Origin of the sequence: Aeromonas sp. sia0103, from assembly GCF_963895295.1 — a bacterium.
Classification (GTDB): Bacteria; Pseudomonadota; Gammaproteobacteria; order Enterobacterales; family Aeromonadaceae; genus Aeromonas; species Aeromonas encheleia.
On sequence record NZ_CAWQKG010000022.1, the window covers coordinates 397,907 to 627,943 of the forward strand.

Consider the following 230,037-nt stretch of genomic DNA (forward strand, 5'->3'; position numbering starts at 1 on the left):
TGGCCTTCCCCTATCTGCTGATCAGCCTGTTTGCCATCTTCCCCATACCGCTCTCCCTCGGCCTGCAACTGGCGGGCGGCATCCTGGTCACCATGTTGCTGGGTAACTGGTGGCTGACCGAGCAGCCGCTGTGGAGCCTGCAGACCCTCAACCAGATCTGGCTGCTGGCGCTGTTCACGGTGGCGAGCGCCTGGGTGCAGTGCGGCCAGCTCAACATGCTGCTGCAGCTCTATCGGGAGTCCACCACGGACGAGCTGACCGGCATGATGAACCGTCGTCTGTTGATGAAGAGGATAGAGAAGGCCAGGGCCACCATGATCCACAAGCAGGCCCCCTTTGCGGTGTTGCTGCTGGATCTGGACAGATTCAAGCGCATCAATGACACCTTCGGCCACCTGGCGGGGGATGCGGTGCTCAGGGAGGTGGCGGCCACCCTGGCCGAGCAGCTGGAACCCGGCATGGTGCTCGGTCGTTATGGCGGCGAGGAGTTCGCCATCCTGCTACCCGGTTGCGGCGAGCTGGCCAAGGCCAAGCGGATAGCGGAGCGGCTGAGGATAGCGGTGGAGGCGCGGCTGGTGAAGAGCCCGATCTCGGACGAATTGCTGGAGGTGACGGTGAGCATAGGGCTGACGCTGGCCCGCTCCGGGGAGAGCATCGAAGAGCTGCTCAACCGGGCCGACGAGTGTCTCTATCTGGCCAAGATGGCGGGGCGCAACTGCGTGATCGGCGAAAAACCCGTTCTGCCCAGCCCGGTCAACACGGATGCCGCCTGAGGGCGGCATCCCGATCCACAACGCCTGCGTCTAGTTCAGCCGGTACTTGCCCGACAGCTGCTGGGCCAGCAGCTTAAACATGTTGAACACCGCCATGGTCTTGCCGGTTGGGGTGCCATCCTCGGCCAGGAAGAATTCCCCCTTGAACACCAGGATCTCCCCCTTTTGCTCCACCGCGTCGGCGCGCATGCCGTGGATGAAGTCTTCGTGACTCTTGATGATGCCGTTGGCCATCTCCAGCAGGGCAGTCTCGGTGATCAGCTCTTTCTCTGCTTGCATGCTCGTCTCCTTAAACGACTACTGACAGGACACGGGCGCGCCCTGTCGCTGATTGAAGAGGGCGTTAGCATACTGCAAAGGGGGATTTTCTGTCATTGATATGACCCCGTTTTTTAGCCCATCACCAGGTTTTTGAGCCAGTGGCGCTGGCGGATCCTGCGCTGCACCAGCAGCACCTTGCACAGCTCCTCCAGCAGCACCACCGCCACCACCCAGGAGAGGGGCCAGCCCAGCAGGCTGACCGCCGCCCAGGCACAAGGCAGGCCGATGCACCACATGGCGATGATGTCGATGAAGATGCTGTAGTTCACGTCCCCGCCGGAGCGCAGCACCCCTATGATGCCCACCATGTTGAACACCTTGAGCAGCATGCCGAGGCACATGATGGCGAGCACCTGGCCCGCCTCCCCCATCAGCTCAGCCGGCAGGTTGCCGACCCACTGCAGCAGGTTGGTCTGCAGCAGCCAGACCGCTATCCCCACCAGCAGGGCGCCGACGGGGGCGAGCAGCAGGAACAGCTGGGAGTGTTGCCAGGCGGCCTCGTACTCCTCGGCCCCGAGCCGGTGGCCGAGCAGGGTGGAGCAGGCCACCGCCAGCCCGAAGAAGAGCGAAATGAGGATGCTCTCCAGGGTGCCGAGGGTGGTCATGATGGCCAGGGAGTCGGTGCCGAGGTGGGCATAGAGGAAGCCATAGAGCAGCATGCCGAAGGCCCAGAGCCCGTCATGGAACAGCAGCGGCAGGGCGATCAGGGTGAAACGCACCACCTCCTTGCGCCGAAAGGCGTCCCACCAGTCCTGTCTGCGCGGCACGAGACGCGGCTCCTGGCGCAGCACGTAGATCAGCAGCAGCACGGTCTGCAGCAGACGGGAGAGCGTGGTGCCCCAGGCCGAGCCCGCGACCCCCATGGCCTCGAAGCCGAAGTTACCGAAGATGAGGGCATAGTTGAGGATGACGTTGGCGATGATGGCGATGATGCCGATCCGGGTCGGCGCCGCCGCGTTGCCCACCGAGCGCAGGGCCGCCTCCAGCGGCAAGACTATGGCGGTGCAGAGGATGGTCGCGCCGGTGATCATCAGGAACTCGTCGGCCAGCAGGCGCAATGCGGGATCCTGGCTGGCAAAGCCGAGCACGCTGCCCGGCGAGAGCACATAGATGAGCGCAAACGGCAGGCTCACCAATAGGGCGCCCACCAGCGCCAGCGCCAGGGAGCGGCGCACCCCGCCCAGTTCGCCACGACCGTAATACTGTGCCGCCAACACCGAGACCCCGCCAGAGAGGCCCGCTATCACCAGCAGATTGAAGAAGAAGACCCGGTTGCCCAAGCCGACCGCCGCCACAGCCGTGGTGCCAAGCTGGCTCACCATCATGATATCGATGAGACCCAGCAGGGAGAACATCATGGATTGCAGCGAAACCGGCAGGGCCAGCCGCCACAGTCGCGTCATGAACTCGCGATCGGTGGTTTGTTTTAAAATAGCTTGCCAATAATTCATTTATATTAACCAGGTGTGTAAAAGATGACACTTGTCAGGGATATGATAGGGGCTGACCGGGGCGGGGCCACTGTGAGTGACTCTCGGTTTTCTTGTGCAAAACTATCTTGTTGAGGTGTTATGGGCTTTGCTAGCGAGTGCCTGGAGATCGCCCCGAGCTGCGAGGAGCGGATGCTGGGGCGGGAGGGACTGCCCCTGCTCGGTGAGGCGGGCATCTTCCTGACCGGTCTTTCTAACATCCAGGATCACTACCTGATTCGTCGCAACCGGCCTGAGTTCCACATCCTGATGGTCAGCCACGACGAGGGGGGCGTGCTGCTGACCGGGGCGACCGAACAGCCCATTCCCGCGGGCGCGCTGGTGTTCCTGCCGGCGGCCGTACCGGGCGGGTTGCGGCTTGTCGGCGAGCGCTGGCAGACCAGCTGGATCCTGCTCGACGACATCCCGCGCTGGCGCCACCTGCACCGGCTCGGCCACCGCATCTGGCAAGGGGAGGAGGGGGAGCAGCTCTACCATCTGCTCAGCCTGATGCAGGGGGAGGGGGTCCGCTCCCCCCTGCAGCCGCAACTGCTCAGCCTGCTGCTGGCGCTGCTGGACAGGACCCTGCAGGGGGAGGTGCGCGGCACCCCGGAGCTGCGGTTGCAGGCGCTGTTTCGGCGGGTGGAGGCACGCCTCGACGAGCCCTGGAGCGTGGCGCTGCTTGCCGGCCAGATGGCCTGCTCTGTGCCCCATCTGCACCGCCTCTGCCGGCAGCTGTTCGGCATGGGGCCCATGGCCTGGCTCACCCAGCTGCGAATGAACAAGGCGCGCCAGCTGCTGCTCTATACCAACTGGCCGCTCGGCGAGCTTGCCGGCCGGGTCGGTTACAGCGACGGTGCCAACTTTGCCAACCGTTTTCGCCGCCTCACTGGGCAGACCCCGGGGGCCTTTCGTCGACTGGGTCGCAAACCTGTCGCCACGGATGCGCAAACTCTTTGAAATTGTTGGCCCAAGCCCATAGGATCGGCGGGCCACACAGTCAAGGTACAGATCCATGTTTGAAGATAATAATCAGAAACGTCCTCTCTACATTCCCTACGCCGGCCCGGCCCTGCTGGAGACGCCGCTGCTCAACAAGGGCAGCGCCTTCACCAGCGAGGAGCGCAGCAGCTTCAATCTGGAAGGCCTGCTGCCCCAGAACATCGAGACCATCGAAGAGCAGGCCGTGCGGGCCTATCGCCAGTTCATGGCGTTTGGCAACGACATGGACAAGCACATCTACCTGCGCAACATCCAGGATACCAACGAGACCCTGTTCTATCGCCTGCTGACCAACCATCTGACCGAGATGCTGCCGGTCATCTACACCCCGACCGTGGGCAAGGCGTGCGAGGAGTTCTCCAACATCTACCGCCGTGCCCGCGGCCTGTTCATCTCCTATCCGGACAAGGACAGGATCGATGACATGCTGCAGAACGCCACCAAGCAGAACGTCAAGGTGATAGTGGTCACCGACGGCGAGCGGATCCTGGGGCTCGGCGATCAGGGCATCGGCGGCATGGGCATCCCCATCGGCAAGCTGTCGCTCTACACCGCCTGTGGCGGCATCTCGCCCGCCTACTGCCTGCCGGTGGTGCTGGATGTGGGCACCAACAACCAGCAGCTGCTCAACGATCCCTTCTACATGGGCTGGCGCCATCCGCGCATCTCGGGGGAGGAGTATGACGAGTTCGTCGATGCCTTCATCCAGGCGGTCAAGCGCCGCTGGCCCGAGATCCTGCTGCAGTTCGAGGATTTCGCCCAGGGCAATGCCACCCCGCTGCTCAACCGTTACAAGGATGAGCTGTGCTGCTTCAACGACGACATCCAGGGCACGGCGGCGGTGACGCTGGGCAGCCTGATCGCCGCCTGCAAGGCCTCCGGTGCCAAGCTCTCCGAGAAGCGGGTCGCCTTCCTCGGCGCCGGCAGCGCCGGTTGCGGCATCGCCGAGCAGATAGTGGCGCAGATGAAGGCCGAAGGGCTGAATGACGCCGAGGCACGGGGCCGGGTGTTCATGGTCGACCGCTTCGGGCTCATCACCGACAAGATCCCGAACCAGCTGCCGTTCCAGCGCCGTCTCTCCCAGCCGGTGGAGCGGATCAAGGAGTGGCCGGTGGGGGACAACATCTCCCTGCTGGAGGTGATGGAGCACGGTCGGCCGGACATCCTGATCGGTGTCTCCGGTCAGCCGGGTCTGTTCACCGAAGAGGTGGTCAAGACCATGCACAAGCATTGCACCCGCCCCATCATCTTTCCGCTCTCCAACCCCACCTCCCGGGTGGAGGCCACCCCGGCGGACCTCATCCGCTGGACCGACGGCCAGGTGCTGGTGGCGACCGGCAGCCCGTTCGCGCCGGTGGAGCACAAGGGCAAGCGCTACGTCATCGCCCAGTGCAACAACTCCTTCATCTTCCCGGGGATCGGGCTCGGCGTCATCGCCTCCGGCGCCACCCGGGTGACCGATGCCATGCTGATGTCGGCCAGCCGTGCCTTGGCGGAGTGCTCGCCGCTGGTGAAGGGGGAGGATGGCTCCTTGCTGCCGGATCTGGCGGATATCCACCAAGTGTCCCGCTACATCGCCAAGATGGTGGCCAAGACCGCCATGCTGCAGGGCAAGGCGGTGCAGACTCCGGATGAGGTGATCGATCAGGCCATAGAGGCGAACTTCTGGCGGCCGGAATACCGGCGCTATCGCCGCACCTCGTTCTGATCGGGGTTGATGGCACAGATGCAAAAAGGGATGCGGCAGCATCCCTTTTTTTGTGCACGGCATGAGTGCCGGTTGCTACTGTGCCGGTTGCTCGGCAGCCGGCTCGAGGGCGGGCTCAGTCGCTGGCTCAGAGGTGGCGGGCATGGCGGCGTCGGCATCCTGCACGCCGGTGACCCGGATTTCGACCCGGCGATCCGGGGCGAGGCAGTCGATGAGCGCGGCCCTGGGCTTGACCTCGTCACACTGGTTGCCGGTCACCGGGTTGCTCTCGCCATTGCCCTGAATGCTGACCTTGTCGGCCGGCAGGCCCTTGCCGATCAGGAAGTTGGCTACTGTGCTTGCGCGGGCTTCCGACAGAGCCTGGTTGTTGGCATCCGAGCCGATGCGGTCGGTGTAGCCCATCACCACGGCGCTGCCATTCTTGGGCTGGATGTCGACTATCTGCTGATAGAGCGACTCCAGCGCCTGCATCCCCTCAGGTTTCAGCTCCGCCTTGCCGAAGGCAAACAGCACGTCCGAGCTCAGGTTGAAGGTCTGATCCACGGGGGCCGGAGCCGGGGGCGGCGCCACTATGGGGGCGGCGACCACGGCCGCGGCCACGGTGCGGTTGGGGTGCAGCACCAGCTCCAAGGTGGCAGTACTGATGTCGCTGACCCAGCGCTGGGTGCCGCTGCCCACCTTGTCGTTGTCTGAGTCATCACCGACCCGCACCATATAGCGATAGCGGGCCTGGATGTCGATCCAGTCGGTCAGCCTGGCGGTCATGCCAAGCCCGGCCAGCGGCGCCAGGTTCTCTTCGTTGCCGTTGATGGATTTGACGCTGTAGAGGTAGCCGCCACCCTCGGCAAACACCGAGAAGATGTCATTCAATGGCAGCCGGCCCAGGATCGACAGGGTTGCCCCTTGGTTGCTGAACTCGTGGCCATTGATATCCCATTCGCCGCCGGACAGATAGCCCAGTTCGGCGCCCAGGTTTTCGGTGAAGTTATAGCCAGCGAAGACGTTGTAGGCGGTGTCATCGTCGCTGACATCCTGACTAAAGTCATCGATATCATGTGCCCATGCCCAGCCCGCCCCTGCCCCTATATACCAGTCGTGAACGGGGGCCGCCTGCGCCGCCGTGGTCGCCAATGCCAATGCAATCCATACCGGTTTCAGTCTTATGTTCATCGCGTATCCTCGTCGATGTTGGGTGTTATAGGGCTCCCAGCCCTTGTTATGCATAACCACCATTATGTATAGGCGATATAAGAGGTTTAACCACTTAAGTGGCGCATCCATATAGAAATTCTGTGAGACAACCGGCAGCTATTGTGATCCGGCCAGGGGGTTGGGCGGCAATATTTTGGCATAAAAAAAGGGGCCGTACGGCCCCTTTTTTCGTGCAAGTATGCAGCTTATTGCTGGACTTCCTGCACCCCGGTGACGCGCACTTCGACGCGACGATCCGGAGCCAGGCAGGAGATCAGCTCGTTCTTGCCCTTGACGCCATCGCACTGGGTGCCGGTGACCGGGTTGGCTTCGCCATGACCTTCGATGGCCACCTTGCCTGCCGGCAGGCCCTTGCCGACCAGGAAGTCGGCCACGGTACGGGCGCGTGCTTCGGACAGCTTCTGGTTGTAGGCATCGGAGCCGATGCGGTCGGTGTAACCCACCACCACGGCGCTGCCATCTTTCGGCTGAACGTCAACGATCTGCTGATACAGAGTATTGAGTGCGGCGGTCCCTTCCGGTTTCAGGGTGGATTTGCCGAAGGCAAACAGCACGTCTGAGCTCAGGGAGAAGTTCTTGTCGACCACGACGGGAGCCGGCTCGGCGACCACGGGGGCGACCACGGGAGCGACATAGGTGGTGCGGTTCGGGTGCATCACCAGTTCCAGGGTCGCGACGCTCATGTCGGTTTCCCAGGTCTTCTGCTCGTCACCCAGGCTCCACATGTAGCGGTAACGGGCCTGCACATCGATGAGATCGGAGAGCTTGGCGGTCAGACCCAGGCCAGCGAGGGGGGCCGTGCCGTTGTCGCTCTCGCCATTGCCGTTGACGTGGTTGAAGTAGGCACCGCCTTCGGCAAACACGGAGAAGATGTCGCTCAGCGGCAGGCGGGCGATACCGGACAGGGTCGCACCCTGGGTCTTGAAGTCGACGCCATCGACGCCACCCTTGCCGGCGTAGAGATAACCCAGCTCAGCGGCAAAGTTCTCGTTGAAGTTGTAGCCACCGAACAGGGACAGCGCGGTGGCGTCCTTGTCGGCATCCTGGCCGAAGGAGTCAAGGTCATGGCCATATGCCCAACCGGCACCCATACCTGTGTACCAGTCGTCGGCCGCCTGGGCGGTGGAAGTTCCCATGGCTGCAATAGCCAGAGCAATCAGGGTTGGTGCCATTTTCATTTTCATCATTTTATCCTCGTTGAGTTGCCGTGCTATGGGCGTACTGCGCACTCTTCTGTTATACCGACCGCAGATGACAATTCATGCTGCGACGTCGTGAGCCGATCACGGGCGGCTTGAATAAAAAATGGATGGTAACCTGGATTCTCATGAAGCTAATTCTCCATGGACAACTAACCGGGCAATAAGCACTTTTAATAGTTCATCCAATGTCTTACAAGCGAGGCTACTGTATTCTTTTGACCCACATTGATCAAGTTTCTGTACAAACATCCAGCGAGGGACTAGCGGTGAGGAGGGGGAGACGGCAAGGGGGCAGGAGAGGGCGAGCGTTGCCGTGACGCAGATCGCAGGCAAGCAAAAGGGGATGCCGTGGCATCCCCTTTTCGCATTATCTGAGCGGAGTCAGATTACTGCTGAACTTCCTGAACGCCGGAGATGCGAACTTCTACGCGACGGTCCGGGGCCAGGCAGGAGATCAGCTCAGCCTTGGCCTTGACGCCGTTACACTTGGTACCGGTGACAGGGTTGGCTTCGCCACGACCTTCGATACCGACTTTGCTGGCAGCCATACCCTTGCTGACCAGGAAGTTGGCAACGGTGCGGGCACGAGCTTCGGACAGCTTCTGGTTGTAAGCGTCAGAACCGATGCGGTCGGTGTAACCAACGACTACGGCGTTGCCGTCTTTCGGTTGGAACTCAACGATCTGCTGGTACAGAGCATTCAGAGCGTCAACACCTTCGGCCTTCAGGCTGTCTTTGCCAAAGGCAAACAGCACGTCGGAGTTCAGGGCGAAGTTCTTCTCAACGATCTGCGGAGCAGGAGCGGCTTCTTCAACAACAGGAGCGGCAACCGGTGCTACGTAGGAAGTACGGAACGGGTGGTAAACGGCTTCCAGGGTAGCCACGCTCTGGTTGGACTTGTACTGCTCGCCGGTGGCGGTAGTCAGGTCAGCCACGTCCCACATGTAACGGTAACGAGCTTGCAGATCCAGAGCGTCGTTAACCTTGTAGGTCACACCGGCGCCAGCCAGCGGGGATACTTTGGTATCGCTGGTGCCCATACCGTCGGTGTGGCCCCAGTAGGCGCCAGCTTCACCGAACAGGGAGAAGTCGTTACCCAGCGGCAGACGAGCGATACCGGACAGGGTGGCACCCTGGCTCTCGTAACGGTTGCCATCGGTGTTACCACGGCCGGTGTACTGGTAGCCCAGCTCGGAACCGAAGTATTCGTTGAAGTTGTAACCTACGAAGGCATTTGCAGCAGCTGCGTCTTCTTCACCGGCGGTAACGCCTTCGATCTTGTTCAGACCGTTGAAGTGAGTAGCACCGACACCGGCACCGAAGTAGATGTCGTCAGCGGCGTGTGCAGCAGTTGCGCCCATGGTAGCCATAGCGATGGCGATCAGGGAAGGAGCCATTTTCATCATAAAAAAATCCTCGTTGAGATGGCACGTAGTCCACGTGCTTCGCATTTTTTAATTTATGTAAGCTGCTGGCTCTGCCGGGCAACAATGGTTGCACCGAGCAGGGATCCTAGATCCATCCAGGAGGCACGTATCTGGGTGCACAGGTGAACGGGTTGCATTGTCGACAATGCTTCCCCCTTCACGAACAGCCGATGTCATTCCGATGACGTGGCGCACTTTATGCTCATTTCAAAACATGATCAAGCTCACAGATAATCGATAAGGCAATTTGTGTCGTGTGAGTAACTGGCTGTTTATCCGAATTTATTAGTGATCCAAGTAGGCGCGGTGCAGCTTTTTTTCAAGCTTCATATAGGCCTCAACCCAGGCCGGCCGTGCCGTGGCTCCAGACTCCCGCGTGGAAAATACCGCCAGGTAATCGGCCTCGGTTGCTTCGCACAGCAAGGGGGTGAAGCTGAGGAGAAAATGGCGGGCGAGATAGGGGTCGAGGGGCCAGATATTGAGGATGGCCCGCGCCACGGGCTGAACTGCTGCTGAACAAATGAAATTTCGATGTCCGGCCTCCAGCCACAGCGCCATCTCGCACAGACCCTGTTCGGGCACCAGGCCGCCATCTCCTTGCGTCACGGCAAGCTTCATATGATTACCATTGCCGAGCAGCAGGGTGCCATCCTCCTGCAAGACGCCGTCGTGGCCGCGCAGGGGCAGCGTGCCGGGCTGCTCGAGGTAAAGGCTGCACCGGTCGGAGAGGGCCGCCAGCACTGACGCGGCCTCGCTTTGCAGGGCGGCTGGCAACCAGAACGCCTCGGCTCGGGTTTGCTGGCCCTGATGGAGCTGACGAGCGAGGGTCGCGGGGTCCGAATCGGGATGAAGACGGGAGATGATGCCTGGAAATGCCATGCTGATTACTCTTTAAGGGATAACCGGCGGATTATACGAGTTATGGCCGTGGCAACAATAAGGTTTCTTTTCGAGACTGTTTACCTGAGGCTGCTCTGCGATTACCATCCCCGATGTTTGTTAGGGTTGTCGTCGAAAGACGCTTATTAAAGATAGAGGCTCGACCATAACGAGTCCGTTCAAAACTGATACACTTGACTACGAGTCGTCGCGAAAAATACAGGTGGAGTGAATCCGCCGAACGGAGTATGGAACACCATGAATTCAAATATCGTAACTGTTGGCAAGAAGATCCGTCAGATCCGCGAAGCGGTTGGCCTGAGCCGTCCCAAGTTTGCCGATCTGCTGGGTGTCCCCCCGACTACCCTGAAGAACTATGAACTGGGTTATCGTGAAGTCGGAGGCGCCTTCCTGGTCGCCCTGGCTCATCACCCGGAATTGCACAAGTTCACCCTCTGGCTGCTGGCTGACAAGAAAGTCGCCGAAATCGGTCAGATCGGTCCGGACGATATTGCCAAGGCCTGATCATCGGAGCTTTGGTAAAAGTGCCGCCCTCGAGGCGGCATTTTTTTATCCATCAAAATACCTCCATATTTAATTAAATGCTGCCGGCTGTGCTCTGCGCAGTGATTTTAATTAAAACCGCTTGGCAAGCTGGATTAATCCCCAGAGAATTCCGACCCTTGAATGGGGAGCCTCCTCCCGTGATGCGTACAGTGAGACAAGCATGAGTCAAACCATACCGAAAGCCAGAGATGGCTTCACCAGCACCTTCGGCGTGCTCGCCGCCACCCTGGGCTCGGCCGTCGGCCTCGGCAATATCTGGAAATTCCCCTACCTGACCGGGGAAAATGGCGGCGCCGGCTTCCTGCTGGTCTATGTCATCGCCACCCTGCTGGTGGGCTTGCCGGTGATGATCTCGGAGATCATGCTGGGCCGTCAGGCCAAATCCGACGCGGTGAGCGGACTCATCAAGCTGGCGCCCAAGGGACAGCCCTGGTGGCTGATCGCGGCCATGGGGGTCACCGCGGCCTTCCTTATTATGTCCTTCTACTCCGAGGTGGCGGCCTGGGTGTTCGCCTACATCTTCAAGGCGATCAGCGGGGAGATCCTGTCGACCGATCCCGCCGTCACCGGTGCGGCCTTCAACTCCTTGATCACCAACCCGCTGCAGAGCCTGCTGTGGCAGTGGCTGGTGCTGGCGCTGATGGGGGGGATACTGTTGATGGGGGTCGCCAAGGGCATAGAGGCGGTGACCAAGAGGCTGATGCCGGTGCTCTTCATCCTGCTGCTGGTGATCGGCCTGCGCAGCCTGACCCTGCCGGGGGCGAGCGAGGGGCTGCGCTTCCTGTTTTCCCCGGACTTCTCCAAGATCACCGCCGGCGTGGTGCTGACGGCCATGGGGCTGGCGTTCTTCAAGCTCTCCATCGGCATGGGCTGCATGATGACCTATGGCAGCTACTTCCGGGACGATCAGCACATCCCGTTGACCACGGTCCGGGTCATGTGTGCTGACCTGTTCGTCTCCATGCTGGCGGGGATCGCCATCTTCCCGGCGGTGTTTGCGTTTGGCTTCGAGCCCTCGGCCGGTCCCTCCCTGCTGTTCATCACCATTCCGGCGGTGTTCGCCAGCATCCCGTTCGGCCATCTGTTCATGGTGCTGTTCTTCGTGCTCTCCGCCATCGCGGCGACCGGCGCCATGCTCTCCATCCTTGAGGTGCCGGTCTCGGTGCTGTCGGAGCGCTTCCACATGAGCCGCCCCAAGGCGACCCTGATCAACCTGCTGGTGCTGGGGGTGGTCGGTTCGACCTGTGCGCTCTCCAACAGCACCCTGGCGGAGGTGCAGATCGCCGGCAAGACCTTCTTCGATCTGTTCGACTTCATCTCGTCCAACGTGCTGATGCCGCTCGGCGGGATCTTCCTCTGCCTGTTTGTCGGCTGGGTCTGGGGCTATGAGCGGATGGCGGCGGCACTGACCAATGGGGGCAAACTGGAACTCAAGATCCTCAAACCCCTGTTCTTCATCATCCGTTACGTGTCGCCCTTGCTGATCCTGATCGTGATGCTCAAGGGGCTGGGGCTGTTCTGATCCCCTTCCCTGAGATAAAAAAGAGCGCCGGTGGCGCTCTTTTTTATTGTGACTAACGGCGCTCAGATGAGCCTGAGCCGGGACAACTCCTCCTTGAGCTGCTCCAGGTTGCGCTCGACGCAGGCCTCGCCCTCGCTGATGGCGTCGCTCGCCCGATGGAAATCCATGATGGAGAAGCTGCCAAGACGCGGGCAGAGCTGGATCTCGGGGGGATCCCCGGCCATACGGGCGCGGGTGATGCGCTCCTGCATGATGTTGATGGAGCCGGTCATCACGCTCCACATGCCGGGGGTGCTCGGTTCACCCCGGTTCAGCCACTGGCTGAACCGGCCGCCCTGAACGGGTTCGTCGGAGTCGTCAGCCCAGGGCTGGTGCATATCGGCGTTGAGGTTGACGGCGATCACCACCTCGGCCCCCATGGCGCGGGCGAGGGAGATGGGCACAGGGTTGACCACGGCGCCATCCACCAGCCACTGATCGTCGACCCGGGTCGGGGTCAGGATGCCGGGCATGCCGCAGGAGGCGCGCACGCATTGGCGCAGCGGGCCCTCTTGCAGCCAGATCTCGCGCCCGGTGTTGAGTTCGGTGGCGACGCAGGCGAAGGGCAGCGGCAGGCTCTCGATGGGGGGATCGCCGAGGTGGTTGGCGGCGATGCCAAATACCTTCTCGCCGCGAAACAGGCCGCCGGAGAGGGCGGGATCGAGCAGTCCCATCACCTGCAGCCGGCTGAAGCCGCGTACCCAGGACTCCAGCTTGTCCAGCTCACCGGCGGCGTAGGCGGCGCCCACGAAGCTGCCGATGGAGCAACCGGCCACCAGATCCGGTTTGACGCCGAGCCGCTCCAGTGCCCGTATGATGCCTATGTGTGCCCAGCCTCGGGCAGCGCCGCTGCCCAGAGCCAGTCCCAAACGGGGTTTTCGTGACACTGTGCGTCTCCTTGCATGAGTAAGGGCTCCAGCTTACTCCCTGTTTTCCCGGCCGTCATCCTGCTAGCCCTCACCTTGAGTGCGGTCGCAGGCCAGGGTCCGACCTAGGGTCAGATTCACCCATCACAGGCGAGGCTGATGATCTTTCACCCGGGCTGTTACGATTTGTCACATTTATACATAGTCGCGGCATAGTCAGGAGTTACCATGATGCCATCATTGATGAAGTCTCCTCGTTTCTCCTACATTGCATGGATTGTTTGATGAAAATGCGCATATGGTTGTGGCTCCTCCCGCTCGCCCTGCTGGTGGCGGGCCTCTGGTATCTTCGTCAGGCCGAACCGGTCAGCAAACCCCAGCCGAAGCAAGTCAATATCCGGGCGCAGACCGTCCGGCAGAGCCTGGCCGAGCCCTCCATCAAGCTGGTCAGCAAGTTGGCGGCAAACCGCTCAGTGGCGGTCAGTCCCGAGGTCACCGGCCGCATCGTCAAGATAGGAGTGCGCTCCGGTCAGCGGGTCAAGCAGGGGGAGACCCTGATCGCCCTGGATGAGGGCAAGCAGCGGGCGGAGCTGGCCGAGCAGAGCGCCAGCCTGCGCGATGAGAAGCGCAAGTTGCGCGACATGCGCCGGCTGGTGGAGCGCGGCGCCATCACCAATTCGGAGCTGGAGGGGCAGGAGGCGACCGTGGCCCAGGCCCAGGCCAGGGTCGACGCGGCCCAGTACGAGCTGTCGCTGCGCACCCTGCCGGCCCCCTTCAACGGCACCGTCAGCCTGATCGATCTCAGCGAGGGCGCCCTGGTCAACAGCGGCGACGTGCTGCTCCACCTGGATGAACTCGCCCGGCTGCGGCTCGATCTGGCGGTGCCCGAGCGTTACCTCGCGCTGCTGAGGCCCGGCATGGCGGTGACGGCCACCAGTTCGGCCTGGCCGGATCAATCCTTCTCCGGCGTGCTGGAGACGCTCGACAGCCGGATCTCCAACGAGACCCAGAACATCAAGGCCCGCGTCATCATCCCCAATCCCACCGGCCAGCTCAGGCCCGGCATGATGATGAACGTGGAGCTCTCCCTGCCCGCCCAGAAGATGACCCTGATCCCGGCCCAATCGGTGGAGTACGCCGGCGAGCAGCGCTTCGTCTATCGACTGGAGACGGACGGCCGGGTGAAGCGCATCCCGGTGGAGCTGGGGGATACCCACGGCGAGGAGGTGTGGGTCATCAAGGGGCTGAGCGTCGGCGATCGCATCGCGGTCGAGGGGCTGGTCAACCTGCGTGACGGTGCCTATGTGCGCGATCTGGCAGAGGTAAAAGGCTGATGTGGCTCTCCGATATGTCAGTGCGCCGCCCGCTGGTGGCGGTGGTCATCAGTGCCCTGCTCACGGTGTTCGGCCTGGTAGCTTTTTCCAAGCTGACGGTGCGGGAGATGCCGGACGTGCAGACCCCGTCCGTCTCCATCACCACCACCTATGACGGCGCCGCCCCCGAGGTCATGGAGAGCCAGGTCACCAAGCCCATAGAGGATCAGCTCTCCGGCATCAGCGGCATCAAGAACATCAACTCTGTGACCCGCAAGGGGCGCTCCTCCATCACGGTGGAGTTCAAGCTCGGCTGGAACATGGTGGAAGGCACCTCGGATGTGCGTGACGCCATCTCCCGTGCCCGTCCCAAATTGCCGGACGAGGTGGACGAGCCCATGGTCACCAAGGACAACGGTAACGGGGATGTGGCGATCTGGCTCAACTTCAGCAGCACCCAGATGGACCGCACCGCCCTGACCGATTACGCCAACCGGGTGCTGGTCGACCCCCTGAGTCTGGTGGACGGGGTAAGCGAGATCTCCCTCTCTGGCGATCTGACCCAGGTGATGTATGTCAGGCTGCGTCCCGCCGACATGGCGGCCCGCGGCATCACGGTGGCGGATGTGCAGGATGCCCTCAAGCGCGAGAACATCGAGCTGCCGGGCGGGGAGATCCGTAACAACAGCATGACGATGGCGGTGCAGATCGCCCGTCTCTACCACAGTGCCGAAGATTTCCGCTCCCTGCCGGTGGCGACCGCCGCCAATGGCCAGAGCATCTACCTGGCCGACATCGCCGACGTGGAGGTGGGGGCCAAGAACGAAGACAGCGCCTACCAGCGCAACGGCAAGGAGAGCCTGGGGATAGGCATAGTCGCCCAGTCCACCGCCAACCCGCTGGCGGTGGCGCAGGGGATAGAGCAGAAGATGAGCGAGATGCAGCGCTTCCTGCCGGAGGGGGCCAAGCTCGAGGTGGATTACGACTCTACCGTCTTCATCAAGCAGGCCATCCACGAGGTGTACATCACCCTGGCCATCTGCGCCGTGCTGGTGGTGGCCGTGCTCTATCTGTTCCTGGGGCAGGGGAGAACCACCCTGATCCCGGCCATCACTGTGCCGGTGTCGCTCATCTCTGCCTTCATCGGCGCCTGGTACCTCGGCTTCTCCATCAACCTCATCACATTGCTCGCCCTTATTCTCGCCATCGGCCTGGTGGTGGACGACGCCATCGTCGTGGTGGAGAACATCCATCACCATCTGCAGCGGGGCGAACCCCCGCTGATGGCGGCCTGGCACGGCACCCGCGAGGTGGGCTTCGCGGTGATCGCGACCACGGCCGTGCTGGTGATGGTGTTCGTGCCCATCGCCTTCATGGATGGCATGGTGGGGCGGCTCTTCACCGAGTTTGCCATCCTGCTGTCGCTCGCCGTGCTGTTCTCCTCCCTGGTGGCGCTGACCCTGACTCCGGCCATGGGCTCCTGGTTGATGCGCGCGGTCGACAAGCCCAACGCCCTGACCGCGACCCTGGACCGTGGCCTCGGTTGGGTGGAGTTGCACTACCGGCGTCTGCTGGGCTGGGTGCTGCGCCGCTCCGCCTGGACCCCGCTGGTGCTGGTGCTCTGCCTCGGCGGCATCGGCGCCCTGTTTAGCCAGCTGCCCGCCAGCCTGACCCCGACCGAGGACAGGGGCGTGCTCTATGTGTTCGTCAAGGGGGCCGAGGGTACCAGCATAGAGCGGATGAAGCGCAACATGCAGCAGGTGGAGGCCGCGGTCATGCCGCTGCTCGGCAAGGGGGTGGTGCAGGCCATGAGCTTCAGCACCCCGGCCTTCGGGCGCGGTGGCGATCAGACCGGGATGGCGATCATCCAGCTGACCGACTGGGCGGTGCGCGGCGAGACCGCGACCGAGTTCGCCCGCACCCTGAGCACACGCCTCGCCGCCATCCCGGACGTGATGATCCGTACCTTCCAGCCCGGCTTCAAGGGCGGCTCCAACGCCGCCGTGCAGTTCGTGCTGCAGGGCTCGGACTATGCCGAGATCTACCAGCAGGGGCTGGTGTTGCAGCAGGCCGCCGCCCAGAGTGGCCTGATGCTGGCGCCGGATCTGGACTACGCCGAGAAGACCCCCGAGCTGCAGGTGACCATAGAGCGGGACAGGGCCAGCCAGCTCGGCATCCCCGTCTCCACCGTGGCCAGCTCGTTGCAGGCCCTGCTCGGCGGCGTCAGCCAGACCACCTATGTGGACAGGGGCGAGGAGTATGACGTCTATCTGCGCGCCAACCAGCGCGACTTCAACGGGATCTCCGATGTCAGCCGCATCTATCTGAAGGCGGCCAGCGGCGAGATGGTGAGCCTGTCGACCCTGGCCACCGTCAAGCAGGTGGCGAGCCCGCAGCGCCTCAATCACTACCAGCGCCAGAAGGCGATCTCCCTCACCGCGGACGTGGCCCCCGGCCACACCCTGGGGGAGGCGCTCGACTTCCTCGACGGCTGGGCCAGCACCCATCTGCCCGCCGGCATGACGGTGGACTATGCCGGCGACTCCAAGGACTACCGTGACAATCAGGGCGAGATGCTGATGGTGTTCGGCCTGGCCCTGCTGGTGGTCTATCTGGTGCTGGTGGCGCAGTTCGAGAGCCTGTTGACCCCGACCGTGGTGATGGTGACAGTGCCGCTCGGCATCTTCGGTGGCCTGCTGGGCTTGTGGCTGACGGGGCAGGAGCTGAGCATCTACAGCCAGATCGGCATGATCATGCTGATCGGCATGGTGACCAAGAACGGCATCCTCATCGTCGAGTTCATCAACCAGCTGCGCCAGCGTGGCGAGGGATTCGAGGAGGCGATCATCGCGGCCTCGGTGCGCCGCCTGCGCCCCATACTGATGACCTCGCTGACCGCCATCATAGGCGCCGTGCCGCTGATGATCTCCATGGGGGCCGGCTATGAGAGCCGGATGGCGGTGGGGACTGTGGTGTTCTTCGGCCTCTCCCTGGCGACCCTGGTGACCCTGGTGATGGTGCCGGCCATCTATCACCTGCTGGCCCGGCGGGCCGGCATGACGGGGGCGCGGGATCTGCTGGTGGACGAGGCGCTGGCGGTGGACAGCGAGCCCGAGCAGCGGGGCAAGCCGGCGGCCTGAGCGGCCAGGCTGATCCCGCTGGATTGAGAAGGGCGCCTGCGGGCGCCCTCTGCGTTGGCCCGTTGTCGGCGCTGCCTGCCGCCGTGGCGGCGGCTGCGCCTTATCCCTCTGGGTTTATGGGGGCAAAAAGCCATCGCTCCCGCACGGCTCTGCCGGTATAATGCGCGACCCGAATTGTTCCAGGTGTTCAAAATGCAGCCGGTTACCCACCTTTTCTCCTATCCCCGCTACTGGGCCGAGTGCTACGGCACGGCGCCCTTCCTGCCCATGTCCCGCGCGGAGATGGACAAGCTCGGCTGGGACAGCTGCGACATCGTCCTGGTGACCGGTGACGCCTACGTGGATCACCCGAGTTTCGGCATGGCGGTCATCGGCCGCATGCTGGAATCCCAGGGCTTTCGGGTCGGCATCATCGCCCAGCCGGACTGGTCATCCAAGGATGACTTCATGCGCCTGGGCAAGCCGAACCTCTTCTACGGGGTGACCGCGGGCAACATGGACTCCATGATCAACCGCTACACCTCAGACAAGAAGCTGCGCCACGACGACGCTTACACTCCCGGGGATGTGGGCGGCAAGCGGCCCGATCGCGCCACCCTGGTCTACACCCAGCGCTGCAAGGAGGCCTTCAAGGAGGTCCCTGTGGTCATCGGTGGCATAGAGGCATCGTTGCGTCGCATCGCTCACTACGACTACTGGTCCGAGACCATACGTCGCTCCATCCTGCTGGACGCCAAGGCCGACATCCTGATCTACGGCAACGCCGAGCGTCCGCTGATCGAGGTGGCGCACCGCATCGCCAACGGCGAGACCATGGAGACCATGCAGGACATCCGTGGCACCGCGGTGATCCGCAAGGAGCCGCTGCCCGAGTGGCGCGGGGTGGATTCGAGCAAGCTGGATCAGATCGGCCGCATCGACCCCATCATGAACCCCTACATGGAAGGGGCGCCCTGCTCCGACGACGCCACCGAGGTGGCACCGGCGGCGCAAGAGGCCAAGCCGGTGCTGGTGCAGCCGCCCAAGCAGAAGCCATGGGAGAAAACCTATGTGAAGCTGCCGGCGTTCGAGCGGGTGAAGGAAGACAAGGTACTCTACGCCCATGCGTCGCGAATCCTGCACCACGAGACCAACCCGGGCTGTGCCCGCGCGCTCTCCCAGGCTCACGGCGATCGCATCGTCTGGGTCAACCCGCCCGCCTTCCCGCTGGAAACCGACGAGATGGACGGGGTGTTCGGCCTGCCGTACCAGCGGGTACCGCACCCGGCCTATGGCAAGGAGAAGATCCCGGCCTACGAGATGATCAAGACCTCGGTCAACATCATGCGCGGCTGCTTCGGCGGCTGCTCCTTCTGCTCCATCACCGAGCACGAGGGGCGCATCATCCAGAGCCGCTCGGAAGAGTCGATCATCAAAGAGATCGAAGAGATCCGCGACAAGGTGCCGGGCTTTACCGGCGTCATCTCGGATCTCGGCGGCCCCACCGCCAACATGTACAAGCTGCGCTGCAAGAGCCCGAGGGCCGAGCAGACCTGCCGCCGCGCCTCCTGCGTCTGGCCGACCATCTGCCCGCACATGGACACCGACCATACCCCGACCATCGATCTCTATCGCAAGGCGCGGGATGTGAAGGGCATCAAGAAGATTTTGATCGCCTCCGGGGTGCGCTACGACATCGCGGTGGAAGATCCCCGCTACATCAAGGAGCTGGCCAAGTACCACGTCGGCGGCTACCTGAAGATTGCCCCCGAGCACACCGAGGAGGGGCCGCTCTCCAAGATGATGAAGCCGGGCATGGGCAGCTACTACCAGTTCAAGGAGCTGTTCGACAAGTATTCGAAAGAGGCGGGCAAGCAGCAGTACCTGATCCCCTACTTCATCTCGGCCCACCCGGGCACCACGGATGAGGACATGGTGAACATGGCGCTCTGGGTCAAGACCAACCGCTTCAAGCTGGATCAGGTGCAGAACTTCTACCCGTCGCCGCTCGCGAACGCCACCACCATGTATTACACCGAGAAAAACCCGCTCAACAAGGTGAGCCGCCAGGGCGGGGACGTGTTCGTGGTCAAGGGCGAGCGCCGTCGCCGCCTGCACAAGGCGCTGCTGCGCTACCACGATCCGGCCGGCTGGCCCATGATCCGCGAAGCGCTGCTCGAGATGGGCAAGGGCCACCTGATCGGCAACGGCCCCGACTGCCTGGTGCCGCCGGAAGGGCGTGGTGAGGTCAAGGCCGAGCGCAGTATCAACAAGGGGCTGAAACCGGCCCTGACGCGCCATAGCAATATCGTGCATCAGCGTGGTAATGGCGTGGGCAAGGCTGCTACCGGTAAAGGCGTTCCTGCAGGCAAAGGCGTTGGCGCACAGGGCGCATCGGCTGCCGCGCCGCAAGGCAAGCAGGGGGCTCGTAGCGAAGGCGCATCGGTTAACAACGGTGGCGCCAACAAGGGCGGCCATGCCGGTGCCAAGGCGGGCAATGGCAAACCCGCAGGCGTGGCTCAGGGCAAAGGCGCTGGCGCCAATGGCAAGCCAGCCTCCCAAGGCAAACCGGCTGCACAGGGTAAAGCCACCCATAAGGGCAAGGCCCCCAGCCGCGCTGGCACCGTCAATCCGGGCGCCAAACCGGCAGCCCAGGGTGGCAAGCCTGCCGCCAAAGGTAACGCGGCCAAGCGACCAGCGCGTTGATATTTCCTTGATGGGAAAGCGATAGAAATAAAAAGGGCGACCAGATGGTCGCCCTTAGTTTTATGGGGTTGAAGCGCGAGGCTCGCCCTGCGAATGTCACTCTTATTGCAAATCTGTGCTCAGGCTGGGGGCACCGAAGTTCACCAGGGTGGCATGGGAATGTTCGAAGTACTGTGACCAGAAGTCACCGAGTGCATCCATGGTCTTGCCGGAACGATAGGCGTGTTTCACCGAGTCGGTAACCAGTCCGGCGCCCGTGATATAGACGCGAGCGCCTTGCAGATCGGCAAACAGTCCTTTGCTCTTGGCCTGCTTGAGCTCGTCACCGACATTGAGCTGCTTGATCTTGTTGGTGGCATAGAAGCTGGTGTAATCGGAGTGTTCCAGCATGTCCGAAATGAGGAACACGACGCGATCGTTGACGCCTTGCTCGGCCTTCATATCGTCCCCCACCTTTCGCAGCGAGTTCATGATCTCGCTCTTGGGGATGTCTTGGCGGGCATCACGCAGCGCTTTCACGAACTGTTTGCCAAAGCCATTACGAAAGACTTTGGTCTGTGTCGCCAGGCAGGTGTCCAGACTGCGCAATTTGCGCATGTTGACATCGTCCCGGATCTCTCCTTCCAGCGGCATATCCAGTTGCCCCGCGTAGGCCAGACGAAGGTATTCGCCAGGCAGGAAAGCGGAGAAGGTATAGAGCTTGACGCGATCACCGGCCTGCACGAACCGTTCGATCTGGCCCCAGCTGCTGCGCTGCAGATCGTCGGGCATCGGAATGGTCTGATCGATGATGACCACCAGCTCGCGACCTGTCCCCGCGGGCTTGATGTCGGTCAGGCCATTGCGCTCATAGCAGCTCTGTATGTCGTTACGGTCGGCGGCTAACGCTGCACAAGGCAGCGTCAACGCCAGGAGTAGTACCTTGGTGATCTTCACGATTAGGCACTCTGCTTGGTGGGGAACAGGCCCAGGGTCTTGAGGGCCATCTGCTGTTCACGGATATCACGTAGCTGATCTTCGTTCACCCCCAGCGCGCGACTGGCCGCTGCCAGGCTCTCTTCGGGCAGGCCAGTGACATCATGGAAATCAGCGGCCTTGACGACAGTGCCGGTCTGGCCGGGGGCATCTGTGGTGGACGGGAGAGCCGCCTCTGCCTGAGCAACTGCCGGTTGCACGGCAGGCGCCGGCTCGGCTTGCACAGTCTGTGCTGCCTGAGGCGCCGCCTGAGGGGCGGGCTTGGGTGGCACAGTGCCCGCTTTGTACTCGATAAAGGCCAGGAAGTTACGATGGGCGGATTTCTCCCCTTCCAGCGCACCCAGCACACCTGAGTTGGTATGGTCACGGCTCGACAGCAGGGTCTGCAATCGGCGGAGTTTGTCATCGGCATGACTGGCAATGGCGGTGCGTTGCTGGTCCATCGCGTCCAGCATCTCCTCGGCGGTCGCGTATTCGTGAGTCAGACGCCAGGCAGTTTGTGAGTGAGTGCCGGCAAAGTAGTATTTGCTGGCAAGCCAGATGCTGATGCCCTGGATGGCGATGTAGATCAGCGACAGCATGACGTAGGTGGTCAGGCTGGCCTCACGGATGGCCTGCATCTTGTCGTCGATGGTGGCCTCTTCCGCCTCGCTGTTGATAGCCTGGGACTCCTCCGGCAGATCAAACGGCGAACCTATGCTGCTGTCATTCTGTGTCGTTGCCTCTGCACGCATGCTGTTAACCATCTCGGTCTCGATGCTGTCGAGGGTGGCTGAACGCACCACGAAGGCACCAACGGCCATGCAGGTAACAAATGAAGCACAGACAATCAGCCAGATAAACTTGCGGGTAACACCCGAGTTCACATCTTTCAGACGTGCTAGCAGTTGTTCATAGTCAGGTTTATCCGAGTCTGAGAAGGAGTCTTCCAGATTGATAGCCTTGTTTGCTTTGAGGGTACGAGAACGTTTTGAGGGCTCTTCTCCCTGCCACCAGTGGCGCGCTCGCGCGATCAGGCTGTTGTGATGCAAGGAGTGGCCGGCAACTTCAGCCAAGAACGCTGATGCGACGGCGAGCAACAGTGCCGTCGCTGCCGTCAGAAGGTGGCGGTCATTGGTTGACGCATCCATGTTCATCCAGCCTGCGAGCACGTAGGCAAACCCCATTGCCTCGACCAGCACTAGCATCAGCACCAGGGCAAGCACCCATGCCGGGCGTGGGGAACGACCAGCCTCACCAGCCTTGGCAAGGTAGTCGAGGGAGGCATTGTAGGCGCCCGGACCTTTTAAGTATTTCTTGTACTCGCGGTAGTACACGTTCGACAGGGTCACTTCATGATTGATCCAGCCATCTCCATCGACCGAGGCAGGCTTGCGTGCGAGGCGAGCAACTGTGCCGATCAGAGGCAGGCTGTGCCATACCCGGATCAGGAAGTAGGACACATTCTCCCAATGTCGCCACACCACAACGGCGCTCATGAGAAATGAAATAATGCCAACGGTCAGCATCTGGTTGGCGAGGATCAACGCTTTGAGCGCTGCCAAAGAAAAGTCTTCCACTAAGTTTCTCCGTTTTCTTATTTGGAATGGGTGGCGGGAATGGGCATGTACGAAGCCACATAAGCCTCGGAACCTGCCGGATAGAACAGGGCTCCCTGGCTGACTTTGGCGTTGCCTTTACTGAACACGAGATCCATGCAGGACACGGGTGCCTTGGGATCGCTGGTGAAGACGCGGTAAAGCACTTCACTCTCGCCCTCATAGGTGTTGGCCACCGCCTTGAGGGTTTGGGCCTTCTTCTTGTTTGAGGATTGGTAGCCCTGAACCACCTGCAGGATCGGCTGACGATCGACCTTGGCGTTATCCCGCAAGATGGAAACCGGAGAGACGGTCACCAGGTGGCCGTTGACGGTATTGGCCCAGACACGATTGTTGTAGCCGGGCATGTACTCCTTGGTGGCATGGTGTGCGAGGGGCTGGTCGTTTGCCATGCTCAGCACCTGGCCCGCACTGCGCGGCTTATCCGCCTCACAGCTCGACATCGGCATATCGCTCGCATAAGCACTGCTGATCAGCGCAAAGCCGCTCGCCTTGGGCTTGATGTTCTGGGCCATGTTCCACTGGTAGGCTCCGGCAGGTGTACCGCCGAAATCCACTGCAGCCTTGGCGTTGGGCGCAGCCTTGACCGTGTTGCTGTCAGGTGAGCTCTGTTTGGTTGTGGCTTGAAGAGGGGTGGTTTGCGACGTGGCCGCCACCTTGCTTGAAATGCTTGCGGACTGAGCAGCGGGTTTAGCCGCAGCCACACGAGGCTTGGCAGCATCGGAAGCGCCATAACGCAGATATCTGGTGTTGCCTTCTTCGGACTGAGCCCGCATCACCAGGGCATGCTCGTTCGCGAGTTCAACGATCTCGACCCGGCGATTCTGACCGCGCAGCAAGGGATCACTGTTGTCTGCGATAGGTCGCGAAGAGCCCGCTCCTTGATAATAAATGGAGGTGGCCGGGATCCCCGCTTTTACCAGGACCTTGCCGACGGCCCTGGCCCGTTGCTCGGACAGTTTCAGGTTAAGTTCTGCAGGGCCGGTCGCATCGCTATGACCTACGAGGAGAATGCGGCGCTCTTGACGCTCACTGGATGCCTCGGCTTGAGTGGCGGCAGGGGCTTTGGCATAAACCTGAGCCAGTTTGGTCACCACCCGTTGACCGCTTTCCGTCAGCTGGTCAGAACCAATGGCGAACATGCCGGAGTCGGGTATCTGGGCAACCAGACCCGCATTCTGAGGCACATTGGTCGCAACCGCGGGTTCGGCAAGGGTCAGCTGTTCGGTGGTGATCTTGAGATTCTCTTCCTTCGCGATACGGTCAAGCTCTTGTAGCCGGGACTGCCACGCATATCCTGCAGCACAGCCCAGTACGCCGCCGATGGCCAGCCCTGCGACAGCCCCTTTTTCCCCGTTAATTGCGTAACCCGCGGCCCCACCTGCGATCATGCCTGCGCCACACAGCACGGGCATACCATAATCTTTGCCGATGTCATTGACCGTCGATTTGAAATTCTGCATCTGTTGAGAGCTGCAGCCAACGGCAGCAATCAATACACAACTGAGGGGTGCAAGACGAAACGATTTATCCATAGCTATTCCTTGCCATTCTTATTTAATGCCGAGATTCAGGCATGCAAAAAATGCGCAGAGAAAGTGATCTCTCAATACGCGGTAGAATAATCGACGGTTATTGACATGAAAGGCATTAGTGGTGGATTTTTTGAATATCAACCCATAACGCTCTAATTCTCGTAAATAACGGTTTCCTGTGTGCCCTATTTGTCAGCAGAGGCAATCGCCCATGCCACTGAATAGGTATCGAATAGCCATGATAAGCCAAACGAGGCTGATCAAGCGAGCGCAAAAGTGATGCAACCATCAGAAAAACATCGTTTTTTAAAATATGTTACCAAGCGGTTTCTTTCTCGACGACAAAGGGGGCGAGTGGCTGTCAGGCTGTTTATGAGGGGGAGATCTGCCGTTGTGCCGTATTGGGTCGCGGCACGGCAAGATGGAGAATAGGAGATGGCACGTTACGTCATTATCACGATGGCATTGGCGAAAAAATATTCACCTACAGGATAAAACATGGCATTCATCGCAGTTGGTGAATTAATTCTAGAGAGGAGCTGCCGAACGCTGGCGGCATTGATATCTTGTGCTGCCGGATAATATTGATAAGGGGAGAGTCAGAACGGTTGCCTCTCTTGTGAATCCTTCACGAACACTTCAGCCGGCTTATCTGCATTAGGAGACATAGATGGCAGTTAAAGTCAGATCCAGAAGAGAGAAGATGGGAAGCGGGCTCGGGCTGGTGCTCGGGATCATAGCTTTCAACCTCATGGTGCCCCTGTTGTTTGAGAAGCAGGCGAACTTTGATTTCGACCAGCTGCTCTGGGCTGCATTCAGTGCCATGCTCTGCTCCGAGCTGGGTGCCCGAGTCGGCAAGTGGTTGGATGCCAGAGAGCAGGCCAAAGGGATGGGGAAAGAGCTCGAATAGAAAGCGCCGGATGTTACCCTGCGGCTATCGCACTCATGACAAGGAGTTCCCATGCGCATTGCCCTGATTGGCCTCGGTGATATCGCCCAGAAGGCCTATCTGCCGCTGCTCGCCAGCGACGAGCGAGTCACTCCGCTGCTCTGCACCCGCAACCCTGAAGTGCTGGACAAGCTGGCCCGCCAGTACCGGATCGCCGAGTGCTTTACCGAGGTGGATGCGCTGCTGGCGAGCCGCCCGGATGCCGTGATGATCCATGCCGCCACCGCCGTGCATGGCAGACTGGCGGAGCAGTGCCTGCGCGCCGGCATCCCCACCTTTGTCGACAAGCCGCTCTGTGACAGCGCCGCCGAGGTGGAGGCGCTGGGCAATCTGGCCGTGGCGAAGGATTGCCCGCTGTTCGTGGGTTTCAACCGCCGCTACCTGCCCGTGCTGTCGGCCGCTCGTCAGCAGCCGGTGACCGAGCTGCACTGGCAGAAGCACCGTCATGCCCTGCCCGGGTTGCCCCGTCAGTTCCTGTTCGATGACTTTATCCATGTGCTCGACAGCCTCTGCCACTATGGCGGCGCGCCCACCGCCCCCCTGCACGCCGTGCTCAGGCGCAGTAGCCAGCAACCCGAGCTGCTGGCCGGGGTGAGCGTGGCCTGGCAGAGCGGGCAGGCGGCGGTGAGCGGCAGCATGAACCGCAGCGCCGGCCTCACCGAGGAGCGCATCAGCCTCTATGGCGAGGATCTGTCGCTGCAGGTGGAGAACTGCACCCAGGGCACCCTCGCCCGTGGCAAGCAGCTGAGTGCCATTGCGGTGGATGACTGGCAGCCGGTGCTGGCGCGGCGCGGTTTCAATGCCATGCTGGCGCACTGGTATGCACAGATTGAGGCGGGCAAGGCCGATGGCGCCCTCATCGACAGCTATCTGCGCAGCCATCAACTGGCCGAGCAGCTGGTGACCCTGGCCGGGGAGTAACGCCCGGGTGGGGAGGGGATTTACGCTGGCATGGGCCACGGCTTGATGGGGCGCACTGGTCAGTGCGTCGCCATACCACTGTATAAGATGGTGCTTCCGCGCGCAGTCAGCGGGCCAGCCTGCGGCTGTGCGAGCCAAGCGGGGGCTTGTTTGCTATCTTGGCGCCCATGATCTGCCTTTAGAGCAACGATGGTTTCATGAGCATTATTTTGGGGATAGATCCGGGTTCGCGGATCACCGGCTACGGCGTGATCCGTATAGTCGCAGGCAAGGCGGAGTATCTGGGATCGGGCTGCATCCGCACCGACTTGGGCGAGCTGCCGTCACGCCTCAAGCAGGTGTATGACGGGGTGAGCGAGATCATCACCCAGTTCAAGCCAGACGAGTTTGCCATCGAGCGGGTGTTTATGGCCCGCAACGCCGATTCGGCCTTGAAGCTCGGTCAGGCCAGGGGCAGCGCCATAGTCGCGGCGGTCAACGCCCTGCTGCCGGTCAGCGAATATTCGGCGACCCAGATCAAGCTGGCGGTGGTGGGCACGGGCGGGGCGGCCAAGGAGCAGGTGCAGCACATGGTGACTCATCTGCTCAAGCTGTCGGCCACGCCCCAGGCGGATGCGGCGGATGCCCTCGGGGTGGCGCTCTGCCACTTCCATACCCGCCAGAGCCTGATCAAGATGGCGGGGCGGGTGACCGGCTCGGTGACCGGCTCGGTGCGCGGCCGCTATCGCTGAGCGCCGGCCCGGCAAAACGTTTCGCCGCTGTTGATTAAATCAGCACTGTTGCCGCAGCCTGTCGCAGGCTCCGGTCGGACCAGTGCGGTTCGTAGCGCGTGATAATGACAATCCTCTTAATTAATCAATAACTTGTGATGTTAGTCACATTTCATAGACAAAATGGGCTCACTTCATCTTCTTGATTCACACTCCCATAATGTGGCGCCTGTTTAATGACAGTGTCCGCATGAGCCCCGGCTCATATTTCATCATCATGGGAGATTATTAGCGTGAAACCATATGCAGCTGAGTTTATGGGCACCTTCTGGCTGGTGCTGGGGGGTTGTGGCAGTGCGGTGCTGGCGGCGGCATTCCCCAATGTAGGAATAGGTCTGCTCGGGGTTTCCCTGGCGTTTGGTCTGACCGTGTTGACCATGGCCTTCGCCATCGGCCACATCTCAGGTTGCCACCTGAACCCGGCCGTGACCGTGGGCCTGTGGGCCGGTGGTCGTTTCCCTGCCTCCGGTGTGCTGCCCTATATCGTGGCTCAGGTGCTGGGCGGGATAGCGGCGGGTGCCGTGCTCTATGTGATCGCCAGCGGTCAGGCCGGCTTCGATGTGACTGCCGGCTTTGCCTCCAACGGCTATGGCGAGCATTCACCGGGTGGTTACAGCCTGCTGGCGGCCCTGGTGTGTGAAGTGGTGATGACAGGCTTCTTCCTGTTCGTGATCATGGGCGCCACCGACAGCCGCGCGCCAGCCGGTTTCGCACCGATCGCCATCGGTCTGTGCCTGACCCTGATCCACCTCATCAGCATTCCGGTGACCAACACCTCGGTCAACCCGGCGCGCAGCACAGGTGTCGCCTTGTTTGTGGGTGACTGGGCCGTCAGCCAGCTGTGGCTGTTCTGGGTTGCCCCCATCGTCGGCGGCATCCTGGGTGCTCTGGCCTATCGCATGGTGGCGACCGAGCAGAAATAAGTTCGCGCAACATGCCGCTCTAGAACACGCCTTCGGGCGTGTTTTTTGTTTTATGGGGTTGTGGGTTTTACAGGCCCCTAGCTACTTGGCAGCGCCTTGTGGCGCCGGTGTGGCAGTGGCACCTGCGCCACCACATGGGAGCGGGTCTCGGCATAGGGCGGGATAATGTGGGCTTTACAGGCCCCGGGCGCTTAGCAGCTCCTTGTAGCGCCTGTGTAGCAGCTGTACCCGCTCCACCATATGGGGGCGGGTCTCAGTATCGGGGATAGTGGGGGAATGTTGATGCTTTACAGGCCCCGGGCGCTCAGCATATCCCGGTAGCGCTGGTGCAGCAGTTTGACTCGCTCCACGTAGGCGCGAGTCTCCGCATAGGGCGGGATGCCGCCGTGCTTCTGCACCGCACCGGCCCCGGCGTTGTAGGCGGCGGTGGCCAAAGAGATGTTGCCGTCATACTGCTTGAGCAAGCCCGCCAGGTACTTCACCCCGCCGAAGATGTTCTGCTCCGCCAGCAGGGCGTTGCCCACCCCGAGCTCGCGGGCGGTGGCTGGCATCAGCTGGGTCAGCCCCATGGCGCCCTTGCGGGAGACGGCCAGCGGGTTGAAGGCAGATTCGGCGTGGATAAGCGCGCGGATGAGGGCGGGATCGACGCTGTAGGTCTTGGCCGCCGCCTTGATGGTGCTGGCATAGTCATAGAGGAAGAGGCCTGTGGTGCGCCAGTTGACCTTGGAAGCGGGATCGCAGGCGTAGCAGTCGTTGAACAGCAGCAGCTCGTAGTGACCCTGATCGGGCATGATGTCGGAGTAGCGGATCACGCCGTTCTTCTGCACCGACTTGTAGACCTGGATCTGGCGGGAGGCCGGCACTGGGGCCGCGGCCACGACCGTTGGCGTTGCTACGATCGCTGGCGCTGCCACGGGCGGTGCGGGAGGCGTCACGGTGGGCACTGAGGGCGGTGCCTCGGCAGCCAGGATCACCACCTCGGCCGGCGGCGGTATCTGGCTCCAGACGGACAGGGGAAACAGTGGGATGGCTCCCAGCAACATCCATGCTTTCAACGGCTTGCTCCTTAAGCCTCGGTAGCCCCGTTGAGTAAAGCATCAGGGGCGAGGCAGAACAAGCCCGGCGAGGCGCCGGGCCGCAATAAAAGCGGGAACCACGAAGGCCGCACACAGGCGGCCTTCGCTCAGGGCGTCAGCTCGCTCACTCCTGCAGCCAGAGCCGGGCGCTGCGCGCCGGGATGGCGACCCGCACCCACTGGCTCTGCACATTGAGGATGGCCGCCTGCTCGAGCACGTCTCTATAGGTGCGATACCAGTCCAGCTCGAACTTGGCGGTATCGAGCCAATACTCCTGCTCGTAGTCGCACTTGTTGATGCCGACCAGCCCCTGCTTGCCACGCTTGAACAGCACGAAGCAGTCGCCGCTGCCGAGCAGATAGGCATAGGCCAGTCTCTCGTCGGTCTGGTTCAGGATCTGGTAGCGAAAACCGTCGTTGGTTGGAATATCGTGGGTGATGGCCGGTTGCGCGGCAGGCACCCGACTCAGGCCGCGGCACTACTGGGCTGCGACGAGGTGTCACCCAGGTTGGCGCGGTCCAAAAGCTGCGCAAGGGAAGCCATTTGTTGGGCCTGGCCAAAATGATGCATTGCCAATAAATGTTTGCTTTTCAAGCTTCTTATTTTAAATCAGTATCTTGAGAGCGTTTCTGTGGCATAGATGCGTAAAACGGGTAGGATGGATCCATCAGCATCTTACCGGCATCTAGGATAAGTGCAGCGCCGGACGCCAATGTTCGGCTGGCTACTAAAGTTACAGTGCGTGATATCAATAACAGCGTTTTTTTGTGACGCCAAGGCGTGTTATCTTGGTTGTGGTCTGACCTGTCAGGTCGGCCGGGCACGGATGATGAATGGAAAAGAGAGGGCCGCTGGGCCAAGGGTGAAATGGGTGTGACAAGCAGGCGGGCAATGGAGTTCAGTTTCGAAGAGTACTGCGATGCGGATCTCTCCCTGATCAGGGACTATTACGAGACGACATTCTCCCACTATGTGCCGGATCTGGCCGAGCGGATCTTCGTGGTGCGCGATGCCCACTGGCTGGTGGGCGCCGTGCGCCTGCGCGACGAGCAGGATTACTATCACCTGTGCGGTTTCAGGCTGTTGCCGCACTACCAGTCCCTGGGCCTGGGTTCCCGCCTGTTGCAGCGGGCCTGTCACGATCTGCTGGACAAGCCGGTGGTCTGCCACGCCCTGCCATTCGAGAAACCCTTCTACCTCAAGGCGGGCTTCGCCCATCTGCCCCTGCACGAGCTGGGCGGGCCGCTCCATACCCTGTATCACCAGCAGCGCGAGCAGGGTTACCAGATCGATCTGCTGGTGCGCCAGGCCAATACTCCGGCTTACAACTGAACGCTTACTGGGGCTTGGTCAGCAGGTGGATCTTGCCAGGTGACAGCTCCAGCCCCACAAGATTTTCCTTGAGCCAGAGCTGATTGGGATCCTTGGCGTCGAGCCGATAAACGGGTTGAGTCTCCAGCCGCTTCTCCATGCTCTGCAGCAGCATCCTGAGCATGAAACCGAACTTCTGCTCGGCCTCTGCCGGCTCCAGCTTGTAGTCGATCAGCTTCATGTTATCGAGAAACAGTGCGCTCTGGGCCTTGTCGTAGCGCGGTCTCGCCTCGTAGGTCATGTTCAGCAGCGCGTCGTACTGGGTCTGGTCCGGCAGGGAGATCTTCAGCTTGCCCTTGCCAAACACCCGGGCGGTATCCGGGCTCTGGCGCCCGATCTGGACATCGCTCTGCTCGAGCTGAACATGGGCCTTGATGATGCCGGGCAATTCCAGCTGTTTGTCGACTTGCACCTGGGATTGCAGGTACTGGTTTATCTGCTGCTCATTGATGTCATATGAGCCTTGACCTAACATGGCCAGGCTCAGCAGCACAGATTGCAGGATCATGCTAACGACCTGATAGAATGGGTTTGTGCTACAGCATACCATTCTGATCCCCCGGGATCTGCCCACGTCATCCGTTCATTGCACCAAGGAATCGCCTTGCTCGACGGTTTGGAATACGACATCCAGTTGCTGTTTTCCCGCTTCCTCGGCTGGCTGCTGCTGCTGTTTCACACCGTGATAGTGGCGGGGATCTCGCTGCGAGTGGTGATGAAACGGCGCCCCATCGGGGTCTCCCTCGCCTGGCTGTCGCTCATCTATGCCATCCCGTTCGCCGGGGTCGGCTTCTATGTGCTGTTTGGCGAGATAAGGCTCGGTCGCAAGCGGGCCGAACGTGCCCAGGCCATGTACCGTCCCTATGCTATCTGGATCCGCCAGCTGGCCCGCCTCTTCCCCCAGCACTGCTGCGAGGTGGGCAGCAAGGCGCGGCCGCTGCACGATCTGATCCAGGGGCGGTTGGCCATGCCCATGCTCTCCGGCAACCGGATGACGCTGCTGCACAAGCCACAGAGCATCTTGCAGGAGATAGTGCGCGACATCCGTCAATCCTCCCAATCCTGCTATCTGGAGTTCTACATCTGGCATCCCGGCGGGGACGCCGACACAGTGTGCGAGGCGCTGATCGAGGTGGCGCAACGCGGCGTGGATTGTCGCGTGTTGCTCGATTCCATCGGCAGCAAGACCTTCTTCCGCTCCGCCTGGCCGCGGCAACTGCGCAAGGCCGGGGTCAAGCTGGTGGAGGTGCTGCCGGTCGGTGCCTGGCGCATCCCGTTCCAGCGCCAGGATCTGCGCATGCACCGCAAGCTGGTGGTGATCGATGACAGGGTCGGCTACACCGGCTCCATGAACATGGTGGACCCCCGCTTCTTCAAGCAGGACGCGGGCGTGGGCCAGTGGGTCGACATCATGATCCGGGTGCAGGGGCCCGTGGTGCCGCTGATGTGGTCCACCTTCGTCTGGGACTGGGAGATGGAGACGGGTGAGCGCCTGCTCGACAGCCTGCAGCACGAGCCAGAAGCCTGGCCGCAGACCAACTACCGGGCCCAGCTCATCCCCTCAGGCCCCTTCGTCGGCGGCGACTGCATCCAGCAGAGCCTGCTGCTGGCCATCTACCAGGCGCGCCACCATCTGGTGCTGACCACCCCCTATTTCGTGCCCGATGATCCGCTGGCGGCGGCGCTCTCCTCGGCGGCGGCCCGCGGCGTGCTGGTGCAGCTGGTGCTGCCCCATCGCAACGACTCCCTGATGGCAAACCACGCCAGCAACTCCTTCATGGAAGATCTGCTGGCGGCCGGGGTCGAGATCTATCGCTACGATGCCGGCTTGCTGCACACCAAGAGCGTGCTGGTGGATGACGACTTCGCCCTGGTGGGGACGGTCAACCTCGATCGGCGCAGCCTCTGGCTCAACTTCGAAGTGACCCTGCTCATCGACAACCCGGCGTTCGTGGCCGAGATGAATCAGCTGGTGCAGGGCTACATGCTGGAGGCGACCCCCATGTCGCTGGTCAAGTGGCGGGCCCGCCCCTGGTACAAGAAATTGCTGGAGAACATCTTCTACATGTTCAGCCCCCTGCTTTGACGCAGGCCAGTGGCTCGTGTCCTGGTGGCTGACGCGTCGCTTACCGCTGCAGATAGCGGCAGGCGAGGGGCCTGATCGGTCCGCTTAGCCCCTTGTTATGACACAAGATAATAAGCCTCGACCCGGCATGGGGCTTGCCTCATCGCACCTCTGCCCCGTAGAGTGCGCCAATGAGCCTTTGGAGATGACATCAAGATGAAGAAGAGAGTGGCGCTGGCCGTCGGTGCGGCATTGGTGGTGGGCGGGCTGGGTGCCTGCTGGTACACGGGAAATAGCTTCGACCAGACCCTGGCCGAGCAGATCATCAAGGTCAAACAGGAGAGCGGCATCGAGCTGAGCTGGATCCCGTCCAGCCAGAATCTGTTTAGCCGCGACGGCGTGCTCAAGGTGGTGGTGACGCCGCAGACCTTGGCCAGCTTCGATCCCCAGCTGGCAGGGAGCGAGCCCATCGAGGTGCAGCTCAGCTTCAACAACCGCATCCTGCCGCTCTATATTAAGAGCCATCTGCTGCTCGATACCGCCCAAGGCACCCTGGCGCCGGTCTTCACCGCGCTCGGCATGCAGCAGTGGCAAGTCGGCATGGAATCGGCAAGCAGCCTCTGGACCATGGGCAACAGCGCCCGCTTCTGGGCCAATGACTTCAAGCTCAAGGACGGGGGCAGCGAGTTAAGCTTCCTGCCCATGACCGGTACCTACAGCGGCGATCTGGAGGGCAATGGCCATGTGGTCTTCCAGTGGCAAGGGATGACGCTGCATGAGGCACAGGGCAAGCTGGACATGGTGCTGGCGGATCTCAAGGGCAGCGCCGATCTGGCCGAGATCAGCGGGATCTGGCTCTCCCCCCGCAGCGACGCAACCCTGTCTGCCTTCTCCCTGACCCTGCCGGAGAGCGTCAGGGTCTCCCTGCAGGGGATGAGCACGACCACCCAGCTGGTGGGGGACGATGCCCAGACGCTCTCCAGCCGTTATCAGATGAAAGTGGCGACCCTCAATCTGGAGAATGAGAGCGACACCCTGGCGCTGACGCAGGGCAACCTGAACCTGGAGCTGAAGGGGCTGGATCTGGAAGGCTACCAGGCCTTGCAGGAGGTCAGCGGCCAGCGGGTGGATGAGGTGGCCATCCAGCAGGCCCTGGACAAGATGCTGCAACGCGGCGCCACGCTGCAGCTGACGGATCTCAGCGCCCAGCTCAATGGTGAACCCGTCAGCCTGCAGGGGGAGGTCAAGCTGGCACCGACCTCGCTGGAGCAGTTGGTAGGCAGCGAGGAGGGGATGCAGGCCCTGTCCGGTCTGCTCCATGCCAAACTCGGCGACCAGCTGGGCAAGGCCGTCCCGCAGCTGGCACCCATGCTGGCGCAGTTTACCGCCCAGGGTTATCTGAAGGCGGAGCCTGAACAGCTCAGTGCCGAGCTGAAGCTCGACAAGGGCGTGGCCACCATCAACGGCCTGGCGCTGCACGAATGACATCCTGCTAATTAAAAAGGCTCCTTGTGGAGCCTTTTTTGTTGGGTGTTCGGTGCGCCGCGGCTTACTTGAACACCACCGTCTTGTTGCCGTAGACGAACACGCGCTCGTTCAGCACCAGCTCCAGCGCCCGGCTCAGCACGGATTTCTCCACATCCCGGCCGGCCTTGGCCATGTCGTCGGCGCTGAAGGCATGGCCGACGTGGATCACGTCCTGCTCTATGATGGGACCTTCATCCAGATCGTCGGTGACGAAGTGGGCGGTGGCACCGATCAGCTTGACCCCGCGATCGAATGCCTGGCGATAGGGGCGGGCCCCGATGAAGGCGGGCAGGAAGGAGTGATGGATGTTGATGAGCTTGCGCGGATAGGCCTCCACGAAGCTCGGGGTCAGCACCCGCATGTACTTGGCCAGGATCACGTAATCCGGCTGATAGCCGTCGATGATGGCGCGCACCTGCTCTTCGTGCTCGGTGCGGCTCAGATCCTCGTGGCTCACGGCATGGAACGGGATTTCGAACTTGCCCGTCAACTCGGCGAGGGTGTCGTAGTTGCCGATCACCGCCACTATGTCCATGTCCAGCGCACCGGCGTAATTCTTCATCAGGATGTCGCCGAGGCAGTGGGTCTCCTTGGTCACCAGGATGACGATCCGCTTCTTGCCCGCCTTGACCAGGCGGCGCTGGGCGCCCGCCGGCAGGGCGTCGTCGAGATCCGCCAGCAGGGTCTCATCGTTGAAGCGGCCTTCCAGCTCGGTGCGCATGAAGAAACGACCGTTCTCGTGGTCCACGAACTCGTCGTTCTTGTTGATGTTGAGCTGGTGCTTGTAGCAGATGTTGGTGATCTTGGCGATGAGGCCCTTGGCGTCGGGGCAATCCGTCAGCAGTATTTTCTTTTCCATCTCTGTCATGATTCCGTTTGTGGTGTTGGCGCCCGAGTCTGCGCGGGCTGCGCGTTTTTTCAGGCACTATGCCATAAACAAAATCAGAAAGGACAGCGCGCCGTGCGCCGTCAGATCAAGTCGATACCAGCGGGGCCCATATTTATCCTTGATGGGTTTTGCGCTGGTATCCCAGGTTTTTTTTCTTTAGGCTATCGGTGCTTATTCTCAGGGCGGGGTGAAATTCCCCACCGGCGGTATCCCGATCTGACTCGGGGAGCCCGCGAGCGCCCGACCTTGGTGTAGAACCGGGGCCGGGGTCAGCAGATCCGGTGAGATGCCGGAGCCGACGGTCACAGTCCGGATGAAAGAGGATAAGACAGAGTTTGCCAGTCTGGCCCTCCTAGGGCTGGCTGCCGCATACCTACTTCTGTCTGCCTTTCCATGCCCTGATTCTGGTCCTTGTCTTATTTAGGAGTCTTACCATGAATCAGTCTCTACTCAGTGAATTTGGTGATCCCATTACCCGTGTCGAAATGGCGCTGGCCGCATTGCGTGCCGGCCGTGGCGTGCTGGTGGCCGATGATGAAGATCGCGAGAACGAAGGGGATCTCATCTTCGCCGCGCAAACCATGACCAACGAACAGATGGCCATGATGATCCGCGAATGCTCCGGCATCGTCTGCCTCTGCCTGACCGATGAGCGGGTACGCCAGCTCGAGCTGCCGATGATGGTGGAGGCGAACTCCAGCCATTATCAGACCGCCTTCACCGTCACCATAGAAGCGGCCCAGGGCGTTACCACCGGGGTCTCCGCCGCCGATCGCATCACCACCATCCGGGCCGCCATCGCCGACGGCGCCCAGCCATCGGATCTGCACCGTCCCGGTCACGTCTTCCCGTTGCGGGCTCGCACCGGTGGCGTGCTGACCCGGCGTGGTCACACCGAAGCCACGGTCGATCTGATGCAGCTGGCTGGACTCAAACCGTACGGGGTGCTGTGCGAACTGACCAAGCTGGATGGCTCCATGGCCAGGCTGCCCGATCTGGTGGAATTTGGTCGCCAGCATCAGATGCCGGTGTTGACCATCGAAGATTTGGTGCAATACCGTCAATTATTGGCAGAACGTTCAGCCTGAGCTTCATACGAAATTGTAATAAGTACATTTTTTGGTTACGCTTGGTGCGAACCTCATCCAGAGCACTCGTTTTTGACTTAAGTTTGCACAAAAAGTGTACGTTTAAAAAAAAATGAGAGTTTTAATGCATTTATCTGTGGTGGGGCCTATCCAAACTCGTATTTATTTGTGCCATAATCACGCCGCTTGCTAAACGTCTGGCGAGTTAAAGGGAGCTTTAAAAATGAAAAAATTGTTGTTGGTAGGTGTTGTTGGTCTGTCTGCCCTGCTGGGCGGTTGTGCGAACACCAGCGAACTGGAAACCTCCGTTCAGAATCTGTCTAACAAAGTTGACCAACTGGCTCAAGATGTTAGCGCAGTTCGTGCTGATCAATCCAAGATGGCTGCTGATATCGCAACTGCTAATCAAGAAGCTGCGCGTGCTAACCAGCGCATCGACAACATGGCTACTTCCTACAAGAAGTAATCCATGCGAAAAAATGGCGCATTTTAATGCGCCATTTTTTTTTGCCTGAAATTTGTCATTTCCCTTATTACCGCACTTCCTGCCTGAACAAGGCAATGCCGATTGCTCGGCATCCCCTGATTTCTTCATCGATCAATAAAGCAGGCTATAGAGCTTGCGACGATAACTCTGCGCCGCCGGATGGGCACCCATGGTGGTCAGGATATCGAGATAGATCTTCTTGGCATCGCCAAACGCCATATCGCGTCTGAGAATGGTAAACAGCAGCGCCAATGCCTCCTCCTGCCGGCCGACCTGGCTGTACTGTACCGCCAGCTCCTGGGTGAGGGTCGCATCGTCCGGGTTCTCTGCGTGACGAAGCTCCAGCGCGCGCAGCTCGGGGCTGTCGGCGGCTTGCAGTGCCAGCGCCAGTCGGGAGCTCAGGGTCTGATAATGATCGTCCTGCGCCACCATGGGGATGGTCGCGAGCAGCGCCTGTGCCTCATCCAGCAGATTCAGATCCAGCGCGGCCTGCACCAGCCACAGGCTGATGTCGTGTCGGCTCGGCGCCAGCTGATGGGCCTTGGTGAGGTGGGCGTGCGCTGCATCGGGCAGTTCTTCGGCAAGTGCCTGCTGGCCCTGTTCGAGTAGCAACTCCTCTTCCTTGGGGGCAAAGGCGGCGAAGTATTGGCGCAGGGTCGCTTCGTCCTGCGGGCCTTCCAGGATGGCCTGCTCGTCCGGGCGGCCCTGATGGAACAGCACCAGGGCGGGCAGGGCGCGCAGACCGAGCTGGCTGGCCAGCGGCTGCAGCTGGGGATCATTCATGTCGACCATGGCCAGGGTGACCTGGGGATTGGCCGGGCCGACCAGGCTCTCCACCAGCGGGGTCATGCCCTGGCATTCGGGCATCTGGGGAGCGTGGAAATAGATGACGACCGGCTTCTTCATGGACGCATCGATCAGTTCGGCGTGAAAGTTCTGGGGATTGATGTCGACGATCATGAGGCTGACTCTCGAAAAATGGTGTGAGTTAACATGGGGTCTAGGGGGGTGGATTTCAAGCGCTCGTCCAGCAGGTAGCCATTGACGTTGCGGGTCGGGGCGGCGAGGCAGAGCCAGCCGCCGTCGAGCGGCCAGTCTTGCACCTGATAGGTGTGGGCATCGAGCCGATTATCCAGCCGCCACCCCTCCTCGGGCACAAAACACAGCTTGTCGAGTCCGGCGGCGATGCCATCCCCCTGGGCCTTCAGTACCGCCTCCTTGCGTGACCAGAGCCGATAGAAGGCCGATTCCTGCGCCTGCGCAGGCAGGGAGAGCAGCCATGCGTATTCACTGGCTGCATAGAAGCGTCTGGCCAGCGGCAGGATCTGGCGGCGGCGCAGTCCCATCTCGACATCCACCCCGAGCGGTCCCTCCTGGCAGAGTGCCAGCACCAGCCAGTCGCCGCTGTGGCTGAGGTTGAACTGCCAACTCTCGTCGCACAAGACGGGTTTGCCGTGAGGGCCGGTACAAAACACCAGTTCATCGGCAGGGCAGTGGAGTCGCTCGGCCAGCAGACGGCGGAGCAGCACCCGGCCCAGCAGGTACTCCTGCCGGCGGTTTGGCTGCTGGATAGAGTGCCAGAGCTGATGTTCTTCCCGGGAGAGTTCATGGGGCAGCGTATTCAGCTGCTCGGCACAGATCTGAGCCGGTTTTAACAAATAGAGATCCGCTGAGATCATAATTTTTCACTTAAAAAAGGGGGTGAAGCAGCGATAAAAATCAGTTTTAACTGGCCCTGATGGCCACTTTCGCGATTGTATATTGTTTGGGCATGATCACATTAATTATGAAAAATAATGCATTTCCTTGCGAAAATGTGATGTCGATAGGGATTTTCACTTGCCTCGATAGAATTCTTGGATATAGTCGGGTGCTGTTGCCTTATAAATTGCCCTCTACGGCCGTATTTTAACAATGTTTACTCTTTTGCGGGGATAAAGGATTGCGCCACCTGATGCTACTGCTGGTCGCGCTCGGAATGGTGGGTTGTGCCTCGGCACCCCAGACCGAGGTCGCGAGCAAGATCGAAGTTTCCATGATGGAACCCGTGGTTGAACCGGAAGCTTCGCAGACACCCGATGTAAACGAAATCCTGACCGTATATAAAGAGTGGCGTGGTGTTCCCTACCGCATGGGCGGGAGCAGTCAACGCGGTATCGATTGTTCTGCCTTCGCCCGTGAAGTGTTCCGCAATGCGGTCGGCATCGAGCTGCCACGGGATACTCGCTCCCAGGTACACGAAGGGACCCGGGTAGCCAAACGGGATCTGATGGAAGGGGATCTGGTCTTCTTCAAGATCAGCAAGCGTCTGAACCACGTGGGCATCTATGTCGGCAACGGTGAATTCATCCATGCCTCCACCCGGGCCGGGGTCACCCGCTCCAGACTGGACAACGCTTACTGGCGCGGCAAATTCTGGCAGGCACGCCGGATCGAGATCTGAGTCAGGCTGGACAAACGGCTCGCAGTACGGACTGTTTTTCCAACCTCACTTGAACCGGGCTCAGGCAGCCCGGTTTTTTATGGCCGTCGTTTAGACTTTCCGGGGCCGACTCTCTATAGTGTGGCCCCCCGTTCCTCGGCAGACTCAGCATGAAGACCCACTCCGATCGCAAATCCGGCTTGCATCCGCGCAACCGCCATCAGGCGCCCTACGACTTCGACGCGCTCTGTCAGCGCACGCCAGAGCTGTTGCCCTTCGTATTCATCAATGAGCACGGCACCCGCACCCTGGATTTCGCCGATCCTGCCGCCGTCAAGGCGCTGAACCGCGCCCTGCTGGCGCTGCACTATGGCATCAAGCATTGGGATCTGCCGCCGGGCTACCTCTGCCCCCCCATCCCGGGGCGGGTGGATTATCTGCACCGGGTGGCGGATCTGCTGGCCGAGAGCGCGGGCCAGGTGCCGACGGGCAAGGGGGTGCGGGTGCTGGACATTGGCGTGGGGGCGAACTGCATCTATCCACTGCTGGGGGCCCGTGAATATGGCTGGCGCTTCGTGGGCTCGGATATAGACCCGGTGTCGGTCAAGGCGGCGACCCTGCTGGCGGGCAGCAATGGCCTGGCGGGGCAGATCGAATGCCGCCATCAGGCCAACCCCAAACACATCTTTCGTGGCATTGTCGGCCCGAAGGAGCGCTTCGCCCTGACGCTTTGCAACCCGCCGTTTCACGCGTCGCTGGCCGAGGCGAGCAAGGGCACGGAGCGCAAGCTGCGCAATCTCGGGAAGGCGGTGACGGGGGCGCCACTGCTCAACTTCGGTGGTCAGAAGGCCGAACTCTGGTGTGAGGGGGGCGAGGCGGCGTTTCTGGCGGGCATGGTAGACCAGAGCAAGGAGTTCGCCACCCAGTGCCTCTGGTTCAGCTCGCTGGTGTCGAAGAAAGAGAACCTGCCTGCCGCCAAGAAGGCATTGGCCCAGGCCGGGGCACGCCAGGTGCGGGTGCTCGACATGGCCCAGGGCAACAAGGTGAGCCGGATCCTGGCATGGAGCTTCCTGGAGGCCGAGGCTCATGGTCACTGGTGGTCTGCCGGGAAAAAATGATCGAGAAACGGGGCTCTGATGGCAGAAACAGGTCGAGCAGAGCCCTTTTCGGATTCGCTCTGCTCTCGTGACGTTGCCATCAAGATAATCGTTTTTCCCGCCAGAACAGCCCCCATTCAGCCTTCCGGTTAGTGATCACTCTCACCCCCGGTACAGTTGTACGCCGAGATTTTTTTGTACTTACCATTGAAACTTTCATAAAATGGGACTGGTTAGACCTCTTTACAGGCATGGAATCGAATAGGGATCGGTAAATGAAAGTTGTCGATTTTCTGAAGCACAAGCGCGAGATACTGGCGCAACACCCCTTTGAGCTCAAGGATTGGCTCTCTCCGGCGATCCGCGACTACTGGCGTGAGTTTCAGCAAAAGGCACACCTTCACCCTTTGCTGGGACGGGTGCTCGACCTGCAGGCCGACCATCAGCTGGTACGGCGACGGGGCAGATCCCAGGCCCAGGCGGTCAACAGCCAGCCGGCCCTGGCCGAGGACGACCTGATTGAGCTGGATGGTGAGGCGGCCAGCCTGTACGCCGAGCTGCAGACCCGGATCGGGGAAGAGACTCATGTCGGTGAGTGGCTGCAGATCAGCCAGCCGTTGATCGATCAGTTTGCCGCCGTCACCGGCGATCATCAGTGGATCCACACCGATCCCGAGCGGGCGGCGGCCGAATCGCCGTTCAAGACCACCATCGCCCACGGCTTCCTGACCCTGGCCCTGCTGCCCCAGCTGACCGGTTCGGTGGATGAGGCGACCCCGGAGTTTCCAAGCGCCCGCATGGTGGTGAACTTCGGCCTGGAGCAGGTGCGTTTCCCCTATCCGATCAAGGTGGACAGCAACATCCGTGCGCGCACCAGGCTCTCCCGCGTGACGCCGATCAAGGGCGGGCTCGAGTTGCTCAAAGAGATCAAGATAGAGATAGAGGGCATTCGCCGCCCCGGCTGCGTCATCGAATCGGTCACCCGAGTCTATTTCTGACCCTGGTCCCGTTTGCTGCAGATAAACACAGGCCCACCTAGGTGGGCCTGTGTCGTTTCCGGGTTGGGTGCCCGTGGCGGGCCAGGTCAGCGTTAGAAGCTGGCACCCAGGGTGATGGTATGGCGCCACTCCTTGTCATCCAGACTCTGCTGATCTCCGCCATATTCGAGCCAGTTATCGTCCCAGCTCAGTTCACTCGACCAGGAGAGGCGCAGGTGGTCGTTGAAGTAGTACCTGAGCCCCAGGCTGCCGTTGACGGATTGATTCCTGGTCAGGTAGGGAGAGGGTTGATCGATAAACTTCTCGTAGGTTCCCTTGCTGAACAACTCGAATCTTTGCTGCCAGACGGAGATGGGCTGACGATAGTCCCAGCCGAGGTTGATGAAGGGGTAGTTGATGATACGTTCATCGAACAGAACCGAATCGCTCCAGACCTCGGGGGTGAAGTAGGAACGCTGCAAGCCCAGCTGACTGATAAACTCCAGTCGCCTCTGCTTGTCGTTCCAGAAGCGGTAACCCGGGCCAGAGGCATAGCTCAGCTCCAGATAGTTGCTGTCGATCAGGTTGTAGTCGGCATCGAGGGAGGATCGCAGGAACCAGTGCTCATCGAAGAAGAAGTCCAGCTTGGGGCTGAGGGTGTATTCATGGCTGTCGGTGATGCTGTTCGCCGTCTCGTAGATGTATTCGCCATCCAGGGTATAACGCCAGTCCAGATTGGCCAGCTCGGTCGACACCTTGAGGTTGACGTTGTTGGTCTTCTTGTCGTTTTCCTTCAACTTGATGTTCAGATCACCGGTGCCGCTCAAGAGCCAGGCATTGAGCCCGTCGGGCGTGTCCAGCAAGGGGATCCCGGTCCTGGTCAACGGCCTCGGCTGCTCCTGTTTGTCCAGCCGCCAGCGCTTGATGGCATCACGCGGGATGGTCAGGGCCTGGCTGTAAGCCGGCTTGATGCTGATCTGCTCGTCGGTGATCTCCTCTATGGCGCCGGTCAGGCGATCGCCGTTGCGCATCCACAGGATGTCGGCCATCGCCGTCGTGCTGGCGCACAGGAGCAGCAGGCTTAGCAGGCCCTGTCTCATCACCGCCATGCCGGTGAGCACTCAGCCGCTGATGGGCTGGGGCAGCCCGCTCTTGCTGTCGAGCAGGGCCGTCACCTGAGTGTTGTCCACCTCGGGAGCGGCAATGAACTGCTCGACCTCGGTTGACAGCACCAGGGGGGCGCCTTGTGCCATCTCCTCCTCGGTACGGGAGAGCGGGGAGTGGACCTCCAGCCAGCGTCGGCCGTCCGGCTCCACCGCCATCTTGACCGGCTGATTGATTACCCGCACCTGAGTGCCGACCGGCACCAAGTTAAACAGGGTCTCGATGTCGTCGGGACGCAACCGGATACAGCCCGCGCTGACCCGCAGACCGACCCCAAAATCCTTGTTGGTGCCGTGAATGAGGTAGTCCCGCTGGCCGTAGCCCAGGCGCATGGCGAAATTGCCCAGCGGATTGTCCGGTCCGGGCGGCACCACTACCGGCAGATCTATGCCCTTTTGCTCCAACCAGGACTTGCGCACCATGGGGCCGGGGACCCAGGTCGGGTTCGGGTTCTTCGCGATGATGGTGGTGGTCATCTCCGGCGTCTCGCGGCCGATGTCACCGATGCCGATGGGCAGCACCATCACCTCCTGCTTGCCCTTGGGGAAGTAGTAGAGCCGCAGCTCGGGCAGGTTGATGACGATCCCCTCCCGCGGCACATCGGGCAGCAACATCTGGGTCGGCAGGGTCAGCCGGGTGCCTGGGGTGGGCAGATAGGGGTCTACCCCAGGGTTGGCCTCCAGCAAGGCCAGAAAACCAATCTGGGTGTGCTTGCCGACCAGTTCCAGGTGATCCCCTGGTTGCACTATGTAATCTTCCAGCTCGCCGATCAGGCGGCTGTCCGCCGGCGGGAGGGGATAGGTTTTGGACCAGACCGGCGCGGCCCAGAGGCTGGTGGCGACCAGCAGCAGTGAGACGATACGTGGATACAACATGGTTTTTCCTATCTGTCAGTCTTGTCTTGAGGGAAGCGCTCCCTCCCAAAAAATGAGCAGAGATTGTAACCAATAGTCCCGGGATTACCAGCGCCGGGCTGAGGCGCTGCCGAGCCGGCTGGGCATAGCCCACCACCCCCTTTCACCGCGCAGGCCCCGCTTTTTCGGCGAAACGGGGATAAGCGCGGGTCGACTGATGGCCGCTGACGCCGGCGGGGAAGAGTCACATCTTGACCCAGGGGTGGCATGGCCGATGTGCGACCAGGGTACGATGGCGGGGGAGGGGAGCGATCCGCCACGGGCTGGCTGTTTAATAGTCAGTCGTATGATCTTCAACGATATTTACATTGATTTCCCGACTCGGGTTGGGTCAATATGAGGGCCCGCGGAGAGATGCCGGAGTGGCCGAACGGGATTGACTCGAAATCAATTGTGGCAGCAATGCCACCCAGGGTTCGAATCCCTGTCTCTCCGCCATCTTCTGAGCCCGACTTGTACAACAGGTTGGGCTTTTTGTTGTCTGCTTGTTTTCCGCCGCTTCTGCCAGCATGCCGGCTCGTTGAACCCCACAGAACGGCCCATCCCTTACTCTCATAGGCGCATGGGATGCAGAAGAGCGCTCATCGGGGTGAGCCGAGGCAAATACCAGGCGAAACAATCGGCTAGAAGCGGCCTGAGCCCTGTGGATAGTCGGAGGATTCAGGCCAAGTTCAGCGCACCCCCGGTATGGTGCTCCGGCGTTTATGCGGTGTAACGAATAACAAACAGAGATGGCTGCCGGCGCAGTCATTCCCGTCTATCTTCCATCCCGCCAAGACGCTGAGCGACATGCACGAGCCCAAGGCCCACCCCGGTCAGGGGCCGCGCTCGCTGCCGATATCCATCCCCTGCCGTACGAGCTGCTGGCCATGATGCCTCTTTGCAGCACCGGTGGTCACCTCGCCATTCTCATGACGTCCTGGAGGACATGATGACCGAATGCCATCTGCGCAACTGCATTACCCCTTCTCTCATTCGCCAGATTGGGCTCGGTCTGGCCGCCGGCGCTTTGTGTTTCCTGGTGCTGAGCTATGCGGACCCGGCCGCTCGAAAGAGCGAGCCCGAGGCGGCCGTCGAGGTCCCCACGCCAGCAGAGCCCCTCTCGTCCGCACCCCGGGCCAGTGGCGCCGCGGCAACCTCGAGCCAGCCGGATGAGGCGAGCTTGCCCCTGTCGGCGCTGACGGCCGGTATCGGGTCTGATGGGGTGCAGGGAGAGGGGATGGCCGACGAGGCGATTCCCACCCCCATGCTGGGCGAGCCGAGCGCGGCCGTATCGATAGCGGCCGACGAGAAGGTGGTGGCTCAGCCGCCCATGCTGATAACCGCCAGCACTCCGCCCTCTGCCGCTCAGCCTGCGGCCAAGCCGTCGGTGCCTCCGGAGTCGGTGTCCAAGCCAGCTCCCAAGCCTGAGATCAAGCCGCAAGGCAAGGCGCCCGGCAAGGTGAGCTTGACGCCTGCCAAGGTCCTGCAGCAGAAGAACGGCAACCACCTCAGCGTCCAGTTGATGGGATCAGGCAGCCTGGCGGCCATAGAGCAGTTTGTGCTCGCCAACCGGCTCGCTGGCAAGGTGTGGATCTATCAGACCAAGTTCCACGGCAGCCCCTGGTATGTGGTGTTGAAGGGGGAGCATACCAGCATGAGCCAGGCGCTGGCGGCCATTCGCAAGCTGTCGCCTGCCCTGCAGAAGGCGGGGCCCTGGCCCAAGTCATTTGCCCAGGTGAAGAACGAATTGAAGCAATAGGCCTGAGAGTGGGGGATGTGGCTCGGCCGAGCCGGGTCATGATCGAGCATTCGCACCATTGCCCCATCCTATGAGCGTCAGCTCATCAGCCTTTATTGCACCACAGCCGCGCCAGTCGCGGCTGTGGTGTTTTCGGCCTGGCTGATTTCAAACTGCTCCGCCATTCCTTGGGCAGCGTGAGACTGGCCCCAAGGACGGCCGTCAGCCCTTGCGGCTGGCGAGCTGGCGCAGCAGCTGGGTGCTCTGGTGCAGGCTCTGCTGCTGCACCTCGCTCAGCGGGCACTGCTTGAGCACGTATTCGGCGCTGGCCACCACCGTCTTCCAGCGAGGGGCCTTGGGCAGGGTGTCCAGGCTCAGGTATTTGTCGAGGGTGCGGGTCTGGGGGCTGGATCTGTCCATGTAGACGCGCCACAGCTTGCTCTTCTCCGCCAGCACTATCTTGCCCTTGCCGGTGCTCTGCTGCCAGGCATCCAGGGTGAGGCGCATGGTGTCCACCAGGGCCCGGCGCAGCGGCTCGTCATCCTGCTGGCGGATCAGGTTGTCCGCCAGGGAGCGGAACTCGCCACCGAGTCGGCTGAGTTCACCCAGCAGCTGACCATCCTCTATGATGGCCTGGCGCGACAGGCTCTTGAGGGCGTTTTCCAGCGCCATCACCCGGTTGTCATCCTGGCGGGACTCGGTGCTGAGGGTGAGGGCGAAGGCGCGTTGACCACCCAGGCTGATGGGCAGCGCACGGGCGTTGAGTTCATCCTTCTGACCCGCCACCAGGAAGCTCAGATCCTGCTCCGGCCGTGCGGTCAGGTCGGGCCACTGGCTCGCCAGGGGGGTCGCCAGCCACTCGTCGAGGGGCAAGCCTTCCATGGCCTCCGGCTCCTGTCCCAGCAGCCTCGCCAGCACGCGGGAGGCAAACAGCACCATGCCCTGCTCGTCGATGAAGACCATGGGATCCGCCCCTTCCCCCAGCAGAGTCAGCAGCCGCTCCTGATCCTGATGCAGCTGTGCCTGCAGGTTGAGGCGGTGCTCTATCTCCTGCTTCAGCAGCCGGTTCTCCACCAGGGAGGCACGGCCGGCACTGGCCTCCAGCAGCGCCCTGACCCGGGCAAACAGCTCCTCCTTGCAGAACGGCTTGACCAGATAATCGTTGGCGCCGGCGTTGAAGCCCTCCTCGATGTCCTTGGGCTGGTTGAGGGCGGTGAGCAGCAGCACCGGCAGCTTGTCCTTGGGATGCTGCTCGCGCAGGCGGCGGCAGACGTCGAAGCCGGACAGGGTCGGCATCATCACATCCAGCAGGATGAGATCGACCGGCGCCTGGGCCAGCTTGGCGAGGGCGTCGTGGCCGTCGCTGCTCGGCAGTATGCGGTAGCCGCAGGGCTGCAGCAGGTGGCGCAGTATGTGCAGATTGATGGGCTCGTCATCCACCACCAGGATGAGGGGCGCATCGGCCGGCGGCGGCGGCAGGTCATCGCTCTCCCAGTCCGGCAGGATCAGCGGCTGCTGGCGCACCAGCTGATGCTCCATCTGGCGGCTGTCCAAGGTCAGGCTGCCCGCCTTGCCGCTGGCGAGCGGCAGGGTGAAGGCGAAGGTGGAGCCGACGCTCGGTTCGCTCTCCACGCTGAGTTCGCCCCCCATCAGATGCACCAGCTGGCGGGTGATGGAGAGGCCGAGCCCGGCCCCCTGCTTGCTCAGCTCCGGGCTCATCTGCACCAGGGGTTCGAAGATGTGTTCCAGATGTTCCCGGGGTATGCCGATGCCGGTGTCGGTCACCCTGATGCGCAGGAACTGGCCCTCCACCAGGGCGCTCAGCACCACCTTGCCCTGGGGGGTGTACTTGATGGCGTTGCCCACCAGGTTGTAGAGCACCTGTTCCAGGCGCTGTTCGTCGGCCAGCACCGGTGGCAGCTCGGCCGGACTGATGTCCACCAGGGTGAGCGGCTTGGCCTGCACCAGGTGCTGGCAGAGATCCAGCACCAGCCGGATGACCCCCTTGGAGGAGACCGGCTGGGGATGGATCTCCAGCTGGCCGTAGCGCATCTGGTGGTAGTCGAGCAGATCGTCCACCAGCCGGGCCAGGCCGTCGGCGCTCTTGATGATGAGGCCTAGCTGCTTCTGCTGACCCTCGGTCAGGTCCTGCTGGCTGGCGAGCATGGATTCGGCCATCCCCTTGATGCCGTGGATGGGGGTGCGCAGCTCGTGGGAGGTGTTGGCGAGCAGCTCATCCTTGAGCTTGTCCGCCTGTTGCAGGCTCAGGTTCTGCTTGTGGGTCAGCTTGACTTGCTGCTGCAGCTCCTGGGTCTGGCGCTCGATGAGTTCTATCTTGTCCTTCACCGAGCGCTGCATGTGGCGAAACGCCTGGGCCAGCCGGTCGATGTCATCGTCGGTACGGGCGATGCTGATGGGGTGGTCCAGGGCGCCGTCGGCCACCTGCTCGGCGGCGGCGGTGAGGGAGCGCAGCGGCGCCGTGATGGAGTGGGAGAGCCAGCGGGAGAACAGGATCAGCAGCAGCAGGGAGCCGGCGCCCAGCAGTATGACCAGGGTCTCCAGCTGACGGATGGGGCGGTAGGCCTCGCTGGTGGAGATCTCGGCGACGAAGGCCCACTCGGTGTCGAATACCTTGACCTGGGTGTAGGCGGCCAGCACCTCGTCATCGTGATAGGAGCGAAACAGCCCGACCCCCTGCTCACCGGAGAGGGTCTTGACGACCAGCGGGGTTTGCAGCGGCCGGAAATTGGGGCTGAAGCTGTTCTCTACGCTGAACTCGGGGGCGAGCCAGGCATTGGCCCGCATCCGCTTGTCCGGGCCGACGAGTATGGTCTCCCCCGTCTCACCTAGCCCCTCCCGCTCTGCCATGATCTGGTTGAGCTTGTCCGGCAGCAGCTCGAAGATCACCACCCCGCGCACATAGTCGTACTGCATGACGGGGGCGGCCAGGTAGGCGACCACCTGGCCGGTCAGCTCGTTGCGGCCAAAATCGGTGAACTCGAAGATCTGCTGGGGTTTCTGACCACCATCGAGCCGGCGCTTGATCTTGGCGAAGGTGTCGCCGAGGCCGCTGGCCTGATAGGGGCCGGAGAGCAGGTTGGTGGCAAAGTTGGCATGCTTGGTGACCGAATAGACCACATCACCGTTGAGATCCACCAGGAAGATGTCGCTGTAGTTGGACTTGCGCACCATGTCGGCATAGCCGCGGTGGAAGCGCTGATGCACCCGGCCGTACATCTCGTCCGCCAGGATCAGGGCGCTGATGGAGGGTTCTATGTCCACCTTGCTGTCGGGTTTTTGCAACTGATCCCAGGAGCCAGGCACATAGCGGGCCTGGGCACGGGCACGCGCCTCCTGCGGGGTGGTACCCAGCTTCTCGAAGGCCCCGGTGAAGCCATAGAAACGACCGATACTGTTGCCGGCAAAATCCTGCTGGGAGAAGTTGATGATCTGCTCTTTGAGGTTGCCGAAGTAGTCTTCCAGCTGGCTCTTCTTGATGTTGCGCACCGACACCAGATGATTGGAGGTCTGGGTGGTGAGGTCCTTGCCGTGGCTATAGAGGAAAAACAGGGTGACGACCAGGAAGGGCACCAGGCCTAACATGAAAAAAGCCAGCATCAGCTGAGCTCTGAGCCCACGAGGCTTGAAGGTCCATTTCATCTTGTGATTTTCAATTGAGAATCCAGTTACTAAACGCGACAAGTCTCTGATTAAAGACTAATCATTTCAATGACTTTATCTTGAATTCGCCTACGGAGTCACAGCGGGCCGAGGGAATTTCGGCCAAGGCGTTTAAAGCCTGAGCAAACGACCGGGAAAAGTGCTGAAAGACAGAAAAAAGGGTTGTGCCCGTGCTCTAGGTACGTATAATGCGCCTCGTTGTCAGGCAACTGGCACATAGCAGTCAGGCGGGAATAGCTCAGTTGGTAGAGCACGACCTTGCCAAGGTCGGGGTCGCGAGTTCGAGTCTCGTTTCCCGCTCCAATTTCTCATGGCACCAACCATGGGTATCACTTTCAAGGCAATCAGCCTTGTCAGCATGGCGCGTTAGCAAAGCGGTTATGCAGCGGATTGCAAATCCGTTTAGTCCGGTTCGACTCCGGAACGTGCCTCCATATTCTTCCTCTGTTTTCTTCGTCTTCCATGCCTGTTTCAGTCTCGAAACCTCTCTTCGGCATACCCCCTTGTCTTTAATATCCTTGCTGGGTGAGTAACTGCTCGCAGCCCTGCTGGCGCCACTCTCTCTGCAGATAGTGACTCACGTCGCTCAGGGATTGCCCCCGGTATTGAAATTGCATTTCGGCGGAGTGCTCGGTCAGATCGGCCATCTTCTGTCTCAGTTGACCGCATTGCCACAGGCTGACGACAGGCACCCCCTGGTACGCCAGTGCGATGGCGTCATGCTGGTTGAGTCGCCACTCCTGCCACTCCGACCAGATCAGCAGGCCCAGCACGCTCAGGACCGCGACTTCTGCCAGTTTCATCCTCTTCTTCCTTCATCTCCCTGCCCATGCACTAACTCTTGTCCAAGGAGTGGTTTTTGCCAGCCTTGTTACTCTTTGGTTAAATAATGTAACCCGGTTTCACTTTTTGGTTTTTAGGCGGTTTTTTTATAAAAAAATGGGTTTATTGGTGTAGTAATCCTACAAATTGTGGAGTAATCTTTGCTCAGTGGTCTTACCAGTGAGGCGTTAAATCATGTTTCATCCCTTCTCTCTGACTCAGATAATCCTTCGCCGCATCTTCGTGCTGCTGGTGGGCGTGTTGGCCTTCCCGGTGATGCTGTTTCGCAGCGATCGCGCCCGCTTCTACAGCTACCTGCACCGCATCTGGAGCAAGACCAGCACCAAGCCGGTGTGGCTCAAGATGAGCGAACGGGGCGAGCGGATCTTCTACTGAACCGTCTCCTCGCATAAAAAAAGACAGCCAAGGCTGTCTTTTTTATTTTTAACTATATGAAATTAAATGATTTGTTTCTTATCGTGTCCACGCATTGACCACGTTGAGATAATCGGAAGCAAAAGCCCCAGTTTTGACTGGGGCTTTTTATTTGGTGGGGATTATCTGCCGAGGTAGTCCGCAATGACGACAGTGGCGACGCCAAGGACGGCATTTATCGTGGTATATACCCACTGCTTTTTGGCAATGAACACGATCTCACACACAATGCTAAGCACCAATACAAAGGGGTAGAAGATGTAGTAAGTAGCCAGAATTGAGTATTCGTCTGAGCGATGGACGGACACATCAAAGAGCACGAGAAAATAGTTGGCTACGAGGAACCATAAGCATATTTTCACAGATATCCCTCTATGGACTGATCAAGGTCCATTGCTGTTGTAAACGGTTCATGAGTGAATCCCTCATGGTGTTGGCGCGCAGACAAGAATGGAATCCTGCAAACGAGACGTAGCTGACCTGTTGTTGTGCCTGTGCCCACGTCAGACATATTTAGAGGATTGTTTCCCACATTCAGGCGACCCGAATGGACTCCGGGCCGCCATTGGTTCCGCCGCGGCGCTAGTGAAAGGGAAACAGATAGTTAAGCCAACTCGTCATTCGCAACAGCACTTTGCGGATAATGGAAACCTGGGTGAAGTACTTGGTATAGATGGCGGCCTGACCGCTGGAGCCCGCAATAACCTGATACTTGGGCCAGTCAGGATCCGTGATCTTGAGAGCGATAGGCAGGCGCCCTGGTGTCTGGGCCGATGTCTGATCGATCAGACTGGCGTTCGCCTGCACATTCCCGGCCGCCAACGCCGGTATGACAGACATCACCTCAGCAGTGAAGACCCGACCAGGGATACCATCTATTACAATTTCGGTTTCATCCCCTTCGGCTAAGCGCTGCATGCTGTTCTGCCAGAACCAGCCAACATAGGTAGTATCATCTTGGTGGATGAAGTTCATCACGGGGCGATATTGAAAAGGGGCCGCAATCATACCGGGACGAAGCGCCAACTGAGAAACATAGCCATCACTGGGAGCCGTGACCACGGTCTGCTCCAGCTCATACTTGGCCTCGTTGAGTTGGGCTTGCAGGTCTACGATCATGGCCTTCTGTTGGTCTATTTGGGCCGTAATGTCATCCACATTAGCCTGGGTCATATCGAGGTCACGCCGCTTGCCGATGCCACGATTCACCAATGCCAGTGCTCGGTCACGATCCAGGCTGGCGGAGCGGAGCCTGGCATCAATGGACTTGAGTTGCTCCCGAGTGGACGCGAGCCTTGCGGTCAAGCTGGCCACCTTCTGTTCAAAGGGTTCGGCCTCAATGCGAAACAGTACATCGCCCTTTTTGATCATCTGATTTGCCTGGACGGGCACCTCACTGACACGACCTTTCACCAGCGGCACAATAGGCGTGGAGACATAGTAGTTACGCGCTATTGACGCGTAGGGATGGTTGTAGTTCATCAGAACGATGAGCCCACCCACGAGAAAAAAACCACCGAGCACGGCGGTCGGCAGGGTCCACTTGTTGAGCGGGAGATTGAATATCTTGAATATGCCCGTAGCGCAAGCAACGTAACTGAGGATCAGTAGCAGGTCCATGGCTATCACCCTCTCTCATTCTGTTCGAGTGTTGCCATGCGGGCTTGCAGCGTGGCGAGCTCTTGCCTGAGCGCTGAAATGTCCTCTTCATCTTTCTTTAAGCGTTGCACGAACCCCCACCCCCGCTCGGGGCGGTAGAGGGTGGCCCAGATCCAAAGGAATGGCCAAATAACATGCAGAGTAAATAAGCTGACCCAGCCAGCCACATGAATGGCATCCTGATGGGGATGCTGACGATGTTTGGCTATTTCATAAGGAATATCGTGAATGACGATTATGCCGTAGAACAACACCAAGACGACGAATACCAAGACCCCTAACGCAAAGTAATCAAGTAGCATTTCTAAACCTCAACAGTTTTGCAGCTTTATCCCTCGTTGGTGTCACCTGTTATGCCCATATCGCTTTTAACACAGAGGGGTGAACATACCCTGAAGAGGTTTTGGTACTTCATGTCACCCTGGCCGTTCTTCTAGCTTCACTTCGAGTTGCAGGTGGTTGCCGTCTTGCTCCCCGTCTCTGGGAGTTGCAAGCCGTCAGCCAGGGCTGCCTCTCTCTCATCTATCGCCCATCGGGATCCAGTTCTGACCTGGCAGCAGCTAGCCTCCCATCAAGACTCGCGCCGCTCCGATCGGCTCAGCCCGGCCAGCACGCTGCGCAGGCGGGCTAGGCCGATGGGCTTGAACAGGCACTCGTCCATGCCGGCGGCGAGGCAGAGCTCCCGCTCCCTGGGCAGGGCGTGGGCGGTGAAGCCCCAGATGGGCAGCTCATGGCCGCGCGCACGCAGGCGGCGGGTCAGCTCGAAGCCATCCATCGTCGGCATCTGGCAGTCGGTGATGACGAGATCGAAGTGGTGGCTGGCGACGGCACGCAGCGCCTCCAGCCCGTTGCTGCGCACGCTCACCTCGTGCCCCAGGTACTTGAGTTGCTGGCGCAGCAGCGTCTGGTTGGCGTGGTTGTCATCCACCACCAGGATCCGCAGTGGCGTCTGTTCGGCCTCCTCCTGCCTGATCAGGCTCTCTGGCGACGGCAGGGCCGAGACCACCGGCGTCAGCGGCAGGCTGACATCGAGTCGGGTACCCACGCCGATCTGGCTGCTGACCTCGATATCGCCCCCCATCATCTGGCACAGGATCCTGGCGATGTTGAGGCCAAGACCGGTGCCCGCGTATTGATAGGGAGAGTGGGCGCGGTAGAAGGGGGTGAACAGCAGTGGCAGCTTGTCGGCCGGGATGCCGACCCCGCTGTCGCTGATGCGCAGTCGCAGCACTGGGGCCTGCTCGTGCTCCCCCTCCAGGGTGGCCCGGATACTGACCTGGCCGCGCTCGGTGAACTTGATGGCGTTGCTCAGCAGGTTGAAGACTACCTGGCGCAGCCGCAAGGGGTCGACCAGCACCAGTGGCAACGACTGGGTCGCGAGCTCGATGCGATAGTCCAGCCCCTTCTGTTCGGCCATGCCGGCGAACACCTGGGCGACCGACTGCAGCAGCGGTGTGAGCGCGCACGGCTGCGGGACCAGCGTCATCTGACCCGCCTCTATGCTGGAGATATCCAGCACATCCCCGACCAGATCCAGCAGGCCGTTGGCCGATTCCGAGGCGATGCGCAACTGCTCGCCGGTATGGGGCGAGAGCGCCGGATCCTGGATGGCGAGCTCCAGCATGCCGAGGATGGCGTTCATGGGGGTGCGGATCTCGTGGCTCATGGTGGCGAGGAAGTCGCTCTTGGCCCGACTGGCGCTGTCGGCCTGCTCCTTGGCCAGACGCAGCGCGCTCTCCATCGCCTTGCGCTCCGTGATGTCGATCCAGCCGTTGATCACCCCGCTGATGACCCCCTGGCTGTCACAGTAGGGCACCATCCAGTGATAGATGCACTTGCTGTGATCCCCCTTGTTGAAGACACGATCGGCGAAGATGGGCTCACCATCCTGCAGTACTTTGGCGAAGTCCCGCTCCAGCCCGGCGAGGGCATCGGCATCGACCCGGCCACGGAGGCCCTCGATGAGGGGCTTGTCCAGCACGGCGCCTGGCTGGGCATTGAGCAGCGCCAGGTACTTGCTGTTGCACAGCAGCACCTTGCCGCTCCTGTCCCGCACCACTATGGGGTGGGGCAGGCTCTCCCCCAGCGCCTCGATGAAGCGGACATGGGCCTCCAGCTGTTGGCGGGACGCCTGCTCCGAGCGGGCCAGCCGGTTGAGCATGCGATTGCGGTACAGCAGTAGCAGGGCCAGGCCAAACAGGACAGCAAACAGCAGGTAAAAGTAGTCGGCGTGGCGCTCCATGAAGGTGGGGGCCGGCAGCTTACGGTTGCGCCACTCGTAGCTCATCATGGCCAGCTCATTGGGGGAGATGGAGAGGATGGTCTTGTCGAGGATGCTCATCAGCATGTCGTTGTCCGCCAGGCTGGCGAAGCCCATGCGGATCGGCTCGTCGTCGGCGGGGCCCGCGATGCGCAGCCGGGTCAGGCGGTGGCCGTCCACCGCATGCTGGGCGAAGTAGAGCGGCACTATGGCGGCGTCGAGGCTGCCCCGGTTGAGCGCCTGCATCGCCTCCTCGGCGCTCTCCATGAAACTCACTTCGCTTCTGCCGAGGCGTGCGGCGAGGGGATGGTAGTGGGCCATGCCGACGCGCTTGCCGGCCAGATCCTGCAGGCTGGAGGTGGTCCGATCCGCTTGCTGGGCGAGGATCACATAGATGTCGTCGCTGGCATAGGGCAGGGAAGGGCGCAGCCCATAGCTCTCGGCCACGGGTTGGGAGATGGCGCCGATGAGATCGAGCCGGCCATCCCGCATTGCGTTGTTGCGCTGGCGATCCGAACCGAAGGAGGCGAACTCGAAGCGCAGGCCGGTGCGCTTGCTCACCTTGGCCAGCATGTCGACCGTCATGCCGGTGAGCTGATCATCATAATCCTTGACCCCATAAGGGTAGAGATCGTCCATCAGCCAGACCTTGATGGGGGGGGCCTTGCGCAACCAGGCCAGCTCGGCGGCGTCATAGAGATCGGCCGGGTTGTCGACCATGTCGCGGATGGGCCCGTTCCACTGGCTGAAGATGAGGTTGCGGGTGATGTCGTTGACATCGCGCAGGGTGCGATTGATGAGGCTCAGCAGCTGCGGCGCCCGAGCGGAGACCGCGAAGCGAAAGCCGTCGGAAGCCAGGCTCGGTGGCGCCTCGCCGCGCCGCCTGAGTTTGTCGAAGCGCTCGCTGTTGAGGTAATACATGGAGTGGATGTCGCTGAGCAGCACATCCTGCCGGCCGAAGAAGACGGCGTCGAAGGCCGCCACGTTGGAGGGGTAGGTCACCAGGCTGAGCAGGGGGTAGTCGCGTTTGAACGCCTGCTCATCGATAAAGCCCCGCACGGTGGCGACGCTCTGCCCGGGGGTCAGCAGGGGATCCTGGCGCTGCTTTGGCGCCGAGAAGACGGGGGTGTTGCTGAAGTAGCGCCGGCTGAGGCGGATCCCGCTCCGATCTCTGTCGGCCAGGGTCAGGTTGCCGAGGTTGACGATGTCGACATCACCCTGGCGCAGGGCGGCGAGGGCGCTCTCCTTGTCCTCGAAGCGGCGCAGCATCAGCGGCTTTTGCAGGGCCTTGGCCAGGATGTTGAGATAGTCGGCGGAGATCCCCTCGAAGCGGCTGTCCGAGGCTGTCATGCTGAACGGGCGATAGTCGTGGTGCAGGATGCCGACGCGCAGCTGCGCGGTCTGCTGCAGCCAGCGCTGCTCGGCCGGGAGCCGGGGGGAGTCGGTGTGCTGTATGTAGTGGCGGCTGTGCAGCGTGAGCGCCAGCGCGGGCTGGGCGAACAGCAGGCACAGCAGGCACAGCGATCGAAGCAGGTTCATCATGTCACCCGGGTTGCGACAGTCATCCTTGTCGGTCAAATGCACCAGAAAGCGGTCATTCTACCGGAATTATCGCAAAACCAGTTCCTTTCTTCGGAATTTCCCCGCAGGAGCGACAGGAAAAAATGGCGGGACAGGCCCGCCATCGCTGCGCCTTGTCAGCCGCCGCTCATCCCCGTCGCCCTAGCCGAACCGGTAGGAACCCATATAGAGGCTGCCGTAGTCCCAGCTGTCGTGCAGCTTGTGGGGCTTGTCCTGGCCGGCCGCGCCCAGCGCCACGAACAGCGGGCGCAGGTGATCGTCGTGGGGATGGGATTCCACCGCGCCCGGGGCCCGGGCCCGATAATCTTCCAACGCCGGGCGATCGCCGTCGCTCATGGCCTGCTCCAGCCAACGGACGAAGCGGCTCGCCCAGTCGGGCACCGGGCTGTCATCCGGCCCGAGCGCCCTCAGGTTGTGGGTGATGGCGCCGGAGGCGAGGATGGCGATGCCCTGCGCACGCAGGCCCTGCAGCGCCTCCCCCAGTTGCCACAGCTGGGCCGGGGTGAAGCCGGCCGGGATGGAGAGCTGCACCAGAGGGAGTTCGCTCTGGGGATCCATCAGGGAGAGGGGCGACCAGACGCCGTGATCCAGCTCGCGCCGCACCGGGCTGGCCGGCAGGCCGGCCAGCAGCAGCTGATCGCTCACCGCCTCCTGCAGCCAGGCCGGGCTCTTGGCGGGCCAGCGGATCTGGTAGAGAGGAGCGGGGAAGCCGTAGAAGTCATACATCAGCGCCGGGCTGGGCTCGACGTTGAGTTGCGGCTCGCCGCGGCTGAACCAGTGGGCCGAGATCACCACCAGCCCCTTGATGTCGCCGAGGCGCAATTTCGTTAGAAATTGCGTAGCCGGCTGGTCACGCAGAACCAGATCCGGGGCGCCGTGGGAGATAAACCAGACGGGGGCGATAGCCATGATGAGACTCCTTGTTGGCGGCTTCAGCAGGGTCGGCCGGCACCGCGGGAAACGGGTTCAGGGCGGGGCCACTGAGGATGAGGTCATTATCTGCCCGGGAATCATGGTTAACAATCTACTGTCATGTATAAGCACTGTTCACCATGGGTTGATAGTCTGGTCGGTTAGAAGCGCTGCTGGATGGACGCGAACCCGCCAGGGTGGCTCGGCCAGAGAGCGCGATGGAATGGGGGATGGCAGAAACGACAAGGCCAGCGTGTGAGCGCTGGCCTTGGTTTTTGATGGCGGTTGAGCCTTGGGGCTTACTGGATGCCCAGCAGCTCCACATCGAAGATCAGTACAGATCCAGGCGGGATCTTGCCAGCGGCTCTATCGCCATACGCCAGGTTGGCGGGGATGTAGAAGCGGGTCTTCTCCCCTTCCACCATCAGCTGCACCCCTTCGGTCCAGCCCTTGATCACCTGATTGAGGCCAAACTCGATGGGCTCGCCGCGGGCGACCGAGCTGTCAAACACTGTGCCGTCCAAGAGCTTGCCCTCGTAGTGCACCTTCACCTTGCTGGTGGCGGTGGGGTGGACGGTACCCGAGCCCGGGGTCAGTACCTCATATTGCAGGCCGGAGGCCGTGGTGGTCACCAGTGGCTTCTCCTTGTTGCCGGCGAGGAACTCGGCGCCCTGGCGTACGTTCTCTTCCGCCAGTTTCTTGTTGTTGGCGCTGGAGTAGAAGTAGTAGGCCACCCCGGCAACCAGCAGCGCGATCAGAATGAACTTCATTGGTTTTCCTTATTCCCTGAAATGCAAAGAGTGCAATGAGAGTCGCATCTTATCCCAGCCAGGGGCGCAGGGCGAGCCGCGCCGCCGGCGGATGTGAGCGGGCTGACAAAGGAGGAGGGAGCGATTGTTGCCCCTCTTCTTCTGTCGTCTGGATTGGCTGGATGGCGCTCCCAGGCGAGACAAATGACCAGGGGGTGAAGGTGACCCTCCCCTGGTGCCATCAGACGTTATTACTTGGCCGCCACCATCATCAGCGCCGGCAGGGCGAAGAAGAGCCCGGCCACGTAGCCAAGGGCCAGCAGCTTGTTCTCGCTGCCCACTCGGGCCAGCCCTTCGGCGGCCTTGATGGGCAGCTCGCGCAGGAAGGGCACGCCATAGATGAGCGCCACGGAGAACAGGTTGAACAGCACATGGACCAGGGCGATGGTCAGTGCCAGCTGGGCACCGGTACCGCTGATGGCGGTGGCCGCCAGCAGCGCCGTGATGGTGGTGCCTATGTTGGCGCCCAGGGTGAAGGGGTAGAGCTGACGGGTGCTGAACACGCCGCCGCCGGCCAGCGGGATCATCAGGCTGGTGGTGGTGGAGGAGGACTGCACCATGACGGTGACCAGGGTGCCGGAGGCGATGCCAGTCAGCGGGCCACGGCCCAGCGCCTTGTGCAGCAGCTCCTTGGCACGGCCCACCATGACCTGTTGCAGTACCTTGCCCAGGCTGGTGACACAGGCGAGGATCAGCAGGATACCGATGCAGATGGTGGCGATGGCGGGGCCCTTGCCCGGCAGGATGGCGACGGCCTGATCGATGAGATCCAGTGCCGGCGAGATGAGGGGCTTCATGAAGTCCATCCCCTTCATCGACATGTCGGCGGAGCCCATCAGCAGGCTGGCGATCCACTCAGCGCTCCGTTGCAGCAGGCCGAACATCAGCTCCAGCGGCAGGAAGATGAAGACCGCCAGCAGGTTGAAGAAGTCGTGTACCGTGGCGGCGGCGAAGGCGCGGCGAAACTCGGCGCGATCCCGGATGTGGCCGAGGGAGACGATGGTATTGGTGATGGTGGTGCCGAGGTTGGCGCCCATCACCATGGGGATGGCCATCTCCATGGGCAGGCCGCCCGCCACCAGGCCGACGATCACCGAGGTGACTGTGCTGGACGATTGCACCAGGGCGGTGGCCAGGATGCCGAGCAGCAGGGCGACGAAGGGATTGTTGGCGAAGGCGAAGATCTGGGCCGCGCCCTCGGCGCCGCCGGAGAAGCCCTTGAAGCCGTGGGAGACGGCGCCGACGGCGACCAGGATGAGGTAGATCAGGGTGATCACAGCCAGCCAGTTGAACAGTGGGCCGGTACGACGGGTCTGCTGCTGTGCGGAAGATGGGGTGCTGTGCATGGTGCCTCTGGGCAGTCTGTGAAGAGTGGACGGGCGCATTACAGCAAGGCTCCATGACAGAAATATGACAAAGTGACACTTTTATGATGATTTGGTGACAGGGCGGCACGGGCCGTCGCAGACAAAAAGTGTCGGAGTAAACGCCGATCTGGCGCCATCTGGCCCACAGCCGCCCCCCGCCCTTGCACTGAGATCTCAGGGTTATATGCTGCCGGACTCTCCTGTCTCCAAGCTGAGGAAGTTGTTATGCGTGCATGGGTATTGTGTCTGTCTCTGGGGTTGCTGTCTGCCGGTGCGCAGGCCAGCGTGTTCAAGTCCGAGTGCAACCTCGACAAGGCGGCCAGAAACGAGGCGGTGAATGCGACCCTGGGGGTCAAGGGCAACTGCGACGCCGACAAGCTGATGCGTCAGCAGAAAGACAAGGCCAAGGCCGAGGTGAAGAAGAGCAGCACCGATGTGCTGGACAAGAAGACGGCGGGCCTGAAAGAGGCGAAGCAGCACACCAATGCCGCGCTGAACAAGCAGAGCGCCGGCCTGAAGGAGGCGCAGGGCAAGGTCAATCAGACCGGGCAGCAGCTCAAGCAGGCTCAGCGGGATGCGAAGGCGGTGGCCAAGGATCCGGTCAAGGCGGCCGCCACCGCGGTGCTCAATCAGGGTTGATGATCCGCCCGCGCGGATGTCTGAATGCAAGAAGGGGAGCCGCGGCTCCCCTTCTGTTTATCCACGATCCTTACTGACCGTCGACCGCTTCCTCGTACTGACGGAAGGGGATGCGGAACACCGCCAGCCGCAGGAACAGGTAGGTCACCCCGAGCCCCGCCCAGATCAGGCCAAGCTCCAGCGAGCTCTGCTCCAAGTTGATCCAGAGCGCCCCTATGGTGGCGGCGCCGAGCAGCGGCAGCAGCAGGTAGAGCAGGTGATCCTTGAGGCACTTGTTGCGCTTCTCCCGCACCCAGAACTGACCGATGACCGACAGGTTGACGAAGGTGAAGGCCACAAGGGCGCCGAAGTTCACCAGCGCCAGCGCGGTATCCAGATCGAAGGACACGGCGGAGAGGGCCAGACCGCCCACCATCAGCACGTTGATGGCCGGAGTCCGGTATTTCGGGTGGATGTAGCCGAACACCCGCTCCGGGATCATGCGATCGCGCCCCATCACGTAGAGGATGCGGGACACGCCAGCGTGCGCCGCCATGCCGGAGGCCAGCACCGCGACCGTGGTGCACACCAGCACCACGCTCTGGAAGAAGGTGCCGCCGACGTAGAGCGCGATCTCGGGCAGCACGGCGTCCGGCTCCTTGAAGCGGGCCAGATCCGGGAAGTAGAGCTGCAGGCAGTAGGAGACCACCACGAAGATGACGCCACCGATGAGGGCGGTCAGCACTATGGCGCGCGGTATCACCTTGCCGGCGTTCGGGGTCTCCTCACTGAGTGAGCTCAGACCGTCGAAGCCGAGGAAGGAGAAGCAGAGGATGGTGGCGCCGGTAAACAGCGGCAGCACGCTGGCGGATTCGAAATGGAACGGCCGGCTGCTCATCAGGGTGGCCGCGCCCTCGCCGTGGTAGATACCCCAGCCCATCAGGCCGATGAAGAGGGTGATGATGGCCAGCTGGATCACCACTATGACGCCGTTGAAGTTGGCCACCAGGTTGATGCCGCGCAGGTTCAGGAAGGTCATCACAGTCACCAGACCGAAGATGAAGATCCAGGGATCGACCCCCGGGAACATGGCGGTCAGGTAGATCTTGGCCAGCAGTATGTTGATCATCGGCATGAACATGTAGTCGAGCAGGGAAGACCAGCCCACCATGAAACCGATGTAGGGGTTGAACACCTTCTGGGCATAGGTGTAGGCGGAGCCCGCGGAGGGGAACTTGCGCACCAGATGGCCGTAGCTGAACGCGGTCAGCAGTATGCCGCCGAGCGCCAGCAGATAGGCGGTGGCGACCCGGCCCTCGGTGATGTCACCGACGATGGCGAAGGTGTCGAACACGGCCATGGGGGTCAGATAGGCCAAGCCCATCACCACCACTTGCCACATGCTGAGGGTTTTTTTCAGACGAACGGGTTGCTGGCTCACTCAGGCTTCCTCCTTGCACGGCTGGCAGGAAGTTGAATGGCTTGAGGCCATGGGACTGGTTTCTCGCATATGCATCGCATTGCTATGCAAACCACAGACGTTGGTCGCGCGGCGACCAAAGCAGGTTCCGGTGACAACCGGAGACAAAGCCAATAAGAGCCCCATGTTTTTCCTCATTGCGGCATTAGGTCCATCTGAACCTAGATATCATTTCCGGAACGTTCCGGCCTCGAAGTAGACACTTGTTTTCAAAATGAAAAATAACCGATGTGAGGATCACATCGGTTATTCAAATCGGCGCGCATTTTGCCCCAGATGGGGGGGGATGACAAGCCAGGATCGGCATTCCCGACAAGAGAATGCGCAAGGACAGGGTTTACATCAATAAACCGCGCCTATTCCGGAGTCGACGGCAGGGGGGCCAGCCCGCTGCTGGCAAGGCTTTCCGCCGGGTGGCTCGGCAGCGAGACGCGCCAGACCGTGGTGCGCAAAAACAGGTAAATTCCGCCGATGGCGGCCCAGATCAACCCCAGCATCAGGGAGGTCTGCTCCAGGTTGAGCCACAGGACAGCCACAGTCCCGGCCCCGAGCAGGGGCAGCACCAGGTATTGCAGGCGATCCTGCCAGGTCTTGTTGCGGCCCTGACGCACGTAGTAGCAGGAGATCACCGACAGATTGACCACGGTGAAGGCCACCAGGGCGCCGAAGTTGATCAGTGCCAGGGCGATCTCCAGATCGAAGCTGACGGCCGACAAGGCCAGCAGGCCCACCAGCAGGATGTTGAACACAGGGGTGCGCCACTTGGGATGGATGTAGCCGAAGGTGCGCTGGGGCAGCACCTTGTCCCGTCCCATCACGTAGAGGATGCGGGAGACCCCGGCGTGGGAGGAGAGCCCGGAGGCCAGCACCGCCACGCAGGCGCAGACCAGCACCACGCTCTGGAACAGCTTGCCGCCGACATAGAGGGCGATCTCCGGCAGCACGGCGTCCGGCGCCTTGAAGCGGGAGGCATCCGGGAAGTAGAGCTGCAGGGCATAGGCCACCACCACGAAGATGAGGCCGCCAAGCAGCGCGGTCAGGATAATGGCCCTGGGAATCACCTTGCCGGCCTCCGGCGTCTCCTCGGACAGCGCGCTCAGGCTGTCGAAGCCGAGGAAGGAGAAGCAGAGGATGGTGGCGCCGGTCAGCAGCGGCAGCAGCTCGGTGCTGGTGCTGTAGACGGGCTGCAGGCTGAGGGTGCCGAGCCCTTCCCCCTGATAGATGCCATGGCCGAGCAGGCCGAGGAAGACCAGCATGATGGCCACCTGGATGAAGATGATGAGGCCGTTGAGGTTGGCCACCAGATCGATGCCGCGCAGGTTGATGGCGGTCATCAGCACCGTCATGCCGAGGATGAAGATCCAGGGCTCGACGCCGGGGAAGAGGGCGCTCAGATAGATCTTGGCCAGCAGCATGTTGATCATCGGCAGGAAGATGTAGTCGAGCAGGGAGGACCAGCCCACCATGAAGCCCACCACCGGGGAGAATTCCCGTTGGGCATAGGTATAGGCCGAGCCGGCGATCGGGTAGTGGCGCACCATCTTGCTGTAGCTGGAGGCGGTGAACAGCACCCCCACCAGAGCCAGCAGGTAGGCGGTGGTGACATGACCCTGGGTGATGTCGGTGACGATGCCGAAGGTATCGAACACCACCATGGGGGTCATGTAGGCCAACCCCATCACGACCACTTGCCACAGGGTCAGGGTTTGCTTCAGTCGCGCGGGGCGTGGGGCCATGGGGCCTGTCTCCTAAGAATGCAGTGGTGAAGAGCCCGCCTGCCGAGCAGGGAGACGGGCTCCATGACGGCGTGATGCGTCACAGAGGGAGCCAACTGCTCCTGCCATCATTTTTTAGGGGCGCGATGATACCGTATATGGCGGCCGTCCGCGATGGACGGCCTGCAGTTATCTGACGATATCCTTCGTGCGGGTGGGCAGATCCGGGCGCTAGCCCTGACTGGCGGCGGCCAGCGCCTGCTCCAGCAGGTCCAGCCCCTCGTCGATCAGGGCCGGGGGGGCGGTGAGGGGGGCCAGGAAGCGGATGACGTTGGCACGCACGCCGCAGGCCAGCAACACCAGCCCCTGCTTGCCTGCCTCGGCCACCAGCCGCTTGGTGAGATCCGGGTCAGGTTTAGTGGCATCCCGTCCCTTGACCAGTTCCATGGCCACCATGGCGCCGGGGCCGCGGATGTCGCCGATGCAGTCGAAGCGCTCCGCCAGGCGGTGCAGGCGGGCCTTGATCTGCTCGCCCTGGGTCTGGGCCTTCAGGTTGAGCTGCTCCTCCTCGATGACCTCCAGCACCGCCAGGGCGGCGGCGCAGGCGATGGGGGAGCCGGCATAGGTGCCGCCCAGACCACCGGGTTTGGCGGCGTTCATGATTTCGCTCTTGCCCACCACGGCCGAGAGCGGGAAGCCGCCTGCCAGGCTCTTGGCCAGCGTCATGATGTCCGGCTCTATGCCGCTGTATTCGGTGGCGAAGGTCTTGCCGGTGCGGCAGAAGCCGGTCTGGATCTCGTCACAGATGAGCACTATGCCGTGCTGATCGCAGATCTTGCGCAAGGCTTGCATGAAGCTCGGGGAGGCGACGTAGAAGCCTCCTTCCCCCTGCACTGGCTCCAGTATGATGGCGGCCACCCGGGCCGGCTCAATGTCCGAGCTGAAGCAGAGATCCAGCGCCGCCAGGGCCTCGGCCTCGCTCACCCCCAGATAATCGGCCGGGAAGGGCAGGTGATAGACCTCACCCGGGAAGGGGCCGAAGCCAGTCTTGTAGGGCACCACCTTGCCGGTGAGCGCCATCCCCATCATGGTGCGGCCGTGGAAGCCGCCCTTGAAGGCGATGGTGCCGCTGCGGCCGGTGTGGGCCCGGGCGATCTTGATGGCGTTCTCCACCGCCTCGGCGCCGGTGGAGAGGAACAGGGTGCGCTTGGGGGTGGGGCCGGGCACCAGGGCGTTCAGCTTCTCCGCCAGCTCGATGTAGCCGGCGTAGGGGGTGACCTGGAAGCAGGTGTGGCTGAACTTCTCGAGCTGCTCGCGCACGGCGGCGAGCACCTTGGGATGGTTGTGGCCGGTGTTGAGCACCGCTATGCCGGAGGCGAAGTCGATGTAACGATTGCCCTCCACGTCCCACAGCTCGGCGTTCTGCGCCCGCTCGATAAAGACCGGCAGCAGGGTGCCGACGCCCTGTACCACGGCGGCTTCACGGCGGGCCTGCCAGGATTGGTTACTCATCTCTATTCTCCCTCTGGGGCTAGCCCCTCAATTCACTGTGATGGGCCGGCAGCCTGGCTGCTGACCCTCTCCTTGTGGTGATGTCATGGGGTGGTCGATTCGAGACACCCCTGTCATTAAAGAATTAATAATTACAATAAATGCATTTTTACGCAATCGAGCCGAAGCAGAGATATTTGGTCTCCAGGTACTCTTCCAGGCCCTCGCTGGCCCCTTCGCGGCCAAGCCCAGACTCCTTGATGCCGCCAAAGGGCGCCAGCTCGGTGGAGATGATCCCCTCGTTGATGCCGACCATGCCGTATTCCAGCCGCTCGGCGACCCGCCACACCCGGGCAATGTCCCGGCCATAGAAGTAGGCGGCGAGCCCGTAGGGGGTGTCGTTGGCCATGGCGATGGCCTCGGCCTCGGTCTCGAAGCGCACCAGCGGGGCCACGGGGCCGAAGATCTCCTCCTGCAAGATGGGGTTGTCCTGCGCCACCTCGGTCAGGATGGTGGGGTGGTAGAACAGCGGGCCTGCGGGATGGGGCTCGCCCCCCACCAGCACACAAGCGCCGGCGGCCTCGGCCTGACGGACCAGGCTAGTCACCTTCGCCATGGCGGCCGGGTTGATGAGAGGGCCTATCTGGCTGCCCTCGCTCATGCCATCCCCGACCTTGAAGGCGCGCACGGCGGTGGCCAGCTTGTCGGCGAAGGCGTCGTAGACGCCGGCCTGCACCAGGATGCGGTTGGCGCAGACACAGGTCTGGCCCGCGTTGCGGTACTTGGAGGCGAGCGCGCCCGCGACGGCGGCGTCGAGATCCGCATCGTCAAACACGATGAAGGGGGCGTTGCCACCGAGCTCCAGCGACAGCCGCTTCATGGTGTCGGCGCACTGGCGCATCAGCAGCTTGCCGATGCGGGTGGAGCCGGTGAAGGAGAGCTTGCGCACCTTGGGGTTGCGGCACAGCTCGTCGCCCACGACCGAGGCCTGATGGGAGGTGATGATGTTGATGACCCCGGCCGGAATGCCCGCCTGCTCGGCCAGCACCGCCAGCGCCAGCGCACAGAGCGGGGTCTCGGCGGCGGGTTTGATGACGATGGTGCAGCCGGCCGCCAGGGCCGGGCCCGCCTTGCGGGTGATCATGGCGATGGGGAAGTTCCAGGGGGTGATGGCGGCCACCACGCCCACCGGCTGCTTGATGGTCGCGAGGCGCCGATCCCCGGAGAAGCCCGGGATGGTGCGGCCATAGGCGCGCTTGCCCTCTTCCGCGAACCACTGGATGAAGCTGGCGCCGTAGGCCACCTCGCCCTTGGCCTCGGCGAGCGGCTTGCCCTGCTCGCGGGTCATGATGCGGGCGAGCTCGGTCTGGTTGGCCATGATGAGCTCGAACCAGGCATAGAGCCTGGTGCTGCGCTCCTTGGCGGTGAGGGCGGCCCAGGCGGGCTGGGCGCCGTGCGCCGCCTCGATGGCGCGGCGGGTGTCGGCCTCGCCCATGTCGGGCACCTGGGTGATGACCTCACCCGTGGCCGGGTTGAGCACCGCGAACTGGCGCCCGTCATGGGCCTCGCACCAGTGACCATCTATATAGGCAAGGGATTTGAGCAAGGCGTGAGCCTGAGCGGGTTGTGATGCTGACGATGCTGACATAGATAGGAAGCCTCGATTGTGGGTCCGGGTGGCCAACTCATCCGACGGTGCCACCGTATATAATAATAAGCACGTAACGACCATAAATTGAGCCGAAATGTTTTTCAAGTGTTAAATATATTTGAGTAAAGCGGCCGTCACATGCTAGAAATGGAGCTGTTGAGGCGATTCTATCGGATTTCATGGACTCGGGTGTGCAAAATAATGAACGGCCTGGTTGTGCAGGATAACGAACACTGCGGTGGAATTGGTCCGCTATTTTAACCAGATGGCTCACAGGACTTAGGCAGGCACCTAGGCAGGTACACAGGGAGGTGGGCGATGCAGCAACCACAAGGAGAGGCCCAGTGGCAGGCCATGACGGATAACCCCTTGACGGGCAAAGGGATGGATAAAAGCATGGGGGAGCGGCTCGCCGCCACCCGCCGCCGCCTCGGGCTCTCCCAGCGTCGGGTCGCCGAGCTGAGCGGGCTGACCCACGGCGCCATCTGCATGATAGAGCAGAACAAGGTGAGCCCATCGGTGGCCTCGCTGCAGAAGTTGCTCAGCGTCTACGAGCTGCCGCTGTCGCGCTTCTTCGCCGAGGAGGAGAGGACGCCGAGCGTGGTGATCAAGGCCGAGCAGCTGATCGAGCTGGGCAGCCAGGGGGTCTCCATGAAGCTGGTGCACAACGGCAACAACCGCCGCCAGCTCGGCTTCATGTTGGAGACCTACGCCCCTGGCACGGACACCGGGGGCCAGGTCACGCACCTGGGGGAGGAGGTCGGCACCGTGCTGGAGGGATCCGTGCTGCTGACCCTGGCCGGGCAGACCTATCGGCTCAATGCCGGGGACAGCTATGTGATCGACACCGGCGAGCCCCACAGTTTCAGCAACCCGTCGGGGCAGAGCTGCCGCATCGTCAGCGCCCATACCCCGGCCAACTTCTAGTTTTGGAAAAGAACCGGTAAGGAAACAAGGATCATGACCGAACATGTAAACAGTTACTACGCAGCCAGCGCCAATAAACACGCGTCCTATCCGACCCTGACCGAGCAGCTGGAGTGCGATGTCTGCATCATAGGGGCGGGTTACACCGGCCTCTCCAGCGCGCTGCATCTGGTTGAGAAGGGCTACTCGGTGGTGGTGCTGGAGGCGGCCAGGGTGGGCTTCGGGGCCAGCGGTCGCAACGGCGGCCAGATCGTCAACTCCTACAGCCGTGACATCGACACCATAGAAGCGAATTGCCCGCCGGATCAGGCCAGGCTGCTCGGCTCCATGTTGTTTGAGGGGGGCGACATCATCCGCGAACGCATCAAGCGCTACAACATCCAGTGCGATCTGCAGCAGGGCGGGGTCTTTGCCGCCGAGACCGAGCGCCAGCTGCACGAGCTCAAGGCCCAGCAGGCCCGCTGGCAGCAGTGGGGCAACGACGAGCTGGAGTTGCTCGATGAGGACGGGATCCGCGAGGTGGTGGCGAGCGATCGCTACGTCGGCGGCCTGCTCGACAAGCGCGGTGGCCATATCCATCCCCTCAACCTGGCGCTGGGGGAGGCGGAGGCCATCCGCATGCAGGGGGGCAGGATCTTCGAACAATCCGCCGTCACTTCCATCACCCCGGGCCAGCCCGCGCTGGTGAAGACCGCCAAGGGGGCGGTGAAGGCGCGTTTCGTGGTGGTGGCTGGCAACGCCTACCTCGGTAACCTGGTGCCCGAGCTCGCGTCCAAGAGCATGCCGTGCGGCACCCAGGTGATCGCCACCGAGGTGCTGGGGGAGGAGCGGGCCCGCGCCCTCCTGCCGCAGAACTACTGCCTGGAAGATAGCAACTACCTGCTCGACTACTACCGCACCACCGGCGATCACCGCCTGCTCTACGGCGGCGGCGTGGTCTATGGGGCGCGGGATCCGGCGGACATAGAGCGGCTGATCATCCCCAAGATGCTGCAGACCTTCCCCCAGCTCAGAGACGTCAAGGTGGAGTACACCTGGACCGGCAACTTCCTGCTGACCCTGTCCCGTCTGCCGCAGTTTGGCCGCATTGGCCACAACATCTACTACATGCAGGGCTACAGTGGCCACGGCGTGACCTGTACCCATCTGGCGGGCAAGCTGCTGGCGGAGGTGCTGAGTGGCCAGGCCGAGCGGTTCGATGCCTTCGCCAAACTGCCTCACTACCCCTTCCCGGGTGGCCGGCTGTTCCGCATCCCCTTCACCATGGCGGGTGCCACCTGGTACAGCCTGCGGGATCGACTGGGGGTGTAGGCGCGGACTTCTATCAGGCGTTGAACATGACGAGGCCACCCCAGGGTGGCCTCGATTTTTTCATCTTGTGACGGGAGGGGGCTGGGGCCAGGGGCATATCCTGGGCGCTTGCCATGCTGCGCCCTGCGATCCAGGGGCCGGCGCCTGCAACCCGGCAGGGGTCAGGCCGGATCCGGCTCGGCGGGGAGGGAGTGGATCACCAGCTGGCACAATCGCCGCGCCGCCTCCTCTTGGCTCTGGACTACGTGCTGAGCGCCGCGTCCCCGCAGGTGATGCACCTCCTCGGGCGCTTGGCCGCAGGCCGCCACTTGCAGCAGGGCTCCCCGCTCACGGGCCATGGCCGCGACCTCGCCGGCCAGCAGGCTGTCATCCAGGGTGATCAGCAGCCAGCTGGCATCGGGCAGCGCCGCATCGAGCAGATCCCCCTGGGTCGGTTGACCCGCCAGGCAGCTGATCCCCAGGGCGCGCCAGGGGGCGAGCAGGCTCTCGTCACTGTCTATGACCACCATCGTCTGCCCCTGCTCGTGCAGGCGCCGGATCAGATGGCTGCCGATGGCGCCGGCCCCGACCACCACGACATGGCCCCGCAGGGGGCACTGGATGGGGGCCTCTTCCGCCTGCGGCTCAGGGTGGCGCCGCAACCAGCGCTCGGCCTGATTGAACACCAGCGGGTTGAGCATGATGGAGAAACAGGCCCCGATCAGTACCAGGTCGCGCGCCACATCGGGCACCAGCCCCAGCAGGCTGCCCAGCCCCATCAGGATGAAGGAGAACTCCCCCACCTGCGCCAGACTGGCCGAGATGGTGAGGGCGGTGCGTCGGCTGTGGCCAAACAGCCGCACTATGATGAAGGCCGCCACCGACTTGCCGATGATGATGACGAAGATGGTCGCCAGCACCGCCAGCGGTTCGCGCAGCAGGACGGCGGGATCAAACAGCATGCCCACCGACACGAAGAAGAGCACGGCGAAGGCATCCTGCAATGGCAGGGTGTCGTTGGCCGCCTTGTGGCTCAGGTGCGAGCCGTTCATCACTACGCCGGCGAAGAAGGCGCCGAGGGCGAAGGAGACCCCGAACAGCTTGACGGCGCCAAAGGCGATGCCGAGTGAGCAGGAGAGCACCCCCAGGGTGAACAGCTCGCGGGAGCCGGTCGCGGCGGTGCGGGCCAGCAACCAGGGAATGAGGCGGCGTCCGCCTATGACCATCAGGGCGATGAAGGCCGCGACCTTGGCCAGGGTGAAACCGAGATCCCACAGGATATGCGTGAGGGTCAGGGCCTCGTCGCCCTGTTGCAGCTTGGCCAGGATGGGGAGCAGGACCAGCGCCAGCACCATCACCAGATCCTCGACGATCAGCCAGCCAATGGCGATGCGCCCCTCCCTGGTATCGAGCTGGCCCCGGCTCTCCAGCGCCCGCAGCAGCACCACAGTGCTGGCCGTCGAGAGCGCCAGGCCAAAGACCAGCCCGGCGGTGATGCTCCAGCCGAGCAGCTGGGAGAGGCCGAGCCCGAGCAGGGTCGCCAGGGTGATCTGCACTATGGCGCCGGGGATGGCGATCTGTTTGACGGACAGCAGATCCTTCAGGGAGAAGTGCAGGCCGACGCCAAACATCAGCAGGATGACGCCGATCTCCGCCAGCTCGGGGGCGAGTCTCAGATCGGCCACATAGCCGGGGGTGAAGGGGCCGCAGACGACGCCTGCCGCCAGGTAGCCCACCATGGGGGAGATGCGCAGGCGCTGGGCCAGCATGCCAAACAGATAGGCGAGCACCAGGCCGCCTACCAGAGTCGTGATCAGGGGGAGTGAATGGTCCATATCGTCACCTCGCTAATGGCAGTCAGTGGGCTACCAGATCACCGCGGGGGCGAAGAGGGCAGCTGTCAATGAGCAGGGGGCGAAAGAGACAGTGTCGGCCGCAGCAAGCACAGAGTGTTGAAGACAACGCTGCCGTTTCTGTTGAAAAATAATACATTTATGCAAAATTTTCAATCTTTATCCACATTTATGCCCATATCTGCGATTAAATGTGAATAAGTAATGAAACTGAGGGGAGAAGGCGGGATGTTTGCCCTTTTCTTGGCAGGAGTAATTCATCGGTGATTGGTTGTTAGGGCCGCCACGCGAGGCAAACGGACAAGGTGCGGAGGCGGCATCCTGGCCGCCTCCGCTGTGATGAGCTTGCGGCGATCACTCGCCCCGGGCGACCCCCTCCCGTCTGGGATCGGCGGCGCCAAACCAGCCAGCGGCGTTGCGCTCCACCCCCTGCAGGCCCGAGGTCTGCTCGTTCAGCAGCACCTCGTGCCCCCTGGCCTTGAGACCCTCGATCACGGCCTGGGGCGTGCGACCCTGCTCCAGCTCGGTGGGGCCGTTGCGGCTGCCGAAGTTGGGCAGGTTGATGGCCTGCTGCAGGTTCAGCCCCCAATCCTGGGTGCCGAGCAGCGTCTTGCCCACGTAGTTGATGATGGCCGAGCCGCCGGGGGAGCCGAGGCTCATCTCCAGCTCGCCGGTCTGCTTGTCAAACACCAGCAGGGGCGACATGGAGGAGCGCGGGCGCTTGCCCGGCTCGACCCGGTTGGCCACCGGCAGACCGGCGGCATCCACCGAGGTGAAGGAGAAGTCGGTGAGCTGGTTGTTGAGCAGATAGCCGTTGACCATCAGCCGCGAGCCGAAGCCATCCTCGATGGAGCTGGTCATGGAGACCGCCATCCCCGCCTTGTCGACGATGGAGATGTGGCTGGTGGAGGGCAGCTCCGGGGTGGCGTCCCGCCCCCGGGCGAGCGCCAGTGGCGGCGTGCCGGGCTGGGCGATCCCCATGGAGCGGGTGCCGATCAGCTTGCCGCGCTCGGCGAGGTAGCCTTTGTCGAGCAGCCCCTGCACCGGCACGCCGACGAAGTCGCCGTCCGCCACATACTGGTTGCGGTCGGCGAAGGCGAGCCGCGCCGCCTCGCTGTAGAGGTGGATGGCCTCGCTTGAGGCGGCTAGCCGGCCGTCGGCCGTGGGCACCGGCTTGAGGGCCGCCATGTCGCGGCTCTCCAGCATGCCGAAGATCTGGCCCAGGGCGATGGTGCCGGAGGAGGGGGTCGGGAAGCCGCACACCTCGCTCTGGCGATAGTCGAAGCAGAGGCCGTCCCGCAGCTTGGCGCTGTAGCTGGCCAGATCCGCGGCCGCCAGCACGCCGGGGTTGGTGGGGTGCTGGTGCACCTTGGCCACCATGGCCTCGGCGAGCGGCCCCCGATAGAAGGCGTCGGCCCCCTCCCGGGCCAGGGTCTGCAGCACCCTGGCCAGCGCCGGGTTGCTGAGCCTGCTGCCGGCGGCCCGCGGGCTGCCATCCGGCAGATAGAAGTAGGCGCGGGCGTCGGGATCCTTGGCCAGATAGGGATCCTTTTGCAGCAGACTGGCCAGCCGCGGGCTGATGATGAAGCCCTGCTCGGCGAGCGTGATGGCCGGCTCGAACAACGTGGCCCAGGGCAGCTCGCCATAGCGCTGATGGGCCAGCGCCAGCGCGCGCACCGTGCCGGGGACACCGACCGAACGACCGCCCACCACGCCGTCATAGAACGCCATCGGCTTGCCGTCTCGCATAAACAGCTGATCCGTCGCCGCGGCGGGGGCGGTCTCCCGGCCATCCACCGCGCTCACCCGCTTGCCATCCCACACCAGCAGCAGGGAGCCACCGCCGATGCCGGAGGATTGGGGCTCCACCAGGGTCAGCACCAGCTGGACGGCGATGGCGGCATCCACCGCGCTGCCGCCGGCCTTGATGATCTGATAGCCGGCATCTACCGCCAGCGGGTTGGCGGCGGCCACCATGAAGTCACGGCCCTGCCAGCCCTGTTTGTCGGTCCAGCCGCTGGCCGCCTCGGGGGCGAGCAGGGTCTGGGGCGGGGGCACATAATGGAAACCATTCTGGGGGGCGCAACCGGCGAGCAGGCCGAAGGCCACCAGCAGGCCGAGGGGCTTGAGGGACATGACACTCTCCTTGTCTGTTTTTTCAACACCAGGCTGGAATGTGGCACAATCGAGGCTTCATTGAAAGATTGTCTTGCTACTCATATGGTTACAGACATATCCACGGAGGCGCCCGGCGGGCTTGGGGGAGAGGGATGAGAAGATGCGTGATGGGGCTGCTCTGCCTGCTGCTGACAGCCTGCGGCGAGCCAAGCTTCAGGCCCCTGGCGGCGGGGGAGACCATCTTGGCGTTCGGCGACAGCCTGACCGAGGGGCGCGGTGCCAGTCCGACCCAGAGCTACCCCAGCGTGCTGGCCGCTCTGAGCGGTCACCCCGTCATCAACGCCGGGGTCTCGGGCGAGCTGAGTCAGGCGGGCAGGGCCCGCTTGCCGGCGCTGCTGGCCGAGCACAGGCCCGCGCTGGTGATCTTGCTGGAGGGGGGCAATGACATACTGCGCGGCAGCGGGGAGGCGGCGCTCAAGGCCAACCTGGCCGCCATGATAGAGGCGGTGCAGGGCAGCGGTGCCCAGCTGTTGCTGGTGGGCGTGCCCCGCAGGTCCCTGTTCGCCACGGGGGCGCCGCTCTACGCCGAGCTCGCGGAGCAATACCAACTGGTGCTGGACGAGGAGAGCATCGGCGAGCTGCTGCGCAGCCCCGAGTTCAAGTCCGATGCGGTGCATCTCAACGGGGCGGGTTATCGCGCCCTGGCCGAGCGGCTGCACCGCACGCTCCTGGATCGCGGCGCGCTCTGAGGCGGGGACTGCCTCCGGCACCCTGGCTCGACACATAAAAAAACCGCCCTTCTTGTTAAGTGAAGGGCGGTTGCTTGCGATGACTCCTGTCGTCAGGGGACTATCCTATCCGGTCGGCTCGGCTAGATGGACTGCTCTTCGCCACCCAGGACGGCAAACAGCGCCGGGATGAACTGGGCCAGCTCGGCGGTCACCAGGGCGAAGTCCGCATCCAGCCGGGCGGCGGGATCTTCGCTGGTCACGTCGTCGTTCTGCTCGCGCAGCTCTTCGCTGAACTTGAGACGCTTGATGGAGAGATCGTCCCCCAGCACGAAGCTCAGGGTCTCGCCCCAGTTCAGGGCCAGCTTGGTCACCAGCTTGTCGTTGGCCAGGTGATTCTTGATCTCCTCGCTCATCAGATCCTGCTGCTTGCAGCGGATGATGCCACCGTGCTCCATGGCGCTGCGCAGCTCGGCCTCGTCTTCCAGGGTGAAGCTGGCGGGCAGGTTACCCTCGTTCAGCCACTCGGTCATGGTGATCTCGGGCGGGTTCTTGAGGGCCACCGGGACCACCGGCAGGGTGCCGATGCTCTTGCGCAGCAGGGCCAGCAGATCGTCCGCCTTCTTGGCGGAGCCTGCGTCCACCACCATCAGGTTGTCGGCCGGATTGATCCAGGCGAAGGTCTGGCTGGTGCGGCTGAAGGCGCGGGGCAGCAGGGTGTGGAGGATCTCCTCCTTCAGCGCTTCCTTCTCCTTCTTCTTGAGGGCGCGGCCCTGCTCGAATTCGATCGCTTCGACCTTCTCCGCCAGCATCTCCTTGATCACCGTGCCCGGCAGCATCTTCTCTTCCTTGCGGGCGCAGAGCAGGATGTGGCCAGAGGCGCTGTGGGTCAGGGTTGAGCCGAATTTGCCGAGGGGCTTGACCCAACCGAACCGGGAGATGTCCTGACTGCCACAGGGAGTGAAGGCACAGGCCTCGAGCTGGGTTTCCAGCTGATCCACGGTCAGGTCAAAGGGGCGGGTAAAGCGATAAATCTGCAGGTTTTTAAACCACATGGCGTCCTCGGTCTCATAGATTGTCCGGCGGGCATTGTACTAGAGAGGCGCTTTGTGATCAGCCAATCATTCTCGCTAAATAAAGGGAGATCGAGTTCACAGGGAGTCCTGTTTCACCCCCATCGTGTCATCAAACTCCCCTAGACTGCCTGTGTCGAGTTTGTTAACAAGGATGCGAAAATGTTGAGAGCGAGCAGGCCGGAAGACATGGAAGAGATAGTCGAGATCTGGCTGCTGGCATCCTTGCAGGCTCATGATTTTGTTGACGCTTCCTGCTGGTGGCAGGCCCAGGAGGAGCTGCGCACCCGCTACCTCGATCATGCCCGCATCTGGGTATACGAGGAGCGCGGTGAGCTGCTCGGCTTCATGGCGCTGGTGGAGGATTTCCTGGCGGCGCTGTTCGTGCGCCCCGACCGGCAGGGACGCGGGGTCGGCCATGCCCTGCTGCAGGAGGCCAAGCTGCAGGAGGGCAAGCTGCATACCCGGGTGTTTGTGGAAAACGAGCCGGCGGTGCGCTTCTACCGGCGTCACGGCTTCGTGATCGCGGGGGAGCAGTCCGATCCGCTGACCGGTCACCCTCAATACAGGATGTGCTTCCCGACCGCCTGAATCTGACGCCGGCGGCCTGTTTTGCTTGAAAAAGTGATGGCAGATCCGCATCTTGTCTGCATCGGGTGCCGCCGGCACCGCTCCCCTATTGATTCTACAGATTGATTCGACAGATCGATTCGACAATCCGAGCCGCCTTCTCATGAAAATCCTGCACACCGCCGACTGGCATCTGGGTCATCAACTCCATGGCCACGAGCGCCGCTTCGAACACGACGCCTTCCTCGACTGGCTGGCCGACACCATCAAGAGCCGGCAGATCGACGCCCTGCTGGTGGCGGGGGATCTGTTCGATACAGCCAATCCCCCCGCCAGCGCCTGGCAACAGCTCTACCGCTTCTTGGCCCGGCTGCGGGCCGAGATGCCCAGGCTCAACATGGTGCTGATCGGCGGCAACCACGACTCCCCCTCCAAGCTGGATGCCCCTCACGAGCTGCTGCGGGCCTTCGATCTGCACCTGGTGGGCAGCATCAGCCGGGATGGGGAGGGGCGGCTCGAGACCGAACGCCTGCTGGTGCCGCTGCAGGACCAGGAGGGCAAGGTTGCGGCCTGGTGCGCCGCCGTGCCCTTCCTGCGCAGCAGCGATCTGCGGGTCGAGCCGCTGGAAGAGGGGCAGGATCGGCTGATCGAGGGGGTCCGTCAGGTCTATGCAGAGGTGCTGGGCGCGGGGCGCGCGCGCTGTGAGCCCGGCCAGGCGCTGATCGCCATGGGCCATGCCTATCTGGCGGCGGGCCAGCTCTCCGAGCTGTCCGAGCGGCGGGTGCTCGGCGGCAATCAGCACGCCCTGCCCGCCGACATCTTCGCCGCTGCCGACTACACGGCGCTCGGCCATCTGCATCTGGCCCAGAGCCCGGCCCCTGGGGTGCACTACAGCGGCTCGCCGCTGCCGCTGTCGCTGGCAGAGGCGAACTACAACCATCAGGTGCTGGAGGTGACGCTCGAGGATGGCAAACTGGCGGGGCTGGAGCGACTCCCCGTGCCCCGCAGCGTCGAGATGATCCGGCTGCCGGAGAGTGAACTCGACGCGGCGCTCAAAGCCATAGAGGCCCTCTCCCTGCCCGAATGCCCCCAGGAGGCGCAGCCCTTCCTCGAGGTGCGCCTGCTGCTGCCCAAGCCCGAGGCCCGCATCCGCGAGCGGATCCTGGCGGCGATGGCGGGCAAGCCGGTGCGGCTGGCCCGCATCAGCACCCGCTATCAGGGCTCGGGTCAGGGGCTGGCCGATGGTGCCAGCCGGCGCAGGCTGGATGAACTCTCGCCGACCGAGGTGTTCAGGCTCTGCTATCAGCGCCAGTTTGACGGTGAACCAGAGGCCGAACTGGTGGCCTCGTTTGAAGAGATCCTGGCGCAGGTGAAGGAGTCCGAAGCATGAAAATCTTGTCTCTCGCCGGTGAGAACCTGGCCAGCCTGACCGGCACCTTCGCCATCGACTTCACCCGTGGCGCCCTGGGGGCCGCGGGCCTGTTCGCCATCACCGGCAACACCGGCGCAGGCAAGAGCACCCTGCTCGACGCCATCTGCCTCGCACTCTATGACGAGATGCCGCGCTTCATCGCCAATCGCAAGCACGTAGCCGAGGTGGGTCGGGCGGATGACGAGGAGAAGCTCAAGGCCAACGACGTGCGCGGCATCCTCAGCCGTGGCCATGCCAGCGGCTTTGCCGAGGTGCAGTTTCGCGGCTGTGACGGTCGCATCTGGCTGGCACGCTGGGCGGTGCGGCGGGCCCGCAACCGCTCGGAGGGGCGCTTTCAGGCCCAGGAGCGCAGCCTGACCGACGTCGTTACCGGCCAGCTCTTCTCCGGCAGCAAACGGGAGCTGCAGGAGCGCATCGACGAGCTGGTGGGCCTCTCCTGGGAGCAGTTCCGCCGCGCGGTGATCCTGCCCCAGGGGGAGTTCGCCGCCTTCCTCAAGTCGGGCGCCGACGAGCGCTCGGCGCTGCTGGAGCGGATGACTGGCACCGAGCTCTACTCCGCCATCTCGGTACAGACCCATGAGCGGGCCCGTGCCGAGCAGCAGACGCTCGCGGCCATAAGCCAGCGGCTCGGCGATGTGGCGCTGATGGACGAGGCGACCCGCGAGCACTGGGTCGCCGAGCAGCAGCGCCTCTCCACCAGTCTCAAACACGAGCAGCAGCAGCGTCAGCTGTTGCAGGACTTGCGCGACCTCAACGATCGCATCGCCGCCCTGCGTCTGGCCTGTCAGGAGGGGCAGACCGCACTCGCGGACGCCGAGGCGGCTCATGCCCAGGCGGCCCCGGAGCGGGAGGAGTTTGGCCGCGCCGAGCAGGCCCAGGTGGCCCGCGCCGATCACGACGAGCTGGCCCGCCTTGACCAGGAGGTGCAGCAGCAGGAGCAGCTGATCGGCCAGTTGGGACCCGAGCTTGAGCTGTCCTCGCAGGCGCAGCAACAGGCCGTCCTGCGCGAGCAACAGTTGCTGGCGGACAAGCTGAGCGCCGAGCGGGAGTGGGGGGCCCTGCAACCCGAACTCAAGCGGGCACAGGATCTCGATACCCGCATCCGGGAGAAGGCCGGCCAGTTGCAGGAGATCCAGCAGCAGGGGGCGCAGGCACGCACCCTGCAACTCCAGCTGCAACAGGAGTGGCAGCAGCAGCGCGAACGGGCGCAGGCGCTCGAGGATCGCCGCCGGCAGTGGGCGAGCTGGCTCGAGGAGCGCAAGACGCTGGCCCCGCTGGCACGCCAGTGGCAACCCCTGCTGGCGGCCATGCAGGACTGGGCCGAGAACAAGGCGCTGCTGCAGCGCTTGCTGCAGAGTCGTGAGCACAAGAGTCATGCCCTGCGCGATCTGCTGGCTCGCCTCGAGCAGGGGCAACAGGAGCGTGACCATTGGCAGCAGGAGCGTGCGCGTCTGCAGCAGCAACACGATCAGGTGCAGGCGCAGGAGTGGGACGCCCAGGTCGCCAGGGCGCAGGAGCTGCGTCAGTCCCGCACCGAGCAGCTGGCACGGGTGCGGCAGTTGCTGGAGCTGGCACAGGCGGGTCGCAATCACAGCGAACAGCAGCAGCGATTGTGGCAAGAGATCGGCATGCTCGAGCAGCAGCTGGCCCGGCTCGCCGCCCAGCGCGATGAGCTGGAGCCCGCCTTGGCGCGGCTCGGCACCCAGCGGGAGGAGGCGCGCCATGCCCTGGAGCAGGCCCGCGCCGTGGCCAGCTTCGAGCAGCATCGCCACGTGCTCCAGGAGGGGGCTCCCTGCCCGCTCTGCGGCGCCGAGGAGCATCCCTATCGCCAGAGCCAGCCCCAGGTGGCTGGCATACTGGCGCAGTTGGCCGAGCGCGTCCGTCAGCTGGATCTCGACTGGGAGCGACTCCATCATCAGCACATCCAAGGGGAGAGCGAAGGGGTCGAACTGGCCCGCCAGCTGGCCGCCCGCCAGCAGCATCAGCCCGAGCTGGCGGCGAGATCCGAACAGCTGAGCCAGCGTTGGTCACTGCTGGGAGGGCGTGGCCTGCCACCTCGCCAGAGCCCGGCGGAGTGGGTCGAGCTGCAGGCCGATCTACTGGCCCAGGGGGAGGCCCTGGAGCACGAGCTGGCGGCCGGCCAACAGCAGTTGCAGCAGGCCCAGCAGGGGCAGCAGCAGCTTGCGGGGCTGCGGGAGCAGCTGGCCCAACTCAACGTCCGGTATCAGCAGTGTGAACAGCAGTGGCACGAAGACGAGCGCCAGAAGGTAGCCTGGGAGGCCGAGCTGAAGGCGCTGGCCGAGCAGGAGAGCACCCTGCGCCAGCGGCTGGCACAGGGGGAGGCCAGGCTCGATCAGCAGATGGGGGCCGAGCCCTGGCGCCAGTGGATTGAGGGTGAGCGCTGGCAGGAGTGGCAGCAGAGCTGCGAGGCCTATCTGCAGGGGCAGGGAGAGTGGGAGCAACTCGGCAACGAGCTCGCCAGCCTGACCCCCCTACTGAGCGCCCAGGAGGTACGGGTGCAGGGCCAGAACGCGCTGCTGCACAAGCTGGAGCGCGACTACAAGGAAGGGGAACAGCAGCGCCAGGGGCTGCTGGCCAGCCGCGAGGCCTGCCTCGATGGCCGCGCCATCGCCCAGGTCGAGCACGAATGGCAGCAGCGGCAGCAACAGGCGACCAGCCGGCTCGAGGAGGCGGTGACCGCCCTGCGGGCCACCAGGGAGCGACAGACCGAGCTCAGGACCCGGCTCACCCATCTCGAGCAGGACAGGCAGCTGAGCAGCCGGCGGCGGCGCGAGGTGCAGGGGCGCTGGGCGGCGCAGGCCAGTGCGCTCGGCATCGCCGAATATGATCTGCGCCGGCTGCTGGCCATCAGCCCGGATGAGCTCAAGGTGCGGCGCGCCGCCTTGCAGCGGCTTGAGGACGCCCTGACCGAGGCCAGAACCCGGCTCGGGGAGCGCCAGCGGGCGCAGGCGCAGGAGGAGGCCAAGCTGGAGCGTTACCGCGAGCATCATGGGGAGCTGACCGCGCTCTCCACCGAGGAGCTGAGCCAGCGCCTCACCACCAGCACGGCGCTGTGCCGCGAGCTGGAGGAGCAGCTGTTCCAGTGCAAGAGCACCCTGGCCCAGGCCGAGACGGCGGCGCTCAAGGCGGGGAGCCTGCAGGCAGAGTTGGCCCGCCAGCAGGGGGTGGTGGATCACTGGCAACAGTTGTCTGAGCTGATAGGGTCGGCCAGCGGCGCCAAATTCCGCACCTTCGCCCAGAGCCTCACCCTGGAGCGCCTGCTGCTGGAGGCCAATGCCCAGCTCGCGGAGCTGTCGCCACGCTACCGGCTGGAGCGGGTGCCCGGCACCGATCTGGCGTTGCAGGTGGTGGATCTCGACATGGGGGACGAGGTGCGTTCGGTGGACTCCCTCTCCGGCGGTGAGAGCTTCCTGGTGTCGCTGGCGCTGGCGCTGGCGCTCTCCAGCCTCTCCTCCCGCCAGACCCAGGTCGAGTCGCTGTTCATCGACGAGGGGTTCGGCACCCTGGATCCGGACAGCCTGGATCTCGCGCTCTCCAGCCTCGACTCCTTGCAGGCGGCGGGCCGCCAGATCGGGGTCATCTCGCACGTCCAGACCCTGGTGGAACGCATCGGTGTGCAAATAAGGGTCGAGGCCCTCGGTGGCGGCGAGAGCCGGGTGGTCTTGCCCTGAGGACGATGCGTCGACCCTAGCAGCAGGCCCCATGATAGGGGCCTGTTTGTTGGCGTGGCCTGTCCGGAGTTATTTCTTCTCGGGGAGCATATTGGTCAGGGTGTTGTCCTTGAGCACATGGTGGTGATAGAGGGCCGCGGCGGCGTGCAGGGCGATCAGGGCATAGCCGATGTTGGCCAGCGTCTCGTGCAGCTCCTTGATGGTCCCCTTCAGGCCATCATCCGGCGCCATCAAGGCGGGCAACTCGGCTCCGAAGAAGGGGATGGGCTTGCCCCCTGCGCTCAGCAGCAGCCAGCCCAGCAGCGGCGTGAGCAGCAGAAAGCCGTACAGTGCCAGATGGGCGAGCTGGGCCAGCCTGAGCATCAGGGGAGAGAGGGCGGGCTCGATACGTGGTGACGGGCTGCTGAAGCGCACCAGCAGGCGCACCACCACCAGTGCCAGGATCAGCAGACCCAGCATGAAGTGCCACTCCTTCATGGCATCGCGGCCGACGGAGCCCTTGGGGAAGATGTCCCTGAACTCCATCAGGCTGTAGACGGCGATCATCAACAGCAGGGTCAGCCAGTGCAGCCCGATGCTCAGGCTGCCATAACGTCGTTCCGTATTCTTCAACATGCTTATCTCCTGCTCGGGGTGCTCGTTGCATCCGCTCTGGTTCTGCCTCTGCCTCTGTCTCTGTCTCTGTCTCTTTGGGCTCGCTTCCTGCGCCCGGACCCGGTCTTAATCGTCTCCATGTTACAAGGCTTGCTTGCCAAAACCTTGATCTCGATAACTTTCTGACACTTCATTCCACTTCCCAAGGGGTGACTGATGGGAGACTTGTCGACGTGGGGTGATACGGCTGACTACCCTGCCTGTGAGGGTCGTGAGATGAGGACCCGGTGATGGGTGGGGTCTGTTCGGATTGCATGGCTCAGCCGATGCGGGGGGCCATGTTGTTGGGGTGACCCCATCATGGGCCCTCGTGACGGGCAGCCCCGTGACTCCGCATGGTGTGGATCAGGGGTTGGAGGCAGGTTAGGGTTGTGACTCGGTATCGGACCGAGGCGCTGGGCGAGGGGGAGTCCGTTATCAACGGATCCTGGCCCATAAAAAAACCGAAGCCAAGGGCTTCGGTTTTTCGTTGCGGCAGCTGGCACAGGCCAGCGGCGCATTATTTCTTGATGCGGATCACCGGAGTCTCGCCCACGGTCACGGCGCCAGTCATCTTGATCAGCTCTTTGATCTCATCCATGTTGGAGATGACCACAGGCGTCAGGGTAGACTTGGCTTTCGCTTCCAGAACGGCCAGATCGAACTCGATGATGGTATCACCGCGTTTGACCTTCTGACCTTCCTGAGCGATACGGGTGAAGCCTTCGCCTTTCAGCTCGACGGTGTCGATACCGAAGTGAACGAACAGCTCGATACCAGAGTCGGATTCCAGAGAGAACGCGTGGTTGGTCTCGAAGATCTTGCCGATGGTGCCGTCGCACGGCGCAACCATCTTGTTGCCAGCCGGCTTGATGGCGATGCCGTCACCGACGATCTTCTCGGCGAAGACAACGTCAGGCACGTCTTCGATCGGTACGATTTCCCCTGACAGGGGGGCAAAGATTTCGATGCCGCCGGTGTCAGAGCTGTCATCGGAAACCAGTTTCTTCAGTTTATCAAACAGACCCATAGTAAAGCTCCTAGAGATGATTGTCGCTGTTTGCAGCCGATCTTAGCAGACTGCCTTCTGCTTAATAAAGTTATCTACACAGGCTTCGATTTCGGCGGCGGTCGCATAGCTCAGAGCCTGGTCTGCCATTGCCTTCACATCTTCGAAGTTGGTGTTACGGATAAGCTTCTTGATACGCGGTACAGAGATGGCGCTCATGGAGAACTCATCCAGACCCATACCCAGCAGCAGCAGGGTGGCGCGTTCGTCACCAGCCAGTTCACCGCACATACCGGTCCACTTGCCATTGTCATGGGAAGCGTCGATTACCATCTTGATCAGGGTCAGGACGGAGGGTGACAGCGGGTTGTACATGGCGGAAATCATCTCGTTACCACGATCGACGGCCAGGGTGTACTGGGTCAGGTCGTTGGTACCGATACTGAAGAAATCCACTTCCTTGGCCAGATGATGAGCCATCACGGCAGCAGCCGGTGTCTCGATCATGATACCCACTTCGATGGATTCATCAAAGGCTTTGCCGTCGGCACGCAGTTCAGCCTTCAGCTGCTCCACGGTCGCCTTGAGGCTGCGGAACTCTTCGACGGAGATGATCATCGGGAACATGATGCGCAGTTTGCCAAAGGCGGAGGCGCGCAGAATGGCCTTCAGTTGGGCGTGCATGATGTCTTCGCGATCGAAGAAAATGCGCACGGCACGCCAGCCCAGGAAGGGGTTCATCTCTTTCGGGAAATTCATGTAAGGCAGTTCTTTGTCGCCGCCGATGTCCATGGTGCGGACGATGATCGGCTGATCCGGCATGGCCGCTGCCACTTCTTTGTAGGCCTTGAACTGCTCATCTTCGGTCGGCAGCGCATCGCGATCCATGAACAGGAACTCGGTACGGTACAGACCCACGCCTTCGGCGCCATTACGGATGGCACCCTCGGTATCCTTGACGGTACCGATGTTGGCGCACACTTCGACCTGATGACCATCGAGGGTGATGGCGGGCAGATCTTTCAACTTGGCCAGCTCGTCTTTCTCGGCCTGGAACTGGGCCTGGAATTTCTTGGCCTCAGCCAGCTGCTCGGCGGTCGGGTTGATGATGATCTGGTTGTTGATGCCATCCAGAATCAGCATCTCGCCATTGTTGACGCGCGCTGTGATGTCGTTGGTGCCCACGATGGCCGGCAGCTCCAGGGAGCGGGCCATGATGGAGGTGTGAGAGGTACGGCCACCGATGTCGGTGACAAAACCCAGCACGTATTTCAGGTTGATCTGAGCGGTTTCAGACGGAGTCAGGTCTTTGGCGACCAGGATGACCTCTTCGTCGATGGTGCTCAGGTTGACAACGGCGATGCCCAGCACGTTCTTCACCAGACGGGTTCCGATGTCACGGAAGTCGGTGGCGCGCTCACGCAGATAGGGGTCATCCAGCTCGGCCATCATCTTGGCGTACTGCTCGATCACCTCATAGATGGCTTTGTCGGCGGAAGCCTTGTTGTCTTTGATGAAGGATCTGATATCCCCTTCCAGCTCCTCATCTTCGAGCAGCATGATGTGGCCTTCGAAGATGGCCTCTTTTTCCTCACCGAAGGTGCGACCTGCCATCTCTTTGATGGCTTCCAGCTGTGCGGCTGACTTGGTGCGAGCTTCGAGGAAGCGGTTGATCTCGGCGTCAATCTGGTCAACAGAGATCTTGCCCTGATTGATAACGATTTCATCTTCTTTCAGAAGAAGCGCCTTACCGAATGCGATACCGGGGGACGCAAGAATGCCAGATATCATAATCCTTCCTATTAAAACGACTGTGGGGGAGGAATAAAGCTGGATTACTCCAGCTCGTCCATCAGGGCAACCAGCTTCTCAACGGCTTGCTGAGCGTCCGGGCCATCGGCCTGGATGGTCACGTTGGTGCCTTTGGTCAGGCCCAGGGTCTGCAGCTTGAACAGGCTCTTGGCGCTGGCGGACTTGCCACCGGAGACCACAGTGATCTCGCTTTGGAATTCTTTGGCTTCTTTCACGAACTGAGCTGCAGGACGGGTGTGCAGGCCGTTTTCAGCAGTAATAACAACAGACTTCTCGTACATGGTTTCACCCCATATTATTGATATTGTGTGGAGAGATGGACGCTTATGAGGCTTCCTGTCTCACCGTGTCAGTATGGATATGTTGTAAAGTAACGAAATCAGACCCGCAATGGTTTAATCCAGGTCAATTTTCTGTGCAGTATTCGGCGTCCTGACCAAGTCTTTTCGTTATCGGGCTACAAGCCGCGCCATGACTGGCTTGAAATTAATTTATAACGAAAAATAACATTTTGTTACCTTGTGATACTTAACCAGCAAACACCTCGTGACGCGGCACAGGATATGAGATTTATCACAGAATGTCTGCTTTTTTTGTCACATCCAAATTTGTTATTTTACCCCAAAAAATAAGGGGCCGACTGACACTGTCGACTACTGAGTTTAGCTCATAAAGAAAACGGCGCTCCGAAGAGCGCCGTTGTTTTGATGTAAGACGATCAATTACTGCTGCAATTCCTGCTCGCTGAATACGCCGGCGAACAGGGCGCTGGAGAGGTAACGCTCGGCGGCGCTTGGCAGCACGACCACTATGGTCTTGCCCTCGAACTCCGGCAGCTCGGCCAGACGAGCGGCGGCCACCACGGCGGCCCCCGAGCTGATCCCCGCCAGAATGCCTTCTTCTTCCATCAGGCGGCGAGCCATCTCGATGGACTCCTCGCTGCTCACCTGTTCGACTCTGTCCAGCAGGCTAAGATCCAGGTTTCCCGGTATGAAACCGGCACCTATGCCCTGGATCTTGTGCGGGCCAGGCTTGATCTCTTCACCGGCCAGCTTCTGGCTGATGACGGGGGACTCGGAGGGTTCGACCGCGACCGAGATGATGGCCTTGCCCTTGGTCTGCTTGAAGAAGCGGGAGACGCCTGTGATGGTGCCACCGGTACCGACACCGGCCACGAACACATCGACGTCACCGTCGGTGGCGTCCCAGATCTCGGGGCCTGTGGTCAGCTCGTGGATCTCGGGGTTGGCGGGGTTTTCGAACTGTTGCAGCAACACATACTTGCCCGGCTCGGATTCGAGGATCTCGTTGGCCTTGGCGATGGCGCCCTTCATGCCGAGCGGACCTTCGGTCAGCACCAGGTTGGCGCCCAGCGCCTTGAGCAGCTTGCGGCGCTCCAGGCTCATGGTGGCCGGCATGGTCAGGGTGATGGGATAGCCACGGGCCGCGGCCACGAATGCCAGAGCAATGCCCGTGTTACCGCTGGTGGGCTCGATGATCTCCTTGCCCTTGGTCAGCACGCCGCGTTTCTCGGCATCCCAGATGAGGTTGGAGCCGATCCGACACTTGACGCTGAAGCTGGGGTTGCGGCTCTCTATCTTGGCCAGCACGCGGCCCTTGGTAACACGATTGAGACGAACCAGTGGGGTGTTGCCTATGGTCTGGCTGTTGTCCTCAAAAATTTTGCTCATGGTGCTATCCCTGTGTTTGTTAAGGCGATGAAACAAGATTACCCTGTGGTTTCTGAATGAGAAGTGACGAATCGTTATAACAATATGTTATTACAACATATAGAACTTATTCTTTCTTACCGAGGCCTTGCTCGGGTCTCCCGCCGCCAAAGGAATGGACGTTATGGGATTTGCAGGAAGCGATCGCTACCTCGCCTCAGAGGCGTTGAGTATGGCAGTCAATGCCGCCATCTTGCTGGAGAAACCGCTGCTGATTAAGGGGGAACCCGGCACCGGCAAGACGGTGCTGGCCGAGGCGGTTGCCGAATCGCTTGGCGCCGATCTCATCGCCTGGCACATCAAGTCCACCACCAAGGCCCAGCAGGGGCTCTATGAATACGATGCGGTGGCGCGGCTGCGGGACTCCCAGCTCGGCGATCCTCGGGTGGAGGACATCAATCACTACATTCGCCGTGGCAAGCTGTGGCAGGCGTTCGCGGCCGATCAGCGGCCTGTGCTGCTCATCGACGAAATCGACAAGGCCGACATCGAGTTCCCCAACGATCTGCTGCTGGAGCTGGATCGGATGGAGTTCGACGTCTACGAGACCGGCGAGCGGGTCAAGGCCCGCCAACGCCCCGTGGTCATCATCACCTCCAACAACGAAAAAGAGCTGCCGGATGCCTTCCTGCGCCGCTGCTTCTTTCATTACATCCGCTTCCCCGACAAGGCCGAGATGCAGGCCATAGTCCAGCTGCACTATCCCGGACTGAAAGAGGAGCTGCTGGACGAGGCGATGGCGCTGTTCTTCGAGCTGCGGGAGGTGGAGGGGCTGCGCAAGAAGCCATCCACCTCAGAGCTGCTGGACTGGATCCGGCTGCTGCTGGCCGATGGCATCTCCCCCGAGGCGATGCGCACCCGCGAGCCGGGCAAGCTGGTGCCTGCGTTGTATGGCGCCCTGCTCAAGACCGAACAGGATCTGCACCTGTTCGAGAAGCTGGCCTTCCTGGCGCGGCGCGGTCGCTGAATGCTGATCGATTTTTTCACCCATCTGCGGCGCCACAGGCTGCCCTGTTCGCTGCGCGAATTGCTGGATCTGCACCAAGCCCTGGCGGCCCGGCTCGCCCGCCTAGACATGGATGACTTTTACTTGTTGTCTCGCTGCCTGCTGGTCAAGGACGAGGCCCACTTCGATCGCTTCGATCGCGCCTTCGCCGAGTATTACGACGGCCTGCAGGCCAACCCCCTGTTGCCTGAGACCCTGCCGGATGAGTGGCTGCGCCAGGAGTTCGAGCGGCTGCTGAGTCCGGAAGAGAAGGCACTGCTGCAATCCCTCGGCGGGCTCGACAAGCTGCTGGAGACCCTCAACCAGCGGCTGGCGGAGCAAAAAGAGCGTCACGCCGGCGGCAACAAGTGGGTGGGGACCGGGGGCAGCAGCCCCTTCGGTCACGGCGGCTTTCACCCGGAAGGGGTCAGCATGGGGGGAGAGGGGCGACAGGGCAAGGCGGCCAAGGTGTGGGAGGCGCGCCACTATCGCAACTTCAGTGACGATGACTCCCCCCTGGGTCAGCGCGCCATTCAGCTGGCGCTGCGCAAGCTGAGGCGCTGGGTGCGCAAGGGCAGCCCGGACGAGCTGGATCTCGATGACACCATCCAGAGCACCGCCCGCCAGGGCTGGCTCGATGTGAAGCTGAGGCCCGAGCGCCGCAATGGCATCAAGTTGCTGGTGTTCTTCGATGTCGGGGGCTCCATGGATGCCCACGTGGCCGAGGTACAGCGGCTGTTCTCGGCCCTGCGCCACGAGTTCAAGCATCTGGAGTTCTTCTATTTTCACAACTGCCTCTACGACTTCGTCTGGCAAGACAACAATCGCCGGACCGAGGAGCGATTCGACACCCTGCGCCTGCTGCGCACCTACGGCAGCGACTACAGGGTGATCCTGGTGGGGGATGCGAAGATGGGCCCCTACGAGATCAGCTGGCCGGGTGGCAGTGTCGAGTACTGGAACGAGGAGGCGGGCCAGGTGTGGCTCGCCCGCCTGCAGCAGCACTATCCCAGGCTGGCATGGATCAACCCCATTCCCAGGCGGGAGTGGCTCTGGCACCCTTCCATCAAGTTGATGAATGAATTGATTGGCGGGCGTATGCACCCGCTGACCCTGGCCGGTCTCGCCGCGGCGATCGATCAGCTATGACTCTTACCCTACAAAACAGACAAGCCGGGATCGCACCCGGCCAGGAGCAAAGATGACTGCTATCGTGATCAGTGGCTCAGGCCTCTATACCCCGCCCTTTGCCGTCAGCAACGAAGAGCTGGTGGCCGCCTTCAACCAGTATGTGGATCTCTACAACGAAGAGAACGCCTCGGCCATCGATGCCGGTCAGCTGGCGGCCAAGCAGCACTCCAGCTGCGAGTTCATCGAGAAGGCCTCCGGCATCAAGAGCCGTTACCTGGTGAGCAAGGAGGGGGTGCTGGATCCGGACATCATGCAGCCGCTGCTGGCAGAGCGTCCGGACGACAAACCCTCCATCATGGTGGAGATGGCGGTGGCCGCCGCCGAGCAGGCGCTGATCGCCGCCGGTCGCGAACCCGCCGAGATCGATCTGGTGATAGTGGCGGCTTCCAATATGCCGCGCCCCTATCCGGCGCTCTCCATCGAGCTGCAGCACTACCTGGGGGCGGGTGGCATGGCCTTTGACATGAACGTGGCCTGCTCGTCCGCCACCTTTGGCATCAAGACGGCGGCGGACATGTTGGCGGCCGGTACCGCCAAACTGGCGCTGGTGGTGAGCCCGGAGATCTGCTCGGGCCACCTCAATTTCAGGGACAGAGACAGCCATTTCATCTTCGGTGACGCCTGCACCGCCGTGCTGCTGGAGCGGGAGGCGGATTGCAAGGTGGCAGGGGCCTGGCAACTGGTGGCCAGCAAGCTGACGACCCAGTATTCCAACAACATCCGCAACAACTTCGGCTTCCTGAACCGGTTCAGCCCACGCACCCGCTACGGCGATGACAAGCTGTTCCGCCAGCAGGGGCGCAAGGTGTTCAAGGAGGTGTTGCCGCTGGTGTGCGAGCAGATAGAGCGCCAGCTCGGCGAGCAGGGCTGGGGGGCGGATGCCCTGAGCCGGCTCTGGCTGCATCAGGCCAACCTCACCATGAACCAGTTCATCGGCCGCAAGCTGCTGGGGCACGACGCCAGCCAGCAGGAGGCGCCGGTGATCCTGGACAGCTACGGCAACACCAGCTCGGCGGGCTCCATCATCGCCTTCCACCTGTTCAACCAGGACCTGCCGAGCGGGGCCCGTGGCGTGCTCTGCTCCTTCGGCGCCGGCTACTCCATCGGCAGTCTGCTGTTGCAGCGGCTCTGATCTGGCAGGCACAGGCGTAACATGCAAAAACCACCCGGCGGTGGTTTTTTTATGGGTGTGATCTCAGCGGTGCTCAGGCGGGATCGATGGCCGACACCAGGCAGTGGGGCTCCTGGATCTGAAAGCGCACGTTGAGATCGAACAGCCTGACGCCGTACAGCTTCTCATCCGGCTTGCCTTTCTTGTAGGCGGGGCGCGGATCCTGGGCCAGCACCTCGCTCACCAGCTGGCGCAGCTCGGGGTGGCGGGAGGCGAGCCGGGCGAGCTGCTGCTCCGCCTCGGCGCCGAAGCTCACCGCCAGCGGCGGGGTCGGGGCCTCGGGGGCGAAGCCGCCACGGGCATCCGGCAGGCTGTCGGCATAGGGAATGTAGGGCTTGATATCGACGATGGGGGTGCCATCGAGCAAGTCGACCGCCCCCAGCTCCAGCCACAGCTTGCCCCGCTCGCGGCCGACGCCGTGCAACTCGACCACCGACAGACCGAGCGGATTGGGGCGGAAGGTGGAACGGGTGGCAAAGACCCCGACCCGCTCATTGCCACCGAGGCGCGGCGGGCGCACCGTCGGGTGCCAACCCTGCTCCATGGTCTGGTGAAACACGAAGCTGAGCCAGAGGTGGGAGAACTGCTCTATGCCGCGCAGCACGTCCGGCTGATCGTAGGGGGGCAGCAGCTCGAGCCTGGCCCGGACGGATTTGACCAGACCGGGCTGGCGGGGGATGGCGAACTTCTCCTTGTAGGGAGAATGGATGATCCCGAGGGTGTCGATTTCGAACTTCATGGCGGATCCGCGGCTAAAAAACCCCGGCAATTTAGCACAGCCGACCCGAAAACGCAGGCATAGCCGCGGGATGCCGGTTTCCTTGCTGCCGCCGTGATCTTGCTCCCATCCCGGCCCGCCGGGGGCTGTGCCCCGGCGCCAACTTGCGTAGGGTGGGGACAGGAAGCATATCGGCATGAAATGCGGGCTGTCGCGCAGACGGCTGGTTTGCGCCGGACAGGGGGTATATCGGTATGAAATAGGGGCTGTCGCAGAGACTGTCAGTTCGTACCGAACAAGGGGACATGGATGAAACTGCTTATCATCGGCGGCACCGGGTTTCTGGGTCGCTATCTCAGCTCGCTGGCGCTGGATTGGGGCCACGAGGTGACGCTGTTCAATCGCGGTCATCGCCAGCATCCCGACTGGCGCGAGCTGACCCTGCTACAGGGTGACAGGGATCAGCAGCTCGGTGCGCTGCAGGCGGAAGGGCTGCATTGGGATCTGGCCATCGACACCTGCTGCTACCGGCCCGAGCAGGCGGCCAGCCTGTCCAGGACCTTGCTGGGGCGCTGCGAGCGGCTGATCTTCATCTCCACCATCAGCGTCTATCGCGACTTCGCCCAGGAGGGGATGGATGAGTCGGCACCGCTGCACGAGGTGGCCACCGACGAGTCAGTCACCGACTACGGTCCGCTGAAGGTGCTGTGCGAGGCCGAATATCGCGCCCGCTGGGGGGAGCGGCTCTGCATCCTGCGCCCCGGCGTGCTGTGCGGCCCCCAGGATCCCACGGCTCGCCTGGCCTGGTGGGTGAAGCGGGTGCAGCGAGGAGGGCTCTGGCTGTTGCCGGGCACGGGTCAGGATCGGCTGCAATATCTGGATGTGCGGGACTGCGCCGAATTCGTGCTGCGGGCCGCCGAGCAGCAGCTGGGGGGCTGCTTCAACCTGCTCAAACCCGGCATTGAACTGGCGGACTGGGTAGCGCGCCTCGCCGCCCGGCTGGCCCCGCGCGAACCGCTGCAGCTTGAGTGGGTGCCCTGGCCCGCCTTGCTGGCCGCCGGCATCGAGCCCTGGCAGAGCTACCCCACGCTATTGCCCAACGAGTTGGCCGAATATGCCGGCTATGGCCGCATCAGTGCCGAGGCCGCCATAGTGCAGGGGCTCAACTTCCGGCCGCTGGAGGAGACGGTGGCGGATCTCGCCGACTGGTTGGCGACCGGGGTCGTCGATGAGGCGCAGACCGGGCTCAGTGCCGGGGAGGAGCTGGACTTGCGGCGGCGGCTCTCGACGCAGAGCGTCGTGTGAACAGGCAAGCATCTGGTTGCAGAGTAAAAACAGAGAGGGCGTCCCATGGGACGCCCTCTCTGCTTATCGGTGGCTCAACGCAGGGTGGCGCCGCAGCCGACGAGCAGCTCCCTGAGGATGGCGCGATGGCAGCGGGACTCCTGCTCGCAATAACAGCCCAGCGACAGGTTGGTGTGGTGGGAGAGGGCAGCCAGCAACGCCAGATCGTGGCGGGCAGAGGGATTGGCCATCTCGGCCTTGTACTGCCGGCAGAAGGCGGTCCACTGAGCGGGCGTCTCGGCGGCCTGACCCAGCTTCATGGTGTCGCTACTGGGAGCCAGGTTCGGGAACCAGACATCGTACCAATCCTGGCTGGCAAACTTAGCTTTGGGGACGCCGCGGGGTGGGCGACGCACGGTGCCGATGCGCAGTCCCTCATCCGGCAGACGGGGGCTGCCGAGCCGGACTATGGCCAGTGCCATGGGGGCGGCTTACTTCACTTCAGCGACTTTCAGCGCCTGGCCGTAGCAGATCACCTGCTTCAGGCAGCCCGGCACATCGCTGAACTCGGCGCACTTGTCGAAGCTGACGCCGTTGCCACCCATGTCCGCCACGCGGCGGCGGGCCAGGGTACGGGCCTCACCGGCATTGGGCACCGGCTGATTGGCATCGATCTGGCAGGATTCCCCCTCGACGGTGCCGAGGTAGAGGTAGTTGAGGTCGGCAAGCTGACCCTGCTCATAGATCTGGACGCCGCCCGGCTTGAAATACTCGTCGAAGTTTTCCTTGTCCAGATTGCTGTTGAAGGAGAAATCGGCGCAGCCAGAGGCGATGAGGGGCAGCAGTAGAGTCAGGCGTTTCATGTCGGCTTCTTGTTGAACAGTGAGGGGGCCATTATAGGGGCCAGTCGCTGCCCGGGACCAGCCCCATTTTTAGCCATAGGGAGGGGGCGTGACGGGGATCAGACCGGCGCCAGCCGCTGATGGAGGCTGCGATAGTCGTCGTCGGTCAGCAACTCCTGGAAGAGTGAGGGGCGCATCGGTGGATCCGCCCCTGTTCCTTTATTTAGGCCTGATAACGGCGGATCAGACCGGTGCCAACCGCTGATGGAGGCTGCGGTAGTAGTCGTCGCCCAGCAACTCTGCGTGAGGGGCGCAGAGGCGGATCTGCCCCTCTTCCATCAGGGCTATCCTGTCCATCTGCTCCAGCCCCAGCAGGCGATGGGAGATGAGCAGCAGGGAGCGCTCGGCGCCGAGCTTGAACAGCAGGGCCATGATCTCGCGCTCGGTCTGGCTGTCGAGCCCCTCGGTCGGCTCATCCAGCAGCCAGAGCGGCGCATCGTGCAACAGGGCGCGGGCGATGCCGATGCGGCGGCGCTCGCCGCCGGAGAGGGGCCGTCCACCATCCCCCAGCCAGACATCGAGACCCATCTCATCTTCCAGCAGGGCGGCGAGCCCCACCAGGTTCAATACCTCGACAAGCCGCTCATCGCTGGCGGCCGGGGCGGCCAGCTTGAGGTTGTCCCGCAGGGTGGCGGCAAACAGGTGCACCCGCTGGCTCACCACCGAGCAGGAGGTGCGCAGCGCCTCTTCCCCATAAGTCGTGAGCGGCTTGCCATCCAGCAGGATCTCGCCCGCCTGCATCTCCCACTCGCGGGTCAGCAGCCCCATCAGGGTGGACTTGCCGCAGCCGGTCTGGCCCAGCAGCGCCAACTTCTCGCCAGCCTGCAGCTCTAAGGAGCAGCCCCGCAGCACGGGTTGGTCATGGCCGGGGTAGGTGAAATGGAGGTCGCGGATCTGCAGGGAACCCTCGCGGGCATGCTGTTGTTCATCCCCCCACTCGGGGGCCTTGGCATCTTGCAGGATCTCGTTGAGACGACGGGCCGAGGTGAGGCTGGTGGAGAGGTGCTGGAAGGCCCCCGCCAGCGGCAGCAGTGCCTCGAAGCTCGCCAGGGTGGCGAACACCATCAGCGCCGTGATGGGATCCGGCACCGCGCCCCCGACGCCATGACCGGCCAGCCACAGCATCAGGGTCAGGGTCCAGCCGCTCAGCAGCTGGACGCTGGCATTGGCCAGGCCGCTCACCCTGGCCATGCGGGCCTGGGCGCGGATCAGGGCCTGCTCGGCCTGTTGCAGCTCGGCGAGCGCCTTGGGGGCGGCGGCAAACATCTGCAGCTCGGCCTGGCCGTCCAGATAGTCCACCAGCCGGGTGCGCAGGCTGGATTTCTCGGCGATCAGCGCCTGGCCCGGCTTGCGCCCGGCGAAGTAGAACACCAGCGGCAGGGCAATCATGCCGAGCAGCAGTATGGCCCCAAGGATCAGCGCCAGGCGGCTGTCGAAGAAGGAGAGGAAGAATACCAGCCCGGCACAGCTGAGCAGGGCCGCCCCTATGGGGGTGATGAGGCGCAGGTAGACATGATCCATGGCGTCGATGTCGGCCACCAGCCGGTTGAGCAGGTCCGCCTGGCGAAAGCCGGCCAGGGTGCCGGTGGAGAGCGGCGAGAGTTTCTGCCAGAACCAGACTCGCAGCCGGGTCAGCACCCGGAAGGTGGCGTCGTGACTCACCACCCGCTCGCCCCAGCGGCTGGCGGTGCGCACTATGGAGAAGAAGCGCACCCCGCCGGCCGGGGTCATGTAGTTGAAGGTGTCGCGGCTGGCGACGGCCAGCCCGGCCACGGCGGCGGCGGAGAGGAACCAGCCGGAGAGGGACAGCAGCCCCATGCCGGCCACCAGGGTGACGAAGGCCAGCAGCAGACCCAGCGAGAGGCTGAGCCAGTGCTGGCGGTAGAGGCGCAGGAACGGCAGTAGATCAGTCATCGAGAGAATCCCCTGAACGTTGGGACAGCAGCCGGGCGAAGGGCCCCCGGGCCTGGCTGAGTTGGGAGAAATGGCCTTGCTCCACCAGCTGGCCGCGCTCCAGCACCAGGATGTTGTCCATCTGGCTGAGCTGATCGAGGCGGTGGGTGATCATCAGCAGGGTCTGGCCTGCGCTCGCCTGCTCGAGGGTGCTCATGATGGCGCGCTCGGAGTGGCGGTCCAGGCTGGCGGTGGGTTCATCCAGCACCATCAGCTGGGTGGATTTGAGCAGGGTGCGGGCCAGGGCGAGGCGCTGGGCCTGGCCGACCGAGAGGCCGCCAGCCTGATCGCCGACCTGATAGTCGAATCCCTTCTCACTGGCAAACTCCCAGGCCTGGGCCCGTTTCAGGGCTGCTTCCAGCTCGGCATCGTTCGCGGAAGGCCTGGCCAGCAGCAGGTTGTCACGCAGGCTGGCGTGGAACAGCTGCGGGTTCTGGGATAGCCAGCCCAGTTGCAGGCGCCACTGACTCATGTCCAGCTCGGCGAGCTCCTGCCCGTTGACCCGGAGTTCGCCGCGATAGGGGGCGAAGCCGAGCAGGGCGTTGACCAGCGAGCTCTTGCCCGCGCCGCTGATGCCGACCAGGGCCGTGCGTGAGCCGGGCACCAGCTGGAAGTCGAGCGGGCCGACCAGCACCTTGCCCTCTGCGCTCAGCACCTCCAGGGCGCGGGCCTCCACTCTGATGGGGCCATCGGCCTGGAAGGGGGCATGCCCGGAGGCGGGTTCGCTGACCTCGGCCTCCAGAAACTCCAGCAGCTGTTCGGCGGCACCTATGGCTTGCGCCTTGGCGTGATAGTGGGCGCCGAGTTCACGCAGCGGGGCGTAGAACTCGGGGGCGAGAAACAGCACGAACAGGCCGGTAAAGAGGGTAACTTTGACGCCATAGTTGCCGAAGTTCAGGTGATCTATGTAGGAGAAGCCGAAATAGACCGCCACCAGCGCCACCGCGATGGCGGCGAAGAACTCCAGCACGGCGGTGCTGAGGAAGGCGAGCCGCAGCACCTCCATGGTGCGCTCCCGAAAATCTTCCGAGGCGTCGCGAATGGCCTCACCCTCGGCCTGGGTGCGCAGGAAGAGTTGCAGGGTGCGCAATCCCTTCAGGCGATCGAGGAAGTGACCGGAGAGCCGCGCCAGCGACTGGAAGTTGCGGCGGTTCGCATCGGCGGCGCCGACCCCCACCAGGATCATGAAGAGCGGGATCAGGGGGGCGGTGCCGAGCAGTATGATGCCGGCGGCCCAGTTGACCGGGAACACGGCCACCAGGATCACCAGGGGAATGAACACGGCGACGGCCATTTGCGGCAGATAGCGGGAGAAGAACTCCTGCATGTCTTCGATCTGCTCCAGCAGCAGGCTGGCCCAACTGCCGGCGGGGCGGCGCTGGATGTAGGCCGGACCGAGCCGGCCGAGGCGGGTGAGCACCAGCTCGCGGATGGCCTGGCGCACAGCGCTGCCCGCCTTGAAGCTGGCAACTTCGCGGCCATAGGCCAGCCCGGCCTTGGCCGCAGTCACCAGCAGCAGGCTAATGAAGAGGGGGATGGACTGTTCTGGCGTGGTGCCTTCGATGATGAAGCCATGGAGCAGGGTGGCCAGCAACCAGGCCTGGGCAACCATCAGCATGCCCTGACCCAGGCCAAAGCCGATGGAGAGGCCGATCCAGCGTCGGCCATGGCTCGATTGTTTGCGCAACCAGCCATAGAGATGTTTCTGCGTGTTCTTGTCCATTACCACCCTCCTCGGTCGAGTGGCGCAAGACTATCGTCGCCCCCATGGCTTGGCAACCTCGCAGATCCGGCGGCGTGAAGATGATTGATTGAAAAAGCAGCTGCATGCTCATTAGTTGGCCGAACAGCTTGATTTATGGCAAAAAACAGGACGGCGGTGATTGCGCTCGCCGGCAAAATGCATATAGTAGAGGCCACTGACGCGGGTGTAGTTCAATGGTAGAACGGTAGCTTCCCAAGCTGCATACGTGGGTTCGATTCCCATCACCCGCTCCACATTCCGATATCCGGTAGACGACCCGTCTCGTTATTGCCTCTGCCTCGCACGCTACCCCTGACGCCGATCAACTCCCCGAATATCGACAGCAGTTTCTGAGCCTTGCGGGCATCGTATAATGGCTATTACCTCAGCCTTCCAAGCTGATGATGCGGGTTCGATTCCCGCTGCCCGCTCCAGATATCAAACAAAAAGCCCACTCAACCGAGTGGGCTTTTTGTTTTTCCCGCGTCGCGCAAGGCGCCGGTTGCCGGAAACAGAAGAGGCGCCAAGGGCGCCTCTCACTCCACACTCTGCCGGTCGGGCTTATTCCTGCTCCAGCTCACCGCAGAAGCGGTAGCCTTCGCCATGGATGGTGGCGATGATTTCCGGGGTGTCACCCACGCTCTCGAAGTGCTTGCGAATGCGGCGGATGGTGACATCGACGGTGCGATCGTGGGGCTTCAGCTCGCGGCCTGTCATCTTCTTGAGCAGCTCGGCACGGGTCTGGATCTGGCCCGGGTTCTCGCAGAAGTGCAGCATGGCACGGAATTCTGAACGGGGCAGCTTGAACATGTCCCCAGCCGGGCTGACCAGTGCGCGGCTGTTGATGTCCAGTGCCCAGCCGTTGAACAGGTAACGCTCAACCAGCTTCTTCTCTTCACCACCGGCGGTGACGTTCATGGTGCGGCTCAGCAGGTTGCGAGCACGGATGGTCAGCTCACGAGGGTTGAACGGCTTGGTGATGTAATCATCGGCGCCGATCTCCAGACCCAGGATCTTGTCCACCTCATTGTCACGACCGGTCAGGAACATCAGGGCGATGTTGTCATCTTCGCGCAGCTCACGGGCCAGCAACAGGCCGTTCTTGCCCGGCAGGTTGATGTCCATGATCACCAGATTGATGGTGTGGGTGGTCAGGGCTTGATGCATCTCGTCGCCATTGTTGGCCTCGAGCACGATGTAGCCTTCGGCCTCGAAGATGCTTTTCAGAGTGTTGCGGGTGACCAGTTCGTCTTCGACGATCAGAATGTGTGGTGTTTGCATGAGTATTCCCAGATTCTTATCAGTTAATTTTCGAAATTTTAACACTCTTTGGCGTTATTCGACCGGTCCTGAAAATTTATTACGTCATCCTGGGTATGAATATCAGGTCGAATCATCGCGAATTTGGTATCGATGTTGGCAAACATCCTTGTGCCACACATGGGGTCTCAACAAGCCTGAACGAGCGAAGCCCTGAAAGGTAGTCCATTACAAAAGTTGCTGCATTTTATCAGTTAACAGGCGCATAACAACACTCTTTGCCGTCAGATAGCAACTTTTTAACTCTGGCTTGATATAAGTCAAACCCTGAGTTCGCTGCATGATACTTGGGCTGGCCCGCTTTTTCGCCCCTATGGAATGTAATGGGATGTAACATGTGATTGACATGATTTTGTGGGAAAACTACAGAAAAGTCTGTTTTTTTGCCCCGTTCGAGCCGCCCTCCTGGCCCGCCTATGCCATCGTCACGGCCTGGAATCTGGCCAGCAGATGGGTAGGAATGCGTCGCAACTCTCGTCGTCATCTTGCCCTGTTGCGGCTCATCGACGACGCCCCCGACTTGCTCGTCATGGGGCCTGTGTGGGGTAGCTCTTTGGACGAAAGTTGGCAGGAAGAGTCGTTATTGTTACAGATGCCCCGTGCCGATGCCGTCCGGCTGGCCAGCCGTTTCGGCCAGAATGCCTGCTACTGGGTCGAGGGGGAGAGATCTGGCTGATCCCCGTGCTGATGAAGGGGGAGCCACACCATCTGGGCAGACTGGCCTCCTGCTGGATTGTCAGGGACCCGACATGATGAAAGAATGAACGGACTCACTCCATGGAAGGACGCTGACGATGCTGGACTTACTCCCCGACCTTTGCGATCAACACGGCGATGCCGTGCAGGTGGCCGAGCCGCTGTTCCACGACTATGGCGGCAAGCCGCTGTTTCATGGCCAGGCGGTCACCCTCTCCTGTTTCGAGGATAACAGCCTGGTGCGGGAACTGGTGGCGCAGCCCGGCCGGGGCAAGGTGATGGTGATCGATGGGGGCGGCTCCCTGCGCCGGGCACTGCTCGGGGATCAGCTGGCCATCAAGGCGGTGGAGCAGGGTTGGGAGGGGATCCTGATCTATGGCGCGGTGCGGGATGTGGGCACCCTGGCGACGCTGGCGCTGGGCGTCAAGGCGCTGGCAGCCTGTCCGGTCAAGACCGAGAAGCTGGGGCAGGGTGAGCTGGATGCCGAGCTCTCTTTTGCCGGGGTGACCATAGCGCCGGGTGACTATGTCTACGCCGATCTCAACGGCGTGCTGATCAGTGGTGCCCGGCTCATCTGAAGGTTCAGAAGTTGAAGCCAACCCCCAGGGTGAGAAATTGCTCCGTGCTGAAGGCGCTGACGCCGTAGTTGGCGGTGATGGCCAGTTGTGGTGTCAGCAGCAGGCTGCTGTTGAGCTCCACCAGGGTGCTGGGTTTGCTCACCTCCAACTGCTTGAGCTGGCTGCCGATGTTCAGCGAGGGGGAGAGCTGGTAGCGCACCCCTGAGCTGATATTGAAGCCGGCCTGATCGCTGCGGGTGCCGACGGCGGGGCCGGCTTCCATGTAGAGGGTGACATCATCCTGCACCGGGTATTGGTAGCCGGTGTTGATGAGCCAGAGGTCGAAATTGTCGCCGTGATGAGTCTGATTGCCGAGCAGCACGCCGGAATAACTCTTCACGTAGAGCTGGCTGTCTGATTCGGTCTGGAGAAAACTCCAGTCGGCCGCCTGGGCCGAAAACGCGAGGCCTGATGCGAGTGCGATGATGAGAGACTTGACCATTCGTTTCCCCTCCCTGGGTCCGGAACAGGACCCTAAGCATGGCACATGCCAGCAGGTAGTAAAGGCAACCCGCATCACAATAAAAGAGTTTTAATCCGCTTCCGACTCATGATACACAGGCCCCCATCACTCTGCGTCTTCACTATTTTCTCCATCAAGAGGTGAACTCATGAACAAGAAACTGACCCTGCTGGCCGCGCTGGCTCTGGGAGGCTGCGCCATGACTGCGAGTTCCAATCTGGCTCAACTGCAAGCATCGACCTGGCAACTGCAGGGGGCGAGCGGTGACACCTTCACCCTGCAGGTCGCGGGTGACAAGGTGGCAGGCAAGGGCGGCTGCAACCGCTACTTTGGCGGCATCACCCAGCAGGGCGACGGCGTCCTGACGCTGGGGGCCATGGGCGCGACCCGCATGATGTGTGCCGGGGATCTGGCGGGCAAGGAGGCGAACTACCTGCAGGCGCTGGAGAAGGTCGCGACCTATCGGATCTCCGGTCAGCAGCTGGTGTTGAGCGATGCCAACAAGACGGCCCTGCTTACCTTCGATGCCCTGCCGGCCACTAAGTAAGAGAGAGTCTCGTCAGAGACTGTCGTAGCCGAGCCGCTGGGCCCGGAGCAAAAAGGGACGCCGCGGCGTCCCTTTTTGCTGGGTATCTGAGCTATGGGGCGTCTCATCCCCCCCGCTGAAACCGGAAGCGTTTCTTGCGTCGGTAGGGATAGACATCCTCGAACACTCCCTCCTTGATGTTGCCTTGCAGCATCTTCCAGTAGCTGGCATCGAACAGCTCCTTGTGCACCTGCATCATGATCGTTCGCACCTGGGGCTTTTGCAGCAGGAAGGTGGCGAACTCCTCGGGGAAGATGTCGTTCGGGGCGACCGAGTACCAGGGCTCGGCGCTCCACTCGTCCTCGGGATAGCGCGGCGGCGGGATCTGGCGGAAGTTGCACTCCGTCATATAGCAGATCTCGTCGTAGTCGTAGAACACCACCCGACCGTGGCGGGTCACGCCGAAGTTCTTGAACAGCATGTCGCCGGGGAAGATGTTGGCCGCCGCCAATTGCTTGATGGCGTTGCCGTACTCCTCCAGCGCGAGCCGGGTCTGCTGCTCGTCCGCCTTATCCAGATAGAGGTTCAGCGGGATCATCTTGCGCTCGGTGTAGAGGTGCTTGATGACCAGCTTGTCGGCGGTGAGGGTGAGCGCAGAGGGGGCTACCGTCTTGAGCTCGACCAGCAGCTCGGGGGAGATCCGCTCGAGGGGAAACTCGAAGTTGGTGAACTCCTGGGTATCGGCCATGCGGCCCACCCGATCGTGCTGTTTCACCAGTCGGTACTTCGCCTTGACCTGCTCGTGGCTCACATCCTTGGGCGGAGTGAACTCGTCCTTGATCACCTTGAACACCACGTCGTAGGAGGGGAGGGTGAACACGCTCATCACCATGCCCTTGATGCCGGGGGCGATGACGAACTGCTCCCGGCTCTGGGCCAGGTGCTGCTGATAGTGGCGATAGAGCTCGGTCTTGCCGTGTTTCTGGCAGCCGATGGCGTTGTAGATCTCGTAATCGGGCTTGCGGGGCATGATCTGGCGCAGGAACAGCACGAACAGCGCCGGCACCGGGGCATAGACCATGAAGTAGGCGCGGGCGAAGCCGAATACGATGGAAGCGAGCTCCGGCTCGAAGATGACGGTATCCACATAGATGCTCTGGCCGGTGCTGAGCAGCGGCAGGATGAAGGGGTGCACCTCGCCCTTTACCCGGATAAGCCCCACCAGATAGGCACCCTTGTTGCGGTAGAACACCTCCTTGAGCAGCTCGATGGCGAACGGCTCATCGTGCAGAATGCCCGGGCCGTTCTCGGCCAGATGACGGTGGATGTCGACGATGTCCCGCTGTTTGTCCTCAAAGGGCAGGGTGAAGCTGTAGTCCCCCAGCAGCTGGCTCAGGGTCTGTGGCAGATGGGCGAGATCGGTGCGATAGACCCGCAGCAGTGCGCTCAGGTCGGGGTGATCCCCCCGGCTGCGGAACGGGTGTATGTAGAGGTTCTCGTCGCGGATGTTGCGATGGCGGAAGATGCGGCGGTAGACGGAGTTGAAGAAGGACTCCGCCACCTCGAAGTTGTCACAGCGGGGCAGCAGATCGCTGAAGGCTCCCTTCACCTGCTTGAGCAGCGCCTGGCTCGGCAACTGCTCCCCCATCATCTGCTTGATCAGGGCCGTGGTGGCGCCGACATGATGATCGTAGAGGCGGATGCGCTCGCGCCCGGCGAGCTGCACCCCCAGCCAGTCGCCGTGCTCGAAGCGGCTCTTGCTGCCCTGGGTGATTTCGAGAAACCGGCTGTAAAACGACTCGAAGCGCTGCAAGATCGTCTCGGCGACGGCCTGTTCCAATGGCTGCTGCATCTCTCTCTTCCTTGTGATGAGCCGGCTCGATAGCACGGCGGTGGTGGCCTGTCTGCCGGCTCGTTCCCGATCCGCACGCCGTCAGTCCATCGCGGTATCTTCGCGGATCATTGACGGCAATTTGGCCACCTATTGGGTCACTATGGCAACATTCAAACGTCTGTTCAAGTGGCAATTTTCGGGGATAAACGGTAGATTGCGCCCCTGTTTTGCCGATGCTTTACCCTTGATGAGAGAGGTCGGCCCTGCCCAAGAGGAAACCCAATGAAACTCTATTTTGTCCTGGTGGCACCAGCCCGGGCGGCCAACGTCGGGGCGGCCGCCCGCGCCATGAAAACCATGGGCTTCGATGCCATGCGCCTGGTGGCCAGCCGGGTACACGAAGAGGAAGAGGCGAGTTGGGTCGCCCACGGGGCGCAGGAGATCCTGGCCGAGGCTGAGGCCTTTGATACCTTGCCTGAAGCCCTTGCCGACATGGATCTGGTGATCGCCACTACGGCCCGCCAGCGCGGTCGCTACCAGCACTACCTGACGCCGGGGGAGATCCGCGACCAGATCCGCGCCAAGCCGTCGGTGAACAAGGTCGCCATCGTGTTTGGCTGCGAGGAGTCCGGCCTCTCCAACGAGCAGCTCGCTCAGGTGGACCTCATCAGCTACCTGCCGCTCAAGGTGAGCTATCCCTCCCTGAATCTGGGCCAGGCGATCATGCTGTATGCCTACGAGATGAGTCCCTTGCTGGACGAACCCCAGGCCGTAGCAGAAAGTTTTGATAGCGTCGGGCAGGTTCGGGTACTCAAATCAAAAACAGCAGAAATTCTCGGTGAACTCGGGGTTTCGCAGGATGAAAAACTGCATCAATGGGTGATGGACCGAGTGCCCATGCTGCCGCAGCGGGATTTGAATATGCTGCATCTGCTCTGCAAAGACCTCGCCCGCCGACTCGGCAAAGAGGATTAAGTTGACAGCCCGGCGCCCGGCGCGGTATTGCTAAAAGCCAGCTTCGTTCAAGAGTGTTCGTCATGCAGTCATTCATCAACGTCATCACCACCACCATTATTACCGGTACCACCACAGGTGGCACTGGGGCCGGTTGATGCGCTGACGAACAAGCACAGAAATCAGAAAAGGCCCGTACCCACCCAGTACGGGCCTTTTTGTTGGACAGTTTTCAGGCCGATTTGCCGGTCACTTTGCAGGGAATACAGGGAGAGAATGCGATGAGAGTATTGAAGTTTGGCGGGTCGTCACTGGCCGACGCAGAGCGTTTCTTACGGGTAGCCGATATCGCGGTCAATACCCATGGTCAGTCCCAGGTTGCCCTGGTGTTGTCGGCACCGGCCAAGGTGACCAATCACCTGGTGGCCCTGGTGGAGCAGACCAGTCGCGGCATGGATGCCAGCAGTACCCTGTTTGAGATCAACGGCATCTTCTCCCGCCTGCTGGCCGGGCTGAAGGCCGCCTACCCGGCGCTGGACGACAAGGCGCTGCAGGCTCGTCTCACCGCCGAGCTGGATCAGGTCGAGCGGCTGATGCAGGGCATCCGCCTGCTGGGGCTCTGCCCGGACAACGTGCAGGCCCGCATCCTGAGCCGGGGCGAGAACCTCTCCATCGCCTTCATGCACGAGCTGCTGCGGGTGCGTGGGGTCGAGCTGGGCTCGATCGTGCCGGAGCAGTTGCTGGTCACCGACGGCGGCTACCTCGAGGCCCACGTGGACATCGAAGCCTCCCGCCTGCGCTTCGCCGCCAAGGGGTTGCGCCCGGTTGTAGAGGGGCAGGGCCCCTCTGGAAAAGAGTCATGTCTCTATCTGATGCCGGGCTTCACCGGCGGCAGCGACAAGGGTGAGACCGTGCTGCTCGGCCGCAACGGCTCCGACTACTCCGCCGCCGTGCTGGCCGCCTGCGTCGATGCGGAATGTTGCGAGATCTGGACCGACGTGGAGGGCTGCTACAACTGCGACCCCCGTCTGGTGCCGGACGCCTATCTGCTGAAGACCCTCTCCTACAAGGAGGCGATGGAGCTCTCCTACTTCGGCGCCAAGGTGCTGCACCCGAAGACCATAGCCCCGGTGGCCCAGTTCCACATTCCCTGCCTCATCAAGAACAGCTTCAACCCCCAGGGGCCGGGCACGCTTATCGGCGTCGAGCAGGGGGATGACGACCTGAAGGTAAAAGCCATCTCGGATCTGTCCGGCATGTGCATGTTCAACGTCTCCGGTCCCGGCATGAAGGGCATGGTGGGCATGGCGGGCCGGATCTTCTCCGCCGTCTCCCGCGCCGGGGTCAGCATCGTATTGATCACCCAGTCCTCCTCCGAGTACAGCGTCAGCTTCTGCATCCACAGCTATGACAGCGACAAGACCCGCAAGGTGCTGGAGCGTGAGTTCGAGCTGGAATTCAAGAACCAGCTGATGGATCCCCTCGAGATCATGAGCGATCTCGCCATCATCTCCCTGATCGGCGACGGCATGCGCACCAGCAAGGGGATGGCGGCGCGCTTCTTCACCTCCCTGGCCCAGGCCTCCATCAACATAGTCGCCATCGCCCAGGGCTCCAGCGAGCGCTCCATCTCGGCGGTGGTGCGGGATCGCAAGGTGGCGGAGGCCATCAAGGCGTGCCACCAGAACTTCTTCGGCAGCCAGCAGTTCATCGACCTGTTCGTGGTCGGCGTCGGCGGTGTCGGCGCGGCTCTGGTGGATCAGATTGCGCGCCAGCAACCGGTGCTGGCAGAGCAGGGCACGGGCCTGCGGGTGGTGGGCATCGCCAACAGCCGCCAGATGGCGGTCAACAAGGATGGGCTGAATCTCGTCAACTGGCGCGATCAGCTGGTGGAGGCCCGCGACAGCTTCAGCCTGGAAGTCGTGAAGAAGCTGGTGGAGGAGAGTCACCTCATCAACCCGGTGATCGTCGATTGCACCTCGAGCGAGGTCATCGCCGTGCAGTATGCGGACTTCCTGGCCGCCGGTTTCCACGTGGTGACCCCGAACAAGAAGGCCAACACCGGCTCCCTGGATTACTACAAGGCGCTGCGTCGCACCGCCCGCCAGACCCGTCGCAAGTTCCTGTACGAGACCAACGTCGGTGCCGGCCTGCCGGTCATCGAGAACCTGCAGAACCTGATCAAGGCCGGTGACAAGCTGCGCGCCTTCGACGGCGTCCTGTCCGGCTCCCTCTCCTTCATCTTCGGCAAGCTCGACGAGGGCATGGCCTTCTCCGAGGCCACCGGCATCGCCCGTGGCAACGGCTTCACCGAGCCGGATCCCCGCGACGATCTGAACGGCATGGACGTGGCGCGCAAGCTGCTGATCCTGGCCCGCGAGTCCGGCATGGCGCTGGAATTGTCTGATGTGGAGGTGGAGCAGGCGCTGCCACCTGGTTTTGATGTGAGCGGTGACGTGGAGGCCTTCATGGCCCGCCTGCCCGAGGCCGACGGTTGGTTCCGCGACCAGTTCGCCCTGGCCCAGAGCGAGGGCAAGGTGCTGCGCTACGTCGGCTCCATCGAGGGGGGCAAGTGCAAGGTCGCCATCAAGGCGGTCGGTGCCGATGAGCCGCTGTTCAAGGTCAAGGACGGGGAGAACGCGCTCGCCTTCTTCTCCACCTATTACCAGCCGATCCCGCTGGTGCTGCGCGGCTATGGCGCGGGCACCGAAGTGACTGCCGCCGGCGTCTTCGCCGACGTGCTGCGCACCCAGAACTGGAAGCAGGAGCTATAAGCATGAGTTCAGACATGAACCCCTATTTGGAAAAGAAAGGCAGTGTGGTTGCCTATGCTCCCGCCTCCAGTGCCAACCTGAGCGTGGGATTCGATGTGTTGGGGGCGGCGCTCGCCCCCGTGGATGGCTCCCTGCTGGGGGATCGGGTGCAGGTCAAGGCGGCGTCAGCAACCGCCGAGCCCTTCGCGCTCTCCTCCGTGGGCCGCTACGCCCACAAGCTGCCGGATGATCCCAAGAAGAACATCCTCTACGATTGCTGGCTCGCCTATGGCGAGGCGCTGGCCAAGATAGGCCGCGAGATGCTGCCGCTGGAGATGGTACTGGAGAAGAACCTGCCGGTGGGCTCGGGCCTCGGCTCCAGCGCCTGCAGCGTGGTGGCGGCGCTGGAGGGGCTCAACGCCTTCCACGGCGATCTGCTGGACGAGCACGCCATGCTGCTGCTGATGGGGGAGATGGAAGGACGCATCTCCGGCTCGGTCCACTACGACAACGTGGCGCCTTGCTATCTCGGTGGCCTGCAGCTGGTGGTGGAGGAGGGGGGTGTCATCAGCCAGGGTATTCCGGTGTTCGAGCAGTGGTACTGGGTGGTCTGCTACCCGGGCACTGTGGTCTCCACCGCCGCCGCCCGCGCCATACTGCCGGCCCAGTATCGCCGCCAGGATTGCCTCACCTATGGCCGCCGGCTGGCCGCCTTCGTGCACGCCAGCTACACCCAGCAGGAGCCGCTGGCGGCGAGCGTGCTCAAAGACGTGATCGCCGAACCCTATCGCGCGGCGCTGATCGAAGGCTTCAACGAGGTGCGGGCCCAGGCCGCCCAGAACGGGGCGCTTGCCACCGGCATCTCGGGCTCGGGTCCCAGCGTCTTCGTGGTGATGAAGGATCTGGCCCAGGCCGAGCGCATGAAGGATTGGATGGACGCACATTTCGTGCAGAACGAAGATGGATTTGCCCGGGTCTGCAAACTGGACATGGCCGGGGCACGGGTAACAGGAAGCGAGCTATGAATCTTTACAATATCAAGGACAAGAGTGAACAGGTCAGCTTTGCCCAGGCGGTGCGCCAGGGGCTGGGCCGCGAGCAGGGGCTCTTCTTCCCGGAAGTGATCACCCCGCTGGCGGACGTGGATGCTCTGTTGGATCTGCCGCTGGCCGAGCGCTCGGCGCGCATCATCAGTCACCTGCTGGGGGATGAGGTGCCCGCCGCCAAGGTCAGCGAGCTGATCGATGCCGCCTTCACCTTCCCGGCGCCGCTGGTGAAGCTGAAAGACGGCACCTACGCTCTCGAGCTGTTCCACGGCCCGACCCTGGCGTTCAAGGATTTCGGTGGCCGCTTTATGGCCCAGTGTCTGGCCAGCTTCAGAACCAACGACAAGATCACCATACTCACCGCTACCTCCGGCGACACCGGTGCCGCCGTGGCTCACGCCTTCTACGGGCTGGAGGGGATCGAGGTGGTGATCCTCTATCCCAAGGGCAAGATCAGCCCCTTGCAGGAGGCACTGTTCTGCACCTTGGGGGGAAATATCCGCACCATCGCCATCGACGGCGACTTCGATGCCTGTCAGGCACTGGTGAAGGATGCCTTCGATGATGCCGAGCTGAAACAGGCCATCGGCCTCAACTCCGCTAACTCCATCAACATCAGCCGCTTGCTGGCGCAAGTTTGCTACTACTTCGAGGCCCTGGCCCAGTTGCCCAAGGCCGATCGCGCCAAGGCAGTTATCAGCGTGCCGTCCGGCAACTTCGGCAACCTCACCGCTGGCCTCATCGCCAAGGCGCTGGGGCTGCCGGTGAAGCGCTTCATCGCCGCCACCAACGCCAACGACACAGTGCCGCGCTACTTGAAAACCGGTCAGTGGGAGCCGCACCAGACTGTGGCCACTCTGTCGAACGCCATGGATGTCAGCCGCCCCAACAACTGGCCTAGGGTAGAGGAGCTGTGCCGCCGCAACGGCTGGGCGCTGGAGACCTTAGGGTCGGGCATGCGTGACGATGCCCAGACTCGTGATGCGTTGCAGCGCCTGCACCAGTTGGATTACCTGTGCGAGCCCCACGGCGCCATCGCCTGGGATCTGCTGAACGAGCAGCTCGCCGAGGACGAGGTGGGCCTGTTCCTCTGCACCGCCCACCCCGCCAAGTTCAAGGAGTCGGTGGACGAGATCCTGGGGCTGGACGTGCCATTGCCAGCCCCGCTTGCCAAGCACGCCGTTCTGCCGCTGCTCTCCCACAACCTGCCGGCGGAGTTCGCCCCGCTGCGGGCCTTCCTGCTCGGTTAAGCGCTAATGAAAAATGAAAATCCCCCGCCTTTTTGCAAAGAATGGGGGATTTTTTATTTCCGGCATAGGGCGGGGAATCCAGCCCTGGATGATCACCCTGAAACAAGGAGCACAGTATGAGCCAGCATCCCCTTCGCGCATTGATCGAGACCTGTGACGCCGCCATCTCGCGCCGTGACTTCGACGCCCTGATGGCCTTCTACGCCGAGGACGCCACCCTGGTGGTCAAGCCCGGCATGGTGGCGCACGGCATTCCCGCCATCCGCCGCGCCTTTAGCGCCATCTCCGACTATTTTCAGGGCCAGCTCAGGGTGGAGCAGGGGGCCATGGAGGTGATCGAGGGGGCCGATAATGCCCTGGTGATCATGGAGACCCGGCTGCGCTATCCCGACGGCGAGGGTGGCTGGATCGACGAGAACCGCCGCGCCACCTATGTGTTTCGCAAGGAGGCGGATGGAGAGTGGCGCTGCACCGTAGACAACTCCTACGGTACAGCGCTGCTGGATGCAGACCTATAAGTTGCAGACCCTGCTGGTCGACTATCCGGGCACTTTGCTGCTGGTTTTTTGTGGCCGGGGTGGGGGTTGAAAGGGAGTATTGGTTGGAAGGATAGGGTAGCTAAGTTCTGAGCCAGCATGGCAATAGCTGGCCCAGAAAGGTGAACACCCCAGGTTTTTCCGGACTTTTAAATAGCAACTCATATACCATCGTAAAAATATGAAAGTATATATTTATCAAAAACATCTAGGTCAGGAACGAGGGTTATCAAGATATCGAGCGGTATAGTTTTGAATATATTCAAAACGATATGCAACTCAATCTCAGGATGTTCGAAATTTATAATTTTAGCTTGATGAATTTTCTTTGTTATCATTCTTGGAAGCCCATACTCTTCCAGTTGATAAACAAGCGGTGGTAAAAATGCGTGCGAAAGTTTTGATATGAAAGGAGATATGTCAGTCGGTTTTTCAAGCATTTTTTTCTGTAGAATATTTATATCATTGAATGTTGCGGAAAGCTTGAAGGTTATATTTCTTTCAAGTTTAAAAAATTCATCTATTCCTATGTCATATTGCTCGAGCTCTTCCAGAAGCTCAGGGATTGATTTATTCCAATTATTTGAAATTACTTTAATAAACTCTACAAATTTCCAGTATTCAATACCCCATCCACCTGGATGAAAGTTTATTGCCTTATATAAAAACCTATCCCAGTCATCAGGAAAAGCCGAATTTAGGAAACCTAGACCATTCCACTCATCTTTATTTGATGATATGTCTCTTGCAATATCTCGGATTAGATAGCCATCACTCGAGTCGAAGATGCTATTTCCTTTCATCATTGTAAATGTTTCATCGCCTAGAAGGTCAGACATCTCATTTTCATACGCAATTATTTTTGATATTTGCTCTGGAGTTAGATCTTGACGAATCTCCTCGCTATCAATACTACTAAGAATGTTGTCTGGCAAATTTAAATTTAGTTCTACTTCCTCTGATACTGGTGGCTCCTCTAATATATATATTTTGCCAATAAAGTGTTTAAACATTCTTCCGCCACGACCTATGATATTTCTATATGTAAAATCATTAAGCCGTGATTGACCATTTTTGTTAGCCCATATTACAACGTTTTCAGCGGAAGTATTTACTCCCTCAATAATTGATGAGGTTGATATAATGTTTTTAAGCCCATCTTCTTCTTCGAATAGCCTTATTTGTATCTGACTTAATGAACGATGCATTTGACCATTATGAATACCACATCCTCTTTTAACAAGACTAGTTAGATTCCAATTTCTTTCATAATTAATAGTAAGCCACTTTTCAAATGACTTAAGCTTTTCTCCAGGAATCGGAAACTTGTTGCCGATTAATAATGTTGCAACCTTATTTATGTTTGGGTAAGTCCCTGCGTATATTAAAGTTTTTCCTTTTGTGGAATTTAGAATATTTAGAAGGGTCTCGCTTTTTAAGTTCTCATCTTTTTTTATTTCTTTATATAACTCGTTCATTTCTAAAAAAACAGTATTAAAGTCAATGGGCAAGAACACCATGTCTTTTGTTAGTATATTGTCATTAAGTGATGAGATGTTTGGGGCTAAGAAATATTTTTGTCTTGCTTTAGTGCTGAGCTTTATTATTGCCTTTGTTAATGATGAGGCTCTCTCTTTATCAAATTTTTGGCTTGCCTTATAAAACTCATCAACAACCAAAATATCTATTTCATCAAGTTTTTCAAGATAGTTAATGGATCTTTCTTGGGGGAATATAAAAATATTTTTTTCGGAAATTTCTACATCTGAAGTGGTGATTATTTTGTATTCATTAGAGAATTTTTTCTGTAGTCTTCTGCGAGTTTCATCAGTTAAGGCTATCGTGGGTACTATTATTACAACATTTTTGGGGCGTTTTATTGATATAAACGCATCTATAATGAAACTTTTTCCAAAGCTAGTTGGGGCACTTACTGCCAAGTTTTGGCCTTCTAATAACCTTTTGAGCACAGATGATTGCTCGCGATGAAGTGTTAGTTTGGTATCGGGTCCTACATTAGTTTTAAATGATTCATATACAAACTGATCTTGCCAACTTGATGTCTCAGTTTGAAGGTAAGGATATAAACCAACTTGGCGAATTAGACTATTTAGTAGGGGGGAGTATGAAATACCTTCCCTCTCATGATAGTCAAGCAGTTTTATTAGCTCTTCTCTAGCATTATTTTCAGAGCCCGAAGTAATAAGATCATTAATTTTGTGGCAACTAGTAAAAATGTCCAAGATTATTGTTCCTTATAGTGCTCAACATTTTGAATGAACTTATCTACAATAAAGCTCTTGTGAGGGACTGGAAATAAAATGACATGAAATTTCACATCTCCATATTTTGATATTTTGCCAATGGCAGATATTTGCTTTTCAAAATATGAGTGTGCTCGTTCGGTATGGTATTTTATAATGGAAGTCTTATATTCATCATCCAGTTGCATGCTTCTACGAGTAATCTCACACTCATGTAATATGAGTATTGGTATGTGGATTTTGTGTTTTAAGTTATCAATGCTGTTTCTGTTTGAGAGTGCAGATTGAATTTCTTTCTTTAGCTCGGGGTCATCAATCAATCCGTGAAGATCAGAAATATTAGTGATAATGGCGTTTTCTTTTTTTAACTTCTCTGTATTTAGTGAGTTACCAACAGAGCTGATTATGCTCGATAGTCTAGAGTCTTCTATGGAGTTATAAAATTTTGCCTCACCAAACCACAGTGCGAAGTCACCATCCTGAATGGTTATATGAACACAGTCAGCACCTTTTGCATTATCCTGACTATTCTGCTTATAAAAGATTTTTGGCACAACCGGTAGCGCATTGTAATGGTGCTTCATAATACCATATAAAACAATTTCAGCTAGCTCGCTACCTTTTCCAATATCCCCTTCTTTATCTGTTAGCCTTAGGTTTTGAGCTGCGGCAGTAAGGATAGAATGAGACTGATTGATGAGACACTGCCTTTCTGAATGGGATAAAGCGGTTTCTGCTATATTGTCCCATATGAAATTTTGAAACTTTTTATATCGCCATTGTTCATCTTCATAATCGTTAATAATGCTCAGAACGTATTTGTTGTCAATAGGGGATAAATCTCCTCTTTGACATAAACCTACAAAATGCTCATCAATTAAAATATCAAAATCCATGTTAACTTGCCCAGTTGTTTTGGTAAGAAATCTTCTTGTGAAAACATATTTAGTAATAATTAAAGAGCGGAAATATATCTAACTTTGACGCTACCGCCCGTGGATTACAGCTTCCAAAATGCTCCATTAACCAGCGAGGGCAGTAACCCATCACCGTTCAATAGGTACCGGATGGCTATGTTAGGCCAATTGAATCTGGTCTCACCAGTCAAAAATTGACGCAACTGTCGACAAGCACTGAATTTTTGCGCCAGCTCACCAATCTTGTCTCTCGTCTCTTGGTCGAGCGGGGGCGGGCAGGGGGAAGGAAGGCTGTGCGAGCACGGCGGCACTTTGGTTGTCATCAAGCAAGGGGACTATAGTGCAGCGTGGCGAGAGTGCCTCGTTTGGCCCGCGTGAGTGGGGGCTAACCACAATGGATAGAACGAAGGGAGTTGGTCATATGAAGCGGATCCTGATGGTGTTGAGTCTGTGTGTGACGGTCATGGGCATGGGAATGGGGGTGGCCCAGGGCGCTACCTCTGGCGCGCAGCAGGAGTGCGAGGCCCAGGCGGCGGTGAAGAAGCTGGCGGGCGCTGCCAAGACCAGCTTCGTCGGCAAGTGCGTCAAGGATGCCTCGGCCAGCACCAAGGCGAGCCAGTGCGAGCAGGCGGCCGCCGACAAGAAGCTGGCGGGGGCGGCCAAGAACAGCTTTATCCAGAAATGCGTGAAGACGGATGCGGCGACCGACAAGGCGAGCCAGTGCGAGAAGGCGGCGGCCGACAAGAAGCTGGCGGGGGCGGCCAAGAACAGCTTCGTCCAGAAGTGCGTCAAGACGGCTTGAGTACCCGCATCTGCCGGTCAGTCATGAGCAGTAAAGGGGGCCCGCTGGCCCTTTTTTTTGGCCTGTGATGCGGGGAGGGCGGCGCGAGATAGCGGGCCTGGGATCAGGGCGCTCTGGCCTCTGCGCGGGCGGCCGCCTTGGCTATGCTCGGCACCCTGCCATCTGATCTGTTTTTAAAACAAAGCGTTAGCGTTATTGCATCTGTTAATAACGCGTTAATGCAATTTGTTGGGAATAATTTCCCCCGTCTGCCGGTTTTATTGCAGGTAGCCGGATGCCACACACCGGAGACACCATTCCCAACGATAAGGATGACTGACATGAACGTGAAAAAGAGCACTGCCATCGCCTCTGCCATGACGGGTCTGCTGGCCCTCGGTGCCCAGTTTATCGCCGCCCCGGCCATGGCGGCCGACGACAAGGAGAAGTGCTACGGCGTGGCCAAGGCGGGGAACAACGACTGCGCCACCAAGAGCAACTCCTGCGCCGGCACCGCCAAGATGGATGCCCAGGGGGATGCGTTTCTGGTGATGCCAAAGGGTCTGTGCGAGAAGCTGACGGGTGGGTCGCTGCAACCCAAATAAGCGCCATGCCATGATGTGGCGCCCCTGCCACATCATGGTTCCCACTATGACAGCGAGCCCCGCCATGAACCCATTGATCGGTATAGGTTTACGCACCCCCCATCAGGACGAGATCCGCCAGACCCTGCCCGGGGTCGGCTGGCTGGAGGTGCACAGCGAGAACTACTTCGAGCGCCACAGCCGGGGTTTCGAGGTGTTGGCCGAGCTGGCCGGGCACTACCCCATCAGCCTGCACGGGGTCGGCATGTCGCTCGGTTCGGCCGACCCGCTCGATCCCCTTCATCTGCGCCAGCTGGCGGCCCTGATCGCGGCCATCAAGCCGGTGCGGGTCTCTGAGCATCTGAGCTGGGGCAGCATAGGCGGGCGTTACTTCAACGATCTGCTGCCGGTGCCCTATACCCGGGCCGCGCTCGGCCATCTGAGCGACAAGATAGAGCGGGTGCAGCAGAGCCTGGGTTGCCAGCTGCTGATCGAGAACCCCTCGTCCTATCTGCAACTGCCCGGCGAGATGAGCGAGTGGGCCTTCCTGGCCGAGCTGCAGCGCCGCAGTGGCTGCGCCATCCTGCTGGATCTCAACAACCTCTATGTCAGCAGCGTCAATCACGGCTTCGATTGCGCCGACTATCTGGCCGCCATCAGCCTGGACACCGTCGGCGAGATCCACCTCGCCGGCTTTACCGATCAGCGCCTGCCCGAGGGCCACCTCTATATCGACACCCACAGCGCCCCGGTGGCGCCGCCGGTGTGGGCGCTCTATCGGCAGGTCTGCCGGCAGCGCGCCATCCCCACCCTGATCGAGTGGGATCTGGATATTCCCCCCTTGCCGGTGCTGCTGGGGGAGGCCGAGCGCGCCCACCAGATCCTGAGCGCGGCGCAAGGGACAGGGCAGGAGGCCGCCCATGTCTGAGCTCGCGCAGTTGCAGCAAGCCTTTGCCCGCGGCCTGCTCGGCGAGGATGACGCCATACTGGCGCAGATCCACTCCAGCTTCCTGCCGGCCGAGTCCGTGCTGCGGGTCTATCGCAACCACTTCATCCTGAGCCTGACCGAGGTGCTGGCCGGCAGCTATCCCGCGGTCAAGGCCATGGTGGGGGAGGCATTCTTCGCCGCCGCGGCGCGCGGCTTCGTGCTGGCCGAGCCGCTGCGGGAGGGGAGCGTCATGCACTATGGTGAGGGCTTCGGTGACTGGCTCGCCCACTTGCCGACCACGGCCACGCTGCCCTGGCTCGGGGAGCTTGCCCGCTTCGAATGGGCGCTGGACAGGGCCGCCCTGCTGGCGCCCGAGCCGAGGCGCTGGCCCGCCGAGCGACTCGCCGCCGTCCCTCCCGAGCGCTGGGAGCAGCTGGTGCTGCTGCCCGCCAGCGACCTCCTGCTGTTCGAGAGTTCCTACCCCGTGCTGGGGCTGTGGCAGATGGCCCTGCATCAGGGGGCCACCGTGACCGAGCTGGATGCGCCTTGCCACTTGGTGCTGAAGAAGCAGCGGGATCACAGGGTGATGCCGCTCCCCCTGGATCTGGCCGCCTGGAGTCTGCTGCTGGGCTGCCGGCAGGGTGAACCCCTGGCCAGGCTGCTGGCGCAGACGCCCTCTGCGGCCGAGCACCTGACCCCACTCATCACCCTCGATCTGCTGGTCGATCTGGAGCTAATGCCATGACGGAACACCAGCTCTCCAAGCCGCTCTGCCTGTGGGCCGGGCGCATCCAACCCTGGCTCAGCGGCGGCGTGCTGCTGCTGGCGAGGCTGTGGGTGGCCTCGGTCTTCCTGCGCTCGGGCTGGCTCAAGCTGAACGCCTGGGACTCCACCCTCTATCTGTTTGAATCCGAATATCGGGTGCCCCTGCTGCCCTGGCAGTGGGCGGCCTATGTGGGGACGGCGACCGAGCTGCTGCTGCCGCTGTTCCTGCTGGCCGGCCTGTTCACCCGCCCCGTCGCCGCCCTGCTGTTCGCGTTCAACATCATGGCGGTCATCTCCTACCCCACCCTGTGGGCGGGGGGCTTCCACGATCACCAGCTGTGGGGCTGGATGTTGCTGACCCTGGCGGTGTGGGGCGCAGGCCCGCTGGCGCTGGATCACTGGCGCCTTGCCAGGGGGGCGGGCGCCCATTAACGTGAGAGTCAAATGAAGGGGCCTGCTGGCCCCTATTGTCATGGTGACAGGGGGCGAGCCGCCCCGGTCGTGCAACCCGAGGAAGAGACATGATAATTCGCGAGGCCAAGGCCGCCGATATCCCCGCCCTGGTGCGGCTGCGCATGGCGCTGTTCTGCGAGCTGGGGGAGCTCGATGATCCGCTGGCGGATGGGGCGCTGTGGCAGGCGACCGAGGCCTATTTCAGCGCGGCAGAGAGGGATGGCTGCGCCCGCTCCTGGCTGGTGGAGGTCGATGGCGAGGCGGTGGCGTGCGGCACCCTGGCACTCTTCGTGCGGCCGCCCTATCCGGGCAACCTGGCGGGGCGCGAGGCCTATCTGCTCAACATGTACACATTGCCGGCCTGGCGCAAGCGGGGCATGGCGAGCGCCCTGCTCGATGTCATGGCGGCCTATGCCCGTGAACAGCGGCTGGGCAAGCTGTGGCTGCACGCCAGCGAGGAGGGGCGCCCACTGTATGAGCGGCTCGGCTTCGTGGCGAACCCGGCCTGCCTGGAGTGGTGCCCGGTCCCCTGATCGATTCCGGTTGATCCGGGAGCGATTCTTCTACGTACTGGCGGTCTTGGCGGCGGCGCCGCTTTTCTCTACACTGCGCGCCCCGCGCCCCCTCGAGTCATCAGACCACTCATATCGGCGCCCGCGCGGCCGATACCGTCCGGCAATGGGCGGGTGTGTTGGCCCGGTTCGTCAGTTCAAGGAGTACCATGTTCAATCACAAACTTAAGGCGCAACTGCTGGCGTGCCAGAGCCGGCTCGACGAGCAGCAGGGCTTCGTCGAGGCCATTCAGCAGGGCATAGCGACCATCATCTTCACCCCGGACGGGGCGATCCTGGAGGCCAACGAGGCGTTCTTGAGCCTGATGGGGTACGGGGCGGCCGAGTTGCAGGGGCAGCATCACACTCTGTTCTGCCGTCCGCAGGCGTCCCGCTCGGCGGACTATCAGCAGTTCTGGACCCGGCTCCGGCAGGGGCAGGCCCAGTCCGGCCTCTTCGAGCGCATCGATCACAAGGGTGAGACGCGCTGGCTGGAGGCGAGCTATTTCCCGGTGAAGCAGCAGGGCAGGGTGACCCGGGTGATCAAGCTGGCCACCGACATGACGGCCCGGCAGCAGCACCTGCAACGCCAGGAGGCGCTGGCCCAGGCGCTGGACAGATCCCAGGCGATGATAGAGTTCACCCCGAGCGGCGACATCATCACCGCCAATGCGAACTTCCTCGCCTGCATGGGGTACGGCCTCGGCCAGTTGCAGGGCAAGCATCACCGGCTCTTCTGCGACGACGCCTTCTTGCGCGAGCAGCCGCACTTCTGGGAAGAGCTGGCCCGCGGCCAGTTCAAGTCCGGCCTCTTCAGGCGCTATGACAGCCGGGGCGAGGTCATCTGGCTGGAGGCCACCTACAACCCGATCCGGGACGAGGGCGGCAAGGTGGTCAGGGTGGTCAAGTTCGCCAGCGACATCACCACGCGCATCCACCAGAGCCATGCCACCCGGGAAGCGGCCCGGCTTGCCCACAGCACGGCGCAGGAGACCCTGCACAGCGCCGAGCAGGGGGCCGAGTTGCTGCGCGCCGTGGTCGATACCTCCTCCCTTATCGCCGGCCAGGTGGATCAGGCCATCACCCTCATCGGCCAGCTCAACGAGCAGTCCAGGCATATCGAGGCCATCGTCTCGACCATCAGCGCCATCGCCGATCAGACCAACCTGCTGGCGCTCAACGCGGCCATCGAGGCGGCGCGGGCGGGGTCGCAGGGACGGGGCTTCGCGGTGGTGGCCGACGAGGTGCGCCAGCTGGCGGCTCGCACCTCGTTGTCGACCGGTGAGATTGCCAAGGTGGTGCAGAAGAATCGCGAGCTGACCGCCAGGGTGACCGGCGACATGGCCGGGGTGGCGGGCAGCGCCGAGCTCGGCAAGCAGCAGATCGCCGGCGTCGATCGGCTGATGAGCGAGATCCGGCAGGAGGCGAACCGGGTCTCGGAGACGGTTTCCAGTCTATCCATCTGAGCCCGGCGGTTTGCCCCGCCGGCCCTTGCGACGGTATCTGGCGAGAGTGCCAAAAGTGTGAGCGGTCGAGCGGCGAAACTGAATCCTGGCTGTACCGCCCCTGCCTTGTGAATTGTCCCGCCCTGTCGGCTTGTTTAGGCTGCCGACTCCTTTTTTTGAGCGGGTAGAGAACGATGGCAGTACGACAGAAAGGCAGGGCAGCGGCCCTGTTGCTGGGGATGGTGGCGAGCATGGGGCTCAGCGGTTGCATGGGACAGATGGGGCTCTCCGCCATGCTGACCAAGGGCAACCTCAGCGTGGTGGACAATCGCTATGGCCGTGCCGGTGTCTTCGTGCTGCTCTCCCCCGTCTATGGCCTGGCGGCGACGGCGGATCTGTTCGTGTTCAACACCATAGAATTCTGGTCCGGCAAGAACCCCATCACCGGCAAGTCACCGGCGCTGGTGGATCAGAAGGCCGATGCGGTGATCAAGGTCAACCAGCATCTGGATCCGGCCCTCAACAAGGTGCCGCTGGCCATGCTGCCGCAAGGGGTGCGCGAGGTGAAGGTCAGCTATCCGGGCGAGCGCACGGCCCAGATGGAGATCCACTACATCGACGGTCGCAGCAGCATGATGCGCGGCGAGATGCGCGGCGAATTGCTGGACCTCTATCTCGACGACAAGCTGGTCTCGACCCTGACCCAGCAGCAGCTGGCAGAGATGACCCCGCAAGGACGCACCCTCGCCTGAGTGCCGGCGACCGGCAGGATGGACGGCACCTCAGGTGCCGTCAGTCAGCAGCAAAGCCCCGCCTCGGCGGGGCTTTTTCATGACAGCACGGAGGGCTGGTTGCAAGGCGGCGGCCGCCATTCCAGCGGGCGCAAATGGTGCTCTGTATGGCATTTATGTCATTAATTATTAAAAGGTTTGGCCTGAAATCGAGGTGAGGGGTTAATCTTGGTTGATTTACCCCGCTCCTGCGTCCCGGCTGGCGGTAAACAGACATGGACGGCCGGGGTCTGATCCTGATGTTACGGGATGGTGATATGAGAGTATCTGCTATGCGTCTGCGAGCCTTCATGAGCTCGCGCTTCTCCCGTCTGGCGGCCAGACGGGACCTGTTGTTGCTGGTGCTGCTGGTCCAGAGCGCCGTTACGGCGGGCTACCTCTATCTGGATCGCTACTGGATTGAAACCGGGGTGGTGCAGAATCTGAGAAACGTGTCGGCGATGCATCTGCGCAGCTTTGAACGGCTGCAGGAGATCCTGGATCATCGGCTCGGCTCGATTGGTACTGCCACCCTGGCCAGGCCGGCGCCGCAAGACAAGCAACTCCTGTTGCAACAGGAAGTGAAGCACCCCTGGCTGGATACCGTCGCCGTCCTGGATCCCGATGGCGGCATCCTGAGCATCGCATCCAGCATACCGCTGGCATCGATGCTGCCGCCGACCCTGTTGAAGACCGGCTCCTTCCTGCATTCACCCCGTTATCGGGCCTTCCATGAGAGCGGGGCCGACTCTTCCCTCTTCTTTGTGTCCAGTGACCAGGACAGCGAACAGGGGGGCGGGGGCATGGTGATGTTCAGAAAGATACAGTCTGCGGACGGGCAGTTGCTGGGCAGTGCCATCGGCTATCTCAGCCTGCAGAGCCTGTCAGCCTGGCTCAATACAGATGACACGCGCGGCTTCAACCTGGGGGAAAACGTGGTCCTTGCCATGTTTGACCAGCGCACGAGCAAGCTGCTGTATCGCTATGCGAATTCAGGTGCGCCTGCCGATGGGGTGGCGGGGTGGCAGGCCAGCCACAAACCTTCTTTTCAGGAGACCCAGCACGGGTCGGATGTGAAATTCTACCGCTCCACGGTGGACGGGGTGGAGCGGCTTGCGGTGTTGACCCCGCTGCACCTTGGGCAGTGGCAGCAAGTGGTGGCGGTGAGCAAGGCGGCGTACCTGTTCCACTGGTGGAATCAGGTGATCTTCTCAGTGGTGGCGTTGGCCTGTCTCTCCGTCCTGCAGTGGCTGCTGGTGGAATTCTTGCGCCAGAATCACCAGCAGCGCGAGTTGCTGAACCTGGTCCTCAACACCCTGGACGCCTATGTGTATTTCAAGACCAGCGAGCGGCGCTTCGTCTACGTCAACGCCAAGACCGCCGAGATGTTTGGCCTGCCGGCCGAGCAGATCATCGGACGCCTGGATCACGAAATCCTGACGCCGGAGGTGGCCGACCATTTCTGGCTCCTCGATAGCCAGGTGTTCGCCACGGGCAACAAGCAAAGCGGCAAGGAGGTCGCCACCACCCCGAGCGGGGAGACCCGTTACTACGAGTCGGTCAAGGTGCCGGTGCAACTGCCGGATCAACCCCTGGCGCTGATCGGTGTCTCCACCGACGTGACCGAATTGCATAACCAGACCATCGCCCGTGAAGCCGCCGAGCGGGAACTGGCGGCGCACAATCACTACCTCTATCTGAACAACCAGGTGCTGGAGCAGCTGGGCCATAACGTCCCCTTGTCCGAGGTGTTGGATGCCATGGTGCGCATCATCAATGCCTATCACCCCGGTGTGCTGGGCACCGTATTTCTGGTGGCTGACGATGGCACTGAGCTGGTCAACTGCGCCGCCCCTGACTTGCCTGATGAGTGGCGAAGCCCCACCGGGCGCATGCCTATCGCGGAGGGGAACGGCTCTGCGGTGGCGGCCGTGCTCCGTGGGGAGAGGGTGATTGCACAGGATGTTGCCACCGATCCCAGTTGGGCCGCGGTGCGCGACAAGGCGGTCGAGAGCGGGCTGCGCGCCGCCTGGGCCCAGCCCATCAAAAATGGGGATGGCCGGATCATCGGCGTATTCAACCTCTATCGGCGGGAACCCGCCGCCCCGGATGCCCATGATCTCGCCCTGCTGGCGGACTACGCCAGACTGGCGCAGCTGGCCATAGAGCGTTCGCGTCTGGCAGAGGCACTGCAGGAGAGTCAGGCCCTGTATCGCCTGATAGCGGAAAACAGCAACGATGTGATCTGGGTGATGCAATATCCCTCCATGCAATACAGCTACACCAGTCCCTCGGTCGAACGGCTGCGTGGCCTGACTCAGGAAGACATAGCCGCCCATCCTCTGCGCCACTGGTTGCCGCCACAGGCTGCCCGCGCGTGGAGCGAGGCGGTGGAGGATCACATCAGACGCATTGATGAGGGAGACCTGACGGCCCGCCACATCGAGATCGAACTGGAGGTCTGGCACAAGGACGGGAGCCTGGTCCCGGTCGAGGTCGTGGCCAACATCATGCTGGACGGTGAATCCAGACCGACCCACATCGTCGGCAGTTCCCGGGACATCACCCGGCGCAAGGCCGCCGAAGACGCCATTCGGAAGATGGCGTTCTACGACCAGCTGACCGGTCTGCCGAACCGCCGGATGCTGGAAGACAGGCTCAGCCTGCTGCTCGCGCTGGGGAGGCGGGAGCAACGCAAACTGTCGCTGCTGTTCATCGATCTGGACAGGTTCAAGGCGGTCAATGACCAGCACGGGCATGGGGCCGGAGACTGGTTGTTGAAGCAGGTCGCGTCACGGATGGGGGCCGTGTTGCGTGAATCCGATACGGCCTCGCGCATCGGTGGCGACGAGTTCGTCATCCTCCTGCCCGATGCCAGGAAGATGGAAGATGCCGTGTTTGTCGCGGAAAAGATCCGCAAGGTGCTCGACATGCCCTTTGTCATGGATGACGGCGTTGAGCTGGATATTTCGTCGAGCATAGGCGTGGTGATGTATCCAGACCAGGCAGACAATGAGCGGGATCTGTTGCACTTTGGCGACGAGGCCATGTACCGTGCCAAGCAGGGCGGCAGGAACGCGGTGGCGGTGTTTGGCGCTCAGACGCCATCCGCGGGTTCACCGGCAGGGCCTGCGGACAGGCCGACCTAGAGAGGGCGCAAGGGGCTGTTCAGGTCGTGAAATGCGTTCTGCCGTCCCCTCAGTCAATTGAAAAGAAAAGCCCCACCTCGGCGGGGCTTTTTCATGGCCGCGCCGAGGGCTTGTTGTAGGGCTGCAGCACCAGCCCCAGCAGGCGGTACAGGTGGCTGAGCTGCTCGATGAGCTGCACGTTGAGCCAGAGGTAGCCGCTGACGGTGGCCTCGGCATCGATGTTGAGCCGCACCTGGGCTTGAACTTGGGCCGCAGCCGCCTGCAAGCGGGCGATGGCCTGCTCGGCCGCGCGGGGATCCCCGCTCTTGAGCATGAGCGCGAGCTGGGTGATCACCTCCTCGGTGGCCTGCTGGCAGGCGCGCAATTGCGGGCTGCTCTGCATCAGGAAGTGGCTCTGGCGATCGGTCCAGTAGGTGTTGGCCAGCATCTCCAGGGTGCAGAAGGTGTTGCGCATCGTGGTCTGGATGGCCTCGAACAGGGTGCTGCTGAGGCGGGTCTCCTTGACGGCGGGAGTCAGCAAGGGGCGCAGGCTGACCATCTTGGAGAGCAGCTGGGAATGGCTGCGGGCCAGCTTGGGGCGCTCCAGGATGTTGGGGGAGAGGTGGGTGTGATAGAGGCGGTGTGCCTGCTGCAGGGTGTCGTGCATCTGCAGCCGCCAGTGGCTGTAGGCGCGCTGGGGATAGATGCTGCAGAACAACAGCGCCAGCACCGAGCCCAGGATCACGTCGCCGCTGCGCCAGAGCGCTGTCTCTATGTCCCCCGGCATGGCGCCCATGGTCACCGCCAGGGTGATGCCGATGAGCAGCCCCACGTAGGGACGCTTGCCGAGCGCCAGGTAGCCGCACAGGAACATGATGCCGCTGCACCAGATCAACATCAGCGGCATGGAGTAGAGCTCCAGATAGAGCGCCACTACCCCGCAGGCCGCACCGAAGATGGTGCCGACCACCCGTTGCAGGGCACGCGACAGCACGTTGCCCCAGAACGAGATGGGGCCCATCACCACCACCAGGGTGATGAGTGGCCAGGTGCTCTCCGGCAGCTTGAGCTCACGGGTCAGCAGGAAGGTGAGGGTGAAGGCCAGGGAGATGCGCAGGCCGTGAACCAGGCGGTAGCGACCATAGATCAGCAGATCTAAGCGGGAGAGCGGGGCGTTCAGGCGCAAGGGAATCGTCTCATGTCAGATTGATGTTCTCGTGTCGCCGCGCCGGCGTCACGGCATCCACCCCGCCAGCGGACGAACCCAGACCCGCTCGCCGGAGGCGATGGCCGGGCGGGAGGGATCGAGTTCGATCAGACAGTTGGCTGCGGGGAGGGCAGAAGGCATAAAAGCACTTGTCGGGCTGACCTGCAAGATGCCATTGGCATCCTGGCCGAGATGAGCGGGCAGATAGCCGTCACCCGCCGGGTTGGGGATAGCCGTCATGGCCAGGGCGCTGAGACGCAGTGGCTGCCGGATGAGAGCCTGGCTCGCCAGCAGGGCCGCCTGCGCCGGTGGCTGCTGGTCATGGTCAGCAATCCGGTCTTGATGGGGGCTGGCCCCTTGCCGCTCGCCCAGCCAGGCGCAGATAAAGTCGGCGATGGCGGGCAGCGCCTCGAAATCGAACTGGGGCAGGGTGGTGGCCTGGGGGCTGTCGCTCACCAGCGCCATCACCTCGCCATCCTCCGGAAACAGCAGTGGCCGACCGATGGCACTGCGATGCAGCTCTATCTTGGGGAAGTGCTCGTGCTTGAAGCCTTCGATCAGCAGCAGATCGAGCTGAGCCCAGTCGAAGCCGGCCAGCAGGGCGGAAAAGGGAGGCTCGCCGTCCGGGGTCTCGACGATGCGGGCGTGGCGCCGGCTCGAGGCCGCCATCACCTGCCGGGCGCCAGCCTTGCGCAGGCGATAGCTGTCCTTGCCCGGCTGATCCATGTCGAAATCGTGATGGGTGTGCTTGAGCACCCCGAGCCGCAGGCCGCGCTGGCCGAGCAGGGGGATGAGCCGCTCCAGCAAGGTGGTCTTGCCGGTGCCGCTCCAGGCGACGAAGCCGAGCAGCGGCAGTTGGGAGATCATGATCGCATCCCCCCCGCCAGCTCGTCAGCACCCAGCAGACGCGCCTCGTAGGCCGAGAGCTCGCGCGGATCGTTGAGATTGATGAAGGCGTCCGGCTGATCGGCAAAGTGCACCACCGCCATCCGGTGGCGGCCGAACCAGCAGGCTATCTTGCGCTCCCCCTCGGCCAGCGCCTGCTGCAGGGAGGGAAGCAGCGACTTGTGCAGCAGGGCGACCACGGGTTGCAGATGCTGGCCGTCATGGGCCACCACCAGCTCGGGGAGCAGTCCGGCCTCCGGCACCAGCGCGGCGCGAAAGCGGCGCATCAGATCCCGCGGCAGGCCGGGGCCGTCACAGGGCACGAACAGCACCCAGTCGTGGCGGGCGGCGGCCAGGCCGGCCTGCATGCCCGCCAGCGGGCCGAGGAAGTCATGGTTACCATCCTCGATGACGGGGGCTAGCTGCCGATAACGGGCCTGATTGCGGTTGGCGTTGATCAGCAGCTCGTCCACCTGGGGCCGCAGCCGCTCGATCACATGTTCGACGAGGGGCCTGCCCACCAGGGGCACCCAGCCCTTGTCCTCGCCCCCCATGCGGGTGGCGCGGCCACCGGCCAGGATCACGGCGGAGACGGGAAAGTGGTCACTCGGGGTTGCAGGATCTGGGGTCATGTCGCTCTGTCGGGTTCGGTGAGATGGATTCTGGCCGCGGGCTTGTTGCTGGCGCTATTGCCCTGTGCAGCGGCAAGGGGCCAAGGTTGCTGACCCTGGGCTCTAGGCCCGGCTCCGGCCGATCTTGCGCCAAGGGGGCCGGCAGGGCAATGGCATTTATAGCCGGATGATGCGCATCCCGCGGTGATCCAGGTCAATCTGATCCACCTTGAGTCCTTCGTTGTGCCTTGGTACGGCACGGCCCCTCGTTGCCGGGAGCCAGAGCAAGGAGAGAGCTAGTCGGCCTCATGCTCGGCCAGGATGTGCTCGATGCGGCTATCCGGTACCAACCAGATCAGGGCGGCCAGCACATAGATAAGCTGGGACAACCACTGGGCCCAGAAGGCGGCCAGGATGGCGCTGAAATAGAGCAGGGGAGAGATCTTGCCCTTCCAGTCAGTGCCGAGCGCCCGCTTGAGCAGTGAGTGCGGCCCCTGAGAGCGGATGATCAGCGCCTGCAGCAGGAAGTAGGCGATGGCGGCCATCAAGAGTACCAGGCCATAGAGGGCCGTCGGCAGGCTGGCGAAGTGGTTCTCCCCCATCCAGCCGGTGGCAAAGGGGATCAGGGAGAGCCAGAACAGCAGGTGCAGATTGGCCCAGAGGATGGGGCCGGTGATCTGGCGGCAGGTGTGCAGCATGTGGTGATGGTTGTTCCAGTAGATACCCAGGTAGATGAAGCTGAGGACATAGCTCAGGAACACCGGCAGCAGCGGGGTGAGCGCCTGCCAGTTGGCGTCGTGGGGCACCTTGAGCTCCAGCACCATGATGGTGATCAAGATGGCGATGACCCCATCGCTGAAGGCTTCCAGTCGAGTGCTTCCCATGATGACCTTCCTTGAGTCAGGTGCTCTGGTGTTGTGTGGCCGGCTCGGCAAGCCGAATAACGGGCGGCAGCTTGTCCATGGGTTAGCTTAGCCACAGGCAGGGGGATTGGCAGGGAGGAGGTCTGTGGGTCGGGGAGAAGGCCGGGGTGGGCGACTTTATGCCCGGCTTCACAAAATGGGTAAGGCAAAAGTTATATGATTGATTTCATTATGTGTCTCGCTTCTTCGCCGCAATGGCACTTCCCACGTATCAAAGAGAATGATTATGGCTACCGGACAATATCTGCTGTGGAAAGACGCACAGGGAGAGGACTTTCGCCCCGTTGCACTGACTGGCACCGATCTGCTCAACGATCGCAATCTCAACAAGGGCACCGCCTTTACCGAACAGGAGCGGGCCGACTTCGAGCTCGACGGCCTGCTGCCGCCCCAGGTGCAGACCTTCGAGGCCCAGCTGGATCGGGTCTATCAGGGCTTCCTGAGCGCCTGCAGCGACATCGAGAAGTATCAGAACCTGCGCGCCCTGCAGGATCGCAACGAGACCCTGTTCTACGCCCTGCTCTCCCGTCACGTGGAGGAGATGACCCCCATCATCTATACCCCGACCGTGGGCAAGGCGTGCCAGGAGTTCAGCCACCGCTACCAGAAGGCGCGCGGCCTCTACATCACCCCGAAGAACGTCGATGACATGGGCTCCCTGGCCCGCCACGTGGACAGCAAGTCGGTGCGCATCATAGTGGTGACCGACAGCCAGGGCATCCTGGGGATCGGCGATCAAGGGGTGGGCGGCATGGGCATCCCCATCGGCAAGCTCTCCCTCTATACCCTGGCGGCCGGCATCCATCCCGCTTGCTGCCTGCCCATAGCGCTGGACGTGGGCACCGACAATCAGACCCTGCTAGACGATCCCATGTATCTCGGTCAGCCCCATCGCCGCATTCGCGGCAAGGAGTATGACGACTTCATCGACAAGTTCGTGGCCGGGGTCAAGCGCCACTTCCCCAATGCCGTGCTGCAGTGGGAGGACTTCAGCAAGTCCAACGCCTTCAACAACCTGTCCCGCTACCAGCAGGCGCTGCCCTCGTTCAACGACGACATTCAGGGCACCGGAGCCGTGGTGCTGGCGGGCATCATAGGGGCGGTCAAGGCCAAGGGCGAGAGCCTGGGCCAGCAGCACTACCTGGTCTATGGCGCCGGTGCCGGCGGGGTCGGGGTGGCGGATCAGATCTGTGCGGGCATGATCCGCGAGGGGCTGGATCCACAGGCGGCGCGGGATCGCATCTATATCCTGGATACCCAGGGGCTGGTGTGTGACAACCGGGAGGGGCTGGACGAATACAAGCGCCGCTACGCCAAGCCGGGCCTGCTGCTGGCGCAGTGGGACTTGCAGGGCAAGGCTGGCCTGACCGAGGTGCTGCGCCATGTGCCTATCACCGTGCTGCTGGGTACCAGCGGGGCGGGTGGGGCCTTCCAGGAGCAGCACATCCAGATGATGCTGGCCCACTGCGATCGCCCCATGGTGTTCCCGCTCTCCAACCCGACCGCCAACTGCGAGGCGTTGCCGGAAGACATCTACCGCTGGAGCCAGGGCCGCGCCATCGTCGCCACCGGCAGCCCGTTCAAGGACGTGCACCACGAGGGGCGGGATTACCGCATCGGCCAGGGCAACAACGTCTTCATCTTCCCCGGCGTGGGCCTGGCCGCCATCGTCAGCCAGATCCGCGAGATCAGCCCCGACATCTTCACCACCGCCGCCTTCGCCCTTGCCGAGTGCGTGAGCGAGGCCGATCTGGCGCAGGGCTCGGTCTATCCACGGATCCGCGAACTGCGCAGCATCTCGGTACACGTGGCGACCGCCGTGCTCAAAGACATAGTGCGCCGGGATCCCTCCCACCCGCTGATCGGCCAGGATCTGCAGCAGCACATCCTGAGCCACATGTGGGAGCCGCTCTATCTGCCCTATCGCCGGGTCTGATCGGGTAAGGCGTTGACGAGAAGAGGGGATGGCCTGGCCATCCCCTCTTTCGTTGCGGTTCGCCAGGGCCCGCCATCCCTTGTCTCGCTTGGCCCTGTCGGCAAAAGTTCGGGTTGGCGTTCAATATTTGAACCCGTTGCCGCCCTCATCAATAAGCGGAGCTGGAAAAACGTTTGGCGTCGACCATAAAAGTGCGTAAAATCGCGTATTCGATGCTTGTAGCAACGAATCCCGCCTAAAAAGCCAGTTTCATGCCCTCCCCAAGCAGTAAAAGGTAACAAATGACGCCTTTTTGCGCATTTCACGCCTTGAAAATGTGTTGTGATGACTGAAAAGTGTCAATTATTCCTGTCAGTCATCAAAAAATTAAGGACACCCATGTTTTCCTTGGTCAAGCAAAGTGTCGCCGGGCTGCAAATTCTGTTTGTCGCCTTCGGTGCCATGGTTCTGGTGCCCCTGCTCACCGGATTGAACCCCTCCATGGCCCTGCTTGGCGCCGGTGTAGGCACCCTGCTGTTCCAGCTCTGCACCCGTCGTCAGGTGCCGATCTTCCTCGGCTCCAGCTTCGCCTTCATCGCCCCCATCATCTACGCCACCCAGACCTGGGGACTGCCGTCCACCATGTTCGGTCTGTTTGCCGCCGGCTTCATGTACTTCATCCTGGCGGCGCTGATCCGCGTGCGGGGCATGGGCTTCGTGCACAAGCTGCTGCCACCCGTGGTGATTGGCCCGGTGATCATGGTGATCGGTCTGTCGGTCGCCCAGGTCGCCTGCAACATGGCGATGGGTCGGGCCGGAGGTGAGCAGGTGGTGGCGCCTGCCACCGCGCTGACCCTGGCGGGGATCTCCCTGGCGGTGACCCTGATCGCGGCCGTGTTCTGCAAAGGCTGGATCAAGCTCATCCCCATCCTCTCCGGCGTCATCGCCGGTTATGTGGCCGCGGTGCTGATGGGCCAGGTGAGCTTCGAGGGCATGGCCAACGCCCCCTGGCTGGCGCTGCCTCACTTCGAGACCCCGGAGATCAACTGGGCCGCCGCCCTGTTCATGCTGCCGGTGGCCATAGCCCCCTGCATCGAACACATAGGTGGCGTGCTCGCCATCGGTGGTGTGACCGGGCAGGACTACACCAAGAATCCGGGCCTGCACCGCACCCTGGCCGGTGACGGCATCGGGGTCTGCTTCGCCGGCTTCATCGGTGGCCCGCCCGTCACCACCTACGCCGAAGTGACCGGCGCCGTGATGATCACCCGCAACTTCAACCCGGTCACCATGACCTGGGCCGCGGTGTTCGCCGTCATCCTGGCCTTCTTCGGCAAGTTCAACGCCCTGCTCACCTCCATCCCCATGCCGGTGATGGGCGGCATCATGCTGCTGCTGTTCGGATCCATCGCCGCCATCGGCCTCAAGACGCTGGTGGAGTCCAAGGTGGATCTGGGCCTCGCCCGCAACATCGCCATCGTCGCCGTGACCCTGACCGTGGGTGTCGGCGCGCTGGAGATGAAGATAGGTGACTTCGCCCTGGCGGGCGTGGGTCTGGCCTCGGTGGCCGCGATCCTGCTCAACCTGATCCTGCCCGCTCACTCCGAAGAGGGCGTGATGGACGCCGCCAAGGATTAAGCGACGGCGCCTCGCCAAGGGTTAGCAACCAAGAGGCCACCTTAGGGTGGCCTCTCTCTATTTCTGCTCAACCTGATCCTGCCCGCGCACTCCGAAGAGGGCGTGATGGACGCCGCCAAGGATTAAGCGACGGCGTCTCGCCAAGGGTTAGCAGCCAAGAGGCCACCTTAGGGTGGCCTCTCTTTTTTGGCTCGGTTTTATCCTATCCGGCTTATCTCTGTTCGGTGGTCTGCCGCAAGAGGGCAACGCTGGAGTCCCGATGCACGGCCCGGGAGCCTGGCGACTACAATCATGGGCGTCGTTCACGATCGAGGAGATGGCGATGAAGAAGGCATGGATCCTGGCCCTGCTCGGGCTGATATGGAGTGGGGCCAGTCAGGCTGGCGCGGTGCGTTACGACATCGATGGCCAGTCATTCGAGGGCTACTACCTGGCCGCCGGCCCCAAGGCGCCGCTGGTGCTGCTGGTGCATGACTGGGACGGTCTGACGGACTATGAGGTCAAGCGAGCCGAGATGCTGGCGGCGCTCGGTTACAGCGTGTTTGCGGTGGACCTGTACGGGGTCGGAGTGCGGCCGACGGCCATGGAAGAGAAGAAGAAGCTCACCGGGGCTCTCTATCAGGACAGGCCGAGGATGCGCAAGCTGCTGGCGGGGGCGTTGGCCGAGGCGGGCAAGCTGGGCGGGCGGCTCGATAACACTGTGGCGCTCGGTTACTGCTTCGGCGGGGCGGCTGTGCTGGAGCTGGCCCGCAGCGGCGCCGAGCTCAAGGGGGTGGTGAGCGTGCACGGCGGGCTGGAGACGCCGGCCGGCCAAGACTACAAGCAGACCAAGGCGAGCCTGCTGATCCAGCATGGCAGCGCGGATCAGGCGGTGTCGCTTGGCCAGTTTGCCGGGCTCATCTCCGAGTTGGAGAGCGCGGGCATCAAGCATGAGGCCATCAGCTACGGCGGGGCCCCCCACGCCTTCAGCGTGTTCGGCTCGGAGAATTACCGCGCCGATGCCGATGCCAAATCCTGGCAGCGCTTCACCGAGTTTCTCGGCGAGGTGACCAAGGGGTAGGGCGGCCGGTGGCAGGCAGGGCCAGATTGGGCCGCCATGTCACTAACGCCTTGTATCTGTGTCGGTTTGTCGCGCCTGCCCGCCTGGGTGCCGGCGGGCGGGTCAGCAGAAGTTCAGTGGAAGCTGGTTATACTGACCCAATGAGGTACTTGTATCCGGTGAGAGCCCATGGGCGACGGAGTCTGAGCACCGATAGTGGGTCACTGGGATTACCTCTGACTTGTCCAGGAGCGGGAGATGGCCTGTCATACAAGGCGACATCCATCACCGCAGTTACATACAAAGGAGTAATGACATGCGTGACTTGCGTCTATGGAGCCCGATTTTCATCATATTGCTGCTGGTGGGTTGTGCCAAGGGAGACAACCCTGCCGAGCAGCGCAGCAACATTCAGCAGATGCGTCAACAGACGCTGTCCACGCTGTATGGGCAGAATCCGAACATCAGACAGGAAGTGGCAAGATCCAAGGGCTATGCCGTCTTTAACAATGTGAACAATAACCTGCTGGTGCTCAGCGCGGGGAGTGGCTATGGCGTACTGCGTGACAACCGCACCGGTCGTGACACCTATATGAAGATGGCGACTGCCGGGATGGGGATCGGCATGGGGATCAAGAAATTCCAGGCCGTGATCATCTTCAACGATACCGCCGCACTGGATCGCTTCATCACCACGGGCTTCGATGCCAGCGCCCAGGCGGACATGGCCGCCAAATCGGCCAACGATGGCAAGGTGGTGGTCAGCGAGGCGGCCAACGCCGATTTCCAGAAGGTGAAGATGTATCAGCTCACCGAGAAGGGGGTCGCGGTGCAGGCCACCATGCAGGGTTACAAGTACTGGCCGGATGATGAGCTCAACGGCACCAAATAATCTCCGCTCGGCTTGATACAACGAAGGCGCGGTGCTCCAACGAGCACCGCGCCTTGTCATTCATGGCTCTCTATTCCCTCTCGACAGACGCCCTTAGCGGGCTTCGCCCTCCAGCGCCAGCACTCTCACCCACATGGCTCCTTCCCCCACGGGTTGGCGGGTTGAGAGGCTGAGCTGGCCCGTCTGTGCCGCGATGCGGTGCACGGCCAGGCTGTGGGACGTCTGCCCGGCGGCGATCAGATAGTGGCCGCTGTGGTCGATGGCAAAACCACGGGGGCAGGATTCGGTCGGGAAGTGATCGAGCAGGGTCAGGGCGCCGTCTCCTTCGTCGATCCCGAACAGGGTCAGCAGGCTGCTGGCGCGCTCGCTGGTATAGAGAAAACGCCCGTCTGGGCTGAGGTGGATATCCGCCCCCCAACGCTCCCCTTCATAGCCTGCCGGCATGATGTCCAGGCTCTCCCGCGCACTGATGCGACCATCCGGCTCCCGGTGATAGCGGTTGAGGGTGCAGTCGAGCTCGTTCAGGCAGTAGAGATCGCCATTGGTCGGGTGCAGCGCCAGATGGCGCGGCCCGGCACCGGCGGCGGTGTGGAGGTCGCCTAGTGGATGGGGGCTCAGCCTGTCCTGGTCGTCCAGGGCGAAGCGGCGGATGGCGTCGTCCTTGAGGCAGGCGACCAGCAGCTCCTGATGGCCTTGCTTGTCGTGCAGCAGGGTCACCGAGTGGGCGGCCATCAGCTTATCGATGCGCTGATGGGGTGCCAGCACCCGACCGGCGACGTCCATGCGCGAGATGCTGACGTGGTTGAAGGCGTAGGAGGCGGCGAAGAACAGCTTGCCCCGTGCGTCGGTGCAGGTGTGGGAGGCGCTGCCCGAGAGCGGCGCCGAGGCGGGCGTCCCGAGCCGACCGTCCGCCGCTATGGGGTAGCTCAGCACCCTGAAGTCGGGCCGCACACCAGCATAGAGCCAGCGCTTGTCCGTGCTGATGACCAGCGGCTGCACTTCACCCCCGGTCTGGACTTCTTGCAGCGGGACCAGTTCATTGTCCTGCAGCTGAAAGACATGGATCAACCCGCTGACCGGGTTGGCGACATAAACGACTTGCTGCATTGCTCGCTCCTGAAAGTGAGGGGGGCCCGCGTCGGCCACCCGTCACGGGGAAAGGGGTCTGGAAGGATGGTCGCACGTATGGGGCCCCGCATCCACAGGACCTGTGCCGCTCAGCCCGGCGGGCTCAGCAGCTCGTACATGACGGGGGCAACCGACAGGGCCAGCAAGGCTGCCATGGCATGGTTGAAGCGGCGGCGGGCGAGCGTGCTGGTCAGCCAGCGCTTGAGCAGGGAGCCAAACAGCAGCCAGAGTCCGACGCTGGGGAAGGAGACGACGAAGAAGGTCAGGGCTATGGTCAGGTTCTGCTGGTAGAAGTCGGCACCGACGCTGGTGAAGGCGGCGATGGCGCCGGTGGCGACCACCCAGGCCTTGGCATTGACCCACTGGAACAGGGCCCCCTTGAGAAAGCCGAGGGGGCGGGCCGCGGGCTGCCCCGTGATCTCATCCGCCGAGCGGGCGATCAGCCAAGCCAGATAGAGCAGGTAGAGGGTGCCCACCCACTTGATGATCAGGTGCAATCCGGGGAAGAGGCTGAACAGCTGGCCGAAGCCCAGCCCGACCAGCAACAACATCAGGGTAAAGCCGACGCAGATCCCGGCGAGCAGCGGCAGGCTCCGCCTGATCCCAAAGTTGGCCCCGGCACTCATCACCATGATGTTGTTCGGCCCCGGGGTGACCGATGCCGAGATGGCAAACAGCACCACGGCGTAGAGATAGTCCATTGCGATCCTCGTGCGATAACCGTCCATAGTCCTCTCTATATTGGGGGTTCCCTCCCGCTTTCAAGCCCGGCCGTCCAGGTAAAAAAACAGGCTCCGTTGAGGAGCCTGTTTGCATGTGCAGGAGGTCGGGATCAGGCGGGGTTGCCGTCGCTTGCCGGTGGCAGGCTCCGGTGGGATTCCACCTTCTGCTCGTCCCCCTTCATGTTCTTGATGTAGACGTCCATCTGGTTGAACGCGATGTCGATGCCGTGCTCGCGGAACAGCAGGTCTATCTTGCGGTTCAGCTCATCGATGGCCGGGTTGCGATCGCCGAGCTCACTCACGAAGAAGCGCAGCTCGTGATCCAGGGTGCTGGGGCCGAAGGTGAGGAAGTAGACGATGGGGGCCGGATCTTTCAGTACCCGGCTGTTCTCCATGGCCGCCTGCATCAGCAGCTTGCGGGTCAGCTCCAGATCCGAGCCATAGGCCACCCCGACCCGGGCGATGACCCGGGTGACGGTGTCGGACAGGGACCAGTTGACCAGCCGCTCTATCATCAACTGCTGGTTCGGGATGATCACCTCCTTGCGGTCGAAGTCGGTGAGGGTGGTCGAGCGGATGCGGATCTTGTTGACTGTCCCCGAGATGGTGCCGATGGTGACGGTGTCGCCGATCCGGACCGGACGCTCGAACAAGATGATGATGCCGGAGATGAAGTTGGAGACGATCTGCTGCATGCCAAAGCCGATACCGACCGAGAGACCCGCGGCCAGCCACTGCAGCTTCTCCCACTGGACCCCCAGCATGGCCAGCGCCGTGAGCGAGCCCACCCCGATCAACACATAGTTGAGCATGGTGGTGAAGGCGTAGGCGGTGCCCTGGGCGAGGCGCAGCTTGGAGAGCACCAGCACCTCCAGCAGGCCGGGCAGGTTGCGGGCCAGCGACAGGGCCGCCCCGAACAGGAACAGGCCGGTCAGCACATCACTCAGGCTGATGGGATAGAGCACCGCATTGGCGCCGGTGCCCTCGCTCTTGTGCCACAGCACCACGCTGTCGAGGTAGGTGAAGACCGCGACCAGATCGGACCAGAGCCAGTAGAAGGCGACGCCGAACACCAGCAGCAGCATGATCCGGGTCAGGCGCAGGGACTGCTGGCTGGCATCCTCCAGATCCATGGGCTGCTCTTCGATAGCCTCGCCCCCTTCCGCATCTTCCTGGGATCTGTGTTCCCGCTTGGCGACGGCGCGGCGATAGGCCAGGCGGCGGGCCGCCAGCTCCAGGCCGCGCAGGGCGGTGCGGTAGACCAGGCCCCAGATGATGATGAGGTAGAAGGATTCGATCAGCCGGCCGGTCAGCTTCAGGGCCGTGTAGTAGTAACCCAGCGCCGCCAGCACCATGAGTGCCAATGGGGCCAGCGCCAGGGCGACCGCCGTCAGGGTCTGCACCATACTGGCCTCGCCCTTGATGCGGGCGCGGGAGATGGGCAGCACCAGGTAGGCGGTCAGACCGAGCAGCAGCATGGTCAGCGCCTGTCCTATCACGTCATTGCCCAGGGAGGAGGGTTCAACCACCGCCTTGGTTGACAGCATGATGAGCGGCAGCAGCGGCAGCCAGAGGTAACGCATGCTGTTGCGCTTGGCCTGCAGCTCGGCCCTCGGCAGGCGGAAGTGGGTCTCGCCGAGGCCACCGGGTCGCATCACCGACAGGTAGACGCTGAACACCAGATAGCCGAGCGCCAGGTTCAGGGTGATCTGGAAGATGAGCTTGGGGCTCAGCAGACCACAGTAGGTGAGCCAAAGGCCGGCGGCCAGGATGAAGAGGCTGCCCGGCAGGCGCTGCAGCACTGTGTAGAGCAGGGCGCGCGGGGTGTGCCACTGGCTGTCCTGGCGGAAACGGCCGAGATCCTTGGTGATCGCCTGCTGGCGCTTGAGGAAGGTCGGCCGCTTCCACAGCAGCAGACCGCCGACCAGCAGCAGCGGGAAGGCGAGCAGGGAGACCGGCAACAGCATCTCGCCCCAGCCACTCCAGTCGGGCTTGAGTACCCAGTCGGAGGCTTGCTTGTAGGCCTGGGCAGGCCAGTTGATGAACCACTTGCCATCGATAGGCTTGTTGCTGCTGACCCAGAAGATGTGTTGTTGCAGGGTGAACTCGATGGAGGCATAGACCCGGGTCAGCTGCTGCTGGGTCAGCTGCAGGCTGATGGCGTTGGTCAGCTGGCTGTCGAGCTGGCGGTTGAGCTGATCGAGCAGGCTGATGCGGGTGTCGAGCAGCTTGGCCAGGCTGGCCTTGTCCTCTTCGCTGACCGGCTCGCTGCTGCTGGCTACCAGGTTATCCAGATACTGGGTCTTCTGGAACAGCTGATCCCGTTGCTGGCTCAACTCGAACTGGGCCAGATGCAGATCGGCTATCTGCTCCTCCAGGTTCTTCACCAGGGTGGAGGGGGCGGCCTCCAGCTGCTGGTAGAGCTGGTAGAGGATGCGCGACAGCAGCAGGTTGCCCTTGAGCATCTGCACCTGTTCGTTGAGGTTGCGCTCGGTCTGGGTGCCACGCTCAAGCCAGCTCTTGGCCTGCAGGTTTTTCTGTGCGAGCGAGTTGAGATTGGAGGTGGCGCTGATCAGTTGCTGGCTGAGCTGGTGGTTGAGTTCCTGCTCTTTTTGCACCAGCGGATTGTCTGCGATGGCCACCAGCTCACCGGTCTGTTCGGCGGCCTTCTCGGTGTCACCCAGACGCTTGGCGCTGCTCTGCTCCTGCAGTGCCAGCAGCTTCTGCTCCTCGCTGGCGAGGCGGGCACTCTGGTAATCGCGCTGCTTGACCGCGAGATCCTGCATGCTGGTACGGTTGTCCAGCTCCTTCTGCAGGTTGGCCAGCTGCAGGTCCAGCAACACCAGCTCGGTATTGAGCTTCATCTTCTCGGCGCTGCTGATAGTGTCACCTGAGTTCAGGCGGGAGCGGATCTCCTGGCTGCGCTGATAGGCGCGGCTCATGTTGGCCTGGGCTCGCTCAGGCAGGGTCTGCAGGCTGGTGATCTGGCTGCCGATGGTGCCGAGGGCCTCCTGAGAGGCCTGCAGGTTGGCCATGATCTCGGCCTGGCGGCTGTCCAGCTCCGCCAGGCTCATGCTGGCGTATTCGCTCTTGAGCTGCTCCTGGCTCTTGCCCTGGGTCAGGCCGTCGAGCTTGGCACCTATCTCCTTCATCTCGGTGGGGAGGGTGCGTATCCGTTGCGTCTGCGCCTTGGCCTTCTCCTGCTCCTTCTCGATGTTGTCGAGCAGGCTGAGGGTATCGGTCAGAAACTTCTGATCGGCCTGTTGGCTGACGGTGAGGGTATCCGATTTGCCGAGGGCATCAAGCGCCCGTTGTACTGTGGCGCGTTGGGGCACATCCTGCGCCATGGCTTGCGGGGCGCAGAGGCTGATGAGTAAACAGAGCAGCGGCAACAGGGTGGCCGAGACTCTTCTGAACTGTGTTGAGGGCATAAAACTTCCGGGTTATTACGCGAAATTTGGGAGGTTTCCCTCGTGGGGGAAATCCGCGTGGATTCTAACACCGGCCGGGAAGGCGAAGCAGGGGGGCGGCATAAAAAAAACGGCGCCCAAAGGGCGCCGTTTTATCGGTTCAGGACTGGTTAGAGTACGTGAACGGAGGCGGTGTTGGTGGTGCCGCTCGGTACCAGAGCACCGGAGACCATCACGACGACGTCGCCTTTCAGGCCCATGCCGCTGGCCAGCGCCGCTTCTTTACCGATGCGATAGAAATCGTCGGTGGAGGCGATGCTGTCAACCACGTGAGCAACCACACCCTTGGTCAGGACCAGCTGGGCTGCGGTTTTCTGGTTGGTGGTGATGGCCAGGATCCAGGCTTTCGGGAAGTACTTGCGAATGGCCTTGGCAGACTTGCCGCCTTCGGTGGCAACCACGATCAGCGGGGCATCCAGCTTCTCGGAGGTCTCGACGGCGCCCTTGCAGACGGCTTCGGTGATGCGCAGCTTGTTGCTGTCGTTGGCAGCAGACAGGTTGGACGGCATCACGGCATCGGTACGCTCGCAGATGGTGGCCATGATGGTCACGGCTTCCAGCGGGTACTTGCCCTTGGCGGACTCACCGGACAGCATGACTGCATCGGTACCGTCCAGGATGGCGTTCGCCACGTCACCGGCTTCGGCGCGGGTCGGACGCGGGTTCTTGATCATGGAATCCAGCATCTGGGTGGCGGTGATGACCACTTTACGTGCCTTGTTGCACTTGGTGATGATCATCTTCTGGGCGAAGATCACTTCTTCTACCGGAATTTCCACACCCATGTCGCCACGAGCAACCATGATGCCATCGGACACGGCCAGGATGTCATCGAAGTTGTCCAGGCCTTCCTGGTTTTCGATCTTGGAGATGATCTGGATGGCTTCGCCACCGTGAGCCTTCAGGTGCTCACGGATTTCCAGCACGTCTTCTTTCTTGCGAATGAAGGAAGCAGCAACGAAATCAACACCTTGCTCGCAACCGAAGATCAGGTCGCGCTTGTCTTTCTCGGCCAGGGCCGGCAGCTTGATGGAGACGCCCGGCAGGTTGACGCCCTTGTTCTCGCCCAGATCACCGTTGTTCAGCACCTTGCAGATGACTTCGCGTTCGGTGATTTCGATGACGTCCAGACCGATCAGGCCGTCATCCACCAGGATGCGGTTGCCGACGCGCAGGTCGTTGGCGAAGCCGGCGTAGGTCACGGCGACTTTGTCTTTGTTGCCAACAACGGTCTGGTCGGTGGTGAAGGTGAAGGTCTGGCCGGCGACCAGAGAGACATCGTTGCCACCTTCCAGCTTCATGGTACGGATTTCCGGACCCTTGGTATCCAGCAGGATGGCGGCGTGCTTGCCGGTAGCGGCCATCACTTCGCGCAGGTTGCGGATACGGGTGCCGTGCTCTTCGTAATCACCGTGAGAGAAGTTCAGGCGCATGACGTTCATGCCGGCGTCGAGCATTTTGCCCAGCATTTCTTTGGATTCGGTCTTGGGACCTATGGTGCAGACGATTTTGGTCTTTTTCATGTCAGTCTTCATGGTTAAGGAGTTTCCGCCGTGCAATATACACCAGTTTTTGGATACTTTTTATGATCCAGAAACAACGTTTTGAGCTAAAACCGCCCCATTTTGGAAGATAACGTTTTCGCTCACAGCTGATTTTAGGGGCTAAAATAATTGGTTTCCCATATTTAAACCCATTCGGTTCCTATGGTTGGACGCATCAGCGTCCGTCCAAGATGTTGTTAAATGACAAACAACGGAGCCGCTACCGGACTATGGTGGGGCTGCCTGGATCTGGGGTAGCTTCGCGGCCAACCACTGCAGGTTGGACGGCGCCGTTCGGCTGATCGCCGGACCAGCAGGGGGTGGCTAGCATCGCTCCCTGGCCGAGCCGCCCTCAAGTGTAGCCGCGGTGTCGGTCCCTGGTGAGCCGATGGCGGAGATAGCGGACGACACGGCATGGAAGATGGCGGATAGCGCGGGCAAAAGGCCGAGTCTCGCCATCAAAGGAAGCAGCATCAGGCAAAAAAAAGCGCCGCTGTCACCAGCGGCGCTTTTCATGTGTCGCGAAATCAGGCGAAGAACCAGTAACCGCGGTTGACCAGGCGGGTCAGCAGTTGCAGGAAGCCAGCCTGATCGGCGAGCTCCACCATGTCGGCCTGGGTGATGATGTCCTTGTCACACAGCAGGGATATGGCGGCGGCGTCCTCGCTCTGCAGGGTCCAGGCTTCGCCGTCGATGTAGCACTGCTGGCTGTCGCCGCTGAACCAGACCGAGCGCAGGCCCGGTACCTTGATGGCGGGCTCGCCCTGGGTCAGCAGATCGGCTACTTCCTCGGCGCTGTAGTCCGGCTCGACCGGATTGACGTCCAGATCGTGCTTGGCCTCGGAGATCATGGTACCGAACCACTCCTTGAACAGGGTCTCGTCGTCCAGCGCCTGTTGCATCAGCTCGCGCAGACGGTGCAGCTCGTGGGGCTGGATCTCGCCGTGGCGGGCGCGGGGCTTGAGATCCCCATCGCCGTAACGCTCGGTGCGCACCTCGTTGTCGATCAGGTGATCGGCGAAGGAGGAGATCAGCGCCTTGGCATCCGGCGCCCGGAAGCCCACCGAGAAGTTCAGGGACGGCTCGATGGCGTAGCCCTCGTGGGGGAATCCAGGCGGGATGTAGAGGATATCGCCCGGCTCCATGATGACGTCGATGATCGACTCGAACGGTTCGCAGTGCAGCAGGGCCGCGTGGGCGGCGAACTCGCTCCGCGGTGTCGCATCGCCGACGCGCCAGTGACGCTTGCCCTGACCCTGGGTGATGAACACATCGTAGTTGTCGATGTGGGGGCCGACGCCGCCGTGGGGAGTGGAGAAGCTCACCATCACATCGTCAAAGCGCCAGCCCGGGATGAACTGGAACGGCAGTGCCAGCTCGTTGACCTCGGGGGCCCAGTGGTTGCAGGCCTGCACCAGCACGGTCCAGTTCTCTTCCCCCAGGTGATCGTAGGATTCGAAGGGGCCGTGGGCCGCCTCCCACTTGCCGTCGAAGCGGGTCACCAGACGGGATTCAATGGTCTCTTCCATGGCCAGACCCGCCAGTTCGTCCGGGCTGATGGGATCCTGAAAGTCGGTGAAGCCACCCTTGATGAGGAGCGGGCGCTTCTGCCAGTAATGTTCGAGGAAGTGAGCGATATCCAGATTCAGTTCGTACATGGTTCTTCTCGTCAAAAGGTCAGACAAAGTTAAGAGAGGTCTTGCCCAAGGGAGCTGCCGGCCTTGGGCAAGGCCTCTTTATATATGGCAAAAAGCTTGGCAAACGGTGTGGCAGTCAAAAATAACAGGGGCCCTGCGCGTATCACAGGGCCCCTGTCGTATCAGGCTATCGGCTTACTTCAGCAGATCCACCAGACGCTGGGCCTGACCGATATAGTTGGCCGGGGTCAGTTTCTTCAGCTCGACCTTCACCTCCTCGGGCAATTCGAGGGTGTCGATGAAGGTACGCATGCCTTCGGCGTCGACGCGGCGACCACGGGTCAGCTCCTTGAGTTTCTCGTAGGGCTTCTCGATGCCGTAGCGGCGCATCACTGTCTGGATGGGCTCGGCCAGCACTTCCCAGTTGGCATCCAGATCGGCGGCCATGGCACCGGCGTTGGCTTCCAGCTTGGAGATCCCCTTCAGGGTCGCCTGATAGGCGATCAGGGAGTAGCCCACCGCCACCCCCAGGTTGCGCAGCACGGTCGAGTCGGTGAGGTCACGCTGCCAGCGGGAGATGGGCAGTTTGCTCGCCAGATGCTGGAACACGGCGTTGGCCAGACCCAGATTGCCTTCGGAGTTCTCGAAGTCGATGGGGTTGACCTTGTGCGGCATGGTGGAGGAACCGATCTCGCCCGCCACGGTGCGCTGCTTGAAGTGACCCAGGGAGATGTAACCCCACACGTCCCGGTCGAAGTCGATCAGTATGGTGTTGAAGCGGGCCATGGCATCGAACAGCTCGGCGATGTAGTCGTGCGGCTCGATCTGGGTGGTGTAGGGGTTCCAGGACAGGCCGAGGGAAGTCACGAACTGCTCGGAGAACTGGTGCCAGTCCACTTCCGGGTAGGCGCTGACGTGGGCGTTGTAGTTGCCGACTGCGCCGTTGATCTTGCCGAGGATCTCCACCGCCATGATCTGCTTGTACTGGCGCTCAAGGCGGTAGGCGACGTTGGCCATCTCCTTGCCCATGGTGCTCGGGGTGGCGGGCTGGCCGTGGGTGCGCGACAGCAGCGGCATGTCGCGGTACTCATGGGCCAGGCGCTTGAGCTCGCTAATCAGCTTCTCGCAATAGGGCTTGATCACCTGGTCGCGGGCGGTCTTCAGCATCAGGCCGTGGGAGTTGTTGTTGATGTCTTCCGAGGTGCAGGCGAAGTGGATGAACTCGCTGACGGCGGCCAGCTCTGGGTTCACTTCCACCTTCTCTTTCAGGAAGTATTCCACCGCTTTCACATCATGGTTGGTGGTGCGCTCGATCTGTTTGATGCGGGCGGCATCCGCCTCTTTGAAGTCGCTGACGATGCCGTCGAGCAGGGCGTTGGCGGCCGCGCTCAGGGCAGGGACTTCCGGGATCCCGGCGTGGCTTGCCAGTTTCTGCAACCAGCGAACCTCGACTTCGACGCGAAAACGCAGCAGACCGAATTCGGAGAAGATGGGACGCAGGGCATCGGCCTTGTCGCCATAACGACCGTCAATCGGGGAAACAGCAGTCAGCGCGGACAGCTCCATGGGGTGAACTCCTGATGTGTGTGGGGGTTAGAAACTCAAAAACGTTTGGCCAGTTCCACCATCTTCTTGCGGGCGAAGATGATCTGGGTACGGCTGCCACCGAGCTGACGCCACAGCACGGCGGCGCGGATGCCCGCCAGCAGCAGGGCGCGCACCTTGTGTTGCACCAGCGGCTGCTGCAGGAACAGCGGGGTGCCCGCCACCTGGATGCGCGGCCCTATGGGGCTGATGAGATCGCTGTAGATGCTCGCCATGTTGGCCAGGATCTGCTCGTCGAGCAGATCGAAATGCTGTTGCTGGCGGCCGATCTGGCCGATCCGCTCCCCCAGCATGTTGAGGATGTCCTTGCGCTTGGCCAGCTTGCGCTCCAGCGCGATCAGGCTCACCACGTAGCGGGTCAGCTCGGCGTTCTTCTGGCTGCCATCGGCGCCAAGCTGCTCCACCAGGGCGCGGTAGCCATCGCGGATGGCGAGGTGGCTGCCGAACACTTCCAGCGGCTGCTTGGGATTGGTCACCAGCACGCTTTGCAGGCTCTCGCGCAGGGAGGCTTCATCGCAGCTGCCATCACGGGCCACTTTTTGCACCAGGTAGGCCGCCTGGCAGATGCCGGCGAAAGCCATAGTTCTGTCTTGGAATTTGTCGCTCACGTCTGCTGCCTTCTGTTAAGGATTCAAACCGAATGGCTGAAACGTTGTTCGATGATGCCACCGCCCAGACACTCTTCCCCGTCATAGAAGACGGCGGATTGCCCCGGGGTCACGGCGGCCTGTTTCTCATCGAAGATGACACGAATGGTCTCGTCGTCGATGGGCTGGATCAGGCAGGGGATATCTTCCTGGCGGTAGCGGGTCTTGACGGTGCAGCGGCGCGGCGTGCGGATCGGGGTGCGATCCACCCAGTGCAGCTGGCTGGCGATGAGGCCGTCGGAGTAGAGCCGCGGGTGTTCGCCCTGCGCTACGATCAGGGTGTTGCGTTCCACCTCTTTGTCGACCACGTACCAGGCCTCTTCGGTGGCGTCTTTACGCCCGCCGATGCCGAGCCCCTTGCGCTGGCCCAGGGTGTGATACATCAGGCCCTGGTGCTCGCCGATCACCTTGCCGTCCACGGTTTCGATGGGGCCGGGCTGGGCGGGCAGGAACTTGGCCAAGAAGTCCTTGAACTTGCGCTCGCCGATGAAGCAGATGCCGGTGGAGTCTTTCTTCTTGGCGGTGACGAGATCCAGCTGCTCGGCGATGCGGCGCACCTCCGGCTTCTCCAGATCCCCGACCGGGAACAGGCTCTGACCGATTTGTTGCTCGCTCAGGGTGTAGAGGAAGTAGCTCTGATCCTTGTTGCCATCGAGGCCGCGCAGCAGGCGCGGGCGGCCGGTGCTGTCGTCACGGCGCACGTAGTGGCCGGTGGCGATGTAGGTGGCACCCAGCTCTTCGGCGGCGAATTCGAGGAACGCCTTGAACTTGATCTCCTTGTTGCACAGGATATCCGGGTTCGGCGTGCGCCCTGCCTTGTACTCCGCCAGGAAGTGCTCGAACACATTGTCCCAGTACTCGGCGGCGAAGTTGATGGTATGCAACTTCATGCCCAGCTTGTCGCAGACCGCTTTGGCATCAGCCAAATCCTGGGAGGCGGAGCAATACTCGTCCGTGTCGTCTTCTTCCCAGTTCTTCATGAACAAGCCTTCGACCTGATAACCCTGCTGCTGCAGCAGGTAGGCCGAGACGGAAGAATCCACGCCGCCGGACATGCCGACGATCACCTTGATTTGGCTGTTGTCTGTCATTAGTCGAAGTTACCAGTTCGTTTAAACGGGGCGTATTCTACCAGAATTTCGCGCCCCCGGTCACATATCCATGCCGGCGTCCCCATGAAGAGGAGGTCGGCAGGAAATCGTTTTTCCGTTCGTGGGCCACCTGATACCAAACCGGTGCCAAATGGCATCAGATAAAGGCCTTGAGCGCCGACAGCGGCAAGCGGGTGCCCCCCAGATAATCCTGGATGCACTGCCACACCAGCGGGCTGCGCAGGGCGGGCTTGCACTCGGCGATCTCGTCCAGGGTGAGCCAGTGGCAGGCCAGCACATCGCCGTCAGGATCCTCTGGATGGTGCTGACCCGGCGCCTTTTCAAGGTCGAACACCAGGGCGGTGCGCACAAAGGTGGCCTCGCTGTCCGCCGGTTTGAACAGATAGACCCCCAGCCAGGCGTTGGGATGGGCGCAGAGCCCGGTCTCCTCTTTCAACTCGCGGCAGGCGGCCTCGATCAGGTTCTCGCCCGGCTCCACATGGCCGGCGGGCTGGTTGAAGCGGCGCTGGCCCGCGATCTCCTCTTCCACCAGCAGGAAACGGCCCTGCCAGTGCACCAGGGCGGCGACCGTCAATCTGGCTGGCATGGGGTGATGTTCGATCATGATGACTCCTTGTCGCTGGGATGACGGGCGGGTCGGCGGGCCGTGCCCCGGCTCGTGCCGCGGGGTTGGCCGCCATTGCGCTCGGTCGCCTGTGCGGCAGGTTGGGCGCTGGCGCTGCGCCCGGGCTTGTTCTGCTGAGGGGAGCGCGCCTTGGTGCCGGTCGGGCGTGTCGCCGCGCCCGTGCCCGCCCGTTCGGGCTGGCGGGATCGGCCGCTGGTGCGGGAAGACGCCGCCAGCTCGGGGGCGGGCAGGCTGCGGCTCTGGCCGGGGGCCAGGCCATCGAGTGTCCAGTCGCCGATGGCGTAGCGGATGAGGCGCAGGGTGGGATGGCCGATGTGGGCGGTCATGCGCCGCACCTGGCGGTTGCGTCCCTCCACTATCTTGATCTCGAGCCAGCGGGTGGGGATCTCCTTGCGCTCGCGGATCGGCGGATTGCGTGGCCACAGCTCGGGTTCGTTCATGATCCGCGCCCCGGCGGGCAGGGTCATGCCGTCGTTGAGCTCGACCCCGGCGCGCAGGGCCGCCAGTGCCTCCTCGCTCGGCACGCCTTCCACCTGCACCCAGTAGGTCTTGGGGGTCTTCTCCCCAGGCTGGGTGAGGCGCGCCTGCAGCTTGCCGTCGTTGGTGAGCAGCAAGAGCCCCTCGCTGTCGCGGTCCAGCCTGCCGGCGGCATAGAGGCCGGGTTCCTTGATGTAATCCTTGAGGGTCTCCCGTCCCGCCTCGTCGGTGAACTGGCACAGCACCATGTAGGGCTTGTTCAGCAGCAGCAACTTGCGATCGGCTGGCGCCAGCACCGGCTTTTGCTCGGCAGGATTGCCAATGCGTGAGCGTGCATTGAGGGGGCGGTCTGCGGCAGCCGGGCGGCCGGAGAGGGAGAGACGGGGACGGGCAGATTTCATCGAATGCACACCAACAGCAAGGGATGCGGCAGTGTATCACAGGGGGGCGACTGGGAGATGAACGGCGGTGGGCAGGCGGGGAACCCTAACTCAGCTCAGCAGGCTCTCGATGACGATGGCCTGACGGGCGGGGGCCGTGCTGGCGTGTTGCAGTGCCATGCTGACCACCTCGTCCATCATGGCGCGGGCCAGCCGGGTGAGGGGGCGCAACTGCTCGGGGGGAAGCCCGGCCGGGATCGCCAGCAGCAGCAGGGTCTGCACCGGGCCCAGGGTTGAGCCCCATTCGATGGGCTCGGCGCAGTGGAGCAGCGAGAGGGCGGGCTGGCGGATGGCGGGGCAGATCACATGGGGCATGGCGAGGCCCGGCCGGATGATGGTCGCGGCGAGCCGTTCGCGGCTGGCGATGGCCTGCTCCAGCATAGGCCTGTCGCGTACCAACTCGGCCGGTAGCAGATCCACCAGCACCTTCAGCGCCAGGGCCTTGTCGAGCGGCGCCGTGGCGTGGCCAAGCTGGTTGAGTGCGAAACAGTAGTCGGGCTGGGCGGCGGCGAGGCGCTGCTCGGCCAGGGCCGCCGATCCCGGACGGCCAAGGGGCTGACCCAGCTCGCCGCACCAGCAGGTAAACGCCATGTGGGCGAGCTCGGCATCCAACCCTTCGATCAGCAGCTGGCAGAGATCACCGGGCTGGGTGCCCAGGGTGAGCAGTGCGAGCAGGTTGTCCGCCCCGACGCTCTGGCGACGGCTGATATTGATGAAGCCGATCTGGGACTTGAACAGCCCGGCCAGTCGGCTCAGCTGCTTGCCCTGGGCTATGGTCAGGCCCTGACGGCAGCAGAAGGTGAGTTCGCGGCGGAGCATTCAGACGCCGGGCGTCAGGGTCTTGAGCACGGCGGCCGCATCCAGCAGCACGGCTTCCAGCGATACCTGGCGCAAGGGGCAGCCGAGGAAGCGCTCCTTCTGCTCGATCTCGATATCGGAGGCGATCAGCACCAGATCCGCGCCGGCGATGTCCCGGGCGGTCAGTATGTTCTCCAGACCCATGGCGCCCTGGGTCTCAACCTTGATCTTCAGCCCCAGCTTGTCGGCGGCTCTCTGCAGCGCCTCGGCGGCCATGTAGGTGTGGGCTATGCCGGTGGGGCAGGCGGTGACGGCGAGGATCTTCATCGGTTCTCGGGGCTAATGACATGGGGGCAACAAGATAGCGCCAACCGCCGGCCTTTACCAAAGCCGCGGGGCAAAAATGGGATCTCGGCGGTGCTGCCGTGCCTGTTTGCACAGAGGATGGCTGCAATTTGGTGTCATTTGCTGACGGTCGGCGCTTGGCATGAAAAAACGGCCCACCAAAGGGCGGGCCGAATGCACACTGCGGAGTGGAACCTGTTGTGTCTATCAGGCGGACTGGGTCGCCAATTCGGCGGCGCGCAGTTCGCGTTTGATGCGGCGGATCTTGCGCTCCTCGGCCACGGCCACGCAGGCCATCAGCACCAGGCAGGCGGCGGCGGCCATGTCCAGCGCCGCGAAGGTGCCGGTCCAGCCGGTCAGGCCGAAGATGGGGGTGCCATCGGCGATCATGCCCAGACCCAGCTTGGCGAAGCTGTCACCGATGAGATAGGCGAAGGTGCCCTTGACGCCATCGGCCACGCTGATGCCCTGTTTCGGTACGAAGCCCACGGCGGCGACGCCGATCAGCAGCTGCGGGCCGAACACCAGGAAGCCCAGGGTGAACAGGGAACCCAGGAACATGAACTGGGTGGTGGCGTGCTGATAGAGACCCAGGGTGGCGATGATCAGCGCCAGTGCCACGCAGGCCACCAGGCCACGGCGACCGTTCGCCAGGTCGGAGAGATAGCCCCACATCAGGGTACCGACCAGGGCGCCCACTTCGAAGAAGGTGAAGCCCTGGATGGCGACTTCCTTGGAGAAGCCGAGCTCCTGGTGGGCGTAGACGGTGGACCACTGGTCGATGCCGATGCGCACCACGTACAGGAAGATGTTGGCGAAGCAGAGCAGCCAGATCACCTTGTTCATCAGCACGTACTTCACGAAGATCTGACCCTTGGTCAGCTTCTGCTCCTCGGTGGCGATATCTTCTTCGCTGGCGACCTCGTCAAACAGCTCCTCCACCTTGCCCAGACCATAGGCTTCCGGTGAGTCGCTGCCGAAACGCAGACCCACGAAGCCGACGACCAGCGCGATGAGGGACGGGAAGATAAACATGCCGAGCACGTTGCCATCGAACAGGTAGTTGGCACCGAACAGCGCCACCCCGGCCGCACCGGCCCCGCCCACGTTGTGGGAGAGGTTCCACATGCCGAGGTAGGTACCGCGCTTGTTGCGGGGGGTCCACTTGGTGATGGTGGAGTAGCTGCAGGAGCCGCCACAGCTCTGGAAGAAGCCGCTCAGCGCATAGAAGAAGATCATGAAGTAGAGGCTGAAACCGGTGCCGCCCATGCTGGCACTGAAGCCGAGCATGCAGAGGGCAGAGAGGATCAGCATCAGCGGCAGGAACTGCTTGGTGTTCTTGCCGTCGGCATAGTAGGAGACGACCGTCTTGCCCACCCCGTAGGTGATGGAGAAGCCGAGGCCTATCATGCCGAGCTCGGTCATGGAGAGACCGTACTCCTGGATCATGTCATTCTGCGCAATGTTGAAGTTCTTGCGGATCAGATACATGGTCAGATAGCCAATGAATACAACCAGATAGGATTGCATAAAGGGCTTGAACCAGAGTTTGCGCCGGGCTGCGACCGGCAAGTCCAGGGTCGGGACCCGTACCTGCTTGAGAAAATCCAACATATTCATCCTCTGCGAGATAGTCGGTGTTTCCGCCGCGCCCCTCATTTGTGTATTGAAATAATTCAATCTGTTATGGGAGGTCACGCCACGGAAAGGACAACAGGGAAGGCGCGGACTGTGCGCTTCGCCGCCCTGTCGATTGAACCCATGCCAAGCCCTGCGCCAGTGCGAGGGTCGGGTTACTACATCAGGTGAGCCGACTGTAATGAGGCGCGGCGCGGATGGCGTGAGAGCCATCCCTAGTGGGCTTAAGAAAATTTCCTAGTTTGGCGGCGGTTGACCATGAAGTGTGAAGAGGATCACGCCATCGCCGCTCTGGTGGTGACGGTTTTGGCGGTCGGGAGGGGATGGAAGGAGGCGGTCGGAGCTGGTCTGACGTGGCTGCGCACCCATGGCCCGGTTGGCCATGACCGGAGAGTGTTCTTGTGGTTAGACCATCATCATCGGTGCGGTCTGGACATCATGGCTGGAGAGGGGGGCGGAGGGATCGTCACCTGATAGCCACTCCGAGGCGTACTCTCTCAGGACTGTCAGGGCCTGATAGAGCGTACTGTCATCCATGCTGGACAAAGGATGCTGGCTCCAGACAATCAGGTAATTATCCGGCGACAGCGCCACGCGCGGGCGGGCAAGATCTGCCGAAAACAGGTTGTGTTGCAACAAGGCGATGGCTTGTTGTGCGTCCGCTAGTGGCGAGAGTTGCATAAAGATGGCCAACTGGGCGTCGCCCAGTGCCGCGAGGTGAATGGTTTGACTGCCATCCAGCGTGAGGCTGGCGATGCCCTCTTCGGTCGTCAATGTGATCCCGAGATGGGTGCCCAGCGCCTTCAGAGAGGCTTCAAATTGTTCGCTCATGTGCTGTTGTCCGGTGAACAGTAAAGAAGAAGCGAGCAAACTACCGAAAAACTACCATCGCATTTGTCACTTATTACCGCTGATTTTGTCTCTATTGGCCACTTAGCGACGGGCCTAAAATTTTCCGACCAGCGCTGCAAAGACGAAAGCGGTCAGCTTTTTATACTCGGGCCTCACTCAAGCCATCCGAGGTAAAGATGACCTTAGCTATTCAAACCCTTCATCGTCAGGTAACCCAGCAACTTCAGAATCATGACGGCGAACTGACCGGCAAATTGAAGGGGAACGTCGCGGCCAACAAGGAGGGGACGTTTCAAGGGCTGACAGTCACCAATGGTGCCAGAGATACCGAGAAAGCTTTTGCGCAAGAGGTGCTCAAGCATGTGCAGAATATTGCCCTCAGTCAGGATGATGTCGTTGCACTTCATAAGAGTGCGACCCGCTTCAATCATAACAACTTCGATCTGCGCTCCGTCGGACATGGGGAAAGCCGGTTGGTCGCGCTGCGCAGCGATCAGCTGACATTGAAGGATGCCAAGATCTTGCTGGATGCTGCCATGCGCCAGCACGGTGTTAAGGAGGCAACCAATGCCCGGCCACAGCAGGATACGCCGCCCCCGCTGCCTCCCCGCCAGGCGCCGGCATTGCCTCCTCGTGGCGAGCGTCCCGTCATGGCACAGATGCATGAGCGGCTGATGGGTGTTGCCCCCAAAATGGTCGTCCCCGTGGCGGTCGATCCCTATGGTGCAGAGACGAAGCAAGAGCTGAGCGGCAGACTCAAAAAATTGCAGAGCCAGCTGTCTCCTGCGGCCAATGCCGGCCGCTACCTGCAGGCGACTGGCGGGGCCAAGCTCAACCGTTTCAATGACATCCCGGCCAGCAAGGCCACGGCCGTCCGCTCAGATCTCAACGCCAACTATGTGCAGGTGGGAGCGCATCGCTCGATCGCCTGTCAGTACCCTCTTGAGGCGCAGTTGGAGAGCCATCTGCAGATGCTGTTTGATAACCGGACCCCGGTATTGGCGGTATTGGCCTCTGCAAATGAGATCCGCAATTCCGACTTCAAGATGCCTGACTATTTCCGCCAGAGCGGTCAGTATGGCGCTATCTCGCTGGCTTCAAAGCACCATGAGAGCATCGATCTTGGTGACGGCATAAAGGCCGATGTCTATAAATTGGCGCTGACCATGCCCGGCTTTGGCAAAAAAGGGATCACGGTACCGGTGGTGCATGTCAGCAACTGGCCGGATAAAACCGCCGTCAGTGCAGAGGTCACTGACAAGTTGTCATCCCTGTTGGAGCAAAAGGCACAAGAGCAGCGGGCCGTGTATGAAAAAGCAGGCAGCTCCGCTGTCGGGGATGACAACAAGCTGCTGCCAGTGGTGCACTGCCGTGCCGGGGTGGGGCGTACCGCTCAGGTGATAGGTGCCATGGCCATGCATGATCCACGTAACAACCAGTTGAGTGTGGAAGATGTCGTCAGTGAAATGCGCACCAGCCGCAACGGCGTCATGGTGCAAAAAGAGGAGCAACTGGATGTGCTGATGGCGTTGGCAGAGGGGCAGCAGCGTCCCCTGTTGAAGGCATAACAGAACTTCACCAATGAAAGAGGCCACCTTGCGGTGGCCTCTTGGTTTACTCGGGGGCGTCACTGAGGGCGTGACGCTTTGACTCAGGCGGCTTTGGCCAGTTGCGCTTCGTCTGTCTTCTTCACCCGCAGTTTCTTGAGGGCGACGGCGGTGACGCCGGTGACGATGGCGCCGCAGATCATGCAGAGCAGGGCCAGCAGAGGCTTGTTGACGGCGCCGAGCAGGGCGACGATGGGGCCACCGTGGGCCACGCTGTTGGTGATGCCAAACAGGAAGGCCATCACGGCGGCGGTCATGCTGCCCAGTATGTTGGCCGGAATGACGGCCAGCGGGTCACGGGCGGCGAACGGGATGGCGCCTTCGGAGATCCCCACCAGGCCCATGGCACCGGCGGCCTTGCCCGCCTCGATTTCGGAGGCATCGAAGATACCCAGCTTGCGGCCGAGCACGGTAGCGAGCGACATGCCGAGCGGTGCCGCTGGTATGGCACAGGCCATGGCCCCCATGAACTGGGTCTGGCCCGAGGCAATCATGCCGACTGAGAACAGGAAGGCCACCTTGTTGACCGGGCCACCCATGTCAAAGCCCGCCATGCCGCCGAGCACTATGCCCAGCAGCACCAGGCTGCCGCCGCTCATGGAGAGCAGCATGGCGTTCAGACCCGTCATCATGTCGGCGATGGGGGCGCCGATGATGAAGATGAAGACGGCGGCGATAAACAGGGAACCGACGATGGGGGCGATCAGGATCGGCACCAGCGGCTGCACCATCTTGTGGTAGTGACGGGTGGCGATCCAGCGCACCAGATAACCGACCAGGAGACCTGCGATGATGGCACCGATGAAGCCGGTACCGGCGTCGGCGCCGTAGAAGCTGCCGTTGTTGGCGATCCAGCCGCCGATAAAGCCCGGCGCCAGGGCGGGGCGATCACCGATGGCGTAGGCGATATAACCGGCCAGGATGGGGATCATCAGGGTGAAGGCGGCCACGCCGACGTTGAGGATCTGGTTCCACATGCTGCCTGCCGGGATCTGCATGCCGCTCGGGGTCGGGTCGCCGCCGATGGCGAGCGCCAGGGCGATCAGCAAACCCCCCGTGACGACAAACGGGATCATATGGGAGACGCCGTTCATCAGGTAACGGTAGAGGTCGGAACTACCGCCCGCGCTTTGCTCTTCCCCTTTCTTGTCCTCCTTGTCGGCCACATAGGCGGGGGCCTTCAGGGCCTGTTCGATCAGCCCCTTGCCATCCTTGATGGGAGCCTTCACCCCTGTCTTGATCAGCGGCTTGCCGTTGAAGCGGGCCATGTCCACCTGCTTGTCACAGGCCACCACGATGGCGCTGGCACGGGCTATCTCGGCCGCGGTCGGGCTGTTCTTGACGCCGATGGAGCCATTGGTCTCCACCTTCACCTCGTACCCCAGCTCCTTGGCGGCACGCTCCAGGGATTCCGCCGCCAGATAGGTGTGGGCGATACCGGCCGGGCAGCCGGTGACACCTATGATGAAGCCCTTGTCGGCGGCGGGGGCGGCTTGCTCCTCCTTGCGCTCAAGCAGCAGGGCCAACGCCTCGGCGGAGGTCTTGGCGGCCAGCAACTTGGCGATGAAACCCTCTTCGATCAGCTTGGCGGAGAGCTCGGCCAGCACCTCGATATGGTGGTTGGCGCCGCCGGCCGGGGAGGCAATCATGAAGAACAGTCGGGACGGCTTGCCATCCTCGGCGCCGTAATCGATACCGGCGCGGCTGATGCCGATGGCCACCGCCGGGGTGCTCACCGCCGCACTCTTGGCGTGGGGCAGGGCAACGCCCTCCTCGAAGCCGGTGTTGTCCAGCTCTTCCCGGGCCCACAGGTCCTTGATGAACTGCTGCTCGTCGCTGACCTTGTCCTGGGCGACCAGCAGGCGGGCCATCTCGCTGAAGACCTCTTCCTTGCGCGTCGCTTTTAAATCGAGATTGATCAGATGTTCGTTGATCAGTGTGGTGATCATGGCGCTCTCCCGCTCCTTGATGAAGCCTGTTGGCATGCCGACGCCCGTTGACGGGTCGAGGCATGCGGACAAAATTGACACTCATATTATGGCGGCACGGCATCAACCGCCCTATCGGACAAATATGCGAATCACTGGATTTTTGTGCGGTAAAAACCCGAGTGTGAGCGGGATCTCAAAGTGATAGATTGGGCGTAAGGCGTATGTGTTTAGTATTTTTATGCATTAAATCATTAAGTTAGTTGCTGTTTTTTTGTGGTTGGATAGATGTGGCCCTACCAGTGGGAACTGGAGAGAGAGGCCTCTTCTGTAAATTTGTGAGATGAAAGGAGTCGGCAGGCTGTGAGCCAGCGCACATAAATGACGGCCATCAGGGGAGGATAGGGGAGAGCAAGCTGGAGAAAAGTCGCAGGCCATCGAGGCGATAGCCATATGGATGGCGGGTTAAAAGTAGCTGGGCGGCACACCCGCATAGTGTGGGTGTCTGAGAGAGAAGAACATGCAATCACCACTCTGGATGCGCTGATACCCCAACTTCTCGTAGTAGTGATGGTCGATATCCGCATGCAGAAAAGTGGCGATGGCCTCTGGAGCGTTCAGGAGCTTTTCTGTCACGCAGCGCAGCAGCTGGGAGCCAAAACCCTTTCCTCTCATTGACCTCGCACAGGTCATCGCTGGTCGGCATGCAGTTGTCCAGTACCTGATCGGCCAGAACTATCAACTTCTGGCCCGATGGGGGGGCGGATATTGCGCCATCGAAGTAATGGCGATCACCTTGTGGCTCCGTGCTCTGGCGAGCGGGCTCACTCGATGGGGGAGTTGTACTCGGGTTAGGAAATTCTTGGCACACGCTGAGATTCATCAACCAACTTGTTTAATTCTTTGAGCTTGTTGAGAGAGATTTGGTATTGACCATTTGAAGGTAACGGCTTCCCGTTAAACTGTTGCCATACCAAGTCTCCAGGGCCATTAAAAATCTCTTCAAATGTGCCGTTGGGAAATATTTTGATGACAATCGTATGTTCCGGCTGGCTACGGAATGAAGCTGATTTTGCCTGAGTTGCTTTGATTTCAACTTGCAACCCGGAAGCTGATACAGCGTCATAGCCTTTATTCGATGCGTTCATCAGATCCAGCCCATATGCATCAGCCACCAAACATTCACCTATGCTGCCGACCATATGGCCATCTGGCGTAAAGTGCCGCCCTGGGAACATGGACACAAGCTCTTCTACCGTTGAATAGAGCTGCTTTACCAAACTTTGAAATTTCTTGTGATCGATCATGTTCGCTTAATGCCTTATAAACAGTGCTGAGTGTGTTAATAAGAAACCCATTCAATTTCTCTCAGACAAGGCTACCGCCCCTAAGTTCCTGCCCCCCAGCTTGCTGATTTTTACCTGCGCGTGACCCGATAGGACATGGCCGATCCGACTCATGGACGTGACTCCGTCGAGGCTTGGTTGCCAACTGAAGCATCTTAACCAAGGCGGTGGGTAGCAACACAGGGAGCCGATAAAAATCGGCGGCAGCTCAATAAATTACCGATGGACGGTGCTGGCGGCGGATCTGTGATGCCGCCTGAGGGTTTGCGGTGACTGGCTCCGGCTCCAGCTACTTTGTGACATGGTGCTAGGAACAGGGCTCAATACTCGAGAAATTTCTCGCCGCAGCGCTCACAGATAAGGTGGCGCACATGGGTGGTCTGATAGGCCAGGGTCGAGCCGAATGCCCAGTTGGTGAGGGTGCTGGTGCGAAAGGCTTGCCAGAAGGCCTTGCGCGGGTCTTTGGGCATGATGTCCTGACTGTGGTCGCGGGCGACCAGCACCACTATATGGCTGGTGCGCTCCCCGCACTTGTCGCAGCGATGGATTTCGCTCTGCTCCTGCTGTTCACTCTGTTTTTGCTGTTCACGCTGGGTTGTCACAATGCGCTGGCTCCTGTTCTGGATGGCGCGCTCATCATATTCCTCTCCACTTGGCTCTCCTACTCCCCATGCGGAGTTCTGCAATCGGGAGCGGGCTCACTTTTTATCTGCCGGGTTATCTGCCGGGGGAAGGGGCGGCAAGTTTCCCTGGTTGAAATCGGCATCATCTGTCGGGGCAAGAAGCGTCACTGACTAAAGCCTGCCGCGTCACGCCGCGCCAGCGCCCGCTCCACGTAGAGATAGCCGATGCCCATCACCTGCTGGGCACGGTTGAGCTCGCCGAAACGCAGCTGGGTCGCATTGACCGCATCGCTGCAGTCGAAGGGGTTGGCGCCGGTCTGGCTGATGATGGTCTGCAGCCAGGGCTCGCCGAAGTCGCAGCTGCGGCCATACAGGTAGATGCGGTTGATGTTGAGGATATTGAGGAAGTTGTAGAGGCTCAGGCCAATGGCGCGGGCCCCTTCGTCCACCAGGGCGCGGATCATGGCATCCCCCTGATGGTAGAGCGCGAGCAGCTGGGCCGTGTCGAGCTCCCCGCCCGCCGGCGCCGGGTTGTCGGCGCTGGCTTGCTGCTTGAGAAAGACCCTCGCCCGTTTCTTGATGGCAAACAGCGAGGCGACCGTCTCCAGGCAGCCGTAGCGGCCGCAGGCACAGGCGCTGCCGTCCGGGTTGATGATGGTGTGACCTATCTGGCCGCTGCCAAACAGGGCGCCCCGGTAGATCTGGCCGTTGATGATGAAGGCGGAGCCGATGCCGTAGTCGACGTTGATGACGCAAAAATCCCCGCCATTTTCCCGGCCCTGCCACTTCTGGGCCAGCGCCAGCATGATGCAGTCGTTGTCCACCATCACCTCGCAGCCGAGGCGCTCCTCCAGCAGGTACTTGAGCTCGACCGGCGCGTGCCAGGGGGCCTGCGGCATGGTCTGGGAGACCCCGGTGGCCGGATTGACCTGGCCGTGTACCGCCAGCGCCAGCCGGATCACCAGTCCCTTGTGGCGGCGCTTGTGCTGGTAGTAGTGCGCCTCGATCAGGCGCAGCAGCTCGTCCGGGGTCTGCGGCGCTATCTTCTGGCCGCTGAACTCATCCAGTGGGGTGATCAGGTTGTCCACCAGTATGCTCTCCAGGCGGGTGGGGCTGATGTTGAGGCAGAGGATGGCCCCCTTGCCGCTGGCGATGCGGTAGCTGCCGCCGTTGATGCCGCGCAGGGAGAGGTTCTGCTCGCTGTGGCTGATGGCGCCGTCGGCTACCAGCTCGTCGAGGATCTTGCTGACCGCCGGGATGGAGAGCTCGCAGTGGCGGGCCAGGGTGGACTTGCTTGCCTCCTTGAGCTGGTAGAGCAGCGCCAGCAACACCTGTTTGTTGTGGTGGCGAACCTTCTGGTTGTTCAGGCCGATGATCATTGGTTCACTAAACTCCGCTTACTGTATTGCGTGATCTTTAAGCAAAAATCGCTGTAATGACCATTCTAAACTGGCCTCATCCAAACGTTTACTAATAAATGTTGAATGAGGCGAGATTGATGAGAGCTGATGTAAGAGTCTGGGTCGAAGCCGTCACCCTGCCGACCTACGAGGTCGGTGCCGAAGATCCCAACCCCATGTTTCTCGAGAAGCGGGTCTATCAGGGCTCCTCGGGGGCCGTCTATCCCTATGGGGTGATCGACACCCTCACCGGTCAGAAGCAGATGAAGTCCTATCAGGCGGTCTGGCTGGAGAATGACTTCATCAAGGTGATGCTGCTGCCGGAATTGGGCGGCCGCATCCACCGTGCCTACGACAAGGTGATGCAGCGCGATTTTGTCTACTACAACGAGGTGATCAAGCCGGCGCTGGTGGGGCTGGTGGGGCCCTGGATCTCCGGCGGCATCGAGTTCAACTGGCCCCAGCACCACAGGCCCACCACCTTCATGCCGGTGGATGTCAGCATCCAGGAGCGTGAGGGCGGGGCCAAGACCGTCTGGCTTGGCGAGGTGGAGGCGATGCGTGGCCTGCAGGTGATGGCCGGCTTCACCCTCTACCCGGACAAGGCGCTGATCGAGATCACCGGCAAGGTGTTCAACGGCAACGACACCCCGCGCCACTTCCTCTGGTGGTCCAACCCGGCCGTCAAGGGCGGGGACGATCACCAGAGCGTCTTCCCGCCGGATGTCACCGCCGTCTATGACCACGGCAAGCGCGACGTGAGCGCCTTCCCCATCGCCCGCGGCACCTACTACAAGGTGGATTACTCCGCCGGGGTCGACATCTCCCGCTACCGCAACATCCCGGTGCCCACCTCCTACATGGCGGACAAGTCCGACTACGACTTCGTCGGCGCCTATTGCCATGGCGAGCGGGGCGGCCTGCTGCACGTGGCGGATCACCATGTCTCCCCCGGCAAGAAGCAGTGGAGCTGGGGCAACTGTGACTTTGGCCTGGCCTGGGATCGCAACCTGACCGACGACAACGGCCCCTACATCGAGCTGATGACCGGGGTCTACACCGACAACCAGCCCGACTTCACCTGGCTGGATGCGGGGGAGGAGAAGGTGTTCGTCCAGAACTTCCTGCCCTACAACACCCTGGGCACCCTGCAAAACGCCAACACCCGCGCCGCCATCAAGCTGGAGCGCACCGATGACGGGCTGCTGTGCGGCGTCTATGCGGTGGCGCCGCTGGGCGGGGCGCGCTTCGAGGTGAGTGACGAGGGCGGTGTGCTGCTCAGTCAGTCCCTCGATCTGCAACCGGGTCAGGCCTGGCTTGAGCCGTTCGCCCTCACCGGTGAGGGGCGCCTGCAAGTGCGCCTGCTGGATGAGCAGGGCCAGCCGGTGCTGAGCTATCTCGAGCATCAGCCGGCCGGCGAGGCCTTGCCGGATCCGGCCTCGGCGCCCTTGGCCGCGGCGGATCTCGACTCGGTCGATGAGCTCTACTTCATCGGCCAACATCTTGAGCAGTACCTGCACGCCAGCCGCTCCCCCTTTGACTACTACCTGCGGGCGCTGGCGCTGGACGGGGGCGACTATCGCTGCAACCTGGCGCTGGCGACGCTGGAATACAACCGCGCCAACTATGAGCAGGCGCTGGCGTATGCCAACCAGGCGCTGACCCGGGCCCACCGCCTCAACAAGAACCCCCAGTGCGGCAAGGCCAGCCTGCTGCGCGCCCATATCGAGGAGCGCCAAGGCCTGCTGGACGCCGCCTTCGACGACTTCCACAAGGCGACCTGGAGCGGCAACGGCCGGGATGCCGGCTTCCTCGGCCTGGCCCGGATCGCCATGGTGCGCCGCGATCCGGTGCAGGCGCTGCAATTTGTCGAGCGCAGCCTGGCGGTCAACGGTACCCACTACGGCGCCATCGCCCTCAAGGGGCTGGCGCTGCTGGAGTGCGGCGAGCGGGAGGCGGCCCTCGCCTACATAGACGAGCAGCGGGTCCGTTACCCGCTCCATTATCAGCTGGCCTTCCTGCGTTGGCAGGGGAGCGAGCAGGCGGTGGATCTCGAGGCGCTGCGGGCCCTGTGCAACGGGCGCGGGGTGAACCTCTGCTTCCTGGCGAGCAATCTGCTGGAGCTGGGTCGTCCCGAGCTGGCGCAGCAACTGCTCTCAAAACTGCCGGTGGAGGAGAGCCTGCCACTGCTGTTCCAGGCCAGCCTGCTGCCGGCAGGGGCGCAACAAGAGGGGCTGCTGCAACGGGCCGAGCGGGCCTTTGCCAGCAAGGTGCGCTTCCCCAACACCCTGGGGGAGGTGGCGATGCTCGAGCGGCTGCCCCACAGCGGCTTCGCCCGCTACCTGCTCGGCTGCTTCCACTACAGCAAGCGCCGCTATGAGCCGGCCATCGCCCTGTGGCAAGGGGTGTGCGAGCAGACCCCGGAGTTTGCCCCGGCCTGGCGCAACCTCGGCATTTATCACTTCAACAAGAGCGGCGATCTGGCGGCGGCCGAGCAGTGCCTGAGTCGCGCCTTCGCCCTCAAGCCGGACGATGCCCGCCTGCTGTTCGAGTTGGATCAGCTGCACAAGCGCCTGGCCATGGCACCCGCCGAGCGGCTGGCGCTGCTGGAGGCACACCGGGAGGTGGCCCTCAAGCGCGACGATCTGACCGCCGAGCTGCTCAGCCTCCAGCACATCGAGGGTCGACTGGAGGCGGCGGCCGAGATCTTGCGGCTGCGCCAGTTCCACCCCTGGGAAGGGGGAGAGGGCAGGGTCACCGGCCAGTACCTCATCAACCAGCAGCGCCGAGCAGCGGCACTGATGGCGCAAGGGCAGCATGAGCAGGCCATCCCGCTGCTGCAGCAGGCGCTGCACTATCCCCTCAACCTGGGTGAGGGGCGCCTGGTGGGGCAGAGCGACAACGACATCCACTACCTGCTGGCGCTCTGCCACCTCGCCTGCGATCAGCAGAGTCTGGCCGAGCAATGTCTGCGGCAGGCCTGCCTCGGTCAGGGTGAGCTGGGGGCCAGCCGTTACTACAACGATCAGCCGGTGGATTACCTCTTCTATCGGGGCATGGCGCTGGCCCGCCTCGGCCAGACGCAGGAGGCGCAGCGTCTGTTCGAGGGCATGGTGGCCTGGGCCGGGCAGGCCATGGACGAGCGGGTCGGGGCGGATTTCTTCGCCGTCTCCCTGCCCGATCTCATCGTGCTCGACGACGATCCCCAGCACAAACACCGCCAGCACTGCCTGCTGGTGCTGGCCCTCGGCCAGCTGGGGCTGGGGGAGCAAGCGTGCGGCGAGCAGAGCCTGCGCGAGCTGCTCGCCCTGAACCCGGCCCATGACAAGGGGCACCTGTTCAGCCTGCTCTGCCGCCAATCTCAGCTCCACTCATAACAAAAACCGGCGCTCCGCCACGGTGCGGCGCGCCCCAGTACCCTACAATCACAAGATAGCGAGAGTGAGTCATGAAAAGTTCGCGAAATCAAATGGATACGGGTGGGCTCAATATGGGCTACATCTGGATGATCTGCCTGGTGGCCGCCTGCGGTGGCCTGCTGTTCGGCTACGACTGGGTGGTGATAGGCGGGGCCAAGCCCTTCTATGAGGCCTATTTCGCCATCACGGATCCGGCCCAGTCCGGCTGGGCCATGAGCTCGGCGCTGGTGGGCTGCGTGCTGGGGGCCGCCATCTCCGGCTGGTCGTCCGATCGCTTTGGCCGCAAGAAGCCGCTGATCCTGGCGGCCGTCCTGTTCACCATCTCGGCCTGGGGCACGGCCGCGGCCGGCAACTTCGATCTGTTCGTGGTCTATCGCATCATCGGTGGCATCGGGATAGGTCTCGCGTCGGCGCTCTCCCCCATGTACATCGCCGAGATAAGCCCGGCCGACAGGCGCGGCAAGTTCGTGGCCATCAACCAGCTCACCATCGTCATCGGGGTGCTGGCCGCCCAGTTGGTGAACCTGATGATCGCCGATCCGGTGGCCAGCAGCGCGACCCAGGCCGATATCCTGGCGACCTGGAATGGTCAGTCCGGCTGGCGCTGGATGTTCGGCGCCGAGCTGGTGCCCGCCCTGGCGTTTCTGGTGCTGATGTTCTTCGTGCCGGAATCCCCCCGCTGGCTGGCCAAGGATGGGCAGTATGAGAAGGCGTCCCGCATGCTGAGCAAGATAGGCGGCGATGCCTATGCCAAACAGACCCTGGCCGAGATCCGCCAGACCCTGGTGGGAGAGACCCACAAGGTGTCCCTGGCGGAGCTGGGCAAGCCCTCGGTGCGCCCCATCCTCATCATCGGCATAGTGCTGGCGGTGTTCCAGCAGTGGTGCGGCATCAACGTCATCTTCAACTATGCGCAGGAGATCTTCGCCTCCGCCGGCTTTGACATCGACAGCACCCTCAAGTCCATCGTCGCCACCGGCCTCATCAACCTGCTGTTTACCCTGATAGCACTGCCCATGGTGGACAAGATAGGTCGCCGCAAGCTGATGCTGATAGGCTCCGCCGGCCTCACCATCATCTACGGCATGATGGCGGCGGCCTACGCCAGCGGCGTGCTGGGCCTGCCGGTGCTGTTGCTGGTGCTGGCGGCCATCGCCATCTATGCCCTGACCCTGGCGCCGGTCACCTGGGTGCTGCTCTCGGAGATCTTCCCGAACCGGGTGCGGGGTCTGGCCATGTCGGCGGGCACCCTGGCGCTCTGGATCGCCTGCTTTGTGCTGACCTACACCTTCCCGCTGCTCAATGCCGGACTGGGGGCCGCGGGTAGCTTCCTGCTCTATGGCCTCATCTGCTTCGCCGGCCTCATCTTCATCTACCGCAAGGTGCCCGAGACCAAGGGCGTGACCCTGGAGGCGCTGGAAGCCCAGCTGGCCCAAGGCAAGGTGGAGCTGACCCAGACCAAGGCGAGCACCTCTGCATGAAGGTGCACAACCTGAACAACCCGCATCTTCGGATGCGGGTTTCAACCCAGGGGGCCTGCCTGCTGGGGCTGGAGGATGACAAAGGGCGCCCGCTGCTGCGGGACACCGACTCCGAGGCTCCCTGGCAGCCGGGGCAGAGCGCCCTGTTTCCCATGTTGCCGCTGGCCAACCGGGTGGCGGGCAATGGCTTCGAGCTGTGGGGGGAGGCGCAGCCCCTGCCCGAGAGCGACGCCGATCCCGACTTCTTCCTGCACGGGGAGGGGTGGCTGCGGCCATGGCAGACGGTGGCGCAGACCGGCAGCTCGGTGACGCTGCAGCTCACCGGCCATAACGGCCCCTTTCACTATCTGGCGGAGATCGACTATCGCCTGCAGGGGCCGAGCCTGGTGGCGCGCATCGGCTTGACCCATCTGGGGGAGGCGCCCTGCCTCTATGGCGCGGGTTTTCACCCCTTCTTCTGGCGCGATGAGCAGACCCGGCTGCGCTTTCTGGCGAGCGGGGTCTGGCAGGAGGGGGCGGATCATCTGCCGACCAACTGGAGCAGCGCCTTGGCGCCCAACCTGGACTTTCGCCAGTGGCGGCGGCCACAGGGGTGGCTCAACCACTGTTATGGCGGCTGGCGCGGGCAGGCCGAGATCGAGCATCCCGCCCGCCGGCAAGGATTGCAGATCTCCAGCGATGGCGGCTTCCTGATGCTCTATCAGCCTGATGAGGGCAGCGGTTTCGTCTGCCTTGAGCCCCAGAGTCACGCCGCCAACGCCCACCATATGGCCGGTCACCCCGGTCTGCGGCTGCTGGCGCGCGGCGATCGCATGAGCCTCGGCATGACCATCAGCCTGCTGGCGACGCCATGAGTCGGCGCCTCGTCCCATCCCCATTTCGAGGCCCGCAAGGGCCTCAATCTTTGGGGCCGACGCGAGGGCCTGGGTGGGTGCAGGGCAGGCCGTCAGCGGGCTGCCGCGCCAGGCGCAACCTTTTGTTGACGCTTTCTTAACGCAGCCTGTATCTGCCGTGGCTTTCGGTGGACGACGACAGGCCCCGTTGCTCTACTCCGCGCCAGGTAAAAACAGCCGCGGCGACCAGCGGCCCCGGCTCACCCTGAGTGGTCCGGGCAAGGGAGTGAGAGAGGAAGGAGTGGCAATGAAGTTGGCTAAGTGCTTGATGATAGGATTGGCGGCCCTGGCGCTGCTGGGCTGTGGTGATGACGATGAGGGAGGCTCCACGGGGGATGGTCATCCCCTCTCTTCGTTGCAGATAAGCCCGGGGGAGGCCAGGGTCCCCGTCGGTTTCGAGCAGCAGTTCCAGGCGCAGGCGACCTGGGAGGATGGCTCGGTGCAGGACGTGACCCAGCACCCCGACGTCGTCTGGAGCAGCAGCGATGCCGCCGTGGTGACAGTGGATGAGCATGGCCTCGCCAAGGGGATCAGCCCGGGCACGGTGGTCATCACCACGACCGCCACGGTGAACAGTGAACCCTACAGCGCCACCGCCAGGGTGGAGGTCATCGACACCTATGTGACCGGGCTGCAGCTGACCCCGGCCAGCGCCACTGTGCCGGTGGGCTTGAGCCAGGCCTTCGTGGCCACCGCCAGCTTCTCAGACGGCCAGTCGCGGGATGTGACCAACGCCTCGGCTCTGAGCTGGTACAGCAGTGACGACAGCCTGGCGCAGGTCAGCAACGAGGAGGGCAGCAAGGGGCTGGCCACCGGGTTGGCGGTCGGGGCACTGACCCTGGAGGCCGTCGCAACGGTCAATGGCGAGCCGCTCCAGGCCTCCGCCCCGCTGGAAGTGACGGATGCCCTGATCACCGGGCTGGATATCCATGCCCCGCAAGATCCGCTGCCGGTGGGGATGAGTGCGCAGCTGAGCGCCTTCGCCAGCCTGTCGGATGGCAGTGCCCCCATCGATGTGACCGAGCATGAGGCCCTGAGCTGGAGCAGCAGCGATCCGGCGGTGGCGAGCATCAGCGACAGCGGGCTGGTTACCGGGCTGGCGCAGGGCGGCAGCACCATCAGGGTGAGCGGCACCATCAACGGAGTGCCCCTCGATGCGACCGAGCAGCTCAGGGTAAGCTCGGCCTTCGTCACCCGGCTCGAGCTGCAACCGACGGAAGGGACAGTCCCGGTGGGGCTGCAGCTCGCCTTCACCGCCACGGCGCATCTGTCCGACGGGACATCGTTCGACGTCACCGACAACCCCCTCGTCCAGTGGCACAGCAGCCAACCCGAGATCGCGACCGTCAGCAACCTCGAGGGCAGCAAGGGGCTGGTGACGGGACAAACGGCGGGCGTTGCCACCATCACGGCGAGCGGTACTGTCGAGGGCATGCCGTTCAGCGCCTCTGCCCCGGTGACCGTGTCATCCGCCGTGGTGACCAGTCTGGCGGTCACGCCGCCAGCGGCGTCCTTGTCCATCGGGAACCGGCTGCAGTTCCAGGCCATGGCGACCCTCTCCGATGGCAGCAGCCGGGATGTGACGGGCGATGCCACCACCATCTGGTACTCCGATGCCCCCACCATCGCGACTATCGGCAACGTGGATGGCAGCCGGGGAGAGGCCCACGGCCTGAGCGAGGGGCTGGCGCTCATCACCGCCAGCCTGGCCGGCGTCACCAGTACGGCGGCGCAGCTCACTGTGATGCCGGTAGCACCCGTGGCACCCATCATCATAGAACCGCGGTATAACCAGATCGCCTCGTTGCAGCTGAGCCAGGCGGAGTTCGCATTCTGGAATGCGAACTCCATCAACTCGCCCGAGGGACAGAGCGCCCTGAGGGAGCTGAGCGGGCGGGTCTACGAGCAGTTCCGGGACGAGTTTGACTTCATCACCGTGGTGATGAACAACGAGGAGGTTCCCACGACCCCTGTAGATATGCCCACCGGCGAGTACGCCCACGTCAGGAACGATGTGGCGGGCATCGGCCTTGGCATGTTTGATAGCTCGGCGGAGTTTCACTCGGATGGCAAGTTGCAGGGCATCTGGTTTTTGTACGCGAAAAGGTACCTGTCGACCTCGACCTACGGCCCCATACTGCACGAGATGGCCCATCGCTGGGCGAATTGGGTGGTGCCGCCGGCCACCGGCCACTGGGCGCCCTGGCTGGGCATCGTCGGGCAGCTGAACAACGTGAGCGCCAATTTCGCCGACATTGAGCTCTACCTGATGGGGTTGATGGAGTCGTCCGAGATGACGGATCCCGCCAGCCTGGCCGCCTACGAGCTGATCCCGGCCGACCAGAAGCCCAGGGTGCCTGACGCCGCGAGCGCGCAGAAGGAGTTTCGTACTCTGCTGCTGATCCTGTCGGATCGGCCGCTTACCGCCACCGAGATCCAGAACTACAACAACGGCGCCACCCTGCTGGCCCGCACCGACAACCCCTCCCAGCAGGGCACCAACTTCCACAAGATGACGGGAGGCAGGGGCACCCTGGTGGTGAGCGGACTCGATACCCTGGTCAAGCCGGCCCCTTAAGCCGGCGGAGTATCAGTCGCGCTCATCTGATCGAGCCGCGAACAGACGGGCGACACGGCCGATAACGGCCGCCCACCATGACATCATCCGGCGCCACTCATTGGCGCCGGATTTTTTATGACGATGGCAGGGGCCGATCGTCGGGGTCAAGGGTGGACGGGCGTCTCAGCTGGGCTGGCTTCGTCCTGAGGGGGCGGTTCGGGCCGGTAGCGGGTCTGCTCAATCTGATCGAAGCGCAGGATCAGGGTGTCGCCCCCCTTGAGGCGATAGGCACAATGGCTGCCGTTGCAGGCGATGCGGATATGGGGCTCATTCCCCAGCAGGGGCGACTGGCTATGGGCCTCGCTCATCGGCCAGCTGCCTTGTTCGAGGTGGGTGATCTGGCTGCGGGCCAGCTCTTCACCCATGGATCTGATGTGCTCGGCTGCCAAAATGACCAGCAAGGGGGGAAGGATGAAAATGGCGAATTTCAAGTAGGCACTTTTTAGCCAAATCAAGCAGTTGAAGGTAAAGGGGGCGGGATACTGATGGGCAATTTTTACTCCTCTCAGCACGATGGGAAGCAGCACGAAGCAGCGAATCAGCCACCAAGAGAGCGTCAGGCGCCACCTCGCCTTGAAAAACAGGACGCCGAGCATGATAACCAATCCCAAAACAGTGAAAACAAAGGGACTGATATATGGCATCAGCAGCTTGACGAGTAGAGAAAACCCGAAGAGAAGCGTGGCGTCAGCGGGCAGAGAGAACTCGGTGCTATCGAGTCCAAATTGGCCGACATAGCCATGGTAGTAGCGCATCCCCACGAAATACACGGCAGCGGTGAGCAGTGGGATGGCGGCTAACAGAATGCCGACGAAACGCAGCATTCCCCCTTTCTCTTCCTCTTCGTTTTTCGCGGCTCGCAGCTCTTGCAGATGTTTTTTAAGCCAGCGCCTGCGCAGGGCTGTCAGATCAGCGTCCATCTCATCCTTCCTTTCTATGCCTGAGTGATCAATGTTGCGGTTCAAGGCCCTGGTCAGGCGCCGTCCAGCGCATCGCCCCCATGGCGAGCAGGCCAAACAGTAAGAACAGATCCATGCAGGGGCTCCGAATAGGGAAAGGATGGCGTCAGTATGTTAGCGAGCCGGCAAGGGGGGCTGCCATCCCTACTTGGGTCAATCGCCGATATGAGCGCATGACAGATGGGGCTCTGCTGCTGCCCGGTCGTATCGGTGCCGCCTGAAGAGAGCAAGCTTGGCCTCGTCATAGGGGGTGGCACGCTGACATACAAGAAGGGGCCCTGAGGCCCCTTCGCTTTTCTTCATCTGCAGTCAGTGCCAGTCTCGTCAGGCTACCTTGCTGCTGCCTGCCAGGGTGCGGGCCAGCAACCCTTCCGGATTGTGGATGGCCTCCTTGGTCTTCACATCGATGATCTCGATGTCCTTGAATCGCTCCCGGTTCTTGATAGCCACGTCGTGGGCCAGGATGACGTAGCGGGCGTTGGCCACGTCCTTGGCGGTGATGCGGTTGATGATGCCGTTGGCGCCCTGGGTCTCTACCTTCAGCTTGATCCCCTGTTTGGCGGCCGCCTTTTGCAGGCTCTTGGCGGCGAGGAAGGTGTGGGCCACGCCTGAGGGGCAGGCGGTGATGGCGAGCACGTCCGCCTCACCCTCGGCCTCGATGGCCTGGTAGTCGCTGTCGGGCTGGCTCACTTCTTCATCCTCGGTCACCGGCTTTTTCAGCAGGTTGACGATGAGGGCCGTGGTCAGGGCGCCGAGCACTGTGCCCAGGATGTAGCCCATCTTGCCTTCCACCACCGGCAGCACTATCCAGCCGCCCCAGGGGGCGTGGTTGATGCTGTGCATCATGAAGCCGGTGATGTTGCCGACGATGCCGCCCGCGACTATGGCTGGGATGACGCGCACCGGGTCGGCGGCGGCAAAGGGAATGGCCCCCTCACTGATGCCGATCATGCCCATGATGGCGGCCGCCTTGCCCGCTTCACGCTCCTCTTTCTTGTAACGACGGGGCGAGAGCAGGGTGGCCAGCGCCATGCCGAGCGGTGGAACGCAGATGGCGATGCCGACGCCGCCCATCAGCCAGGGTTGGGTGTTGACCTGGGTCTGGGCGAACAGGGTGGCGACCTTGTTGACCGGGCCGCCCATGTCGAAGGCGGTCATGCCGCCGAGGATGGCGCCCAGCATCACCTTGCCTGAGCCTGCCATGCTGGAGAGCCAGTGGTTCATCCCGTCCATCATGGCGGCGATGGGGGCGCCTATCACCCACATCACTATGCCGCACACCAGGAAGGTGCCGATCAGCGGATAGATGAAGATGGAGCCGAGCGAACTCATGGAGTCCGGTAGTTTTATGCGTTTGAGCTGATTGACGATGAGGCCCGCGATGAAGCCCACCAGGATGGCGCCGAGAAAACCGGTGTGGAACTGCTGCACCGCGATCCAGGAGCCGATCATGCCCGGAGCCAGGCCAGGTTTATCTGCCATGGAGTAGGCGATGTAGCCGCCGAGCACGGCGGTGAAGAGCGTCAGCCCCGCGATGCCCATATCGGCCATGTCCTTGAGCACCCCGGCCTCGGGCACCGCGCCCTTGCCGCTCATCATCACCGACAGCGACAGCAAGACGCCCCCCGCGACGATGAAGGGGATCATGTGGGAGGTGCCAAACAACAGGTGCTGCTTGAGGGTGCCGAGCTGGGCCTTGATGCTGCGATCCTGGGGCTCAGGCAGGCTGGGCTTCGCCTGGGCTTTGGCTTGTGGCCGCGGCTTGGTGTCGGGCTGGGCGCTGGTCAACAGGCTGAGCACCTCGGCCTTGCTGCTGGCCGCCTGCATCTGCGGGATGAAGCCTGGCTCCAGCAGCTTGGTGGAGAGCTCGGCCAACACCTCGATATGGTGGTTGGCGCCCCCCGCCGGGGAGGCAATCATGAAGAACAGCTTGGAGGGTTGCCCATCTTCGGCGCCGTAGTCGATCCCCTGCCGGCTGATGCCGATGACGATGGCGGGCTGGAGTACCGCCTCGCTCTTGGCGTGGGGCAGGGCGACCCCCTGCTCGAAGCCGGTATTGTCGAGATTTTCCCGTGCCCAGAGGTCGCGTACGAACTGGTCCTGATTGGCAATCTTGCCGCTGGCCTTGAGCCGGGCGGCCAGCTCGACAAACAGCCCCTGTTTGTCTTTGGCGACGATGTCGAGGCAGATCAGTCCTTCATCTATCAACGAGGTGAGCATATGTGTCTCCTGGCTCCTTCGTGGAGCCGTTGCGATGGGTAACAATTGACCCGTCTATTGTTTCGCCCTTGCCGGCTCATCGAAATCGGACATATGTGCCCTTTACTGGATTTTTGTGTCAGTGCGCCGGGCCTGTGACCCTGCTCGCATTTTGGTTTCGAGAGGGGAGTCTGCCGGTCCGCATTTAATATCATTTAAAAACATATGGTTATTGTGGTTTTTGGAATAAGAGCCAAGAGGGGAAGGTGCCATCTGTCTCGCCGGTCAGCCACGGGGGATGGAGATTTGTGTGCTATTGCCACCCCCTGAAATGTGAGCCGTCTGGCAAAAATGCGGCTGGCGGGGGCTAGGGCAGACTGTTGCCATCGCGGCTTGAGGCGGCCAAACCGGAGGCGTGTACGGGCCGGCAGCAGGAAAGTGACGGCGAGAGCCATGGGGATAGGTGGCTGATATTGCTGCGCAATTGGAACGGGCAGGGGTGGCAAGCGCCCTTGCTCTGGCCCTGCCGGCCTGCTTGCAGGAGAGTCTGCACCCAATTTTTAGATTGGTTTATGGATAATCAATCGTTTATTTAGTTGGACAGTTGGGGGGATAGTGGTGTCACACTCTGTGAGCAGGTTGGCCAACAGTGCCGTCAGCCAGTGTGTAACCCTATTGATGTAAGGAGACATCCTGATGGAAAAACTTGACCAAGAGATCGACACCATGCGCCATGAGTTTGAGTCACAAGGGCAGAAGCAGGCCCATGACAAGTGGCAGGCCAGGGTCGATGAACTGCAGCGGGAGCGTACCGAGGTTCCCCAGCCGGAAGCGGCAGAACACTAGCCTGCCGACGGCCATCATGGCTACCGGTTGCGCAGATAATCAAAAACCACCGCCCCGAGACAGGGCGGTGGTTTTTTTTAGGGCTCATCTCGGCCTTGCTCGACTCTCTCAGACCGCGAGCCGGGCGGGGTCAGGCCGGGCTCGACTGCGGTTGCCGCCACATGCGGTACATGGTGTGGCAGTTGACGAACAGGAAGCTGACTTCGATCAGACTGCCCCCGATGGAGCCTATCAGTATGTTGTGGCTGGTCCAGCACAGGCCCCCCGCCAGCATGCTCAGCCGCAGCGTGATGCCCTGGGCGCGAAACAGTCCCCAGGTGCCTATGGTGGTGCCTAGGATGGGTAACCACTGCACCGGGTTCGTGATCTGGGGAATGCCGAGCACCCAGACCAGGATCAGGAAGAACAGCATCACCCAGGGGCTGCGGGTGTGCCCCGAGGCGGTGGTGCGAATGCAACTGAGACCTGCGCTGAGGGCCGCCGTGCTGGCGCCCATCAGGAAGAAGTGGAGGGCGATGGCCGCCTGATAGAGGCAAAGCCGCAGTCGAAAACGCCCGTCGTCCCGTTGCCGGAAGGCGCTGATCCCGACCAGCATGGCGGCAAGGCCTATACCCTGTGCCAGGGGTTGTTGCTGGAACAGCGTCCAGAGCGGCATCAGCCCGCTCGGCTCGGCGCTCACAGGAGAGGACCCTTGCAGAGCAGCCTTGGCTGGCAGTCATTGTGTTGGTTGTGGGTCGGTTTGCCGCAGGCGAGCGCGATTGTGAGCGCAACGGATCGAGTCAGGGGGTCATTCATGGGGAGCTTCTATCAGGGGGCCGTGGCCGGTGCGGAATCGTACCATGTGACGGCCGGCGCCCGTCAAGGCACCGCGCTGCGGGAGGGCCAAGAGAGGGAGGCCAGGTCGGGATCTGGCACCAATGACAAGGGCCATCGATGATGGCCCTTGTCCGGTTATCGCTGCAGCAAGACAGTCGTCAGCAGCGGTTGCCGGCGCGGGCGACCCGGCCCTCGGCCAGCAGCCGATAGTGGCCGGTGGCGGCGGGGACGAAGGCAGACTGACCCTTCTCCAGCCGCAGTATCTGCTCACCCTGCCTGAGCGTCACTGTGCCATCGATGGCAAACAGGATCTCGGCGCTGGAGGTAGTGAGGGCATGCTCACCGGCCGGGTAGACGCTGAAGGTGAAGTCCGGCACCGGCACCTCGAAGTGCTGCACCATGTTCTCGGCCATGCCCTCGACGCGGGGGGTAAGCAGGATCTGATCGTCGGGTTTGGCGACGCAACGGGTGCAGTCCAGCAGCTCGGCCACGTCTATGTACTTGGGGGTGAGACCGGCCCGCAGCACGTTGTCGGAGTTGGCCATGATCTCGAGGCCGGTGCCGCGCACATAGGCGTGGGGGGTGCAGGCATCGAGGAACATGGCCTGGCCCGGCTCGAGGGTCACCACGTTCAGCAGCAGCGGCGAGAAGAGCCCCACATCCCCCGGGTACTGGGCGGCCAGGCTGGTGATCAGCGCGAAGGTCTCCTCGTCCCGATGCTCGGCGGCATAGGCCAGCAGCCCCGCCAGGGCTTCCTCCTTGCGTGCGCCTGCCAGGATCAGCAACTGGTGGAAGAAGTGTTGCAGCCCCGCCTCATGCGGGTTGGCGGCGAGGGCCGCGACCAGCTCGGCCAGGGCCGGCAGCTTGACCCGCTCGAACAGCGCCAGGATGGCGGGAATGGCGCGAAAACCGTTCATCGCCTGATAGGGGGTGAGGGCAAACACCAGCTCCGGCTTGTGGTTCGGATCCTTGTAGTTGCGATTGCTCGCCTTGGCGTCGATGCCGGCGGCCTCTTCCTTGGCAAAACCGGCTTCGGCCTGCGCCTTGCTGGGATGCACCTGGATGGAGAGCGCCTTCTCGGCACAGAGCACCTTGAACAGGAACGGCAGGCTGCCGAAGCGGGCGACGGTGGCCTCGCCCAGCACGGCGCTGGGGGCGGCCTCGATAACGGCGGAGAGCTTCTGTGCGCCGCCCGCCAGGTTCACCTCGGAGCAGCCGTTGGGATGGGCGCCCATCCACAGCTCGGCCTGGGGTTTGCCGTCCGGATTGGGGATGCCAAACAGGGTGGTGAGGGCGTCATGGCTGCCCCAGTCATAGCCTTGAATCGGGTTTTGCATCAACAGAAAGGAGGGCAGATCTCGACTGCTCATAAGGGACGCCTCATTGAGTTTGAAGAAAGTGGTTTGCAGAAAAGGGTGGAATTGACGGTCCGGCCCGGACTATAACATGGGCGACCTTTGCCGCCGCAATCGCTTGCCTCTCTCTTGATCGGGATCATCATGTCACTCATCTTCAGCCAGCTGCTCGACGGCGCCCTCCACGAACAGGTTCCTTTCGAGCAGATCTGGTTCGCCAGCGAACAGGGGGTTCCACCCGGCTTCAGCTATCAGGTCAACTTTCCGCGCCTCGAACTGGTGTTCAGCGGCGAATACCGCAACCAGATCTGGGACAAGGAGCTGGGCTGCAAGGAGATCAGCGTACTGCCGGGGCAGGCGCTCTACATCCCCCCCAACGGCTGGAACAAGCCACAATGGACCACCGACTGCTCGGTGCTGAGCCTGCTGTTTGGCAAGCGCCAGCTCGGCTTCAGCCTGGTGAGCAAGCGGCGGGAGGACCCCGACTTCTTCGATGTGCAAAAGCACAGCATCATGGCCAGGGCCGGCCACGTGCTCGAACACATCTTGGCGGCGCTCAACGTGCTGACCGAGGATCCCGGCCGCTCCCCCACCGACAACCACCTGCTGCAGGCGCTGCTCACCAGCGCCCGCCAGCTGCTGGCAGAGTCCGCCGCCGAGCGGCCCAGGGGGGCGGATCTGTTTCACGGCATCTGCATCTACATTCAGGAGAACTTTCACCGCCCCGTCACCCGGGACTCCATCGCCCACCGCTTCAACGTCTCGGCCAGCCATCTCTCCCACCTGTTTCGCGAGCAGGGCCACATGCGGCTGGCGGACTACATCAGCTGGGTGCGGATCGACAGGGCCAAGTTCATGCTGAAAAAGTACCGCTTCCGGCTGGAGGAGGTGGCGAGCCGCTGCGGTTACGGCGATGTGAACTATTTCTGCCGGGTGTTCAAGCAGAAGACCGGGTTGACCCCGTCCCAGTACCGCTCCCTGAGCCAGCCCCAGGGGCAGCCGGAGGATCTGGCGGGATGAGGACGGATGCCATTGGACCCGCATCGGCGCTGGCGCCGGCGGGCCTCGCCGCGTGCCGGGCACGCACGGACAGAGCGCACTGTGATCCAGTACTCGACTATGGTCGGACATGCACGCTCGCCATTTGATTATGAAAATGGATGGGCTAAGATGGCCGCGCGCAACGATCAGATTTATAACAAACGGAAGTTAGGAGATGCCGATGGAAAGCAAAGTAGTTATCCCGACCCAGGGTCAGAAAATCACAGTCGATGCCAACGGCAAGCTGAAGGTTCCCAACAACCCGATCATTCCGTTTATCGAAGGGGATGGCATCGGTGTGGACGTGACCCCGGCCATGTTGAGTGTGGTGAATGCCGCGGTCGAGAAAGCCTACAAAGGCGAGCGCAAGATCGCCTGGATGGAGATCTATACCGGCGAGAAATCGACTCATGTCTATGGCGAAGGTGCCTGGCTGCCGGCCGAAACCCTGGATTTCATTCGTGAATACTGCGTGGCCATCAAGGGCCCGCTGACCACCCCGGTCGGTGGCGGTATTCGCTCCCTCAACGTGGCCCTGCGCCAGGAGCTGGATCTCTACATCTGCCTGCGCCCGGTCCGTTACTACGAAGGGACCCCGAGCCCGGTCAAGCGTCCGGATCTGACCGACATGGTGATCTTCCGCGAGAACGCCGAAGACATCTACGCCGGCATCGAGTGGAAGGCTGACAGCGATGAAGCGAAGAAGGTCATCGCCTTCCTGCAAAACGAGATGGGCGTGAAGAAGATCCGCTTCCCCGAGTCTTGCGGCATCGGCATCAAGCCCATGTCCAAGGCCGGGACCGAGCGTCTGGTCCGTGCCGCCATCGAGTACGCCGTCGACAACGATCGCGACTCCGTGACCCTGGTGCACAAGGGCAACATCATGAAGTTCACCGAAGGTGCCTTCAAGGATTGGGGCTATGCCCTGGCCCAGAAAGAGTACGACGCCCAGTTGATCGACGGCGGCCCCTGGTGCTCCTTCAAGAACCCCAAGACCGGCAAGACCATCATCGTCAAGGACGTCATCGCCGATGCCTTCCTGCAACAGATCCTGCTGCGCCCGGCCGAGTATGACGTCATCGCCTGTATGAACCTCAACGGTGACTACATCTCCGACGCCCTGGCCGCTCAGGTCGGTGGCATCGGCATCGCCCCCGGCGCCAACATTGGTGACGGTGTGGCCCTGTTCGAGGCGACTCACGGCACCGCGCCCAAGTATGCCGGTCAGGACAAGGTCAACCCGGGTTCGCTGATCCTCTCCGCCGAGATGATGCTGCGCCACCTGGGTTGGGTCGAAGCGGCCGATCTCATCATCAAGGGCATGGAAGCGGCCATCGCCAACAAGACGGTCACCTATGACTTCGAGCGACTGATGGAAGGCGCCACCCTGCGCTCCTGCTCCCAGTTCGCCCAGGACATGGTCGACCAGATGTAATCGGGTTTCCCAAAAGCAAAACCGGCGCCATGAGCGCCGGTTTTTTTATGGGTGACAGACGAAGGCTCTTGCCTTATTGCGCCTGCTCTATGTGTTGTTGATAACGTTGCTGCCACTTGCTGCTCTCGGCTTCGTCGCCCTGGGCCTGCCAGAACTCGCAGATGGAGTTAGCGAGTTCGGAGGCCATGGCGTGATCGCCATCGCGACGGCTCATCAGATATTGTCCCAGCCAGCTTTGATACTGTTTCATTGCCCGATCTCCTTATCTAAGGTGCCCTTGGTGATTGCCCTCTGGCCGAGCAAACTCGCCAGATATGACTCAACCAGGTCACTTGTTGTGCTGCGCGACTGCTCGTTGTTATCACCGGATTGGGTAGTGATCTCGCCGGATATGGGCGTCAACGGGGCGCAGATGTCAAAAAACGGCCCCTATCGTATCACAAAATAACCAACTTGGGGGGATTGACGGCAGGGGGAGTGACGTGGGTGCCGGCAGAGCTTGGGTAAAGAGCATGCCATCTTGCTGATCCCAGAAGAGAAAAACCCGCCAGGGTGGCGGGTTTTTCGGCTTAAAAAAAGATCAGATGTTGGCGGTGGCGAGGTATTTCTCCATCTCCTCCGCCGGCACCATGCCGCCGCCGGTGGCCCACACCAGGTGGGTGGCCTGTGCCATGCGCAGGGCATCCAGACCGCGGGATGCCTGCCACTCGCCATCGGCGCTGACCCGCCAGGGGCCCGGCATGCCGGCGAGGGCGGAAGGCTCGAGGCGGATCTGCTCATCCCTGTCCAGCAGCCCCAGCAGGTCATACATCTCCTGATCGCTCAGGGTGTAGAAGCCATCCAGCAACCGCTCCATGGCGCGGCCGACGAAACCGGAGGCGCGCCCCACCGCCAGGCCATCGGCGGCGGTGAGGTTATCGATCCCCAGATCCTGTACCGCGATCTGATCGTGCAGGCCGGTGTGCACCCCGAGCAGCATGCAGGGGGAGTGGGTGGGCTCGGCGAAGAAGCAGTGAACGTTATCCCCGAACGCGAGTTTCAGGCCAAACGCCACCCCGCCCGGGCCGCCGCCCACCCCGCAGGGCAGGTAGACGAACAGCGGGTGCTCGGCATCCACCTCGATGCCCATCTCATCGAACTGCTTTTTCAGCCGCTCACCCGCCACCGAGTAGCCGAGGAACAGGGTGCGGGAGTTCTCGTCATCGATGAAGAAGCAGTTGGGATCGCGTTCGGCCTCCTTGCGCCCCTGCTCCACGGCCACCCCGTAATCCTCGGCGTATTCCACCACTATGACCCCGTGTTCGCGCAACTTGCGCTTCTTCCACTCCCGCGCATCGGCGGACATGTGCACGGTGACGGTGAAGCCGAGCTTGGCGCTCATGATGCCGATGGACATGCCGAGGTTGCCGGTCGAGCCCACGGCGATGCTGTATTGGCCGAAGAAGCGGCGGAACTCATCGCTGAACAGCTTGCTGTAGTCGTCGTCTTCGCGCAGCAACCCGGCCTTGATCGCCAGCTGCTCGGCATGGGTCAGCACCTCGTAGATGCCGCCACGGGCCTTGATGGAGCCGGAGATCGGCAGGTGGCTGTCTTTTTTCAGCAGCAGCCGGCCGGTGAGGTCAACGCCGTAACGCTGGTTGAGGGTCGCTTGCAGGGCGGGGATGGCCGCGACTTCGGACTCCAGAATGCCCTGCATGGCACGGGTCTCGGGGAAGGCCTGGCACAGGTAGGGGGCGAAGCGGGCCAGGCGGGCTGAGGCGTCTGCGACGTCGCGTTGATCCAGCCCCACGTAGGGCAGGCCGGCCGCCAATGTGGTGGCATTGGGGTTGAACCAGGTCACAGGCTCGAGAGAGATCAGCGTCTGAACCAGCGGGTACTGAGCGATGAGTTGCGCAATGTCGGTATTTTTCATGGGATGTCTCTGTCTTTTACACGATATAGGAGAGCAGGAAGGTGCCGGCCAGCGCCATCAGGGAGGCGAGGAGGGTGGCACTGGTGTAGTACTTGAGCGTTTCGTTCAGGGTAGCGCCGCAATACTGCTTCACCAGCCAGAACAGGGAGTCGGTCACCATGGTGCAGCCGATGGCGCCTGAGCCGATGGCGAGGGTCATGATCTCCGGGCTGATGTTCGGGTAGTGCACCATGATGGGGGCGACGATGGCGGTGGCCCCCATCATGGCGACGGTGGCGGAGCCGACGGCGGCGTGCAGCACTATGGCCACCAGCCAGGCCAGCAGTATGGGGTGCATGTCCAGCTGGGAGAGGATGGTAGCGAGGCTGTCCCCCAGGCCACTGGCCTTGAGCACGCCATTGAAGGCGCCGCCGGCCCCGATGATGAGCAGTATGTTGGCGATGGAGGAGAAGCACTGCTCCGTCTTGTCCAGCAGCCCTTCCATCTTCATGCTCTGGCGGATCCCCAGCACGTAGTAGGCGGTGAAGGCGGCGATGAACATGGCGGTGATGGGGTTGCCGATAAACTCCAGCAGGGTATAGAGGATGGAGCTCTGATCCATGTTCAGCTCGGCCACCGTCTTGGCCAGCATCAGCAGTATGGGCAGCAGCACGGTGAAGAGGGAGGCGCCGAGGGAGGGGAGCTCGGCCTCATCGCGCGCCTCGATATTCGCAAAGGCGGCGGGCACGCTCTTGAACGGCACCCGCTTGCCCAGCAGCTTCAGGAACAGGGGGCCGCCGACCAGGGAGGCAAAGAGCCCGACCGCGAGGCCATAGACGATGACGGATCCGATATCGGCACCCAGCTGATTGGTGACATAGAGCGCGGCCGGATGGGGCGGCACTATGCAGTGCACGGCCATCAGGGCGGTGCAGAGCGGGATGGCGAGCGTCAGCAGCGAGGTGTTGGTCTTGCGGGCGATGGAGAAGGCGAGCGGGATCAGCAACACCACCCCCACCTCGACGAACAGGGTGATGCCGCACACCAGGCCGACCAGCACCATGATGACCTGAGGCGAGAGCCAGCGGCACTTCTGCAGGGTGAGACCGATGCGCTCGGCGGCGCCCGATACCTCCATCATCTTGCCGAGTATGGTGCCAAGACCGATGACGGCGGCGAGGAAGCCCAGGGTGCCGCCTATGCCCTCTTCCATGGCATTGACCATCTTGACCGGGTTCATCCCCATCATGGTGCCGACATAGAAGCTCGCCAGCAGCAGGGCGAGGAAGGGGTGGATCCTGCCCTTCACTATGGTGAAGACGATCAGGATGATGCTAGTCAGCAAGGTACCGACGACCCACATTTCAGAATTCATACTGCGCCTCGACAAGGGTGATAAGAGATGAACGATGGGCCTATTGAACGGGAATGGCGCCGGGCTGACAAATGATGAAAATGGCGTCTTGGATGAGCTGGGTTGATGCAAAGGTGCCACATTCATCACATTTAGCTGTAGATCTGTGACTTGGATTCGGTTGCTTCATCCTAAAGCGGGCTTTCCGGGATATCATGACGGCGATCTTTAGCCGGTGATGGGGAAGACGGATGTATACCGAAGACAACTATGTATCGAGAAACAAGCTGCTGAGCGGCTATCAACTCTCCAAGCTGCACACCTTCGAGGCGGCGGCCCGTCACTGCTCCTTCGCCCTGGCGGCGGATGAGCTGGCGCTCAGCCCGAGCGCGGTGAGCCACCGGATAGGTGCGCTGGAAGAGGAGCTTGGCTTCAAGCTGTTTCAGCGTTTTCACCGCAAGGTGATGCTGACGGCGGAGGGGCAGCGGATCTTCTGGGCGCTCAAGTCCTCGCTGGAGTTCATCAATCAGGAGATCCTGGAGATCAAGAATCAGGAGCTGTCCGGTTCCCTGACTGTCTACTCCCGCCCCTCCATCGCCCAGTGCTGGCTGGTGCCGCGGCTCGCGGACTTCTCCCGCCTGCATCCCCAGATCGATCTCAACATCATGACCGGCAACGAGAACGTCAACCTGCACGGTTATGGCATCGATCTGACGATCTATTTCGACGACAAGATGCCGGAGCGGCTCGCCATCCACCCGCTGATGGATGAATACATGGTGCCGGTATGCAGCCCCGACTATGCCGAGCAGCATGGGCTGCTGGATAACCCTGACAACTTGTCTCGCTGTCGCTTGCTGCACGACAGGCAGGCCTGGGGGTACGATTCCGACACCGACGAGTGGTGCAGCTGGGCCCGTCAGGCCGGGATCTCCCTCGACGGCTGTCAGTCGAGCATGGGCTTCGATCGCTCCGATCTCGCCATCATCGCCGCCATGAATCACGCCGGGGTGGCCATGGGCCGCAAGAACCTGGTACGCCAGCGGTTGGAGCGCAACGAGCTGGTGGAGCCCTTCCCGGGCAGGGAGGTGCGCTGCGAGCAGCGTTACTACATGGCGACGCTCCCCAACCGCCAGTGCCCCAAGATCCAGGCCTTCATCGACTGGATAGGCACCCAGGCCGCGATGGCGTGCTGAGTCGGAGGGCCGCAAGGCGGGGTATTCCTGTCGGGACTGGTTGACTCGCCGCGGTTTATTTTTATCCGGGGGCGGATAATGCCCTCGGTATTCGCAGTGGATGGCAGACTGACATGAGTCGGGAGAGATCTGGTGTTTTATCATCCCCCGGTGCTTGGATGACTCCATGCTCATTTATCGGATCGACGAATATCCTGGCTGAGGATCTGACCGCGATTAACCAAGGCTGAAGAAAATAATGTCTAGCCGCCATCTTTTTCAATTACGACAACAGTGTGAATTAACGGCAACGAATAATGGTCATGATGTTGTCAAGCCTTCTGCTGGCACTATAAAATCATTATGTTGTTATCGAGCGGACATGCTATTCTCAAACTGTGTTATCCCTGTGACATACAAAAATAATTCTGTGAGGAAGTAATGAACGAGTTTCTGAAAGTTCTACTGAACATTCGCAGCTTGCGTGCTGCCATTCGTGAACTGCCGTTTGAGCAACTGCAAGAAGCGAAAGAAAAGTTTGATCTGGTATATAACGAGCGTGCCGAGTCTGTTGAACAGGAACGTGCCGAGCAGGAAGAGCGTCAGCGCAAGCTGAGCGAATTTACCGAGATGCTGCAACAAGCCGGTATCGACCCGCGTGAGCTGATCGGCAGCGTCGCTGCCCCGGCAGCCGCTGGCGCAGCCAAGAGCAAGCGTGCTCCGCGTCCTGCCAAGTACAAGTATCAGGAAGATGGCCAGGAGAAGACCTGGACCGGTCAGGGCCGTATGCCGAAAGCCATTGCCGAGCAGGTTGCGCTGGGCAAGGATCTGAACGACTTCTTGATCTGATTGTCTGGATCCGCTTGTCAATAATGCCGCCCAATGGGCGGCATTATTATTTTTGGGATAATACAAAATCACCCCCATGGCGCCGCTGCACTATTTGCGCCGGCATATCTGGATCTGCATGATCATCTCGATCCAATAAAGAAGATTCCCCCTGCTGGAAGCAATGGGATCAACCCTGATCCCATCATTGCCGACCACTTGAAGTTGGACTCATACAGCCCATTTATTTTCACCTATGAAACTCGCAGAACCCTGTGACGGACCCCCTCATCGAGGAAATGAGAGGGCACTCTTTCAGTCAGACTTCTTCGTTCTCCCCGAGATGCTGTCCGCGTGGCCATAAAGGCATTAACTCATGTCGGGTTATTTAACTCGGGTTATCGCAGGTCTATTTGACCCTCGGCGACTGGCGATATGTGCAGCTTGTCTGGGGGATAATGATGGCGGTTATTTAATGCAGGGATCTGGAGCGATCCCTGGCATTAACAAATAAGCGGTCGATTAACTGACCGGTTGCACCTCTTCGCGGCGGGTCGACGGCGAGCTTGTCCCCTGGTATTGCCGACGAGCCTCGACGGCATCGGCCAGCATGGCCAGCAGCGTCTGGCTGTCATCCCAGCACAGACAGGCGTCGGTGACCGACAGGCCGTACTGGAGTTCACTCAGGGGGGCCGGTTTCTGGCTCCCCCCCTGCAGGAAGCTCTCGACCATGACGGCGGCGATGGCCTCGCTGCCCTCGCTCAACTGGCGACAGAGCTCCCCGGCGACCCGGATCTGGTTTTTGTGCTGTTTCTGGCTGTTGCCGTGGCTGCAATCCACCATCAGCCGATGGTTGAGCCCCTGCCGTGCCAGCCGCTCGGCGGCATCCATCACATCGCTCTGGTGATAATTGGGCAGGGTGCCACCGCGCAAGATGATGTGGCCGCTCGGATTGCCCTCGCTCTTGATCACCACTATGCCACCCTGGCTGCCGGGGGCGGTGAACAGATGGGAGGCCTCGCTGGCCTGGATGGCATCGATGGCCACCCGGATATTGCCATCTGTGCCGTTCTTGAAACCGACGGGACAGGGCAGGGCCGAGGCCAGCTGCCGATGTACCTGGGACTCGGTGGTGCGCGCCCCTATCGCCCCCCAGCTGATGAGATCGGCCAGGTAGAGGAAGCTGGTGGTATCGAGAAACTCGGTGGCGGTGGCCAGTCCCAGCCGGTTGATGTCGAGCAGCAGCCGGCGCGCCAGGCACAGACCCTGGCCTATGTCGTTGCTGCCATCCAGATGAGGGTCGAATACCAGCCCCTTCCAGCCGACGGTGGTGCGTGGCTTCTCGAAATAGGTGCGCATCACTATCAACAGCCGGTCCTGATAGGCCTCGGCGAGGCGTGTCAGGCGCCGTGCATAGTCGAGCGCGGCGAGGGGATCATGGATGGAGCAGGGGCCGATCACCACCAACAGGCGATCGTCTGCACCGGTCAGGATCTGGCGAACCTGGTGACGGTGCTGGTCAATCTGCTCCGCCATCTCGGCAGGGCAGGGATGCTGTGCCAACAGGTCGGCAGGAGTGGGGAGCGCCTCCACCGCGAAGGCGCGCATTACCGAATTCAAAACTGCCATCTGGGATTACCTTGCTGTGCAAATGGGGTCGATGAGGTGCCTGCGAAACCTGGACGCCGGATCAGGCGGCGAGGGACGCTGACACATCACCATTTGTTGAGAGTGATTATCATTATCTTGTTGTCAGTCTCAAATGCAAGCACTAGAACGAGGATCACCAGAATGGGGGGGAGGGGGTAAAAAGGGCAGAAACCGGATTGCAATCGGGCCCGATCCAGAATGGGAAAAGGCCCGATAAATACAAGGAAAATAAGGCGTTATCAGCTATCCATCACGACATGGCGATCCTGATGGTAGGCGTCCTCATCCTTGCCGTGGCGCCAGTAGGGCACCGCATAGACCTGGGAGCGATCCACCTCCAGCGCGCGCCTGACATGACGGCGCAGCGGCACCACCAGCCCCTCTTCCCCACCGAACCAGAAATAGCTCTGCTCAGAGGCCATGGGCAGGGCTGTGAAATGGTTCACCAGGGGCTCGGTCTGGTCGGGAGTACCGACAAACCAGCGCAGGCTGACACCGACGGGCAGCGACAGATCCTGCACATCTTCTCTATGGGGCACCAGCAGCGCGATATGGCCCCGGGCTTCGGCCGGCATCACCTCTGCCATGGCGCTGATGGCGGGCAGGGAGGTGAGATCCCCCGCCATGTAGTAGTGCAGGGCCGGCTGCAGCATGGGATCCGGGCCGCCGGGGCCTGAGATGGCCAGCAGATCGCCAGGCTGGACCCGCAGGGCGAAGCGGCTGGCCGGGCCGGCATCGCCGTGCAGGGCGAAGTCGATGTCCAGCTCCAGCGCCTCACGCCGGAAGGCGCGGATGGTAAAGGTGCGGAGGATGGGCTTCTGGCTCGGATCTTCCCAGCGGGGCCCCTTGGGGGTCGGGGTCGGCAGCACGGCATGGGGCTGGCCCGGCTGGGGCAGCATGATCTTGATATGGGCGCCGCCACAGCTGAAGGGGTAGTCGGCCAGCTCAGGGCTGGTCAGACAGACGCGGCGCAGATGGGGGCCCACATCATGGACCTGTTTGACTGTGAGCAGGCGAGGGCGATTGACCGGGGCGGGCTGTGACATTTGAGTACTCCTGACAGGCAATGGCGCTCATTCTTCATCAAATGAAAATTATTATCAATTGGTTTGTGGGTGGGAAGGAGGCCACGGCCGGGAGGGATATTTACCCCGGCCGTGGCACAGAGAGGCGGGAGACTAGCTCCGATCGCTCCCCCCCAGCGCCTGGTAGATCCCGGCCATGGTGTTGAGCTGGCTCTGCTGTTGGGTCAACAGGCTGAGCTCGGCATCCCACAGCCGATTCTGCTCATCCAGCCAGGGCTGTACCCCGGTGGCACCGGCCTGGAAGCGGGCCCGGGCCAGCCGCTCGGCCTCCCTGGCATAGCTCAGCTGCTGCCCCAGATAGTGCAGTCGTTGCTCGCCCTGATGGCGGGCGGCCAGCCCATCCTCCACCTCCAGCAAGGCACCGTAGAGCTGCTTGCGAAACTCGGTCTCGGCGATCTGGTAATCGACCTCGGAGCTGGCGATGGATAGCTTGGTCTTGTTGTACTCGAGGAAGGGCAGGGCCAGGGTGGCCCCCAGGGTCCCCACCGGATTCTGCAGCACCTGGGTCAGGGTGTCCGAGGTGGTGCTGGCGCTGCCGGTCAGGCTGAGGCTGGGGTAGAAGCTGGTGCGGATCTCGTCCCCCCTGGCCAGCGTCTTGCGCAGCCGCAGCTCGGCGGCCCGCACATCGGGGCGCCGGGCCAGCACGTCGGCCGGAATGCCGACCGCCAGCGATGGGATGGGGCTGGTCGTCAGGGCGGCCGGGATGAACTCCAGCGGACCGCTGCTGCGGCCGAGCAAGAGCCGCAGGGCATTGCCAGCCTGCTCCCGCTGCAGGACGAGGGAGGCGAGCTCCGCCTGCTTGCCGGCTTTCTGCTGGCCGGCCTGCACCAGATCGAGCCGGGTAACGGCACCGGCGTCATATTTGGCGCGGGTCAGCTGCTCGGCGCGGCTGTAGTTGGCGAGCTGGCGCTCGCCGAGGGAGATGGCCGAGCCGAGATAGGCCAGCTGCCAGTACTGCTCCAGCGCCTTGCCGATCAGCATCAGACGGGTGGCCGCCAGATCCTGCTCACTGGCCTGGGCCTCCCAGCCGGCCTGATCCCGGACCGAGGCGAGTTTGCCCCACAGATCCACCTCGTAACCCAGGTTGAGAGAGGGGCCCAGATTGCGGCTGGTCACGCCGGTGCCCATGTTCTTGTTGCCGCTGACCCCTATGCTGGCGTTGACCGAGGGGGTGAGATTGGTGTCGGCCAGATCGGCGCCAAGCAGGGCGTTCTTCAACCTGAGCCCCGCCACCTGCATATCCGGGTTGGCGGCCAGCACGGCATCGACCAACCGGTCGAGGGCGGGATCCTTAAACCCCTGCCACCAGAGGCCCGCCTGCTGCTGGGTGAGCCCCTCGTCGGCCTGCTGCCAGCTCGGCGCCACGACCAGATCCGGTTGGTGATAGGTGCTCTGCTGACTGCAGGCGCTGAGGACAAGGCCGGCGGCGAGGCAGAGCGCTGGTCGCGATAAGAGGCTGCGGCCCTGTCTGGATAAGAGGCGGCGCCTCTGTCTGGACAACTTGTGCATCATCATTCCCTCGCCAGCGCCTCGACCGGATCGAGCCGGGCCGCGTTGCGAGCAGGCAGGTAACCAAACAGGATCCCGATGAGCGAGGAGCAGCCGAAGGCCATCAGGATGGAGAAGAGCGAGAAGTGCATCTGGAAGCTTTCCACTATCAGTGAGAACACGAAGCCGATGAGCAGGGCCAGGCCGATGCCGAGCAGGCCGCCCAGCAGGCTGACCATCACCGCCTCGATCAGGAACTGTTGCAGTATGTCGGACTGACGGGCGCCGACCGCGATGCGGATCCCGATCTCCCGGGTGCGCTCCACCACAGACACCAGCATGATGTTCATCACCCCGACGCCGCCGACGATGAGCGAGATCACCGCGATGGCGGAGACCAGCAGGGTCATGGTGGCGGTGGTCTTCTCCACCGACTTGATGATGCTGTCGCTGCTGAAGGTGAAGAAGTCTTTCACCCCGTGGCGCTGGGTCAGCAGCGCCACGGCGGCCTGCTCGGCCAGGGCGGGCTGGATCCCGTCCTTGACCCGGATGGTGATCTGGCTGAAGTGGTTCTGGGAGATGAGACGGCTCATCACGGCGCTGTAGGGCAACCAGACGGTGACCGACTGGCTGCTGCGGCCAAAGCCGGTCTCCTGCGCCACCACGCCGATGATGCGCACCGGCAGGGTGCCGACCAGCACCACCTGGCCGATGGGGTCCTCCTTGCCGAGCAGACTCTCTATGGTCTTGCCATCCACCACGGCCACCGCCGTCCGGCTCTGGATATCCCGCTCATCGAACAGCCGGCCCTGGGTGAGCGTCATCCCCTTGACCCGGAAGAAGTCACTGCCGACCCCGACCACGTTGCCACTGCTGGTCTTGTTGCGATAGCGCAGCTGACCCGAGGTCGCGATCTGGGGGCTGGCCCCCTCCAGATAGGGCTGGCCGAGCAGGGCGTCGAGATCCCGCTCGTTCAGGGTCTGGATGCTGGCCGCCTTCTCATCCCCCCAGTCCTTGCCGGGGAAGATGTCGATGGTGTTGGTACCCATGGCGTTGATGTCATTGATCACCTTGGCGCGGGCCCCCTGGCCGAGGGCGACCACGCTGACCACGGCGGCGATGCCGATGATGATGCCGAGCATGGTGAGGAAGGTGCGCATGCGGTGTGCCAGCATGGCGTGCAGGGCCATGCGGCCAGCCTCCCGGTAGCGATCCCAGCCCTGGCTGCCCCGTTTGGCGATGGACGTCGCGGGCTGGCCGGTGGCGTGGGGCGGCGTGGGTTTGTGCGCCGCCTCGGTCCCTGCGGGCAGGGGGAGGCCAGGCTCGGCCTGGTCTGTGGTCGTCGTCGCGGGCTGGCCACTGTCTTCCACTACCCGTCCATCGCGCAGGGTGATGATGCGATCGGCGTGGTTGGCCACTGCCATGTCGTGGGTCACCAGGATGATGGTGTGGCCCCGGCCATGCAGCTCCTTGAGGATGGCCATCACCTCCTTGCCGCTGTGGCTGTCGAGGGCCCCGGTGGGTTCGTCGGCCAGGATCACCTCGCCGCCATTGGCCAGCGCCCGGGCTATGCTGACCCGCTGCTGCTGCCCGCCGGAGAGCTGACCCGGCCTGTGGTGGCTGCGATCGCTCAGGCCGAGGCGGGACAACAGGGTGCGGGCCCGCAGCTGGCGCTCGGGGCGCGAGGTGCCGGCGTAGATGGCCGGGATCTCCACGTTGGCGGCCGCATCCAGATGGGGCAGCAGGTGATAGCGCTGGAAGATGAAACCGAAGTGGTGGCAGCGCAGGCGGGCCAGGGCGAGGGCATCCAGCTGGGCGGTGTCCTGCCCGCGGAACAGATACTCGCCCGAGCTGGGGCGGTCGAGGCAACCCAGCAGGTTCATCAGGGTGGACTTGCCGGAGCCGGAGGCGCCGACGATGGCGACCATCTCCCCCGCCTGGATGCAGAGATCCAGCGGGTGCAGCACCGTGACCTCCTGCTCCCCGCTCTGGTAGCGACGCTCTATGCCCTTGAGCCGGATCAGGGGCTCGCTCACGGCCTCATTTCCCCGTCATCGTCCTGGACGGGCTTGCCCTGCTCCAGGGTGACCTTGTCCTGCTCGTTCAGGCCGCTCACCACCTCGATCTTGATGTCGTCCTTCATGCCGGTCTTGATGCGGCGGGTCTCTTTCTGCTCGTCGTCCTTGAGCAGGCTGACCTCATATTCGTTGTCCCCCAGCTTCTTGCCGAGGGCGGTTTGGGGGATCGCCAGCACCTGCTTGCGTTCACCCAGCACTATGGTGACCTGGGTCGTCATGGCGACCCGCAGCTGATGGTCCGGGTTGGGCACATCGAACAGGGCGTAGTAGTAGACGGCCGCGTTGCTGGTCGCCGTGCTGCTGGCGGTCTGCTCGTTGATGTTGGTGGGGGCCAGCTCGACCGTGCGCAGGGTGGCGTGATAGCGGGTATCCGGATCCCCGATCAGGGTGAAATAGACCGGCATGCCAGCCTTGACCTTGGTGACATCGGCCTCCGAGATCTGGGCCTTGACCGTCATGGTCTCCAGGTTGGCGAGCTTGAGCAGAGTCGGCACCGTCTGGCTGGCGGCCAGGGTCTGGCCCTGGCGGGTCACGATGGAGACGACTGTCCCATCCATGGGGGCCTGAATGCGGTTATAGCCCAACTCTGTCTTGGTGCGATCCACCTTGATCAGGGCGCTGTCGACGTCGGCCTGGGCACTCTGCAGCTCGGCCCGGGTGACCGCCAGCTGCGCCTCGGCACTCTCCAGATCGGCCCGGGAGCTCGCCTCCTGCCTGAACATCTGCTGCTGGCGGCGCCAGGCCAGCTCGTTCTGCTTGAGCTGCGCCTGCTTGATCTTGAGCTGAGCACGGCGGCTGGCCAGATCCGCCTCGGCGGTCTTGAGGTTGTTCTGGGCGATCAGGGGATCTATCTCCGCCAGCAGGTCTCCCTGCTTGACGTGCTGCCCGGCTTCCACGGCCAGATAGGTCACCTGACCCGAGACCTGGGCACCCACATCCACCTGTTCTATGGCTTGCAGGACACCGCTGGCCAGCACGGTCTGTTCCACGTCCTGGCGGATGACGGAGGCGGTCAATACCGGGGCCGGCGTCTTGCCGGGCCAGGCCAGCCAACCGATGATGGCCAGCAGAACGAGAACGAGCAGGACGAGTTTGCCCTGCTTGGGGAGTATTTTCATTTATCACCTGAACGAAACGTGCGAAGCCGTGCAAGGGCAATATCCTGCAGCAAACGGCGCTGAAAAAACAGCGAGCAATATGTAAGAAATCATGTAGATGGACTTGTCAGTAACGCACTGCCAGCGGGCAGTCACGCCCCGATCGGGTGCCATGGCACCGGGTTGAGCTGCGCGGGAAAAGGGGAGGGGAACAAGAGAGCACCCACCCCAGGGGCGGGCGCTCGAGGGATCAGGCGACGGCCTTGCTCTGCTCGGCATAGGGTTCGTGGCAGATCTGGATATCGATGGGCAGCTTGTAGATGAGCAGGCGCGCCAGGGAGCCCTCCATCCAGTGGTGACGGCTGCCGACCAGCAGCAGTTGGGTCGGGTGTGCGGCCAGCCAGCGTCGCAGATCCGACACCACCTCATTCACCACCAGGCACTGGTAATCCACCGGATGCCGCAAGGTGGTGATGAGCTCGCTGATGACGGCCTTGGCGTCCAGGGTGCCTTGGGCACTGCGCTCCTCTTCCGACAGCGACAGGCTGTCACGCCGGGTCTTGCTACTGTGGGTCAGGTGCAGCAGGGTCAGCGTGCAACCCATTCCCTGCGCCAACTGGCTCGCCTTGGCCAGCGTCTCCTGCTCGTAATCCTTGCCTTCCAGCAACAGCACTATATTGGTTGGGGTCATAAGCAGTTCTCCTTGGCATGTGCGGGTCATGGAGGACAAGACGGCTGTCCCTTCCCATGGCGATCCCGCGAGATGTCACATCGAGCGAACCATTGTGCGTCGCCGCGCATCGGCCCGCTTAACACATCATAACAAATTGAGTTGAATGGAAAATGAAGGGGATTGTGAGGGGGATCGCGAACGGACTCGATGCTGGATTGGGTAGCCCCCATGCGGGCTGGCATGGGGGCTAGGGCAGTGATGAGGGGGTATGGGGTGCTCGGCGCTCAGGCGAAGTGTCTGGAGAGCCAGGGCAGTCCTTCCTTCTTGCGGCTGACGGCGCCGGCAAGGTGGACGGGTTCGCCCGGCAAGATGCCGGCACTGGCGAAATGGAGCTGGCTGTCCCCCTTGGCCAGATCGGTCAGCATCAGCACATAGGCATCCAGCTTGTCTCGTGCCAGCCGCTCCTGCATCGCCTGTTGCAACTCATCCTGTCGGGCCAGGATCTCGGCCGGGTTCATCACACAGATCTGGCTGACCATCAGGGAGTGGCCCGCGATCTGATAGGCCTTCTCGTCGGCGGTGAGCAACTCGCTGAGCGGCGCGTCGCCCAGCTGGGTGCGGCGCTCCAGCAGGGTCTGGGCAAAGGGGGCAAGCGCCAGCTCGGCGATGGGGAGCAGCCGGTCGACCGCGACCCTGTCCTGCTCAGTGGTGGTGGGGGAGGTGAAGTTGAAGGTGTCGCTGACGATGGCCCCCAGCAGCAGGCGGGCCTGGGCGCGGGACAGCTTGTCATAACCCATCAGCTCAAGCAGCACTGTGGCGCTGCAACCGACCGCCCTGATCCAGGCATCGAGCGGGCCACGGGTGATCAGGGTGCCGATGCGGTGGTGATCGATGAGGCCCTGCACATCGGCATCGGCCAGCCCTTCCGGCCCCTGCTCCAGTTCGCTGAAATCCACCAGAAAGACCGGCTTGTCGGCCACGCTGCCCAGCAGCACGGGCGGTGCCTCGATCCCCGCCGTCTCCAGGATGAAGCGGGTCTCGGCGATGGGGCTGCCCAGCGCGAAGGCCTGGGCGGAGCGGCCCTGGTCATTGAGCCAGTCGGCGGTGACCAGCGCGGTGCAGATGCTGTCGCTGTCGGGATTTTTGTGGCCAAAGACATGAAGCATGGGGTGTTCCTGATGTGGGGTGGTGGCCGCGGTGCCGGGCCATGAGAGAGAGGGCCTTGGGCCCTAGTCGGTTCAACTTTACTGCGTGGTGGCCGCGGGGGCAATCCTGGTCAGCCCTGGCTGGGCAAAGGGGCGCAGGCAGAACCCGGTGACAGCCAGGTGGGGGCGCCAGCTGGCTCGCTGGCAGGCAAGGCGCGGCCAAGCGGGCGACAAGGGGGCATCAACCCCTTGTCGCCCCGGGCTCAGGAGGCTAGCAGCTCGCGTGCATTGGCCAGGGTATTGTCGGTGATCTGATCCCCCCCCAGCAGACGGGCCAGCTCGTTGAGGCGGGCACCCGGATTGAGGGCCCGCATCTGGGTCTCTGTGGTCTTGCCATCGGTATGCTTGCTGACCACCATGTGCTGGTGACCCTTGCCGGCCACCTGCGGCAGGTGGGTGACCACCATCACCTGGGTGGACTCGCCGAGCTGGCGCAGCAGACGACCGACCACGGCCGCGGTCGGGCCGCTGATCCCCACGTCCACCTCATCGAAGATGAGGGTCGGTGTCGACACCTTGCGGGCGCTGATCACCACGATGGCGAGGCTGATGCGCGACAGCTCCCCGCCGGAGGCGACCTTGCCAAGGGGCTGGATCGGTTGACCCGGGTTGGTGGTCACCATGAACTCCACCCTATCTATGCCAAGGGGGGATAGGCTGCTCTGGGCATCCGGTCGCACCTCTATGATGAAGCGGCCATCGGGCATGGCCAGCTCGTGCATGCTGCTGGTCACCTTGGCACCGAGCTCTTCGGCATAGCGCTGACGGCTCTGGCTGAGCACCTCCGCCGCCTGCACGAAGGCCAGGCGGGCCTGGGCCAGCTCGTCTTCCATGCCTTCGAGGCGCTCCTCATCCGAGTTGAGGCGGGCGAGATCGCTGGCGAGATCCTGATGATGCAGGGCCAGCTCGGCCGGCTTGACATGGTGTTTGCGGGCCAGGTTGATGGCCTTGGAGAGACGGGCCTCCAGCTCGTTGAAGCGCTCGGGATCCAGCTCCAGCAGATCGAGGTAGCTGCGCAGCTCGCTGTGGCTCTCCTGCACCCCGATCAGGGCCTCGTTGAGCATCCCCAGCACGTTGCCGAGACGGCCATCCATGGCGACCAGGGTCTCGGCCCTGTCCACCGCCACCTGCAGCAGGCCGGCGATGGTGGTCTCCTCGTTGTCATAGAGCAGATCGAGGCATTGGCCGCACTCCTGCATCAGCTCGGTGCCGTTGGCGAGCCGCTGATGCTCCTCCTCGATGGTTTCGAATTCCCCCGGTTGCAGGGCGAACTCATCCAGCTCCTGCACCTGGTATTCGATCAGCTGGCGGCGAGCCTCCCGCTGCTGCTGCTCGGCCTTGAGGCGGTTGAGCTCGTTTTGCAGCTGGCGCCACTGCTGGTAGTGCTGGCGCACCTCGTCCAGCAGCAGATGGTGGCCGGCGTAGCCATCCAGCAGGGCAAGTTGATAATCGGGCTTGAGCAGCATCTGGTGGGCGTGCTGGCCGTGGACGTTGACCAGCAGCTGGCCAAGGCTGCGCAACTGCACCAGGGGCACGGGCACCCCGTTGATGTAGCTGCGGGAGCGCCCCTCGGCGGAGAGCACCCGCCGCACTATGCACTCCCCCTCATTTTCCAGCTCGTTGGCGGTGAGCCAGGCGCGGGCGGCCGGGTTGCCGTCCAGCAGGAAACGTGCGCTGACCTCGGCCTTGTCGCTGCCCGGTCGCACCATGCTGGCCTCGGCCCGCTCGCCGAGGCAGAGGCCGAGCGCATCGATGGCAATGGATTTGCCTGCGCCGGTCTCACCCGTGATGCAGGTCATGCCGGATTGCAGATCGAGTTCGAGAAACTTGACGATAGCGAAGTTGTTGACGGTCAGCTGGGTCAGCATGGTCTCATCCTGTATGGGCCAACATTACTGTGTATGCATCCAGTATATACTGGTTTTCCATACAGTAAAGTGTCGGCCTCACACAGGCGACCTGATCGGCTTAGAACAGCTTGCTGCCCCAGCCGAGCTTGTTGCGCAGCACGTGGAAGTAGCTGTAATCGAGGGGATGGACCAGATGCAGCTTGTGGCTGCTCTTCTTGATGAGGATCTCGTCACCCGGGTGCACCGCCAGGGTCACCTGGCCGTCGCAGCTCACCTGCATGGCGTCATCCTGATTGTCGGGGGAGACCAGCAGGCGCACCTCGCTGTCCGCATCCAGCACTATGGGGCGGCTGCTCAGGGTGTGCGGGAACATGGGCACCAGCGTGATGGCATTGAGCTTGGGGGTGAGGATGGCGCCCCCCGCCGACAGGGAATAGGCGGTCGAGCCGGTGGGGGTGGCGACTATGATGCCGTCCGAGCGCTGGCTGTACATGAAGCTGCCATCGATGTAGACCTCGAACTCGATCATGTGGGCTATCTTGCCCGGGTGCAGCACCGCCTCGTTCACCGCCAGGTTGCTGGACTTGCGCTCACCGTGGCGATAGACGGCGGCCTCCAGCAGGAAGCGATGCTCGCTCTTGAAGTGGCCGGAGAGCACCTGCTCCAGGGGCGGCAGGTAGTCCTGGGGCGAGAGATCCGTCAGAAAGCCGAGGTTGCCCCGGTTCACCCCGATCACCGCCACATCGAAGCGTGACAGCACCCGCGCGGCCCCCAGCATGTTGCCGTCGCCGCCGACGACGATGGCGAGATCCGCCTGTTCCCCGAGCTGCACCAGATCCATCACGTCATCGCAGAGCACGCCCAGGGTGTGGGCGACCCGGCTCTCGAGCAGCACCCGGAAGCCGCGGCTGCTCAGGTATTGATAGAGGCCGCTGAGGGTCTGGTTGGCACCTTCATGATGGGGTTTGCCGATCAGGGCGATGGTTTTGAACGGAGAATCCATAGGTTATCGGGTCTGGGGCTGAGTATTGAGGGGAGTATACCGCGCTTTGGTGGGGATTTGTCTGCTGCCATGCCCGGCGGGCGGATCCGGCCCGGAAAAGCGGCAAAAATGCCGGTTGGCTCACTTCATTGGCCATGAGAGGGCCCTTTTCCCCTTGAAAGCCGGGGCGACGTCCCCATAATAGCGCCAACATAGGGTCTGTTGATGTTTCGTTGCGACCGCGACGGAGTCAGTTTTTGCGCGGAGCTAGGCGCGAGACGCGAAGTTTGGTCATCCAAATGAGCCGTCGAGTAACGACGTTACACGCAAAAACTGACCCGTCCCTGCGGGTTGCGCCGCAAATGAGGCCATGCGTTGTTGCGGAACTTGCCAAGGGAACAACCATTGCCAGCGTTTCGCGCCTAGCCTGACGTCATTTGTTGCAGCAACGCGGCTTGCGCCTAAACGTCAACAGACCCTAACAAGTAACCCTGAATATTGGAGATGTCATGAACCACGAAGAACAAAAGGTTGAAGCGATGGAGCAAGTGGAAGTCCAGCCAGTCGAGCCGACCGATGTAGACAGTGAAGTGACAGCCGAACAGGCCCGCATTGCCGAGCTGGAAGCCCAGCTGGAAGCTGCCCAGCAGGCCGCTGCCGACGAGCGCGAGCGCGCCATTCGCGCCGCCGCCGAGATGGAAAACCTGCGTCGCCGCGTCGCCCAGGACGTGGAGAAGGCACACAAGTTCGCGCTGGAGAAGTTTGCCGGGGAACTGTTGCCGGTGCTGGACAACCTGGAGCGGGCCATCGAGCTGGCAGACAAAGAAGACGAAGCCCTCAAGCCGATGATCGAAGGGGTCGAGCTGACGCTCAAGTCCATGCAGAGCTCGGTGGGCAAGTTCGGTCTGGTCGCGCTGGATCCCCTGAACCAGCCGTTCGACCCCAATGCCCATCAGGCCATCAGCATGATCGAGAATGCCGAGCTGGCACCCAACACCGTCATCGCCGTGATGCAGAAGGGCTACGAGCTCAACGGTCGGGTCATTCGTCCGGCCATGGTGATGGTCTCCAAGGCCCCTGCCTGAGACGCATCCTCCCATTGAGCCCGCCGCTCGGCGGGCTTTTTATTGGGATCCGCGGCGAGTGGGTGAAAATGTGGCCGCTGACCGACAAGTTGGTACGGTTTTTTATGCGCAGGACTTGAAGCTCAACATCGCGGCCCCATATAGGTGGCAAGGCCACGGCGGCACAGACTATTGCACTGCACAGTGGCAAGAATTTGATGTCGGGAGCTTGAAAGCCACAGTGGCAGCCCCCACCTAGCCGTTAACGTATTAAGGCGAGCACCTCGCCAGTTTATTCAAAGTATTTGGAGATTCGTCAAATGGGTAAAATCATCGGTATTGACCTGGGTACTACCAACTCCTGTGTTGCTATTCTGGATGGCGACCATGCTCGCGTGATCGAGAACGCGGAAGGCGACCGTACTACTCCGTCCATCATTGCCTATGCCGATGACGGCGAAATCCTGGTTGGTCAGCCGGCTAAGCGTCAGGCCATCACCAACCCGAAGAACACGCTGTTTGCAATCAAGCGTCTGATCGGCCGTCGTTTCGAGGATGAAGAAGTACAGCGCGATCTGAAGATCATGCCGTACGCCATCGCCAAGGCCGACAACGGTGACGCCTGGGTAGAAGTCAAAGGCAAGAAAATGGCACCGCCGCAGATCTCTGCCGAAGTGCTGAAGAAGATGAAGAAGACCGCCGAGGATTACCTGGGCGAGCCGGTGACCGAAGCCGTCATCACAGTACCGGCCTACTTCAACGACGCCCAGCGTCAGGCCACCAAGGATGCCGGTCGCATCGCCGGTCTGGACGTCAAGCGCATCATCAACGAACCGACCGCTGCGGCCTTCGCCTACGGCGTGAACAAGGTCAAGGGTGAGCGCAAGGTTGCCGTATATGACCTGGGCGGCGGTACCTTCGACATCTCCATCATCGAGATCGACGAAGTCGAAGGGGAAACCACCTTCGAAGTACTGGCGACCAACGGTAACACCCACCTGGGTGGTGAAGACTTCGACAACCGTGTCATCAACTATCTGGTTGACGAGTTCAAGCGTGAGCAGGGCATCGACCTGCGCAACGACCAGCTGGCTCTGCAGCGTCTGAAAGATGCCGCCGAGAAAGCCAAGATTGAGCTCTCTTCCGCGCAGCAGACCGACGTGAACCTGCCGTACATCACCGCAGACGCCACCGGTCCCAAGCACATGAACATCAAGGTGACCCGCGCCAAGCTGGAATCCCTGGTGGAAGACATGGTGAAAGACTCCCTGGAGCCGGTCCGTGTCGCCCTGAAAGACTCCGGTCTGGCAGTCGGCGAGATCGACGACGTCATCCTGGTGGGTGGTCAGACCCGTATGCCGCTGGTGCAGAAGACCGTGGCTGACTTCTTCGGCAAAGAGCCGCGCAAAGACGTCAACCCGGACGAAGCCGTGGCCATGGGTGCTGCCATTCAGGGCGCGGTACTGTCCGGTGAGAAGACCGACGTGCTGCTGCTGGACGTCACCCCGCTCTCCCTGGGTATCGAGACCATGGGTAGCGTGATGACTGCGCTGATCGAGAAGAACACCACCATTCCGACCAAGAAGTCCCAGGTGTTCTCCACTGCCGAAGACAACCAGTCTGCCGTGACCATTCACGTGCTGCAGGGTGAGCGCAAGCGCGCCAGCGACAACAAGTCTCTGGGCCAGTTCAACCTGGAAGGCATCCGTCCGGCACAGCGCGGTCTGCCGCAGATCGAAGTGACCTTCGATATCGATGCCAACGGCATCCTGCACGTCTCCGCCAAGGACAAAGAGACCAACAAGGAGCAGAAGATCACCATCCAGGCTTCTTCCGGTCTGTCCGACGAGGAGATCGAACGCATGGTACGCGAGGCGGAAGCCAACGCGGCCGAAGACAAGAAGTTCGAGGAGCTGGTGCAGACCCGCAACCAGGCTGACGGTCTGGTCCACTCGGTCCGCAAGCAGATCACCGAAGCCGGTGACGCCCTGCCCGCCGACGAGAAGACCAAGATCGAGACCGCACTGAGCGAGCTGGAAGCCGTCATCAAGGGTGACGACAAGGCGGCCATCGAAGCCAAGCAACAGGCTTTGCTGGAAGCGTCCCAGAAGCTGATGGAGCTTGCCCAGCAGCAGTCACAGGGCGCTGGCGCCGATGCCGGTCAGACTTCTTCTGCCAAGGCCGAAGACGACGTGGTCGACGCCGAGTTCGAAGAAGTGAAAGACGACAAGAAATAAGCCATACCCAGCTGGGCAGAGTTCGCTCTGCCCATTGGCTTAGTCACTGAATTTGCGGGCGTTGGGTGACCAACGCCCGTCTGCATAACTGTTTAAGTAGCAACAGGATGAGTATGTCGAAGCGCGATTTCTATGAAGTGCTCGGGGTGTCGAAAGGTGCCGATGAGCGCGAGATCAAGAAGGCGTACAAGCGTCTGGCGATGAAGTATCACCCGGATCGCAACCAGGGTGATGCCGCATCCGAAGAGAAGTTCAAAGAGGTCAAGGAAGCCTACGAGGTGCTGACCGACGAGAACCTGCGCGCCCGCTATGACCAGTACGGTCATGCCGGGGTGGATCAGAGCCAGGGTGGCGGTGGTCACGGCGGCTTTGGCGGCGGCGCGGACTTCGGTGATGCATTCGGCGATATCTTTGGTGACATCTTCGGTGGCCGCAGTGGCGGTGGCCGTCGTGGCCCGGCCCGTGGCTCCGACCTGCGCTACAACATGGAGCTGACTCTGGAAGAGGCGGTACGCGGGGTCTCCAAGGAGATCAAGATACCGACTCAGGTCCACTGCGAGGTCTGTAACGGCTCGGGTGCCCACACCGGCAGTCAGGCCCATACCTGTCCGACCTGCCACGGTGCGGGTCAGGTGCAGATGCGCCAGGGCTTCTTCGCGGTGCAGCAGGCCTGCCCGCATTGCCACGGTCGTGGCAAGATCATCAAGGATCCGTGCCGCAAGTGCCACGGTGAGGGCCGCTACCAGAAGACCAAGACCCTGTCGGTCAAGATCCCGGCCGGGGTCGATACCGGTGATCGCATCCGTCTCTCCGGTGAAGGGGAAGCGGGGGAAGCGGGGGCCTCGGCAGGGGATCTGTACGTACAGGTACACGTCAAGGAGCACGAGATCTTCGTGCGTGACGGCAACGATCTCTACTGCGAAGTGCCCATCAGCTTCACCACGGCGGCGCTCGGCGGCGAGATCGAGGTGCCGACCCTGGATGGTCGGGTCAAGCTCAAGGTCACGGCGGAAACCCAGACCGGCAAGCTGTTCCGCCTGCGCGGCAAGGGCGTCAAGTCCGTGCGCTCCGGCCAGGTCGGCGATCTGATGTGCAAGGTGGTGATCGAGACCCCGGTCAAGCTGACCGAGACCCAGCGAGAGCTGCTGCGTCAGCTGGACGAGTCGTTCAGCGGTGCCGCCGCCAAGACCCACAAGCCAAAATCGGAAGGCTTCTTCGAAGGGGTGAAACGCTTCTTCGATGACCTGACCAAGTAATCACCGTAAGCGTGATGCAAGCCGGCCTCTGTGCCGGCTTTCTTTTTGTCTGCGATTTAGCCTGGATCCCCGCTATTGAGTGGATCCCGATGAGGGATCCTCCTCACAACTCCCGCCAGTTTTCCCTGTACAAATGTTATCCCGTTCACATTATTGCTGAAACGGTTTAGCTGTCATATTGAGTTAGCTAAAGCGGTTTAGCTATGCTCTCTTCGCCGATAAAAACAGAGCCCGATCGGGTAACACACGACAGGTGAGGAAGATGACGATGTTCAAGAGCAAATTGGCGTTGGCAGTGGCGCTGGGATTGGGGATGAGCGGCCCGCTGTGGGCGGCCGAGGGCGGTATAGAGGCGCGTCTGGCGGCGCTGGAGGCGCGGGTGCAGGCGGCAGAGTCCCGCGCCGCCGCTGCCGAAGCGCGGGCTGACCAGGCCGAGAGCAAGGCGAGCGAGGCCCGGGAGACAGCCGTGGTCGCCAAGGCTCAAAGCGAGAAGGTGGACAAGCAGACCGCCGGCGCGCAGGGCTTCGAGTTTCACGGCTACGCCCGCTCTGGTCTGCTGGCCAACAGCAACGGCAACGGGGGGCGTGGCGGCCCTTACATCACGCCAGCCGGTTCGGTGGGGGGGGCTGTAGGGAGGTTAGGCAACGAAGACGACACCTACATGGAGGCCAACCTGCTCAAGACCCAGACCTTCGCCGATGGCAGCTGGGCCCGCTACAAGCTGATGCTGGCGGATGGAGTCGAGACCAGCAACGACTGGACCGCCAGCGATTCCAGCCTCAACACCCGTCAGGTGTTTGCCGAAATCGGCGACCTGGCGAGCTTCAGCGGCCCCTTCCAGCACTCGGTGCTCTGGGCGGGCAAGCGCTTCGATCGGGACAACTTCGACATCCACTGGCTCGACTCCGACGTGGTCTTCCTGGCCGGGACAGGTGGCGGCGTCTACGACGTGCAGCTGGCCGACAGCTGGAAGGCGAACTTCTCCCTCTACGGCCGCGACTACGGCGACATCAGCGCCAGCGGCCTCTCGGACATAGAGAGCTACATCCTCACCATGAACAACAGGTTCGGCAACTGGCAGTGGATGCTGAACGGCCTCTCGGCCAAGGACAACGAGGCGCGCATCAACGACGGCGGCACCGGCAGCGAGGCGGCGAACAAGGGGGCGCACACCCTGGTGGCCTACCATGGCGACAGCTTCTTTGGCATCAATCCCGGCTTCTCCAAGGCCGCGGTGCTCTACGGCCATGGCCTGGGGGCCGAGCTCAAGGGGTTGGGCTCCGACAGCGAGCTGCTGCCCGATGCCGACGCGGTACGGGTCGCCGTGTTCGGGGCTACCGATATCGCTCCGCGCTGGCGGCTGGCCCCGGCCCTGCTGGCGGAGCAGAGCCAGGATCGCTACGTGAAGGGGGACGAGTATCAGTGGCTGACCCTCAACACCCGGGTGGCCCAGGTGCTGAGCCAGAACGTCGAGCTGGTCTACGAGGCCGCCTGGCAGTACATGGACTTGGATCCCAAGGGCTACAAGGGACGCCAGGCGGTGAGCGGCAACTTCACCAAGCTCACCTTCGCCCCCACCTTCAAGGCACAGACCGCCGGCTTCTTCGAGCGGCCCGAGCTGCGGGTATTCGCCACCTGGATGGACTGGTCCTCCGAGCTCGACAACTACGCCAGCACCGATGCCATGGGCCAGAGCGATTTCACCGCCGGTGGCGAGTGGAACTTTGGCGTGCAGATGGAAACCTGGTTCTAGTTCGTTATCCCGATCACAAAAATGGCAGCCGACGCCGGGATCTGTTGGTTAGCTAAAACGGTTTAGCTGATAATGCCGACCAAGAGAACAGAGCCCGGCTCTGGCAGTGGATCCGATGCAGCAGTGGAGTAGCAAGGTGGGGAATCGTGTGTGGGTAATGGGGGATGCGGTGGTGGATTTGATCCCGGAAGGGGAGCTGCACTACCTCAAATGTCCGGGCGGTGCGCCCGCCAACGTGGCGGTGGGGGTGGCGCGGCTCGGCGGTGAATCGGCCTTTATCGGCCGGGTCGGCGCCGATCCCTTCGGCCGCTTTATGGCCGATACCCTGGTGGCAGAGGGCGTCGATATCCGTCATCTGACCCAGGATCCGGCCCACCGAACCTCCACAGTGCTGGTGGAGCTCGATGAAGAAGGGGAGCGCAGCTTCACCTTCATGGTGCGCCCCAGTGCCGACCAGTTCCTCGAACCGGCAGACTTGCCCCGCTTCGAAGCCGGGCAGTGGCTGCTGACCTGTTCCATCGCGCTCGCCAACGAGCCGGTGCGCACCAGTTGCCTGCAGGCCATGGCCGCCATCAGGGTGGCAGGGGGACGGGTCTGTTTTGACCCCAACCTGCGTCCGGAGGTGTGGGGCAACCCGGCCGAGATGCTACCGGTGGTGCGAGACGCCATCGGGCTGGCTGATGTGGTCAAGCTCTCCATCGAGGAGCTGCAACTGCTAAGCGGCCATCAGGATCTGGTTGCCGGTCTTGCCACCATCGATGGACCCGCTCTGGTGCTGGTGACCCGCGGGGCGGCTGGTGTGGTCGCCCGGCTCGATGGCGAGCGGCTGGAGTGGGTGGGGCCCAAGGTGGCGCCGCTCGACACCACGGGGGCGGGGGATGCCTTCGTCGCCGGTCTGTTGGCCGCGCTGGCCCAGGGCGAGCGCTTGCCCACTATGGGCGAGCTGCCCGCCATCCTGGCCCAGGCCCATGGCTGCGGGGCGCTCGCCACCACCGCCAAGGGGGCCATGACGGCGCTGCCGACCCGCACTCAACTGGATGTGTTTTTACGATCTGGTCTTAATCACGTATGACAAGGGCCCGCCAGCATGGCGGGCCATAAGAGGAAGAGTATGAATATCAGTGCGATAGCCAAGGATCTGGTGCCCCTGCTTGGGGGCCGTGAGAATATCGTCAGTGCCGCCCATTGTGCCACCCGGCTGCGGCTGGTGCTGGCGGATGACAGCAAGGTGAACAAGGCCGCCATCGACAAGCTGGACGGGGTCAAGGGCTGCTTTAGCAACGCGGGTCAGATCCAGGTGATCTTCGGCACAGGGCTGGTCAACAGGGTCTACGCCGAGTTTGTGGCTCTGACCGGGACCGGCACTGCCAGCAAGGCGGAGCTGACCGACATGGCCAGCGCCAAGCTCAATGTGGCCCAGCGTCTGGCACGCACGCTGTCCAACATCTTCGTGCCTATCATTCCGGCCATAGTGGCCTCCGGTCTACTGATGGGGCTGCTCGGCATGGTGCGCACCTACGGCTGGGTCAATGCCGACAGCGCCCTGTTCGTCATGCTCGACATGTTCAGCTCGGCGGCCTTCATCATCTTGCCGATCCTCATCGGCTTTACCGCGGCGCGGGAATTTGGCGGCAACCCCTATCTGGGCGCCACCATGGGGGGGATCCTCACCCATCCGGCGCTGACCAACGCCTGGGGGGTGGCCGGTGGCTTCAAGACCATGGACTTCTTCGGGCTTGATGTGGCCATGATCGGATATCAGGGCACCGTCTTCCCGGTGCTGCTGGCGGTGTGGTTCATGTCTCATCTGGAGAAGCAGCTGCGCAAGCGGATCCCGGATGCGCTGGATCTGATCTTGACCCCCTTCCTCACAGTCATCATCACCGGTTTCGTGGCGCTGCTGTTTATCGGCCCGGCCGGGCGGGTGCTGGGGGACGGCATCTCCTTTGGCCTGAGTGCGCTCTATGAGCAGGCGGGCTGGCTGGCAGGGCTGGTGTTTGGCGGAACTTACTCGCTCATCGTCATCACCGGCATCCACCACAGCTTCCACGCCATCGAGGCGGGACTGCTCACCAATCCGGCCATAGGGGTCAACTTCCTGCTGCCCATCTGGGCCATGGCCAACGTGGCGCAGGGCGGGGCTTGTCTGGCGGTCTACTTCAAGACCCGGGATCCGAAAATCAGGGCCATTACCGTGCCGGCGGCCATGTCCTGCCTGCTCGGCATCACTGAGGCGGCGATCTTTGGCGTCAACCTGCGCTACATCAAGCCCTTCCTGGCCGGCCTGCTCGGCGGTGCCCTGGGTGGCGCCTATGTGGTGGCGGCCAAGGTGGGGATGACGGCGGTGGGCCTGACCGGTATCCCGGGCATGGCCATCGTCCAGCCCATGAGCCTCATTCACTACGTCATCGGGCTGGTGATCGCCTTCGGTGCCGCCTTCGCTGCCTCCTGGCTGCTCAAGTACAAGGTGGAGTGATGAAGGAAAGCCATCTCCTCAATCAGATTGTCCGGTCGCTATTGGCCGGACAGCTCAAGGCGGCGGCCGATCCCCATAGGCCCCGCTGGCATCTGGCAGCCCCGGTGGGGCTGCTCAATGACCCCAACGGCTTTATCGAGCACGACGGACGCTACCACCTCTTCTACCAGTGGAACCCGCTTGGCTGCAGTCACAGCAACAAGTGCTGGGGCCATGTCAGCTCCAGCGATCTCTTGCACTGGCAGCACGAGCCCATCGCGCTGCTGCCCACCGAGGACTATGAGAGTCACGGCTGCTATTCGGGCTCGGCGGTGAACGATGAGCAGGGGCACCTCACGCTGATCTACACCGGCAACGTCAAATACCCCGATGGTAACCGTACCGCCTTCCAGTGTCTGGCACGCGGAAATGGGGTCGGGGGCTTCGAGAAGCTGGGCCCGGTGCTGGATTTGCCAGAAGGTTACAGCGGCCATGTGCGCGACCCCAAGGTGTGGCACGACGGGCAGCAGTGGCTCATGGTGCTGGGGGCCCGCACCCTGGATGATAAAGGTGAGGTGCTGCTCTATCGCGGTGAGACCCTGCACGACTGGCAGTGGATCGGCCCCATTGCCGGCAGCGGGCGCGGTGGGCTCGGTGACTTTGGTTATATGTGGGAGTGCCCGGATCTCTTTCCGCTAGCGGATCGCCACCTGCTGATCTGCTGCCCACAGGGCATTGCCCCTGAGGAGGATGACTATCTCAACCTCCATCAGTGTGGCTGGCTGGTGGGCACTTTCGACGGGACGCAGTTTGCGCACGGGGATTTTCATGAGCTGGATCGTGGCTTCGAGTTCTACGCGCCGCAGACGACACAAGACGGTCAGGGTCGCCGCCTGCTGTTTGGCTGGTTGGGGTTGCCGGAGGAGAACGAAATGAGCCAGCCGACCATTCCCTATGGCTGGCTTCATCAGATGAGCTGTCCGCGGGAGCTGTTCTGGCAGGATGAGTGGCTCTGCCAGCGACCAGTGGCCGAGCTGGCCGCCCTCAAGGGGGAACTGACCCGCTTCGAGGGGGCGCTCAGGGAGTTTCCGGGGCTCGCCATCGACTCGGCCTGGCTCGATCTGGATCTCTGTGGTGAGGGGAGCCTCTGGTTTGGCACAGTGGCCGAGCTGGTGTGGCAGCCGGGGCGTATCACCCTGCGCCGCCAGAACTGGCAGAGCGGGGTGTGGGAGATGCGATCCGCCCCCTGGCTGGGTGGGCGGATCACAGTGCTTTGCGATCGCTCCAGTCTGGAGTATTTCATCGATGGCGGCCGCCACAGCCTGTCAGCCCGCTACTTCCCCGGGGAAAAGCCTCAACTTTCATCGGGTAACGGCGATGATGGCAGCAAAATTTGCCTTGATCACTGGCCGCTGGCGGCTTGCCTAGTACAATAGCCCGGTGCTAGTCAGCCGGGAGGCCAGGTGGAGAAGAAGAAACGGATCACGATTGCCCAGATAGCGGAACTGGCGGGGGTGTCCAAGGCGACCGCCAGTCTGGTGCTCAACGGGAAGAGTGCGGAGTACAGGATTGCCGACGATACCCGCAAGCGGATCCAGGCGGTGGCGGACGAGTGTCACTACCAGCCGAGCTTTCATGCCCGCTCCCTGCGCGAGACCCGCAGCTACACCTGGGGGCTGGTGATCCCCGATCTCACCAACTTCGGGTTTGCCAGCATAGCGCGCGCCCTCGAGGCCCACTGCCGGGAAGCGGGCATCCAGCTGCTGATCGCCTGCTCCGAGGATGACCCCACCCTGGAGCAGAAGGTGGTGGACAACCTCATCAGCCGTCAGGTGGATGGCCTCATCGTTGCCTCCAGCGGCCACAGCGATGACATCTATGTCCGCATCCACGACCGTTTACCGGTGGTGCAGCTGGATCGCCACATCGGCGAATCGCGCCTGCCCATGGTGATCTCGGACGCCTGCAAGGCCACCGCCGAGCTGGTGCATCAGATGGCCAATGAGTGTGGGGATGAGGTCTACTACTTCGGCGGTCTGCTGGATCTCTCCCCCAGCCGCCACCGGTTGGCAGGTTATGAACTCGGTCTGTACCGGGCAGGGCTGGAGGCCAATCCTGCCCGGGTGCGCCATCGTGACTATCAGCCGAGCTCGGGTTATCAGCTGATGGCCGAGTTGGTCACCGAGCTGGGGGCACCGCCCAAAGGGCTATTTACCGCCTCTTTCACTCTGCTAGAGGGGGTGCTGCGCTATCTCAACGAGGCGGGGCTGATGGAGACGGGGATGCGCCTCTGTACCTTCGACGATCATGACCTGCTCGACTGCATTCCCATGCGCATCGATTCGGTGGCCCAGGATTGTCCGGCCCTGGCCCGTGCCGCCTTCGAGCTGATGCAGCAACTGATTGCAGGCAATCCCCCCGCACAGACCGCCCAGGTGATCCTCCCCAGGGTGCGCTGGCGCAGCCGCCGCTAGTCACTCAGGTTCACGTCTCATATGAAAAAGCCCCGCCAATACTGGCGGGGCTTTTTGCTGTTGGCTGCGGGCTCAATCCGTGATGCTGGTGCGCCAGAATATCTGCCGGATGCAGGGGTGCTGCCCGAGCGTCTGCATCAGGGCATCCAGCTCGACGCCGTCGATGGAGGTGGCCAGCAGCACCGCCGAGATCTCCAGATCCTGCTCCCCGAAGGGTTCGATATCCAGCTCGCTCAGGGGGTAGTTGGCCTGATCCAGCATCTTCTCCAGCCAGGGCAGCACCTCCTTCTGGTGCTCGCGCCGGATGAGGGCGGTGACGCGATAGGTCACCTCGGTGTCGGTGTTGTCCACCGGCCGGCGATTGATCTGATTGACCAGTGGCCGCAGCAGGGTGTTGGCGGCCAGCACGAACAGAGCGCCAAGCACAGCCTCCATGGCCAGCCCGGCACCGCAGGCGGCTCCGACCGCGGCCACGCCCCACAGGGTGGCGGCGGTGTTGATGCCGCGAATGTTACCGGACTCGCGCATGATGACGCCGGCGCCGAGGAAGCCGATGCCGGAGACGATGTAGGCCACCACGTGGACCACGTTGTAGTTGCCGCCGTGCAGGTCATAGATGCGCTGGGCCAGGCTGACGAACAGGGCCGCCCCCACGGCGACCAGCACGTTGGTGCGCAGGCCGGCGGTACGCTGGCGGTACTGGCGCTCCAGCCCGACCAAGCTGCCGAGCACGAAGGCCAGCAGCAGGCTGGCCAGGGTGTCGAGCAGGGAAATCATGTCTAGTTGTTGCCACATTCTCATGGCGTACTCCTTCTGGTTGAAGATGGCCTTCGGCAAGGATGAGGGGGCCGTCGGATGCCCCGATAAATGGCGTCTGAGCGGTGAAGGCCATCATGATGATGGAAAGCGGGCGCACAGGCCGAGCCGGCCCGCGTTCTCAGACCATCGGCGGGCGGGCACTAAAGTGTGATTGAACGGGGCCAACCAAGTTGGCCCCTTTTTCATTTAATTGAGCCGGGTCTCGTCACCTCGCCGTGGGTGCAGCTCCCAACGAACGGGGTGAGCGACCCCGACCTGATGGACGAACTGCACCAGGTAACGGCGCTGGGACGGGGTGCAGCTCAGGTTGAGCACCAGCTCCCGGCCATCGCCGCGGCCCGGCCGCAGCGACTGCATGGGGCGCAGCCCGGCCGGTTGCAGGCTGCGGGCCACCATGGCCAGCACCAGCTCCATGTCGGCGCGATCCTGACAACGGATCTGCAATCGGTAGTGGTGCTGGCGCTGCTTGCCGCGCGGCCAGCGTGGCAACAGGCCCAGCCTGCTCAGCAGGGGACGGGCTTGGGTTGAGGTCAATAGGGTTGAAACAAAGCGCATAGCAGCCTCCTTGTGGGAAGCAGAAACTATGCAGGCAAGGTGGCCGCCGACATGGACAGGGGCTCACCTGACGTCAAGTGTAAAACGAGAGAAGAGGGGAGTGGATTTCCGCTTCTCGCAGGTTTGCGAGAGGGCGGCAGAGGCAACGCTGCGGCTATCTCGCGACCTGGGTGCCGACGATCAGGGTCGGCCTACAACTGTCACTTGATGAATTGCCCACTGATGGTCTCCGCTGTTGATGGACGGCCAGATGGTACCCATCCGCGGCGCCGAGGTAAAGCCCTCTCCTAACGCGGCAACATTCGGAAACAACTTCACCGGCCCGGCACCCTCAAGGGCGACGCCACCACGGCAGGGTGCGCCTGCCGCCGGCAGCGGCTATAAATTAGCGGTTGCTAATGTTTCCCTGGATCGTAGAATGACCAAACATTAGCAATCGCTAATTTATTAATAATCCCCGCCGGCGCTGTGGGCGGGGTCAAGCCACGGGGCCCGCCTGCCAGCAGGCTGAGCCCGTTACCGGGAGTGCCTATGTTTGAGAGCCAATGGCTGTTTGCCCTGGGGGGCGGCATGTTGATCGGATCCGCCGCCCTGATGTTGTTGCTGTTCAATGCCAAGGTGGCCGGCATCAGTGGCATCCTGGCCGGCGCCCTGCAGCAGACGGATGCCTGGCGCTGGTTGTTCCTGCTGGGGCTGGGCGGCGGGGCGCTGCTGGCGTTTCGCCTGGCGTGGGTCCCGATGCCGAGCTTCGCGACACTGCCGGCCTGGCCGCTGGTGCTGCTGGCCGGGCTGCTGGTCGGGATGGGCACCCGCCTCGGCAATGGCTGCACCAGCGGTCACGGTATCTGCGGGATGGGGAGGCTGTCCCGTCGCTCCCTCGCCGCCACCCTCACCTTCATGGCCACCGGTGCGCTCACCGTGTTCGTTAGCCACCATCTGCTGTAAGGAGCTACGGGATGAAACTGCTGATCAGTCTGTTGTCCGGCCTGCTGTTCGGACTCGGCCTCGCTCTCTCCGGCATGGTGGATCCGGCCAGGATCCTGGGCTTTCTCGACGTGGCGGGGGCCTGGGACCCCTGCCTGGCATTCGTGATGGGCGGGGCCCTGCTGGTGTTCATGCCGGGCTACTTCCTGCTGGTCAAACCCCGCAGCCACAGTCTGCTGGGTGACGCCATCTGCGCCCTGCCTGCACCCGTGCTGGATGCGCGTCTCCTCGGCGGCTCGGCGCTGTTTGGCATCGGCTGGGGCATGGCCGGGATCTGCCCGGGCCCGGCGCTGAGCCTGCTCGTCAGCGGCCAGCCCATGATAGGGCTGTTCGTGGCCGCCATGGTGGCCGGCGTCCTGCTCATCGATCGAGCGCTGCCCTGGCTGCAGCAACGCAACCAGCCCTGATGTCTCCCGGGCCTATCGCGCCGCTGGCTGGCGTGACGGCTCCCTCCCGGGGCCGAAGGTGGTAACATCGGAGCCCCGTTGTTTTGACAAGGCTTGCCCATGCTGCCCCTGCGCCTGCTTATCTCAGATTCTCACGATCCCCTGTTCAACCTGGCGGTGGAGGAGTGCATCTTCCGCCAGATGGATCCCGCCCAGCGGGTGCTGTTCCTGTGGCGCAACGCCAATACCGTGGTGATCGGCCGCGCCCAGAACCCCTGGAAGGAGTGCAACACCCGCCGCATGGAAGAGGATGGGGTGACCCTGGCCCGCCGCAGCAGCGGGGGCGGGGCGGTGTTTCACGACCTTGGCAACAGCTGCTTCACCTTCATGGCCGGCAAGCCCGGCTATGACAAGAGCCTCTCCACCGCCATCGTATTGTCAGCCCTGAAACAGCTAGGGGTGGAGGCCTTCGCCTCCGGTCGCAACGATCTGCTGGTGGCGACCCCGGACGGGGATCGCAAGGTCTCGGGCTCCGCCTATAGAGAGACCCATGATCGCGGTTTTCATCACGGCACCCTGCTGCTGGACGCTGACTTGAGCCGGCTCGCAAACTACCTGAACCCGGATCCCAAGAAGCTGGCGGCCAAGGGGATCACCTCGGTGCGCAGCCGGGTCGCCAACCTCTGCGAGCTGCTGCCGGGAATCGATCATGAGCGGGTCGTTCAGGCGCTGACTGACGCCTTCTTTGCGCACCATGGTACCCGGGTCGCCCCGGAGCACATCTCCCCCGAGCGGCTGCCGGACTTGCCCGGTTTCGCCGAGACCTTCGCCCGTCAGCGTAGCTGGGAGTGGAACTTCGGCCACGCACCCGCCTTCAGTCACCAGCTGGATGAGCGCTTCGGCTGGGGCGGGGTCGAGCTGCACTTCGACGTGGAGAAGGGGCTCATCGGCCGGGTGCAGATCTTCAGCGACAGCCTGGATCCGGCGCCGCTGGATGCGCTGGCCGAGCGGCTGCCGGGCACTGCCTATCGACCCGAGGCCGTCGCGGCCCTGTTGCGCCAGCTGGGGCTGGCGTTTCCGGCCCAGGCCCATGAGCTGGCGGAGCTCGAGGCCTGGCTGGTGGCGGCGCTGCGCTGAGGCGGGCATGACCCGGATCACGAAACGGTATCGGGCCGGTCGGGGGTGGCTCGCCGCCAGCCCTTGGCCCGCCGCTGCCATGATAAAAAGTAGGGCAGGCCATTAGATATTGTCGCTGTCTCAAGCGCAGCCTCAGAGGTATAAACGGGGCACCTTTGCAGTACTAATGGTCTAAAAATGAGCGATCTGGTTTATCTGAAAGATGACGGCGTCAACGCCGTCGCCCCCGAATTTGCCGCCCGCTTCGCCACCGTCAAGGCTCACTACTTCTCCCGCAATCCCGAGCTCTGGCCGGTGTTTCGCGAGCCCGGTTTCGCCACCCTCAACAAGTTTCGCGCCCGCGCCCTGGCGCCGGACGCACGCCTCAATGCCTGGCCCGATGGTCGTGCCCGCCTCGCGGATCTCTGCGAGACCATGCCGGTGCCGCAGGCCATGCGCGCTCCGGGCGAGCCCATGACGGAGCTGCTGTTCGCCGGTGCCCTCTCCAAAGACTGGGAGAACCCTTCCAGCGTCGAGAACGTCATCACCATGTCGGCGGATCCCGCCATCTACGGCGCCCAGATGGGTATATTGGCGAACCCGAACCTGGTCTACTCCGAGTACGCCGGGGTGGCCGAGGAGCTGGAAAAAAAGGTGGTGCGCCAGATAGCCCTGCTGGCGGGCTATGATCCCGCCCGCGCCACCGGCATCTTCACCCAGGGGGGGACTTTTTGTAACCTCTACGGCTACCTGCTCGGCATCCGCAAGAGCCTGCCACAGGCCAAGCACAAGGGGCTGGGCCACTATCAGGACTACCGCATCATCAACTCCCAGGGCGGCCACTACTCCAACATCACCAACCTCTCCCTGCTCGGGGTGGACATAGAGCACAAGACCATCCGCATCCAGGTCGGTGAGAACAACGACATCGATCTGGTGGATCTCGAGCGCACCCTGACCGCCTGCTTCGCCCTCAAACACGTGGTCCCCACCATCATGCTGACCATGGGTACCACCGACACCTTCGGAGTGGATCAGGTCAAACCCGTGGTCGAATTACGGGATCGCCTGTGCGAGCGGTTCGAGGTGGCGGTCAAGCCCCACATCCACGTGGATGCCGCCATCGGCTGGTCGATGATCTTCTTCCTGGATTACGACTTTGCCGCCAACCCGCTCGCCATCAACGCCGCTACCCTGGCGGGGATTGAGCGCAACGTGGCGCGCTTCGCCGAGCTCAAATACGCCGACTCCTTCACCGTCGACTTCCAGAAGTGGGGCTATGTGCCCTACACCTCCAGCCTGGTGATGATAAAAGAGCAGGACGATCTCAAGGCGATGGAGAATGACCCGGAGAACTTCTCCTACTTCGAGCGGGACATCCAGGGCCAGACCCACCTGCAGTCCACCATCGAATGTTCCCGCGGGGCGAGCGGCCTGTTCGGTGCCTATGCGGCGCTCAACTACATGGGGGTGGAAGGCTATCGCACCGTGCTGGCCCACTGCCTGCAGAATGCGAACTACTTCCGCTTCCGCCTGAGCCAGCTCGGCAACGTCAAGCTGGTGGCCCAGGAGAACCAGGGGCCGAGCGTGGGCTTCAAGATTTACAACCCGGAATGGGTACAGGATCCGGAGGCCGAGTTCGCCTTCGAGCTGGCGCGCACCTCGGATGCGGCCTACAAGGCGCGGCTGGCGCGCAACACCGACTATCACCGCAGCCTGTTCAAGGGGCGCGGCAAGGTGGGGCTGTTCACCAACTGGGTGGAGGCGGTGGCGCGCTCGGACTATGACGCCCGCGGCAAGTACTCCTACATCGCCGGCGAGAAGGCGGTGTTCATGAACCCGGCCTGCGGCCGCGAGCAGATCGACGCTTTCATCGACCATATTCGCGGCTGAATCAGGCCGAGAGAGCAGATAAAAAACGGCGGGCCCTGTGCCCGCCGTCTTCTTGTCCGGTGCGCCGCTTACTGCTTCTGCAGCCGGGTGATGGTCAGCTTGCCGGCCGGGTTCTCGGCGTGGAAGCCGACCGCATCCCCCACCTGCAGGCCCTGGAGCAGGGCCGGGTCGGCCAGCACGAACACCATGGTCATGGCGGGCATCTTGAGGTTGGCGATGGCCTCGTGCTTGATCCCGACCTTCTGGTTCGCCTCGTCGATGCGGCTGATGACCCCCTTGGTCATCACGATCTCTTCTGCCTGTTTCATCTCCATCCCCTCCATCTGGGACATGTCGTGCCCCTCGTGGTTCATGGTCATCTCGGCCTGGGCCTGGAGAGAGGCGAGGCCAAGCAGCAGGGTCAGGGTCAGCGTCTTGTAGTTCATGGTGTTTTCCTTGAAGTCGTTGAATTTGTATCGGTTGTAAATTCGGATCAGTCGGCCTGCTCGGGGGCCAGGCCATGGCGGCGCCACAGATAGAAGGCCGCGGGCAGCACCAGCAGGGTCAGCACCAGGGCCGTCACCATGCCGCCTATCATGGGCGCGGCGATGCGCTGCATCACCTCAGAGCCGGTGCCGTGGCTCCACATGATGGGCAGCAAGCCGGCGATGATGGTGACCACCGTCATCATCTTGGGGCGCAGCCGCAGGGCGGCGCCCTGGATGACGGCCTGATGCAGGCCGCGCAAATCGGGTTTGCCACGGGCCACCAGATCGTCCCAGGCGTGGTTGAGGTAGACCAGCATCAGCACGCCGGTTTCCACCGCCACCCCGGCCAGGGCGATGAAACCCACCCCCACCGCCACCGAGAGGTTGAAGTCCAGCAGCCAGACGGTCCAGATCCCGCCGACCACGGCGAGCGGCAGTGTGGTGAGGATCAGCAGCACCTCCTGCATGCGGCGGAACGCCAGATAGAGCAGCAGCACTATGATGGCGAGGGTGAGCGGCACCACGTAGGCGAGGCGCGCCTTGGCCCGCTCCATGTATTCGTACTGACCGGACCAGGTGAGGGCGTAGCCCGCCGGCAGCACCAGCTGCTTGTCCACTTGGGCCTTGGCATCGGCCACGAAGGAGCCGATGTCCCGCTCGCGGATATCCACGTAGACCCAGCCGTTGAGGCGCGCGTTCTCGCTGCGCAGCATGGGGGCCTCGTCGCTGATGTAGACCTTGGCCACGTCCGCCAGGGCGATCCGCTCCCCCTTGGGGGTCACCAGGGGCAGCAGCTCCAGGCTCCCCACCGAGTCGCGGTAGCTCTGGGGATAGCGCAGGTTGATGGGGTAGCGCTCGCGGCCTTCGATGGTCTGACCTACGTCCATGCCGCCGACCGCGGTGGCCAGCACCGCCTGCACGTCGGCGATGTTGAGGCCGTAGCGGGCTGCCTTGAGTCTGTCTATGTCCACCTTGACGTAGCGGCCACCGGCCACCCGCTCGGCATAGACCGAGGCCGCCCCCTCCACCTTGCCGACGATCTGCTCGAGTTGCTGGCCGAGTCGCTGGATCACCTTGAGATCCGGCCCGGCTATCTTGATGCCGACCGGGGTCTTGATGCCGGTGGCCAGCATGTCGATGCGGGTCTTGATGGGGGGCACCCAGGCGTTGGTGAGGCCGGGGAACTGGATGAGGGAGTCGAGCTCCTCCTTCAGCTTCTCCGGGGTCATGCCGGGGCGCCACTGGTCGCGATCTTTAAGCTGGATGCTGGTCTCCATCATCACCAGATCGGCAGGGTCGGTGGCGCTGTCGGCGCGACCGGCCTTGCCGAACACGTTCTGCACCTCGGGCACGGTGCGGATCAGCTTGTCGGTCTGCTGCAGTATCTCCCTGGCCTTGCCCACCGAGATGTTGGCCGCGGTGGTGGGCATGTACATGATGTCCCCCTCATCGAACGGCGGTATGAACTCGGAGCCCAGATATCTGAGTGGCCAGAAGCCGATGACGGTCACCGCCAGCGCCAGCAGCAAGGTGGTCTTGGGGCGGGCCAGCACGGCGTTGAGCAGCGGGATATAAGCCTGACTTAAGCCACGGTTGAGGGGGTTGGCCTGTTCCGCCAGCACCTTGCCGCGAATGAAGTAACCCATGATCACCGGCACCAGCGTGATGGAGAGCCCGGCCGCCGCCGCCATGGCGTAGGTCTTGGTGTAGGCGAGGGGATGGAACATACGCCCCTCCTGCGCCTCCAGCGCGAACACCGGCAGGAAGCTCATGGTGATGATGAGCAGGGAGAAGAAGATGGCGGGCCCCACCTCTATGCTCGCCTCGACGATCACCTGCCAGCGGTTCTTGTCGGTGAGTTCGGTGCGCTCCATATGCTTGTGGACGTTCTCTATCATCACTATGGCGCCATCCACCATGGCGCCGATGGCGATGGCGATGCCGCCAAGGGACATGATGTTGGCGTTGATCCCCTGTAGGTGCATGACGATGAAGGCCACCAGAATGGCGATGGGCAGGGTGATGACCACCACCAGCGAGGAGCGCAGGTGGAACAGGAAGGCCAGACAGACCAGCACCACCACCGCGAACTCCTCGATCAACTTGCCGGAGAGGTTGTCGATGGCGCGCTGGATGAGATCGGAGCGGTCGTAGACGGTGACCACCTCCACCCCCTCCGGCAGGCTGCTCTTGAGCTCGGCCAGCCGCGTCTTGACCCCGTCTATGGTGCGCTGGGCGTTCTCGCCGAAACGCATGACGATGATGCCGCCCACCACCTCGCCCTCGCCGTTGAGCTCGGCGACGCCGCGCCGGCTCTGGGGGCCGGTGACCACATCCGCCACGTCTCCCAGCAGCAGGGGGGCGCCCCGCACCTGGGTGCCGAGGGGGATTCGCTTGAGATCTTCGACGCTCTTCAGATAGCCGTTGGAGCGCACCATATACTCGGCTTCCGCCATCTCGATGACGGAGGCGCCGGTCTCCTGGTTGCCCTGCTCGATGGCGGTCTGGATGAGGGAGAGCGGGATGCCGTAGGCGCGCAGCTTGTCCGGATCGACCCGCACCTGATACTGGCGCACCATGCCGCCCACGGTCGCCACCTCGGAGACCCCGTTCACCGTCTGCAGCTCGTATTTCAGGAACCAGTTCTGCAGCGACGTGAGCTCGCTCAGATCGTGCTTGCCGCTCCTGTCCACCAGGGCGTATTGGTAGATCCAGCCCACCCCGGTGGCATCGGGGCCGAGCTGGGGCTGCGCCGAACCGGGCAGGCTCGGGGCCACCTGGCTCAGGTACTCCAGCACCCGGGCCCGGGCCCAGTAGAGATCGGTGCTGTCGTCAAACAGCACATAGACGAAGGAGTCGCCGAAGAAGGAGTAGCCGCGCACCGTAGTGGCGCCCGGCACCGCCAGCATGGCGGTGGTGAGCGGGTAGGTGACCTGATCCTCCACCACCTGGGGCGCCTGGCCCGGGTAGGAAGTCTTGATGATCACCTGCACGTCGGAGAGATCCGGCAGGGCATCGACCGGGGTCTGCTTGACCGACCAGAGCCCCCAGGCGGTGAGCATGAGGGTTAGCAGCAACACCAGGAAGCGGTTGCCGATGGACCAGCGGATGACAGATGGGATCATGGCTTGACTCCTCTCGCTTGGCGCGCAGGCAGCAGGACTCGGTTGCCGGCAAAGCGGCAGATGATGGGCGGGATCATGGCTTGTCCCCCATCTGGTGCTGGCTGTGGTCCATGCCTTCCATGTTTTCCATGCCCTTCATCTCATCCTTGGCGGGGGCGGTCTGGCTGGCGGGGGCATCCTCGACATGGATGTTGACGATGCGGTACTCATCCCCCTGCTGCTCGACCTGCAGGTGCAGGCGATGCCCCTTGGCGAGCTTGCTCATGTCTACGCCATCTGCCACGGCGAAGTCCATCTCCATGGCGGGCCACTGCCACTCGGGGATCGGCTGGTGGGCGACGGTCAGGGTGCGGCTCGCCAGATCCAGCGTCTGGATCTCCCCCTGGGTCCAGATCTGCTGCGGCCGTACCGCCGTCATGCGCTGGAAGTCGGAGTCGATGCTGGATTCGGAGTCGAGCAGGAACTGGGCCGAGCTGACGATGTTGTCCCCCGGCTCGACCCCGTCGAGGATGGCGACCCTGTCACCGAACTGGGCGCCCAGGGTGACCGCCACCGACTTGAAGCCGCCATCCCCCAGCGCCAGCACCAGCCGGTTCTGACTGCCGGTGCGGATCACCGCTTCACTCGGTACCACCATCTGGGGCTCGCCCTTGCCGCTGCGAATGCTCACCTTGGCGAACATGTTGGGTTTCAAAAACTCGTCCGGGTTGTCGAAGCGCAGCCGCACCTTGAGGGTGCGGGTGGCGGCGTCCAGGGTGGGGTAGAGGTAATCCACCTTGCCCTGCCAGCGCCGGCCGGGGGCGTAATCCAGGGTCATGGTGACAGGGTCGCCCACCTTCAGCTGGCCAGCCTGGCGCTCAAACACTTCGGCGCTGACCCACACCTGCTGCAGGGTGCTGATGTTGAACAGGGCGGCGGCGGGCTCCACGTACTGGCCCTCGCGCACCTTGAGATCGGAGACATAGCCGCTGTTCGGGGCATAGATGCGCACCGTCTCGCTCACCTGGCGGCTGCGCTTGAGGGTGGCTATCTGATCCGCCGGTACCCGCAGGGACTTGAGCTTGCCCTCGGCGGCGCGCAGCAGCAGCGGGTTGGCAGTGTTGAGGGCCAGCAGGTATTCGTGCTGGGCGTTGACCAGATCCGGCGCGTAGAGCTCATAGATGAGGCTGCCCTTGGCGATGCGCTGGCCCTCGTTCTTGATGGCGAGGGTGCGGATCCAGCCCGCCATGCGGGCGTTGATGGCCTCCAGCCGCTCCTCGTCGTAGCCCACGTAGCCGACCGTCTCGATCTGCTGGTGGAGGGGCAGGCGCTCCACCTTGGCGAGCCGTACCCCCAGATTCTGCTGGATCTCGGGGCTGATGGTGACGGTGCCGGGGGAGCCGCTCTTCTGCTCCTCATAGACGGGAATGAAGTCCATCCCCATGTTGTCCTTGGCGGGGGCGTCGCGCCTATCGCGGGGATCCATGGGGTTGACCCAGTAGAGCGGGGCCTTCGCCTCAGGCCCACTGCCGGCGGTCTGGCTGGCGGCCCAGTAGCCGCCGCCGGCGCCGAGGGCGAGCAGCAGCGCGGACATCAGCAGGCTCTTGTTCATAGCAAGCCTCCGGCGCGGATCTGCATGCAGAAAGTGCAGGAGGAGGGGGCGCCCGGGGAGGCGACAAAGTTGGCTGGTGACATGGTACATCTTCTCTCGTGTCGGGCCACCGGGTCGTCGTCGGAGTGCGGGTCTCTCAGACCCGGACAGGCGTGCCCGCTTGGGCAGGCTTGCCTCTCACAACCTCACAACGTACGAACGGGGCGGCAAACGGAGCACCGCCGACGGATCAGCAGGTGCACGGCACAGCGTGCAAGGTCGGGCCAGGCCACTTCCTTGCAGGGGGAGAAGATCGCGCTAATGGCGCAGCACAGAGAGCATCAGATGCCGTCTGGGCCAGGAGGGGGGATGGGTGCCACGCAGGCGCAGGAAGGGATCCCGCAGCCACTGATCCAGCAGGGACGCGGTGGCGCCCGGGCGGGGCATGAGCAACAGGGGCAGGGCAAACAGGGTCAGCAGCGCCGCCAGCAGGGGGATACCCGCACCCGGGGAGGTGAGGCCGCCGTGCATCTGGCAGTCTCCCTGGCTCATGCTGGCGCCGGCCATGCCGTTGCCGGCATCGTGGCAGGGCAGTCCCTGCATGGCGGACGACATCTCGGTGGCATCGGTCATGACCAGGGTGTCGGTGGCCATGGCCATCTCTGCCGTCGCCGCGCCATGCCAGCTGATGCAGAGCGTGAGATTGCAGACGAGCACCAGCGCCAGCAACAGCCGGGCGATGAGCTCTGTGGGCAATCTCGATGACAACATGGATGCTTTCCCTCTGACGGATAGGTGAAATGTAAACCTTACCTACAGGAGAAGGTCAAGGTATGGCGGCAGTGGAGCGGCAAATAGGTGATCCGGAAGGGGAAATGGCGAGGGGCAGATAAAAGGGGCAGACAAAAAAGCCCCCGCATCGGCGGGGGCTCTGGGTCAGGACTCGGGAGGGGGCAGTGGGGCCCCCCGTTCCGACCGCTTCATGATGAGGCGGAAGAAGAGCGGGATGAAGAAGGTGGCGATGAAGGTCGCCGCCAGCATGCCGCCGATCACCGGCCAGCCGAGGGCATGACGACTGGCGGCACCAGCGCCGCTCGAGGTCACCAGCGGCACGCAGCCGAGGATGAAGGCCAGCGAGGTCATGATGATGGGGCGAAAACGCAGTCGCGCCGCCTCCAGCGCCGACTCGATCAGGCTCATCCCCTCCTCGTGCTTCATCACCGCGAACTCCACGATCAGGATGGCGTTCTTGGCCGCTAGGCCGACCAGGGTCACCAGCCCTATCTGGAAGTAGACGTTGTTGGTGAGCCCCACCGCCCAGGTGGCGAGCAGGGCGCCGAACAGGGCGAAGGGCACCGCGGTGATCACCGCGAACGGCAGGCTCCAGCGCTCGTACTGGGCGGCCAGGATGAGGAAGATCATCACTATGCCGAAGCCGAATGCGGTGCCGGCGCTGCCGGCGGAGGCCTTCTCCTGATAGGCGGAGCCGGTCCACTCCAGCTTGGCGTCGTTGCCTAGGGTGTCGTTTGCCACGACTTCCAGTGCGGCTATGGCCTGACCCGAGCTGTAACCCGGCGCCGGTTGCGCCATGATCTTGGCCGCCTGGAAGATGTTGAAGCGCTCGACCAGCTCGGGGCCGGTGGCGTCACGCACCGTCACCAGGCTGCTGAGCGGGATCATCTCCCCCTTGTTGGAGCGCACATAGACGTTGCGGATGTCGCTCTTCTTGGCGCGGTAGTCCGCCTCGGACTGCAGCTGGACCCGATAGGTGCGGCCGAACTGGTTGAAGTCGTTGACATAGACCTGGCCGAAGGTGGCCTGCATGGTGTCAAACACCGCGTTGATGGGCAGCCCCAGTGCCTTGGCCTTCTCCCTGTCGAGATCCAGGTAGACCTGGGGCACGTTGGCGCGATAGGTGCTGGTCACGCTGGCGAACTCGGGGCGCGCCTTCGCCGCCTCGAGGAAGCGCTGCACCTCGGCCGAGAAGGCCTGGGCATCGCCGGTGCTGCGGTTCTGCAGGTAGGCCTCCAGCCCGCCGGTGGTGGACATGCCGGTGATGGGAGGCGGGTTGAAGGAGGCGACGAAGCCGTCCGCCAGCCCCATCAGGCTCATGCCCTGGAGGGTCTTGGCCAGGGAGAAGGAGTCCTGCCCCTCGCCCTGGCGATCGCGCCAGTCCTTGAGGGTGATGAAGCTGATGCCGCTGTTGCTGATGATGGCGTTGGAGAGGATGTCAAAACCCGAGAAGGTGATGACGTCCTTGATGTTGGGGTTGGCCATCGCCATGCGGTCGAAGTCGTTCGCCACCGCCTGGGTGCGGGTGAGGGCGGCCGCGTCCGGCAACATGATGGCGGAGAGCAGGTAGCCCTGATCTTCGTTCGGCACCAGCTCCCCCGGCACCTTCATCAGCAGGCCGTAGATGGAGACCAGGATCAGCGCGATGATGGTGAACGCCACCCCGACCCGGCGGTTGAGGAAGGCCACCCCGCGCACGTAGCGGCGGGTCAGGCCATCGAAGGCGTTGTTGAACCAGACGAAGAAGCGGGCCGGCTTGTGATGGCCCTCCTTCAGCAGCACGGCGCACAGGGCCGGCGACAGGGTCAGCGCCACCAGGCCGGAGATGGCCACCGACACCGCCACCGTGATGGCGAACTGCTTGTACATCACCCCCGTCATGCCGCCCATGAAGGCGACCGGCAGGAAAACGGCGCACAGCACCAGCACGATGGCGACCACGGGGCCCGACACCTCCTGCATGGCGAGGATGGCGGCCTCCTTGGGCGAGCACTTCTTCTCCTGCATGATCCGTTCGACGTTCTCCAGCACCACGATGGCGTCATCCACCACTATGCCGATGGCGAGCACCATGCCGAACAGGGTCAGCAGGTTGATGGAGAAGCCCAGCAGCAGCATGCCGGCGAAGGTGCCGATCAGCGACACCGGCACCGCGATGCAGGGGATCAGGGTGGCGCGCAGGTTCTGCAGGAACAGGTAGACCACCACGAACACCAGCACTATCGCCTCGAACAGGGTGTAGACCACCTCCTCGATGGAGATCTTGACGAACTCCGTGGTGTCGTAGGGGATCTGGTACTCGATGTCCTGGGGGAAGCGCTCCTTGAGCCGCGCCATGGTGGCATGCACCTGATCCGCGACCGCCACGGCGTTGGCGCCCGGCTGCAGGTAGGTGGCGATGCCGATGGCGGGCTTGCCGTTGGCCTTGGCCAGCAGGTCGTAGTCCTTGCCGCCGAGCTCGACCCTGGCCACGTCCTTCACCCGGATCTTGGAGCCGTCCGGCATGGAGCGGATGATGATGTTCTGGAACTCGCGCACGTCCTCGAGCCGTCCCTTGGTCTGCACCGTGTAGGTGAAGTCGACCGGGGCCGTGGTGGGCTGGGCGCCGATCTTGCCGGCCGCGAACTGGGTATTCTGCTCGCGGATGGCGCCGATCACGTCGCTCGGGGTCAGCTCGAGCTGGGCCAGCCGGTCCGGCCGCAGCCAGATGCGCATGGCGTAGTCGGTGCCGCCGAACAGGGTGGTGTCGCCGACCCCGGGGATGCGCTTGAGCTCATCGATGATGTTGAGCAGGGCGTAGTTCGACAGGTAGGTGGTGTCGAAGGTGCCGCCGGGGGATTGCAGCGTCACCACCTGCAGGATGGAGGTCGACTTCTTCTTGACCGTCACCCCCTGCTTCTTCACCTCTTCCGGCAGCTGGGCCATTGCGGCCGAGACCCGGTTGTTGACGTTGATGGTGGCCTGATCCGGATCCGTGCCTATCTCGAAGTAGACGTTGAGGTTCATCTGACCGTTGGAGGCGGAGCCGGACTGCATATAAAGCATGTCCTCCACCCCGTTGATCTGTTGCTCGAGGGGAGCTGCGACCGTCTGAGAGATCACCTCGGGGGTGGCTCCCGGGTAGAAGGCGGTGACCGAGACCACCGGCGGGGTGATCTGCGGGTACTGCTCTATGGGGAGCGCTCGCATCGCCGCCAGCCCGCCCAGCACTATGATGATGGAGATCACGCTGGCGAAGATGGGGCGTTCGATGAAGAACTTGGAAAACATACGAACTCCTTACTTGGCCGCGATCTGGCTGACCATCTTGGCGTTGATCGCCTTCATCTCGGCGGCCGAGACCGGCTTGACCACGGCGCCCGGGCGAGCCTTCATCAGGCCCTCGACGATGTAGCGTTCACCGGGCTCGAGGCCGCTGTCGATCAGCACGCCGCTGTCCACGCTCTGGCCGAGCTTGACCGGCCGCGGCACCACCTTGTTGTCGGCATCGATCACCATCACCATGCGGTCGGCCTGGGACTGGACGATGGCGCGCGGCGGCACCACTATGGCGTGCTTGCGCAGACCGAGCTCTATGGTCATGCGCACGAACTGGCCGGGCAGCAGCTTGCCCTCCTGGTTATCGAAGATGGCGCGGGCCCGGATGGTGCCGGTCTGCGGATCGACCCGGCTGTCGGAGAAGTTGAGCTTGCCCGCCTGCGGGTAGACGGAGCCGTCGGCGAGGCGGATGTGGGTGCGCCAGTTGGTGGCATCCCTGGCTTCGATCAGCCCTTTCTTCACCGAGTTCTCGAAGTTGAGGCGATCCTGCTCCGAGTAGGAGAAGTTCACGTAGAGCGGATCGAACTGGGTGATGGTGGTGAGCAGGCCGCTGTCACCGCCGGTGGCGATGAGGCTACCCTCGGACTGGGAGCTCTTGCTCGCCATGCCGCTGATGGGGGCGGTCACCTGGGTGTAGCTGAGGTTGAGATCCGCCTCCTTCACCTTGGCCTTGGCCGCCTGGTGGCTGGCCACGGCCGCCTCGTAGTTGGCGATGGTGGTGTCGTAATCCTGCCGGCTCACCACCTGGCGCTTGTAGAGCGGGATGATGCGATCCCGATCGGCGTGGGCCTTGTTGAGGCGCGCCTGCTCCTGGGCCAGAGTGCCTTTGGCCTGCTCCAGCGCCACCTTGTAGGGTTCAGGGTCGATCAGGAACAGGGCCTGACCGGCGGTGACCGGCTGACCCTCGATGTAGGTGCGCTGCAGCAGGATGCCGTTCACCCGGGAGCGCACATCGATCTCACGAAAGCCGGCGGTCTCCCCCACCATCTCGGTGGTGAGCGGGACGTCGGTCAGCTTGACCTCGGCCACCACCACGGGCACCGGGGGCGGCGCCTGGACCTGGCTGGCGGCGTCGTCGCCACAGCCGGTCAGGGCGCCGGCCAGCGCCAGGGCGATGCAACCGCGTCGCAATACTCGCAGCCCGTTGGGGTGATCCTTCACTCCTACACGCGGGCTGGACGGGCCGCGACGGCCCGCTTTTTCGTTGTTATTAACAAACCTGGACAACATCATGTTTACAAACTCAACATCTTGATATATGCGGGTTTTTTAATAATAAAGTGACAAAGTTGAACTGGAGCTGCTCGGCAGGGGAAGTTGTCGGCTCCATACAGGATCTACAGGGGGGAAAGCGGGAGGATTACGACAATCCCTGACGAGGGGAGGTCGGGAGTCAGGCGGGAAGCAGTGGGGGCAGGGCGCCCCCACTGGCGAGGGGTCAGGCGAAGCAGGCCCAGATGGGGGCGTGATCGGACGGCTTCTCGATGCCGCGCAGCTCGTAGTCGATGCCGGTCTCGGTCACTTTGTCCTTGAGCGCATTGGACGCCATGATGAGATCGATGCGCAGGCCGCGGTTCTCGTCAAAGCCCTTGGAGCGGTAGTCAAACCAGGAGAAACGCTCGCACTCTGTGGGGTTGGCGGCGCGGAAGGTGTCGGTCAGCCCGAAGCCTTTCAGACGCTCCATCCACTCCCGCTCTATGGGCAGGAAGGAGCACTTGCCATCCCGCAGCCAGCGCTTGCGGTTCGCCTCGCCGATGCCGATGTCGAGATCGGTGGGGGAGATGTTCACATCGCCGATCAGCACCAGCGGATCGTCCGGGGTGTGGTGGGTCTCCAGGTAGTGCTGCAAGTCCTCATAGAACTTCTGCTTGGCCGGGAACTTGGTCTCGTGATCCTGGCTCTCGCCTTGCGGGAAGTAGCCGTTCATCACCTTGATGAGGGAGCCATCCTCGCGTTTGAAGCTGGCCATGATCATGCGGCGCTGGGCATCCTCGGGATCGGTCGGGAAGCCTTTTTGCACCTCGAGAGGGGGCTGCTTGCTCATGATCGCCACCCCGTAGTGACCCTTCTGGCCATGGAACACCACGTGATAGCCCATGGCCTCCACGTCGGCCACCGGGAAGGCGTCGTCGTGTACCTTGATCTCCTGCAGGCCGATCACATCCGGCTGGTGCTTGTCGATGATGGCTTGCAGCTGATGAAGACGGGCGCGCAGGCCATTGATATTGAAAGAGATGATCTTCATGTCCGGGATGCTCATGTCGTTTTTATTAGTCGCTATTGGACTAGGAATCCGCCGTGGATGCAAGTTCCGGGGGACGCCCGGTGCCGCTCCTGAACTTGCATCGGAACCTGTTCACGATCTGTCGCGAGAGGTCGTCAGCAAGGTGAAGCGCAGGAACCGGAGTGTATATGTATACATGAGAGCTCCTGGTTACACATAAGCGAGCAGCACATGAGCCTTGATCACGGCCTCGCAGCAAGATCGTGGACAGGTTTTAGCGGGTCATTTTCTTGACGAACACCACCACAAACAGCGCCAGCGTGAAGCTGCCGGTGAAGGCCTCGAAGGCGGCAAAGATCCGCGACAGGCCGATGGGGGTGAAGTCGCCGTAGCCCAGGGTGGTGAAGGTCACCACGCTGTAGTAGAGGCACTCCAGCAGGAAGATGGCGTTCTGCTCGAGGGACGCCTCGGGGCGATAGATGAGGTGGTTGCCGTTGAAGCTCAGGCCGAAGAAGAAGTAGAAGATGCTGCAGATGAGGATCAGCAGCAGGGAGAACAGCACCACCCGCATCGGCGCCTCGCCGTAGCCACAGAACAGATCCACTATCCAGGAGGCGAATCGCTGGTAGGAGCAGAGCGGCAGCTGCAGCCGGCGCATGGTCAGCTCCTGCTGGATGTAGCGGCCGGACATGGTGAAGATGCCCTGGGCCTCCGAGGCCTTGCGCAGATCCCGGTAGGTCTCCTCCGCCTCCTTGAACCAGATGCGGGCCTGCGCCGGATCCCGCTCCTTGCGCCCCTTGCGGTCCTGCATCAGCCGCCTGCCGGTATCCAGATTGTCGAGCCGGGTGTTCTTCCAGCGCAGGCCGAGCAGGTTGATGTCGTGCAGCTGGGCGCAGTGCAGGTTGGCGTCGCTGAGATCCGCCTTCATCAGGCTGCCGCCGCGAAAGCGGATGCCGTAGAGGTGGGCGCCACGCAGGTTGGCGCGATAGAGGTTGCACTGCTCCAGCAGGAAGCCCTGGGGATCCTGCTTGTTCACCAGGTTGAGGCCGGCCAGCTCGGCGCGGGCCAGCTGCAGGCCGTGGCAGAGCCCGCCCTGGCGAACGTAGTTCTCCAGCGCCTGGGCGGTGTCGGGGGATTGATGATCGGCCTGGGGATCGTGCCAGCGGCACAAGTCGTGCTCCCCCGCCTCTTCGCTGCAGTGGCGGCCATCCGCCACCAGATATCGGCACATCGCCATGCTGTCGCCTCTCCTTGCTGAGTCTGTATCAGCATAGGTGAGGCGCCGGCCCGGCTGGCTAGTTGAACTGGTTAAATTCCTGGCGCAGCTTGCGGAAGCGATCCTGCTGGGCGGGATTCAAGGGGATGCCTTCCAACACCTCCAGGGTCTCCTTGCACTCGGCGCCGAACTCCGGACTCTTGCGGTTCTTCTGCATCAGCTGCAACAGCACCTGGATCTTGTTGAGGGCGGCGCCGGTATTGGCCGGGGCCCGGCGCAGCGCCTCGCGAAAGTGGCCGAGGGCCTGCTCCAGCTCCCCGCCCTGATAGGCCTTGATGCCAAGGTCGTTGAGCTGCTGATAGCGCTGGCGCCGCTCCTGCACCGTCTTGTCGTCGCGGGTCACCTGGATACAGGTGGTGAGCAGCCGATCCTCATCCTCCGCCAGCAGCGCCTGCAGGCTCTCGGCGTACTCGAACTCGCCGAGCTGGTAGAGCGCCAGTATGGTCTCGCCGAGCAGGGCGGGGGGCATGGTTTCCGGCCGATCCAGCCAGTTCTGGTTGGCGCGATAGAGCATCTTCTTGCCCTTGAGCAGCTCACCGAGGGCGATCTGCACCCGGGCCTGGCAGATCTGCTCGAACACCGGGTAGTTGAACTCCGCCATCATCAGCGAATCGCGAATGCGTGACAGCGCCGAGTTCACCTGCTTCTGCAGGTTGGCGATGTGGTAGCTGTCGTTGCTGTTGAGGGCATAGAGGGTGAGGGTCTGGATGTAGGCCCCCAGGTAGTGCGGGGTGCGGTGGATGGAGTTGCGCGACAGATCGATGAGGGAGAGCAGCACATCCTTGGCCTGGCCGTAGTCGTGGCGCAACAGGCACACCTCCGCCAGACGGCGGGAGAGTTGCACCGACTGGGGCGAGATGTCCACCGCCCGCCGCAGCTCCTGCTGGGCGATCTCCCCCTTGCCGAGCGCCAGCTGGGATTCCGCCAGCCAGAGGTGGGCCTCCACCATCAACGGGGTGTTCTTGAGGGTCGCCTGCAGGTGGCTCACCGCCTCCTCGTGCAGTCCGAGCGTGTGGCAGGCCTTGCCCAGGGTCAGCCTGGCCCAGCTGTTCTCCTGCCCGGCCAGCAGCTGGCGCATCAGGCTGCGGGCCTCCCTGGCCTGACCGAGCTTGAGCTGGGTGTCGGCCTGCAGGCAGCGGCAGAAGTTGGCAAAGCGTGGCACGGCGTCGGCCTGGGTGGCGCAGGCCTCGATGAGCGCCGATGGATCGTCCTTGGTGAGGGCGATAAAGACGCTCTCCAGCGCCTGACGGCGGGCGAGGGCGCGTTTGAGACGAAACGAGAACTGCTCCTGGGAGAAGGGCTTCATCAGGTATTCGTCGGGCTCGGCCTCGAGGGCGCTCAGCACCATGGCGCGAGAGCCGTCGCTGCTGACCATGATCACCACGCTCTGGGGCGGGATCAGCTGCTGATCCCGCAGGCTCTCCAGCAACTGGCGGCCGTTCTCACCGGCCCCCAGCTCGTAGTCGAGCAGATAGATGTCGAAGCTCTCCTTCTGGCAGCGGCGCCGCGCCTCGTCGGCCGAGTTGACATAGGTGATGCGGTTGATGCCGATGTTGATCAGCATCGCCTTCATCATCATCTGGAAGGATCGCTGTTCGTTGACCAGCAGGATGCGCCTGGGTTTGGGCTGGGCTTTCTTCTCTGGCTCGGGAGTCTGCATCTGCTTGGGTCGGGGCGCTGCGGGCGGGTGACTGAAGTGTGCCACCAAAGTCCGCAGCCAGGCAATTGAACACGGGGTGGCGCCGCGGTTTTTACGCGAAGCCCCGCCGTTCATGATTTCTTCTGGACCAGATAGGGGGCGAACTGGGGGCTGAACCTGGCCTCGAAGCCCTGCTCGGTCTTGACGATGAGATAGACCGCCAGCCGGTGCGTCCTGGCGAGGCCATCGCCTCCTTGCAGGGGCGCGCCGACAAGGCCACCAGCATCGCCGAGCTGGGGATCCAGATCGCCAGCGTCTGCGGCCAGCAGGATGCGGTATCCGATGAGCTGAGCCGCAACATCCAGCGCATCAAGGTTTCCATTTGGTGTGACGCCGGCCGGATCAGCAGTCGTCCCTCGGGGCGGCATTTTTTATGAGCGGGGATTGTGTAAATGGGAGTCTTTCGATACCTTCGAGTGCTTTCCCCTGCGGCTATGCTGCCATTGCGTGACAAGGAGTTCCCATGCGCCTGCCCCCCTTTCCCCCTCTGGTCTGGATCGTGATCCTGGGCACCTTCATGGTGCGCACCAGCTTCTTCATGGTCTGGCCCTTCCTCTCCATCCTGCTCTACCGGGAGTACGCTCTGTCGGCCTCCGGCATCGGGATGCTGCTGGGCGGCGCGGCTGTGCTCTCCTGCCTCATCGGCTTCTACGTCGGCTGGCTCTCCGACCAGCTCGGCCGGCGTACCATACTGCTGCTGGGCTGCGCCCTGTCGTGCGTTGCTTACCTGCTGCTCGGTTTTGGCCACTCCCTCTGGCTCATCGCCCTCGGGGTGTTTGGTTCCGGCCTCTCCTACGCCTTCATCGATACCCCGGGCAAGGCGCTGATGGGGGATCTGCTGCCCGAGAAGGGGCTGCGGGAGCTGGCCCAGCACCTGCGCTACTTCCTGCTCAACGTAGGGGCGGGGGTGGGGCCCCTCATCGGCGTGATGGTGGGGCTCGGCGCGCGGCAGGAGACCTTCGTGGTGACGGCCGTCAGCTATGGTCTGCTCGGCATCGCCTTCCAGTTCGGCTTTCGCCGTGAGTGCGCCGGCCGGCCGGATGCGGGCCTCACCCTGGGGGCCATGCTCAAGGTGGTGGGGCAGGATCGGGCCTTCATGCTGTTTATCCTCGCCAATCTGCTGATGATGCTGGTCTACGCCCAGGTGGAGTCGCCGCTGATCCAGTACCTGACCCGCGCCGGTGCCCCCGAGGTGGAGACCCTGGTGGCCCTGCTGGTGGCCACCAATGCGTTGACCATCATCACCCTGCAGTTCCCCCTGCTGCACCTGACCCGGCGCTGGCGGGTGAGCCTGCGGCTGCAGTTTTCCATCCTGCTGATGGCGGCCGCCCAGGTGCTGTTCGCCCTGTCGAGTCCGGCCCTGCTGTGGCCCTGGCTGGTGGCGGTGTTCTTGTTGAGCGTGGGGGAGGCGGTGCTGTTTCCGCTTTTTAACGTGCTCATCGACGAGATGGCGCCGGCCCACCTCAAGGGGAGCTACTTCGGGGCAAGCGCCCTGGCTGGGCTCGGTTGGGCGCTCTCACCTCTGGTGGGGGGCTGGCTGCTGCAGGTGTGGGGCGGCCCGGCCCTGTTCACCGTGATGACCGCGATTTGCGTGCTGGTGTTTGTCCTCTACGGGGCAGGCAGCCGGGCGGCGCGTCCGTCTGCCGTCCGGCCGGCTGAGGGGATTAGAAGGGGAGCACCTTGTCGGCGGTCAGGGTCCCGTCGGTCCACTTGACCTCGACGGCCACTGGCTTGATGTCGCCGAAGGCGCGCTCCACCACCGGGCCGGGCAGCCCGGAGTGGCGAAGGGGGACCTCCACGTGGATGTGCACGGCAAGCTGGTGACCCTGAAGGCGGAGGTCCGCCAGCACGACAGCCAGAGCAAGGATGAACGCACCCTGCGGCGACCCAAACAGACAGTGACCCCGGCGCCCCACCGTATTCCCATCGAGTAGCGTCGTCTTTAAAACAGCGAGGCCCCGCGCAGTGGGGCCTCGTTTTTATGGCTGTTTGGGGACCAGATAGGGGGCGAACTGGGGGCTGAACCTGGCCTCGAAGCCCTGCTCGGTCTTGACGATGAGATAGACCGCCAGCCGGTGCTCCCTGGCGAAGGCCAGTGCAGGCTCGGGCCCCATCACCATCAGCGCGGTGTCGAGGGCGTCGGCCTCGAGCGCGGTGTGGGTGATCACGCTGGCGGAGACCAGTCTGTGGGTCACCGGGGCGCCGCTGGCGGGATCTATGATGTGGGAGTAACGCTGGCCATCCAGCTCGTAGTAGTTGCGATAGCTGCCGGCGGTGCTGAGCGCCATGCCGTTCGGGATCACCACGTCCTCGATGGCGCCGGGCCGATCCGAGGGTTCGACGATGGCCACCCGCCAGGGATTGCCCTTGGCGTTGTGGCCCTCGCTGCGCACGGCCCCCGCCACTTCGATGAGGTAGTTGCTCACCCCCTTGCCCTCCAGCAGGGCGGCGAGCTCGTCCGCGGCCGCCCCTTCCCCCAGGGTGGAGAGATCCAGATAGAGATCGGGGATGGCTTTGCCGAGCAGGAATTTGCCATCCTGGGTCGTCAGGCTCAACTTGTCGATGCCGACTCGGTCGCGGGCCTTGGCGATCTGCTCCGCCGTCGGCCGCTTGACCGGGCGCTTGTCCGGCCCGAAGCCCCAGAGGTTGACCAGCGGCCCCACGGTCACATCCAGCTTGCCGCTGGTGAGCTGGCCCGCGTCTATCCCTTGCTGCACTATCTTGGCCATGCCGGCCGGTATGACCATGGGCTCCCCGGCCGGCCCCTGATTGAAGCGGGAGATGATCGAGCCCGGATCATAGGTGGAGATCTCCTGATTCATGCGCACCAGCAGGGTATCGACCTCGCGCTGTAGCGCCGCTTCTCCCCCCGGAAAGGCGTCGTTCACCGTCACCACGTAGAAGGTGCCCATGGTCTTACCCTGAATGCGAAGCTGGGTCGGGGCGGGCTGGCAGGCGGTCAGCATCAGCATCAGGCTCAGCAGCAGGCCGCGTGCGGCCAGGGTGGGGGAAGGGAACGGCATCTTGCATCCTCGCGGGAATCGTCGACGGGGGAGCAGCTTAGCCAACGGGGCCCGGCTTGACGAGCCTTCAGCCGGGCGCGGGGCGGAAAATAATTAAGCGACTCAGGCTGTTAACCCGACAGATCTGTTCCAAAGTTGAATGGTTTCGAGGGTAAACAGGTGACTTGGGCCGCAGCTTTGAGCAAAAGCCATAGTCGATTGACAACAGTTGAGTACAATTAAGATCGATTCTGACAGCATCTTTGCCCATCGCCAACGCGAGTTTCAGGCAAGCGTGTTGCCATCCACTGCCAATCAAAGGAGAAAATGATGAAAAAGGCGATTACCCTGCTGTTTCTGAGTATTTTTACTGCACTGGGCATGGCGGCACCGGCCCTGGCCGATGAGTGCGCACTGGTCATCGAAGGCAATGATGCCATGCAGTACAACCTCAAGGAGATGAGCGTGCCAGCCAGCTGCAAAGAGGTGACTGTGACCCTCAATCACACGGGCAAGATGCCGGTGACGGCCATGGGTCATAACTGGGTGCTGGCCAACACCGCCGACTATCAAGCCATCGCCACCGCGGGCATGAGCGCCGGCGTCGATCACGACTACCTGCCGAAGGAAGATGCCAGGATCCTGGCTCACACCAAGCTGGTGGGGGGCGGCGAGAGCACCAGCGTCACCTTCAAGACCGACGGGCTGGCGGGCAAGGATCTCACCTTCTTCTGCTCCTTCCCGGGCCACTTCGCCATGATGAAGGGCTCCTTCAAGGTCGGCTAGACCACCTCCAGTGTTGAGAATAAGCCGGGCTTGCCCGGCTTTTTTTTATGGCTCGCTCGCGCGAACCAACTGAATTCATGGCTGAATTTCATGATCTGGCGGGCGGTATCTCCTCGCCGTGACGGGGTAGAATGGGCCGCAAGCCGGGTCAGGTGACCCGGCAACGAACCCGATGAGAAGGGGCCATGAGCGCCATGAAGTGGGTCATCAGCGGCTGCCTGATGCTGGTCTGTGCCATGGCACTGGCCGCAGAGCCCCCGGTCAAGAAGAGCCGCAACGGCATCTGCCACCCCCAGGGCGGCACCTATTACAGCCGCACCAAACACTACGAACCCTACGACAGCATGCGGGCCTGCCTCGACAGCGGGGGGCGCGCGCCTAAACGCTGACCCCGACGCGCTATGCGCGTCGTTGCAGGGTAAAGAAGGCGATGGCGGTCTTCTTCTGGCACTCCAGCCGGATGCTCTCCTCGCCGCTGATCACCAGGGTCTCGTTGATGGCCAGGGCCCGATCCTGCACGCTGAGCTGACCGCTCAGCAGATGGCAGAGATAGGTCTTGTCCGCCTCCAGGGTGAGGGTGAGCGGGAAGGGCAGATTCAGCACCCGCACGTTGGCGCTGATGCGCTCGGGATGATAGATGAGGCCGAGATCCGTCACCTCCTTCTTCAGCAGCTCGCAGTGGGTCTCCTCGTCACCGTCAAAGTGGGCCGCCTCATGGGTGGCATAGGGGTGGCCGTTGAGCACGAAGCCGGCGCCGCTGATGGGCAGCAGGATGCGCCTGTAGCCGGGAAACGTGGAGAAGGGGCCCGCCGCCTTGATGGGGGCGGAGCTGAGACGGTAATCGAAGTCGAGCTTGTCCAGAGTCGCCCCCTTGGGGGAGATGAGGATCTGGGCCGTGGTGCCCTGCTTGTTCTTCCAGGGCATCTTCAGCTGGTCAGACTCTTTAATCAGGGTGATCACTAGGGTGCCTCGGCAAGTGGTTGGGGTGGGTGGCAATGAGGCCAAGTGATACCATCCCGCACGTCGGCCCACAAGGCGATGGAGGCCGATCCCCGTCCGGTTGCCCATAATCTCGGCAGTTTGACCCTCTCGGCATGGGCCGCCCTCTGCCGGTCAGTCTGGCTTGCTCAAGATGTCGTCGGTCGATGGGGTTGAAGCAGAGCAAAGCGCTAGGCTGTGATCCCTGCGCTGTTAAACGGGTGGCAGACCGCTACACTGGCAGTTCTGTTGTATGGAGGCCCCATGACCCACAAGATCATTCTGGATACCGATCCCGGTATCGACGACGCCATGGCAATACTGTTTGCCGAGGCACACCCCGCCATCGATCTGCTCGCCATCACCACAGTGTTTGGCAATGCCACCATCGAGAACGGTACCCGCAACGCGCTCTGGCTCAAGCAGAAATACGGCATGAAGGCGGATGTGGCCCAGGGAGCGGCCGCGCCGCTGCGACGCGAGCCGGTCGGGCCGACCACAGTGGTGCACGGCCCGAGCGGGCTGGGGGATGTGGAGGCGGGGGAGGTGACCATCAGCGCGGATCCCCGTCCGGCCTGGCAATACATAGTCGAGGCGGTGAAGGCCGCTCCCGGCGAGATCACCCTGGTCACCATAGGGCCGCTCACCAACCTGGCGCTGGCGCTGCAGGAGGCGCCCGAGATCACCGGGCTGGTGAAGCAGGTGGTGGTGATGGGCGGCGCCTTTGGCGTCAACGGCCATCGCGGCAACGTGACCCCCTATGCCGAGGCGAATATTCACGACGATCCCGAGGCTGCGGATGTGGTGTTCACCGCCCCCTGGCCCGTGGTGATCATCGGGCTGGATGTGACCCAGCAGAGCTTCTTCAGCAGCCGTTACCTCGATGCGCTGCGGGATGAGGCGGGCGAGCCGGGTCGCTTCCTGTGGGCGGTGAGCCGCTTCTACCTGCGCTTCTATTCCGAGCGCATCGGCCTGGATGGTTGCCATGTGCACGATCCCTCCGCCATCGCCTATGTGATCGATCCGACCCTGTTTACCCTGCGGGAAGGGCCGGTGCGGGTCATCGACGGTGGCCCCGCCATCGGCCACACCCTGCAGAAGTTCGATGACAAGGCGCATCCCCACGATGAGTGGGCGGGCTATCCGGCTCAGCGGGTCGGGGTGGCGGTACGGGATCAGGCGCTGCTGGCGCTCTATCGCGAGACGCTGGTGGCCTGGGGCAAGGATTGCTGAGGCTCGCCCGCAGGATGGACAAAGCGTGATGCTCGCCAGGTAATCACCGGCCGGCGCGGCCTATACTGACCAGAAGTTAGGCATGGGAAGGGGAAACGGATGGCCTGGTTGTCTTTGTTGGTGGCGATAGCCCTGATCTGGTGGCTGATGAAGCTGGGGCGTGGCGCCCTGTTCGAGATCCGGCTGCAACCTGGCAAGGTGCAGTTGAAGCGAGGCTCGGTGTCGCCGCGCTTCTTGGCCCAGGCCAAGCAGATCCTGCAGCAGGATCCGGTGCGGGGCCGGATCCTGGGTCAGCGCGACGACAACGGCGTCAGGCTGGTCTTCTCCCGCTCCATCCCCGAGCCGGTGGCCCAGCGGCTGCGCAACATCTTCCCCTATGGTGACTACCGTACCCCTCCCGCCGTCCCGGACGGGCGCAAGCCGCATAAATAGAGCCGACATGCATACCCCGTGAGCCGCAGCCGGGCCAGGTGCCCGGCTGTTTATTTTCTTATTTTCGCATCCTCTCTTTCCCATCGCCCTGGCCACCTTGGCAGCAGGCGGTCAAGCCTTCCCGTCTGACCCCTGTAGCGGCGCCATCACCTCGATCAGAAAGTCGATGAAGGCGCGGGTCTGTGGCTTCAAGAAGCGGCCACCGCGAAACACCGCAAAGATCTCGTCGTGGCGATCCTCGTAAGGGGAGGCCTGCCAGTCGGGCAGCAGCTGGCGCAGGCTGCCATCGTCGATCCCCTGCTGCACCATCCAGCTCGACAGCAGCAAGAGCCCGCATCCCGCCTGGGCCGCGCAGAGCAGGGGCGTGCCGCCGACGGAGGCGAGATTGCCCTGCACCGCGATCTTGCGCCGCTCAGGCCCGCGCTGGAAATACCAATGCCGGCGCTGACGGCCCTGGCCGCGGATGAGGCAGTTGTGACTGGCCAGCTCATCGGGATGGGCGGGCTCGCCATGCTGCGCCAGGTAGGTGGGGGAGGCGACCAGCAGGGTCCGGTTCGCCAGCAGATGGCGGGCATGCAGGCTGCTGTCGGTCGGGCGCCCGATGCGAATGGCCACGTCCACGTTGTCGGCATCGAGATCCACCAGCCGGTTGTCGAACTCGATCTCGACCCTGACCCCGGGGTAGCGGGCTAGAAACGCGGGCAGTTGCGGCGCCAGCCAGGCCGCCCCGAAGCTCTCGAACACCGAGACCCGCAATGGGCCACGGGGCGCCACGTGCAGGGGCTGGAGGGATTGCACCAGCTGCTCGGCCTCCTCCAGCAGGGGCACCGAGCGGGCGAGAAAATACTCCCCCTGCTCGGTCAGCACCAGCTGGCGGGTGCTGCGCTTGAACAGGGGCACCCCCAGCTGTTGCTCCAGGCTGTCGATGGTGCGGGTCACCGAGGAGGGGGCCAGATTGAGGACGCGGGCGGCGCGGGAGAAGCTGCCTGACTCCACCACCTGGGCCAGGATACGAATGCGATCCAGCACGGACACTCCTTTGCGTTTAATGCAAAACTGTTGCAGGTTGTGACGGTATTCTATTCATCGGTGAGAAGGTGAACAATGCCGTCATCGCCCGAGACGGGCATAGCGCCACAGGAGCCGCACCATGTCAGACCGTATCCAGCTCGCCCAGCAGATCCCCGCCGCCATCCAGGCCATGATGGGGCTGGAGTCCTATCTCGGTGGCACCGAGATCCCCTCCCGGCTCAAGGAGCTCATCAAGCTGCGGGCCTCCATGATCAACGGCTGCGCCTACTGCATCCAGATGCACGCCGAGGTGGCGATGAAGCAGCAGGAGAGCCCGCAACGTCTGCTGGCGCTGTCCGCCTGGCGCGAATCCCCGCTGTTCGATGAGCGTGAGCGGGCCGTGCTGGCGCTGACCGACGAGGTGACCCTGATCGCCGGGCAGGGGCTGAGCGAGGAGGTCTATCGGCAGGGGCTGGCGCTGCTCGGCGAGACCCTGCTGGCCCAGTGTCTGATGCAGATAGTCACCATCAACGCCTGGAACCGGATTGCCGTCGCCACCCGGATGGAACATCCGCTTAGCTGAGTCTGGAGAGGGGCATGGCCGCCCTGTCATCCAGGGAGATGAACCTGGTGTGAACAGGAGCAGGGAAGCTCGATAGGAAGGTCTCCATTGGAGGCCTTTTTTATGAGGCATGGATGGGAGGCGGACTCTAATGGCCGTTTTTTGCCGCCGTTCCCGCCTTGGCAGGAAGTTAATCACACAGTTGTTTGATTAATTATTTATTATTTTATCTCATCACTTACCCTGATCAGATCAAGGTTTTATCGATTAAAAAGCGCGCAGTCAGAATATCCGCCAGCAGAAAATGATGGATATTGACCATGACAACATTAAGGGTAAGTGAGAGTATTGCCCAGTTGTTGCTCGATGAGGGATCGAAATGAAAGCAATGCAGGCTGAATCAGAAATTTGTGATCGTATAAAAATCGTCACTGTCAAGCGTTTAACAAATAACGCATCTTCGCACCAAACAAAAAACAACTTCCGGATTAATTTTTCATGTTGTTCACATGCCGGTCTGATGCAATAAAATGCTGCATTTTTATTATACCAATAAGCCTTGAAACGATGAGGACATTGCATGAGACCTTTTGAAGTAAAGAGGGGCTTGGGCGCTTTGCTGTTGATTGCAACCGCTGGCTTGCTGAGTGGCTGCGACATGGCTCTGATGAGCCCCAAAGGGCAGGTTGGTCTGGAACAGAAGTCACTAATATTAACCGCACTCGGTCTGATGTTAATTGTAGTGATTCCTGTGATTATTATGACGGTGGCCTTTGCTCGTAAATACAGAGCATCCAATACCACCGCCAAATACACCCCGGATTGGTCTCACTCCAACAAGATTGAAGCGGTTGTCTGGACCGTACCCGTCATTATTGTCGCCATCCTGGCGGTGATTACCTGGAAAACTTCCCACTCGCTGGATCCTTATAAACCGCTGGAATCGGACGTCAAACCGATCCAGGTCGATGTTATTTCCCTCGACTGGAAATGGTTGTTTGTCTATCCGGAACTGGGTATCGCCTCGGTCAATGAGCTGGCCTTCCCGGTCAATACCCCGGTCAACTTCCGGGTGACCTCCGACACCGTGATGAACTCCTTCTTCATTCCGCAACTGGGCGGTCAGATCTACGCCATGGCCGGGATGCAGACCAAGTTGCATCTGATTGCCAACGAGGCGGGTCAGTACAAGGGGATCTCCGGCAGCTACAGCGGCGCCGGCTTCTCCGGCATGAAGTTCAAGGCCATCGCCACGACCGATCAGGCCGGTTTCGATGCCTGGGTCGCCAAGGTGAAGCAGTCTCCCAAGATGCTGAACACCATGGGCGAGTTCGATGTGCTGGCCAAGAAGAGCGAAAACCATCCGGTAGAGTACTTCGCCAGCGCCGATCCCAAGCTGTTCGTCAATGTGATCAACAAGTTCATGGGTGACATGAAACCGGGTGAGCACAAAGGCATGCAGCACGAAACCGCCGCCAAGCATGACGACGGGATGGACATGGCCGACATGGATCATGGCGACATGACCTCCGCTGAGCATGCCGGGCACATGGCCATGCCGATGGATGACAAGAGTGTGAAAGCAGGATCCGAGGAATAATCGATGTTTGGAAAGTTAACACTCGACGCTATCCCGTACCATGAACCCATCATCATGGTCACGATAGCCGGTATCATATTGGGCGGGTTGGCCATTGCCGGGCTGATCACCTATTTCGGCAAGTGGGAATACCTGTGGAAAGAGTGGTTCACCTCGGTGGATCACAAGCGCCTCGGTATCATGTATCTCATCCTGGGGATGGTCATGCTGCTGCGTGGCTTCGCCGATGCGGTGATGATGCGGACCCAGCAGGTGATGGCGTCGGCCGGGGGCGAGGGCATACTGCCACCGCACCACTACGACCAGATCTTCACCGCCCACGGCGTCATCATGATCTTCTTCGTGGCCATGCCACTGGTGATCGGCCTGATGAACATCGTGGTGCCGCTGCAGATCGGTGCCCGTGACGTAGCCTTCCCCTTCCTCAACAACCTGAGCTTCTGGTTTACCGCCGCGGCCGTGGTGTTGATCAACGTCTCCCTGGCGGTCGGTGAATTCGCCCAAACCGGCTGGCTGGCCTATCCGCCCTTGTCGGGCGTGGACTTCAGTCCGGGCGTCGGGGTCGATTACTGGATCTGGAGTCTGCAGATCTCGGGTCTGGGTACCCTGCTGACCGGTGTCAACTTCTTTGCCACCATCATCCGGATGCGTGCCCCAGGCATGACCATGATGCGGTTGCCGGTGTTCACCTGGACCGCCCTGTGCGCCAACATCCTGATCATCGCCTCCTTCCCGATCCTGACCGTCACCATCGCCCTGCTCACCGCAGACCGTTACCTCGGCACCCATTTCTTTACCAATGACATGGGTGGCAACATGATGATGTACATCAACCTGATCTGGGCCTGGGGTCACCCCGAGGTGTATATCCTGGTGCTGCCGGTGTTCGGGATCTTCTCCGAAATCGTGGCGACCTTCTGCAAGAAGAAGCTGTTCGGTTACACCTCCCTGGTGTGGGCCACCGTGGCCATTACCGTGCTCTCCTTCGTGGTCTGGCTGCACCACTTCTTCACCATGGGATCGGGCGCCAACGTGAATGCCTTCTTCGGCATCACCACCATGATCATCTCCATCCCGACCGGGGTGAAGATCTTCAACTGGCTGTTCACCATGTATCGCGGTCGCATCGAGTTCAGCTCCCCCATGCTGTGGACCGTCGGCTTCATCATCACCTTCACCGTCGGTGGCATGACCGGGGTACTGCTGTCGGTGCCGGCCGCCAACTTCGTGTTGCACAACAGCCTGTTCCTGATTGCTCACTTCCACAACGTCATCATTGGCGGCGTGGTGTTCGGTTGCTTCGCCGGTATCACCTACTGGTTCCCGAAGGCATTCGGCTTCAAGCTGGATGACGTCTGGGGCAAGCGCGCGTTTTGGTTCTGGATCACCGGCTTCTTCGTGGCCTTCATGCCGCTCTATGTGCTGGGCTTCATGGGCATGACCCGTCGGGTCAGCCAGAACATCGATCCCGAGTTCCACGGCTGGCTGGTCGTGGCCGCCTGCGGTGCGGGCCTGATTGCCATCGGCGTCCTGTGCCAGGTGATCCAGGTCGTGGTCAGTATCCGTGACCGCGAGAAGAACCGTGACTGGACCGGCGATCCCTGGGGTGGCCGTACCCTGGAGTGGGCCACTTCCTCTCCGCCGCCGTTCTATAACTTCGCCATCGAGCCGAAGGTGAAGGGTCTCGACGCCTTCTGGGAAGCGAAAGAGGACGGCTCTGCCTTCCAGCAGCCGGCCAGGTACGCCCCCATCCACATGCCGAAGAACTCCGGTGCCGGTGTGGTCATCGCCGCCCTCAGCGTGGTGTTTGGCTTCGCCATGATCTGGCACATCTGGTGGATGGCCATCGCCGGCTTCGTCGGCATGATCGCCACCTGGATCATCCACAGCTTCAACGAGGATGTGGACTACTACGTACAGGTTGACGAGATCGAGCGCATCGAAGGTCAGCATTTCGACAACATCAACAAGGTAGCCTGACGCTATGGCAACTGACGTTCTACATCACACTCACGGCGCCCATGACGATCATGGGCACCATGATGCCGGTGCCACCAAGGTGTTCGGTTTCTGGATCTACCTGATGAGTGACTGCATCCTGTTTGCGACCCTGTTCGCAACCTATGCAGTCCTGGTCAACGGCACCGCCGGCGGCCCGAGCGGCAAGGACATTTTCGAGCTGCCGTTCGTGTTCGCCGAAACCATGCTGCTGCTGTTTAGCTCCATCACCTTCGGTTTTGGCATGCTGGCCATGAACAAGAACAAGGTGGCCGCCGTCAACGGCTGGCTGCTGGTGACCTTCTTGCTCGGCGCCGGCTTCATCGCCATGGAGATCTACGAGTTCCACCACCTGATCGCCGAGGGCTTCGGTCCGCAGCGCAGTGGCTTCCTGTCCGCCTTCTTCACCCTGGTCGGTACCCACGGTATCCACGTGACCAGCGGCCTTATCTGGATCATCGTGATGATGGTGCTGGTAGCCAAGAAGGGGCTGACCGAGCGCAACCGTACTCGCCTGATGTGCCTGAGCCTGTTCTGGCACTTCCTGGACGTGGTGTGGATCTGCGTCTTCACCGTGGTCTATCTGATGGGGGCAATGTAAATGAGTAGTCATGCAGTCGATAATCACGGCGCCAGCCACGGCAGCGCCAAGTCCTACCTGATCGGCTTCGTGCTGTCAGTGATCCTGACCGCGATCCCGTTCTGGATGGTGATGGACGGCAGCGCCTCCCATGCCATGGTGCTGGGTACCGTGGTTGCCATGGCGGTGGTCCAGATCTTCGTGCATCTGGCCTACTTCCTGCACATGAACACCTCGTCAGAGGAGCGCTGGAACCTGGTGGCACTGGTGTTTACCGTGCTCATCATCGCCATAGTGGTGGTGGGTTCCCTGTGGATCATGTACAACCTCAACGTCAACATGATGGTTCACTAAGCGGGTTGGTGTGATGATGAAGCAATACCTGCAAGTGACCAAACCGGGCATCATCTTCGGTAACCTCATCTCGGTTATCGGCGGATTCCTGCTG

The 230,037-nt window shown here is 62.2% G+C and carries 187 protein-coding genes, 5 tRNA genes, 3 pseudogenes and 1 riboswitch (2 of these 196 only partly in view); of the genes and pseudogenes, 94 read left to right on the plus strand and 101 right to left on the minus strand.

The features are described 5' to 3' along the window. Window positions 1–773: the 3' portion of a GGDEF domain-containing protein gene (locus AACW18_RS10255; protein ID WP_218388570.1), read on the plus strand. It extends 358 nt beyond the left edge of the window; 773 of the gene's 1,131 nt are visible here — the last part of the coding sequence; its start codon lies off the left edge, out of view; it ends in the stop codon at window positions 771–773. Window positions 774–803: 30 nt separating this feature from the next. On the opposite strand, the gene AACW18_RS10260 is transcribed toward AACW18_RS10255, so the two are convergent. Together AACW18_RS10260 and AACW18_RS10265 are read right to left on the minus strand one after the other, a co-directional pair. Then, window positions 804–1,052 (minus strand): DUF2498 family protein, encoded by a 249-nt coding sequence (locus tag AACW18_RS10260; protein WP_218388571.1) that lies wholly within the window; start codon window positions 1,050–1,052, stop codon window positions 804–806. 113 nt (window positions 1,053–1,165) lie between these two features. Beyond that, window positions 1,166–2,545, minus strand: coding sequence for an MATE family efflux transporter (locus AACW18_RS10265; protein ID WP_218388572.1), 1,380 nt, complete (start codon window positions 2,543–2,545; stop codon window positions 1,166–1,168). A 120-nt stretch (window positions 2,546–2,665) separates the two neighbouring features. Here AACW18_RS10265 and AACW18_RS10270 point away from each other — a divergent pair, with 120 nt between their 5' ends. Both AACW18_RS10270 and AACW18_RS10275 read left to right on the plus strand, forming a co-directional pair. Beyond that, on the plus strand, window positions 2,666–3,523 hold the full coding sequence (locus tag AACW18_RS10270) for a helix-turn-helix transcriptional regulator (RefSeq protein WP_218388573.1): 858 nt from the start codon (window positions 2,666–2,668) through the stop codon (window positions 3,521–3,523). A gap of 55 nt (window positions 3,524–3,578) precedes the next feature. Next, the gene (locus tag AACW18_RS10275; RefSeq protein WP_218289918.1) at window positions 3,579–5,273 is read left to right on the plus strand and encodes an NAD-dependent malic enzyme; all 1,695 of its coding nucleotides are present in this window, start codon (window positions 3,579–3,581) and stop codon (window positions 5,271–5,273) included. A 75-nt stretch (window positions 5,274–5,348) separates the two neighbouring features. Here the strand turns inward: AACW18_RS10275 and AACW18_RS10280 are convergent, their stop codons facing one another. The 4 genes from AACW18_RS10280 to AACW18_RS10295 form a co-directional block, all read right to left on the minus strand. Next, window positions 5,349–6,443, minus strand: a complete 1,095-nt coding sequence (locus AACW18_RS10280) for an OmpA family protein (protein WP_218328904.1) — start codon at window positions 6,441–6,443, stop codon at window positions 5,349–5,351. A gap of 227 nt (window positions 6,444–6,670) precedes the next feature. Further along, the gene (gene ompA, locus AACW18_RS10285) at window positions 6,671–7,669 is read right to left on the minus strand and encodes a porin OmpA (RefSeq protein WP_218289921.1); all 999 of its coding nucleotides are present in this window, start codon (window positions 7,667–7,669) and stop codon (window positions 6,671–6,673) included. 404 nt (window positions 7,670–8,073) lie between these two features. Beyond that, window positions 8,074–9,093, minus strand: coding sequence for a porin OmpA (locus AACW18_RS10290; protein ID WP_042653971.1), 1,020 nt, complete (start codon window positions 9,091–9,093; stop codon window positions 8,074–8,076). Between the two features lie 306 nt (window positions 9,094–9,399). Continuing rightward, the gene (locus AACW18_RS10295; protein WP_218388574.1) at window positions 9,400–9,993 is read right to left on the minus strand and encodes a hypothetical protein; all 594 of its coding nucleotides are present in this window, start codon (window positions 9,991–9,993) and stop codon (window positions 9,400–9,402) included. 258 nt (window positions 9,994–10,251) lie between these two features. Here AACW18_RS10295 and AACW18_RS10300 point away from each other — a divergent pair, with 258 nt between their 5' ends. Continuing rightward, a complete protein-coding gene (locus AACW18_RS10300; RefSeq protein ID WP_005298604.1) occupies window positions 10,252–10,518 on the plus strand; it encodes a helix-turn-helix domain-containing protein in 267 nt (88 codons plus the stop codon). Between the two features lie 202 nt (window positions 10,519–10,720). Then, window positions 10,721–12,082 (plus strand): sodium-dependent transporter, encoded by a 1,362-nt coding sequence (locus AACW18_RS10305; RefSeq protein WP_042653969.1) that lies wholly within the window; start codon window positions 10,721–10,723, stop codon window positions 12,080–12,082. Between the two features lie 62 nt (window positions 12,083–12,144). On the opposite strand, the gene rssA is transcribed toward AACW18_RS10305, so the two are convergent. Beyond that, window positions 12,145–13,008 (minus strand): patatin-like phospholipase RssA, encoded by an 864-nt coding sequence (rssA, locus tag AACW18_RS10310; protein ID WP_218388575.1) that lies wholly within the window; start codon window positions 13,006–13,008, stop codon window positions 12,145–12,147. A gap of 263 nt (window positions 13,009–13,271) precedes the next feature. Here rssA and AACW18_RS10315 point away from each other — a divergent pair, with 263 nt between their 5' ends. The 3 genes from AACW18_RS10315 (at window position 13,272) to AACW18_RS10325 (ending at window position 20,125) form a co-directional block, all read left to right on the plus strand. Beyond that, window positions 13,272–14,321, plus strand: coding sequence for an efflux RND transporter periplasmic adaptor subunit (locus AACW18_RS10315; protein WP_042653967.1), 1,050 nt, complete (start codon window positions 13,272–13,274; stop codon window positions 14,319–14,321). Then, a complete protein-coding gene (locus tag AACW18_RS10320) occupies window positions 14,321–17,440 on the plus strand; it encodes an efflux RND transporter permease subunit (RefSeq protein WP_218388576.1) in 3,120 nt (1,039 codons plus the stop codon). Before AACW18_RS10315 ends, AACW18_RS10320 begins: the two co-directional genes overlap by 1 nt. Window positions 17,441–17,632: 192 nt before the next feature. Continuing rightward, the gene (locus tag AACW18_RS10325) at window positions 17,633–20,125 is read left to right on the plus strand and encodes a YgiQ family radical SAM protein (RefSeq protein WP_218388577.1); all 2,493 of its coding nucleotides are present in this window, start codon (window positions 17,633–17,635) and stop codon (window positions 20,123–20,125) included. Between the two features lie 102 nt (window positions 20,126–20,227). Here the strand turns inward: AACW18_RS10325 and AACW18_RS10330 are convergent, their stop codons facing one another. Genes AACW18_RS10330 through AACW18_RS10340 form a run of 3 tightly spaced genes read right to left on the minus strand, consistent with a single transcriptional unit; the run spans window position 20,228 to window position 24,233 of the window. Next, window positions 20,228–21,061: a hypothetical protein gene (locus AACW18_RS10330; RefSeq protein WP_218388578.1), complete on the minus strand. Its 834-nt coding sequence runs from the start codon at window positions 21,059–21,061 to the stop codon at window positions 20,228–20,230. Window positions 21,062–21,063: 2 nt separating this feature from the next. Further along, on the minus strand, window positions 21,064–22,659 hold the full coding sequence (locus AACW18_RS10335) for a hypothetical protein (protein WP_033132184.1): 1,596 nt from the start codon (window positions 22,657–22,659) through the stop codon (window positions 21,064–21,066). A 17-nt stretch (window positions 22,660–22,676) separates the two neighbouring features. Further along, on the minus strand, window positions 22,677–24,233 hold the full coding sequence (locus AACW18_RS10340; protein WP_218388579.1) for an OmpA family protein: 1,557 nt from the start codon (window positions 24,231–24,233) through the stop codon (window positions 22,677–22,679). A gap of 670 nt (window positions 24,234–24,903) precedes the next feature. Between AACW18_RS10340 and AACW18_RS10345 the strand changes: the two genes are divergently transcribed. From AACW18_RS10345 to aqpZ, 4 genes are all read left to right on the plus strand, one after another. Next, entirely contained in the window at window positions 24,904–25,143 is a 240-nt protein-coding gene (locus AACW18_RS10345; RefSeq protein WP_218388580.1) for a hypothetical protein, read from the plus strand. A 51-nt stretch (window positions 25,144–25,194) separates the two neighbouring features. Beyond that, entirely contained in the window at window positions 25,195–26,103 is a 909-nt protein-coding gene (locus AACW18_RS10350) for a Gfo/Idh/MocA family protein (RefSeq protein WP_218388581.1), read from the plus strand. A 197-nt stretch (window positions 26,104–26,300) separates the two neighbouring features. Then, window positions 26,301–26,834, plus strand: coding sequence for a crossover junction endodeoxyribonuclease RuvC (gene ruvC / locus AACW18_RS10355; protein WP_218388582.1), 534 nt, complete (start codon window positions 26,301–26,303; stop codon window positions 26,832–26,834). Window positions 26,835–27,106: 272 nt separating this feature from the next. Then, window positions 27,107–27,796 carry an aquaporin Z gene (gene aqpZ / locus AACW18_RS10360; RefSeq protein WP_042653962.1) on the plus strand — a complete coding sequence of 230 codons (690 nt, stop codon included), beginning with the start codon at window positions 27,107–27,109 and terminating at the stop codon, window positions 27,794–27,796. Between the two features lie 287 nt (window positions 27,797–28,083). On the opposite strand, the gene AACW18_RS10365 is transcribed toward aqpZ, so the two are convergent. Beyond that, window positions 28,084–28,839 (minus strand): lytic transglycosylase domain-containing protein, encoded by a 756-nt coding sequence (locus AACW18_RS10365; protein ID WP_218388694.1) that lies wholly within the window; start codon window positions 28,837–28,839, stop codon window positions 28,084–28,086. Window positions 28,840–28,996: 157 nt separating this feature from the next. Further along, window positions 28,997–29,314, minus strand: a pseudogene (locus AACW18_RS10370) (alpha-amylase); the annotation flags it as partial. Between the two features lie 449 nt (window positions 29,315–29,763). On the opposite strand from AACW18_RS10370, the gene AACW18_RS10375 reads away from it, so the two are divergent. Continuing rightward, a complete protein-coding gene (locus AACW18_RS10375) occupies window positions 29,764–30,204 on the plus strand; it encodes a GNAT family N-acetyltransferase (protein WP_042653959.1) in 441 nt (146 codons plus the stop codon). Window positions 30,205–30,208: 4 nt separating this feature from the next. Here AACW18_RS10375 and AACW18_RS10380 read toward each other — a convergent pair whose 3' ends face one another. Beyond that, window positions 30,209–30,751: a DUF1439 domain-containing protein gene (locus AACW18_RS10380; RefSeq protein ID WP_042653958.1), complete on the minus strand. Its 543-nt coding sequence runs from the start codon at window positions 30,749–30,751 to the stop codon at window positions 30,209–30,211. Window positions 30,752–30,847: 96 nt separating this feature from the next. Here AACW18_RS10380 and cls point away from each other — a divergent pair, with 96 nt between their 5' ends. Both cls and AACW18_RS10390 read left to right on the plus strand, forming a co-directional pair. Beyond that, complete coding sequence (gene cls / locus AACW18_RS10385) at window positions 30,848–32,329, plus strand: cardiolipin synthase (RefSeq protein ID WP_042653957.1); 1,482 nt, start codon at window positions 30,848–30,850, stop codon at window positions 32,327–32,329. 195 nt (window positions 32,330–32,524) lie between these two features. Next, on the plus strand, window positions 32,525–33,793 hold the full coding sequence (locus tag AACW18_RS10390; RefSeq protein WP_218388583.1) for a DUF945 family protein: 1,269 nt from the start codon (window positions 32,525–32,527) through the stop codon (window positions 33,791–33,793). Between the two features lie 64 nt (window positions 33,794–33,857). Here the strand turns inward: AACW18_RS10390 and purU are convergent, their stop codons facing one another. Beyond that, complete coding sequence (purU, locus tag AACW18_RS10395) at window positions 33,858–34,694, minus strand: formyltetrahydrofolate deformylase (protein WP_042653955.1); 837 nt, start codon at window positions 34,692–34,694, stop codon at window positions 33,858–33,860. A gap of 199 nt (window positions 34,695–34,893) precedes the next feature. After that, window positions 34,894–35,053, plus strand: a riboswitch (FMN riboswitch). A 105-nt stretch (window positions 35,054–35,158) separates the two neighbouring features. Between purU and ribB the strand changes: the two genes are divergently transcribed. Then, the gene (gene ribB / locus AACW18_RS10400) at window positions 35,159–35,812 is read left to right on the plus strand and encodes a 3,4-dihydroxy-2-butanone-4-phosphate synthase (RefSeq protein WP_042653954.1); all 654 of its coding nucleotides are present in this window, start codon (window positions 35,159–35,161) and stop codon (window positions 35,810–35,812) included. 223 nt (window positions 35,813–36,035) lie between these two features. Further along, entirely contained in the window at window positions 36,036–36,278 is a 243-nt protein-coding gene (locus tag AACW18_RS10405; protein ID WP_042653953.1) for an Lpp/OprI family alanine-zipper lipoprotein, read from the plus strand. A gap of 132 nt (window positions 36,279–36,410) precedes the next feature. Here AACW18_RS10405 and AACW18_RS10410 read toward each other — a convergent pair whose 3' ends face one another. Together AACW18_RS10410 and AACW18_RS10415 are read right to left on the minus strand one after the other, a co-directional pair. Next, the gene (locus AACW18_RS10410) at window positions 36,411–37,259 is read right to left on the minus strand and encodes a tetratricopeptide repeat protein (protein WP_218388584.1); all 849 of its coding nucleotides are present in this window, start codon (window positions 37,257–37,259) and stop codon (window positions 36,411–36,413) included. Continuing rightward, window positions 37,256–37,978 carry a 4'-phosphopantetheinyl transferase family protein gene (locus AACW18_RS10415; protein WP_218388585.1) on the minus strand — a complete coding sequence of 241 codons (723 nt, stop codon included), beginning with the start codon at window positions 37,976–37,978 and terminating at the stop codon, window positions 37,256–37,258. The genes AACW18_RS10410 and AACW18_RS10415 overlap by 4 nt, the downstream gene beginning before the upstream one ends. A 275-nt stretch (window positions 37,979–38,253) precedes the next feature. Between AACW18_RS10415 and AACW18_RS10420 the strand changes: the two genes are divergently transcribed. The 3 genes from AACW18_RS10420 to AACW18_RS10430 all read left to right on the plus strand — a co-directional run bounded on the left by AACW18_RS10420 (window position 38,254) and on the right by AACW18_RS10430 (window position 40,816). Then, window positions 38,254–38,742: a C40 family peptidase gene (locus tag AACW18_RS10420; protein ID WP_042653950.1), complete on the plus strand. Its 489-nt coding sequence runs from the start codon at window positions 38,254–38,256 to the stop codon at window positions 38,740–38,742. Between the two features lie 149 nt (window positions 38,743–38,891). Next, window positions 38,892–39,839: a 23S rRNA (adenine(1618)-N(6))-methyltransferase RlmF gene (rlmF, locus tag AACW18_RS10425; protein WP_218388586.1), complete on the plus strand. Its 948-nt coding sequence runs from the start codon at window positions 38,892–38,894 to the stop codon at window positions 39,837–39,839. 254 nt (window positions 39,840–40,093) lie between these two features. After that, window positions 40,094–40,816, plus strand: a complete 723-nt coding sequence (locus AACW18_RS10430) for a MaoC family dehydratase (protein ID WP_218289937.1) — start codon at window positions 40,094–40,096, stop codon at window positions 40,814–40,816. A gap of 92 nt (window positions 40,817–40,908) precedes the next feature. Here the strand turns inward: AACW18_RS10430 and AACW18_RS10435 are convergent, their stop codons facing one another. Both AACW18_RS10435 and AACW18_RS10440 read right to left on the minus strand, forming a co-directional pair. Continuing rightward, window positions 40,909–41,895, minus strand: a complete 987-nt coding sequence (locus tag AACW18_RS10435) for a DUF481 domain-containing protein (RefSeq protein WP_218388587.1) — start codon at window positions 41,893–41,895, stop codon at window positions 40,909–40,911. A 21-nt stretch (window positions 41,896–41,916) separates the two neighbouring features. Then, window positions 41,917–42,834, minus strand: a complete 918-nt coding sequence (locus AACW18_RS10440) for a L,D-transpeptidase family protein (protein ID WP_218388588.1) — start codon at window positions 42,832–42,834, stop codon at window positions 41,917–41,919. Window positions 42,835–43,221: 387 nt separating this feature from the next. On the opposite strand from AACW18_RS10440, the gene AACW18_RS10445 reads away from it, so the two are divergent. Beyond that, a tRNA-Ser gene (locus AACW18_RS10445) sits at window positions 43,222–43,311 on the plus strand. A gap of 493 nt (window positions 43,312–43,804) precedes the next feature. Further along, the gene (locus AACW18_RS10450) at window positions 43,805–44,614 is read left to right on the plus strand and encodes an SPOR domain-containing protein (protein WP_218388589.1); all 810 of its coding nucleotides are present in this window, start codon (window positions 43,805–43,807) and stop codon (window positions 44,612–44,614) included. 201 nt (window positions 44,615–44,815) lie between these two features. Here AACW18_RS10450 and AACW18_RS10455 read toward each other — a convergent pair whose 3' ends face one another. Next, the gene (locus AACW18_RS10455; protein ID WP_218388590.1) at window positions 44,816–48,253 is read right to left on the minus strand and encodes a hybrid sensor histidine kinase/response regulator; all 3,438 of its coding nucleotides are present in this window, start codon (window positions 48,251–48,253) and stop codon (window positions 44,816–44,818) included. Between the two features lie 248 nt (window positions 48,254–48,501). Here AACW18_RS10455 and AACW18_RS10460 point away from each other — a divergent pair. Continuing rightward, window positions 48,502–48,577 (plus strand) — tRNA-Gly (locus tag AACW18_RS10460). Window positions 48,578–48,634: 57 nt separating this feature from the next. Next, window positions 48,635–48,708: transfer RNA gene (locus AACW18_RS10465), tRNA-Cys, on the plus strand. Window positions 48,709–48,783: 75 nt separating this feature from the next. On the opposite strand, the gene AACW18_RS10470 is transcribed toward AACW18_RS10465, so the two are convergent. Beyond that, window positions 48,784–49,077: a hypothetical protein gene (locus tag AACW18_RS10470; protein ID WP_218388591.1), complete on the minus strand. Its 294-nt coding sequence runs from the start codon at window positions 49,075–49,077 to the stop codon at window positions 48,784–48,786. A 214-nt stretch (window positions 49,078–49,291) separates the two neighbouring features. On the opposite strand from AACW18_RS10470, the gene AACW18_RS10475 reads away from it, so the two are divergent. Next, window positions 49,292–49,492 carry a YbfA family protein gene (locus AACW18_RS10475; protein WP_218289944.1) on the plus strand — a complete coding sequence of 67 codons (201 nt, stop codon included), beginning with the start codon at window positions 49,292–49,294 and terminating at the stop codon, window positions 49,490–49,492. A gap of 621 nt (window positions 49,493–50,113) precedes the next feature. Here AACW18_RS10475 and AACW18_RS10480 read toward each other — a convergent pair. The 6 genes from AACW18_RS10480 to AACW18_RS10505 all read right to left on the minus strand — a co-directional run bounded on the left by AACW18_RS10480 (window position 50,114) and on the right by AACW18_RS10505 (window position 58,098). Further along, complete coding sequence (locus AACW18_RS10480) at window positions 50,114–51,151, minus strand: HlyD family secretion protein (RefSeq protein WP_218388592.1); 1,038 nt, start codon at window positions 51,149–51,151, stop codon at window positions 50,114–50,116. Between the two features lie 5 nt (window positions 51,152–51,156). After that, on the minus strand, window positions 51,157–51,492 hold the full coding sequence (locus tag AACW18_RS10485; protein ID WP_042653942.1) for a DUF3302 domain-containing protein: 336 nt from the start codon (window positions 51,490–51,492) through the stop codon (window positions 51,157–51,159). Window positions 51,493–51,761: 269 nt separating this feature from the next. Beyond that, window positions 51,762–54,989 carry a response regulator gene (locus AACW18_RS10490; RefSeq protein WP_218388593.1) on the minus strand — a complete coding sequence of 1,076 codons (3,228 nt, stop codon included), beginning with the start codon at window positions 54,987–54,989 and terminating at the stop codon, window positions 51,762–51,764. A 183-nt stretch (window positions 54,990–55,172) separates the two neighbouring features. Then, window positions 55,173–55,940: a DODA-type extradiol aromatic ring-opening family dioxygenase gene (locus tag AACW18_RS10495; protein WP_218388594.1), complete on the minus strand. Its 768-nt coding sequence runs from the start codon at window positions 55,938–55,940 to the stop codon at window positions 55,173–55,175. Between the two features lie 302 nt (window positions 55,941–56,242). Beyond that, window positions 56,243–56,713 carry an FKBP-type peptidyl-prolyl cis-trans isomerase gene (locus AACW18_RS10500; RefSeq protein ID WP_218289948.1) on the minus strand — a complete coding sequence of 157 codons (471 nt, stop codon included), beginning with the start codon at window positions 56,711–56,713 and terminating at the stop codon, window positions 56,243–56,245. A 230-nt stretch (window positions 56,714–56,943) separates the two neighbouring features. Further along, entirely contained in the window at window positions 56,944–58,098 is a 1,155-nt protein-coding gene (locus AACW18_RS10505; RefSeq protein WP_042653939.1) for a sodium:phosphate symporter, read from the minus strand. A 246-nt stretch (window positions 58,099–58,344) separates the two neighbouring features. Here AACW18_RS10505 and AACW18_RS10510 point away from each other — a divergent pair, with 246 nt between their 5' ends. After that, complete coding sequence (locus AACW18_RS10510; protein WP_218388595.1) at window positions 58,345–58,758, plus strand: hypothetical protein; 414 nt, start codon at window positions 58,345–58,347, stop codon at window positions 58,756–58,758. 70 nt (window positions 58,759–58,828) lie between these two features. Here AACW18_RS10510 and AACW18_RS10515 read toward each other — a convergent pair whose 3' ends face one another. The 4 genes from AACW18_RS10515 to AACW18_RS10530 all read right to left on the minus strand — a co-directional run bounded on the left by AACW18_RS10515 (window position 58,829) and on the right by AACW18_RS10530 (window position 65,071). Then, a complete protein-coding gene (locus AACW18_RS10515) occupies window positions 58,829–60,139 on the minus strand; it encodes an APC family permease (protein ID WP_252996431.1) in 1,311 nt (436 codons plus the stop codon). A 434-nt stretch (window positions 60,140–60,573) separates the two neighbouring features. Continuing rightward, complete coding sequence (locus AACW18_RS10520) at window positions 60,574–61,953, minus strand: APC family permease (RefSeq protein ID WP_218328878.1); 1,380 nt, start codon at window positions 61,951–61,953, stop codon at window positions 60,574–60,576. 210 nt (window positions 61,954–62,163) lie between these two features. Beyond that, on the minus strand, window positions 62,164–63,444 hold the full coding sequence (gene gabT, locus AACW18_RS10525) for a 4-aminobutyrate--2-oxoglutarate transaminase (RefSeq protein WP_218388596.1): 1,281 nt from the start codon (window positions 63,442–63,444) through the stop codon (window positions 62,164–62,166). 148 nt (window positions 63,445–63,592) lie between these two features. Then, a complete protein-coding gene (locus tag AACW18_RS10530) occupies window positions 63,593–65,071 on the minus strand; it encodes an NAD-dependent succinate-semialdehyde dehydrogenase (protein WP_218388597.1) in 1,479 nt (492 codons plus the stop codon). A gap of 321 nt (window positions 65,072–65,392) precedes the next feature. On the opposite strand from AACW18_RS10530, the gene puuR reads away from it, so the two are divergent. Together puuR and AACW18_RS10540 are read left to right on the plus strand one after the other, a co-directional pair. Continuing rightward, window positions 65,393–66,001 (plus strand): HTH-type transcriptional regulator PuuR, encoded by a 609-nt coding sequence (puuR, locus tag AACW18_RS10535; RefSeq protein WP_218388598.1) that lies wholly within the window; start codon window positions 65,393–65,395, stop codon window positions 65,999–66,001. 33 nt (window positions 66,002–66,034) lie between these two features. Further along, entirely contained in the window at window positions 66,035–67,312 is a 1,278-nt protein-coding gene (locus AACW18_RS10540) for an NAD(P)/FAD-dependent oxidoreductase (RefSeq protein WP_218388599.1), read from the plus strand. 161 nt (window positions 67,313–67,473) lie between these two features. On the opposite strand, the gene ybaL is transcribed toward AACW18_RS10540, so the two are convergent. Next, a complete protein-coding gene (gene ybaL, locus AACW18_RS10545) occupies window positions 67,474–69,126 on the minus strand; it encodes a YbaL family putative K(+) efflux transporter (RefSeq protein WP_218388600.1) in 1,653 nt (550 codons plus the stop codon). A gap of 372 nt (window positions 69,127–69,498) precedes the next feature. Then, window positions 69,499–71,280, minus strand: a complete 1,782-nt coding sequence (ggt, locus tag AACW18_RS10550; RefSeq protein WP_218388601.1) for a gamma-glutamyltransferase — start codon at window positions 71,278–71,280, stop codon at window positions 69,499–69,501. Between the two features lie 134 nt (window positions 71,281–71,414). On the opposite strand from ggt, the gene AACW18_RS10555 reads away from it, so the two are divergent. Continuing rightward, window positions 71,415–72,011 carry a GDSL-type esterase/lipase family protein gene (locus AACW18_RS10555; protein WP_218388602.1) on the plus strand — a complete coding sequence of 199 codons (597 nt, stop codon included), beginning with the start codon at window positions 71,415–71,417 and terminating at the stop codon, window positions 72,009–72,011. A gap of 122 nt (window positions 72,012–72,133) precedes the next feature. Here the strand turns inward: AACW18_RS10555 and rdgC are convergent, their stop codons facing one another. Continuing rightward, window positions 72,134–73,045: a recombination-associated protein RdgC gene (gene rdgC, locus AACW18_RS10560; protein WP_042653928.1), complete on the minus strand. Its 912-nt coding sequence runs from the start codon at window positions 73,043–73,045 to the stop codon at window positions 72,134–72,136. 180 nt (window positions 73,046–73,225) lie between these two features. On the opposite strand from rdgC, the gene AACW18_RS10565 reads away from it, so the two are divergent. The 3 genes from AACW18_RS10565 (at window position 73,226) to AACW18_RS10575 (ending at window position 78,757) form a co-directional block, all read left to right on the plus strand. Beyond that, window positions 73,226–73,654 carry a GNAT family N-acetyltransferase gene (locus AACW18_RS10565; protein WP_042653927.1) on the plus strand — a complete coding sequence of 143 codons (429 nt, stop codon included), beginning with the start codon at window positions 73,226–73,228 and terminating at the stop codon, window positions 73,652–73,654. Window positions 73,655–73,796: 142 nt separating this feature from the next. Further along, a complete protein-coding gene (locus tag AACW18_RS10570; protein ID WP_218388603.1) occupies window positions 73,797–75,023 on the plus strand; it encodes an exonuclease SbcCD subunit D C-terminal domain-containing protein in 1,227 nt (408 codons plus the stop codon). Further along, window positions 75,020–78,757, plus strand: a complete 3,738-nt coding sequence (locus AACW18_RS10575) for an AAA family ATPase (RefSeq protein ID WP_218388604.1) — start codon at window positions 75,020–75,022, stop codon at window positions 78,755–78,757. The genes AACW18_RS10570 and AACW18_RS10575 overlap by 4 nt, the downstream gene beginning before the upstream one ends. 69 nt (window positions 78,758–78,826) lie before the next feature. On the opposite strand, the gene AACW18_RS10580 is transcribed toward AACW18_RS10575, so the two are convergent. The 5 genes from AACW18_RS10580 to cysK all read right to left on the minus strand — a co-directional run bounded on the left by AACW18_RS10580 (window position 78,827) and on the right by cysK (window position 83,902). After that, window positions 78,827–79,372: a cytochrome b gene (locus AACW18_RS10580; protein ID WP_218388605.1), complete on the minus strand. Its 546-nt coding sequence runs from the start codon at window positions 79,370–79,372 to the stop codon at window positions 78,827–78,829. Window positions 79,373–79,910: 538 nt separating this feature from the next. Beyond that, a complete protein-coding gene (crr, locus tag AACW18_RS10585; RefSeq protein WP_005325875.1) occupies window positions 79,911–80,420 on the minus strand; it encodes a PTS glucose transporter subunit IIA in 510 nt (169 codons plus the stop codon). 42 nt (window positions 80,421–80,462) lie between these two features. Next, window positions 80,463–82,190 (minus strand): phosphoenolpyruvate-protein phosphotransferase PtsI, encoded by a 1,728-nt coding sequence (gene ptsI, locus AACW18_RS10590; protein WP_042653924.1) that lies wholly within the window; start codon window positions 82,188–82,190, stop codon window positions 80,463–80,465. Window positions 82,191–82,234: 44 nt separating this feature from the next. Next, window positions 82,235–82,492: an HPr family phosphocarrier protein gene (locus AACW18_RS10595; protein ID WP_005338266.1), complete on the minus strand. Its 258-nt coding sequence runs from the start codon at window positions 82,490–82,492 to the stop codon at window positions 82,235–82,237. Window positions 82,493–82,933: 441 nt separating this feature from the next. Continuing rightward, window positions 82,934–83,902: a cysteine synthase A gene (gene cysK, locus AACW18_RS10600; RefSeq protein ID WP_042653923.1), complete on the minus strand. Its 969-nt coding sequence runs from the start codon at window positions 83,900–83,902 to the stop codon at window positions 82,934–82,936. A gap of 163 nt (window positions 83,903–84,065) precedes the next feature. On the opposite strand from cysK, the gene AACW18_RS10605 reads away from it, so the two are divergent. From AACW18_RS10605 to AACW18_RS10615, 3 genes are read left to right on the plus strand one after another with little or no spacing between them, the layout of a single operon-like run. Next, window positions 84,066–84,908, plus strand: a complete 843-nt coding sequence (locus AACW18_RS10605) for an AAA family ATPase (protein WP_218289968.1) — start codon at window positions 84,066–84,068, stop codon at window positions 84,906–84,908. Next, entirely contained in the window at window positions 84,909–86,075 is a 1,167-nt protein-coding gene (locus AACW18_RS10610) for a vWA domain-containing protein (protein WP_218388606.1), read from the plus strand. 52 nt (window positions 86,076–86,127) lie between these two features. Further along, window positions 86,128–87,249: a beta-ketoacyl-ACP synthase III gene (locus AACW18_RS10615; RefSeq protein ID WP_218388607.1), complete on the plus strand. Its 1,122-nt coding sequence runs from the start codon at window positions 86,128–86,130 to the stop codon at window positions 87,247–87,249. A 73-nt stretch (window positions 87,250–87,322) separates the two neighbouring features. On the opposite strand, the gene tsaA is transcribed toward AACW18_RS10615, so the two are convergent. Then, on the minus strand, window positions 87,323–88,027 hold the full coding sequence (gene tsaA, locus AACW18_RS10620; RefSeq protein WP_218388608.1) for a tRNA (N6-threonylcarbamoyladenosine(37)-N6)-methyltransferase TrmO: 705 nt from the start codon (window positions 88,025–88,027) through the stop codon (window positions 87,323–87,325). A 288-nt stretch (window positions 88,028–88,315) separates the two neighbouring features. Between tsaA and AACW18_RS10625 the strand changes: the two genes are divergently transcribed. Next, window positions 88,316–89,311, plus strand: coding sequence for an NAD-dependent epimerase/dehydratase family protein (locus AACW18_RS10625; protein WP_218388609.1), 996 nt, complete (start codon window positions 88,316–88,318; stop codon window positions 89,309–89,311). A 74-nt stretch (window positions 89,312–89,385) separates the two neighbouring features. On the opposite strand, the gene AACW18_RS10630 is transcribed toward AACW18_RS10625, so the two are convergent. The 4 genes from AACW18_RS10630 to cydD all read right to left on the minus strand — a co-directional run bounded on the left by AACW18_RS10630 (window position 89,386) and on the right by cydD (window position 93,868). Further along, window positions 89,386–89,772: a DUF488 domain-containing protein gene (locus tag AACW18_RS10630; protein ID WP_218388610.1), complete on the minus strand. Its 387-nt coding sequence runs from the start codon at window positions 89,770–89,772 to the stop codon at window positions 89,386–89,388. Between the two features lie 9 nt (window positions 89,773–89,781). Next, complete coding sequence (rcsF, locus tag AACW18_RS10635) at window positions 89,782–90,153, minus strand: Rcs stress response system protein RcsF (RefSeq protein ID WP_042653916.1); 372 nt, start codon at window positions 90,151–90,153, stop codon at window positions 89,782–89,784. Window positions 90,154–90,375: 222 nt separating this feature from the next. After that, window positions 90,376–92,106 carry a heme ABC transporter ATP-binding protein/permease CydC gene (gene cydC, locus AACW18_RS10640; RefSeq protein ID WP_218388611.1) on the minus strand — a complete coding sequence of 577 codons (1,731 nt, stop codon included), beginning with the start codon at window positions 92,104–92,106 and terminating at the stop codon, window positions 90,376–90,378. Beyond that, window positions 92,099–93,868: a heme ABC transporter permease/ATP-binding protein CydD gene (gene cydD, locus AACW18_RS10645; protein ID WP_218388612.1), complete on the minus strand. Its 1,770-nt coding sequence runs from the start codon at window positions 93,866–93,868 to the stop codon at window positions 92,099–92,101. Before cydD ends, cydC begins: the two co-directional genes overlap by 8 nt. Window positions 93,869–94,069: 201 nt before the next feature. On the opposite strand from cydD, the gene AACW18_RS10650 reads away from it, so the two are divergent. Beyond that, window positions 94,070–94,143 (plus strand) — tRNA-Gly (locus tag AACW18_RS10650). A 105-nt stretch (window positions 94,144–94,248) separates the two neighbouring features. Then, a tRNA-Gly gene (locus AACW18_RS10655) sits at window positions 94,249–94,323 on the plus strand. 127 nt (window positions 94,324–94,450) lie between these two features. On the opposite strand, the gene arcA is transcribed toward AACW18_RS10655, so the two are convergent. Further along, window positions 94,451–95,170, minus strand: a complete 720-nt coding sequence (gene arcA / locus AACW18_RS10660; RefSeq protein ID WP_033130442.1) for a two-component system response regulator ArcA — start codon at window positions 95,168–95,170, stop codon at window positions 94,451–94,453. Between the two features lie 376 nt (window positions 95,171–95,546). On the opposite strand from arcA, the pseudogene AACW18_RS10665 reads away from it, so the two are divergent. Together AACW18_RS10665 and AACW18_RS10670 are read left to right on the plus strand one after the other, a co-directional pair. Beyond that, window positions 95,547–95,962 (plus strand): annotated as a pseudogene (locus AACW18_RS10665) (DUF3293 domain-containing protein). 41 nt (window positions 95,963–96,003) lie between these two features. Next, window positions 96,004–96,483 (plus strand): putative 4-hydroxy-4-methyl-2-oxoglutarate aldolase, encoded by a 480-nt coding sequence (locus AACW18_RS10670; protein WP_042653911.1) that lies wholly within the window; start codon window positions 96,004–96,006, stop codon window positions 96,481–96,483. 4 nt (window positions 96,484–96,487) lie between these two features. On the opposite strand, the gene AACW18_RS10675 is transcribed toward AACW18_RS10670, so the two are convergent. Beyond that, window positions 96,488–96,964 carry a hypothetical protein gene (locus AACW18_RS10675; RefSeq protein WP_218289981.1) on the minus strand — a complete coding sequence of 159 codons (477 nt, stop codon included), beginning with the start codon at window positions 96,962–96,964 and terminating at the stop codon, window positions 96,488–96,490. 169 nt (window positions 96,965–97,133) lie between these two features. On the opposite strand from AACW18_RS10675, the gene AACW18_RS10680 reads away from it, so the two are divergent. After that, the gene (locus tag AACW18_RS10680) at window positions 97,134–97,532 is read left to right on the plus strand and encodes an META domain-containing protein (protein ID WP_218328855.1); all 399 of its coding nucleotides are present in this window, start codon (window positions 97,134–97,136) and stop codon (window positions 97,530–97,532) included. Window positions 97,533–97,635: 103 nt separating this feature from the next. On the opposite strand, the gene aceK is transcribed toward AACW18_RS10680, so the two are convergent. Then, the gene (gene aceK / locus AACW18_RS10685; protein ID WP_218388613.1) at window positions 97,636–99,363 is read right to left on the minus strand and encodes a bifunctional isocitrate dehydrogenase kinase/phosphatase; all 1,728 of its coding nucleotides are present in this window, start codon (window positions 99,361–99,363) and stop codon (window positions 97,636–97,638) included. A gap of 264 nt (window positions 99,364–99,627) precedes the next feature. Between aceK and AACW18_RS10690 the strand changes: the two genes are divergently transcribed. The 5 genes from AACW18_RS10690 to AACW18_RS10710 all read left to right on the plus strand — a co-directional run bounded on the left by AACW18_RS10690 (window position 99,628) and on the right by AACW18_RS10710 (window position 105,866). Further along, window positions 99,628–100,320: a tRNA/rRNA methyltransferase gene (locus tag AACW18_RS10690; protein ID WP_218388614.1), complete on the plus strand. Its 693-nt coding sequence runs from the start codon at window positions 99,628–99,630 to the stop codon at window positions 100,318–100,320. Window positions 100,321–100,580: 260 nt separating this feature from the next. Then, a complete protein-coding gene (gene thrA, locus AACW18_RS10695) occupies window positions 100,581–103,073 on the plus strand; it encodes a bifunctional aspartate kinase/homoserine dehydrogenase I (RefSeq protein ID WP_218388615.1) in 2,493 nt (830 codons plus the stop codon). 2 nt (window positions 103,074–103,075) lie between these two features. Beyond that, window positions 103,076–104,077: a homoserine kinase gene (gene thrB, locus AACW18_RS10700; RefSeq protein ID WP_042653905.1), complete on the plus strand. Its 1,002-nt coding sequence runs from the start codon at window positions 103,076–103,078 to the stop codon at window positions 104,075–104,077. Then, window positions 104,074–105,348: a threonine synthase gene (gene thrC, locus AACW18_RS10705; RefSeq protein WP_218388616.1), complete on the plus strand. Its 1,275-nt coding sequence runs from the start codon at window positions 104,074–104,076 to the stop codon at window positions 105,346–105,348. The genes thrB and thrC overlap by 4 nt, the downstream gene beginning before the upstream one ends. A 116-nt stretch (window positions 105,349–105,464) precedes the next feature. After that, window positions 105,465–105,866: a YybH family protein gene (locus AACW18_RS10710; RefSeq protein ID WP_218388617.1), complete on the plus strand. Its 402-nt coding sequence runs from the start codon at window positions 105,465–105,467 to the stop codon at window positions 105,864–105,866. A gap of 179 nt (window positions 105,867–106,045) precedes the next feature. Here the strand turns inward: AACW18_RS10710 and AACW18_RS10715 are convergent, their stop codons facing one another. Further along, window positions 106,046–108,127: a DEAD/DEAH box helicase gene (locus AACW18_RS10715; protein WP_218388618.1), complete on the minus strand. Its 2,082-nt coding sequence runs from the start codon at window positions 108,125–108,127 to the stop codon at window positions 106,046–106,048. Between the two features lie 2 nt (window positions 108,128–108,129). Beyond that, the gene (locus AACW18_RS10720; protein WP_218388619.1) at window positions 108,130–109,044 is read right to left on the minus strand and encodes a HamA C-terminal domain-containing protein; all 915 of its coding nucleotides are present in this window, start codon (window positions 109,042–109,044) and stop codon (window positions 108,130–108,132) included. 442 nt (window positions 109,045–109,486) lie between these two features. Here AACW18_RS10720 and AACW18_RS10725 point away from each other — a divergent pair, with 442 nt between their 5' ends. The 9 genes from AACW18_RS10725 to AACW18_RS10765 all read left to right on the plus strand — a co-directional run bounded on the left by AACW18_RS10725 (window position 109,487) and on the right by AACW18_RS10765 (window position 118,491). Beyond that, window positions 109,487–109,867, plus strand: coding sequence for a hypothetical protein (locus AACW18_RS10725; protein ID WP_218388620.1), 381 nt, complete (start codon window positions 109,487–109,489; stop codon window positions 109,865–109,867). A gap of 320 nt (window positions 109,868–110,187) precedes the next feature. Continuing rightward, the gene (locus tag AACW18_RS10730; RefSeq protein WP_084228363.1) at window positions 110,188–110,451 is read left to right on the plus strand and encodes a BufA1 family periplasmic bufferin-type metallophore; all 264 of its coding nucleotides are present in this window, start codon (window positions 110,188–110,190) and stop codon (window positions 110,449–110,451) included. Window positions 110,452–110,515: 64 nt separating this feature from the next. Continuing rightward, a complete protein-coding gene (gene bufB / locus AACW18_RS10735; RefSeq protein WP_218388621.1) occupies window positions 110,516–111,358 on the plus strand; it encodes an MNIO family bufferin maturase in 843 nt (280 codons plus the stop codon). Beyond that, a complete protein-coding gene (locus AACW18_RS10740) occupies window positions 111,351–112,103 on the plus strand; it encodes an HvfC/BufC family peptide modification chaperone (protein ID WP_218388622.1) in 753 nt (250 codons plus the stop codon). Before bufB ends, AACW18_RS10740 begins: the two co-directional genes overlap by 8 nt. Then, window positions 112,100–112,555, plus strand: coding sequence for a DoxX family protein (locus AACW18_RS10745; RefSeq protein WP_218328844.1), 456 nt, complete (start codon window positions 112,100–112,102; stop codon window positions 112,553–112,555). The genes AACW18_RS10740 and AACW18_RS10745 overlap by 4 nt, the downstream gene beginning before the upstream one ends. 89 nt (window positions 112,556–112,644) lie before the next feature. Beyond that, window positions 112,645–113,109, plus strand: a complete 465-nt coding sequence (locus AACW18_RS10750; RefSeq protein ID WP_218388623.1) for a GNAT family N-acetyltransferase — start codon at window positions 112,645–112,647, stop codon at window positions 113,107–113,109. Between the two features lie 188 nt (window positions 113,110–113,297). Next, on the plus strand, window positions 113,298–114,593 hold the full coding sequence (locus AACW18_RS10755) for a methyl-accepting chemotaxis protein (RefSeq protein ID WP_218388624.1): 1,296 nt from the start codon (window positions 113,298–113,300) through the stop codon (window positions 114,591–114,593). Between the two features lie 173 nt (window positions 114,594–114,766). Beyond that, window positions 114,767–115,324: a DUF3332 domain-containing protein gene (locus AACW18_RS10760; protein ID WP_218388625.1), complete on the plus strand. Its 558-nt coding sequence runs from the start codon at window positions 114,767–114,769 to the stop codon at window positions 115,322–115,324. A 296-nt stretch (window positions 115,325–115,620) separates the two neighbouring features. Continuing rightward, on the plus strand, window positions 115,621–118,491 hold the full coding sequence (locus tag AACW18_RS10765; protein WP_218388626.1) for a diguanylate cyclase: 2,871 nt from the start codon (window positions 115,621–115,623) through the stop codon (window positions 118,489–118,491). Between the two features lie 91 nt (window positions 118,492–118,582). On the opposite strand, the gene AACW18_RS10770 is transcribed toward AACW18_RS10765, so the two are convergent. From AACW18_RS10770 to AACW18_RS10785, 4 genes and pseudogenes are all read right to left on the minus strand, one after another. Next, window positions 118,583–119,656 carry an FUSC family protein gene (locus AACW18_RS10770; protein ID WP_218388627.1) on the minus strand — a complete coding sequence of 358 codons (1,074 nt, stop codon included), beginning with the start codon at window positions 119,654–119,656 and terminating at the stop codon, window positions 118,583–118,585. A gap of 378 nt (window positions 119,657–120,034) precedes the next feature. After that, window positions 120,035–120,544: pseudogene (gene mobB / locus AACW18_RS10775) on the minus strand (molybdopterin-guanine dinucleotide biosynthesis protein B); the annotation flags it as partial. Next, window positions 120,541–121,194 carry a molybdenum cofactor guanylyltransferase MobA gene (mobA, locus tag AACW18_RS10780; RefSeq protein ID WP_218388629.1) on the minus strand — a complete coding sequence of 218 codons (654 nt, stop codon included), beginning with the start codon at window positions 121,192–121,194 and terminating at the stop codon, window positions 120,541–120,543. The gene mobA and the pseudogene mobB, both read right to left, overlap by 4 nt. A gap of 275 nt (window positions 121,195–121,469) precedes the next feature. Beyond that, window positions 121,470–122,057 (minus strand): TMEM175 family protein, encoded by a 588-nt coding sequence (locus tag AACW18_RS10785; protein ID WP_042653892.1) that lies wholly within the window; start codon window positions 122,055–122,057, stop codon window positions 121,470–121,472. A 265-nt stretch (window positions 122,058–122,322) separates the two neighbouring features. Between AACW18_RS10785 and AACW18_RS10790 the strand changes: the two genes are divergently transcribed. From AACW18_RS10790 to AACW18_RS10805, 4 genes are all read left to right on the plus strand, one after another. Then, complete coding sequence (locus AACW18_RS10790; RefSeq protein WP_218388630.1) at window positions 122,323–124,032, plus strand: NAD-dependent malic enzyme; 1,710 nt, start codon at window positions 122,323–122,325, stop codon at window positions 124,030–124,032. Window positions 124,033–124,410: 378 nt separating this feature from the next. Continuing rightward, on the plus strand, window positions 124,411–125,649 hold the full coding sequence (locus AACW18_RS10795) for a uracil-xanthine permease family protein (RefSeq protein WP_042653890.1): 1,239 nt from the start codon (window positions 124,411–124,413) through the stop codon (window positions 125,647–125,649). A 322-nt stretch (window positions 125,650–125,971) separates the two neighbouring features. Further along, on the plus strand, window positions 125,972–126,709 hold the full coding sequence (locus tag AACW18_RS10800) for a dienelactone hydrolase family protein (protein WP_218388631.1): 738 nt from the start codon (window positions 125,972–125,974) through the stop codon (window positions 126,707–126,709). A gap of 295 nt (window positions 126,710–127,004) precedes the next feature. Next, the gene (locus AACW18_RS10805) at window positions 127,005–127,580 is read left to right on the plus strand and encodes a lipid-binding SYLF domain-containing protein (RefSeq protein WP_252994762.1); all 576 of its coding nucleotides are present in this window, start codon (window positions 127,005–127,007) and stop codon (window positions 127,578–127,580) included. 93 nt (window positions 127,581–127,673) lie between these two features. Here AACW18_RS10805 and pgl read toward each other — a convergent pair whose 3' ends face one another. The 14 genes from pgl to AACW18_RS10875 all read right to left on the minus strand — a co-directional run bounded on the left by pgl (window position 127,674) and on the right by AACW18_RS10875 (window position 144,599). Beyond that, window positions 127,674–128,687: a 6-phosphogluconolactonase gene (gene pgl / locus AACW18_RS10810; RefSeq protein ID WP_218388632.1), complete on the minus strand. Its 1,014-nt coding sequence runs from the start codon at window positions 128,685–128,687 to the stop codon at window positions 127,674–127,676. Window positions 128,688–128,797: 110 nt separating this feature from the next. After that, window positions 128,798–129,409 carry a LysE family translocator gene (locus AACW18_RS10815; protein ID WP_218290021.1) on the minus strand — a complete coding sequence of 204 codons (612 nt, stop codon included), beginning with the start codon at window positions 129,407–129,409 and terminating at the stop codon, window positions 128,798–128,800. A 131-nt stretch (window positions 129,410–129,540) separates the two neighbouring features. After that, a complete protein-coding gene (gene mscK / locus AACW18_RS10820) occupies window positions 129,541–132,861 on the minus strand; it encodes a mechanosensitive channel MscK (RefSeq protein ID WP_218290023.1) in 3,321 nt (1,106 codons plus the stop codon). Window positions 132,862–133,010: 149 nt separating this feature from the next. Next, window positions 133,011–134,423 (minus strand): pyruvate kinase PykF, encoded by a 1,413-nt coding sequence (gene pykF, locus AACW18_RS10825; RefSeq protein ID WP_042653884.1) that lies wholly within the window; start codon window positions 134,421–134,423, stop codon window positions 133,011–133,013. Window positions 134,424–134,971: 548 nt separating this feature from the next. Then, window positions 134,972–136,102, minus strand: coding sequence for a ribosomal protein uL16 3-hydroxylase (locus AACW18_RS10830; protein WP_218388633.1), 1,131 nt, complete (start codon window positions 136,100–136,102; stop codon window positions 134,972–134,974). A gap of 174 nt (window positions 136,103–136,276) precedes the next feature. Continuing rightward, a complete protein-coding gene (gene purB / locus AACW18_RS10835; RefSeq protein ID WP_218388634.1) occupies window positions 136,277–137,647 on the minus strand; it encodes an adenylosuccinate lyase in 1,371 nt (456 codons plus the stop codon). Window positions 137,648–137,682: 35 nt separating this feature from the next. Then, window positions 137,683–138,294, minus strand: coding sequence for a high frequency lysogenization protein HflD (hflD, locus tag AACW18_RS10840; protein ID WP_042653881.1), 612 nt, complete (start codon window positions 138,292–138,294; stop codon window positions 137,683–137,685). A gap of 23 nt (window positions 138,295–138,317) precedes the next feature. Continuing rightward, complete coding sequence (gene mnmA, locus AACW18_RS10845) at window positions 138,318–139,424, minus strand: tRNA 2-thiouridine(34) synthase MnmA (protein WP_218388635.1); 1,107 nt, start codon at window positions 139,422–139,424, stop codon at window positions 138,318–138,320. Between the two features lie 157 nt (window positions 139,425–139,581). Next, the gene (locus AACW18_RS10850) at window positions 139,582–140,049 is read right to left on the minus strand and encodes an NUDIX hydrolase (protein WP_218388636.1); all 468 of its coding nucleotides are present in this window, start codon (window positions 140,047–140,049) and stop codon (window positions 139,582–139,584) included. Beyond that, a complete protein-coding gene (locus AACW18_RS10855) occupies window positions 140,046–140,948 on the minus strand; it encodes a pseudouridine synthase (protein ID WP_218388637.1) in 903 nt (300 codons plus the stop codon). The genes AACW18_RS10850 and AACW18_RS10855 overlap by 4 nt, the downstream gene beginning before the upstream one ends. 90 nt (window positions 140,949–141,038) lie before the next feature. After that, a complete protein-coding gene (locus AACW18_RS10860) occupies window positions 141,039–141,806 on the minus strand; it encodes a PTS sugar transporter subunit IIA (protein ID WP_218388638.1) in 768 nt (255 codons plus the stop codon). Beyond that, the gene (locus AACW18_RS10865) at window positions 141,807–142,112 is read right to left on the minus strand and encodes a PTS fructose transporter subunit IIB (RefSeq protein ID WP_042653876.1); all 306 of its coding nucleotides are present in this window, start codon (window positions 142,110–142,112) and stop codon (window positions 141,807–141,809) included. 225 nt (window positions 142,113–142,337) lie between these two features. After that, complete coding sequence (gene uhpT, locus AACW18_RS10870) at window positions 142,338–143,744, minus strand: hexose-6-phosphate:phosphate antiporter (protein WP_218388639.1); 1,407 nt, start codon at window positions 143,742–143,744, stop codon at window positions 142,338–142,340. A 429-nt stretch (window positions 143,745–144,173) separates the two neighbouring features. Then, window positions 144,174–144,599: a CesT family type III secretion system chaperone gene (locus tag AACW18_RS10875; RefSeq protein ID WP_218388640.1), complete on the minus strand. Its 426-nt coding sequence runs from the start codon at window positions 144,597–144,599 to the stop codon at window positions 144,174–144,176. Between the two features lie 197 nt (window positions 144,600–144,796). On the opposite strand from AACW18_RS10875, the gene AACW18_RS10880 reads away from it, so the two are divergent. Then, on the plus strand, window positions 144,797–146,188 hold the full coding sequence (locus AACW18_RS10880) for a protein-tyrosine phosphatase family protein (protein WP_218388641.1): 1,392 nt from the start codon (window positions 144,797–144,799) through the stop codon (window positions 146,186–146,188). 83 nt (window positions 146,189–146,271) lie between these two features. On the opposite strand, the gene AACW18_RS10885 is transcribed toward AACW18_RS10880, so the two are convergent. From AACW18_RS10885 to AACW18_RS10905, 5 genes are all read right to left on the minus strand, one after another. Next, on the minus strand, window positions 146,272–148,176 hold the full coding sequence (locus AACW18_RS10885) for a PTS fructose transporter subunit IIABC (protein ID WP_218388642.1): 1,905 nt from the start codon (window positions 148,174–148,176) through the stop codon (window positions 146,272–146,274). Between the two features lie 444 nt (window positions 148,177–148,620). After that, window positions 148,621–148,848 carry a GNAT family N-acetyltransferase gene (locus AACW18_RS10890; RefSeq protein WP_339381519.1) on the minus strand — a complete coding sequence of 76 codons (228 nt, stop codon included), beginning with the start codon at window positions 148,846–148,848 and terminating at the stop codon, window positions 148,621–148,623. A gap of 158 nt (window positions 148,849–149,006) precedes the next feature. Beyond that, the gene (locus AACW18_RS10895) at window positions 149,007–149,462 is read right to left on the minus strand and encodes a DUF6998 domain-containing protein (RefSeq protein ID WP_218388643.1); all 456 of its coding nucleotides are present in this window, start codon (window positions 149,460–149,462) and stop codon (window positions 149,007–149,009) included. 359 nt (window positions 149,463–149,821) lie between these two features. Next, complete coding sequence (locus AACW18_RS10900; RefSeq protein ID WP_218388644.1) at window positions 149,822–150,103, minus strand: hypothetical protein; 282 nt, start codon at window positions 150,101–150,103, stop codon at window positions 149,822–149,824. 185 nt (window positions 150,104–150,288) lie between these two features. Continuing rightward, on the minus strand, window positions 150,289–151,503 hold the full coding sequence (locus AACW18_RS10905; protein WP_256351836.1) for an ROK family transcriptional regulator: 1,215 nt from the start codon (window positions 151,501–151,503) through the stop codon (window positions 150,289–150,291). A 119-nt stretch (window positions 151,504–151,622) separates the two neighbouring features. On the opposite strand from AACW18_RS10905, the gene AACW18_RS10910 reads away from it, so the two are divergent. From AACW18_RS10910 to AACW18_RS10925, 4 genes are all read left to right on the plus strand, one after another. Then, window positions 151,623–154,901, plus strand: coding sequence for a DUF5107 domain-containing protein (locus tag AACW18_RS10910; RefSeq protein WP_218388645.1), 3,279 nt, complete (start codon window positions 151,623–151,625; stop codon window positions 154,899–154,901). A gap of 92 nt (window positions 154,902–154,993) precedes the next feature. Then, window positions 154,994–156,424 (plus strand): sugar porter family MFS transporter, encoded by a 1,431-nt coding sequence (locus AACW18_RS10915; protein ID WP_256351837.1) that lies wholly within the window; start codon window positions 154,994–154,996, stop codon window positions 156,422–156,424. Next, entirely contained in the window at window positions 156,421–157,278 is an 858-nt protein-coding gene (locus AACW18_RS10920) for an aldose 1-epimerase (RefSeq protein WP_218388647.1), read from the plus strand. The genes AACW18_RS10915 and AACW18_RS10920 overlap by 4 nt, the downstream gene beginning before the upstream one ends. A 286-nt stretch (window positions 157,279–157,564) precedes the next feature. After that, window positions 157,565–159,895 (plus strand): Ig-like domain-containing protein, encoded by a 2,331-nt coding sequence (locus tag AACW18_RS10925; protein WP_218388648.1) that lies wholly within the window; start codon window positions 157,565–157,567, stop codon window positions 159,893–159,895. 146 nt (window positions 159,896–160,041) lie between these two features. On the opposite strand, the gene AACW18_RS10930 is transcribed toward AACW18_RS10925, so the two are convergent. Together AACW18_RS10930 and AACW18_RS10935 are read right to left on the minus strand one after the other, a co-directional pair. Beyond that, on the minus strand, window positions 160,042–160,857 hold the full coding sequence (locus AACW18_RS10930; RefSeq protein WP_218388649.1) for a hypothetical protein: 816 nt from the start codon (window positions 160,855–160,857) through the stop codon (window positions 160,042–160,044). A 363-nt stretch (window positions 160,858–161,220) separates the two neighbouring features. Beyond that, the gene (locus AACW18_RS10935; protein WP_218388650.1) at window positions 161,221–163,116 is read right to left on the minus strand and encodes a PTS fructose transporter subunit EIIC; all 1,896 of its coding nucleotides are present in this window, start codon (window positions 163,114–163,116) and stop codon (window positions 161,221–161,223) included. A gap of 675 nt (window positions 163,117–163,791) precedes the next feature. Between AACW18_RS10935 and AACW18_RS10940 the strand changes: the two genes are divergently transcribed. Further along, window positions 163,792–163,941, plus strand: coding sequence for a hypothetical protein (locus tag AACW18_RS10940; protein WP_218290719.1), 150 nt, complete (start codon window positions 163,792–163,794; stop codon window positions 163,939–163,941). A gap of 130 nt (window positions 163,942–164,071) precedes the next feature. On the opposite strand, the gene AACW18_RS10945 is transcribed toward AACW18_RS10940, so the two are convergent. Both AACW18_RS10945 and manA read right to left on the minus strand, forming a co-directional pair. Continuing rightward, entirely contained in the window at window positions 164,072–164,620 is a 549-nt protein-coding gene (locus AACW18_RS10945; protein ID WP_084228359.1) for a YgjV family protein, read from the minus strand. A 295-nt stretch (window positions 164,621–164,915) separates the two neighbouring features. Further along, the gene (gene manA, locus AACW18_RS10950) at window positions 164,916–166,127 is read right to left on the minus strand and encodes a mannose-6-phosphate isomerase, class I (RefSeq protein WP_218388651.1); all 1,212 of its coding nucleotides are present in this window, start codon (window positions 166,125–166,127) and stop codon (window positions 164,916–164,918) included. A 129-nt stretch (window positions 166,128–166,256) separates the two neighbouring features. Between manA and AACW18_RS10955 the strand changes: the two genes are divergently transcribed. Together AACW18_RS10955 and icd are read left to right on the plus strand one after the other, a co-directional pair. Next, window positions 166,257–167,132 (plus strand): helix-turn-helix transcriptional regulator, encoded by an 876-nt coding sequence (locus tag AACW18_RS10955; protein ID WP_218328408.1) that lies wholly within the window; start codon window positions 166,257–166,259, stop codon window positions 167,130–167,132. A gap of 202 nt (window positions 167,133–167,334) precedes the next feature. Next, window positions 167,335–168,588: an NADP-dependent isocitrate dehydrogenase gene (gene icd / locus AACW18_RS10960; RefSeq protein ID WP_218290722.1), complete on the plus strand. Its 1,254-nt coding sequence runs from the start codon at window positions 167,335–167,337 to the stop codon at window positions 168,586–168,588. A 73-nt stretch (window positions 168,589–168,661) separates the two neighbouring features. On the opposite strand, the gene AACW18_RS10965 is transcribed toward icd, so the two are convergent. The 3 genes from AACW18_RS10965 to dsdX all read right to left on the minus strand — a co-directional run bounded on the left by AACW18_RS10965 (window position 168,662) and on the right by dsdX (window position 171,854). Then, a complete protein-coding gene (locus tag AACW18_RS10965; RefSeq protein ID WP_126623380.1) occupies window positions 168,662–168,838 on the minus strand; it encodes a hypothetical protein in 177 nt (58 codons plus the stop codon). Window positions 168,839–169,168: 330 nt separating this feature from the next. Then, a complete protein-coding gene (locus AACW18_RS10970; protein ID WP_218388652.1) occupies window positions 169,169–170,500 on the minus strand; it encodes a D-serine ammonia-lyase in 1,332 nt (443 codons plus the stop codon). A 16-nt stretch (window positions 170,501–170,516) separates the two neighbouring features. Next, complete coding sequence (gene dsdX, locus AACW18_RS10975; RefSeq protein WP_042653863.1) at window positions 170,517–171,854, minus strand: D-serine transporter DsdX; 1,338 nt, start codon at window positions 171,852–171,854, stop codon at window positions 170,517–170,519. A gap of 230 nt (window positions 171,855–172,084) precedes the next feature. On the opposite strand from dsdX, the gene dsdC reads away from it, so the two are divergent. Together dsdC and AACW18_RS10985 are read left to right on the plus strand one after the other, a co-directional pair. Continuing rightward, window positions 172,085–173,029 (plus strand): DNA-binding transcriptional regulator DsdC, encoded by a 945-nt coding sequence (gene dsdC, locus AACW18_RS10980; protein WP_218388653.1) that lies wholly within the window; start codon window positions 172,085–172,087, stop codon window positions 173,027–173,029. A gap of 420 nt (window positions 173,030–173,449) precedes the next feature. After that, entirely contained in the window at window positions 173,450–173,857 is a 408-nt protein-coding gene (locus AACW18_RS10985; protein WP_042653861.1) for an H-NS family histone-like protein, read from the plus strand. Between the two features lie 501 nt (window positions 173,858–174,358). Here AACW18_RS10985 and AACW18_RS10990 read toward each other — a convergent pair. From AACW18_RS10990 to nadK, 9 genes are all read right to left on the minus strand, one after another. Next, complete coding sequence (locus AACW18_RS10990; protein ID WP_218388654.1) at window positions 174,359–175,465, minus strand: 3-deoxy-7-phosphoheptulonate synthase; 1,107 nt, start codon at window positions 175,463–175,465, stop codon at window positions 174,359–174,361. Window positions 175,466–175,725: 260 nt separating this feature from the next. Further along, entirely contained in the window at window positions 175,726–176,532 is an 807-nt protein-coding gene (locus AACW18_RS10995; protein WP_218328403.1) for a siderophore-interacting protein, read from the minus strand. A 132-nt stretch (window positions 176,533–176,664) separates the two neighbouring features. Next, the gene (locus AACW18_RS11000) at window positions 176,665–178,080 is read right to left on the minus strand and encodes an efflux transporter outer membrane subunit (RefSeq protein ID WP_218388655.1); all 1,416 of its coding nucleotides are present in this window, start codon (window positions 178,078–178,080) and stop codon (window positions 176,665–176,667) included. Window positions 178,081–178,082: 2 nt separating this feature from the next. After that, window positions 178,083–180,095, minus strand: coding sequence for a MacB family efflux pump subunit (locus AACW18_RS11005; protein ID WP_218388656.1), 2,013 nt, complete (start codon window positions 180,093–180,095; stop codon window positions 178,083–178,085). Beyond that, window positions 180,092–181,255 carry an efflux RND transporter periplasmic adaptor subunit gene (locus AACW18_RS11010; RefSeq protein WP_218388657.1) on the minus strand — a complete coding sequence of 388 codons (1,164 nt, stop codon included), beginning with the start codon at window positions 181,253–181,255 and terminating at the stop codon, window positions 180,092–180,094. The genes AACW18_RS11005 and AACW18_RS11010 overlap by 4 nt, the downstream gene beginning before the upstream one ends. A 229-nt stretch (window positions 181,256–181,484) precedes the next feature. Continuing rightward, window positions 181,485–181,925 carry a universal stress protein gene (locus AACW18_RS11015; RefSeq protein WP_042653855.1) on the minus strand — a complete coding sequence of 147 codons (441 nt, stop codon included), beginning with the start codon at window positions 181,923–181,925 and terminating at the stop codon, window positions 181,485–181,487. Between the two features lie 266 nt (window positions 181,926–182,191). After that, window positions 182,192–183,073: a DHHA2 domain-containing protein gene (locus tag AACW18_RS11020; protein ID WP_218388658.1), complete on the minus strand. Its 882-nt coding sequence runs from the start codon at window positions 183,071–183,073 to the stop codon at window positions 182,192–182,194. A gap of 242 nt (window positions 183,074–183,315) precedes the next feature. Next, a complete protein-coding gene (gene recN, locus AACW18_RS11025; protein WP_218388659.1) occupies window positions 183,316–184,980 on the minus strand; it encodes a DNA repair protein RecN in 1,665 nt (554 codons plus the stop codon). 100 nt (window positions 184,981–185,080) lie between these two features. Then, the gene (gene nadK, locus AACW18_RS11030; protein WP_033130358.1) at window positions 185,081–185,965 is read right to left on the minus strand and encodes an NAD(+) kinase; all 885 of its coding nucleotides are present in this window, start codon (window positions 185,963–185,965) and stop codon (window positions 185,081–185,083) included. Between the two features lie 488 nt (window positions 185,966–186,453). Between nadK and grpE the strand changes: the two genes are divergently transcribed. From grpE to AACW18_RS11070, 8 genes are all read left to right on the plus strand, one after another. Beyond that, entirely contained in the window at window positions 186,454–187,029 is a 576-nt protein-coding gene (grpE, locus tag AACW18_RS11035; protein ID WP_033130359.1) for a nucleotide exchange factor GrpE, read from the plus strand. 299 nt (window positions 187,030–187,328) lie between these two features. Next, complete coding sequence (gene dnaK, locus AACW18_RS11040) at window positions 187,329–189,245, plus strand: molecular chaperone DnaK (RefSeq protein WP_033130360.1); 1,917 nt, start codon at window positions 187,329–187,331, stop codon at window positions 189,243–189,245. Between the two features lie 113 nt (window positions 189,246–189,358). Beyond that, window positions 189,359–190,501, plus strand: a complete 1,143-nt coding sequence (gene dnaJ / locus AACW18_RS11045) for a molecular chaperone DnaJ (protein ID WP_033130361.1) — start codon at window positions 189,359–189,361, stop codon at window positions 190,499–190,501. A 262-nt stretch (window positions 190,502–190,763) separates the two neighbouring features. Beyond that, entirely contained in the window at window positions 190,764–192,254 is a 1,491-nt protein-coding gene (locus AACW18_RS11050; protein ID WP_218388660.1) for a carbohydrate porin, read from the plus strand. Window positions 192,255–192,369: 115 nt separating this feature from the next. Beyond that, window positions 192,370–193,326: an aminoimidazole riboside kinase gene (locus tag AACW18_RS11055; RefSeq protein WP_126623378.1), complete on the plus strand. Its 957-nt coding sequence runs from the start codon at window positions 192,370–192,372 to the stop codon at window positions 193,324–193,326. A 39-nt stretch (window positions 193,327–193,365) separates the two neighbouring features. Further along, window positions 193,366–194,730: a sucrose-specific PTS transporter subunit IIBC gene (locus tag AACW18_RS11060; RefSeq protein ID WP_218290731.1), complete on the plus strand. Its 1,365-nt coding sequence runs from the start codon at window positions 193,366–193,368 to the stop codon at window positions 194,728–194,730. Beyond that, window positions 194,730–196,145, plus strand: coding sequence for a glycoside hydrolase family 32 protein (locus AACW18_RS11065; protein WP_218388661.1), 1,416 nt, complete (start codon window positions 194,730–194,732; stop codon window positions 196,143–196,145). The genes AACW18_RS11060 and AACW18_RS11065 overlap by 1 nt, the downstream gene beginning before the upstream one ends. Window positions 196,146–196,172: 27 nt before the next feature. Next, window positions 196,173–197,183 carry a substrate-binding domain-containing protein gene (locus AACW18_RS11070; protein ID WP_218388662.1) on the plus strand — a complete coding sequence of 337 codons (1,011 nt, stop codon included), beginning with the start codon at window positions 196,173–196,175 and terminating at the stop codon, window positions 197,181–197,183. Between the two features lie 72 nt (window positions 197,184–197,255). On the opposite strand, the gene AACW18_RS11075 is transcribed toward AACW18_RS11070, so the two are convergent. Both AACW18_RS11075 and AACW18_RS11080 read right to left on the minus strand, forming a co-directional pair. Beyond that, on the minus strand, window positions 197,256–197,984 hold the full coding sequence (locus AACW18_RS11075) for an MgtC/SapB family protein (protein WP_033130404.1): 729 nt from the start codon (window positions 197,982–197,984) through the stop codon (window positions 197,256–197,258). A gap of 204 nt (window positions 197,985–198,188) precedes the next feature. Further along, the gene (locus tag AACW18_RS11080; protein ID WP_218388663.1) at window positions 198,189–198,557 is read right to left on the minus strand and encodes a hypothetical protein; all 369 of its coding nucleotides are present in this window, start codon (window positions 198,555–198,557) and stop codon (window positions 198,189–198,191) included. Between the two features lie 531 nt (window positions 198,558–199,088). Here AACW18_RS11080 and AACW18_RS11085 point away from each other — a divergent pair. The 4 genes from AACW18_RS11085 (at window position 199,089) to AACW18_RS11100 (ending at window position 202,936) form a co-directional block, all read left to right on the plus strand. Continuing rightward, window positions 199,089–199,502 carry a YeeE/YedE family protein gene (locus AACW18_RS11085; protein ID WP_218388664.1) on the plus strand — a complete coding sequence of 138 codons (414 nt, stop codon included), beginning with the start codon at window positions 199,089–199,091 and terminating at the stop codon, window positions 199,500–199,502. A gap of 11 nt (window positions 199,503–199,513) precedes the next feature. Beyond that, window positions 199,514–199,948: a YeeE/YedE family protein gene (locus AACW18_RS11090; RefSeq protein WP_218388665.1), complete on the plus strand. Its 435-nt coding sequence runs from the start codon at window positions 199,514–199,516 to the stop codon at window positions 199,946–199,948. Window positions 199,949–200,047: 99 nt separating this feature from the next. Continuing rightward, on the plus strand, window positions 200,048–201,064 hold the full coding sequence (locus AACW18_RS11095) for a lipoate--protein ligase A (protein WP_218388666.1): 1,017 nt from the start codon (window positions 200,048–200,050) through the stop codon (window positions 201,062–201,064). A gap of 177 nt (window positions 201,065–201,241) precedes the next feature. After that, the gene (locus AACW18_RS11100; RefSeq protein ID WP_218388667.1) at window positions 201,242–202,936 is read left to right on the plus strand and encodes a pyridoxal phosphate-dependent decarboxylase family protein; all 1,695 of its coding nucleotides are present in this window, start codon (window positions 201,242–201,244) and stop codon (window positions 202,934–202,936) included. A 68-nt stretch (window positions 202,937–203,004) separates the two neighbouring features. On the opposite strand, the gene AACW18_RS11105 is transcribed toward AACW18_RS11100, so the two are convergent. The 9 genes from AACW18_RS11105 to AACW18_RS11145 form a co-directional block, all read right to left on the minus strand. Next, window positions 203,005–203,361, minus strand: coding sequence for a copper-binding protein (locus tag AACW18_RS11105; RefSeq protein ID WP_218388668.1), 357 nt, complete (start codon window positions 203,359–203,361; stop codon window positions 203,005–203,007). A gap of 47 nt (window positions 203,362–203,408) precedes the next feature. Next, on the minus strand, window positions 203,409–206,528 hold the full coding sequence (locus AACW18_RS11110; protein ID WP_218388669.1) for an efflux RND transporter permease subunit: 3,120 nt from the start codon (window positions 206,526–206,528) through the stop codon (window positions 203,409–203,411). A gap of 73 nt (window positions 206,529–206,601) precedes the next feature. Further along, a complete protein-coding gene (locus AACW18_RS11115; RefSeq protein WP_218388670.1) occupies window positions 206,602–208,119 on the minus strand; it encodes an efflux RND transporter periplasmic adaptor subunit in 1,518 nt (505 codons plus the stop codon). Between the two features lie 297 nt (window positions 208,120–208,416). Next, the gene (locus AACW18_RS11120; protein WP_218388671.1) at window positions 208,417–208,869 is read right to left on the minus strand and encodes a hypothetical protein; all 453 of its coding nucleotides are present in this window, start codon (window positions 208,867–208,869) and stop codon (window positions 208,417–208,419) included. 165 nt (window positions 208,870–209,034) lie between these two features. Continuing rightward, the gene (locus tag AACW18_RS11125) at window positions 209,035–212,160 is read right to left on the minus strand and encodes an efflux RND transporter permease subunit (protein WP_218388672.1); all 3,126 of its coding nucleotides are present in this window, start codon (window positions 212,158–212,160) and stop codon (window positions 209,035–209,037) included. 9 nt (window positions 212,161–212,169) lie between these two features. After that, window positions 212,170–213,369 (minus strand): efflux RND transporter periplasmic adaptor subunit, encoded by a 1,200-nt coding sequence (locus AACW18_RS11130; RefSeq protein ID WP_042653836.1) that lies wholly within the window; start codon window positions 213,367–213,369, stop codon window positions 212,170–212,172. Window positions 213,370–213,646: 277 nt separating this feature from the next. Next, on the minus strand, window positions 213,647–214,453 hold the full coding sequence (gene xthA / locus AACW18_RS11135; RefSeq protein ID WP_033130373.1) for an exodeoxyribonuclease III: 807 nt from the start codon (window positions 214,451–214,453) through the stop codon (window positions 213,647–213,649). A 253-nt stretch (window positions 214,454–214,706) separates the two neighbouring features. Next, window positions 214,707–215,669 (minus strand): ion channel, encoded by a 963-nt coding sequence (locus AACW18_RS11140; RefSeq protein WP_218388673.1) that lies wholly within the window; start codon window positions 215,667–215,669, stop codon window positions 214,707–214,709. 58 nt (window positions 215,670–215,727) lie between these two features. Next, complete coding sequence (locus tag AACW18_RS11145) at window positions 215,728–217,368, minus strand: tetratricopeptide repeat-containing response regulator (RefSeq protein WP_218388674.1); 1,641 nt, start codon at window positions 217,366–217,368, stop codon at window positions 215,728–215,730. 206 nt (window positions 217,369–217,574) lie between these two features. On the opposite strand from AACW18_RS11145, the gene AACW18_RS11150 reads away from it, so the two are divergent. From AACW18_RS11150 to AACW18_RS11160, 3 genes are all read left to right on the plus strand, one after another. Further along, entirely contained in the window at window positions 217,575–217,784 is a 210-nt protein-coding gene (locus AACW18_RS11150; RefSeq protein WP_218388697.1) for a hypothetical protein, read from the plus strand. A gap of 86 nt (window positions 217,785–217,870) precedes the next feature. Beyond that, complete coding sequence (locus AACW18_RS11155) at window positions 217,871–219,121, plus strand: MDR family MFS transporter (protein ID WP_256351838.1); 1,251 nt, start codon at window positions 217,871–217,873, stop codon at window positions 219,119–219,121. Window positions 219,122–219,185: 64 nt separating this feature from the next. Continuing rightward, complete coding sequence (locus AACW18_RS11160) at window positions 219,186–219,341, plus strand: hypothetical protein (RefSeq protein ID WP_256351839.1); 156 nt, start codon at window positions 219,186–219,188, stop codon at window positions 219,339–219,341. A 45-nt stretch (window positions 219,342–219,386) separates the two neighbouring features. On the opposite strand, the gene AACW18_RS11165 is transcribed toward AACW18_RS11160, so the two are convergent. Then, a complete protein-coding gene (locus tag AACW18_RS11165; RefSeq protein ID WP_218388676.1) occupies window positions 219,387–220,430 on the minus strand; it encodes an FAD:protein FMN transferase in 1,044 nt (347 codons plus the stop codon). 309 nt (window positions 220,431–220,739) lie between these two features. On the opposite strand from AACW18_RS11165, the gene azu reads away from it, so the two are divergent. Together azu and AACW18_RS11175 are read left to right on the plus strand one after the other, a co-directional pair. Next, a complete protein-coding gene (azu, locus tag AACW18_RS11170; RefSeq protein ID WP_218388677.1) occupies window positions 220,740–221,195 on the plus strand; it encodes an azurin in 456 nt (151 codons plus the stop codon). Window positions 221,196–221,380: 185 nt separating this feature from the next. After that, complete coding sequence (locus AACW18_RS11175) at window positions 221,381–221,584, plus strand: hypothetical protein (RefSeq protein WP_218388678.1); 204 nt, start codon at window positions 221,381–221,383, stop codon at window positions 221,582–221,584. 10 nt (window positions 221,585–221,594) lie between these two features. Here the strand turns inward: AACW18_RS11175 and AACW18_RS11180 are convergent, their stop codons facing one another. Beyond that, complete coding sequence (locus AACW18_RS11180) at window positions 221,595–222,155, minus strand: HutD family protein (RefSeq protein ID WP_042653827.1); 561 nt, start codon at window positions 222,153–222,155, stop codon at window positions 221,595–221,597. Between the two features lie 282 nt (window positions 222,156–222,437). Here AACW18_RS11180 and AACW18_RS11185 point away from each other — a divergent pair, with 282 nt between their 5' ends. After that, window positions 222,438–223,406, plus strand: a complete 969-nt coding sequence (locus AACW18_RS11185; protein ID WP_042653826.1) for a nucleoside hydrolase — start codon at window positions 222,438–222,440, stop codon at window positions 223,404–223,406. Window positions 223,407–223,505: 99 nt separating this feature from the next. Beyond that, window positions 223,506–223,838: a DUF3634 family protein gene (locus AACW18_RS11190; protein WP_218388679.1), complete on the plus strand. Its 333-nt coding sequence runs from the start codon at window positions 223,506–223,508 to the stop codon at window positions 223,836–223,838. A 111-nt stretch (window positions 223,839–223,949) separates the two neighbouring features. Here AACW18_RS11190 and AACW18_RS11195 read toward each other — a convergent pair whose 3' ends face one another. Then, on the minus strand, window positions 223,950–224,867 hold the full coding sequence (locus AACW18_RS11195; RefSeq protein ID WP_218388680.1) for a LysR family transcriptional regulator: 918 nt from the start codon (window positions 224,865–224,867) through the stop codon (window positions 223,950–223,952). 121 nt (window positions 224,868–224,988) lie between these two features. Between AACW18_RS11195 and AACW18_RS11200 the strand changes: the two genes are divergently transcribed. The 6 genes from AACW18_RS11200 to cyoE form a co-directional block, all read left to right on the plus strand. Next, window positions 224,989–225,432: a carboxymuconolactone decarboxylase family protein gene (locus tag AACW18_RS11200; RefSeq protein ID WP_042653823.1), complete on the plus strand. Its 444-nt coding sequence runs from the start codon at window positions 224,989–224,991 to the stop codon at window positions 225,430–225,432. A 559-nt stretch (window positions 225,433–225,991) separates the two neighbouring features. Then, complete coding sequence (cyoA, locus tag AACW18_RS11205) at window positions 225,992–227,011, plus strand: cytochrome o ubiquinol oxidase subunit II (protein ID WP_218290753.1); 1,020 nt, start codon at window positions 225,992–225,994, stop codon at window positions 227,009–227,011. Between the two features lie 3 nt (window positions 227,012–227,014). After that, the gene (gene cyoB / locus AACW18_RS11210; RefSeq protein ID WP_218290754.1) at window positions 227,015–228,991 is read left to right on the plus strand and encodes a cytochrome o ubiquinol oxidase subunit I; all 1,977 of its coding nucleotides are present in this window, start codon (window positions 227,015–227,017) and stop codon (window positions 228,989–228,991) included. A 4-nt stretch (window positions 228,992–228,995) separates the two neighbouring features. Next, the gene (locus AACW18_RS11215; protein WP_042653820.1) at window positions 228,996–229,610 is read left to right on the plus strand and encodes a cytochrome o ubiquinol oxidase subunit III; all 615 of its coding nucleotides are present in this window, start codon (window positions 228,996–228,998) and stop codon (window positions 229,608–229,610) included. Further along, window positions 229,611–229,943 carry a cytochrome o ubiquinol oxidase subunit IV gene (locus tag AACW18_RS11220; protein WP_042653819.1) on the plus strand — a complete coding sequence of 111 codons (333 nt, stop codon included), beginning with the start codon at window positions 229,611–229,613 and terminating at the stop codon, window positions 229,941–229,943. Window positions 229,944–229,953: 10 nt separating this feature from the next. Then, window positions 229,954–230,037 carry the start of a heme o synthase gene (cyoE, locus tag AACW18_RS11225; protein ID WP_218328378.1) on the plus strand. The gene runs 810 nt beyond the window's last position, so only the first 84 of its 894 coding nucleotides appear in the window; its start codon is at window positions 229,954–229,956; its stop codon lies beyond the right edge, outside the window.

What these genes read in the sequence shown, in the direction of transcription:
- AACW18_RS10955 (WP_218328408.1), top strand. Translation starts at nt 166,257, where the DNA reads ATGTCACTCATCTTCAGCCAGCTGCTCGACGGCGCCCTCCACGAACAG.
- AACW18_RS10440 (WP_218388588.1), bottom strand. Translation starts at nt 42,834, where the DNA reads ATGTTGTATCCACGTATCGTCTCACTGCTGCTGGTCGCCACCAGCCTC.
- AACW18_RS10315 (WP_042653967.1), top strand. Translation starts at nt 13,272, where the DNA reads ATGAAAATGCGCATATGGTTGTGGCTCCTCCCGCTCGCCCTGCTGGTG.
- AACW18_RS11085 (WP_218388664.1), top strand. Translation starts at nt 199,089, where the DNA reads ATGTTTGAGAGCCAATGGCTGTTTGCCCTGGGGGGCGGCATGTTGATC.
- AACW18_RS10495 (WP_218388594.1), bottom strand. Translation starts at nt 55,940, where the DNA reads ATGGCTATCGCCCCCGTCTGGTTTATCTCCCACGGCGCCCCGGATCTG.
- purU (WP_042653955.1), bottom strand. Translation starts at nt 34,694, where the DNA reads ATGGAAAAGAAAATACTGCTGACGGATTGCCCCGACGCCAAGGGCCTC.
- AACW18_RS11060 (WP_218290731.1), top strand. Translation starts at nt 193,366, where the DNA reads ATGAATATCAGTGCGATAGCCAAGGATCTGGTGCCCCTGCTTGGGGGC.
- AACW18_RS10910 (WP_218388645.1), top strand. Translation starts at nt 151,623, where the DNA reads ATGAGAGCTGATGTAAGAGTCTGGGTCGAAGCCGTCACCCTGCCGACC.
- AACW18_RS11000 (WP_218388655.1), bottom strand. Translation starts at nt 178,080, where the DNA reads ATGCACAAGTTGTCCAGACAGAGGCGCCGCCTCTTATCCAGACAGGGC.
- AACW18_RS10930 (WP_218388649.1), bottom strand. Translation starts at nt 160,857, where the DNA reads ATGGACGCTGATCTGACAGCCCTGCGCAGGCGCTGGCTTAAAAAACAT.
- AACW18_RS10625 (WP_218388609.1), top strand. Translation starts at nt 88,316, where the DNA reads ATGAAACTGCTTATCATCGGCGGCACCGGGTTTCTGGGTCGCTATCTC.
- AACW18_RS10405 (WP_042653953.1), top strand. Translation starts at nt 36,036, where the DNA reads ATGAAAAAATTGTTGTTGGTAGGTGTTGTTGGTCTGTCTGCCCTGCTG.
- cyoB (WP_218290754.1), top strand. Translation starts at nt 227,015, where the DNA reads ATGTTTGGAAAGTTAACACTCGACGCTATCCCGTACCATGAACCCATC.
- purB (WP_218388634.1), bottom strand. Translation starts at nt 137,647, where the DNA reads ATGGAGCTGTCCGCGCTGACTGCTGTTTCCCCGATTGACGGTCGTTAT.
- AACW18_RS11140 (WP_218388673.1), bottom strand. Translation starts at nt 215,669, where the DNA reads ATGGCGATGTGCCGATATCTGGTGGCGGATGGCCGCCACTGCAGCGAA.
- AACW18_RS10270 (WP_218388573.1), top strand. Translation starts at nt 2,666, where the DNA reads ATGGGCTTTGCTAGCGAGTGCCTGGAGATCGCCCCGAGCTGCGAGGAG.
- AACW18_RS10490 (WP_218388593.1), bottom strand. Translation starts at nt 54,989, where the DNA reads ATGAACCTGCTTCGATCGCTGTGCCTGCTGTGCCTGCTGTTCGCCCAG.
- nadK (WP_033130358.1), bottom strand. Translation starts at nt 185,965, where the DNA reads ATGGATTCTCCGTTCAAAACCATCGCCCTGATCGGCAAACCCCATCAT.
- AACW18_RS11090 (WP_218388665.1), top strand. Translation starts at nt 199,514, where the DNA reads ATGAAACTGCTGATCAGTCTGTTGTCCGGCCTGCTGTTCGGACTCGGC.
- AACW18_RS11020 (WP_218388658.1), bottom strand. Translation starts at nt 183,073, where the DNA reads ATGCTTCATGTCTTTGGCCACAAAAATCCCGACAGCGACAGCATCTGC.
- AACW18_RS10790 (WP_218388630.1), top strand. Translation starts at nt 122,323, where the DNA reads ATGGCTACCGGACAATATCTGCTGTGGAAAGACGCACAGGGAGAGGAC.
- AACW18_RS10800 (WP_218388631.1), top strand. Translation starts at nt 125,972, where the DNA reads ATGAAGAAGGCATGGATCCTGGCCCTGCTCGGGCTGATATGGAGTGGG.
- AACW18_RS10785 (WP_042653892.1), bottom strand. Translation starts at nt 122,057, where the DNA reads ATGGGAAGCACTCGACTGGAAGCCTTCAGCGATGGGGTCATCGCCATC.
- dsdX (WP_042653863.1), bottom strand. Translation starts at nt 171,854, where the DNA reads ATGAATTCTGAAATGTGGGTCGTCGGTACCTTGCTGACTAGCATCATC.
- AACW18_RS10875 (WP_218388640.1), bottom strand. Translation starts at nt 144,599, where the DNA reads ATGAGCGAACAATTTGAAGCCTCTCTGAAGGCGCTGGGCACCCATCTC.
- arcA (WP_033130442.1), bottom strand. Translation starts at nt 95,170, where the DNA reads ATGCAAACACCACACATTCTGATCGTCGAAGACGAACTGGTCACCCGC.
- ybaL (WP_218388600.1), bottom strand. Translation starts at nt 69,126, where the DNA reads ATGGACCATTCACTCCCCCTGATCACGACTCTGGTAGGCGGCCTGGTG.
- AACW18_RS10815 (WP_218290021.1), bottom strand. Translation starts at nt 129,409, where the DNA reads ATGGACTATCTCTACGCCGTGGTGCTGTTTGCCATCTCGGCATCGGTC.
- AACW18_RS10475 (WP_218289944.1), top strand. Translation starts at nt 49,292, where the DNA reads ATGTTTCATCCCTTCTCTCTGACTCAGATAATCCTTCGCCGCATCTTC.
- AACW18_RS10410 (WP_218388584.1), bottom strand. Translation starts at nt 37,259, where the DNA reads ATGATCGTCGACATCAATCCCCAGAACTTTCACGCCGAACTGATCGAT.
- AACW18_RS10675 (WP_218289981.1), bottom strand. Translation starts at nt 96,964, where the DNA reads ATGGTCAAGTCTCTCATCATCGCACTCGCATCAGGCCTCGCGTTTTCG.
- icd (WP_218290722.1), top strand. Translation starts at nt 167,335, where the DNA reads ATGGAAAGCAAAGTAGTTATCCCGACCCAGGGTCAGAAAATCACAGTC.
- AACW18_RS10895 (WP_218388643.1), bottom strand. Translation starts at nt 149,462, where the DNA reads ATGATCGATCACAAGAAATTTCAAAGTTTGGTAAAGCAGCTCTATTCA.
- xthA (WP_033130373.1), bottom strand. Translation starts at nt 214,453, where the DNA reads ATGAAGATCATCTCTTTCAATATCAATGGCCTGCGCGCCCGTCTTCAT.
- AACW18_RS10305 (WP_042653969.1), top strand. Translation starts at nt 10,721, where the DNA reads ATGAGTCAAACCATACCGAAAGCCAGAGATGGCTTCACCAGCACCTTC.
- AACW18_RS10970 (WP_218388652.1), bottom strand. Translation starts at nt 170,500, where the DNA reads ATGAAAAATACCGACATTGCGCAACTCATCGCTCAGTACCCGCTGGTT.
- rlmF (WP_218388586.1), top strand. Translation starts at nt 38,892, where the DNA reads ATGAAGACCCACTCCGATCGCAAATCCGGCTTGCATCCGCGCAACCGC.
- AACW18_RS10260 (WP_218388571.1), bottom strand. Translation starts at nt 1,052, where the DNA reads ATGCAAGCAGAGAAAGAGCTGATCACCGAGACTGCCCTGCTGGAGATG.
- AACW18_RS10555 (WP_218388602.1), top strand. Translation starts at nt 71,415, where the DNA reads ATGAGAAGATGCGTGATGGGGCTGCTCTGCCTGCTGCTGACAGCCTGC.
- AACW18_RS10390 (WP_218388583.1), top strand. Translation starts at nt 32,525, where the DNA reads ATGAAGAAGAGAGTGGCGCTGGCCGTCGGTGCGGCATTGGTGGTGGGC.
- ptsI (WP_042653924.1), bottom strand. Translation starts at nt 82,190, where the DNA reads ATGATATCTGGCATTCTTGCGTCCCCCGGTATCGCATTCGGTAAGGCG.
- AACW18_RS11155 (WP_256351838.1), top strand. Translation starts at nt 217,871, where the DNA reads ATGCGCCTGCCCCCCTTTCCCCCTCTGGTCTGGATCGTGATCCTGGGC.
- AACW18_RS10865 (WP_042653876.1), bottom strand. Translation starts at nt 142,112, where the DNA reads ATGAAGATCCTCGCCGTCACCGCCTGCCCCACCGGCATAGCCCACACC.
- pgl (WP_218388632.1), bottom strand. Translation starts at nt 128,687, where the DNA reads ATGCAGCAAGTCGTTTATGTCGCCAACCCGGTCAGCGGGTTGATCCAT.
- AACW18_RS10755 (WP_218388624.1), top strand. Translation starts at nt 113,298, where the DNA reads ATGTTCAATCACAAACTTAAGGCGCAACTGCTGGCGTGCCAGAGCCGG.
- AACW18_RS10855 (WP_218388637.1), bottom strand. Translation starts at nt 140,948, where the DNA reads ATGAAATCTGCCCGTCCCCGTCTCTCCCTCTCCGGCCGCCCGGCTGCC.
- AACW18_RS11105 (WP_218388668.1), bottom strand. Translation starts at nt 203,361, where the DNA reads ATGAACTACAAGACGCTGACCCTGACCCTGCTGCTTGGCCTCGCCTCT.
- thrB (WP_042653905.1), top strand. Translation starts at nt 103,076, where the DNA reads ATGAGTTCAGACATGAACCCCTATTTGGAAAAGAAAGGCAGTGTGGTT.
- AACW18_RS10610 (WP_218388606.1), top strand. Translation starts at nt 84,909, where the DNA reads ATGCTGATCGATTTTTTCACCCATCTGCGGCGCCACAGGCTGCCCTGT.
- thrC (WP_218388616.1), top strand. Translation starts at nt 104,074, where the DNA reads ATGAATCTTTACAATATCAAGGACAAGAGTGAACAGGTCAGCTTTGCC.
- AACW18_RS10860 (WP_218388638.1), bottom strand. Translation starts at nt 141,806, where the DNA reads ATGCTCCGCCGCGAACTCACCTTCTGCTGCCGTCAGGGCCTGACCATA.
- AACW18_RS10915 (WP_256351837.1), top strand. Translation starts at nt 154,994, where the DNA reads ATGGATACGGGTGGGCTCAATATGGGCTACATCTGGATGATCTGCCTG.
- AACW18_RS10880 (WP_218388641.1), top strand. Translation starts at nt 144,797, where the DNA reads ATGACCTTAGCTATTCAAACCCTTCATCGTCAGGTAACCCAGCAACTT.
- AACW18_RS10580 (WP_218388605.1), bottom strand. Translation starts at nt 79,372, where the DNA reads ATGTTGAAGAATACGGAACGACGTTATGGCAGCCTGAGCATCGGGCTG.
- dnaJ (WP_033130361.1), top strand. Translation starts at nt 189,359, where the DNA reads ATGTCGAAGCGCGATTTCTATGAAGTGCTCGGGGTGTCGAAAGGTGCC.
- AACW18_RS10710 (WP_218388617.1), top strand. Translation starts at nt 105,465, where the DNA reads ATGAGCCAGCATCCCCTTCGCGCATTGATCGAGACCTGTGACGCCGCC.
- ompA (WP_218289921.1), bottom strand. Translation starts at nt 7,669, where the DNA reads ATGAAAATGAAAATGGCACCAACCCTGATTGCTCTGGCTATTGCAGCC.
- AACW18_RS10350 (WP_218388581.1), top strand. Translation starts at nt 25,195, where the DNA reads ATGCGCATTGCCCTGATTGGCCTCGGTGATATCGCCCAGAAGGCCTAT.
- AACW18_RS10630 (WP_218388610.1), bottom strand. Translation starts at nt 89,772, where the DNA reads ATGGCACTGGCCATAGTCCGGCTCGGCAGCCCCCGTCTGCCGGATGAG.
- AACW18_RS10470 (WP_218388591.1), bottom strand. Translation starts at nt 49,077, where the DNA reads ATGAAACTGGCAGAAGTCGCGGTCCTGAGCGTGCTGGGCCTGCTGATC.
- AACW18_RS10570 (WP_218388603.1), top strand. Translation starts at nt 73,797, where the DNA reads ATGAAAATCCTGCACACCGCCGACTGGCATCTGGGTCATCAACTCCAT.
- AACW18_RS10995 (WP_218328403.1), bottom strand. Translation starts at nt 176,532, where the DNA reads ATGTCACAGCCCGCCCCGGTCAATCGCCCTCGCCTGCTCACAGTCAAA.
- AACW18_RS11125 (WP_218388672.1), bottom strand. Translation starts at nt 212,160, where the DNA reads ATGTTTTCCAAGTTCTTCATCGAACGCCCCATCTTCGCCAGCGTGATC.
- ribB (WP_042653954.1), top strand. Translation starts at nt 35,159, where the DNA reads ATGAATCAGTCTCTACTCAGTGAATTTGGTGATCCCATTACCCGTGTC.
- AACW18_RS10435 (WP_218388587.1), bottom strand. Translation starts at nt 41,895, where the DNA reads ATGAGACAGGGCCTGCTAAGCCTGCTGCTCCTGTGCGCCAGCACGACG.
- ggt (WP_218388601.1), bottom strand. Translation starts at nt 71,280, where the DNA reads ATGTCCCTCAAGCCCCTCGGCCTGCTGGTGGCCTTCGGCCTGCTCGCC.
- AACW18_RS11190 (WP_218388679.1), top strand. Translation starts at nt 223,506, where the DNA reads ATGGCCTGGTTGTCTTTGTTGGTGGCGATAGCCCTGATCTGGTGGCTG.
- AACW18_RS10375 (WP_042653959.1), top strand. Translation starts at nt 29,764, where the DNA reads ATGGAGTTCAGTTTCGAAGAGTACTGCGATGCGGATCTCTCCCTGATC.
- AACW18_RS10805 (WP_252994762.1), top strand. Translation starts at nt 127,005, where the DNA reads ATGCGTGACTTGCGTCTATGGAGCCCGATTTTCATCATATTGCTGCTG.
- mobA (WP_218388629.1), bottom strand. Translation starts at nt 121,194, where the DNA reads ATGACCCCAGATCCTGCAACCCCGAGTGACCACTTTCCCGTCTCCGCC.
- AACW18_RS10365 (WP_218388694.1), bottom strand. Translation starts at nt 28,839, where the DNA reads ATGTTGCTGGGAGCCATCCCACTGTTTCCCCTGTCCGTCTGGAGCCAG.
- AACW18_RS10380 (WP_042653958.1), bottom strand. Translation starts at nt 30,751, where the DNA reads ATGATCCTGCAATCTGTGCTGCTGAGCCTGGCCATGTTAGGTCAAGGC.
- AACW18_RS10480 (WP_218388592.1), bottom strand. Translation starts at nt 51,151, where the DNA reads ATGGACCTGCTACTGATCCTCAGTTACGTTGCTTGCGCTACGGGCATA.
- crr (WP_005325875.1), bottom strand. Translation starts at nt 80,420, where the DNA reads ATGGGTCTGTTTGATAAACTGAAGAAACTGGTTTCCGATGACAGCTCT.
- AACW18_RS10340 (WP_218388579.1), bottom strand. Translation starts at nt 24,233, where the DNA reads ATGGATAAATCGTTTCGTCTTGCACCCCTCAGTTGTGTATTGATTGCT.
- rcsF (WP_042653916.1), bottom strand. Translation starts at nt 90,153, where the DNA reads ATGAAACGCCTGACTCTACTGCTGCCCCTCATCGCCTCTGGCTGCGCC.
- AACW18_RS11100 (WP_218388667.1), top strand. Translation starts at nt 201,242, where the DNA reads ATGAGCGATCTGGTTTATCTGAAAGATGACGGCGTCAACGCCGTCGCC.
- mnmA (WP_218388635.1), bottom strand. Translation starts at nt 139,424, where the DNA reads ATGACAGACAACAGCCAAATCAAGGTGATCGTCGGCATGTCCGGCGGC.
- AACW18_RS10510 (WP_218388595.1), top strand. Translation starts at nt 58,345, where the DNA reads ATGCGTGCATGGGTATTGTGTCTGTCTCTGGGGTTGCTGTCTGCCGGT.
- AACW18_RS10850 (WP_218388636.1), bottom strand. Translation starts at nt 140,049, where the DNA reads ATGATCGAACATCACCCCATGCCAGCCAGATTGACGGTCGCCGCCCTG.
- AACW18_RS10935 (WP_218388650.1), bottom strand. Translation starts at nt 163,116, where the DNA reads ATGCTCACCTCGTTGATAGATGAAGGACTGATCTGCCTCGACATCGTC.
- AACW18_RS11050 (WP_218388660.1), top strand. Translation starts at nt 190,764, where the DNA reads ATGACGATGTTCAAGAGCAAATTGGCGTTGGCAGTGGCGCTGGGATTG.
- dnaK (WP_033130360.1), top strand. Translation starts at nt 187,329, where the DNA reads ATGGGTAAAATCATCGGTATTGACCTGGGTACTACCAACTCCTGTGTT.
- AACW18_RS11220 (WP_042653819.1), top strand. Translation starts at nt 229,611, where the DNA reads ATGAGTAGTCATGCAGTCGATAATCACGGCGCCAGCCACGGCAGCGCC.
- AACW18_RS10575 (WP_218388604.1), top strand. Translation starts at nt 75,020, where the DNA reads ATGAAAATCTTGTCTCTCGCCGGTGAGAACCTGGCCAGCCTGACCGGC.
- AACW18_RS10280 (WP_218328904.1), bottom strand. Translation starts at nt 6,443, where the DNA reads ATGAACATAAGACTGAAACCGGTATGGATTGCATTGGCATTGGCGACC.
- mscK (WP_218290023.1), bottom strand. Translation starts at nt 132,861, where the DNA reads ATGCCCTCAACACAGTTCAGAAGAGTCTCGGCCACCCTGTTGCCGCTG.
- AACW18_RS11055 (WP_126623378.1), top strand. Translation starts at nt 192,370, where the DNA reads ATGCAGCAGTGGAGTAGCAAGGTGGGGAATCGTGTGTGGGTAATGGGG.
- AACW18_RS11015 (WP_042653855.1), bottom strand. Translation starts at nt 181,925, where the DNA reads ATGACCCCAACCAATATAGTGCTGTTGCTGGAAGGCAAGGATTACGAG.
- AACW18_RS11075 (WP_033130404.1), bottom strand. Translation starts at nt 197,984, where the DNA reads ATGAGAATGTGGCAACAACTAGACATGATTTCCCTGCTCGACACCCTG.
- AACW18_RS11175 (WP_218388678.1), top strand. Translation starts at nt 221,381, where the DNA reads ATGAGCGCCATGAAGTGGGTCATCAGCGGCTGCCTGATGCTGGTCTGT.
- AACW18_RS10940 (WP_218290719.1), top strand. Translation starts at nt 163,792, where the DNA reads ATGGAAAAACTTGACCAAGAGATCGACACCATGCGCCATGAGTTTGAG.
- AACW18_RS10730 (WP_084228363.1), top strand. Translation starts at nt 110,188, where the DNA reads ATGAACGTGAAAAAGAGCACTGCCATCGCCTCTGCCATGACGGGTCTG.
- AACW18_RS10830 (WP_218388633.1), bottom strand. Translation starts at nt 136,102, where the DNA reads ATGTACGAACTGAATCTGGATATCGCTCACTTCCTCGAACATTACTGG.
- thrA (WP_218388615.1), top strand. Translation starts at nt 100,581, where the DNA reads ATGAGAGTATTGAAGTTTGGCGGGTCGTCACTGGCCGACGCAGAGCGT.
- AACW18_RS10765 (WP_218388626.1), top strand. Translation starts at nt 115,621, where the DNA reads ATGAGAGTATCTGCTATGCGTCTGCGAGCCTTCATGAGCTCGCGCTTC.
- AACW18_RS10455 (WP_218388590.1), bottom strand. Translation starts at nt 48,253, where the DNA reads ATGAAATGGACCTTCAAGCCTCGTGGGCTCAGAGCTCAGCTGATGCTG.
- recN (WP_218388659.1), bottom strand. Translation starts at nt 184,980, where the DNA reads ATGCTGACCCAGCTGACCGTCAACAACTTCGCTATCGTCAAGTTTCTC.
- AACW18_RS10720 (WP_218388619.1), bottom strand. Translation starts at nt 109,044, where the DNA reads ATGGATTTTGATATTTTAATTGATGAGCATTTTGTAGGTTTATGTCAA.
- uhpT (WP_218388639.1), bottom strand. Translation starts at nt 143,744, where the DNA reads ATGTTGGATTTTCTCAAGCAGGTACGGGTCCCGACCCTGGACTTGCCG.
- AACW18_RS10760 (WP_218388625.1), top strand. Translation starts at nt 114,767, where the DNA reads ATGGCAGTACGACAGAAAGGCAGGGCAGCGGCCCTGTTGCTGGGGATG.
- AACW18_RS10595 (WP_005338266.1), bottom strand. Translation starts at nt 82,492, where the DNA reads ATGTACGAGAAGTCTGTTGTTATTACTGCTGAAAACGGCCTGCACACC.
- AACW18_RS11120 (WP_218388671.1), bottom strand. Translation starts at nt 208,869, where the DNA reads ATGTTGTCATCGAGATTGCCCACAGAGCTCATCGCCCGGCTGTTGCTG.
- AACW18_RS10725 (WP_218388620.1), top strand. Translation starts at nt 109,487, where the DNA reads ATGAAGCGGATCCTGATGGTGTTGAGTCTGTGTGTGACGGTCATGGGC.
- AACW18_RS10300 (WP_005298604.1), top strand. Translation starts at nt 10,252, where the DNA reads ATGAATTCAAATATCGTAACTGTTGGCAAGAAGATCCGTCAGATCCGC.
- grpE (WP_033130359.1), top strand. Translation starts at nt 186,454, where the DNA reads ATGAACCACGAAGAACAAAAGGTTGAAGCGATGGAGCAAGTGGAAGTC.
- aceK (WP_218388613.1), bottom strand. Translation starts at nt 99,363, where the DNA reads ATGCAGCAGCCATTGGAACAGGCCGTCGCCGAGACGATCTTGCAGCGC.
- AACW18_RS10500 (WP_218289948.1), bottom strand. Translation starts at nt 56,713, where the DNA reads ATGAAGTTCATTCTGATCGCGCTGCTGGTTGCCGGGGTGGCCTACTAC.
- AACW18_RS10515 (WP_252996431.1), bottom strand. Translation starts at nt 60,139, where the DNA reads ATGTGGCAAGTGGTGGTGATGGGCTTGGCCTATCTGACCCCCATGGCC.
- pykF (WP_042653884.1), bottom strand. Translation starts at nt 134,423, where the DNA reads ATGAAAAAGACCAAAATCGTCTGCACCATAGGTCCCAAGACCGAATCC.
- AACW18_RS11115 (WP_218388670.1), bottom strand. Translation starts at nt 208,119, where the DNA reads ATGAACAAGAGCCTGCTGATGTCCGCGCTGCTGCTCGCCCTCGGCGCC.
- AACW18_RS10965 (WP_126623380.1), bottom strand. Translation starts at nt 168,838, where the DNA reads ATGAAACAGTATCAAAGCTGGCTGGGACAATATCTGATGAGCCGTCGC.
- rdgC (WP_042653928.1), bottom strand. Translation starts at nt 73,045, where the DNA reads ATGTGGTTTAAAAACCTGCAGATTTATCGCTTTACCCGCCCCTTTGAC.
- AACW18_RS10345 (WP_218388580.1), top strand. Translation starts at nt 24,904, where the DNA reads ATGGCAGTTAAAGTCAGATCCAGAAGAGAGAAGATGGGAAGCGGGCTC.
- AACW18_RS10985 (WP_042653861.1), top strand. Translation starts at nt 173,450, where the DNA reads ATGAACGAGTTTCTGAAAGTTCTACTGAACATTCGCAGCTTGCGTGCT.
- AACW18_RS10415 (WP_218388585.1), bottom strand. Translation starts at nt 37,978, where the DNA reads ATGATCTCAGCGGATCTCTATTTGTTAAAACCGGCTCAGATCTGTGCC.
- AACW18_RS10920 (WP_218388647.1), top strand. Translation starts at nt 156,421, where the DNA reads ATGAAGGTGCACAACCTGAACAACCCGCATCTTCGGATGCGGGTTTCA.
- AACW18_RS10430 (WP_218289937.1), top strand. Translation starts at nt 40,094, where the DNA reads ATGAAAGTTGTCGATTTTCTGAAGCACAAGCGCGAGATACTGGCGCAA.
- AACW18_RS11065 (WP_218388661.1), top strand. Translation starts at nt 194,730, where the DNA reads ATGAAGGAAAGCCATCTCCTCAATCAGATTGTCCGGTCGCTATTGGCC.
- AACW18_RS10925 (WP_218388648.1), top strand. Translation starts at nt 157,565, where the DNA reads ATGAAGTTGGCTAAGTGCTTGATGATAGGATTGGCGGCCCTGGCGCTG.
- azu (WP_218388677.1), top strand. Translation starts at nt 220,740, where the DNA reads ATGAAAAAGGCGATTACCCTGCTGTTTCTGAGTATTTTTACTGCACTG.
- AACW18_RS10520 (WP_218328878.1), bottom strand. Translation starts at nt 61,953, where the DNA reads ATGGCCCCACGCCCCGCGCGACTGAAGCAAACCCTGACCCTGTGGCAA.
- cyoA (WP_218290753.1), top strand. Translation starts at nt 225,992, where the DNA reads ATGAGACCTTTTGAAGTAAAGAGGGGCTTGGGCGCTTTGCTGTTGATT.
- AACW18_RS10690 (WP_218388614.1), top strand. Translation starts at nt 99,628, where the DNA reads ATGAAACTCTATTTTGTCCTGGTGGCACCAGCCCGGGCGGCCAACGTC.
- AACW18_RS11010 (WP_218388657.1), bottom strand. Translation starts at nt 181,255, where the DNA reads ATGAAAATACTCCCCAAGCAGGGCAAACTCGTCCTGCTCGTTCTCGTT.
- manA (WP_218388651.1), bottom strand. Translation starts at nt 166,127, where the DNA reads ATGAGCAGTCGAGATCTGCCCTCCTTTCTGTTGATGCAAAACCCGATT.
- AACW18_RS10420 (WP_042653950.1), top strand. Translation starts at nt 38,254, where the DNA reads ATGCTACTGCTGGTCGCGCTCGGAATGGTGGGTTGTGCCTCGGCACCC.
- cydD (WP_218388612.1), bottom strand. Translation starts at nt 93,868, where the DNA reads ATGGACAAGAACACGCAGAAACATCTCTATGGCTGGTTGCGCAAACAA.
- AACW18_RS11200 (WP_042653823.1), top strand. Translation starts at nt 224,989, where the DNA reads ATGTCAGACCGTATCCAGCTCGCCCAGCAGATCCCCGCCGCCATCCAG.
- AACW18_RS10295 (WP_218388574.1), bottom strand. Translation starts at nt 9,993, where the DNA reads ATGGCATTTCCAGGCATCATCTCCCGTCTTCATCCCGATTCGGACCCC.
- AACW18_RS10680 (WP_218328855.1), top strand. Translation starts at nt 97,134, where the DNA reads ATGAACAAGAAACTGACCCTGCTGGCCGCGCTGGCTCTGGGAGGCTGC.
- AACW18_RS10325 (WP_218388577.1), top strand. Translation starts at nt 17,633, where the DNA reads ATGCAGCCGGTTACCCACCTTTTCTCCTATCCCCGCTACTGGGCCGAG.
- AACW18_RS10990 (WP_218388654.1), bottom strand. Translation starts at nt 175,465, where the DNA reads ATGGCAGTTTTGAATTCGGTAATGCGCGCCTTCGCGGTGGAGGCGCTC.
- AACW18_RS11165 (WP_218388676.1), bottom strand. Translation starts at nt 220,430, where the DNA reads ATGCCGTTCCCTTCCCCCACCCTGGCCGCACGCGGCCTGCTGCTGAGC.
- AACW18_RS10750 (WP_218388623.1), top strand. Translation starts at nt 112,645, where the DNA reads ATGATAATTCGCGAGGCCAAGGCCGCCGATATCCCCGCCCTGGTGCGG.
- AACW18_RS10670 (WP_042653911.1), top strand. Translation starts at nt 96,004, where the DNA reads ATGCTGGACTTACTCCCCGACCTTTGCGATCAACACGGCGATGCCGTG.
- AACW18_RS10795 (WP_042653890.1), top strand. Translation starts at nt 124,411, where the DNA reads ATGTTTTCCTTGGTCAAGCAAAGTGTCGCCGGGCTGCAAATTCTGTTT.
- AACW18_RS11080 (WP_218388663.1), bottom strand. Translation starts at nt 198,557, where the DNA reads ATGCGCTTTGTTTCAACCCTATTGACCTCAACCCAAGCCCGTCCCCTG.
- puuR (WP_218388598.1), top strand. Translation starts at nt 65,393, where the DNA reads ATGCAGCAACCACAAGGAGAGGCCCAGTGGCAGGCCATGACGGATAAC.
- AACW18_RS10530 (WP_218388597.1), bottom strand. Translation starts at nt 65,071, where the DNA reads ATGTCAGCATCGTCAGCATCACAACCCGCTCAGGCTCACGCCTTGCTC.
- AACW18_RS10290 (WP_042653971.1), bottom strand. Translation starts at nt 9,093, where the DNA reads ATGATGAAAATGGCTCCTTCCCTGATCGCCATCGCTATGGCTACCATG.
- AACW18_RS10485 (WP_042653942.1), bottom strand. Translation starts at nt 51,492, where the DNA reads ATGCTACTTGATTACTTTGCGTTAGGGGTCTTGGTATTCGTCGTCTTG.
- AACW18_RS10615 (WP_218388607.1), top strand. Translation starts at nt 86,128, where the DNA reads ATGACTGCTATCGTGATCAGTGGCTCAGGCCTCTATACCCCGCCCTTT.
- ruvC (WP_218388582.1), top strand. Translation starts at nt 26,301, where the DNA reads ATGAGCATTATTTTGGGGATAGATCCGGGTTCGCGGATCACCGGCTAC.
- AACW18_RS10740 (WP_218388622.1), top strand. Translation starts at nt 111,351, where the DNA reads ATGTCTGAGCTCGCGCAGTTGCAGCAAGCCTTTGCCCGCGGCCTGCTC.
- tsaA (WP_218388608.1), bottom strand. Translation starts at nt 88,027, where the DNA reads ATGAAGTTCGAAATCGACACCCTCGGGATCATCCATTCTCCCTACAAG.
- dsdC (WP_218388653.1), top strand. Translation starts at nt 172,085, where the DNA reads ATGTATACCGAAGACAACTATGTATCGAGAAACAAGCTGCTGAGCGGC.
- AACW18_RS10605 (WP_218289968.1), top strand. Translation starts at nt 84,066, where the DNA reads ATGGGATTTGCAGGAAGCGATCGCTACCTCGCCTCAGAGGCGTTGAGT.
- AACW18_RS10320 (WP_218388576.1), top strand. Translation starts at nt 14,321, where the DNA reads ATGTGGCTCTCCGATATGTCAGTGCGCCGCCCGCTGGTGGCGGTGGTC.
- AACW18_RS10540 (WP_218388599.1), top strand. Translation starts at nt 66,035, where the DNA reads ATGACCGAACATGTAAACAGTTACTACGCAGCCAGCGCCAATAAACAC.
- cysK (WP_042653923.1), bottom strand. Translation starts at nt 83,902, where the DNA reads ATGAGCAAAATTTTTGAGGACAACAGCCAGACCATAGGCAACACCCCA.
- gabT (WP_218388596.1), bottom strand. Translation starts at nt 63,444, where the DNA reads ATGAGTAACCAATCCTGGCAGGCCCGCCGTGAAGCCGCCGTGGTACAG.
- AACW18_RS11095 (WP_218388666.1), top strand. Translation starts at nt 200,048, where the DNA reads ATGCTGCCCCTGCGCCTGCTTATCTCAGATTCTCACGATCCCCTGTTC.
- cydC (WP_218388611.1), bottom strand. Translation starts at nt 92,106, where the DNA reads ATGACTGATCTACTGCCGTTCCTGCGCCTCTACCGCCAGCACTGGCTC.
- AACW18_RS11110 (WP_218388669.1), bottom strand. Translation starts at nt 206,528, where the DNA reads ATGATCCCATCTGTCATCCGCTGGTCCATCGGCAACCGCTTCCTGGTG.
- AACW18_RS11145 (WP_218388674.1), bottom strand. Translation starts at nt 217,368, where the DNA reads ATGCAGACTCCCGAGCCAGAGAAGAAAGCCCAGCCCAAACCCAGGCGC.
- AACW18_RS10505 (WP_042653939.1), bottom strand. Translation starts at nt 58,098, where the DNA reads ATGCACAGCACCCCATCTTCCGCACAGCAGCAGACCCGTCGTACCGGC.
- AACW18_RS10450 (WP_218388589.1), top strand. Translation starts at nt 43,805, where the DNA reads ATGACCGAATGCCATCTGCGCAACTGCATTACCCCTTCTCTCATTCGC.
- AACW18_RS10275 (WP_218289918.1), top strand. Translation starts at nt 3,579, where the DNA reads ATGTTTGAAGATAATAATCAGAAACGTCCTCTCTACATTCCCTACGCC.
- AACW18_RS10565 (WP_042653927.1), top strand. Translation starts at nt 73,226, where the DNA reads ATGTTGAGAGCGAGCAGGCCGGAAGACATGGAAGAGATAGTCGAGATC.
- AACW18_RS11185 (WP_042653826.1), top strand. Translation starts at nt 222,438, where the DNA reads ATGACCCACAAGATCATTCTGGATACCGATCCCGGTATCGACGACGCC.
- AACW18_RS10890 (WP_339381519.1), bottom strand. Translation starts at nt 148,848, where the DNA reads ATGACCTGTGCGAGGTCAATGAGAGGAAAGGGTTTTGGCTCCCAGCTG.
- AACW18_RS11215 (WP_042653820.1), top strand. Translation starts at nt 228,996, where the DNA reads ATGGCAACTGACGTTCTACATCACACTCACGGCGCCCATGACGATCAT.
- AACW18_RS10265 (WP_218388572.1), bottom strand. Translation starts at nt 2,545, where the DNA reads ATGAATTATTGGCAAGCTATTTTAAAACAAACCACCGATCGCGAGTTC.
- AACW18_RS10885 (WP_218388642.1), bottom strand. Translation starts at nt 148,176, where the DNA reads ATGATCACCACACTGATCAACGAACATCTGATCAATCTCGATTTAAAA.
- bufB (WP_218388621.1), top strand. Translation starts at nt 110,516, where the DNA reads ATGAACCCATTGATCGGTATAGGTTTACGCACCCCCCATCAGGACGAG.
- AACW18_RS10745 (WP_218328844.1), top strand. Translation starts at nt 112,100, where the DNA reads ATGACGGAACACCAGCTCTCCAAGCCGCTCTGCCTGTGGGCCGGGCGC.
- AACW18_RS10905 (WP_256351836.1), bottom strand. Translation starts at nt 151,503, where the DNA reads ATGATCATCGGCCTGAACAACCAGAAGGTTCGCCACCACAACAAACAG.